The following is a 229,873-nucleotide window of genomic DNA, read 5'->3' as shown; positions in this document are numbered from 1 at the left end:
CAAATGGGCCATTGCGGTCGGCGATCAGCGTGTTGAAACCGTATATATCCCGGAAGATGACCGCGCAACGCTGTGCGTTTCTTCTCAGGTAGGCTGCGCGCTGGAATGTAAGTTCTGCTCCACCGCGCAACAGGGTTTTAACCGTAACCTGCGCGTATCGGAAATTATCGGCCAGGTGTGGCGCGCGGCGAAAATCATCGGAGCGGCGAAAGTAACCGGTCAGCGTCCTATCACGAACGTGGTCATGATGGGCATGGGCGAACCGCTCCTGAACCTGACGAACGTCGTTCCGGCGATGGAAATTATGCTCGACGATTTCGGCTTTGGGCTTTCCAAACGCCGCGTGACGCTTTCAACCTCCGGCGTTGTGCCGGCGCTGGACAAGCTTGGCGATATGATTGACGTGGCGCTGGCTATTTCGCTGCACGCCCCGAACGATGAAATTCGCGATGAGATTGTGCCTATCAACAAAAAGTACAACATCGAGACGTTCCTCGCTGCCGTGCGTCGTTATATCGGTAAATCCAACGCCAACCAGGGCCGTGTGACCATCGAATACGTAATGCTGGATCACGTGAACGATGGCACCGAGCATGCGCACCAGCTTGCGGAACTGCTGAAAGATACGCCGTGCAAGATCAACCTGATCCCGTGGAACCCCTTCCCGGGCGCGCCGTATGGTCGCAGCTCCAACAGCCGTATCGATCGCTTCTCTAAAGTGCTGATGAGCTACGGTTTCACCACCATCGTGCGTAAAACGCGCGGCGATGATATTGATGCAGCCTGCGGACAGCTGGCGGGCGATGTGATTGACCGTACCAAACGCACCATGCGCAAGCGCATGCAGGGTGAACCTATCGCCGTTAAGGCCGTCTGACGGGCTGCGTAAGCCTGTAGGGTCACGCTATTCGGCTATAGCGTGACCAGTTCTGGCGCAGGCGCAGCGATTGCTGCGTAAAGAAGCGTTCGTGGTGAATAATTACGGTGCGTTTCTCTGCGCTTTGAGGCAGTATGTAGCGTCGCAACAACATGTTAGCAGGGGCTTTCTGGCTTATCTGGCGCCACTTAACAGACACCGGATAAAAAGCTGACTATGGTTAACTAATGTTTCTGGTTACCGTTGGCGGTTTTGTAGCGTCTGACGCGTTAAAATACAGAAATGCATACGGAAGGCGCGGCAATATGCGCGTCGGATGAGAATGATTTCGCGGTATGGGCAGACAGGACAGCGAAACGTTGCCTGATTCCTGCCGGTGCCAGGTTCCTCAATGAAAACAGTACCAGCAGTTGTAGCTAATGAATACTGAAGCCACTCACGAAGAAAATGCATCACATACCACGGGTGAGCGTCTGCGCCTTGCCCGTGAACAACTGGGACTCAGCCAACAGGTTGTGGCGGAACGTTTATGCCTGAAGGTGTCGACTGTCCGTGACATCGAAGAAGACAATGCGCCTGCGGACCTGGCCTCTACTTTTTTGCGCGGCTACATCCGTTCTTACGCACGCCTGGTGCACGTCCCGGAAGAAGAACTGCTTCCGATGCTCGCCAAACAGGCGCCGGTGAGAACCGCTCAGGTCTCGTCGATGCAAACCTACGCGCTCGGCAAAAGCCGTAAAAAACGCGATGGCTGGCTGATGGGCTTTACCTGGATTGTGCTTTTTGTCGTCGTAAGCCTCACGGGCGTGTGGTGGTGGCAAAACCATAAAGCGCAGCAGGAAGAGATCAGCACGATGGCGGATCAATCCAGCGCAGAGTTGAGCCAGAACGCCGCTAACAGCCCGCAATCCGTTCCGTTGAATACGGATACCCCCGCTGACGCGTCGCAGGAGCAAGCGACGCCGCCGGCGGATCTGCCTGCTGGCGATGCGCAGGCCACTGCCGCGAACACGCCGCAGCCGACGCCGATGCCTTCGCCGAATGCGGCGAGCCAGCAACCGGTTGTTGTACCGCCGAGCCAGGCGAACACCGACACGGCGGCGCAGCAACAGAATGCCGCGCAAAGCCAACTGCCGGTAGGCCAGGCATCAACGGCGCCTGCGTCAGACGCCAATGTGCTGGTCATGAATTTCACCGCTGATTGCTGGCTTGAAGTGACGGACGCGACCGGTAAGAAATTATTCAGCGGTCTGCAACGTAAAGATACTAATCTGAATCTGTCCGGTGAGGCGCCGTACCGTCTCAAAATTGGCGCGCCGTCGGCAGTGCAGATTCAGTACCAGGGCAAGCCGGTGGATTTGAGCCGTTTTATCAGAACTAACCAGGTTGCACGTCTGACCCTCAATGCCGAACAATCAGTAACGCAGTAACAGACGGGCAATGAGGGAGATTTGTCATGCATAATGAAGCGCCCATTCAGCGTAGAAAATCTAAACGGATATACGTCGGTAACGTCCCCATCGGCGATGGTGCACCTATCGCCGTCCAGTCGATGACCAACACTCGCACGACGGATGTCGAAGCGACGGTTAATCAAATCAAAGCGCTGGAGCGCGTAGGCGCGGATATCGTTCGCGTCTCGGTACCAACGATGGATGCCGCAGAGGCGTTTCGTCTTATCAAACAGCAGGTCAACGTACCCCTGGTCGCGGATATTCACTTCGACTACCGCATCGCCCTGAAAGTGGCGGAGTACGGCGTCGACTGCCTGCGTATTAACCCTGGCAATATCGGTAACGAAGAGCGTATCCGCTCTGTCGTGGATTGCGCGCGCGATAAAAACATTCCGATCCGCATCGGTGTCAACGCCGGATCGCTTGAGAAAGATCTTCAGGAAAAATATGGCGAGCCGACGCCGCAGGCGCTACTGGAATCTGCGATGCGTCATGTCGATCATCTGGATCGTCTCAACTTCGATCAGTTTAAGGTGAGCGTAAAAGCCTCGGATGTGTTCCTTGCAGTAGAGTCGTATCGTCTGCTGGCGAAGCAGATCGATCAGCCGTTGCATTTAGGGATAACCGAAGCAGGTGGTGCTCGCGCCGGGGCCGTAAAATCGGCGATCGGTTTGGGGCTTCTGCTTTCGGAAGGGATTGGCGATACGCTGCGTATTTCGCTTGCAGCCGATCCTGTCGAAGAGATCAAAGTCGGTTTCGATATCCTGAAATCGCTGCGCATTCGTTCACGCGGCATCAACTTTATTGCCTGCCCGACCTGCTCTCGTCAGGAGTTTGACGTAATAGGCACGGTAAATGCGCTGGAGCAGCGGCTGGAAGATATTATCACTCCGATGGATGTTTCGATCATCGGCTGTGTGGTCAATGGTCCCGGCGAAGCGCTGGTTTCGACGCTCGGGGTTACCGGCGGCAATAAGAAAAGCGGCTTTTATGAAGAAGGCGTGCGTAAAGATCGTCTCGATAACGACGACATGATAACGCAGCTTGAAGCTCGCATCCGTGCCAAGGCGTCGATGCTGGATGAGAGCCGTCGCATCACCGTGCAGCAGCTGGAAAAATAACGCAAACGTGGGAAGCGGCGTGCTTCCCGTGTATGATTGAACCCGCAAACCGCCCCAGCCACACCGGCGCGGTCTGTTTCGGGTTCATTTTTTGTATAGAAAAAGAGAATAAACGTGGCAAAAAACATTCAAGCCATCCGCGGCATGAACGATTACCTGCCGGGCGATACCGCCATCTGGCAGCGCATTGAAGGCACACTTAAGCAGGTGCTCGGCAGCTACGGTTACAGTGAAATCCGTTTGCCGATTGTAGAGCAGACCCCGTTATTCAAACGCGCAATCGGTGAAGTAACCGACGTGGTTGAAAAAGAGATGTATACCTTTGAGGACCGCAATGGCGATAGCCTGACGCTGCGCCCTGAAGGCACTGCGGGCTGCGTGCGCGCTGGCATCGAACATGGTCTGCTGTACAATCAGGAACAACGTTTGTGGTACATCGGGCCGATGTTCCGCCACGAACGCCCTCAGAAGGGCCGGTATCGTCAGTTCCATCAGTTAGGTGTCGAAGTTTTTGGTCTTCAGGGCCCGGATATCGATGCGGAAATGATCCTGCTGACCGCGCGCTGGTGGCGTGCGCTGGGCATCGCCGAGCACGTTTCGCTGGAGCTGAACTCCATCGGCTCGCTGGATGCTCGCGCTAACTACCGCGATGCGCTGGTGGCCTTCCTTGAGCAGCATGTCGATAAACTTGACGAAGACTGCAAACGCCGCATGTATTCGAACCCGCTGCGCGTGTTGGATTCTAAAAATCCGGACGTTCAGGCGCTCTTAAACGACGCGCCGAAACTTGGCGACTACCTGGATGACGACTCCCGCGAACATTTTGCCGGTCTTTGCGCGTTTCTGGACGATGCCGGTATCGCTTATACCGTTAACCAGCGTCTTGTGCGCGGTCTCGACTATTACAACCGCACCGTGTTTGAGTGGGTGACGACAAGCCTTGGCTCACAGGGCACCGTATGCGCAGGTGGCCGTTACGATGGTCTCGTTGAGCAATTAGGTGGACGCGCAACGCCGGCGGTAGGCTTCGCGATGGGGCTTGAGCGCCTCGTTTTACTCGTTCAGGCGGTGAATCCGGAATTTACGGCAGATCCTGTTGTCGATATATACCTGATTGCGTCTGGCAACGGTGCGCAGTCGGCGGCGATGCAGCTGGCTGAGCAGGTTCGCGATGCGCTGCCGGGTTGCAAGCTGATGACCAACTATGGCGGCGGCAACTTTAAGAAACAATTCGCCCGTGCAGATAAGTGGGGCGCACGCATTGCGCTGGTGCTGGGCGAAGATGAAGTCGCCAACCGCCAGGTTGTGGTGAAAGATTTGCGCTCAGGTGAGCAACAGGCCCTCGCGCAGAGCGAACTGGCCGCGCACTTGCAGACGCTGCTGGGCTGATTTCCCGGCGAAATATCGTTAAGGAGAAGGACTGCGTGGAAATTTACGAGAACGAAAACGAGCAGCTCAATGCGGTAAAGCGTTTCTTTGCTGAAAACGGCAAAGCGCTGGCGGTGGGTGTAGTTTTAGGGATTGGTGCGCTGGTTGGCTGGCGTTTCTGGAACGGCTCGCAGGTCGATTCCGCCCGTGAAACGTCGCTGAACTATCAGACGGTCATGACAACCGTTCGCGCTGACGATCCGAAAACCCTGAACGCCGCAGAGCAGTTCGTTTCGCAGAATAAAAACACCTACGGTGCGCTGGCCTCGCTTGAGCTGGCGCAGCGTTATGTAGATAAAAACGATCTCAATAAAGCCGCGCAGCAGTTGCAGCAGGGCCTTGAGAACGCGAAGGACGAGAATCTGCGCTCGCTGATTAACCTGCGCCTGGCGCGCATTCAAATCCAGCAGAAGCAGGCGGACGCCGCGCTGAAAACGCTGGAAAACGTGAAAGGCGACAACTGGTCGGCGATGGTGGCTGACCTGCGTGGCGACGCGATGCTTAGAAAAGGCGATAAGCAGGGCGCGCGCGATGCCTGGAGCAAAGGAGTGAATGATAAAAATTCTCCGGCGCTTGGCGATATGATGCAGATGAAAATCAATAACTTGTCCATCTGAGAGGGACCCGATGCAATTGCGTAAATTAGTTCTGCCAGCGATGCTTTCCGTCACGCTGTTAAGCGGTTGCTCACTGTTTAGCGGTGAAGAAGACGTGGTGAAAATGTCGCCGCTGCCGACGGTTGAAAACCAGTTCGCGCCGGAAGTTGCCTGGGATACGTCCGTGGGCAGCGGAATTGGTGATTTTTACTCCAACCTGCACCCGGCATTCCTTGACGGTAACGTCTACGCGGCTGACCGTCGCGGCACTGTGAAAGCCGTCAATTCGCAGGATGGCAAAGAAGTCTGGAGCGTCGATCTCTCTGAGAAAACCGGCTTTTTCTCCCGTAACCGTCCGGCGCTGCTGTCTGGCGGCGTCACCGCCGTGGGCGCGCATGTTTACGTAGGCAGCGAAAAAGCGCAGGTTTATGCGCTGAATACTTCCGACGGCTCCATTGCCTGGCAGACCAAAGTGGCAGGCGAAGCGCTTTCTCGTCCAGTTGTTAGTGATGGTCTGGTGTTGATCCATACCAGTAACGGTATGTTGCAGGCGCTGAACGAAAGTGACGGCGCTATCAAATGGACCGTTAACCTGGATATGCCGTCGCTCTCTCTGCGCGGTGAATCCGCACCGGCATCCGCGTTTGGCGCGGCGATTGTCGGCGGCGATAACGGTCGCGTGAGCGCTATCCTGATGCAGCGCGGTCAGATGATCTGGCAGCAGCGCATTTCTCAGGCCACCGGCGCAACCGAAATCGATCGTCTGAGCGATGTCGATACGACGCCGGTTATCGTCAATGGCGTGGTTTACGCGCTGGCGTATAACGGCAATCTGACCGCGCTGGATCTGCGTTCTGGTCAGATTATGTGGAAACGTGAGCTGGGGTCAGTGAATGATTTCATTGTCGACGGCGGACGTATCTACCTGGTAGACCAGAGCGACAACGTGCTGGCGCTGAATGTAGAAGGCGGCGTAACGCTCTGGACGCAAACCCAACTGCTGCACCGTAACCTGACCGCGCCGGTACTCTATAATGGATCACTGGTGGTAGGCGATAGCGAAGGTTACTTGCACTGGATGGATACCGATAACGGCCGTTTTGTGGCTCAGCAGAAAGTGGATAGCTCCGGCTTCCAGACCGAGCCGGTCGTGGCGGATAACAAGATCCTTATCCAGGCCAAAGACGGCACGCTTTACGCGATTACGCGTTAACAGACAGGCGTAGCACAGCTAAAACGGCTCCTGATCACTGCAGGGGCCGTTTCCTGTTTTCTGAAGCCCGTGTATTTCAGCGGGTTTAACAACGATTTATCAGTAATGAGGCTTTAAGAATGATACCTGTGGTCGCGCTGGTCGGGCGCCCTAACGTCGGAAAATCCACGTTGTTCAACCGTTTAACCCGCACCCGGGATGCGCTGGTAGCGGATTTCCCGGGGCTGACGCGTGACCGCAAATATGGTCGTGCCGAAGTGGAAGGACGTGAATATATCTGTATCGATACCGGCGGTATCGACGGCTCGGAAGAGGGCGTCGAAACCCGCATGGCAGAGCAGTCGCTGCTGGCGATTGAAGAAGCCGACGTGGTGCTTTTCATGGTTGACGCCCGCGCCGGGCTGATGCCAGCGGATGAGGGTATCGCTAAACATCTGCGCAGCCGTCAGAAGCCGACATTCCTCGTCGCCAACAAAACTGACGGGCTTGACCCGGATCAGGCGGTTGCGGATTTCTATTCGCTCGGCCTCGGTGAAATTCATGCTATTGCTGCTTCCCATGGCCGTGGCGTGACTTCGCTGCTGGAGCATGTCCTCATGCCTTGGATGGACGATGTCAATCCGCCGGAAGAAGTGGATGAAGAAGCCGAATACTGGGCGCAGTTTGAAGCCGAGCAGAATGGCGAAGTCGTGGAAGAAGAAGAGGATGATTTCAACCCGCAAGATTTGCCGATTAAGCTTGCGATTGTCGGGCGTCCAAACGTAGGTAAGTCAACGCTTACTAACCGTATTCTCGGTGAAGACCGCGTGGTGGTTTTCGACATGCCGGGCACCACCCGCGACAGCATCTATATTCCGATGGAGCGCGACGGTCGCGAGTTCGTTCTCATCGACACCGCGGGCGTGCGTAAACGCGGTAAAATTACCGATGTAGTTGAGAAATTCTCGGTTATCAAAACGCTGCAAGCGATTGAAGACGCGAACGTCGTGCTGCTGGTGATTGACGCCCGCGAAGGCATCTCCGATCAGGATCTTTCTCTGCTGGGCTTTATTCTTAACAGCGGTCGTTCGCTGGTGATTGTCGTCAACAAGTGGGACGGCCTGAGCCAGGAAGTGAAAGACGAAGTGAAAGAAACGCTGGATTATCGTCTCGGCTTTATCGATTTCGCGCGTGTTCACTTTATCTCCGCACTGCATGGCAGCGGCGTTGGTAACTTGTTTGAATCGGTGCGCGAGGCGTATGACAGCTCCACGCGTCGCGTCAGCACGTCACTTCTGACCCGCATTATGAAAATGGCGGAAGAAGATCACCAGCCGCCGATGGTACGTGGTCGCCGCGTGAAACTGAAATACGCGCATGCGGGCGGTTATAATCCGCCGATCGTAGTGATCCACGGCAATCAGGTAAAAGACCTGCCGGATTCTTACAAGCGTTATCTGATGAACTACTTCCGCAAATCGCTGGATGTGATGGGTACGCCTATCCGTATTCAGTTCAAGGAAGGGGATAACCCGTTTGCGAACAAGCGTAATACGCTGACACCAAACCAGATGCGTAAACGTAAACGCCTGATTAAGCACATTAAGAAAGGCAAATAATCGAAGCGGGAGTCGTCATGGCTCCCGCTCTGTTTTTATGGAGGTCTCTTGTGGAATTACATTGCCCAAACTGCCAGAACGCGCTTGAGCAAAGCGAGCGCGGTGCGCACTGTTCTACCTGCCATCAGGACTATGCCGTCGAAGCACGCTGCCCGGATTGCCATCAGCCGCTGGAAGTGCTGAAAGCCTGCGGCGCGGTGGATTATTTCTGCCGCAATGGTCACGGTTTGATATCCAAAAAACGCGTTGAGTTTACGCTACAACCGCACTAATCGCAGATACACCCTTCGCCGCGCTTCCACAGCTCACGCAGCCCTTCCGGCGCGGAATTTTCCGGCACTAACAATACGATGTCGGCATAGCCTGCCTGATTATGCTGCGTCCAGAGGATCTGGATGCGAAAATAACGCTGATCGCCGCGACCCGGAGAATCAGACTGCCCTGGCGGGGACGCCTTCGGCAGCGCCTGATGCAGGATATCGATAAGCCGCTGGCGCTGCTCGGCGTTAAGCTCAGCAACAGCGATGCGTCGCTGCCCGGCAAGGCGTGGCATATACGCCACGCCGCCTTCACGCGCCAGCTCTACGACGGCATCATCCGTCAGATCCGGCAAGTCCATTACAACACTCCTGTCGTTTTCCATGCATGTTCAATGGCCTGCGCCACGCTCTCCCCGGAGCGTTTACGGCCATGTTCAATGGTCAGTTTCGCGAAGCTGGCGAAATCCGCATTTTGAGAAAGTGAGCGGTCACAAACTGTGTCATACCAGGCATAACCGGCTTTTTCCCAGGCGTAACCGCCAATCGCGGTGGCCGCAAGGTAAAACGCGCGATTCGGAATGCCAGAGTTGATGTGCACGCCGCCGTTATCTTCACGGGTTTTCACGAAATCGTCCATGTGTCCGGGCTGCGGATCTTTGCCGAGCAGCGGGTCATCATACGCGGTGCCAGGCGCAGACATAGAGCGCAGGCCAGTACCGTTGATGCCTTCCGCCAGTAATCCTTCGCCAATGATCCAGTCCGCCTTATCCGCGGTCTGCTGGCGCTGATACTGTTTAACCAGTGAGCCGAAAACATCGGAGAGCGATTCATTCAGCGCGCCTGCCTGCTCGAAATAAATCAATCCGGCTTCGGTTTCCGTCACGCCGTGGCTAAGCTCATGTGCCACAACATCAATGGCGATAGTGAAGCGGTTGAAGATTTCACCATCGCCGTCGCCGAAGACCATTTGCTGCCCATTCCAGAAGGCGTTCTGGTACTCACGCCCGTAGTGTACGGTGCCACTCAGGATGAGGCCTTTGTTGTCCAGCGAGTCGCGCTGATAAGCTTTCCAGAAGAAATCGTGCGTGACGCCCAGATAATCATAAGCTTCATCCACCGCGACGTCGCCCGCAGACGGTTCACCTTCACGGCGCACGGGCTTGCCGGGCAGTTCTTCACGATGCTGAGCGTCGTAAATGTCGCGCTCCAGCTCACCTTTGGCAGAAACATGCGGCGCGGTCGGTCTGGCATTGTGATGCGCCATCAACGTCTGAACGTGAGTGAGAGTCTGGCGCGCTTTCTGCTGCTGCGGTTCTGAACCGTGATCGATAATGCGGCGCAGAATGTAAGGGGGGATAACGGTCGGATAACGTGCGTTGTTCATGGGGTCTCCTTACTCGGCAAGTGCCGTTGAAAAAACCAACACTTGCAGTATAGTTCGTGACCCGTTAGTTGCTCCTGAGGCTTATCCGGTTTTCTTTTTGCGCGTTTTTTTAGCAGGCGTAATCTGGCGGACTTCGCTCTCTACCCAGCCATCCGAAAGCCGTGTTGTCAGCGTGTCGCCGGGCTGTACCTGCCTGGTCGCCTTCAGCACATTGCCATCGCCTGCCGTCGTGACGCTGTAGCCACGCGCCAGCGTCGCCAGCGGGCTGACGGCCTCCAGATGCGTGATGGCATTGCCAAAACGCTCACGCGTATGGCTAAGGCGTGTAGCAACCGTCTGGGCAAGACGGTACTCGAGCTGCTGGATGCGGGCCGAGGCACGATGCAGACGCGGCAGCGGCTGCTGCTGGTTCAGACGTTGCGTCACGCGAGCCTGGCGTTGCGTCGCCTGGCGTAACCGGCTGTCGAGCGCATTATCCATACGCTGACGTAAACGCATCAGCAGCGTTTGCTGACGCGCGAGGCGCAGTTGCGGGTGTTGTTGCTCAAGCCGGTGGTGCAGGCGTGTAAAACGCTGCTGGCGGCTTGCCAGCGAGTAATCCATCGCCATTTCGAGACGCTGTTGCAGCCCTTGCATCTGGCGCAGCAGTTCCAGCTGATTACGACTGACGATTTCGGCCGCAGCGGAGGGCGTCGGCGCGCGCAGATCGGCCACGAAATCCGCGATAGTGACGTCGGTTTCATGGCCCACCGCGCTGACCACAGGAATACCGCTTGCGAAAATGGCTCTCGCGACGCGCTCGTCGTTAAAACTCCACAAATCCTCAAGCGAGCCGCCGCCGCGACCGACGATTAACACGTCGCACTCGCCGCGCAGATTGGCAAGCTCAATCGCGCGCACGATCTGCGCCGGCGCGTCGTCGCCCTGTACGGCTGTCGGGTAGATAATAACCGGCAGCGATGGATCGCGGCGGCGTAATACGTTCAGCACATCATGCAGTGCCGCGCCGGTTTTCGAGGTGATAACCCCGACCTGGCGGGCCGGGGAGGGCAACGGTTTTTTTAGTGCCGGATCGAACAGCCCTTCTGCGGCAAGCTGCTGCTTGAGCTGTTCGTAGCGCTGTTGCAGCAGGCCTTCGCCTGCGGGCTGCATGCTTTCGACGATGATTTGATAATCGCCACGCGGCTCGTAGAGCGTGATATTCGCGCGTACCAGCACCTGCTGGCCGTGCTGGGGCCTGAAGGTGACCCGGCGGTTGCTGTTGCGAAACATCGCGCAGCGCACCTGGGCGGTGTCGTCTTTAAGCGTGAAGTACCAGTGCCCGGAAGCAGGCTGAGTGAAATTGGAGATTTCACCGCTTATCCAGACCTGACCCATCTCCTGCTCAAGCAGCAGACGTACGCTCTGGTTAAGGCGGCTAACAGTAAAAATTGAGGGAGTCTGAGTAAGCGGCATGTGAGCTGGATCAAATTTTAAATCAGCGGGTTATTCAGTCGATAGTAACCCGCGTCCTGGCAATCGCAACCTTTTTTCGCAAAAAAATGTAGAAGCAATCGGTTACGCTCTGTATAATGCCGCGGCAATATTTTATCTGTTCTCATTCACCCCAGGTTGAGATATTGCCCATGCTACGTATCGCTAAAGAAGCACTGACGTTTGACGACGTCCTCCTCGTTCCCGCTCACTCTACCGTTCTGCCGAATACCGCGGATCTCAGCACTCAGCTGACCAAAACCATTCGCCTGAACATTCCAATGCTTTCAGCGGCCATGGACACCGTAACCGAAGCGCGTCTGGCGATTGCCCTGGCGCAGGAAGGTGGCATCGGCTTTATCCACAAAAACATGTCTATCGAGCGCCAGGCAGAAGAAGTCAAGCGCGTGAAAAAACATGAATCCGGCGTAGTGACCGACCCGCAAACTGTCCTGCCGACCACGACGCTTCGCGAAGTGAAAGAGCTGACCGAGCGCAACGGTTTCGCAGGCTATCCGGTTGTGACCGAAGACTACGAGCTGGTCGGTATCATCACCGGGCGCGATGTGCGCTTTGTGACTGACCTGAGCCAGCCGGTGAGCGTTTACATGACGCCAAAAGCGCGTCTGGTCACCGTACGCGAAGGCGAATCCCGCGATGTCGTTCTGACAAAAATGCACGAAAAACGCGTTGAGAAAGCGCTGGTGGTCGATGAGAGCTTCCATCTGCGCGGCATGATCACCGTTAAAGATTTCCAGAAAGCCGAACGTAAGCCGAATTCCTGTAAAGATGAGCAGGGCCGTCTGCGCGTTGGCGCTGCAGTTGGCGCGGGCGCGGGTAACGAAGAGCGTATCGATGCGCTGGTGGCGGCAGGCGTTGACGTGCTGCTTATTGACTCTTCCCACGGCCATTCCGAAGGCGTGCTGCAGCGTATTCGTGAAACCCGCGCGAAATACCCGGATCTGCAAATTATCGGCGGCAACGTTGCGACCGCCGCAGGTGCGAAAGCGCTGGCGGAAGCGGGCGTAAGCGCGGTGAAAGTCGGTATCGGCCCGGGCTCTATTTGTACGACCCGTATCGTCACCGGCGTAGGCGTTCCACAGATAACTGCGGTGGCCGACGCGGTTGAAGCGCTGGAAGGCACTGGCATTCCGGTTATCGCTGATGGCGGCATCCGTTTCTCTGGCGATATTGCAAAAGCCATCGCGGCAGGCGCAAGCGTGGTAATGGTGGGCTCCATGCTCGCCGGTACCGAAGAATCTCCGGGCGAAATCGAGCTCTACCAGGGCCGTTCTTACAAATCTTACCGCGGTATGGGCTCACTCGGCGCGATGTCTAAAGGCTCATCCGACCGTTACTTCCAGACCGACAACGCCGCTGACAAGCTGGTGCCGGAAGGCATTGAAGGCCGTGTTGCGTATAAAGGCCGTCTGAAAGAGATTATCCACCAGCAGATGGGCGGCCTGCGCTCCTGCATGGGGCTGACCGGGTGCGGCACGATTGATGAACTGCGTACTAAAGCGGAATTCGTGCGTATCAGCGGCGCGGGTATCCAGGAAAGCCACGTTCACGATGTGACCATCACCAAAGAGTCTCCGAATTACCGGATGGGTTCTTAATTTTCCTCGCCCGGCGTTAACGTCGGGCGTTTACTTTTTGTCAGCTACTTTCTGGAAAAAGCGTTAATGACGGACAACATTCATAAGCATCGTATCCTTATCCTCGACTTCGGCTCGCAGTACACCCAACTGGTAGCGCGCCGTGTGCGCGAACTGGGCGTTTACTGCGAACTGTGGGCGTGGGACGTGACAGAAGAGCAGATCCGCGGCTTCAACCCGAACGGGATTATTCTTTCTGGCGGCCCGGAAAGCACCACCGAAGAAAACAGCCCGCGCGCGCCGGAATATGTGTTTAACGCGGGTGTACCGGTGCTGGGCGTGTGCTACGGCATGCAGACCATGGCGATGCAACTGGGCGGCCATGTGGAAGGCTCTAACGAGCGTGAATTCGGCTATGCGCAGGTGGAAGTGAAAACCGACAGCGCCCTGGTGCGCGGCATTGAAGACGCGCTGAGCGCTGATGGCAATCCGCTGCTGGATGTGTGGATGAGCCACGGCGACAAAGTGACGGCCATCCCGTCTGATTTCGTGACCGTCGCCAGCACTGAAACCTGCCCGTTCGCCATTATGGCTAACGAAGAAAAACGCTTCTACGGCGTGCAGTTCCACCCGGAAGTGACGCATACCCGTCAGGGCTTGCGTATGCTGGAGCGCTTTGTGCGCGACATCTGTGAATGTGAAGCACTCTGGACGCCAGCGAAAATCATCGACGACGCCGTTGAGCGTATTCGCCAGCAGGTGGGCCACGACCGCGTGATTCTGGGCCTTTCCGGTGGTGTGGATTCTTCTGTCACCGCCATGCTGCTGCACCGCGCGATTGGCGATCGTCTGACCTGTGTGTTCGTGGATAACGGCCTGCTGCGCCTGAACGAAGCTGAACAGGTGCTGGACATGTTCGGTGACCACTTCGGCCTTAACATCGTCCACGTCCCGGCGGAAGCACGTTTCCTGGATGCGCTGGCGGGCGAAAACGATCCGGAAGCCAAACGTAAGATCATTGGCCGTGTGTTCGTGGAAGTGTTCGACGAAGAAGCGCTGAAGCTTGAAGACGTGAAGTGGCTCGCGCAGGGCACCATTTATCCGGACGTGATTGAATCCGCCGCTTCTGCCACCGGCAAAGCGCACGTGATCAAATCTCACCACAACGTGGGCGGCCTGCCAAAAGAGATGAAGATGGGCCTCGTCGAGCCGCTGAAAGAGCTGTTCAAAGACGAAGTGCGTAAAATTGGTCTGGAACTCGGTCTGCCGTACGACATGCTGTACCGCCACCCGTTCCCGGGGCCGGGCCTCGGTGTTCGCGTACTGGGCGAAGTCAAGAAAGAGTACTGCGACCTGCTGCGCCGCGCTGACGCCATCTTTATTGAAGAACTGCGTCGTGCCGATCTCTACGACAAAGTCAGCCAGGCTTTCACCGTCTTCCTGCCGGTGCGCTCCGTCGGCGTAATGGGCGATGGCCGTAAATATGACTGGGTCGTCTCTCTGCGCGCGGTGGAGACAATAGACTTCATGACCGCTCACTGGGCGCATCTGCCCTACGATTTCCTGGGCCGCGTCTCTAATCGTATCATCAATGAAGTTAACGGCATCTCCCGTGTCGTTTACGACATCAGCGGCAAGCCGCCAGCCACGATTGAATGGGAATAAATCTGGCCCCCGCGGTCTGTTGTTAGGATATCAGTAAGAACAGGCCGTGATTTGTGCGGCGTCATCCATGGCATGGGTCATGGTGCGCCGTGCGGATATCACCAGAAAGTACATCGGGACCCTGTCAGGTGGGTTTATGCTGACAGGGTCCCGATAACATTTAGCCAGGCTGAGAAAGTGACAGCTGGCGCCTTACCCTGAATCTACAACCTCATTCTTCTTCACATCTGCATCTCGTTAGCCAACTTTTAGCTCAACCCCGCCGCCGCGCCAGGCAGGCGACAGTATCAACGCAGCGAACGGAAAGTCTCACGCACATGGTCGGTGAGGACCGCCGGGTTTTCCATGGCGGCGAAGTGCCCGCCGTGTTCGGCTTCGGCGAAGAATCGCAGGTCGGCGAAGCGTGCCTGCGCCCAGCGCCGTGAGAGGCGCAGCAACTCGCCAGGAAACATGCTTACGCCCGCAGGGACAGGCACGGCGGTGGTGGGGCCTGATTTTTGCGTTTTGCCTATCCCTTCCCAGTAGAAGCGGATCGAACTTGGGCCGGCATTCGGCAACCAGTACATCATGATGTCATCGATCAGGGCGTTAATATCGATAACGCGTTCAGGCTCTCCGCTGCTTTCGGTGGCGTCCTGAAACAGCGCATATATCCATGCCGCCAGGCCAACGGGAGAGTCTGCCAGGGCAAAACCTACCGACTGCGGACGGGTGCTTTGCACTTTCATATAGCCCGAAAGCTCCTGAATGTAGCGCTGGGCATCAGCCAGCATGCGCTGCTCTTCAGGCGTGGCCTGGGCGATTTCATCTTCGCTCGGCTGGTACATCACCATGTTCAGGTGAATGCCGATAAGGCCTGACGGGCGCATATGCCCCAGCGCCGTGGTCACGGCCGACCCCCAGTCGCCGCCCTGGGCAGCCCAGCGCTGGCCATACCCTAAACGTTCCATAAGTTGCACCCATGCGCTGGCGGTTTTCTCTACGCCCCATCCCGGCGACGTGGGTTTATCACTAAAACCAAAACCCGGTAGCGCCGGGATAACCAAATGAAACGCATCGCAGGCGTTCCCGCCATGTGCGGTAGGGTCGGTAAGCGGTCCGATCATCTCTCTGAATTCAAGCAGGGAACCTGGCCAGCCATGGGTCATCAGTAAGGGCAGCGCGTCAGGATGGGGAGAGCGAATATGCAGGAAGTGAATGCCGAGGCCGTCAATCTCGGTTCGGCTGCTGTTCCACTGGTTGAGTTGGGTTTCCGTGGCGCGCCAGTCATACGCGTTTTGCCAGTGCTCAACCAGAGCGCGAACACGCGCCAGCTGTGGCCCCTGGCTGCTGTCGCATACGGTTTCCGGGTCTGGCCACCGGGTTTGCGCCAGACGCTGAGCCAGGTCATCAAGCTGCGCCTGGGGAATATGAACAGGAAAGGACTCGACAGGGTTGGTCATCATTTCATTCCTTGTACGTAGGTATGGACAGGCGTCGTGGACGAAAGCCTACTCCCGTTGGCCATGGCAATCGTTAGCCTGAATGAATAACTTGCCGCGGCTGCTCATTATCTCTCGCAGATATGGCGTGCCTTGCCAGACGGGGAAGGAGGATAACTCGCAGGCGTTAGCGCACGACACCTGTGAGGGCGGACAGCGTCCCGATACCTCCAGGGCGCAAGGTAAATAATCATCGGTAAGTTGTAGACCATGACGTTGGCCCCGTCCAAATTCCTGGTCAGCAGATGCCGTTGGGAGAAGACGTATTCGGTTCGTCTGGCTATTTGGGAGTGTGTGACGTGCTGGCCCGTCAGTGCATGGCCTGAAGGATTTAGCAATTAACGAGAAACGAGAAACGAGTGAGAATAGCCTGCCCGCTTAAAGGCGAAGGCTTACACGAAAACGCCCGTCATCTGGATTGCAGGCGTTTTTGTATGGCGTCGCAAGGGGGCTTAAGACACTAGCGCGGCTGTTGCTGCGAAGAGGAATCGAGAGTCATGCTGATTTGCTGGGCCTGGACTTTATCCTGGTGGTGATACCATGCGCCGACGGCAGAGTAGATAAAGCGACCAAAGAAGAAAAGAAAACTAATAAGCAGTACAATGCGGGTCATTCGACTGTTAAATCGATGCCGTCTTCGTATGCTGGTGGCCTGTGACACGCCTTTACCCTTCAGGTTTACCCGTCATCTGCGGGCGACGCAAATATTAAGGCACAGCGAGCCGAAGAGGTCAATTATTCATCATGTAAAATTGCGTACAGATCTGCCAAATATGCTTTTTATCAATAGATTTAAGCAGTTGATGAATAATGTGATCCGCGTCTTTTTCTGCAACTGCCTGTGCTCATCTGGTGTGGGCGTATAACTTGATGTATATCAATGGAAAGCGGTTTCCTGTGACTAAAATCGGCTAACCGCGCCGCGTCTGCCTCCAGCTTTACGCGGTTATTAACAGCCAGGTCGGATGCCTGCCTGCAATTCTTGCCCGGGAACGTGGGGTTTGGTATCGAGCATCTATGTTATTGGTTGAAACACTCAAAAAAAATAAAGACAAGTGGTGGGCATTGCCGCTGGTTTTGCCGCTGCTGTTATTGCCCATAGCCCGTGCCGGAAATACCTATGCGCATCTTGATGGCGGGCTCGTGGTGCTTTATTACCTGCCGCTGTCGCTGTTTAGCGCATTCATGATGATTTATGGTCGCTGCGCGCTACCCGGCATCGCCATGAGCGTCCTTCTCTATTATCACCGCCATGTGGGCGCGCTTGATCTCTGCGTGACGTTAATGAACTTTCTGGTAGCGACGGCGCTCAGCTGGGCGGGCTACCGCATCTTTGCGCCAGGCCATCATGCCGTCTCCTGGTGGCATACGCGAAGCGGCGCGCAGCGGATGTTCTGGCTGGTCTTTTTCAATGCCACCGTTTTCATTCTCTTTTATCAGATAGCCGCTTTTCTCGGCCTTTATGAACGCCCAACCTCCCTTACCGGCGATAATCCGTTTACCGTTCTGACGCTAATTAGCTATCAGGCCGTGCTGGTTGGGTGCCTGACAGGTACGCCATTTTTTTATCTCGTTATCCGTGTGCTTCGCCATCCCCGCTACCTGCAAAATTTCCTCTCCCAGGCGCGGGCCCAGTGCGATAAGAAAGTCAGCACAGCGGAAGTCATCATCTGGACAGGCATTATTCTGTTTCTGCTTGGTTGTCTGGTACAGCCGAAGGAGAACAGCAGTTCGTTATTCAGCACCACGTACACGCTGTCACTGCTTTTACCCGTGATGTTGTGGGGCGCGATGCGTTTCGGTTATTTCTTTATCACGACCGCCTGGACGCCGGTGCTGGCGTTGCTGTGCCATTACTACTATCTCTACTTCCCGTCAGTGCCTGGTTACGAAACCCAGATGGTGATTAACACCTCCAGTTACGGGGTGTTTTCACTGGTAATCGTTTTTATGGCGCTCACAGCGACACGCCAGCGCGCGATGCACCTGCGTGGCCGCCGTCTTGCCCTTATCGACCCACTCAGCCATATGCCGAATTTGCGGGCGCTGAATCGCGATCTCGGTAAAGCGCCGTGGTCAGTACTCTGTTTTATGCGCATTCCCGAGCTTGAGCTTTTAGGGCGTAATTACGGCGTCATGCTGCGCATTCTCTATAAGCAGCAGATGGCGGCATGGCTGCGTCAGAGCCTGCTGCCAGACGAGCTTGCCTATCAACTCTCGGGGCACGATATTGTGCTGCGTATCCACACCGAATCGTATCTGGAGCGCATTGACGCGCTCGATAAACGCGTGCGCCAGTTCCGCTTTATGTGGGACGGCATGCCTCTGCAGCCGCAGGTTGGCATCAGCTACAGCTTTGTACGCGCCCCGGTAACTCACCTGCATTTGTTGCTTGGGGAAATGAGCACGATGGCGGATCTGTCGCTTGCGACTAATCAGCCCGAAAGCCTGCAGTGCCGTGGCGCAAACCACGTACAAAAAGCCGTGAAGCTTAAAGTCGATATGCTTAATCGCCTTCAGCAGGCGCTCGACAACCACCATTTCCGGCTGATGGCGCAGCGCATCGAAGGCATGCGCGGCGACAGCTATTACGAGATTCTGCTGCGTATGCGGGGCGATGACGGCGAGCTTATCGCGCCGGAAAATTTCCTGCCGGTAGCGCATGAGTTTGGGCTGTCGTCACGCATCGACCTGATGGTGCTGGAAAGTACGCTGCAATTTATGGACGCCCGGCGCGAGCAACTGCCCGCGAGCCGCTTTTCTATCAATCTGACGCCCGCCACGGTGTGCCGCGTGCCCTTTCCGGGGGAAGTACAACGCCTGCTGGCGCGTTATCACGTCGAGCCCTGGCAACTGATTTTTGAAATCACGGAAAGCCAGTCGTTCACCAATGTGGAACAGACGCAGGTGACACTCGCAAGGCTGCGCTCGATGGGGTGTCGCATCGCAATCGACGATTTCGGTACGGGTTATGCCAGCTATGCGCGGCTGAAAAATATTAACGCCGATATTCTGAAAATCGATGGCAGCTTTATTCGCAATATCGTTACCAGCAGCCTGGATTATCAGATTGTCGAATCGATGTGTCATCTGGCGCGCATGAAAAACATGCAGGTGGTGGCAGAATATGTCGAAAGCGAGGAGATAAAACAGGTGGCGTGCGCGCTCGGCATTGACTATTTGCAGGGATATGTGATTGGTAAGCCGCAGCCGCTGGAGTCGCTGGTGGAGCCAGGCGCGCCACCGGTAATGGCCGCACAATAATGTTGCTGTATAAAGCAAAACGGTGAGCCAGGCTCACCGTTTTGCGTTTCAGGCAGCCACTTCCGGGCTCGCCTCTTCTTCAATGTTCAGCTTCCAGCCGGTGACGCCTTCCCAGTATTGCTGCTCGCGTTCGAGATCAAGCAATACCAGCGCATTCTGGCTGAACCAGTCGTGTGGGAAACGCAGCGTCCAGTGGTTCTCATCGGTATGTAGCACCAGCGTAGGCGGCGTGGTCGTCGCCTGTCGCTGATTATTCAGTAACACGCCGAGGCGCAACAACTGGATAAGCGGCAGAAACTGTTTTTTCTTATACAGCGTAAAGCGCGGCAGCTCGTCGAGCTTAATCGCCTTGCGGTGATAGCGCACCAGCGTCGCCATCATCATCTGCTGCTCCTGATTAAAGCCGGGCAGATCGCTGTGCTGAAGAATGTAGGACGAATGGCGATGCAGGCCGCTGTGATTAATACCAAGCCCCACCTCGTGCAGCATCGCAGCCCACTTCAGTAATGCCGCCAGCGACGGGTTCGTGAGCTTCGCGTTTTGCTGCTCCCACTGCTGATACATCTGCATGGTGGTATCCAGCACCCGGTGTGCCTGTTCGCGGTCGATATGATACTGGTTTGCCAGGCTTTGCGCGGTACGGATGCGAATATCCTGATGGCGAAAACGGCCTTCCATCTCATACAACACACCTTCGCGCAGCGCGCCGTCTGACAGGCGCAATTCGCGGATAGCCAGCGCGTCAAACACGCCGCAGAGGATAGCGAGCCCCGGCACAAACACCACTTTACGTTCATCCGACAGACCCGGCAGGGTGAGGGCGGAGAAATGGCCAAACTTCAGCACCTCGTCGCGCAACATATCGAGGCGATCCGGCGTGATAAAACCGTCTTTTTCGCCAAGCTCCACCAGAACTTCGTGCGCGGCTTTAATGGTGCCCGACGCGCCCAGCGCGACGGTCCAGCCTTTAAGGCGGTATTGCCAGGCGAGGTTTTCGAGCTTTTGTACCGCAGCCAGGCGTGCGCGACGGAAGTTATCCGGCGTGATTTCCCCGTTCGGGAAAAAATGCTGCCCAAAACTGACGCAGCCCATGCGACGGCTTTCCACCAGTTGCGGCTCGAAATCTTCGCCAATCACCAGCTCCGTTGAGCCACCACCGATATCAATCACCAGCTTGCGCCCACGCTCTGGCTGGGTGTGTTCCACGCCCATAAAGATGAGACGCGCTTCTTCGTTGCCGGAGATAATTTCAATCGGGTAGGGAATGACGTCTTCCGCGCGCTTTAAAAACTCTGACGCGTTCGACGCCTGGCGCAGCGTATGCGTGCCGACAATACAGACGTTGGCCGCGGCGAAGCCCTGCAAACGCTCGGCAAACAGGGAAAGACAAGCGAGGCCGCGCTCCATGGCCTCTTCGCTCAGCATATTATTTTCATCAAGCCCATCGGCGAGATGTACGCGCTGCTTCAGGCGACCAATGATTTGCATGGCGCCATCCACCACACGGGCTATCACCATATGGAAGCTGTTAGAGCCGAGATCGACCGCAGCAAATTCCTCCGGTCGTGGAGCATCAGAAGTTATCGGCATAGATTATTCAGGCTGTTCAAGAGATTTGATGTAATCGTAAATCGCCAATTGTGCGCGAACTTTGCGGCGATTGCCACGCGGCACATAGCGATTGCTCAGTTCTTTATCCACATAACGGGCTTTCACCGTATCACTGAACAGGATATCAATGATATCCAGAATGCGCTGTTTCAGGCGCGGATCCAGCAACGGCGTAGCGACCTCTATGCGGTAGTCAATATTACGCGTCATCCAGTCGGCAGAGGATAAATAAACACGTTTATCGCCGCCATTTTCGAAAATATAGACCCTGTCGTGCTCCAGGTAGCGATCCACGATGCTGATCACCTGAATATTATCGCTGATCCCCTCAAGTTGCGGGATGAGAGAGCACATACCGCGAATGAGCAAGTTGACCTGTACGCCAGAACCCGACGCCGCATAGAGGCGGTCTACCAGTCCTTTATCGACGAGGTTATTGAGCTTGAGCGTGATCCCGGACGGCAGCCCCTGCTGAGCGTTAGCAATTTCCTGGTCGATCATTTCGTACATCAGGCGACGCGAGTTTTGCGGCGACACCAGCAGGTAATCAAAACTCACGGGCCGGTACGGGTTCTCGATGAAGTTAAACACCCGGCGCACTTCGTTCGTGATACGTGCATCAGCGGTCAGCAGCGAGTAGTCGGTATACAGGCGTGCAGTTTTTTCGTTGAAGTTACCGGTGCCGATATGTGCATAGCGCACCACATCGTCGCCTTCTTTGCGTGAGATAAGAAAGAGTTTGGCATGAATTTTCAGGCCAGGCGCCGAGAAGATAACGTGCACGCCCGCTTCGGTCAGGCGTTTTGCCCAGTGAATGTTCGCCTCTTCGTCAAAACGCGCCTGCAATTCAACGACCACCGTGACTTTTTTGCCGTTGTGCGCAGCGTGGATCATCGAATCGATAATGCGCGAGTCTTTCGCCACGCGGTAAATGTTGATTTTAATCGCCAGCACGCTTGGGTCGAACGAGGCCTGGCGCAGCAGCTCCAGCACATGTTCGAACGTGTGATACGGATAGTAGAGCAGTACGTCGCGCTCGCGAATGGCATCAAAGCCGTTGCGGAATTTATCAAACCAGATATGGCGCAGGCGCGGCAGCGGTTTATTGATTAAATTCGCCTTGCCGACATTCGGGAAGCTGATGAAATCTTTGAAGTTATGGTAACGCCCGCCCGGTACGATGGAGTCGTAGCGTGAAATGGACAACTTCTCGCGCAGCATCTGCACCATGGCGTCGGGCATATCGCGCTGATAGACGAAACGCACCGGCTCCGCGGTCAGACGCTGTTTTAGGCTGGAGGACATCAGTTCCAAAAGGCTCGATTCCATCTCGTGCACGAGATCGTATTCTGCGTCGCGCGTCATCTTCATGGAATAGGCATTGAGCGCGTCGTAATCGAAGAAACCTTTAAAGATGTCATCCAGACAGAAACGCAAAATGTTATCCAGCAGGATCATCGGCTTGCGGCGGCGCGGCGTTTCCGGCGGGAGATTCACAAAGCGCGGCACTTTATCAGCCGGGATCTCCAGCAACGCATAGCGGATCGAGTCGCCGCGGATGATCTCAACGGCCAGATAGGTGTAATCGTCTTTCAGGAACTGCACCAGATCGGTATCACGATTGATGAGCGTCGGGGTGACGTGCTGGCGCAGATAATGTTTAAAGTAGTGGCGCAGCCATACCTGTTGATTTTCGGAGAGCTGGCGTTCATTTATAAGGAAGATCTGATTACGCGCCATCTCCAGCAGAAGATCGTTATACAGGCCGTCAAATTCCTGATCCGCCTTCAGCACCCGTGACTGGATCTTGCCCAGCAGGTGGCGCGAATGGGAGTTCAAGCCCTGTTCTTCGCTGATGATAATGCGTCGCTTAAGCTCGGCGAACCGGACCTTATAAAATTCATCAAGATTATTGGAGTAGATGCCCAGAAAGCGCATGCGCTCGATCAGCGGATTGGTTTTATCCGCCGCTTCCTGCAAGACGCGTTCGTTGAACGATAACCAGCTCAGTTCTTTTTCGATATAAAGCTTATCCTGACCCATTACTACTCACACTCCGGTTGATTAACTCGGGACGTGGCAAATCCGTCTCGGGGTTATTATGGCGAGCTTTGTCATGCTCTGTCCAACTGTGCCAGAAAAGTATGACAGTTATCCGCAAGCTTTCGAGAATGGTATGAAAATCCCTGTAAAACCGGGACGTTGCCGTGCGCTTTCTGGCCTCGCTGCTTTTATTAACGGCACGGCGCAGAAAAAAATAAAGGGCCATGCGGCCCTTTAGTCTTCTGAGGCATAACCCTGCGGCGGGAGCGGATGCCCGTCAAGCCAGGCCCGGCCTTCGCGCATAGCAAGGCGTCCGTCAACAAACCAGCTCACCACAAGCGGGTAGATAGCATGTTCCTGAGCCTGAACCCGCGCCGTGACGTCTTCTTCGGTATCGCCCGGAAACACCGGAACGCGGGCCTGTAAAATGACCGGTCCGCCGTCCAGCTCGTCCGTCACGAAATGAACCGACGTGCCGTGCTCTTCATCACCATTGGCGAGCGCCTGGCGATGCGTATGCAGCCCCGGATATTTCGGCAGCAGGGAAGGGTGAATATTCAGAAGCCGCCCTGCATAGTGCGCGACAAACGCAGGGCTCAGGATGCGCATATAACCGGCCAGCACGATAAGATCTGGCGCGTATGCGTCTATCTCTTGGATCAGCTCGCGGTCAAAGGCCTCGCGGCTTGCAAACGCACTTGCGCTTAACGCATGCGCTGGAATATTGGCTTCGCGGGCGCGCTCAAGGCCGAACGCGTCGGCCTTGTTGCTGAACACGGCGCTCATCACGCCGTTAATTTTCTGCTGCGCGCAGGCATCGATGATGGCCTGCAGATTACTGCCGTTGCCGGAAATCAGCACCACGATGCGCTTCATTACGCAATAACCACGCGGTCCTGGGCGTCTGATGCTTTGATAGCGCCGATTTTCCACGCAGTTTCGCCAAGGCTATTTAGCAGCGCAACCGCCTTGTCCGCTTCGGCGGCAGGCAGGGCGATAACCATACCGACGCCGCAGTTAAAGGTGCGGTACATTTCATGACGGCTGACATTGCCAGCCTGCTGCAACCAGTTGAACACCGCTGGCCACTGCCAGGAGGATTCATCAATCACCGCCTGGGTGTTATCCGGCAGCACGCGCGGAATATTCTCCCAGAAGCCGCCGCCGGTCAGGTGGGCAATGGCATGAACCTCGAGCTTCTCAATCAGTTCCAGCACCGGCTTCACATAGATGCGGGTCGGGGCCAGCAGGTGATCGGCGAGCGGTTTGCCGTCAAGCTCGGTGGTCTGCGGATCCGCGCCGCTCACTTCAAGAATTTTACGTACCAGCGAGTAGCCGTTGGAGTGTGGGCCGCTTGAAGCCAGTGCGACCAGCACATCGCCGTCAGCCACTTTCGTGCCGTCGATAATCTCTGATTTTTCCACTACGCCAACGCAGAAACCAGCCACGTCATAATCATCACCGTGATACATGCCCGGCATTTCCGCCGTCTCACCGCCAACCAGCGCGCAGCCGGATTGCAGGCAGCCTTCCGCAATGCCGTGAATCACGCTGGCTGCGGTATCCACATCCAGCTTACCGGTCGCGTAGTAGTCGAGGAAAAAGAGCGGCTCGGCGCCTTGTACCACCAAATCGTTAACGCACATCGCCACCAGGTCGATGCCTATCGTATCGTGACGCTTCAGATCCATCGCCAGACGCAGCTTCGTGCCGACGCCGTCGGTACCGGAGACGAGCACCGGTTCGCGGTATTTCTGCGGCAGCGCGCAGAGTGCGCCGAAGCCGCCCAGGCCGCCCATCACTTCCGGACGACGGGTTTTTTTCACGACGCCTTTAATTCGGTCGACCAGAGCGTTACCAGCATCAATATCAACACCGGCATCTTTATAGCTGAGAGAGGTTTTGTCGGTCACTGCTAAAGTCCCCACGCGGTTGCGGTTGGTGGTAGTAGAGAAATCGCGGCAATTCTAACAGTCCAGGCAAACGTTTGCGAGTGGTTGTTGTGGTGAATAAAATACACTTGCGCGATGACTGACTTCTGTTCAGTTGATCCCGATCAAGCCCATTACGTATGGCGCCGCGCGCAAAAAGCGGTATAATCCGGCGATTTTTTTTGTGGTTGCCATCTTGCTGGGGAGAAAAAGAATGAAGATCGTCGAAGTGAAACACCCGCTGGTTAAACACAAGCTGGGCCTGATGCGCGAGCATGACATCAGCACCAAGCGTTTTCGTGAACTCGCCTCTGAAGTGGGCAGCCTGCTGACCTATGAAGCCACGGCAGATCTGCTGACCGAAAAAGTGACCATCGAAGGCTGGAACGGCCCGGTGGAAATCGAGCAAATCAAGGGCAAGAAAATTACCGTTGTGCCTATCCTGCGTGCGGGTCTTGGCATGATGGAAGGGGTGCTTGAGAACGTGCCAAGCGCGCGTATCAGCGTCGTCGGCATCTACCGCGACGAAGAAACCCTGGAGCCAGTGCCGTATTTCCAGAAGCTGGTTTCCAATATCGACGAGCGCATGGCGCTGGTCGTTGACCCGATGCTGGCGACAGGCGGCTCTATGATCGCCACCATCGACCTGCTGAAAAAAGCGGGCTGCACCAGCATTAAGGTTCTGGTTCTGGTCGCCGCGCCTGAAGGTATCAAAGCGCTGGAGAATGCGCACCCGGATGTCGAGCTATACACCGCCTCCATCGACAAGGGGCTCAATGAGCACGGGTACATCATCCCAGGCCTCGGCGACGCGGGCGACAAAATATTTGGTACGAAATAAACATTAAGCCGACTTTTTAGTCGGCTTTTTTTTGGTTCCACACTCAACATCACACAACAACACTCTTGAGGAAAACGCTATGACGCGCCGTGCTATCGGGGTAAGTGAACGACCGCCGCTCTTACAGACTATCCCGCTTAGTTTGCAGCACCTGTTCGCCATGTTTGGCGCAACCGTGCTGGTGCCCATCCTGTTTCATATTAATCCGGCCACCGTATTGCTGTTTAACGGCATCGGGACGCTGCTTTATCTCTTTATCTGTAAAGGCAAAATCCCGGCGTATCTGGGATCAAGCTTCGCTTTTATTTCGCCGGTATTGCTGCTTTTGCCGCTCGGCTATGAGATGGCGCTTGGCGGCTTTATCGTCTGTGGCGTGCTGTTCTGCGTTGTCGCGCTGATTGTGAAAAAAGCAGGCACCGGCTGGCTGGACGTGATGTTTCCCCCTGCTGCGATGGGCGCTATCGTTGCGGTTATCGGCCTTGAACTCGCGGGCGTTGCCGCCAATATGGCAGGTCTTTTGCCTCCTGAAGGTCAGACGGCGGATTCCACCACCATTACCATCTCACTGGTGACGCTCGGCGTGACCGTGTTTGGCTCCGTGCTGTTCCGCGGTTTTCTGGCGATTATCCCGATCCTTATCGGTGTGCTGGCAGGGTACGCCCTGTCGTTTGCGATGGGCGTGGTAGACACCACGGCGATTGCCAATGCCCACTGGTTCGCGCTGCCGACGTTTTACACGCCGCGCTTTGAGTGGTTCGCTATCTTTACCATTTTGCCTGCCGCGCTGGTGGTGATTGCCGAGCATGTCGGCCACCTGGTCGTGACCGCTAATATCGTGAAAAAAGATCTGATCCGCGATCCGGGCCTGCATCGTTCCATGTTCGCTAACGGGTTCTCGACGATTATCTCCGGCTTTTTCGGATCAACCCCCAACACCACCTACGGTGAAAACATCGGCGTGATGGCAATTACCCGCGTTTACAGCACCTGGGTTATTGGCGGGGCGGCGATTATTGCGATCCTGCTCTCCTGCGTGGGCAAACTGGCGGCGGCAATCCAGATCATCCCGGTCCCGGTGATGGGCGGCGTTTCGCTGCTGCTTTACGGCGTGATTGGCGCTTCAGGTATCCGCGTACTGATTGAATCGAAAGTGGATTACAGCAAGGCGCAAAACCTGATCCTCACCTCCGTTATTTTGATAATTGGCGTCAGCGGTGCGAAAGTTCATGTCGGCGCGGCGGAGTTGAAAGGCATGGCGCTCGCGACGATCGTCGGCGTAGCGTTAAGCCTTATTTTTAAACTTATCAGCGTGTTGTGCCCGGAAGAAAAGGTACTGGACGCTGACGAGCAAGAAAAACCGTCCCATTGATCCTGACACCGGGCGGCGCTGTCCGCCCGGTTCAACAGCGAAGCGATTGTGTGATAGACTCAATGCGTTTTTTCGCAAGTCCTTGAAGAGGTCCTTCTGAACACACCGGCACAGCTCTCCTTGCCGCTCTGGCTGCCCGATGACGAAACGTTTGCCAGCTTTTGGCCGGGCGACAACCCCTCTTTATTAGCCGCACTCCAGACCATGCTGCGCCATGACCGCAGTGGCTATATTTATTTCTGGTCCCGGGAAGGGGGCGGGCGCAGTCATCTGCTGCATGCCGCCTGCGCTGAGCTTTCCCAACGCGGAGACGCGGTCGGCTATGTGCCGCTGGATAAGCGCACCTGGTTTGTACCGGAAGTACTGGAAGGAATGGAGCAACTCTCGCTGGTTTGTATCGATAATATCGAATGCATTGCGGGGGACGAACTCTGGGAAATGGCGATTTTCAATCTCTACAACCGGATTCTGGAGTCGGGCAATACCCGGCTGCTGATAACCGGCGACAGGCCGCCGCGTCAGCTGAATCTGAAGCTGCCCGATCTCGCTTCGCGTCTCGACTGGGGACAGATCTACCGTCTTCAACCGCTTTCCGATGATGACAAACTGCAGGCGTTACAACTGCGCGCGCGGATGCGCGGGTTTGAGCTTCCGGAAGATGTCGGTCGCTTTCTGTTAAAGCGGCTCGATCGTGAAATGCGCACGCTGTTCCTGACGCTCGATCAGCTCGATCGCGCCTCGATCAGCGCCCAGCGTAAGCTGACGATCCCGTTTGTGAAAGATACGCTCGGCCTTTGAATTGACGTTAAGCGTTGCAAAATAAAACGCCGCGGAGAAATCTGCGGCGTTTTGCGTATCAGAGGATTTCCAGCACCTGTTCCGGCGGGCGGCCCAGGCGGGCTTTATTCGCGCTTACCACAATCGGGCGCTCGATAAGCTTCGGGTTGTCGACCATCGCCTGAATCAGCGCCTCTTCGCTTAACGTCGCATCAGCAAGGTTGAGCGTTTTATAAAGCTCTTCTTTAGTGCGCATCAGCTCGCGCGGGTGGCTAAACCCCAGTTGCTGCAACAGCGTTTTGAGGTGAGCCGCGTCCGGCAGCGTTTCCAGATATAACACCACGTTTGGTTCAATACCGCGCTCGGTCAGCAGGTTAAGGGTTTCACGACTCTTTGAGCAGCGCGGGTTATGGTAAATCGTCACGTCCCGGGACATGGGTTCTCCTGTTACATTTTTTCGTAAGGGCGGAAACGTTGCTGTAGCTGGCGGATCTGGTCAATGCGGGCGTCATAGCGCGCCTGTTGCAGACTGCCGAGCTTCACCTGGGAGCTTGCGCTACTCAGCAGCGTAATGGCCTGATCCAGTTTACCCAGCAGCGCCATGACTTCCGCGCGGGCTGCGAGCTCCTGGTCGCGGTTGCCAAGTGCGGCCTGCGCCTGCGCCAGCAAATCCCAGCCGTTGGTGTCGTCAGGCCAGGTGAAGGTGTAACGGTTAAGGGTGGTCGCCGCCTGCGCTGGCTGGCCACCCTCCAGATACGCGTTAGCGAGGTTAAGCTGCAAGACCGGATTGGTTTTCAGATCCGGCGCGCTTTTCAGACGGTCAATCGCTTCCTGGGCTTTGTGCTCGCCGAGCGAAATATCGGTGGCGAGGTCAAGATACCAGGCGTTGCCGGGCTGGGCACGCAGGAGCGGCTCCAGCTGCTGGCGCGCCTCGGCGAAGCGTTTATCCTGCATCGCCTGCAGCGCGCGGCCATACTGCGCAGCGTGCTGCTCGCGCTGGTTACCTTTAGCGAGGGTATCGAGCAGGTCGCTGGTGAGCTGGTTGCGTCCCGAGTTGTACATGCCAAGCGCGCGCACTTTGGCCATGTAAAACGCTTCAGAAGATTGCGACACCACCGGGCGCATCTGGTTGGCGCGGTTGCGGGCATCGGCAAGACGGCTTTCCGGCAGCGGGTGAGTGAGCAATATTTCCGGCGGACGCGTGGAGTAACGCGCCTGGTCGAGCAGTTTTTCAAGGAACGTCGGCATTGCCTGCGGATCAAAGCCGGAGCGTTGCAGCACCTGAATGCCAATGCGGTCGGCCTCCTGCTCGTTTTGCTGCGTAAAGCTAATGACACCCTGCTGCGTACCAGCGAGCGTGCCGGTCAGCGCCGCCATGCCCGCCTGCGGGCTTGCCATCGCAAGCAGGATCGAGCCGAGCGCGCCGACCCAGGTCAGCGGGGCGCTGCGCTTTTGATCTTCCATCGCACGCGCCAGATGGCGCTGAGTTACGTGAGAAATTTCGTGCGCCATCACCGAGGCGAGCTGGCTTTCGTTATCAGCGTAGCGAAAGAGCGCCGAATGCAGCACCACATTGCCGCCGAAAAAGGCGAAGGCGTTAATCTCGTCGTTATTAATAAGATAGAAATGGAAAGGGGTTTTTACCGAATCGGCGTGGGAGACCAGGCGCATCCCCAGCCCGTTGATATATTGCACCAGCAGCGGATCGTTGATGAGCGGGGCGCTGCCACGCAGTTGGCGAACGTAGTAATCGCCCATTTGCAGCTCCTGACCAATAGAGAGCGTGCTGCCCGCCGATGTCCCCATATCGGGCAAGCCGTCGGCCGGGTCCGCTGCAAAGGCGGGCGCAAGCTGGCCTGCCAGCATGGCACCGATAAGCGTCGCAATCAGAGTTGTTTTCAACTGCCTGAACATAGCCTCTTTCCCGTCTGTGTAGAGTCTTTTTTGACCCGCCCGGCATCGCTTTGTTCATTATGTGCGCCCGGATCGGAAGTCCATTTTACCAATGCGTCGGGAAATCATATTCATCCGTTCGCTGGTTGTCTTGCCGGGGGCATAAAAATCACGGTCTTTTTTGTGACATTTCGATACAATTCGCCCTCGCGCTTCCGTCGTCACCCGTCAGGAAAGGTCTTTTATGCTTGAAATGTTTTCGCAGTGGTATCGCCGTCGCTTTAGCGACCCCGAGGCGATTGCCCTCCTGGCGATTCTGGTCGCCGGGTTTTGCATCCTCTTCTTCCTGCACGGTTTGCTGGCACCGCTGCTCGTGGCCATTGTGCTGGCCTATTTGCTGGAGTGGCCGACGTCACGCCTCCAGCGCATCGGTTGTTCCCGCGGTCTTGCCGCCACGCTGGTACTGGTACTGTTTATCGGCATTGTGCTGGTAATGGCCTTCGTGGTCATCCCGGTGGCCTGGCAACAGGGTATCTATCTTATTCGCGATATGCCTGGCATGTTTAATAAGCTGGCTGATTTTGCGGCCACGTTGCCAAGACGTTACCCTGCGCTGACCGATGCGGGCATCATTGACGCGATGGCGGAAAACCTGCGTGCACGCATGTCCGTTCTGGGTGATTCCGTTGTGAAATATTCGCTCGCCTCGCTGGTAGGGTTATTGACGATCGCCATCTATCTGATTCTGGTGCCGCTGATGGTGTTCTTCCTGGTGAAAGATAAAGAACAACTGCTCAGCGCCGTACGCCGCGTATTGCCACGCAACCGCGGCCTGGCAGGGCAGGTGTGGGTGGAGATGAACCAGCAGATCACCAATTATATTCGCGGCAAAGTGCTGGAAATGATCGTTGTCGGCGTCGCCACCTGGATTGGCTTTGTTATTTTCGGGCTGAATTATTCATTACTGCTGGCAGTGCTGGTGGGCGTGTCGGTGTTGATTCCCTATATCGGCGCGTTTGTAGTGACGATACCGGTCGTCTGCGTGGCGCTGTTCCAGTTTGGCATGGGCACGGAGTTCTGGAGCTGTTTCATTGTTTACCTGGTGATTCAGGCGCTGGACGGCAATGTGCTGGTGCCGGTGCTATTTTCCGAGGCGGTCAATTTGCATCCGCTGGTGATTATTCTCTCGGTGGTGATTTTCGGTGGGCTGTGGGGGTTTTGGGGCGTTTTCTTTGCTATTCCGCTGGCGACGCTGATTAAAGCCGTGGTGCACGCCTGGCCGGATGTGCCTGCTGTCGACGCGTAATTTGACGAGTAATAATGCCGGGTGGCGCTACGCTTAACCCGGCTGTTTTTGCGCGACGAGTCAGGCGTTTTCTTTCAGCCAGTCCAGCACAACATCGTGATGGTTGCTGGTTTTGAAGTCGTTGAACACATGTTCGACTTTCCCGTCGGCATCGATCAAAAAGCTGATGCGGTGAATGCCATCGTAGGTTTTCCCCATAAAGGTTTTTTCACCCCAGACGCCAAACTGATCGCTCACCTGATGATCTTCATCCGAGAGCAGCGTGAAATTAAGCAGCTCTTTTTCAGCGAAACGCGAGAGCTTTTCGGGTTTATCGGTGCTGATGCCCAGCACTTCAACGCCCGCTTTTTTCAGGTCATCCATATTATCGCGCAGCCCGCACGCCTGCACAGTGCAGCCCGGCGTCATGGCTTTGGGATAGAAATAAACCAGAACACGCTGTCCCTGGAAGTCGGTCAAATTTACTTGTTCACCGTCCTGATCGGGCAAGCTAAATTTCGGTGCGATATCACCGGCTTTCAGTGGATTCATCACTACACTCCATCCTGTTCATCTTGCTGTGGGTAATTGACCACGCTAATAGTGCCTTGTGCGCCCAGGTCTGTACAGAGTTGACGGAAGGGCTGTTCAATGATCGTCGCGTCCTGTGAAGCCGGACTGTGCGCCGTTATTTGAATATAGAGCTGTGCGGACTTATTTTCCTGGGCAGGCTGCGTGCGGGAGATAAGTTCGGCGATATTCATGTCGTGAGAATGGAACAATTCGGTGAAGCGCTCAATGAGATGCGGCGAGTCTTCTACTTCCACCTGCACCCAGACGGACGACGGCATCGCCGGGCGCGGGCGTGCGGTGGTGCGCTTCATTACAATCAGCAGATCCAACTCCGCGCCTTTAAGCGGCAGCGTCGATTCAATCAAGGTAATGGCGTTCCAGGTGCCGGACAACAGCATGATGAACGTGAACTCCTCCCCCAGCATTGCCAGGCGGCTATCTTCGATATTGCAGCCGCAACTGCTGACATGGCGGGTGATAGTGTTAACGATACCCGAGCGGTCGGCTCCCAGCGCGGTAATAACCAGATAATGGGGGGATGAGGATGTCAAACCTGTGCTTCCTGTTGAAACGGTGAATTAATCCTTAGGAAACCATAAAAAAATCCGCCATACAACCGCATAGCGCCCCCTGGCCGCTTGCTTTTATTACGGCACCAAACGTACCATTGAGGCTCTAGTTTGCACAGAGGATGGCCAATGTTCACGGGAAGTATTGTCGCGCTTATTACGCCGATGGATGAAAAAGGTAATGTCTGCCGGTCGAGCCTGAAAAAACTGATTGATTACCATGTCGCTAACGGAACGTCGGCGATTGTATCGGTAGGGACTACCGGGGAATCCGCCACGCTAAGCCATGAAGAGCACGCCGATGTGGTGATGATGACGCTGGAACTGGCCGATGGGCGTATTCCGGTTATCGCAGGCACGGGCGCGAATGCAACTTCCGAGGCCATCAGCCTCACGCAGCGTTTTAATGGCAGCGGCATTGCTGGCTGTCTGACCGTCACGCCGTATTACAATCGTCCGACGCAGGAAGGGTTGTTCCAGCATTTTAAAGCTATCGCAGAGCATACCGACCTGCCGCAAATCCTCTATAATGTGCCGTCCCGTACCGGCTGCGATCTGCTGCCGGAAACCGTTGGGCGTCTTGCGAACATTAAAAATATTGTCGGTATCAAAGAAGCGACCGGGAACTTAAGCCGCGTTCATCTGATCAAAGAGCTGGTTGCTGATGATTTCGCGCTGCTAAGCGGTGATGACGCCACGGCGATGGACTTCATGCAGCTTGGCGGTCACGGGGTTATTTCGGTTACTACCAACGTCGCGGCGCGCGACATGGCCGATATGTGCCGGCTCGCCGCAGAAGGTAAGTTTGACGATGCGCGCATCATCAACCGTCGCCTGATGCCGTTGCACCATAAATTATTTGTCGAACCCAATCCGATCCCGGTGAAATGGGCCTGTAAGGAGTTGGGACTTGTGGCGACCGATACGCTGCGCCTGCCAATGACGCCAATCACCGATGCCGGTCGTGACGCTGTTGGCTCTGCGCTTAAGCATGCCGGCCTGCTGTAAAGTTTAGGGAGATTTGATGGCTTACTCAGTACAGAAGTCGCGTGTGGCGAAAGTAGCAACCGTATCACTGGTGATGCTGCTCGCCGCCTGTAGTTCCGATTCGCGCTACAAGCGTCAGGTGAGCGGCGACGAGTCCTATCTGGACGCGGCTCCGCTGGCAGAACTGCATGCCCCGGCCGGAATGATCCTGCCGGTGCAGAATGGCGACTATAACATCCCTGTCACCAACGGCAGCGGTCCGGTTGGCAAGCAGCTCGATATTCGCCCGCCAACACAGCCGCTGGCGCTGGTGAGCGGCGCGCGCACCCAGTTTACCGGTGATACGGCCACGCTGCTGCTGGAAAGCGGTCGCAGTGGTTCGCTCTGGCCGCAGGTCGTTAGCGTCGTGCAGTCGCTGAACTACACCATTGAGAAACGCGACGACGCCTCCCAGACGCTCAATACTGACTGGGTGCAGTGGAACCGTGCCGATGAAGACCAGCAATATCGTGGTCGTTATCAGGTCAGCGTGAAGCCGCAAGGTTATCAGCAGGCGCTGGTCGTGAAGCTGATTAATCTGGAGCAGGACGGCAAGCCGGTGGCGGATACCGCCTCGCTTCAGCGCTACAGCGCTGAAATGCTCAACGCGATTGCCTCTGGACTTGATAAAAACGAAACCGCGCGTCAAAACGCCGCCGATAACCGTTCTACGTCGCAAATCGACGTGACCAGCGGTGCCGATGACGTGGGTCTGCCGGTGCTGGTGGTACGCGCGCCGTTTAACGCCGTGTGGAGCCGCCTGCCGGATACGCTGGCGAAAGTGGGCATGAAAGTGACGGACTCCACGCGCTCGACGGGTAGCCTCGCCGTGACTTACAAAGCGCTGTCTGACAGCGACTGGCAGGCACTGGGCGCACGCGATCCGGGCCTCTCCAACGGCGATTACAAACTTCAGGTCGGCGATCTCGATAACCGCACCAGCCTGCAGTTCATCGACCCGAAAGGCCATACGCTGACCCAGTCGCAGAACGATGCGCTGGTTGCCGCCTTCCAGGCCGCGTTCAGCAAGTAATACCCAGGGCCGGAGCACTCCGGCCCTTTTTTCTGTTAGATACGCAAACGTGTGCGTCACCAGAAAACGGCAAATTTTGTGATAAATCCTCAGGCCGCGCGAGCGGTCACCATACCTGGAGTAATAAAGATGCAAAAGCAAGCTGAGTTGTATCGTGGCAAAGCGAAAACCGTATACAGCACGGAAAACCCGGATCTGTTGGTGCTCGAATTCCGCAATGATACGTCAGCAGGCGACGGCGCCCGCATTGAGCAGTTCGACCGCAAGGGAATGGTGAACAACAAGTTTAACTATTTCATTATGAGCAAGCTGGCCGAAGCGGGCATCCCGACGCAAATGGAACGTCTGCTTTCCGATACCGACGCGCTGGTGAAAAAGCTCGACATGGTGCCGGTCGAGTGCGTTATCCGCAACCGCGCCGCGGGCTCACTCGTGAAACGCCTCGGCATTGAAGAAGGGATTGAGCTCAATCCGCCGCTGTTCGACCTGTTCCTGAAAAATGACGCTATGCACGATCCGATGGTCAACGAATCCTACTGCGAAACGTTCGGTTGGGTAAGCCAGGAGAACCTCGCGCGCATGAAGGAACTGACCTACAAAGCGAACGACGTGCTGAAAAAGCTCTTTGACGACGCGGGCCTCATCCTGGTCGATTTCAAACTGGAGTTTGGCTTGTTCAAAGGCGAGGTGACGCTGGGCGACGAGTTCTCCCCGGACGGTGCGCGCCTGTGGGATAAAGAAACCATGGATAAAATGGATAAAGACCGCTTCCGTCAGAGCCTCGGGGGCCTTATTGAAGCCTATGAAGAAGTAGCGCGCCGTCTTGGCGTAAACCTCGACTAACCGCATTTCCTGCCGTTTTCACGCAGGGTATAAGAGCCATACCCTGCGCCTTCCCTGTTTTCCTATGGTAAAGCGCGCCTGAACCACCTACGATCATTATCATAACTATTGAGCGTTATGAGGTCAGAGTATGCGTTGGCAAGGACGTCGCGAAAGCGACAACGTCGAAGACAGACGAAACAGCAGTTCGCCAATGATGGGTGGACGCGGATTCCGCCTGCCCACCGGTAAGGGCGGCCTGGTGTTACTGGTCATTGTGGTCGTGGCAAGCTATTACGGGGTCGATCTCACGGGCCTTATTTCCGGCGGCGCGCCGGTGAGCCAGCAGACGTCTCGCTCTATCAGCCCTAATGAAGACGAAGCCGCGAAATTCACCTCCGTCATTCTCGGCACTACCGAAGAGAGCTGGGGCCAGCAGTTTCAGAAAATGGGACGCGCCTATCAGGAGCCAAAACTCGTGATGTACCGTGGCGCGACCCGTACCGGCTGCGGCACTGGTCAGTCTGTAATGGGGCCGTTCTACTGTCCGGCAGACAGCACTGTATATATTGATCTGTCCTTCTATGACGAAATGAAGCAGAAACTCGGCGCAGAAGGGGATTTCGCGCAGGGCTATGTTATCGCCCACGAAGTGGGTCACCACGTACAAAAGCTACTCGGCATCGAGCCGAAAGTGCGCCAGCTCCAGCAAAACGCGTCGCAGACGGAAGTAAACCGTCTCTCGGTGCGCCTTGAGTTGCAGGCAGACTGCTTTGCGGGCGTGTGGGGCAACGCCATGCAGAAAGAGGGCGTGCTGGATACCGGCGATTTGCAGGAGGCGTTAAACGCCGCGCAGGCGATTGGCGATGACCGCCTTCAGCAGCAGAGCCAGGGCCGCGTCGTCCCGGACAGCTTTACGCACGGGACTTCTGAGCAACGTTACAGTTGGTTTAAACGGGGTTTTGACAGCGGCGATCCGGCCCAGTGCAACACCTTCGGCAATACGCTGTAACCTAAGGCGGCTTTTGTGAATGAGAGTATCGCCACGCTGACGGCGCAAATGGCGCGGGCGGGCGTTCGTCGCCTGCTGGTATTAAGCGGCGAAGAGGCCTGGTGTTCGCACCAGGCGCAGCGGCTGGCAGACAGTCTGCCGGGCGACTGGCTCTGGACGGGAGCGGCACCGGAGATGGCGTTAAATGTCGCAACGGGTGCTATCCCTACTCTGCTGGGGCGTGAATACCTGCATGCCGTGTTCGATGCCCGCAGCGGTTTTGACGCCGCCGCGTTCGCCGCGCTTGCGGGGACGCTGAAGGCTGGCAGCTGGCTGGTTTTGTTAACGCCGCCGTGGCAGGACTGGCCTGAGCGCGTCGATAACGATGCCTGCCGCTGGAGCGACAGCAGCGACCCTATCGCTACCCCCCATTTTATCCATCATCTGCAAACGCTACTGGCGCGCGATCCGGATGTCATCTGCTGGCGTCAGGAACAGCCGCTTGAGATGAGCTCGCGTGAACCTGCGCTGACTGCATGGCAACCCGCTAACGGTGAGCCGCAACAGGAGCAGGCGCGGTTGCTAGCGGAATTACTGGCGATAACGCATGGCGTAACGGTCATTACCGCCGCGCGCGGGCGCGGCAAATCGGCGCTCGCCGGGATGTTCATTCGCACGCTGTCGGGTACGGCGCTTGTCACCGCGCCGACGCGCGCCGCAGCCGATGTCATCGCGGCGCACGCGGGCGAAAACTTCCAGTTTATGGCGCCGGACGCGCTGCTGGCGGCCCACGACAATGGCACGCTTGCGCCCGCCGACTGGCTGGTTATCGATGAAGCCGCCGCGCTGCCTGGCCCGCTGTTACAAAAGCTGGTGCGCGCGTTTCCGGCCACGCTGATGACCAGCACCGTGCAGGGTTATGAAGGCACCGGGCGTGGTTTTTTGCTGAAATTCTGTGCGGCCCTTGAAGGGCTACGTTACCGCACCCTCAATGCGCCCGTGCGCTGGGCACAGGACGATCCGCTGGAGCGGCTGGTGAGTCAGGCGCTGTTATTTGACGATGATGATTTTTCCGTCACGCCCACCGGGACGGTCAACGTTTTCGGCGTCGAACAATCCGACTGGATGACGTCGCCCGCGCGCGTGGCCTCGCTCTACCGGCTGCTTGCCGGCGCGCATTACCGCACATCACCGCTCGATCTACGCCGCATGATGGATGCGCCGAACCAGTCGTTTATCGCGGCCGCCGCAGGTGATGAAGCCGTGGGCGCGCTGTGGCTGGTCAAAGAGGGGGGGCTTAGCCCGGCATTGAGTCAGGCGGTGTGGGCGGGGTATCGCCGTCCTCGCGGCAATCTGGTGGCGCAATCGCTGGCGGCGCACGGCGGCGATCCGCATGCGGCTACTTTGCGCGGGCTGCGTATAAGCCGCGTTGCAGTGCATCCGGGCCGTCAGCGCGAGGGCATCGGCGGCATGCTTATCGCCGCGGCGCGGGCGCAGGCGTTTGACGGCTGCGACTATCTCTCGGTGAGTTTCGGCTATACGCCCGCGCTCTGGCGCTTCTGGGCGCGTTGTGGGTTTAGGCTGGTGCGCTTTGGCAGTCACCGCGAGGCAAGCAGCGGCTGTTATAACGCGATGGCGCTTCTGCCGCTGACCGCGCGCGGCGAGCAGCTTGTCCGCGATGAAGAGCAGCGCCTGGCGCGCGACGCCGTCTGGCTTCAGCGCTGGGTAAATGAACCCCTGCCACTGACTCCCGCTCACCAGGCTACCCTTAATGAAGAGGACTGGTTAGCGCTCGCGGGGTTTGCGTTTGCACATCGTCCGCTTGAAACCTCGCTCGGCCCGCTGCACCGGCTGCTTACAGTAAGCCCACAGGCCTTACAGGCGTTGCGCGGCAGGCTTGAGCAGCGTATGCCTGTTGAGGATTTGTGCCGCGCGTTGCGGCTTTCCGGGCGTAAAGCGCTGCTGGCGGCGCAGCGGCAGGAAACCGCGCTGGCGCTCCGGTCGCTTGATGAGGAACGCGCCGCTGCGTTAAGCGCGCGCGTTTTGCAATGGCAATTTTTCCACTAAGTCCATCAAAACATTGCGATGGTCATCTGTTCAGGCCGGCGTAAACTGGCTGTAACCCATGAGGAGAGTGCCATGAGACATGATCATTTTGTGGTTCAGAGCCCTGAACTGCCTGCCAGACAACTGCTGCTGCTGTTTCACGGCGTCGGGGATAATCCGGTGTCGATGGGAGAGATTGGCCGCTGGTTCGCGCCGCTGTTTCCGGATGCGCTGGTGGTGAGCATTGGCGCGCCCGCGCCGAGTGGTCCGGCACCGGGCCGTCAATGGTTTTCTACAGAAGGCGTAACGGAATCCAACCGGCAGCAGCGCGTGAACGACATTATGCCCGTGTTTATCGATACCGTTCGCCAGTGGCAGCGCGAAAGCGGCGTCAATGCCGCGGCGACAGCGCTGATTGGATTCTCGCAGGGCGCGATTATGGTGCTTGAAGGCATAAAAGCCGAGCCAGGCCTTGCAGGCAGGGTTATTGCGTTTAATGGCCGTTTCGCCGAGCTGCCTGTTTCCGCGACCACTGCCACGACGGTGCATCTGATTCACGGAGAAGATGACGAGGTGATTGATTCCCGTTATGCGCAGGCGGCGGAAGACGCCCTGCTGCGTGCCGGCGGCGATGTGACGCTCGATATCGTAGAAGATCTGGGACATGCGATTGATAACCGCAGTATGCAACTGGCGCTCGATCACCTGCGCTATACCGTGCCGAAGCACTATTTCGATGAAGCGTTAAGCGGCGGGAAACCCGGCGACGACGATGTGATTGAGATGATGTAAGACGCAGCAAAGAAAACGCTCCGTCAGGCAGACTACCTGACGGAGAGAAATAAAAGTAAGCAGGCGCTTACTTTTTTTTCGGCCAGTCGTCTTCGTCGTCCCACTTGTCATTAAAATCGCGGTGGGGCGGCAGTTCCGGGCGGTTATCCATAAACTTCTTATGATCGACCCGTTTTAAATCTTTAATCACGTTCAGCAGTACGCCGAGCAGAAACACCAGCACCAGCACCCACCAATACTTTCCAAGCCATTCCATGACGCTTTCCTCGTTCGTGAAACAACCGTCAGGCGACAAGCTGTTCCATAATGCGTTGATACATACGGGCCAGCAGCTGCAGGTCGGACGCTTTCACGCATTCATTGATTTTATGAATCGTCGCGTTGACCGGCCCAAGTTCCACGACCTGCGCGCCCATGCGGGCAATAAAGCGCCCGTCAGACGTGCCGCCCGTGGTCAGCAACTGCGGTTTAATTTCATTATAGTGGTGAACCGCGTTCACTACCGCATCCACCAGCTTGCCGCGCGCCGTTAAAAACGGCTGGCCGGAGAGCCACCAGTCCAGCGTATAGCGCAGCTGATGCTGCTCCAGTAGCGCCACCACGCGCTGTTTAATCATCTCGTCGGTCAGTTGGGTGCTGAAGCGGAAATTAAACTGCACGTAGAGATCGCCCGGGATCACATTATTGCTACCGGTGCCCGCCTGGATATTGGCAATCTGCATGCTGGTCGGCGGGAAAAATTCATTACCGCGATCCCACTCAATAGCCACCAGCTCATTAAGCATCGGCGCAGCGCGATGTACCGGGTTATCCGCCAGGTGTGGGTACGCCACATGGCCTTGTACGCCGTGAATAGTCAGGTTGCAGGTCAGTGAGCCGCGACGACCATTTTTTACGACGTCGCCAACCACTTCGCTGCTGGACGGTTCGCCCACCAGACAGTAATCCAGACGCTCGCCGCGCGCCATCAGCGCCTCTACCACTTTAACGGTGCCGTGCGTGGCGCTGGCTTCTTCATCCGATGTGATAAGAAATGCCAGGCGTCCGCGATGATTAGGATGCTGCGCCACAAAACGCTCGGCTGCTACGACCATCGCCGCGAGCGAGCCTTTCATATCCGCCGCACCCCGGCCAAACAGCATGCCGTCGCGAATGGTGGGTTCAAACGGTGGGTTGATCCAGCGCTCAACATCGCCGGCGGGCACGACATCGGTATGCCCTGCAAACGCCAGCGTTTCGCCAGTGCCGCGCCATGCCCAGAAGTTCTGCGTATCGCCAAAATGCATCGGCTCTACGGTGAACCCGACGGCGCGCAGCCGCTCTATCAGTAGCGCCTGACAGCCCGCATCATCGGGGCTAAGAGAAGGGCGACGAATAAGCTGCTGCGTCAGCTCAATAACCGGGCAAGACATAACACTAGACCTCGTTAAAATAGTGCTGGTACGTGGATTCGCTAAAACCAAGCAGCATAGGCTTACCCGGCGCGCAGAGCAATGGTCGTTTAATGATTGCCGGCATTTCAAGCATTAACGCGCACGCGCTGTCTGCGTCGGTAATCGCTGCGCGACGCGCTTCCTCCAGCTTGCGCCAGGTGGTGCCGCGCGTATTTAACAGCGGCTCCCACCCTAACTCCACGATGAAGTTATGCAGTAATGATGCATCAAGGCCGTCGGCGCGATAGTCGTGAAACCGGTACTCGATGTGGTTGTTCTCTAACCAGCGACGCGCTTTTTTGATGGTATCGCAGTTTTTTATGCCGTACATCACGACCATATTTGAATCCTTTTGTCTGAAACAGGCTGACTTAAACAAATTATTAGAATAGATAATGAGATAAACGATAGCCTGCTAATATAACTCATCATTCACAATTATGCTTAATGTATATAACCCTGCTGATGCATTTTGAATAACTTTTCATCACTGGCGCACACCATTCCACTGGTCAATTCGCGAAATTGATATTTTTTATAAAAAGAGACTTTATCTAAAACCGCATAGATAAAAACTTTACCAAAAGGTAAAAGTGTTTCGAGAATAGCATCCATTAATTGATGGCCGAATCCCCGGCCCTGATAATCAGGATCGACAACAATATCCGCAACATAGCTCGACCAGGTGAGATCGCTTATCGCATGGGCTGTCGCAACCAGTTTGCCTTCATGAAAACCATACCAACAAAAGGTGCTGCTGTTATAGCAACGCTCAACCTCTTTCGGGTCGCGTGCGCCAAGACCTGCGCGCTCAATTAGCGTGGCAAGTGCGTGCCAGTCGCGGTTTTCAATATTCTGCTCGGTCATAATAAGCATGCTAAGTCATTCCTCAATCGATAAAAATTTCTCGAATATTGTCAGCCGTCACATTATAGACAACTGCTACTCGTCATATTGAATTCAGAGCCGATAACAAATACATGAAGGGAGCTTATCAATACGATTGGTTAAAGTAACTTCACGACGGGCCGATATTTTTATATCATGCAAACAATAATAAGAGAGGGCGTTATGATTGAACATGAACTGGGGAACTGGAAAGACTTTATTGAAGCGATGCTTCGTAAATAAATCCAGCAATAAGCAAGAGCACACGTTTTAATACACACACAGCAGTGATTTCACTCACTGAACATGCCAAAAGGCGACCTTCACAGGCCGCCTTTTTCTCTTTTACGCTTCAGGCGCGGGCTTGAGCGGGAAACGCCTTCTTATCAGCACAAAGAACAACGGCACAAAGAAAATCGCCAGAATGGTGGCAGAGATCATACCGCCCATAACGCCTGTTCCCACCGCATGCTGGCTGGCAGAACCTGCGCCACTGCTGGTCGTCATCGGCAAAACGCCAAAGATAAACGCAAGTGACGTCATTAATATCGGACGCAGGCGCTGGCGGCACGCATCAAGCGTCGCGGCGACGAGATCGCGGCCATGGCTGTTCATCTCGTTGGCGAATTCCACAATCAATATCGCGTTCTTGGCAGAAAGCCCGATGACCGTCAGCAGCCCCACCTGAAAATAGACGTCGTTTTCAAGACCGCGCAGCCAGGTGGCAAGCAGCGCGCCAATCACGCCGAGCGGCACCACCAGCATGACCGAGAACGGTACCGACCAGCTCTCATACAGCGCGGCCAGACACAGGAACACCACCAGTAGCGAAAGCGCGTAAAGGGCAGGCGCCTGCGAGCCGGAAAGCCGTTCCTGATACGACATCGCCGTCCACTCCAGCCCAAAACCGGTCGGCAACTGGCTGACCAGTTTTTCCATCACATCCATTGCCGTGCCGGTGCTGACGCCCGGTGCCGCCTCGCCGACAATTTCCAGCGCTGAATAGCCGTTGTAGCGTTCAAGGCGTGGAGAGCCGGTTTCCCAGCGCGAGGTCGCAAACGCGGAAAAGGGCACCATCGTGCCGGAGTGATTACGCACATACCAGCGGGTAATATCCTCCGGCAACATCCGGTACTTCGCGGCGGACTGCACATAGACTTTTTTTACGCGTCCGCGATCCATGAAGTCATTTACGTAGCTGGACCCCCACGCGGTTTGCAGTGTGTCATTAATATCGTTAATAGAAAGGCCAAGCGCCTGCGCTTTGCGCTGGTCTATATCAATCTGCAACTGTGGGCTGTCATCGAGGCCGTTGTGGCGCACGCGGGTCAGCGACGGCGTTTTACTCGCCATGTCGAGCAGGCGATCGCGCGCCGCCATGAGCGCGTCATGGCCAAGCCCGGCGTGATCCTGCAACTCCATGTCAAACCCGGCGGAGCTGCCAAGCCCGCTGATGGCCGGCGGGCTGCTTGCGAACACGCGCGCCTCCTTAATATGGCGGAAGGCGCGCGTGGCGCGCTCAATAATCGCCTCGGCGCTGCCGCTGTCCGTATCGCGCGCCTCCCACGGATTGAGACGAACAAACATACGCGCCACGTTCTGGCCATTGCCGCCGGGGCCTGAGCCGACGGTAGCGAACACCGAGGCGACGTTGGCTTTCTCTTTCTCAAAGAAATAGCGCTCCACCTGTTGTACCACTTTCAGCGTCTGCTGCTGGGTGGAGCCGGGCGGCAGCTGTACCGAGGTGATAAACATGCCGCGGTCTTCCTGCGGTAAAAACGAGGTGGGCAGGCGCAAAAAGAGAAAGACCATGCCGCCCAGCAATAAAGCGTACAGCAGGATCACGCGCAGGCTGTGCTGAAGGATTTTGCCAACGGCAGATTCATAGCGCAGCGAATAGCGCTCAAAGGTACGGTTAAACCAGCCAAAGAAACCGCGTGAACCGTGATGCTCGCCTTTTTTCAGCGGCTTTAAGAGCGTCGCGCACAGGGCCGGGGTGAGGATCATCGCCACCAGCACCGAGAGCACCATGGATGAAACGATAGTGATAGAGAACTGGCGATAAATGGCGCCGGTGGTGCCGCCAAAAAACGCCATGGGAATAAACACGGCCGAAAGCACCATCGCGATGCCGACCAGCGCCCCCTGAATTTGCCCCATCGATTTACGCGTGGCGGCGCGTGGCGACAGCCCTTCTTCGCTCATGATGCGCTCAACGTTTTCCACCACCACAATGGCGTCATCCACCAGCAGGCCTATCGCCAGCACCATCGCAAACATCGTGAGCGTATTGATGCTATAGCCGAAGCTGTAAAGCACCGCGAACGTGCCGAGCAGCACCACCGGCACGGCGATAGTTGGAATGAGCGTGGCGCGGAAATTTTGCAAAAACAGGTACATCACCAGAAACACCAGCGCGATAGCTTCGAGCAGCGTTTTGACGACATCCGTAATCGAGGCTTTAACAAACGAGGTGGTTTCATACGCCACCTTATATTCCAGCCCGTGCGGGAAGTAGTGCGACAGTTCATCCAGCCTGTCCAGCACCAGTTGCGCGGTCGCCATTTCGTTGGCGCCAGACGCGAGCTTCACGCCAAGCCCTGACGCTGCCTTACCGTTATAACGGCTCAGGTAGTCATATTTCTCAGCGCCCATTTCGACGGTCGCGACATCGCCGAGCCTAACGGTCGAACCGTCCTGATTGACCCGAAGCGTGATCGCACGAAACTGCTCCGGGGTTTGTAATAACGACTGGGCGTTGATAGTGGCGTTCAGGGCCTGATTATCCACAGACGGCGTGCCACCGAGCTGGCCGACCGCAATCTGGCTGTTCTGGGATTTAATCGCGTCGACGACGTCCGCTGTGGTGAGTTGAAAACTGGTGAGCTTGTCCGGGTCAAGCCAGATGCGCATCGCGTATTGCGAGCCATAGGCGTCGATATCGCCCACGCCGTTGAGGCGGCTCAGTGGCTCCTGAATATTACTGGCTACGTAGTCGGCGATATCCTGTTTATCCATGCTACCGTCGGTAGAGACGAACGCGATGGTCAGAATATTAGTGTCACCGGTTTTACGCACCGTCACGCCCTGTGTCTGTACGGCCTGGGGGAGCTTACGCAGCGCGGATTGCAGTTGGTTTTGTACTTGCTGCACCGCTTCATCGGGGTCTGTACCGGCTTTAAAGTTCAGCGTCACCGTCGCCATGCCGGTCGCGCTGCTCTGCGACGACATATACATGAGGTTATCAAGGCCGGTCATATTCTGCTCGATGACCTGGGTGACCGTGTTTTCCAGCGTCTGGGCAGAGGCGCCAGGGTAGCTTGCCGTGATGCGCACATTTGGCGGTGCCAGTTCGGGATATTGCTCAACGGGGAGTGAAAAAATCGCCAGCGTGCCGGTCAGACAAATGAGGATTGCCAGCACCCAGGCAAAAATGGGGCGATCGATAAAAAAATTCGCCATGCGAGTCAGGACCTCTTAAATGCTTCGCGTCGTTATTATTGGTAGCCGCAATCACTTTAGCCCCGGGGGGCAGGGTAAACGTGGAGAAAAAAAGGAGATAATGTAAATTATCGTGCAAAGACGCACCGGCTGCGCCTTACGCGCCCCGGGATTCAAAAAACAGAACGGTCGCCGCTACGCGCGAGCGCACATTGAGTTTGCGCAGTAAATTGCGGATATGGACTTTGACGGTCTCTTCGGAAATATGCAGCGTCGAGGCTATTTGTTTATTCGACAGGCCGCGCGCCACTTCCTGTAACACATCTAACTCACGCTCAGTCAGCAGCGCAAACGGCGACGCGCGCGTCTCTCCGGGCTGGCGCTGCTGTAAATACTCCTCGACCTGCGCGCTGAACACGCCCGTGCCCGCCGCGCCATCACGGATCGCTTCCAGCAACATTTCCGGCTCGCTGTCTTTAAGCAGATAGCCGTCGGCCCCCGCGTCCATCATTGCGAACACGTCGCTTCGCGCGTCAGAGACCGTCAGCACAATAATGCGTGCGCTCACGCCGTCGCGGCGCAGAATATTAAGCGTATCCAGCCCGCTCAAGCCGCGCATATTCAGATCAAGCAGAATGACGTCTGGCGACAGCGCATTCGCCTGTGCGATGGCTTCCGCACCGCTGCTGGCTTCGCCCACAATAAGAAAACGCGCGTCAGTCTCCAGCAATTGCCGTATGCCGCGGCGCATCAGCGGGTGATCGTCGACGATTAATACGTGCCAGGGGGATAGTTGCGACATGCTCACTCCTGTCTACCGTTATCGTTGTTTTCGTTGCGCCTGCATAAACCATAGCCTGTGTGTTGGCTTTCGCGTCTGTTTATGCGGCGATTGGTAAAGCGTAACGCTGCAAGGGCGCGTGCAATCCGAAGAATATCGGCCAAAGCATGCCTGTTCCCCGTGCACGCGGCGCGTCGGGGGCGACAAACGGCGTTTCGGGTCGTACTATTCACCCAACACCAGGCGTTTGTGGAGTCGCTATGTCGTTAAATATCGAACTGATAAAAGATAAAATCCTTTCAGAAAACTACTTTGTCCTGCGCAATATCACCTACGATCTCACGCGAAAAGATGGCAACGTGATCCGCCACAAGCGGGAGGTCTACGATCGCGGCAATGGCGCGGCCGTCCTTTTATATAACCGCGAGAAAAAAACCGTGGTACTGATCCGCCAGTTTCGCGTGGCCACCTGGGTCAACGGCAACCCGAACGGCATGTTGATTGAGGCCTGCGCTGGCCTGCTGGACGACGACGAGCCGGAAGTCTGCATTCGCAAAGAGGCTATTGAAGAAACCGGCTATCGCGTCGGCACCGCGGAGAAAGTTTTTGAGCTGTATACCTCGCCGGGAGGCGTAACCGAACTGCTGCATTTATTCATCGCCGAATATGACGACGCCTCGCGCGCCAACGCAGGCGGCGGCGTGGAAGATGAAGAGATAGAAGTGCTGGAAATGCCGTTTCACGAGGCGCTGGAAAAGGTACAGCAGGGCGTTATTCGTGATGCAAAAACGGTGCTACTGCTCCAGCATCTTCAACTACGAGAAATAATGGCTTGATTTATCTGCATAATCAGAAGTGGTATTTCAGATAAATCTATCCGATAAATCCGATTGAGCCGCCCACGCAGGGCAACGAAGATAGGCGCGTTTCTACTTACCGCTGTTAACGCCCGGGATACGCGCCGTCCATGTTTTTTCGTCTGCTGTCACTGCTTAGCTGTTATCTGCTGTTTGCCTCGCCGCTGTGGGCCGCGCCGGCGCAGAAGATCTTCAGTGACTGGCAGGTGACCTGCAACAACCAGAATTTCTGCTCTGCCCGTAACGTGGGCGACCATCAAGAACTCGTGATGACGCTGACGCGCAGCGCAGGGGCCAAAACCGACGCGACGCTGCGCATTGAGTCAGGCAAGCCGGGAGCCGCGGTCAATAAAGTGCCGCCGCTTGCGCCGCGCCTGCTGCTGGATGGCAAAGCGCTCACGCCTGCGGGTAATAAATGGCGCGCCGCGCCGCGTCGTCTGTTAACCGACGATCCCGCCACTATTATCGATTTTATCGACCAGATTAAAGAATCTTCGGTCATCACCCTGAAAGACGGGCCGGGCCGTCTGTCGCTGGACGGGCTGAAAGCGGCTCTGCTGTTTATTGATGCCCAACAAAAGCGCGTGGGGAGTGAGACCGCGTGGATTAAAAAGGGCAATAACCCGCCGCTCAGCGTACCGCCCGCACCTGCGCTCAAAGGTGTCAAAATCACGAATCCGACGCCGACGCCGCTCTCCCATAATGAACTGAACGAGCTGCTTGATTACGGCACCTGGCGCATGGCGAACAGCCAGTGCTCGCTTGACCCGATGCGCCGTGAAGTGCGTATCTCTGCGCTCACCGACGACACGGCGCTGATGATTATCAGCTGCGAAGCGGGCGCTTATAACACCGTTGATCTCGCCTGGCTGGTGTCGCGCGAGAAGCCTTTCGCTTCGCGCATCGTGCGCCTGCGCCTGCCGTTTATACCTGCCGATAAAGAGCTGGATCTGGAGCTCATGAATGCGAGCTTTGATGAAAGAACCAAAGAACTGACGACGCTTTCCAAAGGCCGCGGGCTTGGCGACTGCGGCGTGGCGACGCGCTGGCGCTTTGACGGCCAACGCTTTCGTCTGGTGCGTTACGCCGAAGAGCCAAGCTGCGACGGCTGGCACGGCGCAGATGCCTGGCCAACACTCTGGGTAACCCACTAATCCTGCTTCTGGCGCGGCCTGTTTTTGCGTATATTCCTGTGGCTTATCATAATCAAACAGAACGGCAGGAAATTTATGGCATTTACACAGGGACTGCGCGCGGTGCTCGGTCTGGCTTTTGCAGGCATGACGCTCACCGCCAGCGCCGCGCTGACAGCGCAGGACGAGCGCGACGCCACTGCGCTTGTTGCACGCTGGAACGACTTTAAAAACCATCCGCAGGCCACGACAGGCGCGCCGCTCTATGGCGACCAGGTCCGCTGGTACGGCAAACCGCTTGCCCGCGATGCAGCGATTGCAGAAAACATCGCGTTCTTACAAAAACATGCCCACTACACGCAAACTATCGTCAGCAATGTGACGCTCACGGAGCAGGAAGGACAGCCGCTCGCGCTACAGGCTACGTTCGTGAAACAGGCGGGGCTTGAGCCGCAGACGCAGCGCAACTATCCGGCGCAACTCACCTTAACAAAGGCGGCTTCTGGCTGGCGTATCAGCGAAGAAACTGACTGGATAACCGAAGCCAACCAACAGAAAACGCGCGATTACCGCCTGGCGGGCGGGCGTTTCAACGGCACGGCGAAAAGCTATGTCTGGCTGACGGCGCATGATCCAAAAACGAACGGTGCGTGCGATGTGAGCGGTGACTGCGACTGTCAGCTCTGGAACAGCGATCCGACCGTGAAACCGGCATCGATCGCCTCCTGTATCAGCGCAAGCGTAGAGACGCTTTCGGGGCTTGATGACAGCGGGCGTGATCGCGTGCTTATCTACCCGGACTGGTGGACCAGCGCCTGGCGCGCCACGTATCTTTACGACATCCAGCAGCAGCAGTGGGTCAAAGCCATTCCGTCGTTTTCGATGAATTTAAATGTGCAGGAAGATGTGGATGGCAAAGCGCTGGTCGCGCGCGATCCGCAGCATCCGGGACAGGTGGTTGTCGCGCAGGCGCAGTGGGATGAGAAAACAGAAGATATTGTGATAAACAAAAGCACCGAGACGCTCAAGGTGCTGAAGTAAGACGCGTACGCCGGAAAGTCAGTTGGAAAGTAAAAAGCCAGCCCCCTGGGGCTGGCTTTTTTACAGGCTTATTTGCCAAGTACCTTGCGGGCTTTCTCGACCACGTTTTCGACCGTAAAGCCGAAGTACGGGAAGAGTTTTTCCGCTGGTGCAGATTCGCCATAACCGGTCATCCCGACGATAGCGCCTTTCAGTCCGACGTATTTGTACCAGTAGTCGGCGATACCCGCTTCCACCGCCACGCGGGCGCTGACGTCAGACGGCAGCACCGATTCACGGTACGCCTCATCCTGCGCGTCAAACACATCTGTTGAAGGCAGCGACACCACGCGCACCGCCACGCCGTCGCCGCGCAGTTTTTCAGCCGCCTGGACGGCAATTTCCACCTCTGAGCCAGTGGCAATCAGGATAAGATCCGGTTTGCCGCCTGCGTCTTTCAGGATATAACCGCCACGCGCCACATCGTTAAGCTGCTGCGGCGTGCGTTCGATCTGCGCCAGATTCTGGCGAGACAGGATCAGCGCCGTCGGGCCGTTGTGACGCTCGATAGCGGCTTTCCAGGCGACTGCGGTCTCTACCTGGTCACACGGGCGCCAGGTGCTGAAATTCGGCGTCAGGCGCAGGCTCGCGAGCTGTTCAACCGCCTGGTGCGTCGGACCATCTTCCCCAAGACCGATAGAGTCATGGGTGTAGACCATTATCTGACGCGCCTTCATGAGCGCTGCCATACGCGCCGCGTTACGGGCATATTCGACAAACATCAGGAAGGTCGCGGTGTAGGGCACAAACCCGCCGTGGTGGGCGATGCCGTTTGCGATAGCGGTCATACCGAATTCACGCACGCCGTAGTGAATATAGTTACCCGCCGCGTCCTCTTTTAGCGACGTCGAACCAGACCAGATAGTCAGGTTGCTGGGCGCGAGATCCGCTGAGCCGCCGAGCAGTTCCGGCAACATCGGGCCATAGACGTTAAGTGCATTCTGGGACGCCTTACGGGAGGCGATTTTCGCGGGCTCCGCCTGCAGTTTTTCAATGTACTGCTGAGTGGACTGCTGCCAGTTTTCCGGCATTTCGCCGCCCATACGACGGTTGAATTCCGCTGCCAGTTCCGGGTGCGCCTGCTGGTAGGCGGCGAATTTCTCGTTCCAGCTCGCTTCCGCCTGCTGGCCTTTTTCTTTCGCATCCCAGCCTTTATAAACCTCGTCCGGAATCTCAAACGCAGGATAGTTCCAGCCCAGCTGTTTGCGGGTCAGCGCCACTTCTTCTTCACCGAGCGCCGCGCCGTGTGATTCCTCTTTGCCCGCTTTGTTCGGCGAGCCAAAACCGATAACGGTGCGACAGATAATCAGCGACGGCTTATCGGTCACCTGTTTCGCTTCTTCGATAGCGCGCTTAATGGCCTCTGGATCGTGGCCGTCAATTTCATGCACCACGTGCCAGTGATAGGCTTCGAAACGTTTAGCAGTGTCGTCGGTAAACCAGCCTTCGGTTTCGCCATCAATCGAGATGCCGTTGTGATCGTAAAAACCAATCAGCTTGCCAAGACCCAACGTGCCCGCAAGCGAGCAAACTTCGTGAGAAATCCCTTCCATCAGGCAGCCATCGCCCATAAACACGTAGGTGTTGTGGTCGACAATCTCGTGGCCAGGGCGGTTGAACTGCGCCGCCAGGGTTTTCTCGGCGATAGCCAGGCCGACTGCATTCGCGAGGCCCTGACCGAGTGGCCCGGTCGTGGTTTCGACGCCCGGCGTATAGCCGATTTCCGGATGGCCCGGCGTTTTTGAGTGCAGCTGACGGAAGTTTTTCAGCTCTTCCATCGGCAGGTCATAGCCTGAGAGATGCAGCAGGCTATAGAGCAGCATTGAGGCGTGACCGTTGGAAAGAATAAAGCGGTCGCGGTCATACCAGGTCGGGTTCGTCGGATTGTGCTTGAGAAAACCGTTCCACAGCACTTCGGCGATATCGGCCATGCCCATCGGGGCGCCGGGGTGGCCGGATTTGGCCTTTTGTACCGCATCCATGCTAAGCGCGCGGATGGCGTTGGCTAAAAGCTGATGAGACATATTTCTCTCCATGGCAAAAGTTAAAGTTTGGCGGCAAGCAGATCTTCAAGTGAACGCTGGTCGACCGCAAACTGGCGAATGCCTTCAGCCAGTTTTTCGACCGCCATCGGGTCCTGATTATGTTCCCAGCGGAATTCCGCTTCAGTCATCGGTGCCGGGCGGCTAAAGCCCTGCGAGGCCGGGATAAGCTTACGGTCAACCGGCGCGTCGCTTTCCTGAAGTTCTTTGAGCAGGTTAGGGGAGATAGTCAGACGGTCACAGCCGGCGAGCGCCAGGATCTGCTCGGTGCGGCGGAAGCTCGCGCCCATCACGATGGTCTGGTAGTTGTGCTGCTTGTAGTAGTCGTAGATGTTACGTACTGACTTCACGCCCGGATCTTCATCAACAACATACGGATCCATCGGTTTGCGGGTGTTGTACCAGTCATAAATACGGCCCACGAACGGGGAGATAAGATAGACACCCGCTTCAGCGCAGGCACGCGCCTGCGCAAACGAGAAGAGCAGCGTCAGGTTGCAGTGGATCCCCGCCTTTTCCAGCTCTTCGGCGGCGCGAATGCCTTCCCAGGTCGAGGCGAGCTTGATAAGAATGCGTGATTTATCGATCCCCTGATCCTGATAAAGCTCAACCAGACGATGCGCCTTGGCGATGCTTTTCTCTTTGTCGAACGACAACCGCGCATCGACCTCGGTAGAAACGCGTCCCGGCACGCTTTTCAGAATTTCCGCACCCACATTGACCGCCAGTTTGTCACTCGCTTCAGCGACTTTCTCTTTCTGCGTACTGCCGCGTTTTTTGCCGTATTCCAGCGCATCCTCAAACAGGTGCTGGTAGTGCTCAAGGCTTGCCGCCTTTAGCAACAGCGAGGGGTTTGTCGTGGCGTCTTCAGGCTGATAGCTACGAATGGATTCAATATCGCCGCTGTCGGCGACAACGGTAGTGAACTGCTTAATGCCATCGAGTTGGTTCATTTTGCTACTCCTTGAAAAGCAAAGATTTTATGGGGCGCTGTCAATGTCGCCCGCCGGGATCTCATCAGGGACATAACAAAAAAGCATAGCAGACGCACATAGCAATGCTTTCCCGAACAGGCAACATCGCTGCTATAAATTGATAACATCAAGGGGTTGCATGACGCAGAGTTTGGCAGTCTTCAAAGTTTGCCAGCCTCTTAAGGGCGATACTGACGGCCCGGTGAAGCGTGCATGCAACCCGCTTCGTACCCTGCAAAAAGAAAAAGGATCAGCACAATGGATGAACAACTAAAACAAAGCGCGCTCGATTTTCATGAGTTTCCGGTCCCGGGCAAAATTCAGGTTTCCCCGACAAAACCGCTGGCGACACAGCGCGATCTGGCGCTTGCCTACTCGCCAGGCGTGGCTGCGCCGTGTCTGGAGATAGCCGCCGACCCGCTGGCGGCCTATAAATACACCGCACGCGGCAACCTGGTGGCGGTTATCTCTAACGGCACCGCGGTGCTGGGCCTTGGCAACATTGGCGCGCTGGCCGGTAAGCCCGTGATGGAAGGCAAGGGCGTGCTGTTTAAGAAATTCGCGGGCATTGATGTGTTTGATATCGAAATCGATGAGCATGACCCGGACAAAGTGGTTGATGTCGTCGCGGCGCTGGAGCCGACTTTCGGCGGCATCAACCTGGAAGATATCAAAGCGCCGGAATGTTTTTATATTGAGAAAAAATTACGCGAGCGCATGAACATTCCGGTGTTCCATGACGATCAGCACGGCACTGCCATTATTTGTACCGCCGCGGTGCTGAACGGCCTGCGCGTCGTGCAGAAGAATATTTCCGACGTGCGGCTGGTGGTTTCCGGCGCGGGCGCCTCCGCCATCGCCTGTATGAACCTGCTGGTGGCGCTCGGCATGCAGAAGCGCAACATCGTGGTGTGCGACTCTAAAGGCGTTATCTACAAAGGTCGTGAAGAGAACATGGCGGAAACCAAAGCCGCCTACGCCATTGATGATAACGGCAAGCGTACGCTTGGCGAGGTGATTGAAGGCGCTGATATTTTCCTTGGCTGTTCCGGCCCGAAAGTGCTGACCCAGGAGATGGTCAAGCTAATGGCCGATTCGCCGCTTATTCTGGCACTCGCCAACCCGGAGCCGGAAATCATGCCGCCGCTCGCCAAAGCTGTGCGACCGGACGCCATCATCTGTACGGGCCGTTCGGACTTCCCAAACCAGGTGAACAACGTGCTGTGCTTCCCGTTCATCTTCCGTGGCGCGCTGGATGTCGGGGCGACTGCCATTAACGAAGAGATGAAACTCGCGGCGGTGCATGCCATCGCGCAGCTCGCGCACGCCGAGCAGAGCGAAGTGGTGGCGTCGGCGTATGAAGATCAGGAGCTGTCGTTCGGCCCCGATTACATCATTCCGAAACCGTTCGACCCGCGCCTTATCGTGACTATCGCGCCAGCGGTGGCGAAAGCGGCGATGGAGTCCGGCGTGGCGACGCGCCCCATTGAAGATTTCGACGCTTATAAAGACAAACTCACCGAATTTGTCTACAAAACCAACCTCTTTATGAAGCCTGTGTTTAACCAGGCGCGTAAGGATCCGAAGCGCGTGGTGCTGACCGAAGGCGAAGAGCCGCGCGTGCTGCACGCCACTCAGGAGCTGATTACGCTTGGGCTGGCGAAGCCGGTGCTCATTGGCCGTCCGGGCGTTATTGAAATGCGCCTGAAAAAGCTCGGCCTGCAAATGGAAGCCGGGAAAGATTTCGAGATCGTGAATAACGAATCGGACCCGCGTTATAAAGAGTACTGGAACGAGTACTACAGCATCATGAAACGCCGCGGCGTCACGCAGGAGCAGGCGCAGCGTGCCGTTATCGGCAACAGCACGGTGATTGGGGCCATCATGGTGCATCGTGGTGAAGTGGACGCGATGATTTGCGGCACGATTGGCGATTATCACGAGCATTTTAGCGTCGTTCAGCAAATTTTCGGCTACCGCGACGGCGTGAAAGCCGCCGGGGCGATGAATGCGCTGCTGCTGCCAAGCGGCAACACCTTTATTGCCGATACCTATGTCAACGACGATCCAACGCCGGAACAGCTTGCGGAAATCACCGTGATGGCGGCGGAAACGGTGCGTCGTTTCGGGATCGAGCCGAAAGTGGCGCTGTTATCGCACTCGCACTTTGGTTCATCGGATTCGCCTGCCGCCAGCAAAATGCGCGAGACGTTACAGCTTGTGCGCGAGCGTGTGCCGGAGTTGATGATCGATGGCGAAATGCACGGCGACGCGGCGCTGGTGGAGAGTATTCGTAACGATCGAATGCCGGACAGCCCGCTTAAAGGCTCCGCCAATGTTCTGATAATGCCGAACGTCGAGGCGGCGCGGATCAGTTATAACCTGCTGCGCGTTTCAAGCTCCGAGGGCGTTACCGTCGGGCCGGTGTTGATGGGGGTGGCGAAACCCGTGCATGTACTGACGCCCATCGCGTCCGTGCGCCGTATCGTCAATATGGTGGCGCTTGCGGTCGTGGAGGCGCAAACCAACCCGTTGTAAGCATGAGTATTGAGGTTATGCCGAGGGCGGGTGGCGCAACGCTTACCCGCCACTCTTTGACTTGCAGCTCACGCAGCCTGCTTTTCTCCCTTTCTTTTGTGGGAAAGGGCGGGTGAGGGGGCCGTTATCGTCGCCCGAGCGGCACCACAAGCGGCGTACCCGCGACCGGATCCTCAATTATCATGCACCGTAACCCGTAGATAGCCTCAATAAGCGACGCGTCTACAATCGCTGAGGGCGCGCCCTCGGCGATAATCCTGCCGTCGCGCAGCGCAATCAGATGGTTTGCGTAACGGCACGCCTGATTCAGATCATGCAACACGGCGGCGAGGGTATACCCTTGCTCGCGGTTAAGCGCGCTCAGAAGCTCCAGCAAATCTATCTGATGGCTGATATCAAGCCAGGTCGTCGGCTCGTCGAGTAGCAGAATCGACGTCTCCTGCGCCAGCACCATCGCAATCCAGGCGCGCTGCCGCTGACCGCCAGAAAGCGTATCGACGCTTTGATCGGCAAGGGGGGTCACGCCGGTGGCGGCCATCGCCCGCTGCACCGCACGCTCGTCTTCCTCGCGCCAGCGGGTAAACAACGGCTGGTGCGGGTAACGGCCGCGCGCCACCAGTTCCTGCACGGTAATATCTCCCGGCGCGCTGGCGTTTTGCGCAAGCAGCCCGACGCGTTTGGCGACTTCTTTCGTGGCGAAGCGCTGGATAGCCTCACCATCCAGATGAACCTGTCCGGCAAGCGGCTTCATCAGACGGCTTAACGTGCGCAGCAGCGTCGATTTTCCGCAGCCGTTCGGGCCGATAATCGCCGTGAACTTTCCATCCGGAATAGCCACATTCAGCCCTTCCGCTACGCGAAAATCGCCATAGCCCAGCGTGAGCGCGTCACCGGTTAAACGTGAGGTTGTGGTCATCTCTTGCGTGACTCCTGTATCAACAAGGCGATGAGATAAATCCCGCCGAGGCAGACCGTAACAGTCCCCACCGGCAACTGGTAAGGCGTGAACAGATATTGCGCACACTGGTCGGCTGCGAGCAGCAGCAGCGCGCCGCAGAGCGCCGCCTGGGTTAACCCGAACCGCGCGGTGCCGCTAACGCGACGGGCAATATGCGGCGCGACCAGCGCGATAAAAGAGATGGGGCCTGCCATTGCCGTCGCGCCCGCGGTCAGTATCACACCCGTTAGCATCAGCAAGAGTCGCGAGCGCTCGACAGACACGCCGAGCGCGCAGGCAGTGTCATCGCCCATCTCTAAAAGCCGCATCCGTCGCACCAGCAGCGCGCTCGCGCCAAGTGCCAGCAGCAACAGCGGCGCGGCGGGCAGTGTTTTCGCCCAGGTGATGCCATTGAGCGACCCGGCGTTCCAGAGCCCTGCAGAGAGCGCCGTCTCAAGCGATGCCTGGAGCAACAGCCAGGTGTTAAACGCCACCAGCATGGCGCGCACGCCGATGCCGATAATGATCAGACGGAACGTATCGATTCCGTTACGCCAGGCGAGCAGCCAGACGACAAACGCCGTCAGCATGCCCCCGGCCATCGCAGAGAACGCGATGGCTGTCTGATGCTGGCCCGCAAACACCATCGCCACCAGTACGCCGCTCCAGGCGCCGGTGTTAAAGCCCATGACGTCGGGGCTGCCTAAAGGGTTTCGCATCAGCGACTGAAAAATCGCGCCGCTCACACCAAGCGCTGCCCCCAGCAACAGGGCCATTGCCACGCGCGGCAAACGCCACTCGGTCACGATAAGCGAGACATTACGCGGCGCATCGCCGGTTAACGCGCTGAGCACTTGCGCCGGGCCGAGCGTCACCGCGCCCTGCGTCAGCGCCCAGACGCCAAGCCCGGCGCACAGGCTTAACGAGAGAAGGCAGAAGAGCGTCAGACGGGGTGAGAGAGCTTTCATAGCGAGGCTCCCCCGCGCCGCTGGCGCACCAGATAAATGAGCGCCGGCGCGCCGATGAAGGCACTCACGACCGATACCCGCAATTCGCCCGGCACTATCAGGCGGCCAATGATATCGGCCAGCAGCAACAGCGAGGGCGTAGCAAGCAGCGTTACCGGCAGCGACCAGCGGTGATCTGCGCCCACCAGCCAGCGCGCCAGATGCGGCATCATCAACCCGATAAACGCGATGGGGCCGACCACGGCGGTCGCGCTGGCGCACAGCAGCGTAATGGCGATAAGACCCAGCAGCTGTGTTCGCGCCACCCGGCTTCCCAGCGCCGTGGCGGTGTCTGCGCCCATGCTTAAATTATTCAGCGCGCGGCAGAGCAGCAGCGCGATAACCACGCCGGCCGCCACCACCGGCGCGATCGCTTTCAGCGTAATAAACGTGCGGATATCAAGCGAGCCCGCCTGCCAGAAGCGCAGCTGGTCATACACCATGGGGTTTAGCAGCGCAATGCCGCCAGAAAGCCCCTCCAGCACGGCAGCGAGTGCCACGCCCGCGAGCGTCAGGCGCACCGGGCTAAGCTGACCGCCGCCCGCGCTGCCGGTAAACGCCACTACCAGCGTGGCGAGCAGCGCGCCGCACAGGGCCAGCGCGAGGATCGCCATCGGCCCGCTAAGACCCCACACCGCAGCGCCAAGCACAATGGCAAAACTGGCGCCGGAATTGACGCCGAGCAGGCCCGGATCCGCGAGCGGGTTGCGGGTCAACGTTTGCATCAAGGCGCCCGCAAGCCCGAGCGAAACCCCGGCGACGATGCCCGCGAGCGTGCGCGGCAGACGCGCATCAAGCACGATAGTGCAGTCTGCGCTGCGGCAGGTGCCTCCGAGGGCGTCCATCACAAGGGAGAAGGGCAGGGATTTGGCGCCCGCCAGAAGGCTGAGGGCAACCATCAGTAATAGCAGCAAAAAGAGACACAACAGGACAACCATCCTGGTGGAAAAGCGCGAGGCCGACATAACGCACATCCTGAAACCGATAATGATAGTTATTATCACTCTTATCTGGCTATGTTAGCATGAGCGCCCCGTTATCCGGTAAGGAAAATTCGCGTTAAGGCCCTGTAATGAACCGACATTCGCTGCTGCTTAATCTCTCGTTATTGAAAACCCATCCCGCCTATCGCGCGGTCTTTCTGGCGCGTTTTATCTCTATTCTTGGCCTCGGTCTGCTCGGCGTGGCGGTACCGGTACAAATCCAGACGCTCACCGGATCGCCGTTTCAGGTTGGGCTTGCCGTGACGCTGACGGGGGCCGCGATGTTCATCGGACTGATGACCGGCGGCGTGCTGGCCGATCGGCACGAGCGCAAAAAGCTCATCCTGCTGGCGCGCTCGACCTGCGGCGTCGGGTTTATCGGACTTTGGATCAACGCCATGCTACCCGCGCCGTCGGTGACGGCCATTTATCTGCTCGGCCTGTGGGACGGCTTTTTCGGCGCAATCGGCGTGACCGCGCTGCTGGCGGCAACACCGGCCATCGTCGGGCGTGAAAACCTGATGCAGGCGGGTGCGATCACGATGCTGACAGTACGTCTGGGATCCGTAATTTCGCCGCTGCTCGGCGGGATGCTGCTCGCCTGGGGTGGTGTGGCGTGGAACTACGCGCTGGCGGCGCTCGGCACCTTTCTGACGCTTCTGCCGCTGCTCACGCTACCTGCACTTCCCGCGCCGCAAATGCAGCGTCAGCACCCGCTACGCGCGCTCCTTGATGGGCTGCGTTTTCTTCTCGCAAGCCCCGTGGTGGGGGGCGTGGCGCTCATTGGCGCGCTGCTGACGATGGCGAGCGCGGTGCGTGTGCTGTACCCGTCGCTTGCCAGCCACTGGCAGATGGCGAGTGGCGAAATCGGCGTGCTTTATGCGGCTGTCCCGCTCGGCGCGGCGCTGGGCGCCCTTACCAGCGGCGGGCTCGCGCACGCCCCGCGCCCCGGCCGCACGATGCTTATCGCCTCGGTGCTGGCGCTGGCGGCAGTCGGCGTGTTCAGTCTGATGCCGTTCTGGCCGCTGGCCTTCGCGTGCCTGACGCTATTCGGGTACCTGAGCGGCATCAGCTCGCTTATCCAGTACACGCTCATCCAGACCCAGACGCCGGACGAGATGCTTGGGCGTATTAACGGGCTGTGGACCGCGCAAAACGTAACGGGAGACGCCATCGGGGCGGCGCTGTTAGGCGGAATGGGGGCGCTACTCTCGCCGGTCAGCTCTGCCAGCGCAGGTGGGCTGGGGCTTGCGGTCGTCGCGATAGTGCTGGCACTGCTTTTTGGCGAATTGCGCCGCCTGCGCCAGTCGCCGCCACCACCGGTACAGGCATAACAAAAAGGGGCCCGCAGGCCCCTTTTTTACAGGTGAAGATTAGGCTTTAAATAACGCCTCAAGCCGCTTAAGGAGCAGGCTTGCGCTGTAGTAATCGAGCCGGAAAGTTTCGGTGCCGAGTGCGTAAACCCGTTTGTTTTGCACCGCTGGCAGATGAGCCAGGAGCGGATCGCGCATCAGCGCCGTGGCGTCTTTATCATCACCTGCGAATAAAAACAGCGTCTCGCCGTTAAGCCCCGCGGCCAGATTCTCCCCGCCAAGCTGAATAATATCGTGGCGCTTGCCCATACTGGTAAGGCTTTGCAGAACAGGCGGCGGCGCAAGCGTAAAGCCGAGCTGGCCCAGCAGTTTCCCCTGCGCAGATTGCGCCGTCCAGAGATTCGCGCCGTGAGCGGCAGGGTTGTAGACCAGCGCGCTGACCGGCTGTGGCGGCAGTTTCATGTGCGTTTTCGCCTGCGCAAGCTGGCGGTCAAACTGCGCGATGCGCGCGGCGGCCTCTTTCTCGTGGCCCGTTATCTCACCAAGCTGCGTTAACAACTGCTGCCAGCTTTTATCGTCGTAATTAATCACAAGCGTCGGGGCGATGGCAGAAAACTGCTCATACAACGCCTGCGCGGAATCACCACCGGTGGCGCTGACCAGAATAAGATCCGGCATCTGCGCGGCGACCGCTTCGGCATTGGGCTCGCCGATATAGAGCCGCGCGACATGACGCGCTTTCGCCACATCGCCCCACTGGCGAAGAAACCCCTGGGCGTCGGCGACGCGGTTGCCCGGCGATGTGGCGCCGCTTGCGACGACCGGGGCGTCTATCGCCAGCAGCGAGCCGGTGAGCGTGACGCTGGTGGAGACAATGCGCTGTGGCGCTTTCTCAAGCGTTTGCACGCCGCGGCTATCGGTTATCTTGCGTGGCCAGTCGGCGGCCTGTGAAACTGAGGAAATTCCCAAAACCAGCAGGCTGGCGGCAAGCGCGGAGCGCAGTGCGGAAGTAAACGTCACGGCAACGTATCCTGTCAGAAGTGTTAATAATGCTTCTCATTTTCATGATTTGCCGCCAGGATGCAAGCGATGACACGCGCCGGAATTGACGTCTGCGGTTGACATGCCCGCGATTAAGCCTTAGGTTACGCCACCAAATACAAATGATAACAATTATCAGTTCTCTTTTTTGGTACAGGAGGAGCGCATGGACACGTCACTGGTTGAGGAAAGCCGCAAGGCAACCGTCTCTCTTTCATCCGACAGTTTTTTCTTCATGTCGCCTTATCGCAGTTTTACCACTCGTGGCTGTTTTGCGAGGCTCGATACCCCGGCGGCAGATGGCGCCCAGCGCCACGGCACGTTTCAGACCGCGCTGCGTGACGCCTTCGACGCTGCCTGTAAGCATGGCATCGCACGCCCGATTGTCGCAGGCGCCATCCCGTTCGACACCTGTAAACCCTCCGCGCTGTTTATCCCTGAAAGCCACAGTGATTTTCCCCGCAGCGAGGCTATCTTGCCCGAGCGCGACGGCACCGCGCCGCGCGTGGCGAGCCGTGAGGCTATCCCGGAACAGGACGTGTTTATGGCGATGGTCGCCCGCGCCGCCGCGCTCACCGACACGCCGCAGGTGAATAAAATCGTGCTGTCGCGGCTTATCGACATCACCACTGAAGCGCCACCCGATAGCCTGGCGCTGCTGGCACGTCTGGTGGCGCAAAATCCGGCGAGCTTTAATTTCCATGTGCCGTTGCCGGACGGCGGCACGCTGCTTGGCGCAAGCCCTGAACTGCTGCTGCGTAAAGATGGCAACACGTTCAGCTCGCTGCCGCTCGCGGGCTCTGCACGCCGTCATGCCGATGCCGCGCAGGATAAAGCGGCGGGGCAGGCGCTGCTTTGCTCTGCCAAAGACCGGCACGAACATGAACTGGTCACCCGGGCGATGCGCGATGTGCTTGTGCCGCGCAGCCAGCGTCTCGCCATGCCGGGCGCGCCGGAGCTCATTACCACGCCGACGCTCTGGCATCTTGCCACCCCGGTTGAGGGCGAAACGCGGTTTGCTGATGACAACGCGCTGTCGCTCGCCTGCCTGTTACATCCGACGCCTGCACTGAGCGGTTTTCCGCACGAGGCGGCGAAGGCGTATATCGCCGAGCTGGAACCTTTTGATCGCGAGCTGTTTGGCGGCATTGTCGGCTGGTGCGATGCCGAAGGGAATGGCGAGTGGGTCGTGACTATCCGCTGCGCGCGGCTGTTGCAAAACCAGGTACGACTGTTCGCGGGGGCAGGCATTGTGCCCGCCTCCGATCCGGCCTCGGAATGGCGCGAAACCGGCACCAAACTCTCCACCATGCTTCACGTTTTAGGTCTTCACTGAGGTTCTGCGCATGACTATCCCTTATACCCGCTGGCCGGATGATTTCGCCGCGCGCTACCGCGCCAAAGGCTACTGGCTCGATCTGCCGCTGACTGATATCGTCAGCCGCCACGCGCAAAGCGCCGCGACCGCGATTATCGACGGCGAACGCCGCTTCAGCTATGGCGACCTGGACGCCGCCGCGAACCGCCTCGCGGGGGCGCTCGCGCGACGCGGGCTGAAAACCGGCGATACCGCACTGGTGCAGCTTGGCAATGTGGCCGAGTTTTATATCGTTTTCTTCGCGCTGCTGAAAATCGGGGTCGCGCCGGTCAACGCGCTCTTTAGCCATCAGCGCACCGAGCTTGACGCCTACGCCCGCCAGATTGCGCCCGCGCTGCTGATTGCCGATCGCGAGCATGCGCTGTTTGCCGATGACGTTTACGTTAATTCGCTGAAAGACGCCTGCCCGTCGCTGCGCATGACGGCACTGCGCGGCGACACGCTGGATGCGCTGATTGCAGAACCGCAGGCCGGTTTCGTGCCCGCGCCGTCTGCCGCCGATGAAGTGGCGTTCTTTCAGCTCTCCGGCGGCAGCACCGGCACGCCAAAGCTCATCCCGCGCACCCACAACGATTATTACTACAGCATTCGTCAAAGCGTGGAGATCTGCCGCTTCGGGCGTGAAACGCGCTACCTCTGCGCGCTGCCTGCGGCGCACAACTACCCGCTAAGTTCACCAGGCGCGCTCGGCGTATTCTTTGCCGAAGGCTGCGTGGTGCTAGCGCGTGACCCGAGCGCGACGCTCTGCTTCCCGCTGATTGAACAGCATCAGATTAACGTGACCGCGCTGGTGCCGCCCGCCGTCAGCCTCTGGCTGCAGGCCATTCAGGAGTGGGGCGACAACCGTCAGCTAACGTCGCTCAGGCTATTGCAGGTCGGCGGGGCGCGCCTGTCCGACACGCTCGCTGCGCGTATTCCGGCAGAGATTGGCTGTCAGTTGCAGCAAGTGTTTGGTATGGCCGAAGGGCTGGTGAACTACACCCGCCTGGACGATCCGGACACGCGTATTTTCACGACGCAGGGCCGCCCGATGAGCCCGGACGATGAAGTCTGGGTTGCCGATGAACACGGCAATCCGCTGCCGCGCGGCCAGGTGGGAAGGCTAATGACGCGCGGGCCGTATACCTTCCGCGGCTACTACAACAGCCCCGAGCATAACGCCCAGGCATTCGATGCGAACGGTTTTTACAGCTCCGGGGATCTCATCGCCATTGATGAGGACGGTTACATCACCGTTCAGGGGCGCGAGAAAGATCAGATCAACCGTGGTGGTGAAAAGATAGCCGCTGAAGAGATAGAAAACCTGCTGCTCGGCCATGAAGCGATTGTGCACGCGGGCCTGGTCTCAATGGAAGACAGCCTGATGGGCGAGAAAAGCTGCGCGTATATCGTCACTAGCCGTCCGGTGAAGGCGGTGGAAATCCGCCGCTATCTGCGCGAGCTGGGCGTCGCCGATTTCAAGCTGCCGGATCGCGTGGAGCGCGTCGATGCGCTGCCGCTCACGCCGGTGGGCAAAGTGGATAAAAAACAACTGCGTCTCTGGCTGGCGGCGCGCCAGTCTGCAACTGAGTAAGGAAAGAAAATGGCTATCCCTAAACTAAACGCCTACGCGCTGCCGACGGCCGCGGATCTCCCGCAAAACAAAGTGAACTGGGCGTTTGAGCCGCAGCGTGCGGCGCTGCTCATCCATGACATGCAGGACTATTTCCTTAACTTCTGGGGCGAAAATTGCCCGATGATCGAGCAGGTGGTGGCGAACGTCGCCGCGCTGCGCCAGTTCTGCAAAGCCCAGGGCATTCCGGTTTACTATACGGCGCAGCCGAATAACCAGAGCGACGCCGACCGCGCGCTGCTCAACGATATGTGGGGACCGGGGCTGAACAACCATCCCGACAAACAAAAAGTGGTGGAGGCGCTCGCGCCAGATGCCGACGACACGGTGCTCGTGAAGTGGCGTTACAGCGCCTTTCATCGCTCGCCGCTGGAGCATTCGCTGAAAGAGACGGGCCGCGACCAGCTGATCATCTGCGGCGTCTATGCCCATATCGGCTGCATGATCACCGCCACCGACGCCTTCATGCGGGATATCAAGCCGTTTATGGTGGCCGACGCGCTGGCTGATTTCAGCCGCGAAGAGCATCTGATGGCGCTGAATTATGTTGCAGGCCGCGCCGGACGCGTCGTGATGACCGCCGATCTGCTGCCTGCCGCCGAGCCTGACGTACCGGGCAGCAAAGCGGCATTGCGTGCGCTCATCCTGCCGCTGCTTGATGAGTCTGACGAGCCGGAAGATGATGAAAACCTCATCGATTACGGCCTTGATTCCGTGCGCATGATGGCGCTCGCTGCGCGCTGGCGCAAAGCGCATGGCGACATCGATTTCGTGATGCTTGCGAAAAACCCGACGATTGATGCCTGGTGGGCGTTGCTTAGCCGGAAGCCGCAGGCATGAGGCTCGATTTCAGCGACCAAAACGTCTGGGTGACAGGGGCGGGCAAAGGGATCGGCTATACCACTGCGCGGGCGTTTGTTGACGCAGGCGCGAACGTGACCGGCTTCGATCTGGCCTTTCCGGGCGAGGATTATCCGTTTGCCTGTGAGACGCTGGATGTGGCGGACGCCGCGGCAGTGGCGAGCGCCTGTCAGCGGCGCCTCGGTGACCATGCGCGGCTTGACGTGCTGGTGAACGCGGCGGGCATTCTGCGCATGGGCGCGACCGACGCGCTGTCCGTTGCGGACTGGCAGCAGACCTTTGCGGTGAATGTCGGTGGTGCGTTTAATTTCTTCCAGCAGACGATGGCGCAGTTCCGCGCGCAAAAGGGCGGGGCTATCGTGACGGTCGCCTCCGATGCCGCGCACACGCCGCGCATCGGGATGTCCGCTTATGGCGCGTCGAAAGCGGCGCTGAAAAGCCTGGCGCTGACCGTGGGGCTGGAGCTTGCGGCATACGGCGTGCGGTGTAACCTGGTATCGCCAGGCTCGACCGACACCGACATGCAGCGCACGCTCTGGACAAGTAATGATGCCGAACAGCAGCGCATTCGCGGTTTCGCGGAGCAATTTAAGCTTGGCATACCGCTTGGCAAAATCGCGCAGCCGCAGGATGTGGCAAACACTATCTTGTTCCTGGCCTCGCCACTGGCAGGCCACATTACGCTACAGGATATGGTTATTGATGGCGGCTCAACCCTTGGAGCATAAGATGATCTGGAAACGTCATTTGACGCTTGATGAGCTGAACGCCACCAGCATCGGCACGATGGTGGAGCATCTCGGGATTGTATATACCCGCCTTGGCGACGACTGGCTTGAGGCAACGATGCCGGTGGATAACCGCACCCATCAGCCGTTCGGCCTGCTGCACGGCGGCGCTTCCGCCGCTCTCGCTGAAACGCTCGGCTCTATGGCCGGGTATTTAACCACCCGCGACGGGCAGTGCGTGGTCGGCACCGAGATTAGCGCATCGCACCATCGCGCGGTGTCGCAGGGCGTTGTGCGCGGGGTCTGCCAGCCGCTGCATATGGGCCGCCAGAGCCAGTGCTGGGAAATCGTGATATTTGATGAGCAGGGGCGGCGCTGCTGCACGAGCCGGTTAAGCACCGCGCTGCTGGGGTAAAGCCCGCGCGAGCGCCTTTCACCGCGTTATGTGAGGGAAGGCGATAGAGTAAGATGCGTAGCGGCGAACGGAACCGTTCACCGTGCGTGTCTGTTGCCCCCTCACTCCAGCCTTCTCCCCGCTCAGCATATTTGCCCCTCATTCGTGCGCGCTCCAGCGGAGAGGGGAAAACCCTCTCTGCCTGTTCGCCCCTCACCCCGCAGGCCGTTGGTAGGTGGGGTAAGCGAAGCGCTACCCTACTTACTTTTCCCTTTGCTCACCCTGTCTCCCTTATTCACGGCTTCCTGCCTCGCGTGATCTCGCTAACAGACTGGCGTAAATCCCTGCCGCGAAAACACGTTTCTCTGTGCCTTACATTGTTAAATTCTTATGAGTGATATAGAAACAAAATGTAACACCTCTGTTTCACTCATCGTTTCACTGAATGGATAACTATTATGACGAACTCAGGGAAATACCTTATCTGGGCAGTGCTATCTGTGGTGGGCGCCTTCGCGCTGGGCTATATCGCCCTTAATCGCGGCGAGCAAATCAACGCACTATGGATCGTGGTGGCCGCCGTCTGTGTTTATCTCATCGCGTACCGTTTTTACGGGCTGTACATCGCTAAAAAGGTGCTGGCCGTCGACCCGACGCGCATGACGCCCGCGGTGCGCCACAACGACGGGCTCGATTACGTGCCCACCGATAAAAAAGTGCTGTTCGGTCACCATTTTGCGGCAATTGCTGGCGCGGGCCCGCTGGTGGGGCCGGTGCTCGCGGCACAGATGGGCTATCTGCCTGGCATGATCTGGATACTCGCGGGCGTGGTGCTCGCCGGTGCCGTACAGGATTTCATGGTGCTGTTTGTCTCCACCCGCCGCGACGGGCGCTCGCTCGGCGAGCTGGTAAAAGAGGAGATGGGCAACACTGCGGGGGTTATCGCGCTTGTGGCCTGCTTTATGATCATGATTATCATCCTGGCGGTGCTGGCGATGATCGTGGTGAAAGCGCTGACCCACAGCCCGTGGGGAACTTATACCGTCGCCTTTACCATCCCGCTTGCGCTTTTTATGGGGATTTATATTCGCTACCTGCGGCCCGGGCGCATCGGCGAAGTGTCGGTGATAGGTCTGGTGATGCTGGTGTTTGCGATCATCTCCGGCGGCTGGGTGGCCGAAAGCGAAACCTGGGCGCCGTGGTTTGATTTCACCGGTGTGCAGTTGACCTGGATGCTGGTCGGCTACGGCTTTGTGGCGGCAGTGCTGCCGGTGTGGCTGCTGCTGGCCCCGCGTGATTATCTCTCCACTTTCCTGAAAATCGGCACGATCGTCGGGCTCGCCATCGGTATTCTCATTATGCGACCGACGCTCACCATGCCCGCCATGACGAAATTTATCGACGGTACTGGCCCGGTATGGACCGGCAATCTGTTCCCGTTCCTGTTTATCACTATCGCGTGCGGGGCGGTCTCGGGCTTTCATGCGCTTATCGCCTCCGGCACCACGCCGAAAATGCTCGCCAATGAAAACCAGGCCTGCTTTATCGGCTATGGCGGGATGCTGATGGAATCGTTTGTGGCGATTATGGCGCTGGTATCGGCCTGCGTGATAGATCCGGGCGTCTATTTTGCGATGAACAGCCCGATGGCGGTGCTCGCGCCTGCGGGCACCGTGGATGTGGTTGCTTCGGCGGCGCAGGTGGTAAGCGGCTGGGGCTTCCAGATAACTCCCGACACGCTTAATCAGATAGCCACTGACGTCGGCGAACAGACGATAATCTCACGCGCAGGCGGCGCGCCGACGCTGGCGGTGGGGATGGCTTACATCCTGCACGGCGCGCTGGGCGGCCTGATGGATGTGTCATTCTGGTATCACTTCGCCATTCTGTTTGAGGCGCTGTTTATCCTGACGGCTGTAGATGCGGGCACGCGCGCCGCGCGCTTCATGCTCCAGGATTTGTTGGGGGTTATCTCGCCGGGCCTTAAGCGTACCGATTCGTTGCCTGCAAACCTGCTTGCGACGGCGCTGTGCGTGCTGGCGTGGGGGTACTTCCTGCATCAGGGGGTTGTGGATCCGCTTGGTGGGATCAACACGCTCTGGCCGCTGTTTGGCATTGCCAACCAGATGCTGGCGGGCATGGCGCTGATGCTTTGCGCGGTAGTGCTGTTCAAGATGAAGCGCCAGCGTTACGCGTGGGTCGCGCTGGTACCGACAGCATGGCTGCTGGTGTGTACGCTGACCGCTGGCTGGCAGAAGGCATTCAGCCCGGATAACAAAGTGGGTTTCCTGGCTATCGCCAACAAATTCCAGGCGATCCTGGATAGCGGCACGATCCCGGCGCACTACACCGAGGCGCAACTGAGCCAGCTCGTGTTTAACAATCGTCTCGACGCGGGTCTGACCATCTTCTTCATGGTGGTGGTTGTGGTTCTGGCGCTCTTTTCAGTGAAAACGGCACTGGCAGCGCTTAAGCAGGACAAACCGACGGTTAATGAAACGCCGTACGAGCCGATGCCCGCTAACGCTGAGCAGAGCGTCGCGCAGGTGAAAAGCGCGCATTAAGCGAGAAGGAGGTTATGGTGGATAAGCTTGCGTTTATCCACCTGACTTTTCTCTGTCACTGGTGATGCAGGGCGGGTCAGCAAAGCGCCACCCGCCGTGACAACCGTCGAGGATAAAAAATGTTCGATACCCTTGCCAAAGCCGGTAAATACCTCGGCCAGGCCGCGAAAATGATGATAGGCGTACCTGATTACGACAACTACGTCGAACACATGCGGCTCAACCATCCGGATCAGACGCCAATGACGTATGAAGCGTTTTTTCGCGAACGCCAGGATGCCCGCTACGGCGCGAAAGGAGGGCCGAAGTGCTGTTAAGCGCCGCCTGGCGGCAGGTGTGATGTATTCACACGGATTGTAGCGTTGTCTCTTCCAGCCGCTGACGTTTACGCAGCGACGGGAAGAGGCGCATCCAGAGTCCGACGACCACCAGCGTACCGATACCGCCGATTGCGGCGGCGGGCACGGTGCCAAGCAGCGCGGCAAGCATCCCGGATTCAAATTCGCCAAGCTGGTTTGAGGTATTGATAAAAATCGAGTTAACGGCGTTAACGCGGCCCAGCATCTCGTTCGGCGTGTCGAGCTGCACCAGCGCGCCGCGGATGACCATACTCACCATGTCAAACCCGCCCGTGGCGAAGAGCGCGATAAGCGACAGCCACAGATTACTGGAAAGCGCAAACACCAGCGTCGCCACGCCAAAGCCCGCCACAGATAAGAACATAATCATCCCGACATGCTTCTCAAGCGAACGACGGCTTAACCAGAAGCCCACCAGCAGCGCGCCCACGGCCGGCGCGGCGCGCAGCAGTCCCAACCCCCACGGCCCGGTATGCAGGATATCGTGCGCATAGATGGGCAGCAGCGCAGTGGCACCGCCCAACAGTACGGCAAAGAGATCGAGTGAAATTACACCCAGCACATCGGGGCGCTCGCGAATGAACTTCACGCCTGCAAACAGCGTGGCGAGGCTCGCTGGCTGGCGCGCGGGTGGCGCCTGTTCATAGCGCAGGCGGCTTACCATCGCGACGGATATCAGGTACAACACGGCGGTCAGCGCATAGACCACCTGCGCGCCGAACACATACAGCAGGCCACCCAGCGCCGGGCCCATGATCATCGCCGCCTGGCTTGAGACCGCGCTTGCCGCCGTGGCGCGCGCCAGCAGGGCAGGCGGCACCAGGGCTGGCAGCATTGATTGCAGCGACGGTGCCTCCATCACTTTGGCGACCGAAATAATGAAAATCAGGCTCAGGATAATTTTTACATCGGCGAGGTGCATCACGGTGGCGGCGGCCAGCGTGCCAATGGCGAGCCACTCGACTAACTGGCCAATCAGCACCACCCGGCGGCGATCGCGCTGATCGGCAATGTGTCCGGCCCAGAGCGCCAGCGTGACGGACGGCAAAAACTGCACCAGCCCGATAAGGCCTAAGTAAAACGCGCTGTGGGTGAGGGCGTAAATCTGCCAGCCCACCACGATAGACAACATCTGAAAACCAAAGCCGGAGCAGGTGCGCGCCAGCCAGAATGCGACGAACGAGCGATGCGCCAGCAGCGACGCCTCGCCTCCACGGTGTACAGAAGCCATAACCCATCCCGGACAAGAAAAACGCGGCGTGAAAGGAATTATCGCCGCGTTGAGGAGCGTTAAGCCTACAGGCAAATCGCAAAAAGTGGCATCGCAGCCTGTGCGATTTGCTTAGCGGGCGAAGCTTTCCACTTTTGCAAATGCTGTACGCAGGGCCGCAGGCGAAAGGTCGACGGGTAACGCGTGAATGGATTCAACCGGGCGCAACGTATGGGCAATGATGCGCTCAAGCTCGGCGTCGTTGTGGATATCGACATCCAGTTCAGCAAGCGTTGTGGGCAGATTAAACCGCTGATATGCCGTAATAAGCTGCGCCAGCACCGCCTCCTGACCGAGCAGTGCGCTTTGCACCAGGATGCCGTAGGCCACTTTGGTGCCGTGCAGATATTTTTCCGTCTGTGGCAGCACCGTCAGGCCGTTGTGCACCGCATGCGCCGCCGCTACGCGGGTAAAGCGCTCGCCAAGCCCGCCGACCATCCCGCCGCCCGCAATAATGGCATCGATCACGTCGCGAAAATCCTGGGTCAGTGCGCCACGCTGTTGATCGGCAAGCGCTGCCTCGCTTTGGGCCAGCAGTACATCGCGAAGGGTGAGCGCGGCATTGATGCCAAGACGCACCGTCAGCGGCAGCCTGGCAGGCTCAGGCGCCAGCACCACCGCCTCATACCATTTGGCGAGCGTATCGCCGATGCCCGCGAGCAGATATGCCGCCGGCGCGCGCAGGATTATCTCCGGTTCGACCAGCACCAGATGGTTCGCGTCGTCGAAAACCTCAAAGTGCAGCGCCTGACCGGCGTCGTTGTACCAGACGGAAAGCGGTGTCCATGCCGCGCAGGTCGCGGCAATGGTGGGAATAGCGACCACCGGTAGCCCGAGGCGACGCGCCAGCGCTTTCGCGGTATCAAGCAACGCGCCGCCGCCCACGCCAATCACCACGGCGCGATCGTCACCCGCTTGTTCCGCGAGCGCATTGACGTCGCGCTCACTGCAATGACCGCGAAACAGAATGTGCATCGCGCCTGGCGCATCAAACGCGTCGGGGAGAAATGGGCGCGCGGCCTCAATGGCACGCTCGCCATATACCCAGACGGCGCGGGAGAGCTGCGCTGGTGTATAGAAATCAGTCAGGCGCGCCAGCGCGCCCTGATGTGAGTAGTAGTTGGCCGGGCCGGGAACTACGCGGATTGGCGTATCGCTCATGAGTGTTGTCCTTGTTGTGTATCGTCACATCCTGCCATAAAAGGCCATCCAGACGGCTAATTATTACGGTCTGCGCACATGCAATATTTTCACGTTGGCCATAAACGCAGCGGCAACCTGAAAAATTCTAATGTTACGTCCGGACATCTGGACGGCTAATAATTTTTTGCTTTATCTTATGCCTATTCATTCATTGCCAGCGAATATATCCGCGTGAATGATTGCCTTAACTGATTAATCATTCCTGTGGAGACGGTCCGCTATGTCCCTGAACCAGCGCATTGAGATGCGCGCGATATCCCTGGCCTTTAGCGGCTTCCCCGCGCTCACGCAGGTGGATTTCACCCTGCGCGCAGGCTCTGTGCATGCGCTCACCGGCGCAAACGGCGCGGGGAAATCAACGCTCATGGCGGTGCTCTCAGGCGCCTGGGATCACTACCAGGGCCAGATTTTACTGGATGGCGAACCTGTCAGTATTCGCTCGCCGCGCGATGCCAAAGCGCTCGGCATTCACCTGGTGCAGCAGGAGGTGGACGCCGCCCTGGTGCCTGGGCTGAGTATTGCGGAAAACATCATGCTTGACCGGCTGCGTGAAGGCGGATTGCGTTACCGCTGGGGCGAAACGCGCCGCCGCGCCCGTGCGGCGCTGGCGCAGCTGGATGTCGACATGGACGTTAACCGTCGCATCGAGAGCTGTTCCCTTGCCGAAAAACAGCACGTGCTACTGGCGCGGGCGCTCTCGCATCACTGCCGCTATTTGATCCTTGATGAACCCACTGCGCCGCTTGATCAACACGAGAGCGACCGCCTGTTCGCGGTGGTAAGACGCCTGCAGGCGCAGGGAATGGGCGTGGTGTTTATCTCGCATCGCATCCATGAACTGAAAGCCATCTGCGACACCCTGACGGTGCTGCGCGATGGCCGGTTGATTGAGAGCGGGCCGATGTCGGCGCTCTCTGGCCCCGCCATCATTGAAAAGATGCTGGGCCACGCGCTGGAGACGCTCTATCCGCCGCGCCGTCCGCCACTGAGCGATGACGTGCTGCTGGCGGTAGATGGCCTGCATGACGACACATTGCTTGAGGATATTTCACTGCGCCTGCGCAAAGGCGAGATCCTCGGCATCGCCGGGCTGGCGGGCGCCGGGAAAACCGAGCTTTGCAAAGCGTTGTTCGGCGCGAGTAAAAGCACGCTGCGCCAGGGGGAACTGGCAGGTCGTCCGTGGCGGCCTGCAAGCCCTGCCGATTCCGTCGCGCGCGGGCTGGCGCTGGTGCCTGAAGAGCGGCGCAAAGAGGGGATATTCATTGACGAGTCTGTCGCCATGAACCTCGCCGCCAGCGCCGATGGCAGTTTCACTCGCTGGGGCGTATTCGGGCGTCGCGACGCGTGGCGCTGGGCGCAGGACGTCATTGAACGTCTTGGCATTCGCGCCAGCGGGCCGGGACAACAGCTTCGCCGGCTGTCCGGCGGCAACCAGCAGAAAGTGGCTATCGGCAAATGGCTGCGCGGCGATAACGACGTGCTGATTTTCGACGAGCCGACCAAAGGGGTCGATGTCAAAGCGAAAACTGACCTGTTTAACCTGATTGACGGCCTCGCCCGCGAGGGCAAAGGCATTATTTACGCCTCCGGCGAATTTGCCGAGCTGGTGGGCCTGTGCGATCGCATCTGCGTATTGTGGGACGGGCGCATCGTGGCGGAACTGGATGGCCGTGAGGCCAGCGAAGAAACCTTACTACTCTATTCCACCGGAGGAACCCCCGCGTGAGCAAGGCCGCAACCCTGAAGCCCGCGTCATCGGCGCGTCACCAGCTGTTTGAGTTTTTCTATAAGTGGGGCATGTTGCTCACCGTCGTGGCGCTGGTCGCGCTGTTCGGCGTGGCGTCGGATAACTTTCTCGATCCGTTTAACATCATCAACATTCTGCGCTCCATCGCTATCGTCACGGTGATTGCCATTGGCGTGTCGGTGTCGCTGACCATCGGCGGGTTCGATCTCTCGGTAGGGTCGACCGCATCGCTTGCTAACGCGCTGGTTATCTCGTTGTTTGTCTGGCACGGCTTTGGCACCACGGAGGCGATTATCGTCACGCTGCTGCTCTGCACGCTGGTCGGGCTGTTTAACGCGTTTCTTATCGTGGTGCTGAAAATCCCGGACATGCTCGCCACGCTCGCCAGCCTGTTTGTGATTCAGGGCGTGGCGATGACCTGGAGCTATGGCGGTTCGATTACGCAAAACATGGTGATGCCGAGCGGCGAGATGGCGGAAGGCGCGATCCCTGAGGCTTTCAGCCTGCTGGGCCAGGTGCCGGTTATCGTGATTGTGATGCTGGTCGTGACGGTGGTGGCGCAGATTGGGTTGTCGCTCACCACGCACGGACGGCGCATGTACGCCATTGGCGGCAATGCTGAAGCGGCGCGCCTTTCTGGCATTCGTATTACGCGTTATAAAGTGGCCGCGTATGTGATTGCCTCACTGTTAGCGGGCCTTGGCGGCATCCTGCTCGCTTCGCGCATCGGCTCGTCGCAGGTCAATGCGGGCAGCGGCTATCTGATGGACGCCGTCGCGGCAGCATGGATAGGCTTCTCGCTTGCAGGCTCCGGCAAGCCAAACGCGCTTGGCACGCTGGTGGGCGCCGTCATTCTCGGCGTGCTCTCCAACGGGCTGGTGATGCTTTCAGTGCCGTATTACGCGATGGACATTATCAAAGGGCTGGTGCTCGCTGGGGCGCTTGCCATCACTTACATCCAGCGACGTTAATCACAGACAGGGAAATAAACAGAATGAAAAAACTGACGCTCTCTTTACTGGCGCTGGGCTTACTTTCCGCGCTGCCGGGCAAGGCGGCGACGCCTGCCCCGGTGCCGGACGCCATCGCCAGCCATAACGGGCCGGTGCGCATCGCGGTTATCCGCAATCTGGGGTCGGATGACAACACGACGCAGTTCGTGGCGGGTGCGATTCAGGAAGGCAAAAAGCTGGGCTTTAAGGTCAGCACCTTTTTGAGCAATGGCGATGACGCGAAATTCCAGGATTTCGTCAACCAGGCCATTAGCCAGAAATATGACGGGATCATTCTCTCGCAGGGCCGCGACCCGTATTCCACCGAGCTGGTAAAACGCATTGTCGATGCGGGGATCAAAGTCTCGGTATTCGATACGGCCGTGAAAGGCGACATTCCGGGCGTGACGGTGACGCAGCAGGATGACGCCTCACTGACTGCGCTCTCTGCAGGCCAACTGGTGAAGGATTTCAACGGCAAGGCGAACATCATCAAGCTGTGGGTGGCAGGCTTCCCGCCGATGGAGCGCCGTCAGGCGGCATTCCAGGAGATCCTTAAGCAGAACCCGGGCATTAAGGAACTGGAGTCTATTGGCGCGGTGTCATCAGACGTGCAGGGCGATACTGCCAACAAAGTGGGCGCGGTGCTGGCGAAATACCCGAAAGGCAAGATTGACGCCATCTGGGGCACCTGGGATGCCTTCAGCCAGGGCGCTTACAAGGCGCTGAAAGAGAACGGACGCACCGAGATCAAACTCTACAGCATCGATATCTCCAACCAGGATTTACAGCTGATGCGCGAGGCGGGCAGCCCGTGGAAAGTGAGCGTGGCGGTTGACCCGAAACTGATTGGCGCGACCAACGTGCGGCTTATCGCCAATAAAATCGCGGGTGAGCCGACGCCTGCGACGTATGACTTTAAAGCCGCGGCAATCCCGCAGGCCGTGCTGGCGGCGCAACCGGGGGCGGTGAATGTGGCTACGCTTGGGAAAATCATCCCCGGCTGGGGCCAGACCGAGGATTTCGTCGCGCCGTGGTTTGCGACGCTCGAAGCCAGATCAAAATAATGCCCGGTGGCGCTGCGTTTACGGTGTTGCAGGCCGGATAAGGCGCAGCCGCCATCTGCGAAAGGAGCTTAAGGTGATGGCATTACCTCAGCCCGATTACAGCCGCAATATGCGGCTGATTGGCCACAGCGACCAGGGCGGTCGCCCGGACGGCGTACAACTGATGGTGCATCGCGGTTTCGCGTATATCGGCCATATGGTGTCGCAAGGGTTTTCGATTGTGGACGTTCGCGACCCGACGCGCCCGAAAGCGGCAGGCTACGTGCCTGCACCGCCCGGCACCTGGAACGTGCACCTGCAGGCGCACGATGACTTATTGCTGGTGATTAATGCCCGCGATCTCTTTGCCGATGCGCGCTTTGCTGATGAAAAGGTCTATTACACCCGCCCGGTCGGCGACACCGTGCGCGACGTGGCGGAGAAAGGCTGGAGCGCCGGCCTTCGGGTGTTTGATATCTCCACACCTGACCAGCCGCGCGAAATTGGCTTTTTGTCGCTAAGCGGTATCGGTATTCACCGGATCTGGTACGTGGGCGGGCGCTGGGCGTATGTGTCGGCGCTGATTGACGGCTTTAGCGACTATATCTTTCTCACCATCGATATGGCTGATCCGCGAAAGCCCGAAGTGGCGGGGCGCTGGTGGCTGCCGGGAATGCACCAGGCCGCGGGTGAAGAAGCTCACTGGCCTGAGGGCAAACGCTACGCGCTGCATCACGCGATTATCGCAGGCGATACAGCGTACGGCAGCTGGCGTGACGGCGGGCTGACCATTCTCGATGTGAAAGACCGCAGTCGGCCTGCACTTATCGCACACCGCAACTGGAGCCCGCCGTTTGGCGGCGGTACGCACACGGCGCTGCCGCTGCCGGACCGCGACCTGCTGGTGGTGCTGGATGAAGCGGTGCTCGATAAGCAGGAAGATGGCGAGAAGTTTATCTGGCTGTTCGACATTCGCGAGCCGTCGAATCCGGTGAGCATTTCAACATTTCCGTCGCCGGATGACGCGGATTACGTGGCGAAAGGGGCGCATTTCGGCCCGCATAATTTGCATGAGAACCGCCCCGGCAGTTTCGTGAGTTCGACGCTGATTTTTGCGACATACCAGAACGCGGGTGTTCGCGCCTATGACATTTCTGACCCTTACCGCCCGGTGGAAACCGGCGCGCTGGTGCCTGCTGCGCCTGCGAAGATGATGGACACGCGGCCCGGACGCCCGCAGGTGATCCAGTCGTGCGACGTGTTTGTGGATGCACAGGGGATCATTTACAGCACCGATTATAACGGCGGGTTGTCGGTAATTGAGTATCTGGGGTAGCGGTTGATGCTGTGACGCTCACCCTGACTCTCTCAAAAAGGGGGAGGGAACCCGCTGGCATGAAAGGGGAATGGGGAGCGAGTAACGCTTTGCTTAGCCGCCCTCAGGCATAATGAAAGGTTAATTCGGAATGCAGGGGATTTTCGCCCTCTCCCCTGTGGGAAGAGGGCCGGGGTGAAGGGTTGCGCTTAACCGTACTGGCGCACGCGGGCGACCAGCTCTTCAGCGCTGTCGATACGTGGGGCGAGCAGGATTAACGCCTTGCCAAGCCCAATCGCGTGACGCAGACACGAATGCTTCATCTCTTCATCGCGGATGGTGTCGATATCCGCCACATGGGACAACCCTACGCTGCGGCGAATCAACTCAGTGCCTGCAAAACCAATTGCGTCTGCCCAGACTTTTTGTAAAAACGCGCTGGCGTAACCTGGCTGTGCAAGCGCCACGTCGCGGGTTTTCTCACGCGCCAGGGTCTGGAACCGCTCGGCGAAGGTATGCCACAAGGTGGCGATATCGATCAGGCGCTGCTCGCGCGCGTCGGCGGCTTCACGGATGCCAAGCTGGCCTGGCGCGCCGCAGTAGTTCAGCAACAGATTGCCGATGGCCGTGCCGACATCAAAGCCGATCGGGCCGAAATAACCAAACTCCGCGTCGATAGCCTTCAGGCTGCCGTCGGCGACAAAAATCGAGCCGCTGTGAATATCGCCGTGCAGCAGCGCTTCGGCATGGGAGAGAAAGCGGTGTTTGAGCGCCGCCACGGCAGCTTTTAACGGCGCGTCATCGCGCAGCGCGGCGACCTCAGGCTCAATGGCTGCCGGATAGTGATTACGCTCGTGGATCTGATAGGGGTCATTGAAAAACAGATCTTCGGTGATTTCGCACATTTCAGGGTTAATAAAGCGCGCCACCTGCGCCTTTTTTTCATGCGGGTGCAGAAAGAAATCGCTGGTGTGAAACAGCGTCTGCGCCAGGTATTCACCCAATTGCTGCGCGGCCTGCGGATAATGCACGCCGTTAATCAGCTCGCCGCGCCAGATGCGGTGGTCGGACAGATCTTCCATCACCATGACTGCCAGTTCCGGGTCGTAATGGTGAATTTTGACGGTGTGCGCCGGGCAGTGCTGATAGTGTTCCACCAGCGTCTGGGCCTCAAGGCGCGCGCGGTCAAGCGTCAGCGGCCAGGATTCGCCTACGCAGCGCACATAGGGCAGCGCCTGTTTGACGATAACGCGGCTCACGCCCTGATTATCAAAGATTTTAAAGACCAGATTGAGATTGCCGTCGCCGACCTCCTGTGCGCTTACCAGTTCATCAGGCACGCTGAGTCCGCCATAGTGTTGCGCATAAGCCACCGCATCGCTGGCCGTAAAGGTTCGGTATTGCGACATTGCTGAGATCCTCATTCAATCTGGTTATTGAGCCGTTCAGACGTCTATACATCTGGATTTCATCCTGACACAATAGAACACAATAACGCAACAGGGATTTAACGCATGCAGACACTACAGACAACCAGCCTGCGGGTGGCCGATAACACGCTCTGGATCCTCGACCAACAGGCGCTGCCGCAGCAGAAAAACTGGCTGCCCGCCGATACCACCGAGGCGCTGGTCGCCCATATTCACGCTTTACGGGTGCGCGGCGCGCCGCTGATTGGGCTTTCTGCCAGCCTGTTGCTGGCGTTGCTTGCCGGGCAGGGCATGACGCGCGACGCGCTCGCTGAAGCACTGGAGACCCTGCGCGCGGCGCGGCCTACGGCGGTGAATCTGATGAATAACTTAGATCAGATGAAACAGGCGCTGGCGCAAGAGGATTATGTGGCGGCGCTCGACGCGCAGGCGTTGGCGCTGGTGCAGGAAGACCGCGAGTTGTGCGAGCGCATCGCGCGCGCCGGCAGCGGACTGGTTAAGCCCGGCAGCCGCCTGCTGACACACTGCAACACCGGCGGGCTTGCGACGGCGGGCGTTGGCACCGCGCTTGGCGTTATTGCGCGCGCCCATGAAGAGGGCAAGGTGGTGAACGTCTGGGTGGATGAGACGCGTCCTTTGTTGCAGGGCGGGCGCTTAACTGCCTGGGAGCTGGGCGAACGGGGTGTGCCGTATCAGCTTATCACCGATTCGATGGCGGCAAGCCTGATGGCGCAAGGCCTGGTGGATGCCGTCTGGGTGGGTGCGGACAGAATAGCCGCCAACGGCGATGTGGCGAATAAAATCGGGACGTATTCGCTGGCGGTACTGGCGAACTATCACCACGTACCGTTTTACGTGGCGGCGCCGCAAACCACGCTCGACCCGGATTGCCCGAACGGCGCCGCCATTCCCATTGAGCAGCGAGCGGCGGCGGAAGTGACAGGTGTGGCAGGCAGTTTCGGCGCGGTGCAGTGGGCGCCGCAAGACGCACGAGTTTATAATCCGGCGTTTGACGTGACGCCCGCTGCGCTGATTAGCGGCTGGGTGCTGGATAGCGGCGTGGTGACTCCACAGGATGTGGCGAACGGACGTTTCGCCCGGTAAAAACAGCGTCCGCGAGAGGCGGACGCTGATGGCTTACACCCAGTCACGCACAGGCAGGAAATCGCGATACAGCGCTGCCTCCGGGCTGTTCTCTTCCGGCTGGTAGCCATATTCCCAGCGCACCAGCGGCGGCATCGACATCAGAATCGATTCGGTGCGTCCGCCGGTTTGCAGCCCGAACAGCGTGCCGCGGTCCCAGACCAGATTGAACTCCACGTAACGTCCACGGCGGTAGAGCTGAAACTCGCGCTCGCGCTCGCCCCAGGGCTGCGCTTTGCGACGCTCCACGATGGGCAGATAAGCGTCGAGATAGCCGTTGCCGACGGCCTGTATAAACCCAAAGCAGGTGTCGAAATCGGGCGTGTTGAGATCGTCAAAGAACAACCCGCCGATGCCGCGCGCCTCCTGGCGATGCTTCAGATAGAAGTAGTCGTCGCACCATTTTTTATAACGTGGATAGACATCCTCGCCGAACGGCTGGCAAAGATCGCGCGCGGTGCGGTGCCAGTGCGCGGCGTCGTCTTCAAAACCGTAAAACGGCGTTAAATCGAACCCGCCGCCAAACCACCAGACCGGATCGGTGCCCGGTTTTTCGGCGATGAAAAAGCGCACGTTAGCGTGGCTTGTCGGCACGTAGGGGTTGCGTGGATGCACCACCAGCGAAACGCCCATCGCTTCGAAGCTGCGGCCCGCCAGTTCCGGGCGATGCGCGGTGGCGGATGCGGGCATCGCGTCGCCATGCACGTGAGAGAAGTTGACGCCTGCCTGCTCAAAAACGACGCCATCGCGCAGCACGCGGCTGCGCCCGCCGCCGCCCTCGCGCTGCCAGGCGTCTTCGACGAAGCTGTCGCCATCAACCGCGGCCAGCTGCTGGCAGATGCGGTCCTGTAAATCGAGCAGGAAGGTTTTTACGCGCTGAATATCCGGTGCCATCGTTAGCCTCGTTTCGAGTGGGCTTTATGGTTATCGAACCAGTTGAAATAGCTTATCACCCCGTTGGCGATGGCCGTCGCTATCTTCTGACGGAAGGCGGCGGTGCCGAGCAGTTTTTCTTCCTGCGGGTTGGTGATGAAGGAGGTTTCTACCAGCACGGACGGGATCGACGGTGATTTCAACACCACGAACGCCGCCTGCTCGGTGTTGCGGCTGTGCAGATGATGCACCGGTTTTATCTGGCGCAGGATATGCGAGCCGAGCGTCAGGCTGTTTTTAATGGTGTCGGTCTGTACCAGGTCAAACAGTACCTGCTGGAGATAATGATCTTTATTCTTCACGCTGCTGCCCGCCACGTCGTCGGCGGCGTTTTCGCGATCGGAGAGATACTTTGCCATGGCGCTACTGGCGCCGCGGTTAGAGAGCGCAAAGACCGACGCACCCGCGGCGCTTGGGCTGGTGAAGCCGTCGGCGTGGATCGACATAAACAAATCCGCGCCGTGTTTATGCGCGATTTCTACGCGATCGTAGAGCGGGATGAATGTGTCGTTGTTACGGGTCAGTTTGGCGTCGATGCCGTGGTTACGAAGGATGGCGCGCACGTTTTTGGCAATCGCCAGCACCACGTGCTTTTCCCGGGAGCCGTTATGACCAATAGCGCCGGTATCAATGCCGCCGTGGCCCGGATCGAGCATCACAAGGCGGCGCGCGCCTGCTTTTTTCGCCTTCGGTTTGCTATGGCTGTTACGCGTGTTGAGCGCAGGGCTCTCTTCTTTCGCCAGTGCCGGTTTTAACGTGGTCAGCGCGAGTGCAGCGAGACCGGTGCGTAGCAGCTGACGGCGCGAGGTGAGTTTTTTTAATGGTTTGAAAGTGCTCATGCGTCCTGACTTCTGATTTTACTGTCCTGGAGTGTTATAACCTGGCGTAACGGGGTGGAACGACACCCTGTCGCAACAAAAGTTTTACGATTCATTTCAGGGCGTGATGAGTTGGCAGTATGCCATTTTCAGTGAACTTTTGCCGGACATATTGGCTATTGAGGCCGATAGCGCCATAATCTCGTTTTTTATGCCATAAAAGATGGGGAATACCATGGAGATACGCGTTTTTCGCCAGGCAGACTTTGAAGAAGTCATCACCCTGTGGGAGCGCTGCGATCTGCTGCGTTCGTGGAACGATCCTGAGATGGATATCGAACGTAAACTCAACCATGACCCGGATCTTTTCCTGGTAGCGGAAGTCAGCGGCGAAATCGTCGGCTCTGTGATGGGCGGCTATGACGGCCATCGCGGCTCGGCGTACTACCTCGGTGTTCACCCGGAGTTTCGCGGGCGCGGTATTGCGAATGCGCTGCTTAACCGGCTGGAGAAGAAGCTCATTGCGCGCGGCTGCCCGAAAATCAATATCCAGATCCGGGAAGAAAACGATGTGGTGCTCGGCATGTATGAACGGCTTGGCTATGAACATCAGGATGTGATTAGTCTTGGCAAACGGCTTATCGAGGATCAGGAATACTGATACGAGTCACCCGGCCGCAGCCGGGTGAGCCTGGCATTAGCTTTTGGTGATTTTCTTCACGTCGATCTCAACGGAGTTCCAGTCTTTATCCACTTCGCCCTCAAGGCGCACTTTATCTTTCGGCGTGACGGTGACGCCGTTCCAGACGTGGTCGTCGATATCGACATTCACGCTGCCGCTGGCATCGCGGAATTCATAAAGCTCTTTACCCATTTTGCGGACAATGTTGCCTTCCAGCACCACCCACGCGTCGTCGCGCAGGTTTTTCGCTTCGCTAACGGTCGTGCTGGCAGCATCCGGCCCCTGAAAACCGCCTTTAGCGGCAGTCGCGCTGGCGCTGTTATCCGGGCCTGAGAAACCGCCTTCCTGCGCCATCACGGGCACAGCGGTGAATGCTGAGGCGGCGACACACAGGGCGATAAGCTGTTTTTTCATTTCCATCTCCTTGGGTTATGCACGACGAAGACCTTTCTTCGCCTTGTCAGACAGTGACATAATTCTGGACCCGATGCGGGCGTAGTCCAGGATTTATACATGTTTTTACCTTCTGATTATGATAACCAGGGCTGGCTGAAGCTCCCGGCGCTCTTCTGGGCGGTGCTGTTGTTACAGGCGCGTACCTGGGCGTTGTTCGTGCTGGCAGGCGCATCGCGTGGGCAGGGCGAGGCGTTACTGGGACTGTTTTATCCTGACCGGCAGAGCTTCTGGATGGGCCTTGCGGCAGGCACGCCCGCGATGCTGACGTTTTTATTAAGCGGGCGGCGGCACGGCTTTCCGCGGCTGTGGCGGGCCGCTCGCTATGTCCTGATGCTGACCCAGGCGCTGATGCTGGTGTCCCAGGCGTTGTTGCTCTGGCGCGATACGGCCGGGGGGATAGCGCTGGCCCTGTTGGTGCTGGACGCCTGGGCATTGTGGCTGCTGATTTCGCATCGCCGCCTGGCCGCCTGTTTTGAAACGCCGCAGCCCTGAACGGCACTTTTTGCCGTCTTTGCGCTCCAACGAGACGTTGTCGACTGATTAAAGGAACCGTTATGAAGAAATTGCCTCTGCTGCTGTGTGGGACGTCGTTATTACTGGGCGGATGCTCAACGCTCTCCAGTGTGAACTGGTCGGCGGCGGCCCCGTGGCACTGGTTTGACTGGTGGGGCTCCTCGCTTGAAGTGACGGAAAAAGGCGTTGGCGATATCACCGCCGACACGCCGCTTGAAGAAGCCGCGCTGCATGAGGCGCTGGGTGATGACTACCGGCTGCGCAGCGGGATGCGAGCCAGCGGCGGCACGATTGTTCGCTATTTCGAGGCGATGAAAGAGAACCAACTGGCGCTGGTGGTAAATGGCGAAAACGGCAAAGTGAGCCGCATCGAGGTGCTGGATAAAGCGATTGCAACCGACAGCGGTGTGGAGATTGGCACGCCGTTTGGCGATCTCTTCAAAAAAGCTCAGGGCGCGTGCCAGAAAGCAGGCGCGTCGGATGAGGCCGCCGTTGAGTGTCAGGCACCCGGCAGCGAGCATATCCGCTATGTGTTTAGCGGCGACTGGCGCGGCCCGCAGGAGCTGATGCCGCCAGACGATACGCTCAAAGGCTGGACGCTGAAAAAGATTGTCTGGCACCGCGGATAGCCTTGCGTAAACGCAACGCCTGAGCCGATAAATCGGGTACAATACGCCCGATTTTGTCACCCCGGTGGCAACGGTTTATCAGGAGGAGTGATGTCTGTGGTTCAAAGCGGTATTTTGCCGGAGCATTGTCGCGCTGCTATCTGGCTGGAAGCGAGCGTTGATGAAAGCGAACGTGATGCGCTGCGCGCGGCGAGCAAAATTTTCGCCGATAAAGTGGCGACGTTTCAGGTGCAGTTTCCTGAGGCGAATCTGGGCGTGGTTGTGGCGTTCGGGCATTCGCTGTGGCGTGCGCTGGCAGGTGATGACAGCGCATCTGAGCTGAAAAGCTTCACGCCGCTGGGTAAAGGCCTGGCGCCTGCCACGCAGCACGACGTGTTAATCCACATTCTTTCACTTCGCCACGATGTTAATTTCTCTGTCGCCCAGGCAGCGCTTGAGGCCTTCGGCCCCGCGCTGAAAATTGAGGAAGAGACTCACGGCTTCCGCTGGGTGGAAGATCGCGATCTCAGCGGTTTTGTGGACGGCACCGAAAACCCGGCGGGTGAAGAGAAGCGTCGCGAGGTAGCGGTTATCCAGGACGGTATCGACGCGGGCGGCAGCTACGTCTTCGTACAGCGCTGGGAGCATAACCTCAAACAGCTCAACCGCATGAGCGTGCCGGATCAAGAGATGATGATTGGCCGCACCAAAGCCGCCAACGAAGAGATTGACGGCGATGCGCGTCCGGTGACGTCGCACCTCTCACGCGTCGATTTGAAAGAAGACGGCAAAGGGCTGAAGATTGTGCGCCAGAGTTTGCCATACGGCACCGCAAGCGGCGTTCACGGCCTTTATTTCTGCGCCTACTGCGCGCGCCTGTATAACATTGAACAGCAACTGCTGAGCATGTTTGGCGATACTGACGGCAAGCGCGACGCCATGCTGCGCTTCACGCGTCCGGTGACGGGCGGCTACTATTTTGCCCCGTCGCTGACCCGCCTGCTTACTCTCTGATCCCCTTCGTGCGCGGCCTTGCAGGCCGCGCCGTTTCGCCTGTCGTCTTATATCCTTTTGCGCTTGCAAATCACTAAACGGTATATAAAAGCGGTATAGCTTTCCCACCCGTATAAATACACTGATGGCTCGATCGTTATCACATTTATAAGGTGCAAAATGGCCGTGAAATCAGTGAAAAAAGCATGGGGCGCGCTGGCGATTTCTCTGCTGATGGCGGGTTCCGCGCAGGCGACTGAACTGCTTAACAGCTCTTATGATGTTTCGCGCGAGCTGTTCGCTGCCCTGAACCCGCCGTTTGAACAGCAATGGGCGAAGGATAACAACGGCGATGCGCTAACGATCAAACAGTCTCACGCGGGCTCCTCGAAGCAGGCACTCGCGATTTTACAGGGCTTAAAAGCGGACGTTGTTACTTATAACCAGGTAACTGACGTTCAGATCCTGCACGACAAAGGCCATCTGATCCCGGCTGACTGGCAGGCGCGTCTGCCGAATAACAGCTCGCCGTTCTACTCAACGATGGCGTTCCTGGTGCGCAAGGGGAACCCGAAAAACATCCACGACTGGCGCGACCTGGTACGCCCGGATGTGAAGCTGGTTTTCCCGAACCCGAAAACCTCTGGTAATGCGCGTTACACCTATCTCGCCGCATGGGGCGCTGCGGATAAAGCTGACGGTGGCGATAAAGCCAAAACCCAGCAGTTTATGACTCAGTTTCTGAAAAACGTCGAAGTGTTTGATACCGGCGGTCGCGGTGCGACGACCACGTTTGTGGAGCGTGGCCTGGGCGATGTCCTGATTACCTTTGAGTCGGAAGTGAATAACATCCGTAACCAGTACGCCAAAGAAGGTTACGAAGTGGTTGTGCCGAAGGTGAATATCCTGGCGGAGTTCCCGGTCGCCTGGGTCGATAAAAATGTGAAGGCCAACGGCACGGAAAAAGCGGCCAAAGCCTATCTCAAGTGGCTTTATAGCCCACAGGCGCAGCAAATCATCACCAGCTATTACTATCGGGTGAACAACCCGGAAGTGATGGCATCACTGCAAGATAAATTCCCGCAGACCGAGCTGTTTCGCGTGGAAGACACCTTCGGGAAATGGCCGGATGTGATGAAAACCCATTTCGCCAGCGGCGGTGAGTTCGACAAGCTGGTGGCGGCGGGGCGTAAGTAATGTTTGCAGTCTCTTCTCGTCGCGTATTACCGGGGTTTACGTTAAGCCTCGGTACCAGTCTGCTGTTTGTCTGCCTGATCCTGTTGCTGCCCTTGAGCGCGCTGGTGATGCAGCTTTCCCAGATGAGCCTCGCGCAATACTGGGAAGTGATTTCCAACCCGCAGGTGGTGGCGGCATATAAAGTGACGCTGCTGTCGGCGGCGGTGGCATCGCTGTTCAACGGCGTCTTTGGCCTGCTGATGGCCTGGATTTTAACGCGCTATCGCTTTCCGGGCCGCACGCTGCTGGATGCGCTGATGGATCTTCCGTTCGCGCTGCCGACCGCCGTAGCGGGCCTGACGCTCGCCTCCCTCTTTTCGGTAAACGGCTTTTACGGCGAGTGGCTGGCGAAGTTCGATATCAAAGTGACGTATACCTGGCTTGGCATTGCGCTGGCAATGGCGTTTACCAGCATTCCTTTTGTGGTGCGAACCGTGCAGCCGGTGCTTGAAGAACTGGGCCCGGAATATGAAGAGGCGGCGGAAACGCTCGGCGCCACGCGCCTGCAAAGCTTTCGTAAAGTGGTGCTGCCGGAGCTGTCGCCTGCGCTGATGGCGGGCGTGGCGCTGTCGTTTACCCGTAGCCTTGGCGAATTTGGCGCGGTGATTTTCATCGCGGGTAACATCGCCTGGAAAACCGAAGTCACCTCGCTGATGATTTTTGTTCGTTTGCAGGAGTTCGACTACCCGGCCGCGAGCGCTATTGCCTCGGTGATTCTGGCCGCATCGCTGCTGCTGCTGTTTGCCATTAACACGCTGCAAAGCCGTTTTGGACGCAGGGTGGTAGGACATTGATGACAATGATGACGCAAACCGAACGCGCGGGCGCGCGTATTAACTGGGGCAAATGGTTGCTCATCGGCATCGGGATGCTGCTGTCAGCCTTTATCCTGGTCGTGCCGATGATTTACATCTTCGCGCAGGCCTTTTCCAAAGGGCTGGCGCCGGTGCTTGAAAACATCGCCAACCCGGACATGCTGCACGCCATCTGGCTGACGGTGCTGATTGCGCTGATTACCGTGCCGGTTAACCTCGTGTTCGGCACGCTGCTTGCCTGGCTGGTAACGCGTTTTAACTTCCCGGGTCGCCAGTTGCTGCTGACGCTGCTGGATATTCCTTTTGCGGTTTCGCCTGTGGTGGCGGGGCTGGTGTATCTGCTCTTTTACGGCTCGAACGGGCCGCTCGGCAGTTGGCTTGACGCCAATAATTTACAAATTATGTTCGCCTGGCCGGGCATGGTCCTGGTGACGGTCTTCGTAACCTGTCCGTTTGTGGTGCGAGAGCTGGTGCCGGTGATGCTAAGCCAGGGCAGCCATGAAGATGAAGCGGCGATTTTGCTGGGCGCGTCTGGCTGGCAGATGTTCAGGCGCGTGACGTTGCCGAATATTCGTTGGGCGCTGCTGTATGGCGTGGTGCTCACCAACGCCCGTGCGATAGGCGAGTTTGGCGCGGTGTCGGTGGTGTCCGGCTCGATTCGCGGCGAGACCCTCTCGCTGCCCTTGCAGATTGAACTGCTGGAGCAGGACTACAATACCGTCGGCGCATTTACCGCCGCCGCGCTGCTGACGCTGATGGCGATTCTGACCCTGTTTTTAAAGAGTGCGTTGCAATGGCGCCTGAATAATCAGGAAAAACGCGTGCAACAGGAGGGAAATCATGAGCATTGAGATTGCCAATATTAAGAAATCTTTTGGTCGCACCCAGGTGCTGAATGATATCTCACTGGATATCCCTTCCGGCCAGATGGTGGCGCTGCTTGGGCCGTCCGGCTCCGGCAAAACCACACTGCTGCGTATTATCGCAGGGCTTGAACACCAGACCAGCGGGCAGATCCGGTTTCATGGCACCGACGTGAGCCGCCTGCACGCACGCGAGCGTAAAGTTGGGTTTGTGTTCCAGCACTATGCGCTGTTCCGCCATATGACGGTGTTCGACAATATTGCGTTCGGCCTGACGGTGCTGCCGCGTCGTGAACGTCCCGGCGCGGCGGTTATCAAACAAAAGGTCACTCAACTGCTGGAAATGGTCCAGCTTGCCCATCTCGCGGACCGTTACCCGGCGCAGCTTTCCGGCGGGCAGAAGCAGCGCGTGGCGCTGGCTCGCGCGCTGGCAGTGGAGCCGCAAATTCTGCTGCTCGATGAGCCTTTCGGCGCGCTGGATGCCCAGGTGCGTAAAGAGCTCCGGCGCTGGCTGCGTCAGTTGCATGAAGAGCTGAAATTTACCAGCGTCTTCGTGACCCATGACCAGGAAGAAGCAATGGAAGTGGCTGACCGCGTGGTGGTCATGAGTCAGGGCGATATTGAACAGGCTGATGCCCCGGAACACGTGTGGCGTGAACCCGCCACGCGTTTCGTGCTGGAGTTCCTGGGTGAGGTCAATCGCCTCAAAGGCACTGTACGCGGCGGGCAATTCCACGTTGGCGCGCACCGCTGGCCGCTTGGCTTTACGCCTGCGTATCAGGGGGCAGTGGATCTCTTCTTACGCCCGTGGGAAGTGGATGTGAGCCGCCGCACGAGCCTGGATTCTCCTTTACCGGTCCATGTGCTGGAGGTAAGCCCGAAAGGCCACTATATGCAACTGGTGGTACAGCCGCAGGGCTGGTATGACGAACCGCTGACGGTGGTGTCGCGCGAAGACTATGTGCCGCATCGCGGCGAGCGGCTGTTCGTGGGCCTGCAGAACGCGCGCATTTATCACGGCAACGAGCGTATCGAGACACGCGAGAATATTGCTCTGGCGAAGTCTGCCTGATAGGTTATTGAACAGGTTTATCGCCCGGTAGCGCAGCGTTTACCGGGCGACAGTCACCACTGCGTCTTTCAGGCCGGGTAAGCAAAGCGACACCCGGCTTTTTATTGAGTAAAAATCGTGAATACACTCGAACACACCATCGGCAATACTCCTCTGGTCAGGCTTCAGCGTCTGGGGCCAGACAACGGCAGTGAAATCTGGGTCAAACTCGAAGGCAACAATCCGGCCGGTTCAGTCAAGGACAGGGCCGCGCTCGCGATGATTACGCGTGCCGAGGCGCGCGGCGAGATCACGCCTGGCGATACGCTTATCGAAGCGACGAGTGGCAATACCGGGATCGCGCTGGCGATGATTGCCGCAGTAAAAGGGTATCGCATGACGCTACTGATGCCAGACAACATGAGCATGGAGCGCAAAGCGGCGATGCAGGCGTATGGTGCAAGGCTCGTGCTGGTGAGCCGGGAGCAGGGGATGGAAGGCGCACGCGATCTCGCCGCCGACATGGCGCAGCGCGGCGAAGGCATTATTCTCGACCAGTTTAATAATCCGGATAACCCCTGGGCGCACTATACGACGACAGGCCCGGAGATCTGGCACCAGACCGGTGGGCGTATTACGCATTTTGTCTCCAGTATGGGAACGACCGGGACGATTACCGGCGTGAGCCGTTTTCTGCGTGAACAGGCCAAACCGGTGACGGTGGTCGGGCTTCAGCCTGAAGAGGGCAGCAGCATTCCCGGCATTCGCCGTTGGCCCGCGGAATATCTGCCAGGGATTTTTGACGCCTCCCTGGTTGACGACGTGCTGGATATTCACCACCGCGATGCGGAAAATACGATGCGCGATCTGGCACGCAAAGAGGGGATTTTCTGCGGCGTCAGCTCTGGCGGCGCAGTCTGTGGTGCGCTGCGTGTGGCGCACGCGAACCCGGGTGCCGTGGTAGTGGCGATTATCTGCGACAGGGGCGACCGCTATCTTTCAACGGGCGTATTCAGCGAAGAGAGTTACAGCCAGGGCGCAGGGATTTAACACGATAACGGCGGGCATGCGCCCGCCGGTTCAAATTTCACGCGGGATTTCAGCCGCCGCGTCTTCAAGTAACGTATCCAGGCTTTGCAATGAAAGATAGCGTTTAACCGGCTTGCTCACCTTATGCAGCGCTTTACCGGGCATGGCGGGCATGGCGTAAATACGCACGTCGTCAGGTTTATGCTCATAGATAAGCAGGCCATCCACCTTATAACCGTCTTTGTCTTCAAAGGCGGCGAGCTTTTGCTGCATCTGGTTACGTGCGGCGTTATCGCCATGCACGGCCTGGCGCAGCGTGTCGACTGACAGGCCTGGCGGAAGGCGATACAGATAGAGCATTTCGACCTGATCGCTCTCTTCACATAAAAAGCAGGACGCGCGCCCGGGTAGGGTCGACGCTTTGCGTAGCGTCGCGGTAAGCGCCTGGCCGTCATTAAGCGGTGGCACGGATATATCGATAAAGGCCAGCACGTAAGGGCCGGGTGAGCCCGCATAAAGCGGTGCTGTCGGCAGCAGGGCCGTCAGGAACAGGCAGAGGAAACGCCAGTGGCGCATGGTCTAAGTCCGTTGGCAGGGTTCAGATAAAAAAATGGCGCCTTGCGGCGCCATTTTTGTACACGAGTCAGTCTTATTTCTTGATACGGATAACCGGCGTTTCACCGACGGTCACGCTACCAGAAAGCTTGGTCAGCTCTTTGATTTCGTCCATATTAGAAATCACAACCGGCGTCAGCGTAGATTTTGCTTTCTCTTCCAGCAGTGGCAGATCGAATTCGATAACCGGATCGCCTTTCTTCACGCGCTGGCCTTCTTCAGCGATGCGTTTGAAGCCTTCGCCTTTCAGCTCAACGGTATCAATACCGAAGTGAACGAACAGTTCGATACCGCTGTCCGATTCGATAGAGAAAGCGTGGTTAGTTTCGAAAATTTTACCGATGGTGCCATCAACCGGCGCAACCATTTTGTTACCGGTCGGTTTGATAGCGATGCCATCACCAACGATTTTCTCTGCGAACACTACATCCGGCACGTCTTCAATATTAACGATTTCACCAGACAGTGGAGCAACGATCTCAATGGTTCCGGTGTCGCTATTGCCTTTATCACCGAACAGTTTACTAAATAACCCCATTAGCCTTCTCTCCTAAGCAGTAATTTGGGCCGCATCTCGTGGATTAGCAGATTGTTTTTTCTTCAATGAACTTGTTAACCAGCGTCATTAACTCGTCCGTTGTCGGTTGAGCAAGAGCCTGCTCTGCTAAAACCTTCGCATCTTCGAAGTTCGTGTTACGGATAATCTTCTTAATGCGCGGGATAGAAATGGCACTCATACTGAATTCATCCAGACCCATCCCCAGCAACAGAAGTGTAGCACGTTCGTCGCCAGCAAGCTCACCACACATGCCGGTCCACTTACCTTCAGCATGAGATGCATCAATAACTTGCTTGATGAGGTTCAGGACAGACGGTGACATTGGCTGGTAAAGATGCGATATCATATCATTACCGCGGTCAACCGCCAGGGTGTACTGTGTCAGATCGTTGGTACCAATACTGAAGAAATCGACTTCTTTAGCCAGGTGACGCGCGATAGTCGCGGCAGCCGGGGTTTCCACCATGACGCCGATTTCAATCGTCTCGTCGAAGGCTTTGCCTTCGTCACGCAGTTCTTGTTTGAAAATCTCGATCTCTTTTTTCAGCGCGCGAACTTCTTCAACCGAAATAATCATCGGGAACATGATACGCAGCTTACCGAATGCGGAGGCGCGCAGAATAGCACGTACCTGATCGCGCAGGATCTCTTTACGATCCATCGCGATACGAATCGCACGCCAGCCAAGGAACGGGTTTTCTTCTTTCGGGAAGTTCATGTACGGCAGCTCTTTGTCGCCACCGATATCCATGGTACGTACGATTACTGCCTGTGAGCCGCACGCTTCTGCCACGGCTTTATAGGCCTGGAATTGCTCTTCTTCCGTCGGCAGGGAGTCGCGATCCATGAACAGGAATTCGGTACGGTAGAGACCAACGCCTTCCGCGCCGTTACGCTCTGCGCCAGCCACATCACGCACGGTGCCGATATTCGCACAAACTTCAACCTGGTGACCGTCAAGCGTGATAGCCGGCAGATCTTTAAGCTTCGCAAGCTCCGCTTTTTCCTCGGCAACCTGCGTCTGAATCGCACGCAGGGACTCGATCTCTTCGTTCGTCGGGTTAACGTAAACTTTGTTGTTAACCGCATCGAGAATCAGGTAGTCGTCGTTCTTCACCTGCGTGGTGACGCTGCCGGTGCCCACAATCGCTGGTAGCTCAAGTGAGCGCGCCATGATAGAGGTGTGGGAGGTACGGCCGCCCAGATCGGTGATAAAGCCCAGGACCTTTTTCAGGTTCAGCTGTGCCGTTTCCGACGGGGTCAAATCTGCTGCCACCAGAATGACTTCATCCTGAATGGAGCTTAAATCAATGATGGCCAGGCCCAGAATGTTACGCAGCAGACGTTTACCGATATCACGCACGTCAGCGGCGCGTTCTTTCAGATATTCATCGTCCAGCTCTTCCAGGGCGGTTGCCTGACCTTCGATAACCTCATGCGCTGCCGCGTCGGCAGTGATGTGCTTATCTTTAATCAGGGCTATGATTTCCTGCTCCAGCTCTTCATCTTCCAGCAACATGATGTGGCCTTCGAAGATGGCTTCCTTTTCTTCACCGAAAGTTTCGCCGGCCTTGATCTTGATAGCTTCAAGCTGAGCTGACGCTTTGGCGCGACCACTCAGGAAACGTTCAACTTCTTGATCAACCTTATCGGCAGAAATTTTTTTCCGGTCGATGACAATCTCATCTTCTTTCAGCAGAAGTGCTTTGCCGAAAGCGATACCCGGAGACGCTAAAATGCCTGAAATCATAACCCTACCTTACTTGTGACTGATTTTGATAAGAACCCGGAACTTACTCGAGTTCAGCCATCAGTTTTACCAGATGTTCTACTGCTTTCTGCTCATCTTCGCCTTCTGCGGAGATGGTCACAACGGTGCCCTGAGTCAGACCCAGAGTCTGCAGTTTGAACAGGCTTTTTGCGCTGGCGCTTTTGCCGTTGGAAGTCACAGTGATCTCGGAAGTGAAGCCTTTCGCTTCTTTCACAAACTGAGCAGCAGGGCGGGTATGCAGACCGTTCGGAGCGGTAATAGTAACTTCTTGCTGGAACATTATATTTCCCCAACTTATAGGTTTAGTGTTGTGGAACTAAAGTCTAGCCTGGCGGCCAGACTTTAGCCTGTATAGTTAGCGCCGGCGTAACGGAACGCAGCACGGATGCCAGAACCACGAAAAACGCATAGCATCATGTTCCATGCGGCTCGCGTTTCGCTCGTCATTAATCATTATGACGCGAACGAAGTAGCATGACCAAATCGTTAAATCGATTCAGCACACATCTATTCGCCTCGGGATTAATTTCACGCATCGAAATAATTGCTGGTTAAATACCAGACCCGACCAATCCAGGCAATGCCAAACAAAGCAAAAGTTTGATGCATGCCACAAAAAAGCACCCTTTTGGGTGCTTTTTTGCGCATATTTAACAATCTGGCATCACTGTTGCAATTCTTTCTCAGTGAAGAGATCGGCGAACAGCGCAGTGCTTAAATAACGCTCACCTGAAGAAGGGAGGATAACCACAATGTTCTTGTTGGTAAAGGTTTCATCTTCTTGCAGCTTCAGCGCCGCGGCAACGGCTGCGCCAGAAGAGATACCGGCCAGAATGCCTTCTTCTTCCATCAGGCGGCGCGCGGTGGAGATGGCTTCTTCATTAGTAATACCAACGACTTTATCGACAAGTTTAAGATCAAGGTTGCCGGGAATAAAGCCTGCCCCGATACCCTGAATTTTGTGCGGGCCTGGCTTCAGCTCTTCGCCTGCGATTGCCTGCGCGATAACCGGTGAGTCGGTCGGTTCAACCGCAACGGTAATCAAGTCGGTTTTACCTTTGGTGTTTTTGATATAACGGCTAACCCCGGTCAACGTGCCGCCTGTGCCAACGCCTGAAATAAACACGTCGACCTGGCCGTCGGTGTCTTCCCAGATTTCCGGTCCTGTCGTTTTTTCGTGAATTTCCGGGTTAGCCGGGTTGCTGAACTGTTGCAGCAGCAGATATTTGGAGGGATCGCTCGCAACAATTTCTTCGGCTTTTTGAATCGCACCTTTCATGCCTTTCGCGCCCTCGGTCAACACCAGGTTAGCGCCCAGCGCTTTCAGCAGCTTACGGCGCTCAACGCTCATGGTTTCCGGCATGGTCAGTGTCAGCTTATAGCCACGAGCGGCGGCGACATACGCCAGCGCAATCCCGGTATTGCCACTGGTCGGTTCCACCAGCTCCACGCCCGGCTTCAGCACGCCGCGTTTTTCCGCATCCCAAATCATATTGGCACCGATACGGCATTTGACGCTGAAGCTTGGGTTACGTGACTCCACCTTCGCAAGAATGCGTCCGTTACCGATGCGGTTCAGTCGAACCAGCGGCGTATGGCCAATAGTCAACGAGTTGTCTTCAAAAATCTTGCTCATAGCCTGTCCTTAACTGTATGAAATTTGGGAACCGCACCAGCATACCCGCTCGACGCTTCTGAGGAAGTAAGGATTTCGTATATCGTTATGCCCGTGCGAAATAATGCTTAAGAGTATGGAATAAGCCCGGATATATGCCAGCAGGCTAGCGCCAGCTCGCGTGTTTGCCGCGATAGCAATCCACCCACATGGCGGTTGCCCCGCATACTGCTACCGGCATGATCGCAAGGTTCAGCACCGGCACCAGCGTAAAAAGACTCACTAGCGCGCCGAACTGCATATTCAGACCTTTGCGCTCACGCAGCGCCGTGCGCATGCTTTTAAAAGGCACTTTATGGTTGTCAAAAGGGTAGTCGCAATACTGAATTGAGAGCATCCAGGCGCTGAAGAGGAACCACAATACCGGCGCGACGGTTTGGCCAATGCCAGGGATAAAATAGAGCAGCAACAGCACCACGGCGCGCGGCAAATACCAGGCAAGCTTCTGCCATTCGCGCTTCATGATACGCGGTAGATCTTTCATAATGCCAAAAATGCCGGTGTCCGGTGGCGTAGCCCCGGTTAACCGCGCTTCTAGCTGCTCTGCCAGTAGCCCGTTGAACGGCGCGGCTATCCAGTTGGCGAGCGTTGAAAAGAAATAGCCGAACACCAGCACAATGGAAATGACAGCGAGTGGCCAGAGAAGATAATTGAGCCATTGGAGCCATGATGGCACGTGGGACATCAGCGCCGGGATCCAATTATCGAGCCGGCTAAACAGCCACCAGAAAGCGCCGCCTATCAGCAGAAAATTAACTAACAACGGAAGGATAACGAAGCGCCGGATACCCGGCTGGCTTATCAGCTTGAATCCCTGAGAAAGGTAGTACAGACCGCTGCGCGATACTGCGCCTGTGTTAGAAACCATATTCCCGCAAAGCTCCTTGTAAGACCCGCCCGGACGCGGTCCTGGTTATCTTAACCGAGAGGGAAATTTGCGCCACCCGAGAAATGGTCGAAAAAACAGCAAAAAGCACGATTTCTTTCATCTTTCTGTCCGGAAAACCGAGCGCGCACTTGCACTTGCCGTAATGGGCAAATACTCTTAGTGAGTAAATGTTTGCCGTCATGGCAAGGTGTTAGAACAACAGAGAATATAATGATGCAGGATTTGCGTCTGATATTAATCATTGTTGGCGCGATCGCCATAATCGCCTTACTGGTACATGGCCTGTGGACCAGCCGTAAGGAGCGTTCTTCTATGTTCCGCGATCGTCCGATGAAGCGCATGAAATCAAAGCGCGATGAGGATGAAGACGAAGACGACCTCGATGAACTGGGCGAAGAGGGCGTAGGTGAAGTTCGCGTGCGTCGCAGCGCGCCGGCGCCGGAAACCGCGCCTGCTCGTCAGCCTCAGCATAACTATCAGCCGCCTTACGCGCCTTCACAACCGCGTCAGCCTGTTCGCGAATCGGTGGAGCCTGAACCCGTTGTCCCGTATGGCGAAGCGTCTGAAGAGCCAGTGCATCAACCGCAGCCACAGCCGGTACGCCAGACCACGCCGCTGCAGCCAGCACCGGCACAGCCTGCGATGCATCAGCCCGCGCCGCAGCCCGCTGAGGAATCTGCACCGCAGCCGCAGCCTGTCCCGGAACCTGCGCCAGCCACTGCGCCAGAAAAGCCGCAGCCTAAAGAAACCGTAATTATCATGAATGTTGCAGCCCATGCCGGCAGCCAGTTGAATGGCGACGTGCTGTTCAACAGCATCCAGCAGGCAGGGTTTAAATTTGGCGACATGAACATTTTCCATCGCCATCTTAGCCCAGATGGCAGCGGTCCTGTGCTGTTTAGTCTTGCGAATATGGTTAAACCAGGTTCGTTTGATCCAGAAACCATGACCGATTTCACCACGCCGGGTATCACCATCTTCATGCAGGTGCCAGGTTTTGGCGACGAATTGCAAAACTTTAAATTGATGTTGCAGTCTGCGCAGCATATCGCCGATGAAGTTGGTGGCGTGGTGCTCGACGATCAGCGCCGCATGATGACGCCCCAGAAGCTTCGCGAATATCAGGACCGCATTCGTGACGTGAAAGAGGCCAATGGCTAACAGGCCGCCGCAACGTTTTCTCCCATAACCCCCGCCTGTCGGGGGTTTTTTATCATTGATGGTGCGTTATGGACACAATCGAAGAAAAACTGACTCAACTGCGAACCACGCTTCGCCATCATGAATTTCTCTATCACGTTATGGACGCGCCGGAAGTACCGGACGCGGAGTATGACCGTCTCATGCGCGAACTGCGGGCGCTGGAAGAGGCGCACCCTGAGCTGGTGACGCCCGATTCGCCAACGCAACGTGTGGGCGCTGCGCCGCTGACTGCGTTCAGCCAGGTGCGCCATGAGGTGCCGATGCTGTCTCTTGATAACGTGTTTGACGAGACCAGTTTTCTGGCATTTAACAAGCGCGTGCAGGACAGACTGAAAAGCACCGATGCGCTGGTTTACTGCTGCGAGCTGAAGCTGGATGGACTGGCGGTAAGCCTGCTGTATGAAAACGGTTTGCTGGTTCGCGCCGCTACGCGCGGGGACGGCACCACCGGCGAAGATATCACACTTAACGTGCGCACCATTCGCGCCATTCCGCTGAAGCTTCATGGTGATAACATTCCAGCGCGCCTTGAGGTGCGTGGAGAAGTATTTCTGCCGCAAGCGGGCTTTGAGAAGATCAACGAGGAAGCGAGACGCACCGGTGGAAAAGTCTTTGCCAATCCGCGTAACGCGGCTGCCGGGTCGCTGCGCCAGCTCGATCCGCGCGTCACGGCGAAACGACCGCTGACCTTTTTCTGTTATGGCGTTGGCCTGCTTGAAGGTGGCGAGCTGCCCCGCAGCCATATGGGTCGTTTGCAACAGTTCAAAGCATGGGGTCTGCCGGTGAGCGATCGCATCCGTCTGGTCGAAACGCCGGAAGAGGTGCTGGCGTTTTATCATCAGGTCGAAGCGGATCGCCCGACGCTCGGTTTTGACATTGATGGCGTGGTTATCAAAGTCGATTCGCTGGAGCTGCAGGAGCAACTGGGGTTTGTTGCGCGTGCGCCGCGCTGGGCCGTGGCATTTAAATTTCCGGCGCAGGAGCAGATGACGACGGTACGCGACGTGGAGTTCCAGGTCGGGCGTACTGGCGCGATAACCCCCGTCGCGCGCCTTGAGCCGGTACAAGTGGCAGGCGTGCTGGTGAGCAACGCGACGCTGCACAACGCCGATGAAATTGCACGCCTTGGCCTGCGCATCGGCGATAAAGTCGTTATCCGCCGTGCAGGGGATGTTATTCCGCAGGTGGTTAACGTCGTGCTGACAGAACGCCCTGAAGAGACACGGGCCATAGAATTCCCGGCGCAATGCCCGGTATGTGGCTCAGACGTGGAACGCGTCGAGGGCGAGGCGGTAACCCGTTGCACAGGCGGGCTTATTTGTGGCGCGCAGCGTAAAGAGGCGCTGAAGCATTTTGTGTCGCGGCGCGCCATGGATGTGGACGGTATGGGCGATAAGATCATCGATCAACTGGTAGAAAAAGAGTACGTCCATACGCCAGCGGATCTGTTCCGCCTGACGGCGGGCAAGCTGACCGGGCTTGAACGCATGGGGCCGAAATCGGCACAGAATCTGGTCAATGCGCTGGAGAAAGCCAAAGAGACGACGTTTGCGCGTTTCCTGTATGCCCTCGGTATTCGCGAAGTGGGCGAAGCGACCGCAGCCGGGCTTGCGGCGCATTTCGGTACGCTTGAAGCATTAATTAAGGCCTCGATTGACGACCTGCAAAAAGTACCAGATGTCGGCGTTGTGGTGGCGACGCATGTGTTTAACTTCTTTGAAGAAGAGAGTAACCGCACGGTTATTCGCGATCTTACCGAAGAGGTCGGCATTCACTGGCCCGCACCGGTGCTTATAAAAGCCGAAGAGATTGACAGCCCGTTCGCCGGGAAAACGATTGTGCTGACCGGCACGTTAAACCAGATGTCTCGCGATGACGCCAAAGCGCGTCTTACGGCGCTGGGCGCAAAGGTCAGCGGCAGTGTATCGAAGAAAACCGATTTGCTGATCGCCGGGGAAGCCGCTGGCTCTAAGCTTGCTAAAGCGCAGGAGCTTGGCGTTGATGTCATCGACGAGGCTGAAATGCTGCGTCTGTTGGGTGAGTAAGATGGAAAAAGAGCAGCTCATCGCTATCGCCAATACGCAAATGCCGTTTGGTAAATACAAGGGCCGCAGGCTTATCGATTTACCAGAGGAGTATCTGCTGTGGTTTGCCCGTAAGGATGAATTTCCTGCAGGAAAACTGGGCGAGTTGATGGCGGTGACGCTGCTTATCAAAACCGAAGGGCTGGGCCATCTGGTTCTGCCTTTGAAAAAACCTTAAAAAAACGGCGCGATATTCGCGCCGTACTCTTATTTATTCCTGCCAATTACCGTCGCGCTGTCTGGCGGTCGACGAGAATATTTTTCTTATATGTAAATATCTACCTGGTGATCGCCGGAAGCGTGCTTAACGGACTCGACCTGCTTGCTTTCCTGTTTCTGCTGCGCTTTTTCAGCCTGCTCGCGCTGTAATTGGGCGAGTTGCGCCTGAAGCATTTTGATCTGATTCTGAATAAGCTGCTGCTGTTTCTGCTTTTCTTCCGCGCTGCCTTCGCTTGCAGCAAGATCTTTAAGCTTGGTCGTAAGCTTGTTGATTTGCTGGGTCAGGCGAGCAATCTGTGAAGCCAGATCGTTGCCAGTTGGCGCACTGCTGCTGCTCGTCTGAACCGACGGGGTAGAAGCGGTAATGGTAGTCGACATCATGTCCTCCTTTTTTATAGGCCTGGAGGAGGTATCGGCAATGCGGCAGGAAAACTGAGAGTAAGGGTGATAAATAGCCGGATAAAAGGGGGAAAATAGCAGAAAAGTGCGCATAGCAAAAAGGCGCCTTTAGGGCGCCTTTTTACATTGGTGGGTCGTGCAGGATTCGAACCTGCGACCAATTGATTAAAAGTCAACTGCTCTACCAACTGAGCTAACGACCCGAAGTGGTGGGTGATGACGGGATCGAACCGCCGACCCCCTCCTTGTAAGGGAGGTGCTCTCCCAGCTGAGCTAATCACCCACTTCGGTAATTCTGTTACTGCATGATAAGAAATTCGCTGGCGAGAAAGTGGTGGGTGATGACGGGATCGAACCGCCGACCCCCTCCTTGTAAGGGAGGTGCTCTCCCAGCTGAGCTAATCACCCACTTCTCATTTCTTATCTACACAACGGAGCCACTTATTAGAGTGGTGGGTGATGACGGGATCGAACCGCCGACCCCCTCCTTGTAAGGGAGGTGCTCTCCCAGCTGAGCTAATCACCCCCGCTGTGTGGAGTCGCATTATAGGGAGAGTTGAAAATGAGTCAACGCCTTTTCCAAAGTTTTTGTTTGTTCGTCGTAAAATTAGACAGCACGTTGGTTTATCGGGCTTTAGGGTATGATTTATCAACAGATAACGGTCGCAAAGCCGTGGCGTAAGGTATCAAGATTGAGGAATCAGCACACGGTGGTAGAATATTGCCCACTTTGTCACTCCCTGGCATGTGCCGCTTAATGGCATTGTTAAACACTAAGGCCAATCAATGAAAATCAAAACCCGCTTCGCGCCCAGCCCGACAGGCTATCTGCATGTCGGCGGCGCCCGTACCGCTCTTTATTCCTGGCTTTTCGCCCGCAATCAGGGCGGTGAGTTCGTGCTGCGTATTGAAGACACCGATCTTGAGCGCTCTACGCCGGAAGCCATCGAAGCCATTATGGATGGAATGAACTGGCTGAGCCTGGAGTGGGATGAGGGTCCGTATTTCCAGACCAAACGTTTCGATCGCTATAACGCTGTCATTGATGAAATGCTGGCAGCGGGTACCGCATATAAATGCTATTGCTCGAAAGAGCGTCTGGAAGCATTGCGTGAAGAGCAGATGGCGAAAGGGGAAAAGCCTCGTTATGACGGTCGTTGCCGCCATAGCCATGAACATCACGCGGATGACGAGCCTTGCGTGGTGCGTTTTGCGAACCCGCAGGACGGTTCTGTCGTGTTTGACGATCAGATCCGCGGCCCCATTGAGTTCAGCAACCTTGAACTTGACGATCTGATCATCCGCCGTACCGACGGTTCACCGACCTATAATTTCTGTGTAGTGGTCGATGACTGGGATATGGAAATCACCCACGTGATCCGCGGTGAAGACCACATCAACAATACCCCGCGCCAGATTAACATCCTGAAAGCGCTGGGCGCACCGGTGCCGCTGTACGCGCATGTTTCTATGATCAATGGCGATGACGGCAAAAAACTTTCCAAACGTCACGGCGCGGTAAGCGTGATGCAGTATCGTGACGATGGCTATCTGCCGGAAGCGCTGCTGAACTATCTGGTCCGTCTGGGCTGGTCTCATGGCGATCAGGAGATTTTCACTCGCGAAGAGATGATTCAATTCTTCTCGCTGGACGCGGTCAGTAAATCAGCGAGCGCGTTTAACACCGATAAACTGCTGTGGCTGAACCATCACTACATTAATACGCTGGCGCCAGAATATGTAGCGACGCATCTGCAATGGCATATTGAGCAGGAAAATATCGACACTCGTAATGGTCCGCAACTGGCAGAACTGGTGAAACTGCTGGGCGAGCGCTGCAAAACACTTAAAGAGATGGCGCAGACCTGCCGCTATTTCTATGAAGATTTTAGCGAGTTCGACGCAGACGCGGCGAAAAAACATCTGCGTCCGGTCGCGCGTCAGCCGCTGGAAGTTGTACGTGACAAACTCGCAGCTCTGACCGACTGGACGGCGGAAAACGTACATCATGCTATTCAGGCCACCGCGGATGAACTGGAAGTAGGGATGGGGAAAGTCGGTATGCCGCTGCGCGTAGCTGTCACCGGTGCAGGACAGTCTCCAGGCCTGGACGTGACCGTCCATGCAATTGGTAAATCCCGCAGTATTGAGCGTATAAATAAAGCGCTGGCGTTTATTGCCGAGCGTGAAAGTCAACAGTGATAAAAAAGCCGGCGTAGCCGGCTTTTACTTTTCTGCGTTGAGGCCAAGCCTTTTCACTAGCCCTGCCGTACCTTCTTCGTTAATCAGTTCGCTAAGGCGCGCCTGCTCTTGCGGGCTCATCGTCTCCAGCGTGCGAATAACCTGCGCCAGGATGTCATTATCCCAGGTTTCATAAGGTGTTTCGCTCTCTTCTGCGCGGCTATAAAGATGCGCGCTGTAACGCAGCTTATCGGTAGCAAGAAAATAGTCATACACTTGCTGGGTAATAAGGATCAACAGCGCGCCGCCTTGACGTCCTCGGAGCGGAATGCGCTTCCAGCCATTTTTGCGCGCCCAACCGCTAATGGTCTGGGCCGTATAGCCAGTCAGCTCTCCCAGTTCGCCTGCTGTCATCCAGCGTGTAAATCTGTTCATGGTTTAATCCGTATGGCGAATATCCAGGCGCTGCAGCATTCCGGCAATACCTTCACGCAGGAGTAATGAAGTCAGCTGTTTTTGCTCAGACTGGCTCATCTCTTTCAGGGAATTCAGCAGCAGATTTTCAAGCGGCGCATCAACGGCGGCGGTATAGGTTGCGATATTGTCAGAGGCGCGTCGCGCGCTGCGAATAAAATCCAGCACCTGCTCATCTACGTGGATTACGCGCGCTTTCCCGCCCTGAACGCCGGGTTTTGGCGACGTGTGCCAGCCTTCTTTGCGTACCCATTTATTAATGGTCTGGCGGCTATATCCCGTGTAATGAGCCAGTTCGTCGGGGGTCATTCGGTCCTTGACCATGGCAAATCCTTTTCAAAATGTAAGTCTATTAGTGGTTAATCGTACAAGATCATAGTACGGGAAACTGTGACGGGAATAACTAGCATATCGGGAGAGCGGCGGTTTTTTTACGCCTTTTTGCTGCCTTTTTCGGCACTTGAAAGGTAAAGATAAATTTGGCGTTGACACTGTCCGGTGGAATTCTTATTATCCCGCCCGTCAACGCGACATGGTATTACACGGGGCTATAGCTCAGCTGGGAGAGCGCTTGCATGGCATGCAAGAGGTCAGCGGTTCGATCCCGCTTAGCTCCACCAAACCTTAATCCCATCAGGTTTGGTGAGTAATACGAAAACGTCGTGGGGCTATAGCTCAGCTGGGAGAGCGCTTGCATGGCATGCAAGAGGTCAGCGGTTCGATCCCGCTTAGCTCCACCAAAATATAAACCCTCGCCTGATGGCGGGGGTTTTTGCTTTCTGGCGTCTGAAGGTTTTTTGTCGCCTCACTTTCAGTATCTTCTGCATTATTCTCCTGAAACAGGCATTTCCTTGCCAGCATGACGAAAGGTTTTTATGATGAAACCCTGTCGGAAACGCCGCCATGCCTGTAAGAAGCGCCTTATGAATTATCGCCACGGTTTGCGTAAGTCAGGCATCGCGTTATTGCTGTGCGTCCTGTTGTTGCCACTAGCGCGAATGCTTTCGCCTCTCGCCGTCGTTGATGGCGAAGCAATATATTTATCATATTTGCCGCTGAGCCTGATGCTGGCCATGATATATCTTTTTGGCCGTTACGCTCTGGCCCCGCTGGCACTCTCTTTTTTTATTTTTTACGCCTGGTTTTTCCCGTTAAATAGTCTGCAACTCCTGGCATTTGTATTGAGTTTCCTGCTGCCCATTATTTTCGTCTGTGCGGTTTTTCGTGCACTAAAGGGGGGGCGCTGGCGCTTCGCGCTGTCCCGTAAAAGTACTGGTCTGCGCCTGTTTCTGTTTGGGCTACTGGCACCATGCCTTATCAAAACCCTGATGGTTATTTCAGGTTATTATCTTGATTATCCTGATGATATTGCATCATATTTTGGTGAGAGCACCTCATTTTATACAATCGTCACCGTGCAAGGGTTGATGGCAGCGTCGGCCATCTTTGTCGATCTTTTTTATTATCCGGTAAGGATGGTGTTGAGCTCCACCTTCGCCCGGGCGTTCTGGCGGCGCTGCATTATTCCCCTCACGGGCCCGGAAAAGAAACTGCTGGCGCTGTGCTGGTTCACAACTGTTATCATTCTGCTTATTTTATTTACGCTACCGTTTAAATTATTTTTAATCTCCATTTATACTCTGCCAGTTATTTTCGTTTTATTTACCGCTGGGATTTTCCTGATCGGACCGGTGCTTATCACGCTGCTCTGGTCAGTGTCGTTATTATTATTGCTTGCCAGTAACCACAGTTTTTTACCGCCGGATAACACCGGTTTTCTCCTGGCGTTTATGCTCTCGCTGTTTATCTCATTTACGGTTTCAATGCGTTTCATGACGGTCATTTTTAACAAGAATGAATGGATGAAGCGTCAGTACCGCATGCTCGCGTTAACCGATCCGCTGACCCGCCTGCCGAACCTGCGCGCGCTGGAGCGGCATTTGCAAAACGCTCCGGCAGGTGCCTTGTGCTGTTTGCGTGTGGCCAACCTTGAATTTCTCAGCCGTCACTATGGCCTGATGATGCGCATTCAATGCAAAAAAGAGGTCACGGCGTTGCTATTGCCCTGGCTTAATGCGGGCGAAAGGGTATTCCAACTGCCGGACAGCGATTTGATAATTTTCCTCAGCGGGCCGGAGCCGCAGGCGCGGCTACGTCATATGGTCGATCTGCTTAACAGCAAGCGCATCCAGTGGAACGGGACACCACTGGAGCTCGACTACAGCGCCGCCTGGGCGCCGCTGCATCAGGCGCAGGCACCAGAGGAGCTGTATCGCACAATTGGTCAACTGAGTTATCTCGCAGAGCTGGCAGACGTCACTGAACCGGTCGTGGCGCTGGAGAGCCGCAGCAAAGGAATTTCTGGCCAAACCAGCGAACCGGTGCTGATGTTTCAGAAGGTGAAGCGTGCGCTGGCGCAGGACGGCGTAACGCTTTTCGCGCAGCCCATACGCAACGCCCAGGGCGAGGGCTACGCGGAGATTCTGGCGCGGCTTCATTGCGATGGTGAACTCATCCTGCCCACTCAGTTTATCCCGCTCATCACCCGTTTTAACCTGAGCGCGCGCTTTGATATGCAAGTGCTGGAAAAACTCCTTCAGTACCTGCATGCGCACCCACAGGCTCAGCCTGGCGCCCGGTTTTCCGTGAATCTGATGCCGCTCACGCTGCAACAGAAGGGGATTGCGCAGCAAGCCATCGCGCTGTTTCAGCACTATCAGGTCCCTGTGAGCGCTGTCATTCTGGAGGTAACGGAGGAGCAGGCGCTTTCGGGGTCAGAAAACACGATGCAAAATATTGCGCTGTTGCAGGAGCGTGGGTTTTGCATTGCCATTGATGATTTCGGCACGGGTTATGCCAACTTCGAGCGACTCAAAAACCTACAGGCCGATATCATTAAAATTGATGGGTGCTTTGTGCGTCATGTGGTGAGCAATACGTTTGATGCGCTGGTGGTCAAATCGATTTGCGATCTGGCGAAGGCCCGGTCGCTGACCGTGGTGGCGGAATTTGTGGAAACCCCGGCGCAGCGCGATTTACTGTTCTCGCTGGGCGTTGAGTACATCCAGGGCTATCTGCCAGGACGGCCTGAGCCGCTTGAACGTGAGACATAAAAAAACCGGAGCACAGGCTCCGGTTTTCATTAACAGCAGAGGATTACAGCACGAGTGCGGCGATAGACGCAGAGAGAATACTCACAAGCGTTGAGCCGTAAACCAGTTTCAGGCCGAAGCGGGAAACCACGTTACCCTGTTCTTCATTGAGGCCTTTAATCGCACCCGCGATGATGCCGATAGATGAGAAGTTCGCGAAGGAAACCAGGAACACTGACAGAATACCTTCCGCACGCGGAGAAATAGTGCCCGCCAGTTTCTGCAGATCCATCATCGCAACGAATTCGTTAGACACCAGCTTGGTCGCCATAATACTGCCGACCTGCAGCGCTTCGCTTGCCGGAACGCCCATCACCCAGGCTACCGGGTAGAAAATATAACCAAGAATGCCCTGGAAAGAGATGCCAAGGACGGCAGCAAACAGCGCATTCAGGCCGGAGATCAGCGCGATAAAGCCAATCAGCATTGCCGCGACGATAATGGCGACTTTGAAACCAGCCAGAATGTACTCGCCCAGCATTTCAAAGAAGCTCTGACCTTCGTGCAGATTGGACATCTGCAGATCTTCTTCATTTTCAACGCGGTATGGGTTGATAAGAGAAAGCACGATGAAGGTACTGAACATGTTCAGGACGAGCGCTGCCACTACATATTTGGGTTGAAGCATGGTCATATACGCGCCAACGATCGACATGGACACCGTAGACATGGCGGTTGCGGCCATGGTGTACATGCGGTTGCGCGACATTTTGCCCAGAATATCCTTATAGGCGATAAAGTTTTCTGATTGTCCCAGAATCAGCGAGCTTACCGCGTTGAAGGATTCAAGCTTGCCCATACCGTTGACTTTAGAAAGCACGGTACCGATAGCGCGGATAACAATGGGCAGTACGCGAATATGTTGCAAAATACCGATCAACGCAGAGATAAAGACGATAGGGCAGAGCACTCTCAGGAAGAAGAAAGCCAGGCCTTCATCGTTCATTTTACCGAACACGAAGTTCGTCCCTTCGTTCGCGAAACCCAGCAGTTTCTCAAACATCTCGGAAAAGCCCTTCACAAAACCCAGGCCCACATCGGAAGTTAAGAAGAAATAAGCGAGCAAGACTTCAATAATTAAAAGCTGTATGACGAAACGAATGCGAATTTGTTTGCGGTTGCTACTGACGAGCATCGCAAGGAGCGCTACAACGGCGAGCGCCAAAACGAAATGAAGAATGCGGGACATATTTGCTCCAAACATGAGGCAGGTTTAATTTCCGTGCACATTCTATGCAACAACCATTTAGAAAACGAGATCTGCAACACACTATAGTCACGTCATGTGACCAAACGCTAAAAGAGTGATCAAACATACAAAAATGTTATGTTGCGTAAAGCAGTGAAAGGTTATCTTTTGCTGCTACACTTTTAACATACATGGGTGCATGCGATAGTGTTTCCCGCGTATTCCTCGACCTTAACCCGCCTGCTATTGATTTCAGCTATCAGAGCCATCAGGATTGTCCGGTCTAATGAACTTGATAATCATTCTCATTTTGATAGCATGAAATATAGCAAAGGCTATATTTCAGGGGCAGAGAATGAACCACAGTCGCGTTGAGCAAAGTCGTGGCCGTACAGCGCGGAAGTTAAGACTGGCACTTATGGGGCCAGCTTTCATCGCTGCCATTGGCTATATCGATCCAGGTAATTTCGCTACCAATATTCAGGCCGGGGCCAGCTTCGGCTATCAATTGCTGTGGGTGGTGGTCTGGGCCAACCTGATGGCGATGCTTATTCAGGTGCTTTCCGCAAAGCTTGGCATCGCCACAGGCAAAAACCTCGCTGAGCAGATCCGCGATCACTATCCACGTCCGGTAGTCTGGTTTTATTGGGTTCAGGCGGAGATCATCGCGATGGCGACCGATCTCGCGGAATTCATTGGCGCCGCGATAGGCTTTAAGCTGATCCTTGGCGTTTCACTGTTGCAGGGCGCGGTACTGACGGGCATTGCCACGTTTTTGATCCTGATGCTGCAAAAACGCGGGCAGAAACCGCTTGAGAAAGTGATAGGCGGGCTACTGCTGTTTGTGGCAGCGGCCTATATCGTTGAGCTATTTTTCTCGCAGCCGAAACTTGCCGCGCTTGGTAAGGGGATGTTAATCCCGAGTCTGCCCACCTCTGAGGCTGTCTTCCTGGCCGCGGGGGTATTGGGTGCCACCATCATGCCGCACGTTATCTACCTGCACTCCTCTCTGACGCAGAATCTGCATGACGGTTCGCGCAAAGAACGCTACTCCGCCACTAAGTGGGATGTGGCTATCGCCATGACCATCGCGGGTTTTGTGAATCTGGCGATGATGGCGACGGCGGCGGCGGCATTTCACTTCAGCGGGCACACCAAAGTGGCCGAGCTGGATCAGGCTTATCTGACGCTTGAACCGTTATTAAGCCATGCCGCGGCGACAATTTTCGGCCTGAGTCTGGTCGCCGCCGGGCTCTCCTCGACGGTTGTTGGGACGCTGGCAGGCCAGGTAGTGATGCAAGGGTTTGTTCGCTTCAGCATTCCGCTTTGGGTGCGCCGCTCGGTCACTATGGCGCCTTCGTTTATCGTTATCCTGATGGGGCTCGATCCGACGCGCATTCTGGTAATGAGTCAGGTATTGCTGAGCTTTGGTATTGCGCTTGCGCTGGTTCCGCTGCTGTTCTTTACCAGCAATAAAACGCTGATGGGCGAACTGGTCAACACACCATGGGTAAAACGTACTGGCTGGGCGATTGTGGTGCTGGTGGTGGCGCTCAATATCTGGCTGCTGGTCGGTACAGCACTTGGGCTATAAGGATGTAAAAAAGGCAGGCGCAAAGCCTGCCTTTTCTCGTTTTGGGGTAGGTTACTTAGTGATGATGACCGTGCCCGTGACCATGTTTACCCCACCCGCGACGGTCGTCGCGATCGTTCCAGCCTTCGCGATAGCCACGTTCATACGCCCGACGGTCGTCCCAGCCGCGATGTTTATCCCAGCCGCGATGACGGCCATTGTCATGGCGCCACCAGCGGTCGCCACGCCATTCATAATGATTGCGCCAGTAGTCGCGGTCGCGCCAGCGCCCGCCGTCCCAGTAGTTACCGTAATTGTCGCGATCGCCAATTTGTAATTTGATGGATGGCAACAGGGTGATTTCGCCGGCGCTGGCGACAAGCGGAGCCGTACCCGCAAGTAACGCCGCTGCAAGAATCAGTGACCTGAACATACTTATCTCCTTCACGATCGGGGCCGTTGGTGGCCTGTTGCAGTAATATTACGGATGTGTAAATCCCTGCAGCATCGCTCCGACTCTGAAATCAGGTATGACCGCACTTTTTGCTAAAGCAGCGGCGCTTCTTGCGCTATGCCAGAATGGCTTCGATAGCTTCGCGCTCCTGGGCTGAGAAGTCCCGTTTCGCCAGCATTCCAACAGCGTCGTCAATCTGGGTGGTCTTGCTTGCGCCAATCAGCACCGAGGTCACTTTTTCATCGCGCAACACCCACGCAAGCGCCATCTGCGAAAGCTTTTGCCCGCGCTGCATGGCTATCTCATTGAGCTTGCGCACTTTCTCCCGTTTTTCATCGGTTATCTGGTCGGGGTTTAAAAAACGGCTGCCGCTGGCGGCGCGCGAGTCTGGCGGAATACCGTTCAGGTAGCGATCGGTCAACTGGCCGCCCGCGAGGGGTGAAAACGCGATGCTGCCCACGCCTTTTTCCTGCAGCAAATCCAGCAGGCCGTCCTCAACCCAGCGCTCAAACATGGAATATTTCGGCTGGTGGATAAGACATGGCGTACCGAGCTGCTCCAGCAGAGCAATCGCCTCGCGGGCGCGGTCTGCCGGGTAGTTCGAAATGCCTGCGTACAACGCTTTGCCCTGACGCACCACGTGGTCGAGCGCCCGCATGGTTTCTTCAAGCGGCGTCTCCGGGTCCGGACGGTGGTGATAAAAAATATCAACATACTCAAGCCCCATGCGCTTTAGGCTCTGATCGAGGCTCGAAATCAAATACTTGCGCGATCCCCAGTCACCGTAAGGGCCGTCCCACATCGTATAACCCGCTTTGGTGGAGATAATCAGCTCGTCGCGATAGGGCAGAAAATCTTCTTTCAGAATGCGCCCGAAATGGCTTTCGGCAGCCCCCGGCGGCGGTCCGTAATTATTGGCGAGATCAAAATGCGTGATGCCGAGATCGAACGACCGGCGTAACAGCTGGCGGCTGGTTTCAACCAGCGTGGCATCGCCGAAGTTATGCCACAGGCCCAGCGAAATTGCGGGAAGTTTTAAACCGCTGCGTCCGCAACGGCGATATTCCATGGTGGCGTAGCGAGCAGGATCTGCCTGATAAACCATGCTTATTCACCTCTGTAAGTGGTTGCTGCACTGTTGGGGGATCGGGTCGGGCCATAAAGCGATACCGCAAGTGTATACGGTTACACAAAATGCGAAAGCGGTCAGCCTACACCGCTCAAGTGCGTAAATCTTGCTTGCCACCGTTTTTTGCTGCCGCATCCTGGACAGGGATCACACTTCCTTAATACTCATTACAGGCTCCTGAAAAAGGATGGCGAATATGCCAGACCACTACTGTATTGCCGATTATCTGCTGGACCGTCTGGCGGGATGTGGCGTTAAACACCTGTTTGGCGTTCCCGGAGATTACAATCTGCTGTTTCTCGATAGCGTTATCGCACACCCGGGCATCACGTGGGTCGGCTGCGCCAATGAACTTAACGCCGCCTATGCTGCAGACGGTTATGCCCGCTGCACCGGTATCGGGGCGTTGCTCACGACGTACGGCGTCGGGGAACTCAGCGCCCTCAATGCTATTGCGGGGAGCTACGCCGAAGCGGTGCCGGTGTTACATGTCGTTGGCGCACCTTGCCAGTCGGCGCAGCGTAAGGGTGAAGTGCTGCACCACACGCTGGGCGACGGTGATTTTCACCATTTTATGCGTATCGCTAAAGAGGTCACGGCCGCGCAGGGATGGCTGACGCCCGCCAATGCCTGCAGCGAAATCGATCGCGTCATGGCTGAGATGCTGCGCACTCGTCGTCCCGGGTACCTCGTGCTGCCTACAGATGTGGCAAGCGCGCCTGCCACAGCACCTGTAAACGTTCTCACTGTGCCTTGCCCCCAAGGGGATGACGCCCGGCTTGCGGCGTTTCGTGAGGCGGCGCAGGCGCGATTTGCCAGCGCCGGGCGCGTGGCGCTGCTGGCAGATTTTCTGGCGCAGCGCTTCGGCGTACAAAAAGCGCTACATCAGTGGATGGATGACACGCCCATGCCGCACAGTTCGTTGCTGATGGGCAAAGGGGTGCTGGATGAAACCAAACCTGGTTTTACCGGCACCTACAGCGGTGCGGCGAGCGACCCGGCAGTTTGTCGGGCGATAGAAGAGGCCGATTTGGTGATTTGCGTCGGCGTCCAGTTCTCCGACACTATCACTGCCGGGTTTACCCAGCGCCTGACGCGCGATCAAACGATCGACGTACAGCCCTGGGCGACGCGGGTGGGCGATCGCTGGTTTAGCGGCATTGCGATGGATCAGGCAGTCGCCATCTTGCATGACATCACGAAACGCCACAGCGCGCGCCTCGCGCCGCCGGACATCGTGCCGAAAGCCGTCACGCCACCTGCTACCGGTGCGCTCAACCAGAATAACTTCTGGCCGCTGATTGAGGAGTTTCTGCAACCCGGCGATATTCTGGCAGTCGATCAGGGTACCGCCGCCTTTGGGGCCGCCGCGCTGCGCCTGCCCGCCGGATGTGATTTTCTGGTGCAGCCGCTTTGGGGGTCGATTGGCTACGCGTTACCTGCGGCGTTTGGCGCGCAGACTGCCTGTGCGAACCGCCGCGTGATACTCATCACCGGGGACGGCGCCGCACAGCTCTCCATTCAGGAACTCGGCTCGATGCTGCGCGACGGCCAGGCACCGGTGGTCATCGTGCTTAATAATGATGGCTATACGGTGGAGCGCGCCATTCACGGCGCGACGCAACGCTATAACGACATCGCGCCGTGGCAGTGGACGCAACTGCCGCATGCGCTGAACGCTGACCGGCAGGCGCAGAGCTGGCGAGTGAGCGACACCGCGCAGCTTCACGAGGTATTCGCCAGGCTGGCGCGCCCTGAACGGCTGTCGCTCATTGAAGTGATGCTGCCGAAGGAAGACGTGCCGCCGCTGCTTGATGCCGTTAGCCGGGCGCTGGAGGCACGCAACGGCGCGAAGGAGGATTAACCGGCTGAAAGTACAGAAGATGCTGAAACGTGCACGGTTATCTGTGATGTAAGTCTCTAAACCCGGGGCACTTATGCTATGGTCATTGTTGTTCAGGCGCCGTGAATTTAGAGTGTGCCGAGATTATTTTGAATTGAGCGGAGCAGCAACAGAATGACCAAATATGCTTTGGTGGGAGACGTGGGCGGCACCAACGCACGCTTAGCGCTGTGCGACGTAGACAGTGGCGAAATACTCAAGGCGAAAACCTATTCCGGCCTTGATTATCCGAGCCTGGAAGCGGTGGTGCGGGTATATCTGGATGAACATAACGCCACGGTCACGGATGGCTGTATCGCCATTGCCTGTCCGATTACCGGCGACTGGGTGGCAATGACCAACCACGTCTGGGCGTTTTCCATTGCCGAAATGAAAAAGAACCTCGGCTTTGCGCATCTGGAAATTATTAACGATTTTACCGCGGTTTCGATGGCGATCCCGATGCTGAAAACCGAACACCTGATCCAGTTCGGCGGCGGCGAGGCGCAACCGAATAAACCGATCGCCGTTTACGGCGCGGGAACCGGCCTTGGCGTCGCGCATCTGGTGCATGTTGATAAGCGCTGGGTAAGCCTGCCGGGCGAAGGGGGTCATGTCGATTTCGCACCGAACAGCGAAGAAGAGGCGATTATCCTTGATCAGTTGCGCGCCGAAGTGGGGCATGTCTCTGCTGAGCGTGTACTCTCAGGGCCGGGGCTTGTGAACCTCTATCGCGCAATTGTTAAAGCCGATGGCCGTCTGCCGGAGAACCTGCGCCCGAAAGATATTACCGAACGCGCGCTGGATGATAGCTGCACCGACTGCCGCCGCGCGCTGTCGCTCTTTTGCGTCATTATGGGCCGTTTTGGCGGCAACCTGGCGCTGACGCTCGGCACTTTTGGCGGCGTGTATATCGCAGGCGGTATCGTGCCACGCTTCCTGGATTTCTTTACTGCGAGCGGTTTTCGCGGTGGGTTTGAAGACAAAGGCCGTTTTAAAGCGTATGTCCAGGATATCCCGGTCTATCTTATCGTACACGACCAGCCAGGGCTGCTTGGCGCCGGCGCGCATCTGCGCCAGACGCTGGGGCAAATCCTCTGACAAAAAAGGCGCCGCATGGCGCCTTTTTTGTTCGACTGGACAGCCGTTTACAGCCGCATCAGCTGGCGGAACTCTTTCACCCGGCTGCGGCTCACTGGCACCTGAAAATCCAGATCGCGCAGCCGTAAAATATAGGTGTTATTAAACCACGGCTCGATTTCGCGGATTTTATTCAGGTTAACGCAGTACGAACGGTGGCAGCGGAAGAAATGCGCCTCCGGCAGGCGGCTGCAAAACTCGGTGATATTCATCGGCATCACATACGCCTCTTTGCGCGTATAGACGAAGGTCATCTTCTCGTGTGCTTCGGCATAATAGATATCGTTAATATCAGTGACGATAATCCGCTCATCTTTGATGAGATTGATCGTCGCGTTCTCGCGCCCGGCAGGTGCGGCGGCGTGCGGCGCGTTCTGCTGTACAAAGGCGGCCTCCAGCTTCTGCAACATACCGATAATGCGCGACTCCTGATACGGTTTCAGAATGTAGTCGAACGCTTCCAGCTCAAAGGCCTCTACCGCGTGCTCTTTCCAGGCGGTGATAAAGACGATAAACGGCTTACGGGCGAATTTACTGATGTTCTGCGCCAGCAGCACGCCGTCCAGCGACGGGATGTTGATATCAAGGAAAATCGCGTCCACGTCATGCTGCTGGAGATATTTCAGCACGTCCAGCCCGTCTTCAAACGTGGCGACCACTTCCATCTGGCTGTGGGTTTTAATCAGCCAGTTCAGCTCCTGCTGCGCGAGGACTTCATCCTCAACGATAATGACTTTCATCGCATTCCCTCTCTACAACAGTACGGCGTCGCCTGGGCGCAGCGGCTGATCGGGTACGTAAAACGCAATCTCCGTGCCTGGCTCCAGGCGGCGAATATGCAACCCCTCGCCATATAACAGCTTCACGCGATGGTGCACATTGATAAGCCCAATCTTATTCACCGGCATGTCGTTGGTATCCAGTTGTTCGATAATCTGCGGATCGATGCCGTGGCCGGTATCGCGGACCGCAATGCGGACCCGGCTGCCACTCTGGGTGATGCTAAGCGTCACCACGCCTTTACCGCGACACGGTTGAATGCCATGCACAATGGCGTTTTCCACCAGCGGCTGGATAAGCAGACTGGCGACGCGGCAGTTTACCTCGTCGTCGATATCATAAATCACGGTGAGTTTGTCGCCGAAACGCGCCTGCTCAATCGCGATGTAATCCTTAATCTGATAAAGCTCTTTTTTAATATCGATCTGCTCATCATCTTTTAGCTCGATGTTGTAGCGCAGATAACGTGAGAGATTAAAAATCAGCTGGCGTGCGGTGTCCGGATTAAGGCGTATAGAAGACGAAATCGCGTTCAGCGCGTTAAACAGAAAATGCGGGTTAATTTTGCTCTGCAGCGCCCGCAGCTCGGCTTTGTTAGCCATTTCCCGGAGCTGCTCAGCGCGCGACACCTCAAGCTGGGTAGAGATAATCTGCGAAAGTCCGATCGCCATCTCCTGGAGCGATGACGTTATCTGGTGCGCGTGGCAGTAATAGATTTTTAGCGTGCCGGTCACAACGCCTTTCTCCCACAGTGGGATCACCAGCATCGAATGGATTTCCGGCGTGCGGTGGGCCTCATCGTTGTTTTTGATGATGATTTTACCGTAATGAATGGCCTGCTGAGTCGTCGGGCTCAGGACGTCGTTATTATCCTGATAATTATGCTCGCCCACGCCGACATACGCCTGCACCGTTTCGGTATTGGTAATGGCGACGGCATCCGCGTTGATATCGCGGCGGATAATATCGCAGACCTGGCGCAGCGATTCGCTGTTCACATGGCGAAAGAGCGGCAGCGTTTTGTTGGCGATATCGAGCGCCAGTTTCGCCTGGCGCGCGGCACTCGCCTCTTTTTCACCCTCAACGCTTCGCACCAGCAACACGATAAAGCCAATCGACACGCTGCCGAGGATCATCGGCACGCCGATTTTTGACACGATATCCAGCCCAAGCGCAGTCGTCGGCGCCCAGATAACTACCAGAATCATCGTCAGCGTTTCGCACAGCATCCCGCCAATAATTCCGACACGCCAGTGTTGCGCTTTCGGCACGCGGCGGCTGATAAAGCCGGAAAGCCCGCCTGCGACGATGCTGGTGATAAAACAGGGGATGGCAGTGATACCGCCAATATCAATCAGGTAGCGATGCAGCCCGGCGATAACACCGGTAATAAGGCCGACCCACGGGCCGAAGAGAATACCGCCGGACATCACGGCGATAATACGCACATTGACCAGCGAGCCCTCCACCGGGACGCCGGACCAGGTGCTGAAGAGCGCAAACAGCGAGAAGATCGCCGTCACCGCCAGCAGCTCTTTTGGCGTATGGGCGCTCTTGTGCAGCAGCTCCCGGAACAGACGGATGCGAATCAGGAAAAAGAGGCAAATCAGCATTAGCGCCGCGCGGTCAAAGACCGCGAGCAGCATATCGAAAATCTCGTGCACGGAAAATCCGGATGTCTGGCAGGAAAGGGACATGATAGAAAACCTGGCGGCCCTTGACCAGCCGCCAGGTTTTGCCGGTTACGCGCCTTTGAGCTGTTCGCGTCCGGCTTGGGTAAGGTCGGCCTGCGTGGCGCGGCCGCTGAAATCCACTTCAAAATCATCTGACGCGAAGTCCGGCGGCGAGCGGCCCTCCACAAACGCTGGCCACTGGCGCTTCAGATATGCGTCGTTCTTCTCACACCAGGGCGCGGCGGCGATATACATCACGTTACTGTCGAATTCGCCCTGATGTTCATTTTCCACCGCGTGAATCACATCGCAGTGCCAGAACACGGTGTCGCCCGGCTCCATATCCGGAATAGAGGAAATCCCGGTCAGTAAAAGGGGATGCCACTGTTCGTTAATGGATAACGCCCGTCCAGGCTTTGCATCGCACAACGAATCTTCCGGTACGTCGTCCTGCAATGCGCGCAGCAGAATATACGCCATCGCATTGGCGACCGGCAGCAGTGTCAGCGTGCCGCCGTGCTTGCGCTGTTCAGACAGCGCCGTCCAGCCCTGGAAGGTGCGAAACATCGAACAGACTGCGGGCGAGGGGATTTCACGCGCGTCGACGCGCCCTTCGGCATCAAACGGGTTATAGCGCTGCCATTCGCCGTTAAACACGTGTCGGTAAACGTGACGGAAATGGTCATCCAGCCAGCGCTCTACCGAGCCGCCGTCGACATGCGGCGACAGCCCAAGCGACGACGAACGCGGCGGGCGGCGGCGCGTGCGGTCAGCATAGGTCACTACACGGTTCGGGTCGAAATGCTGTTTGCCATGGCTTTGCGTCTGCCAGAGATTATTAAGAAACACCTGCGCGGCCTTCATGCGTTCATGCTGGCGCGCCTCAACCTGCGGTTTGGACCAGTAAATGCCGTAAATCTGCGGCTTACTGTCGGCAAGCGTACCGAAATAGTTATCTTCCGCCGCATTTTTTAGTTTTTCGACAAAGTGGTTGCGCGCCAGATAATCGCCCACTTCCTGGTTCCAGGCGCGGGCCTGGGCTTCCGGGAAGACGCCTTTAATCACGCAGCAGCCGCGCTCGCGGATCCGTGCTTTCTGCTGCTCGCTGATACGGCCATGCACAATATCGTCGGCGTGGATCTGCGGCACCGGATTTTCGCCGCGGGCGGTTTCGCTTTTGATGGCGTCAATCTGGCGTGAAATATCCGCTTCGAGCTCAGCGAACACAGCCTGATAGTTCGGCAGCGCGCTTCGCAGCCGTTGTTTGATTTCACGGATAGCGGCGGGAAGGTCATTAATTTGCAGGGTCATCTCGCGTACTCCAGTGGTCGGGAACAGGGGTTATTGTTTTGTTGCGTCAACGTTAATATAAACATCTCTCATCAAATAAAACAGGGTTAACTTTCAAATGAAAGTTCCCGTTTTTTGTCCCGACAATTATTTTTGCGCTTCCCTCTCGACAGCAGAAAATTTTCCAGGCTATGTTCTTAAAGCCGCATCAGCGGCAGCGTCGCTCGGACGGTCCGGGCGCTTACGTCACTTTGAGGAACCTATGGCTGACTTCAGTCCTAAACGCCGTTTTTCACGCATCGAACGTCTTCCCCCTTACGTTTTTAACATCACTGCTGAGCTGAAGATGGCTGCGCGTCGGCGCGGCGAAGATATTATCGACTTCAGCATGGGCAACCCGGACGGCCCAACGCCGCCGCATATCGTTGAAAAACTCTGTACCGTGGCCCAGCGCCCGGATACGCACGGCTACTCCACATCACGCGGCATTCCACGCCTGCGCCGCGCCATTTCGCGCTGGTATCAGGAGCGTTATGACGTCGATATCGATCCCGAAACCGAAGCCATCGTCACCATTGGTTCCAAAGAGGGGCTGGCGCACCTGATGCTGGCGACGCTCGATCACGGTGATACGGTGCTGGTGCCAAACCCGAGCTACCCGATCCACATCTACGGCGCAGTGATCGCTGGCGCGCAGGTGCGCTCGGTGCCGCTGGTCGAAGGCGTGGATTTCTTTAATGAGCTGGAGCGGGCTATCCGTGAAAGCTACCCGAAGCCGAAAATGATGATTCTGGGCTTCCCGTCCAACCCTACGGCTCAGTGCGTTGAGCTGGAGTTTTTTGAGAAAGTCGTGGCGCTGGCGAAGCGTTATGACGTGCTGGTGGTGCATGACCTGGCGTACGCCGATATTGTTTATGACGGCTGGAAAGCCCCGTCCATCATGCAGGTGCCAGGCGCGCGCGAGATGGCGGTAGAGTTCTTCACGCTCTCCAAAAGCTACAATATGGCGGGCTGGCGCATCGGTTTTATGGTGGGGAATCCGGAGCTGGTGAGCGCGCTGGCGCGGATTAAAAGTTATCACGACTACGGCACCTTTACGCCGCTACAGGTGGCGGCCATCGCCGCGCTGGAAGGCGATCAGCAGTGCGTGCGCGATATCGCAGAGCAGTATAAACGGCGTCGCGATGTGCTGGTGAAAGGCCTGCACGAGGCGGGCTGGATGGTGGAGTGCCCGAAAGCCTCGATGTATGTCTGGGCGAAAATCCCGGAGCCATACGCGGCGATGGGGTCGCTGGAGTTCGCTAAAAAACTCCTGCAGGACGCGAAAGTCTGTGTATCACCGGGCATCGGGTTTGGCGATTACGGCGACACCCATGTGCGTTTTGCCCTGATTGAAAACCGCGATCGCATCCGTCAGGCGGTGCGCGGCATCAAGGCGATGTTCAGGGCCGATGGCCTGCTGCCAGCGGGTGCGAAAAACGGCCCCTCACAGGACGCCGAATAAAAAAACAGGAGCCAGTGGCTCCTGTTTTTTTAGCTCAGGTGTTTTACTAAATCATCAGGGCAAACGTGCCGGCCCACAACAGTAAAATCACCGATACGCCCATAAAGAAATATTTCACGTTACATCGCTCCGCATGCCTGAAAGCACGCCTGAATCAATACGCAAGGTCACAGTATAGAAAGATGAAGCCGCTGCTGATTCACTTTGGGACTATTCCCCACTTTGCGCAGCCGCTTCTCTGGAGTCGTGCGGCCTTATAACCGGCCTGCGGGCGCTAATGTAAACCTTTATTTCAGGGGTGACAAGCGACGCGCGGGCCTGGGCGGATTATTTTTTTAGCAGACAATTTTTATAAAAAAATAAATTAGTTACGGTAAGTAATCCCTGATTCCTGGTGGTTGTAGGAATCACCTTTTATGTTGATGCTAAAGGCTCATCTCAACAGGAGCGCATATGAAAATCAGCAAGGCGAATGCGGAACATTATCTCTGGGGCGGCGACTGTGACGGCTGGCACCTGGTGAAAAGCCAGGGGCTTAGCGTAATACATGAGCGAATGCCTGCAGGGCGCGCGGAACAGCGCCACTACCATGAGCAGTCGCGCCAGTGTTTTTTCGTGCTGCGTGGGACGCTGACCATGGAGCTTAACGGCGAGCGCGTGACGCTGTTGCCCGGCGAGGCGATAGAAATCCCGCCGCAGGCGCCGCATCAGGCGCGCAATGACAGCGCGCAGGAGACTGAGTTTTTAGTCATTTCTCAGCCGACCACGCGCGGTGATCGGGTGGATCTTACAGCCAGCCCGAGCGCTTGAGCTTCCAGTAGAGCAGATAGCAGACGGCGATCGTGCCGCCGATGGTTGCCGGATAGCCGAACGATGAGCGAATCTCCGGCATATTCTCGAAGTTCATGCCGTACATACTGAAGATAATCGTCGGCACCACGAGAATCGCCCCCCAGCCCGCGAGCTTTTTCACCACCTCGTTTTGCTGCACCGTGACCAGTGCCAGATTGACATGCATGGCGCTGGTGAGCATCTCGCGCATATCTTCGGCATCCATTACCACGTGGTGCGCGTGGTCCTGCACGTCGCGCAGGTACGGGCGTAACGTCTTCGGCACGATATGTTCATGTAAGCGAATCAGCTGGTTACAAATCTCATCGACCGGCAGCGCGGCGTTACGAATGGCGAGCAGCTGGCGGCGCAGCGTGTAGACTTTTTGCACGGCTTGTTTATCAAACTCGCTACGAAACATGCGGTCTTCCATCTCGCTGATATGACTGGTGAGCGAAGCGGTGATCTCCAGATAGTTATCAACGATAAAATCGAGCAGACAATAGAGCGCATAACCCGGCCCGAGCGCCAGCATATCCGGGTTTTCCTGCGCCCGCACCCGAATAGGCGCATAGCTTTCCGACGCGCCGTGTCGCACCGTAATCAAAAAGTTTTTACCCACGAATAAATGGGTTTCGCCAAACTCGATTTGGGCCTGTTTATTTTTCCACGCGGTTTTCACCACCATAAAAATGGACTCGCCATATTGCTCGATTTTCGGGCGCTGATGGGCGGTGAGGGCATCTTCGATGGCGAGTTCGTGCAGGCCGAACTCCTGCTGAATGATATGCATAAAAGGGGCGTCGGGCTGCCAGAGCCCCAGCCAGATAAACGCGTCAGGGTCCTGAACCGCTTCGCTGATATCTTCAAGATTAATCACTTGCGGCTCCTGGCCGCGGCGGTACACCATGCTGTTAACAATCATTTTCTCATCCCTGCGGTATCGCTTACCGGATAACTATAAGCAGCCTGTGCGCAGGCTTCCTCTTTTTCGCGTTAATTCAGGCGATTCTGGCGCGTTTAAAACATCTCCACCAGCCGCCGCACCGACGGCGAGCGTTCAAATTTGCGCCACGCCAGCGCAATGTCGGTTTTTAACGTCTGGTCGGTGAGCGGATGAAACGTGATTTGCGGATGCGCAATACACTGCATCGATACCGGCACCAGCGCGAAGCCAAAACCGGCCGCGACCATGCTGAGCGACGAGGAGAGCTGCGATGCCTGCTGGCTGTCGGCAGGTGCCAGCCCCGCGCGCAGACAGGCGTTAAAGACCAGTTCATACAGGCCAGGCGCCACGTCGCGCGGAAAGAGCACCAGCGGCGTGCCGGCCAGTTCGCTTAATGCCAGTTCGTCGCGCCCGCTTAACGGGTGGCTGCGGTGCAGCGCGGCGACCATTGGCTCTTCTTCAATCAGGCGCAGATTAAACGCTTTACTGCTCTCGCACGGCAGACGAACAAACGCGGCGTCAAGCAGTCCTTCCTGCAAATCATGCATCAGCGAGGCCATATTCGCCTCCTGCTGCAAAAGCGTAATAGCGGGGTAGCGGCGCTGAAACTCGTGCAGCAGCGAAAAGACACACCCCTGAAACGCATTGGAGCTACTGATGCCAATCGAGAGCGAGCCATTAACGCCCCGGGCGATGCCACGGGTTTTCTCAAGCGCCGCGTCGCTTAGCGCCAGTATCTGACAGGCGTCCTGATAAAACGCCTCGCCCGCCTCGGTCAACTCCACGCCCCGCGTCAGACGACGCAGTAGAGGTGTGCCTACTTCGCGCTCAAGGCGCTGGATCTGCTGGCTGAGCGGTGGCTGGGAAATGCCCAGCAATTCCGCAGCCCGTGTGAAGTGCCGCGTCTGGGCGACAGCGACGAAATAACGTAAATAACGAAGTTCCATATCTAAAACGTCTCAAACCGGGATGCTTTCTATATTGGAACCCTGCGCTGAATCGGGTCAACATTTCATTAATCTTTCTTACGGAATATGAGTGAGGATTAGTGCAATGAGCCATGCAACCGATTGTTCTTGCGAGGAAAGCTTGCTGGAAACCGTGCGGGCGCTGCGAGATAAAGATACAGAATGTGTGATATATCAAACATCCATGATGAGCGCCTTACTGAGCGGCGTTTATGAAGGCCATACCACCATTGCGGATCTTCTGACCAAAGGCGATTTTGGCCTTGGCACCTTTAACGAACTCGATGGCGAACTGATCGCCTTCAGCCATGAAGTTCATCAGTTGCGTGCCGACGGTAGCGCCCGTGAGGCGCGCCCTGATCAGAAAACCCCGTTCGCCGTCATGACCTGGTTTAAACCGCATTATCGTCAGCGTTTCGACCGCCCGATGAGCCGCCAGCAGATCCACGACGTAATAGACCGCCAGGTGCCGTCCGACAACATTTTCTGCGCGCTGCGTATCGACGGTCACTTCCGCCATGCCCACACCCGCACCGTACCACGCCAGACGCCCCCGTACCGCGCCATGACCGATGTGCTGGATGACCAGCCGGTGTTCCGCTTTGACGGACGCGACGGCGTGCTGGTGGGCTTTCGCACCCCGCAGCACATGCAGGGGATTAACGTCGCGGGATATCACGAACACTTTATCACCGACGATCGCCAGGGCGGCGGGCACCTGCTCGACTACCAGCTGGAACAGGGTGTGCTCACCTTCGGTGAAATCCACAAACTGATGATTGACCTGCCGTCGGACCCGGCGTTTCTCAACGCCGATCTGCATCCTGACAACCTCGATGCCGCCATCCGTTCGGTAGAAAACTAACAGTCTGAAAGGGGAAATATCATGGATAACGAAAACCGGATGCGTCAGTGGGCGCACGGTGCCGACATGGTGGTCGGTCAGCTTGAGGCCCAGGGGGTAAAACAGGTCTTCGGCATTCCGGGCGCCAAAATCGATAAGGTCTTCGACTCCCTGCTGGATTCCCGCATCCAGATCATTCCGGTGCGCCATGAGGCAAATGCGGCATTTATGGCCGCCGCTGTCGGGCGCATCACCGGCAAAGCAGGCGTGGCGCTGGTCACTTCCGGCCCCGGCTGCAGCAACCTCATCACCGGCATGGCAACCGCCAACAGCGAAGGCGACCCGGTGGTCGCGCTGGGCGGTGCCGTGCGCCGCGCCGATAAAGCGCGTCAGGTGCATCAGAGCATGGATACCGTGGCGATGTTCAGCCCGGTGACCAAATACGCGGTGGAGGTCTCTTCCTCCGATGCTATCGCGGAAGTGGTCTCTAACGCGTTTCGCGTGGCCGAGCACGGCAGACCGGGCAGCGCCTTTGTGAGTCTGCCGCAGGATATTGTCGACCTGCCTGCCCACGGCAACATTCTGCCAGCCGGAAACGCACCGCAGCTTGGGCCGGCGCCGGACGCCGCCGTTGATCATGTCGCCGCGCGTATTCGTGAGGCGAAAAACCCGGTGATTTTGCTCGGCCTGATGGCGAGCCAGCCGGAGAACAGCCGCGCGCTGCATCGGCTGCTTGAGAAAAGCCATATTCCGGTCACCAGCACCTATCAGGCGGCGGGCGCGGTAAATCAGGAACACTTCACCCGTTTTGCGGGACGCGTCGGGCTGTTTAACAACCAGGCGGGCGACCGTCTGTTGCATCTCGCGGATCTTATTATCTGTATCGGCTACAGCCCGGTGGAATATGAACCGGCGATGTGGAACAGCGGTAACGCGACGCTTGTGCATATCGACGTGTTACCCGCGTATGAAGAGAGCCATTACGCGCCGGAAATCGAGCTGGTGGGGGATATCGCCGGTACGCTTGAAAAACTCGCGGAGCGCATCGCACAGCCGCTTATCTTAAGCGATCGCGCCTCTGAGATTCTGATCGACCGCCAGAACCAGCGCGAGCTGCTGGCACGTCGTGGCGCGCAGCTTAACCAGTTCGCGCTGCATCCGCTGCGCATCGTGCGCGCCATGCAGGACATCATTAACAGCGATGTGACGCTGACCGTCGACATGGGCAGTTTTCACATCTGGATCGCGCGCTATCTCTACAGCTTCCGCGCACGTCAGGTCATGATCTCCAACGGCCAGCAAACGATGGGCGTGGCGCTGCCCTGGGCCATCGGCGCCTGGCTGGTTGAGCCTGGTCGCAAAGTGGTGTCCGTCTCCGGCGATGGCGGCTTCCTGCAATCGAGCATGGAGCTTGAAACGGCGGTGCGCCTGAAAGCGAATGTGCTGCATATCATCTGGGTGGACAATGCCTACAACATGGTGGCTATCCAGGAAGAGAAAAAATACCAGCGCCTCTCTGGTGTGAACTTCGGACCGGTGGATTTCAAAGCCTATGCCGAAGCGTTCGGTGCCGCCGGGTTCGCGGTGGAGAACGCCGACGCGCTGGAACCGACGCTGCGCGCCGCGATGGATGTCGACGGACCGGCGGTGGTCGCCATTCCGGTCGACTACAGCGATAACCCGCTGCTGATGGGCCAGCTCCATCTCAGCCAGATTCTCTGACTCACCAAAAGGAACGGATTATGAAAAAAGTAGCACTGGTTACCGGCGCAGGGCAGGGCATAGGCAAAGCCATTGCGTTACGCCTCGTCAAAGATGGTTTTGCAGTAGCGATCGCGGATTACAACGCGGAAACCGCCAATGCCGTGGCGCAGGAAATTAACGAGCAGGGCGGCAGCGCGCTGGCGGTGACCGTGGATGTGTCTAAGCGCGACCAGGTTTTTGCGGCGGTGGAACAGACCCGCAACGCGCTGGGCGGCTTTGACGTTATCGTCAATAACGCGGGTATCGCGCCGTCAACGCCGATTGAAACCATCACCGAAGAGGTTATCGACAGGGTTTATAACATCAACGTGAAAGGCGTGATTTGGGGTATGCAGGCGGCAATTGAGGCGTTCAAAGCCGAAGGCCACGGTGGCAAAATCATCAACGCCTGTTCACAGGCGGGCCACGTCGGCAACCCGGAACTTGCGGTTTACAGCTCCAGTAAGTTCGCGGTGCGCGGCCTGACCCAGACCGCCGCGCGCGATTTAGCGCCGCTTGGCATTACCGTCAACGGCTTCTGCCCCGGCATTGTGAAAACGCCGATGTGGGCGGAAATCGACCGCCAGATCTCTGAAGCCGCGGGCAAACCGCTTGGCTACGGCACGGAAGAGTTCGCCAAACGCATCACGCTTGGCCGTCTCTCCGAGCCGGAAGATGTCGCCGCGTGCGTTTCGTTCCTTGCAGGCCCTGACTCTGACTACATGACCGGCCAGTCGCTGCTTATCGACGGCGGTATGGTATTCAGTTAATCCTTATCATCTACCTTTTTCGGCATGTCCGAAAACCCACCGTTAATGCGGTGGGTTTTTTTATAGTGCGGGTATGGGAGTATCTGAGCATCGTTATCGGAAGAGGTAAAAATGAAAAAGGGTTTTCTGGGGTGTGCGCTAGTGTTTTTGTCCGGCTATGCAGGGCCAGGCGATCGATTACCGGATGTGCAGGCCTGGCCCGCTATACGCCATGCATAACTTACCGCGTGGCGAGCGGGGATAGCCTGTCGTCTGTCCAGATTATGGATAACGCGCTGGGGGCGAAAATTTTCGTAAAATCTTTCGAGAGCCTGTCTTTTACCCGCAGTCTGGCAAATGCCTGCCGACGTTTGGATATCATTTCGAAAGCGGCAGAAATATGTTGCGTATTACAGCGTGGACAATCCGCGCGATGAACGAGAACGCATTATTGAAGCGAACCTCTCGATCCCATGAATTTGGCGCAATAAACATTCCCGAATATTTAAAAGCCCCTTTCGGGGCCTTTAAATAAAGATGCGTAATGTTTACACCGGGTTTTTATTAGCGTCGTACAGACTCGCGGCAAAGAAGCGTAATCAGTCTTTACTCTGCAATAGAAAACGATAAATCAGGCCGCCCACTACGCCGCCCACCATCGGAACTATCCAGAACACCCACAATTGCTGTAAAGCCCAGCCGCCCTGGAAAATAGCAACTGCCGTGCTTCTCGCAGGGTTAACCGACGTATTGGTGACGGGAATGCTGATGAGATGAATCAGCGTCAGGGCCAGACCAATCGCCAGCGGCGCGAATTTCGCCGGCGCGTTTTTATCCGTGGCGCCGTGGATAATCAGCAGGAAGAAGGCCGTCAGCACCAGTTCCGTCAGGATTGCAGCTGAAAGGCTATAACCATCCGGTGAGTGTTCGCCGTAGCCGTTGGCGGCAAAACCGCTGGCAACGGCGTCAAAGCCTGCTTTGCCGCTCGCAATGGCATAGAGTACGCCTGCCGCAGCAATACCGCCGATGACCTGGGAAAGAATGTATGGAATAACCTCCTGAAAGGTAATGCGTCCACCTGCCCACAAACCCAGCGTGACGGCAGGGTTAAAATGCCCGCCGGAAATATGCCCTACGGCATAGGCCATCGTTATGACGGTAAGACCAAACGCAAGCGCTACTCCTGTAAAACCAATGCCCAGTTCAGGGAAAGCGGCAGCCAGCACAGCGCTCCCGCAGCCACCGAATACCAGCCAGAATGTGCCGAAAAACTCAGCCGCATTTTTTCTCAACATTTTATCTTCCTTGTAAGCACTATAATTATTAAGTGGTTGTATAACGGCGGAGCATCATAGCTTCTAAGCTGAATAAATAAATCGAATGCTGTTCTTAAATAGGAAGAGGATGTTATATGCTTTGTGCATATGATTAAGTTGTGTAAGCGAGATTAATCTTCTGTTGGAGCGTTGTTAGCGTTGTGATTAATATGGGTGGGATGCCTTTTTTTATCTCATTGATATCTTTTTAAATATAGCCATTAAGTATACGCTTTACAGAGGGCATCATATTCGGCCGTTAGCGCGGATAATTCATAATCTGTTAATATTTCATACGGTGACAACCCCTGGTAACGAGGTGAAAAGTTCTCTTCTATAATTTTTTTATAACGGCTTTTGATTCCTGTAATTAGCGCTGCAGGAACACTCTCATGATCGCAAGGATCGTTTTTAGCGCAAATAAAATAAAACATGGTCGCTTTTAAGGGTTCAGACAATAAATCGTGATGATTTTTAACCAGATAATTTATAGCATGAGATCTATATATTTCTGATAAAAGTAGCTCGTTCAGGCATGAGGATTTAAATAGACCGTTTGTTATAACGCTTGATGTGACTATTCTCTTTTTGAAAAAAGCAGCCGTGTCTATATCGAGCGAGTCAAGCTTACGCAGGTAATCATCCGCTTCTTCGGCACCTTCATCTTCACAACAAGGATTGAAATAATAGGGATCTATATAACCTTGTTGAAGATAAAGAGCCAGACCATCGATCAGTCTGTTTTTAAGCTGTTGTTTGGTTTCAGGCAGGGTTACTTATTTTTGAATAATAAAGGGCTGAACCGGTATGGCGGTAGAAATAAAAGGAATAAGGATACATTTTTATGCCTCTAGGGTTTTCTATCGTCGGCATGATAACACAGAAACGGATGTTATATTCTGTGCTTGGTTAAGCGCAGGTCAGGCCGGTGGATTTTTTGCCATCGCAGCGCCATCCGAAATATTAGCAAGCAGCGAAAATATACTGAAACCTCCACCGTATCCTAAATTTCCAGATGTTAATGTTGGCTCAAAGCGTCGGGGCAACAGGCGTGAGTGAGGTCAGCGGCTAACGAGGGATCAGACAAGCTTTTGCATGAAGCATTGAGTGGCGTGACGACCAACATGGTGTCACAGCAGAAATCGAGCTTACAATCTAATTTATTGTTATTAAAGAAAATATATTAATTCGTTAAAGATGGCACCCTCAATTGTACCCGCAAACTTGTTTGGCTATTCAGGAGTCAAAAATTAAATCATCTGAAACTGCAGCCTGATTATGTTGAGAGCAGGGATAGTTACACCATTTCAGAAATACTTGAACATACTTATCTCTTCGTTAGTATTCCCGGATAGTGTTTTGCGATGGTGTCGTTCATCTTCTCCACCAGGTCTGGACGCCTGAAGGTAATGTATGCGGAGCCTTTCTGGAAATAGCGTATCGACAGATAATCATCGCATTAGTCTTTCGCACTTTTCCCGTGCTGACTAACGCGGCTATCGAGGCGTGACGCAATATCCGCCCGGTTATCGGGCACCGACTTACCGTCCAGCAGGTGTAGCATTCGCTCCAGGTCAACTAGCTGATTGCTGCGTGAGCCGCGGCTGAAGTGAAATCCCCACCGGTCATACCTGACCACCGACTCCACGATGATTTTCTTCCCAAAATAGCACAGGCAGTTGGAGCGATAGTTCCAGCTCAGGCTTTCAAACTCGTTGATGACACTGCGGGGCAACGTAACGCCGGTGAAACTGCTGCCCGGCCTGAAACGTGCGGTAAAGCTCATTGGGGAGCGTCAGAAACAGAGAACCGGCACGACGGCGCAGCCAGACTTCCCCTTGCTCGCCAGACAGCGCTTCAACCGCCAGTTGCTGCGTCGCCTCCGTACGTAAATCCTCTTCCCCCACCGTCAGCATGACCGCCAGCCGCCGCAGCTGGCAGACCCGCACGATAAATACCGACTGGCCGCACAACGCCGCACTTAGCGTCAGACCGGCCACCCGTAATGTCTCCAGCCTGATAAAACGTTCAGCCCGGCGGTTAATGTCACCACCTTTTTAGCCAGCGGTTGGAGAGCTGATATGCCGGTATCGACAATTCACCTCCCCTGATGGCACTGTTCCAGGCTTTCGATAACGGTAATTGACGGTCATCCACCAATGAAGCGTCTTCCATAATTCCCTCTGAATGGGAGGCATCAATGAGTGCGGATGCTGACAGACACTTTTTAAAAGTCAGATCGTTTTGATGGAGCAATTTTTTGGAATTCGATCTGTTTCGCCAATGAATTCATGATTCATGCTCGTATTATTTGTTTTGTTAATATATTCTTTATGGGGTATAGCGTGATTTATATATAACTTAATGGTCGTGGAAATAATAAAAGGACGAGGATGGATGCGGGGTTGAATGGTGGCAGGATTCGCTCATTTTCTTTTAGTTACAATTTGCTGCATTGAGATATGTGGCGAGAGGAATATCTTTTTCACAGAAGTTTGATTTCCTCTTTGTGTTCAGTTGAATATTTTCTCTTATCTGCCTGCCCTTGTCAGCTTCTTTTCTCCCTATCCTGAATCCTGCATCAACGCTAGTCCGTTAACGGAGTAAAATGCTCCTTATTTGCGTTTATTAAGTATGTTGATCTAGGTCACTGATCTAAATAAGTCATTTGCACCACAATGCTGTTTGTAAAGGAGTGTCATTTTCGGTATTCAATCACTGGTTGAAAGGGAGTGGGGTATGTCTGATTCGTTTCAGAATGAAGTGCCTAAAGCGCGTATTAATCTTAAGTTATCGCTACACACGGGTGGTGCGCAGAAAAAAGTTGAGTTACCCCTGAAATTACTGACAGTAGGTGATTTCAGCAATGGTCGTGAAAATAGCCCATTATCAGCGCGTGAAAAAGTTGGCATTAATAAAAATAACTTTGACAGCGTTTTGAGCGAGTTCTCTCCGCAGGTCAATCTGACGGTGGAAAATACACTGGCTAATGACGGCAGCGAAGAAAATATCCGCCTTGATTTCCGGAATATGAAAGACTTCGAGCCAGAGCAGGTGGCTCGTCAAATCCCGCAATTAAAAGCTATGCTCGCCATGCGCAGCCTGCTGCGCGACCTCAAATCTAATCTTCTCGATAATTCCATGTTCCGCAAAGAGCTGGAACTGATCTTACGCGACCCGGCACTGAGCAACGAACTGCGTAATGAAATCGCCGCTCTGGCACCGAAACACGCCTGATTATTGACGGACCAACACAGGATTATGCTGATGTCTGTACAGAATGAAAATGCTGTCTCCGGCGGCGAGACACTCGTCCGGGAACGTTCCACTGATAACGGGGTGTATGCCTCCCTGTTTGAGAAAATCAACCTGATGCCTGCAACCGGCCTGAGCGACCTGAGCATCTGGCAGGATGAAGCCGCGATGGCGGAAGCCGATGCGAACGAGCGTATTACCGCCGGGGTGCAGGTCTTTCTGCAGTGCCTGACGAAGTCCGGTCAGAAAGTGGAAAAGCTCGACAAGACGTTAATTGACCACCATATCGCTGAGCTGGATTACCAGATTAGCCGTCAGCTTGATGCAGTGATGCACAGCCCTGAATTTCAGAAAGTGGAAAGCCTGTGGCGCGGAATGAAGCACCTGGTGGATAACACCGATTACCGCCAGAACGTGCGCACCGAAATTCTGGATATTGCCAAAGAAGACCTGCGTCAGGATTTTGAGGATTCACCGGAAATTATCCAGAGCGGATTGTACTGGCACACATATGTGAGTGAGTACGATCAGCCCGGCGGAGAGCCGATTGGGGCGGTAATTTCGGCGTATGAATTTGACGCCTCTGCGCAGGATGTGGCGCTGATGCGTAATATCTCCAAAGTGTCTGCGGCTGCCCATATGCCCTTTATCGGCTCTGCCGGGCCGAAATTCTTCAATAAGACCTCGATGGAAGAAGTCGCTGCTATTAAAGACATCGGTAACTATTTTGACCGCGCTGAATATATCAAATGGAAAGCATTCCGTGACTCTGAGGACTCCCGCTACCTGGGTCTGGTGATGCCGCGTGTGCTGGGTCGTCTGCCGTATGGTCCGGACACGGTGCCGGTACGCAGCTTCAACTATATCGAGCAGGTCAAAGGCCCGGACCACGAGAAGTATCTCTGGACCAGCGCCTCGTTTGCCTTTGCCGCCAACATGGTGAAGAGCTTTATCAACAATGGCTGGTGCGTGCAAATTCGCGGTCCACAGGCCGGTGGTGCGGTGAAGGACCTGCCAATTCACCTCTACGACCTCGGTACCGGCAATCAGGTGAAAATTCCGTCGGAAGTCATGATACCGGAGACCCGTGAATTTGAGTTCTCCAATCTTGGCTTCATCCCGCTGTCGTACTACAAGAACCGCGATTACGCCTGCTTCTTCTCGGCGAATTCAACCCAGAAACCGGCTATTTATGACACTGCCGATGCCACCGCCAATAGCCGCATCAACGCCCGTCTGCCTTACATCTTCCTGCTGTCGCGTATCGCGCACTATCTGAAGCTGATTCAGCGCGAGAACATCGGCACCACCAAAGACCGCCGTCTGCTGGAGCTGGAACTCAACACCTGGGTGCGCGGTCTGGTGACCGAAATGACCGATCCGGGCGACGAACTGCAGGCATCCCATCCGCTTCGCGATGCCAAAGTCATCGTTGAAGACATCGAGGATAACCCGGGCTTCTTCCGTGTGAAACTGTACGCGGTGCCGCACTTCCAGGTGGAAGGGATGGACGTCAATCTGTCGCTGGTATCCCAGATGCCTAAAGCAAAAGCATAAGGCAGGGCAGGGATGAAAATTTATCGTCCACTGTGGAACGAGGGGGCTTTACTGTCCCCTCAACAGTTCCAGCAGCAGGCTGAATGGGAGTCTTTTCGCAGTGCCGGTGCATCAGCGCTGGCATCCCCATTCCCCTGGGGTGTGGAAAAGATTGAGTTTAATGACAGTCTTCTTTCGTCCGGCCTGATCCAGATTACGCAGTTACGCCTCTGGCTGGAAGATGGTTCTCTGATTGATGCCCAAAGAAGCGATCTGCCTCCGGCGCCGCGTGAGTTAGATGCCAGCCAGCTGGCAGGTCGTGATGCGGTAACTGTCGTCATCGCACTTCCCCACATGCAGCCAGGTGTTGCCAACGTAGAACAGGAAGGCATCAGTGCAAACAGGCCGCTTCGCTATCGGGAAGAGTGGGTAACGTTGCAGGATGCCTTTGGCTCTGAGGAAGAGTCCATGGCCGTTGCCCGGTTTAATTTCAGCATCCGGTTTGCCCATGAAAGCAATGATTCGTGGAAAGTGTGCCCGGTAGCAAGATTGATCCGGGATGAGCAAAAAGTGTGGCGACAGGATCCGTCTTTTATTCCTCCAGTGGCGTTATTTGGGGCAAGCCCGATCCTGCGCGAACGTCTGATGCTGCTTAATCGTCAGTTACGCTCCCGACGCCAGCGTCTGATGACGATGCGTCGTGAAAGCAACGAAAGGCTCGCCGATTTTGCCGTCGCCGATGTTTCCCTTTTCTGGTTACTGAATGCACTGAATTCTCACGCCAGAGTGCTGACAGAATACGAACGTTTTCCTTCCCGCCCACCTGAACAGGTGTGGGCGGAGCTCGCTCGTCTGGCAGGGAGTATGCTGACCTTTTCACTGGACCATGATGTTGACGCCATACCAGGTTATGACCACGAGGAACCGGCCAATGCGTTTCCTCCGCTGTTTGACCTGATAACGGGTTTGCTGGAGGCCAGTCTGCCATCCCGGGTTATTGCTCTGGAGATGTCCCGCCCGGACGGACAGACCTGGAAGGCCAACCTCCATGATATCCGCCTGCGTGAAGAGGCCGACCTCTGGCTCTCTGTGCGCTCGGATATCCCGGCCTGGCAGGTCGCCGAGAAATTCCCTGCACTTTGTCAGGCGGGTTCACCAGATGATGTCACCGAGATCTATGGTGCGGCACTCAAGGGGATCCCTTTGATTCCGGTGAGCAGGGTCCCGGCTGCGTTGCCTGTACGCATGGAAAACCAGTATTTCGCACTTGATATGGAAAGCCCCGCTGCGCATGAAATGCAGGAGCAGGGCGTGTGTATGTTCTATGTACCGGAGTTGCTTGGCGCGCTTGAACTTGAACTGTTTGCGGTATTGCGCTCATGAGACAGGATATCGATATCGACCAGCTGATGACGGAGACCTGGCTCACCGTCACCATGCTTAAAAAGGGTGCCGTCACGCTTAATGGCACTGCGCTTTACAACAAGTGCGTGAAACAGATTGAAAGTGTGCGGGAAGCGCTGGTGCGTGCCGGTTATGACGAGGCCAGCGTCGAACATATTTCCTATGCACAGTGCGCTTTGCTTGATGAGACAGTGATGAGCCGTAAGCCTGAAAAAAGTGAGGAAGAAGAGGAGCCCAAAATTGATGAGGGCCAGGTCGCCTGGCGTAAAGCGCCGCTTCAGGCGCGCTTTTTTGGCTCACTCCGGGCAGGCGAAGCGCTGTGGGACCGCATTGCTGAGGTCCTGCGCCAGCCCTCACCGAACCCGGCCGTTCTGACGTGCTATCACCGGGTGATAGCCCTGGGCTTTCAAGGACTGTACAGCCTGAAAGCGGTCAGTCAGTCGCAGAGGGATGAGGTGGTCAAAGCCCTCTCTGAGCGGGTATCTCCGCCTGATGCAGGCCTTTCTCTGGTTATTCACCGGATGGGGAGACATCGCTGGAGTCTGATGCGCTCAGTCTGGTTCTGGATAGCGCTCGCCATCATCCTCACCGGCGTCATCTGGTGGGGTGGCCATCTGTGGCTCCAGGCACTGTTGTCAGCACACATACCGGAGCTGCGTGGTTAATGCGTAGATCAGTCATTATTCCGGTTGCCCTGCACACCTTTGTCGCCGTTGTCACGTTGCTGTGGTTGCTCTGGTATTTCATCCCGACAGGCAACGTGTTTAAAGGACTGACCACTCTTCTGATCCTCCTTCTGGCAGGCTGGACTGTTTTTAAACATTGTCGGCGTGATGAGCCAGAATCCGATGCCACCATCACCGCTGATGACCTGCCATTACCCGACACCGGGGGGCCCGTTGTCCTGGTATGTGGTGACCTACTGAATACCCTGTTCCAGGGAAGCGTTTTGCGCAAAACAGCTCAGGGATGGTGGCTACGGGCCGGTGATGTCAGCCAGTTAACTGACGTTGTCCGCAGCATACAGACGCAGTTCCCGCGCCAGGTCGGTCAGCTCTCGGTGATGTACCGCTGCCTGCCAGACCAGCATCAGGATGAAGCCGTTCTTCGTTCCACACTGAAAACGCTCCGCCAGCAGTGTAAGCAGATTAAATCCCTGACAGGTTTCACACTGCCGGTGGTGTTGAGTGCCGAATTTTCCGGGCCTGTAACGCCGTGGATAATCGTTCGTGGTGATAAGCCGATTGTCTGTTCGGTTAATGATTCGCCTCAGGCATTTATTGACTGGCAACAGGCGGATGACCATATCCTGGCACTGCCAGCCGTCAGGGAGGCATTTTCCTTCATCCGTCATATCCTGACCCATGAGCTGGAGAAAGCGGACCGGTTAACGCCGCCCGTGCGTGCATTTTCCGTTGCTATGCGCCTCGGCGTGGTCAATCCAGAGGCTCAGTCAGTCTGGTCCGACTGGCTCTGTTCCCGGACCTGCTTGCAGTTTACCCGCAAAGCCGGACCAGCAGTGCAGGTAAGCCTGTTCCCGGATCCGGTTCTGCCGCTGCTGGCACCTTTTGCGTCGACGGTACAGGGAGGGCAACGTACCCGTCGTCTGGTTCTGCTGATGTGGCTGTGCGCCCTGACCGCACTGGGTATTTCTGCACTCAATAATCGTGATCTCATTCGTCAGGTGAGTACCGATTTACAGCGCTGGAATGCTATCCCGATGAACCATTACCCTCCTAAGGCGGAATCACTCACCGCTCTGAAACAGGATGCGCTCCTGCTTGAACGCTGGCAGCGTCAGGGAGAGCCTTTGCGTTACAGCCTGGGCTATTACCCGGGGCAACGCCTCTGGCTGGCCTTGCAACAGGCTATCGATACCTGGACACCACCACCCGCCCCTGAACCGAAACCGGTCCCGAAAATTGTCCGTCTCGACAGCATGTCGCTGTTCGATTCCGGCAAATCGGTACTCAAAGACGGCTCAACCAAAATACTCGTCAACGCACTGGTGGGTATCAAAGCCAAACCAGGCTGGCTGATAGTAGTCAGCGGCCATACCGACAATACCGGCAGCGTACAGCTCAATCAGATCCTGTCTTTGCACCGCGCTGAGTCCGTCCGTAACTGGATGCGTGATACCGGGGACGTACCGGAGAGTTGTTTTGCCGTGCAGGGTTACGGTGACAGCCGACCGATTGCATCAAACGACACGCCTGATGGCCGTGCGCATAACCGGCGTGTCGAGATCAGTCTGGTACCGCAGGCTGACGCCTGTCGTCTGCCAGGCGCAAAAATTGCGTCACAGGATGTGCGTGACGTTTCAACTCAAGAAATGGAGAAGTAAACATGGCAATCCCAGTTTATCTGTGGCTGAAAGACGATGGCGGCGCTGACATCAAGGGTTCCGTAGATGTGAGAGACCGCGAAGGAAGCATCGAAGTTGTTGCTCAGGAACACAACCTGTACATCCCGACCGATAACAATACTGGCAAACTGACCGGCACCCGTATTCACACGCCGTTCCTGTTTACCAAAGAAATCGACTCTTCCAGCCCTTACCTTTACAAAGCCGTGACCACGGGCCAGACCCTGAAGTCTGCTGAATTCAAGTGGTACAAAATCAACGATGCAGGCCAGGAAGTTGAGTATTTCAACACCAAACTGGAAAACGTCAAACTGGTAAAAGTCGCTCCGAAAATGCACGACATCAAGGATGCCTCCTTCGAGAAGCATAACCACCTTGAGCAGATCGAGCTGCGCTACGAAAAAATCACCTGGACCTACAAAGACGGCAACATCATTCATTCCGATTCCTGGAACGAACGTACCACTGCGTAAGACCCTGGCGGACAGAACCCTCTGTCCGCCATTTTTGTTTTGTTCTGCATAGCGCCTGTCAGACGGACGCTTCGCAGAGCAGTATCACAATTTATCGGCATGTACCTTATGGGCATCGGTTGACGGCCAGGGGCGGTAGCGTGCCTGAACAAGAGGGAACGACATGGAACATCATTCAGCAGTCCTGCTACGACGACTTAACCCCTATTGCGCCAGAGCACTGGAAGGTGCGGCCTCTTTATGCCAGACCCGTGCGCATGCTGAAATCACGCCTGAGCACTGGCTGTTAAAGTTGCTGGAGCAGGGAGAAGGAGATCTGACCGTTCTTGCTCGCCGCTACGAATGGGATATGGATACCGTCTGGCAGTCACTCCTGAGCTGGCTGGATGCACAGCCACGCTCAGTTCGCACCCGACCAGAGCTTTCTGCATCCCTTCAGACTCTGCTGAAACAGGCCTGGCTTGCCGCCACACTCGCCGGAGATGAGCAGATCCGCAGTATTCATTTGCTTACAGCCATGGTTGAAACGTCCGGGCTGACACGCTGTGATGGCCTCTGGCCTTTAATGACGCTGACCACCAGCCAGCTGGAAAGGTTACGTCCCTTGCTGGAGGCCCAGTCAGATGAGCGGCATGACGTTGCGCTCAGTGAGCAGCCTGGCAATGCCAGCATTATCGGCCGGGCTGCGCCGTTACAACATGAAGCACAAAACCAGGCTGAAGGCGGAAGTGCGCAGCCTGCCGTTTTACAGGAAGAGTCCGTTCTCAATCGCTTTACGGTCGATGTGACCGCCCGTGCCCGGGAAGGAAAGATTGATCCGGTCTTTGGACGCGATAACGAAATCCGTCAGATGGTGGATATCCTCTCCAGACGCAGGAAGAACAACCCGATCCTCGTGGGTGAACCCGGCGTGGGTAAAACGGCCCTTGTTGAAGGACTGGCGCTGCGTATCGCTGAAGGTAATGTGCCCGAAAGTCTTAAGCCTGTCATCGTCAGGACACTGGATCTGGGCTTGCTTCAGGCGGGTGCCGGTGTAAAGGGTGAATTTGAACAGCGCCTGAAGAATATCATCGACGCCGTCCAACACTCCCCGGTGTCGGTGCTGCTGTTTATTGATGAAGCGCACACCATCATCGGCGCGGGGAATTCGGCCGGTGGCGCGGATGCGGCGAACCTGCTGAAACCGGCGCTGGCGCGTGGCGAACTGCGTACCATAGCGGCCACCACCTGGAGCGAGTACAAACAGTATTTTGAGCGTGACGCAGCCCTTGAACGCCGCTTCCAGATGGTCAAGGTTGATGAGCCCGATGATGACACGGCCTGCCTGATGCTGCGCGGTCTGAAATCCTGCTATGCCGGACACCACGGTGTGCATATCACTGACGATGCGGTAAAAGCCGCTGTGACACTTTCCCGCCGCTACCTGACGGGCCGCCAACTGCCGGACAAGGCCGTAGACCTGCTCGACACAGCATCCGCCCGCGTGCGCATGAGCCTCGACACCGTGCCGGAGGCGCTGATGCAGTACCGCGCGAAGCTCACTGCGCTGGATATTGAGAAACAGGCGCTGCTGGAAGATATTGCGCTGGGCAATAACCAGCACGGCGAACGCCTGGCGGCGATTGAACAACTGCAGAACGACCTGATTGTCGAACTCGACGTGCTGGAAACTCAGTACGGTCGCGAGCTGAGCCTGACGGAACAATTGCTGGAGGTGCGCCAGGATATCAGCCGTCAGAGCGATATTGCCGCGCTGCAACAGGAGCTTTCTGCATTGCAGGGCAGCACGCCGCTGCTCTCGCTGGACGTGGACACCCGCACCGTGGCGACCGTTATCGCCGACTGGACAGGTGTCCCTCTCTCCTCACTGATGAAAGATGAGCAAACCGAACTACTGACACTGGAAGAACAGCTGGCAACCCGCGTTGTCGGCCAAAATCCTGCCCTGAATGCCATTGCTCAACGCCTGAGGGCCTCAAAAACCGGCCTGACACAGGAAAACGGGCCGCAGGGTGTGTTTTTACTGGTGGGGCCAAGCGGGGTGGGCAAAACAGAGACCGCGCTGGCGCTGGCTGACGTCATGTATGGCGGGGAGAAATCGCTTATCACCATCAACCTGTCGGAATACCAGGAGCCACACACCGTTTCGCAACTGAAAGGTTCTCCACCGGGGTACGTCGGTTACGGTCAGGGCGGCATTCTGACCGAGGCGGTGCGCAAGCGCCCTTACAGCGTGGTGCTTCTGGATGAAGTCGAAAAAGCACACCGCGACGTGATGAACCTGTTCTATCAGGTGTTCGACCGCGGCTTTATGCGCGACGGCGAAGGGCGTGAAATTGATTTTCGCAATACCGTGATCCTGATGACGTCCAACCTGGGCAGTGACCCGCTGATGCAGTTACTGGAAGAGCAACCAGAAGCCACTGAGAGCGAGCTGCATGAGTTGTTACGCCCGATCCTGCGCGAACACTTCCAGCCCGCGCTGCTGGCTCGCTTCCAGACGGTGATATACCGCCCGCTGGCAATGAATGCCATGCGCACCATCGTCGGCATGAAGCTGAACCAGGTAAGCAGGCGTCTGGCGCGTCACTACGGTATGAAGACCATGATTGCCGACAGCCTGCTGGACGCGCTGACCGATGCCTGCCTGTTGCCGGACACTGGAGCGCGGAATATCGACAGCCTGCTCAACCAGCAGATTTTGCCGGTGCTAAGTCAGCAGTTGCTGACGCACATGGCCGCAGGGCAGAAGCCTGAATCGCTAGGTCTGGGCTGGGATGAGGGTGAAGGGATTGTTCTGGTCTTTAATGAGCATGCAACAGGAGAGGTGTCATGATCGATGCTTTGATAAGCAAGGCTGGCGGCCAGACACAACAATTGTTGGGCCAGTCACGCTATCGCGTTGACGTACATGGCTGCACTGAATTTCTGGACGTGCTGCGCTTCAGCGCGTTGGAATCCCTCAGCCAACCCTGGCGCTATGACGTGGCGGTCACCTGCTCCTCGGCGGATATTGCCTGCGACACGTTACTGCTGAAACCGGCGTCATTTACCTTCCAGACTCCTGTGTTTGACGGGACGCCGGCGCTGCCGGTCCGGACGATTTTTGGCGTAGTGGAGTCGTTTCGCCGCGTCTCCACCTCGAATGATGAGACCCGTTACGCACTGATGATCGTTCCCCGTATTGCCCTGCTGGACTATACGAAAGGGAGCGAAATCTACCTCAATCAGTCAGTTACTGAAGTGGTTGAACAGGTATTGCGTAAACACGGTCTGGAAGGGCCTGATTTTGAGCTCCGGCTCTCCCGGGAATACCCGTCCCGGGAGCTCATCACCCGGTGGCGGGAGACGGACCTTGAATTTATCCAGCGCCTGCTGGCGGAGGTGGGCATTTACTGGCGCTATGAAATGGACAGCCGTCTTGAGCAGGACGTGGTGATTTTTCAGGACAGCCAGCAGCAGTATGAATTTGGCATCACGCTGCCACTGCGCAACCCGGCCGGGATGAGTGACAGCGGGCAGGAGAGCATCTGGGATATTCAGACGGCATACAATGTGGTGAGCGGAAGTGTGTCCACCCGCGACTACAACTACCGCGAAGCGCTAATGCCTCAGGACAGCACTGAAAGTATCAGCAACCAGGACGGTATCACCACCGGAGAAACATACCATTACGCGGAACCCTTCCTGACGGCAGGCGATGCGGAAAGCCCAGAGACCGGGGCATACTTCGCCCGTCTGCGTCATGAACGTATCCTGAACATGCAGTTCCGCGTTAGCGGGCATTCCTCCAGCCCTCATCTGGCCCCGGGTCAGGTACTGGAAACGGACGGAACGCTTCCCGATGCCGTCAGCGATGGCATCGTCATCACAACGGTGCGCACCAGCGGTTCGCGCAAAAGTAGCTTTACGCTGACGTTTGAGGGTATCCCCTACAGTGAAACCGTCTGTTATCGTCCGGCACTGCTCAGTCGACCGGTGATATCCGGCTCGCTGCCTGCCCGGGTGGAAAGCACACAGAAAGGTGACACCTATTCCTGGCTCGACTCGGATGGGCGATACCGGGTGAGGCTGCACTTCGACCGCAACAGTTCGGAACAAGGCTATGCCTATTTATGGCTGCGGCTAGCCAAACCCTATGCCGGGGATACCTACGGGTTCCACTCCCCGCTTATTGACGGAACCGAAGTGGCGGTGATGTTTGACAGTGGTGACCCGGACCGTCCCTATATCGCTTATGCCCTGCATGATTCAGAACATCCTGACCCTGTCACCCGTGACAACCATACGCGGAATGTGTGGCGTACGCCGGCGAATAATAAGCTGCGGATGGAGGATAAGCGCCAGCAAGAGCATATCAAGCTCGCGACGGAATACGGCAAAACGCAGCTTAATATGGGACACCTGGTCAACAGCCAGCGTGCAAAGCGCGGTGCCGGTTTTGAACTGCGAACGGATGAGTATGGCGCAGTACGTGCGGCTAAAGGTCTCTTCCTGACGGCGGATGCGCAGACCAAAGCCCAGGGCCCGGTGCTGGAAATGGCGCCTGCGCTTACCCAGATTAACCAGGCCAACAGCCAGATGCAGGCGCTGAACAGCGCCGCAGAAGCCGCCGGTGCACTGGTATCCGACATCAACACTCAGATTAGCTTCGTAACCGACAGAATCAAAGACCTTCAGTCTGCGGTACTGCTGGGCAGCGCTCCGCAGGGGATAGCATTCACCTCAGGGGAACACCTTCAGCTCAGCAGCACACGGAACACCATGATTAATGCCGGTCAGCATCTTGATATCGGTGCGATGAAAAATCTGTCTGTCACGGTAGAAAAAGCCCTCGGTCTGTTTGTGCATAAAGAAGGGGCGAAGGTGGTTGCCAACCAGGGAGACATTGAGATTCAGGCTCAACACAACACGATGGCCCTGTTTTCTGAAAAGCAGCTGACGGTGACCAGTAGTGAAGACGAAATAATTATCAGCACCCCGGAAACGCTGACGCTTAACGGTGGCGGGTCTTACCTGAGGCTGAGTAAGAACGGGATTGAGCATGGTTCCTCCGGTGATTTCATTATGAAGACATCAAACTATCTGGTGCCGGGTACCGGCGCAAACCTTCCCAATGAAACCCCGAACTTCAGCCTGACGGATATTACTCAGGAAAGCAAAATTAGCAGCAAATCATTCAATGATTGAGCAGAAAACCATTAGTGGTCGATCTCTTAAGCACTCTGAAGTGAAGCCGTTCATAACACGGAAAGACGAATACTATGAAAACCAGTTTAAAATTAACGTCGATATTCTGTGCGTTACTTTTATCCATTTTTCATGCTTTAGCTTCGGAAGTAAGTCCGGGGCGACGAAAATTGAAAGATTCACCAGAATCTGTTGTTCAGCATTTTTATACTGACTACCTGACAGCCTGGAATGACCCGGACGTTGGGCATGGTCTCGAAAAAATTCACAATGCAATAGGCAGCTTTACAACAAAACATCTTCAGAAACTCAAAAGCGAGGATGGCTCAGGTACTGACTACTTTACGAATGTTCAGGATATTTTTCCTGAGTGGGTGGATGAAATCTTCATAAATGTTTCATCGCTGAGAAGTGACAAAACCGTTAAAGAACTGATGCTGGGTCACAGCGAAAATTAGTCAAAATATAAAACCAACCTTGTCCGGGATAACGGTAAATAGCTCATGGGTTCAGTGTTATTTGTGCCCAGCGCTACTGGCTGTTGCAATGATAACTAACTTATTTGAAAGCGAAAAATGAATATAAAAATATCAAGGCATAAATTTCTTGCAAACTTTCCTTTTACAATTGTTTTTTTATTTTCAAATCTTTCACTGGCTGATGAATTAAATAACCCCGAAGATATTGTGCATGACTTTTACTCTGCATATCTTAAGGATGAGCCAACTGGCAACGATGTATTAGTTAAAAAACATGTATCTGATGAGCTTAAAAAAAGCATCAATGACTCCACTATGTGTAATTATGACTCTGATGATTCGGTATCCGAGTCAGAATTAGCAAAAAAATGTTCAACGAAGCACGAATGCAAAAAAGATAAAGGTAATTATATATGTGACTGGTATGGCGTTTGGGTCGAGTCTGACGTCAACTACTTCACAAAATCACAAGACACATATCCGTCATGGCAGTCAAATATAAACACCAGCACTATTAAGAGAGATGAGGATAATTCAGTGGTTAGATTGGTTTTGGGCAATGGCGCTGAGACTAATAACGAACTCAAGGTTTCCCTTAGGAAATATAATGATGGCTGGAAAATTATCAGCGTAACAGAGTGATAAGGCTAAATTATGTGGGATAAAAGTACGTCAGTTACTTACATAAACAGTCATGTAGAACCTGGAAGTCTTGGGAAATGTGCAACATATGTTAGAAAAGCTGTAGAAGCCGGAGGGGTTAAAATCAAAATTCCACCTCCGAGAATCGGAAATTCAGCGTCAGCATGTGATTACGGCCCCTCACTTGAGAAGGTAGGTTTCAAACCTGTTTATGTTTATTCAGGTTCAGGTCCAACAGACACGGCAATAATCCCAGGGCAACAAACAGGCGATGTTGTTGTCATTCAGCCTATTGACGATCATCCTCATGGACACATTGCTTTATTTAATGGAGTTAGCTGGGTTTCGGATTTTATACAAACAGTAGGGTTTTATCCTGGGCAGCAATACCGAAACGTAAAACCCGCCTATAAACTTTATCGCTATTCAGATAACGATAGTGCGGCTCAGAACGCTGCGGAAACCCAAAAAGGAAAAATCAAAATAGTCTGGCCGATCCCCTCAGACAGCCGGGGAAACGAGTTCAGCAATCAGGAAGATATCCTCTCTCATTTAGCAGGCGAGTCTACCGGGCAGTACACGATTGGCCGTAGCGGTATGTGGCATGGCGGCATCCATATCACCGAAGCCACAACTCCATGGTGTGCTCTGAGTGGTAAAGCTCCGCTGGAAGTGATGGATTTCCCGGTACCCTTTAAAGGTGAACAGGCGATACGCTGCATGGCAGATGGTGAAGTTGTTGCCTACCGCGTCTGCAAAGATTACCTGACGCTGGGGTGGGAATCCGGGCCGCTGAGTTTTTCGGGCTCATTCGTGTTGGTGAAACACTATATTCAGCCGGGTGAGAAAGAAACTAGTGGGTTACATTTCTATACCCTGTACATGCACCTTGCGCCTTATTCAGCCTACCAGAGTGCCAGGAATGTCCACTGGATAACACAGGATGCACTCTCCGGATATTCAGAAGCCGACTGGATAATCATGGACCTGAGTCGCAGCGATCAGAAACCAGTGAGTGCAGGAACCGTCAAAAAAGGGATTACCGTTACTTGGGACCCAACGAATACTGCTCTCACTTCCACCAACAACGGCCGAACCTATGGGCTCGCAACGCTTAATGCTGATAGTGGTAATCTAAAGTCTGGGCAAAAAGTCTGGATGTTGGTCGATAACAACAATATCAAACCCGCGCCAGGTAGTGGGCCTACTTGGTGGGAACATCTTATGCCTCCCGCAAAGCAAGCGATGGAGTTTGATAAAACAGTGAGCCTCACGGCGCCATTTGTCATCAAGGCCGGTGACCCAGTTGGACACATGGGCTACTACCAGGCACCAAAGGATGGGAGTTATGAGGCACGATATCAGGTACATATCGAATGCACCAGCATGGATGACAACCTGGAGAAATTCCTGACTAACCCAGACAAAGTGGGAGAGAAAAATCCCCAGTGGCTGAAGTATGACCCGGGTCTTGCTCTCTTCACAAAAGATGTCTCGAAAGGCACCTTTACAAAGGGAGCAGCGTCGACAACGCGGACAGGCATTCTACCGTTGAGTAAGGTCACTACTGAAATTGATAAATCAACAAAACAGGAATACTGGCAGCTGCGGCCGGAAAATGCCTATGTCCCCAAAGGCCAGGCGGAGCCTCAACTTCTGTCACAGTATGATCTGGCGAAGCTAGGCTTCAGAACTGAAACCTCAGAGCCTACCAGTTTTGATTACCTGGATGGAAAAAAACAGCCCACTGGGTTCTTCCGCAGCCTTATCAACTCGCTCTATGAGGCTGCGACCAGTGATACGCGGACCAGTCATGTCCTGGTTAAGCATAATTACCAACGTTTGCTGGATAAAATTGATAGCGGAAGCGACAACTATTCCCCAATGGAGTACTGGAGAGCCCTTCATAACCCTGACTATTGTGACGTCATCCAGAAAACGATAGTAAAACATCCCAGCGACTGGTATTTCAAAAAAGGTGATGTTATCTGGCAACCGTTCCTGGATGCTCTGAAGAGGGAAGCGCCTGAGTGGAAGAAATACAGTGAAGATTTTCTCGACAAGATGGCCTGGATGCAGGATGTGACGACAGAGAAACTGGGGCCTTCACTATGGCATATGCATCCAATTATGTTGTTGGGAGCGTTAATTCCCCCAGGTCAAGTTGAAATGAATTTCACTATAGAAAATGCAAAGGATGCATTGAGAGTTATTTTCAAAGAGCATGGCTATGAAACTGCGGTTATTATTGAGCGGCTATATCGTGATGAAACCAAACATTTCAAATCAGTACAATATAAAAGATGTGGTACGGGAGGGATGGAGGTTTCTGGGAGGAATCCTCAGCCTCCTGGATATGGTTGGGATGCGTCGATTTACAACAAAAATCCTGAATATACCCCTCTTGGAGTTTGGTGGTCGTTTGAAAATAAAGGGATGAGTGGGCAGGGAGGAAATAAGCAGGTTACTGATAGGAAAAAAGGTTACATTATATTTCCCTCTGTATTAGCTGCAATGGAATACAAGGTAGATTACATCAAAAGGCATGATGGTAATTGGGCTATATGGCATTCGCGAAGTGCAGCGGAACAAGAGAACTACAGAAAGTATATCAGTACGGTGCGTCATCCTTTTTCTGATGAGTTGTTGCGTGGGGATATTAAGTGAAAATTTTTATTTTATTGCTTTTGTTTGTTTGCATACCCAGAGTTTCTTTTTGTGCTACCTCTGAACAATGTTATCTATACATTACCGCAATGGTGAGAAGTAGTAACTTTCCACTTTCAGAATGGAATATTTCAGCTGATAAAATCAATCTTATTATTGATGATGATGGTGATAGTGTTATTAGTGCCAAACTCTTCTATGATACTGACGGAACAGGAACTGTTGGATGGATTGAATACAATAAAGACAATAACAGACTTTATAACACGTCAGCCGATCTTGATAAACCTGTGATGTTGACTTTCAATAATGAATTTTCTAAGGCTTGGCGATATTGTTTGAATGGGCAATCTATTTCTCAGGTCTCAGTAAAAGGGCGGCTTTATTTATATCGATTGATTAACGGGCGGTATGAAAAAACCAATATTTTCATTGTTTTTGGTGATTATGTTAGAACCACAAAGGTTACTGCTAAATATACTCAAGTTGAATATCAGACAAAAAAAGGCCAGATTGTTAGTGGTTGGGTGCAATCTGATAATCTAAGGAAAATTGATTTTATTACTTCATGGTAAACTTAAGGCTTTAGGAGTGGAAGTGATAACCATTATTCAATTAATATCGATTAGAGTTTCATCGCATTCCTAAATTTAACTTAAAGAAACGCCGCTCTTTAAATATTCATAGTTGTACTGAGGGTTAAAAAATGCTCCAGATAATCCGCAAAGGCGATAAAACAACTCACGGCGGCTCTGTAATGAGCGCGTCTGAAACCATGAAATTCGGTGGCATTGGTGTTGCCCGAAAAGGGGATAAGGTTTCCTGCCCGGTTGAAGGTCATGGCCCCACGATCATTGTTGAGGGCAACCTTGATTATCTCGATCATGGTATCCCTGTGGCATTCCATGGCCATAAGTGCGGCTGCGGCTGCACGCTGATCAGTTCGTTTGCAGCGGCTAAGGTTGGCTGATTATGCCTGTCTGGCTGGATGCCATCCCTGAAAAGGCCCCCCAAATTGCCCGCCCCGGCACCCGGCGCTGGCTCCTGATTCTGGCGTTTATCATGCTGGGTGGCGTTGCTTCCACGCTATGGTTCTGGACATCTGCGCGAACAGGATTCGTCTTCTGGTTCTGCACTTTGGGCCTCCCGTTCTGTACCTGGGGGCTTTTGTTCGGAATGCGCCGGGGTGCCTATAAGGCCGAGCAGGTTGCTGCGGAATCACGAAATGTAGAACGTGAAGCGCTCTTCGAGAGTGAAATTCAGCGCGGTCAGCGCTGCGCCTGGATCCTTGGAACACAAATCGAGGCCCCGGCTGGAAATAAAGCCGGGGAACTGCTGAAGGCAATAAAACTTGCCGCGCCCGCAGTCGATTTTTCGCTGCCAAGGGGATGCGACAAACCAGTCAGATATGCAGCATTGACGGCATACCAGTCTGATTTCGTGAAAGCGTTAAAAGCAACCGTCGCTAAATTGACCGCTCGCGTAGAGGGAATCGTTCAGCCTCTTCCGGCAGATCTTCCCTGCTGGCTGATGCTGGACTGTGACAGCGACGTGTATTCACAGACAGAAGAGTTGATTAAAGCTGAACTGTTTCAGAAGACGGGCAGATTATTCCGCCTGATGTCAGGTAAGGGGCTGGTTGCATTGGATGCCTGGCTGGATAAACGGTGGGACAACCCGGGGATCCTGGTTGCCATCACCCTGTCTTTGCCTGCATCTCCTCAGGAAGGAGACGCTGACGCTGTGTCGATGGTGGTTTTCAGCAATCGCAAAGCTCACGCGTATCCGGATGCGCTACGCCTGCATCGCCCGGAAAGAGGCACTGAAGCCACGCTGACAAAAACCCTTTCCCGGGCCTTACTCTGGGCAAACACTACCGCTGACGGTCTTCAGGGCAGCTGGATTTCTGGCCCATGTTTGACCGCAGGAAGCGGCTGGAATAATGCCTGCGAGGAAAGCAGCGTTGAATTCAGCCTTTCAGAAAATAACCTCAGCATAGATCCGGTGCTGGGCTACACCGGCCATGCCGCCCCATGGATCGCCATCACGCTTGCCAATGCGGCCTTTGAACAGCGCGGAGTGCAGGTTATCGCCGCACAACCCGCCGCTGACAAAGACGACGTCTGGATCACCGTCATCACCAAAGAAGAAGTTCGCAAGGGAACGCCCAAGAATGTCTAAGGTAAAAGTAAAAACACTCATCGGCTCCGTTGTGACTGTCGCGTTTTTTCTGACAGTCATCGTGGCATTCCTCTTTTATGCCTTTCCGGAAAATGTCGCCTTGGCCACGGGATTTGGGCCGTATGACGGACAACGGATCCTCACGTTCTGTGCCATCCTGGTTGCCGCGATGCTTTTATTCGGCTGGATGACAGAGAAGGCTTTCGACTTCGCCGGTAAATCGGGGTTGTATTTCCACTGGGGTCAGAAAAAGGCTCAGATGGTCGCCCCGGTATCAGGCACCATTGCCAGCGAAGATGATGAAGAAGAGCCCGTCTTCAGTGAGGATGCCGTATCTGATCACCTCCGTTTCCGCTATGGCTGTCGCTGGCAGCGTAAGGTGCGTATCCTCCTGGTGATGGGTAATCCGGACGACGTCCAGAAAGCGGCCCCGGGCCTGTGTCATGACCTCTGGCAGGAAGGTGACGGAAATGTGCTGATATTTGGCGGAGATGTCCAGTCTCTTCCGGATGAGATCTTCCTTTCGAAACTGAAACGTCTGCGCCCCGGCCATCCCGTTGATGGCATCGTCCAGGTGCTGGACTCCTCAACCCTCCCGACGGATAGCGAACGGGATGCCTTCTTGCGTTGCCGCCAGAAAGCAGACCATCAGTTGGGATGGCAGGCACCTGTCTGGCTGTGGCTGACTGACAAAGCCACCGGTGCGCAGCAGGACGCAGAACCGGCTGCGACAGGGGTCATATTCGGGCCGGAAGGCACCGTGAAAGGCGCGGATGAAGCGTTTTCGACACTGGCGCTACACCTGCAAAAAGCGGGTATGGCAAGGGTACTGAATAATCCGGCTGATTTCGGTCTTCTTCAGTTATCCTTCCGACTGCGGCAGGAGCTGAAAGCCAGTCTGGCTGTTTTGCTCAGCGGGCTAATGCAGGGATCTGCGGCCTGGCGTTTACGCGGTGTCATGTTCAGCCCCGAACTGGCCGTTGCCGGAACGTTACCAAACACACACCTCGACACACCGACCTGGAAAGCCGTCATTGATGACTGTGATGCCGTCAGCGGCAGGAAGCTGGGTTTCGACTGGCTGAAAGTGCTGCGGTTAATTCTGCTTTCCCTGATTGTCCTGTGGGGAGCCGGTACATGGCTGTCCCTGATCGTTAACCGTACCCAGATTTATCAGGCACAGGAAACGGCGAGGCAGGCAGCGGATACTGCAAAACCACTGGCTGAACGCCTGCACAACCAGCTCGTACTCCAGCAAGCCATTGCCCGTCTGCAACATCGTGAGGCGACCGGCGCTCCATGGTACACACGATTTGGTCTTAATCAGGACAGCGACACGCTGGCCGCACTCTGGCCGTTGTATGCGAAAAATAACGCACAGCTGATGAGAGATGCCACAGCTGAGAGTCTCAGACAGCAGCTGAATGCCTTTGTGCAACTTCCTCCTGCCAGTGATGCTCGTACGCAGGGCATACAGCATACCTACGACGTACTCAAAAGTTATCTGATGCTGGCGCGTCCGGACAAAGCGGACGCAGGCTGGCTGGCAAAAAACGTATTGAAAGCCTTACCGAAACGCCAGAATGTGCCGGATGGTAGCTGGCAGGACATCGCACCGAAACTGCTGGGCTTTTATGCGCAAAACCTCCCGGCGCATCCGGAATGGAAAATTAAGCCTGACGCTGTATTAATCAGCACGGTACGTCAGATCCTGCTCAAGCAAATTGGGCAGCGTAACGCTGAGTCCGGGTTATATCAGGAGATGCTTAAGCGCGTGGCCAGTAACTGGCCTGATTTAACGCTGGCTGATATGACTGGCGACACCGATGCCTCCACGGTATTCAGTACTGACGAAGTCGTCCCGGGAATGTTTACGCGTCAGGCGTGGGAAGAACATGTACAGGATGCGATTGAAGAAGTCGTCAAAACCCGTCGCGATGAAATCGACTGGGTACTGACGGATAAGACACACCAGACTGGAAATGATGTCTCCCCGGAGGCGCTGAAGGCCCGCCTGACTGAACGCTATTTTACCGATTTTGGTAATGCCTGGTTGAACATGGTCAACAGCATTCAGTGGCAGGAAGCCAGGTCACTTTCTGAGGCGATTGCCCAGCTCAACTTGATCGGCGATGTTCGCCAGTCGCCACTGGTGGCACTGATGAACACGCTAAACTACCAGGGTAAAACCGGACAGAAAGACGAGGCACTGGCTGATTCGATAGTGGACTCAGCAAAAAAGCTGATCGGTCAGAAAAGCAATGCCAGACAATTTATAGAGCAGGCACAGGGCCCTAAAGGTCCGCTCGATGGCGTGTTTGGACCGCTGATGGGATTTATGGAAGGTAAAGAGGGCACCGGTGCCAACGGTAACCTCAGTTTCCAGTCCTGGCTGGCCCGTGTAACCCAGGTGCGGCTGAAGCTTCAGCAGGTGACCAGCGCTCCGGATCCGCAGGCTATGTCGCAGATGCTGGCCCAGACCGTGTTTCAGGGCAAAGCCATCGATCTTACGGACACCCGCGATTACGGCAGTCTGGTTGCGGCAAGCCTGGGGCAGGAGTGGAATGGATTTGGCCAGTCGTTGTTTGTGCAACCGGTGGATCTGGCCTGGCGGCAGGTACTTGCTCCGGCTGCGGATAGCCTCAATGCTCGTTGGCAGACAACCATAGTCGCTCAGTGGAATAAGGCCTTTGCGGGACGGTACCCATTTAATGCCACCGGCAGCGATGCCTCGTTGCCGTTACTGGCTCAGTTCCTGCGTAGCGACTCGGGTCGAATTACTACCTTCCTGAAAACTAATCTTGGCGGGATCCTCCACCAGGAGGGGAATCGCTGGCTCGTTGACCCTTCCGCAAGTCAGGGGATGGTTGTCAGTCCGGATTTCCTCCGGGCGATTAATCAGCTGGCGGAACTGTCAGATATCGTGTTCTCTCAGGGCGATGCGGGTGTTCACTTCGAACTGATGGCACGTCCGTCTCGTGACGTTGCTCGCGTACAGCTTTCTCTTGATGAGCAAAACCTCGACTACTTCAACCAGATGGAAAGCTGGCAGAGCTTTACCTGGCCGGGAAATACATATTATCCGGGGGTCAGCCTCAACTGGCGCAGTGTGAACAGCGGTATGCAGCTTTACGCCAGCAACCAGGGGAACTGGGGCTTCATTCGCCTGCTGGACAAGGCACTCATCACTCCGCTTGATGCCAGCCGTACACAGCTGGTGTGGATCACCCCTGACGGGAATCCGCTGAAGTTTGTGCTGCGCAGCGAGCTTGGCGACGGTCCTCTGGCGTTACTGAAGCTTCAGGGATTCATGCTGCCCAACGCTATTTTTAATGTTGCAGCTGGCACAGAAGAGCTCCAATAACGATGGGCGGGAAAACTTATCCGGCACCGGCTTTCGTAAAACAAGTTGAAGTCTGGTCCCGGGGGATGTTCGGTAAAGTGGACCGATGGCGCGAAACTGAATCCTCATCCCCGCGGCAGTTTATGAGCTTTCGTCAGTGTCGGGCATGGACCAGTAACTGACTGAAGCATAACCCAGCGCCAGAGGAAGGGGTTCTTAGCGCCGTGCTCAGTAGCAGAAAAAACCTGTTTGTCGTCAGCCCTCAATCTAAAAATGGATTTAAGAATTTGGATACCTATGTAGATACAGACATAGTCTGCGGAGATGACAAGAACTCTGGTTCAGCAAAGAACGAATTTGACATATTAACAATGGAAGATTCATTGCCGGTTTTCGACCTGGTTGAGATGACGAAAGTCAGTCAGGTTGCCTGTAAATCGTTTAGTGACTGACAGGGAGTGTGAATCGTGTCTGTGTTACCCAAAATTTTCTGGCCGATCCCCTCCAACAGCCGGGGAAGTGAATTTAAAAATCAGGAAGAGATACTTACGCATATAGCGGGGGAGTCTACAGGACAATATGCGATAGGCCGCAGCGGGATGTGGCATGGCGGGATCCATATCACCGAAGCCACGACGCCATGGTGTGCGCTTAGTGGTAAGTCTCCACTTGAAGCGATAGATTTCCCGGTTCCCTTTAAAGGTGAGCAGGCAATTCGATGCATGGCTGACGGCGAAGTGGTTGCTTACCGTGTGTGCAAGGATTATCTGACGCTTGCATGGGAATCCGGGCCACTGAGCTTTTCCGGTTCGTTTGTTCTGGTTAAACACTTTATTCAACCGGGGGAGAAAGAATCCAGCGGGCTGCATTTCTACACCCTATATATGCATCTTGCGCCGTATTCAGCTTATGAAGCTGAAGCAGAAAATCAGTGGGTCATTCAGGATACTCTAAGAGCATATTCTGAAATGGACTGGCTGACGGCGAAACTGACTTCAGATAAAACTTCTCCACAAATTGCCGGACACATGCCTAAAGGGGCAAGAGTGGAGTGGGACCCAGCAGACAGCAATCTTAACGCCACAGGAAATAACAAGCGAAAATATGGTCTTGTGACACTGAAAGGATTACCAGAAGAAACCAGCAGTACCCTCACACCTGGTCAGCGCTATTGGGTTGTTGTGGATAACAACAATATTAAGCCAGCGCCGGGGGCCGGTCCAGGCTGGTGGCGGCATTTGCTTCCTCCCGCAAAGGAGGTCATGGTATTCGATAAGACAGTAAGCCTCAGTTCTCCATTTACTATTAAGGCCGGTGACCCGATTGGCCACATGGGCTACTATCAGGCACCAAAAGACGGTGGTTATGAGGCACGATATCAGGTACATATCGAATGCACGAGCATGGATGATAATCTGGAGAAGTTCCTGACCAACCCAGAAAACGTGGGGGAGAAAAACCCGCTCTGGTTGAAGTATTCTCCTGGACTTGCTCTTTTCACAAAAGATGTTGCGAAGGGCACCTTCGCAAAGGGCTCGACGTCGACAACGCGGACAGGCATTCTACCGTTGAGTAAGGTCAGAACTGAAACTGATAACTCAACAAAGCAAGAATACTGGCAGCTGCGGCCGGAAAATGCCTATGTCCCCAAAGGCCAGGCGGAGCCTCAACTTCTGTCACAGTATGATCTGGCGAAGCTAGGCTTCAGAACTGAAACCTCAGAGCCTACCAGTTTTGATTACCTGGATGGAAAAAACCAGCCCACTGGGTTCTTCCGCAGCCTTATCAACTCGCTCTATGAGGCTGCGACCGGTGATACGCGAACCAGTCATGCCCTGGTTAAGCATAATTATCAGCGCCTGCTGGATAAAATTGACAGCGGAAGCGACAACTATTCCCCAATGGAGTACTGGAGAGCCCTTCATAACCCTGACTATTGTGACGTCATCCAGAAAACAATCGTAAAACATCCAAGCGACTGGTACTTCAAAAAAGGTGACGCTATCTGGCAACCATTTCTAAATGCGCTAAAAAAGGAAGCGCCGGAATGGAAGAAATATAGCGAAGATTTTCTTGATAAAATGGCATGGATGCAGGATGTGACCACTGAGAAACTGGGGCCTTCATTGTGGCACATGCAGCCAATTATGTTTTTAGATGCAATCAAGCCAAAGCAAAGGTACATAATTAACTACACGCAATACTCCAATACTCTTGAAGAAGCTATTAATAAGCAGATGGCTATCCCTGGGAGTGCTGCCCCAAAATGGGGGATATCAAGAAATGCGACACGAAATGAAGTCGTTCAGCATATAACACCTTCAAACCTAACCAGTAACAATAATATGCTTCAATTTTTAGAAATTGATAAACCGATGGGGATTGCCTTGGAAAAATTAGAAGCATTTTTGAAAGGGAAAGGTCCTCTTGAGGGTACTGCTGCTGCTTTTATTCAAGCGGCTCAGGATTATGGCATAAATGAATGCTACCTTGCTGCTCACGCAGCTTTAGAAACTGGAAATGGCACGAGTGTTCTCGGTAGAGGCTCATCATTTTCCTATAATCACCAACCATCTCGAACTGTTTACAATATGTAAGGGATAGCTGCTGTAGATGGCAATGCTGTTGGAGGTGGTAAAGCAACAGCATACTCTCGTGGATGGTTCACTCCTGAATCGGCCATCAGGGGAGGAGCTGAGTGGATTTCAAGAAATTTTGTTCACAAGAAACAAAATACACTTTATAAAATGCGCTGGAACCCAGCCCATCCAGCATCACATCAATATGCTACAGATGTTAACTGGCCTGAGCACATTTCATCTGGAATGTATGCGATTTGTGGTGATTATCACGATTATGATAAAGAATTAATTTTTGACGTGCCAGTTTACAAATGAGATAACCAATGAATCAATTTAAGATAAAAATCTCAGTTTTTTTAGCTCTATCATTATTCGCATTCAATTCTATTGCTGCAATAAATTGCACGCCAAGTAGTGCTGACTATATCTACAATACAAGCCAAGAACCGACTCCGAAAAAAGTGCAATCAAATGGACGGATTTATTTTTTTTCTTTGCCAAAAGATGGATGTAAGGCAAGCATTTTTTTAATAAAAAATGACAAATTACTTAAATATAGAGAGGTAAATGGCTTTTCTTTTGTAAACTATATAAATAAGAAGGGTGCTGTTGTTGATGGATGGGTACGGAGTGAAGATATTATTGCAGATAATGAACAGCAAAAAGGGCTGACGTACTCGGATTTATCATGGAATATAAATGGACAAAGTGTAAATCTGCTTGGCAAAGCAACCCCAGAGTTAAATAAATGGGCCAAAGAACAAGGATTGAAACTTCCGGAGCCAGATAATCATGGCTTTAATAATGGATTCGAATCATGGACGTTAACCATTCAGAATGAAATAGTAACAATTTCTCAAGTAAATGACATTCTTGAGAAGAGATTAGGTTTTAATGACACATATGTATCAGGAATAACATTTATAGATAGCAAATATGAAACAGCAAGAGGTGTTAAAGTTGGGGATGATTGGAGTAAGGTAACTTCAAAATATGGAACAATAAGCAATTTGGATCCTGACAATGAGTGTAGATTCTACCAATATTTCGATATGAAACTTAGATTCTGCCTTGACTCATCGGGAAAAGTGCAGTCAATTTTATTTGAAAACTACCCAGTAAAATAAAATTTCTTAACGCAGGAATGCCTGTGGGTTACTGCTGGCGTTTGAAACATTGGAGTGCTGGTGGTTCATTATTTACTTACGAGTCCCGTGCGTCTGCCACTTAATTACACGGAAATAATTATTTATATTAGTGAGTTATGTATGAAAAGAATGCTATTCATGTTTTTAGCCCCGTGCTCGTTTCATTTTTATGCTGGTTGCGATGAGTCATGGAAAAAGGCTGACTACGAACAGAACATTAACTCATATAAAGTTAAGAATAAAACTTATTTTCACTCAACGTCAGATGATTACTATAGAAATAGTAAACTATTCCTAATTAATAATGACACCATTGTTGTTTTTTTTGAAATCCAGTGGGTTTGAATTCGGAAAATATACCAGAAAAGATGGCAGCATTGTCATGGGATGGCTCAAACACGATGCTCTTTCAGAAACAAAGGAAACAAAAAAATCAGATCTTAGTGATGGTGACCTAAGCATCCACTCCCCAAATGGGAACATTGAATTAAGCGCTTCATTCGAAGACTTTTACAAAGTATGGGGTAAGTGTGGGAAGAATGAACAACTAGAAACGGGTGCTTGGAGCAACTATATATCTAAAGGTGATGAAACATACAAATATTTAGATAACTACTGGAAAGGATTCTCCGTTCGCTCTTCAAATATAAATTACAAACAACATAACAATGATTTTGATTTGTACCGAATTACCATCATCACTATAATAAATAAAAAATATATCACCAGCAGGGGTCTCTATATAGGCATGGCTAAGAATGATATTATAAATGCATAGAGAGGAACCACCTCAATAAATAAGGACAACATAAGCTATAACTTCAAGAATAAAATACTGAGTTTCATGTTAAAAAACAATATAATTAAAATCATTATTTTAGACAAGAATATCATGTAAATTTTAGTGCGAATAAATTAAAAGGTAAATTATGCTTTAAATAATCCGTAAAGACGACAAAACCACTCACGGTGGTTCCGTCCTGGCCGCTTCCGAAACGATGAAATTCGGCGGTATCGCGTTGCTCGTAAAGACGAAAAAGTTTCCTGCCCGGTTGAAGGGCACGGCCCCACGACCATTGTTGAGGGCAATGCTGATTATCTCGATCATGGTGTCCCTCTGGCAGGGGCTCAGTCATGCAGACCATCCCTGGGATACCTGGACAGACTCCGTCCTGGTCGATCTGCGGCTGTTACTTAAACGCCTCCCGGCCTTGAAGGGCTGGCCAGGAATGACGGTCCCCCCTTTGCTGACGAAGCGACCACAGCCTGGATTGTTGAAAAAGTGAATGAAGAAGTCCTGATGTGCAGCGATGAACCCGCAACCGTCGTTAATGTCCAGGCTGACGATGTGCTGCTCCTTGAGTCCTGAAACTATGGAAAAAGGGGGACACTAAAGGGCCTGAAACAGTGCTTGCCTGGATCCATTCCCGACCGGGGATGGATCCACCACGCCATCGCTGGCTGATACGCCTGCTTATGACCCAGGTGGCAGAACAGTATGGGTGAAACGATATGGCGCTTCATCTGCTTGGTGAATTCACTACCCGTGCGCTACTGCTGACGCTGGAAGACTGGTAGCCCGCTCTGTTGTTTGAAGTCCAGGCCCATCGCCTGAAGCTGCTACGTATGAAGGCCGGTCGCAGCGAATCCGATAAAACACGTCTGATGCCTGCGATGGACTCTTTACTTGCCGACTTATTGCCATTGACCCGGCCCGAGGCATGGTGCTCTGTGGCTAAATATTTCATTAATAATTTTCAGGAATGCCATTCATGGATGATTTGACCCTGCGCTATTACGAAGCAGAGATGCGCTACCTGCGTGAGGCGGGTAAAGAGTTTGCCCGTGCCCATCCGGACCGGGCAGCAATGCTTAATCTGGATAAACCCGGCGCCCGCGATCCTTATGTGGAGCGCCTGTTTGAAGGCTTTGCCTTCCTGATGGGGCGACTGCGTGAAAAGCTGGATGATGACCTGCCGGAGCTGACTGAAGGACTGGTAAGTCTGCTGTGGCCCCACTATATGCGGACTATCCCGTCGCTGGCCATCGTCGAGTTCTCGCCTGACTGGCGTAGTCAGCGTCAGGCCGAAATGCTGGCGGAAGGCTTCTCCGTTCTGTCGCGTCCCGTAGGGCCGCATAAAACCGCCTGTCAGTACCGGACGACCCGCGATGTTCCGCTGCATCCCCTGCATCTTGCGGACGCCCGTCTGCACACGGAAACCAATGGACGATCAGCGATCCGCCTGCGCTTCGAATGCCCTGAAAAAGTGGACTGGAGCAAAGCCGGGATCGACAAAGTCGCCATTTTTCTTAACGCAGAGAGCCCGGTTAGCTCTGCGCTGCATCTGGCAATGACCCGGCGTGTACATGCCATGTATGCGCGTCATGCCGGGACGCATACTGAACGTCATCAGTTTGACGGCTGGTGCAAACCCATGGGCTTTGATGACAATGACGGCCTGTGGAAGAAAGCCGATACTGCCTTCAGTGGTTACCAGTTGCTGCTGGAATATTTCAGCTTCCGTCCTAAGTTTATGTTTGTTGAGCTGCGCGGCCTGGACTCCATCGGGCTCACTGCGGCCAGTACCTGGTTTGAAATCGACATTGTGCTCAGAGAAGCCTGGTCATCCGATCTGCCTTTTGAGACAGAAAACTTCCGCCTGCACTGTGCGCCAGTCATCAATCTCTTTACCCTGGAAGCCGACCCGCTGACCCTTAACCCGCTGGATAACGAATACCTGCTCAGGCCGCTGCGTCTTCAGGATGGTCACACCGAAATTTACAGCGTCGATAACATCCATGGCGCGGTGAAGAATGGCAAACACCCCTATGTACCGTTCACCAGCTTCCGGCACCGGGGCGGTATGATGCGCCACGATGCCCCTGAACGTTATTACCACACCCGCGTGAAACGCGGCCCTTCAGGACTGTATGACACCTGGCTCATACTCGGAGGCCGCTCGTTCGAACTGGAACAACTGTCTGAGAAGCCCGAATCGCTGTCGATGCGCATTACCGGCACCAACGGACAACTCCCGCGTAAGGTGCTTGAAAGCACGGTGCTGGACAGGGCCGTGAAAGCAGGCAAGGTGCCCGTCAGGGTCCTGAACCTCTCTACACCCACTATGCCGTTGTATCCCCCTGCAAACGATCGTTTCCACTGGCGTGTCATGAGCCATCTTGGATCAAACTTCCTCAGCATGATGGATAACCCTGAAGTCCTGCGGGGGACGCTGGCGCTCTATGACTGGACCGACGACGAGATGAACCGTCGCCGACTTGAGGCGATTGTGGCGGTGAAGCACACCCTGATCCGCCGCTTTGAAAAAGGTTTTATGCTCCGGGGCGTGGACATCGAGGTCACGCTGAATACGGATAATTTTGCAGGTGAGGGGGATGTGAATCTCTTTGGAGAGATGTTGCATCGCTTCTTCGCGCTCTATGCGGATATTCACCTTTTCAACCAGCTCACGCTGGTGCTGCAACCAACAGGGAAACGACTGAGATGGCGCGAGAATCACAGCCAGCAAATACCGGGCTGACGCTAGCCCTTAACAAAGATATCTGGCGGGCCAACTTCTATCGTTTCTGCCAGCTGTTGGAGCAGGAGAATCCGGACGCGCCGAAACTGGGAACCACCAGCCATCCGGGCGACGATCCGGTACGATTCAGACCCTGGCCTGGTATGGGTTTCCCGGTCAGCACCCTGAAAGCGGTGGAGACCGATGAAGACCATCCGACATCGCCCCCAACGGTCCGCACGACATTTCTCGGGGTGTATGGGGTGGACTCCCCCCTGCCGACGCCCTACCTGGATGATATGGCACAGCGTCGAGAAGGGCATGAGACGGTTACCTCGTTTCTGGACATCTTCAGCCACCGGATCACCACGCAGTACTATCGGATCTGGCGTAAATACGCCTATCCGGCGACCTTCGAGGCCGGTGGGCGCGATGCCACGTCGCAGTGTCTGCTGGGGCTGGTGGGGCTCGGTATACCGGGAACGGCTGAACGGGTGGCAACACCGGTTTCCCGCTTCCTCGCCTTACTCGGTACGATGCGCTTACCCACCCGAAATGCTGAAGGCATTCGGGCTCTGGTGAGCCTGCTGGCACCGAATACCCGGACAATTATCACTGAACCCGATCCGGTTAAGGTCCATATCGACAACCGCAGCGGCCTGATTAGCGAAAATCGCGTCCGTCTTTCTCAGCGTGCCACGCTGGGTAAAACGGCGAAAGAAGCATGTAGTCGGGTACTGGTGACGCTGGAGACTGAGGATCCGGACGAGGCGGAAGGATGGTTACCCGGCGGGATCCTGCATACCGATCTGCTGGTCCTGCTGCGTGTCTATCTCGGCTACCGCAGTGACGCCCGACTGCGCCTCACCGTACCCGTGCGGTTGTTGCCTGAACCTCGCCTGGGCAAGGGCAGGCGTATCCAGCTGGGCCGCACTGGTTTGCTGGGTCTGAAAGCAGGCAAACTCAGCAATAACCGGGAGAGCCTGACCGTTAATCTGGGTTGCTATGAAGGGCTTCACTATTCCGCACAGCAACCCTCAGAAGACGGGCATTACCGCTTCGATTGATCACGTACTCCCTCCCTCAATAAGGAACTTTTGAATGGCAACAGTAACTCGCTGGCAGGCGCTGACGCTTATTGCCTGTGGTCTGCTCGCAGGCTGTGGTCTGACGCAGACCGTCACGGACGGCACGGTCAGCATCACGAAATCCATCTTCTACAAGAAAATCAAAACGCTGCATCTGGATTTTACCCCGCGCACGGCCATTAACGCCGATGGCGCACAGACGCCGCTGGCGACCATGGTGCGGGTCTATCTCCTCAAAGATCGTAAAGCTGTGGATACCGCCGATTACCAGACGCTGCTGCGCAAGGCTGATACGGTGCTGAAGGACGACGTGCTGGCATCAAAAGAGCTGCTGGTGATGCCCAACGGCAGTGTGACGCTCAATATGCCCATGGATGAAGACGCGCAGTTTGTGGCGGTGGTGGGGCTGTTTAACCGACCGGATCAGAAGGACAACCGCTGGCGTCTGGTACTGACCCGTGCCGACCTCGACCCGGACAAACCCCGCACAATAGAACTGGGTGATGGCTGGCTCAGCCTCGTGCCGGTAAAGGAGTGACGTGATGGATAAGGACAACTGGCTGGCGCTTTTTGACGGCCAGACCCGTTACTTTCTGGATATTTTTGACAGCCAGGTAAAGCCGGACGTCCTGCGCTTTCGCGGCAGGGAAGCACTGAGTGAGCCATTCAGATGGGACATCGAGTTCACCACGCCGCAAGGCGACATCGTCCCGGAAGACGTGCTGATGAAGTATGCGTCGTTCCGCATGCGCAGCGGCAAAAACGTACACGGCATCGTCACCCGCCTGGAATGGCTCTCCACCACCGCAGACCAGTCCCACTACCGGCTCACGCTCAGCTCCCGCCTGGCGCTTCTGGATCACACCCGCCAGTGCCGTGTTTTTCAGAACCAGTCGGTGCCGGAGGTGGTGGAGCAGGTGCTGCGCGGCCACGGGCTGGAGGGGCCGGACTTTGAGTTCCGCCTGGAACGCACGTACCCGGCGCGGGAGCTGATTACCCAGTGGCGGGAAACGGACCTCGAATTTATCCGGCGCATTTTGTCTGAAGTGGGAATTTACTGGCGCACGGAGATGGATAACAGCCGCGAGCTGGACGTGTACATTTTCGCCGACAGCCAGCTTCACTACCAGTTTGATGTAGGCCTGCCGTACCGCGAGCCGTCGGGCCTGTTCGACGGCGCGGCAGAATCGGTGTGGGATGTGCGGACCTGGCACAGGGTTGTCACGGGCACCGTCGCCACCAGAGACTACAACTACCGCTCCGCCTCCACGCCGATGGATGCGACGGTCAGCATGCGTAGTGATGCGGTCACACGAGGAGAGCACTACCGCTACGCCGCGCCTTACCGCGAAGCGGGAGATGACGCCAGCCCGGAGCCGGAAACCGAATCCGGGGCGTTCTATGCGCGACTCCATCACGAGCGGGAGCTGAACAAATCGGCCCGCGTGCACCTGTTCAGCAATGCCACGGGTCTCTCGCCCGGGCAGGTGCTGGAGCCGCAGGGTAATATCATTGCTGCCCTGAAGGAAGGCTTGCTCCTCACACTCGTGTCCTTTCGGGGTGCAAGGGATTCCCGCCTGCACGTGTCGGTCCGGGGCATGCCTTACAGCGAACGTTACTGCTTCCACCCGGCGGAAATCCCGCGCCCTGAAATCCACGGCACGCTTCCGGCACGAGTCGAGAGCCAGGAGAAAAATGATATCTACGCGCATCTGGACGAGCAGGGGCGGTATCGGGTGAAGCTGGGCTTCGTCCGGGAGGGGACGGAATCTGGCTACGGTTACCTGTGGCTGAGGATGGCGAAACCATATGCCGGTGACACGCTGGGCTGGCACACGCCGCTCACCGACGGCACCGAAGTGGTGGTTGCGTACAGCAATGGCGATATTGACCTGCCGTACATCGCGTATGCGCTGCACGACTCTGAGCATTCGGACCACGTCACCCGCGACAACCATACCCGTAACGTGCTGCGCACCCCGGCGAACAACAAGCTGCGGATGGAAGACCAGCGCGGTCAGGAGCACATCAAACTCGCCACAGAGTACGGCAAGACGCAGCTGAGCAGCGGGCACCTGGTGGACGCACAGGGGCAACGTCGCGGCCAGGGCACGGAGCTGCGCACCGATGAACACGGCGTGATCCGCGCCGGAAAAGGGCTGTTTGTCAGTGCAGATGCGCAGCCGAAAGCGCAGGGTGACGTACTGGACATGGATGCTGCTCTGAAGGAAATCGACAGGCTTAATCAGCAACTGCAACAACTGGAAATGGCGGCAGAACAGGCGCAGGCCCTGAAGGCGGACGTGGACAGCCAGATAGCGATGTTCGCGCAGCGGCTGAAGCCGCTCAATGAGGCGCTGCTGATGTCCGCCCCGGAAGGGATGGCACTGACCAGCGGGGAACACCTGCAAATGGCCGCCAGCAAAAACGTCGCCATTAACGGCGGAGGCGATATCAGCACCGGCGTCATGGGCAACATGACGGCACTGGCGGGAGAAAAGCTCGGCCTGTTCGCGCGCACCGGCCAGCTGAGCCTGAAATCCGGCGAAGGCCCGGTGGAGGTGCAGAACGCCAGTATGCAGTTGTTCGCTAAGAAAAAGCTGACGATGAGTTCAGCGAGTGACATCTCGTTTGCGGGAAAGAAACGCATCACGCTTATCGGCGGCGGGAGTTACCTGCGGCTTGAGGCGGGGAAAATCGAGTACGGCACGCCGGCGATGTACCTGCGCAGGACGAAAAGGACGATGGCGGCGGGACAAAATTCAATTGATGTTGATATTCCCTCTGTTCCTGGTGAAGTGTCAAATTTATCTTCTGCTAAAAAAATTCTGTTCTCATAATGAAGGATTGAGCGATGCATATTTCCCCTCCTGTTTTGTTGCCACGACCCATGAATGGGAGCTTCAGCGACTGGGTTATTCAGTGCATGCCCGTCGAAGCTGCACGTAATTACCCTGTAAATACCGTGGGGGCATGGCACGGAGGTGTACATATTCTTCATACAGATCATTCCAGTTCACAGGCTAATCCCCTCCGGGCAATTGCTGGAGGGACTATTGTTTATGCTAGGTCACCGTCCGGAAAAAAAGATAAAAAACCGCTGGCTTATAATGGGGCAACCGACGATGGATGTGTACTGATTCGACATCAGATATTAATAGGTGATGAACCTGTCGAGTTTGTTTTCTATTCACTGACTATGCATATGAAACAGGTGCGTTCTGATATTCTGTCTGGTATTGGGAAGAGTATAAAACGCGAGCAAATTATAGGGACGTCAGGCGTCGTGGATGGAAAAAATGCGTTCCACTTCCAGATTTGTTGTGAGGAAAAGATGCTCAACGTGCTGTGTGGTAGAATTCATGGTGAAGTAAATATTGCTTCTCCGGGAAGACTTAAGCCTGTATACGGTGATGAATACTACTGTTTTCCTGCTGGTACCCCTGTTTATGATGATATTCCTAAAGGCTTTGTGCGCACCCCAATGACCCTTACAGCGGAAGATTTATATATTATCAACAGTGGTGTAGACACAAAAACGTTTCGAAAAAAAATTGATGGACACTACGACTACCTCGGCAGCATTGCTATAGCGGTTAATTATATCAGTGAAGCTACAGGGAGCGATCCTCTGATAAAATCCAGGGAGTACAGCCATTGGGTGAAGGTTGCAACTCCTGTTGGGAGTGGCTGGGTCGATGTCTGTGCTGATAATATAATGACGTACAGTGATGCCGAGTTGCCTGACTGGGCTGGATGGTCTTTGATTGATGATGATACATCCAGCAATAGCCAATGTAATTCTAAAATAATCAAAAAGTTACAAGATGAAAAACCACACGAGGATGCAAAAGCCCCCCTGCTTACACAGGCAATTTGCAAGTTTCCGTTTGAGTGGGATTTTTCGACATTCGATGCGCGATTTTCATGGGTAAAAGCCAGGACCGATCAATTTCCTGAGCCATTGACTGATGATGATTACAGTGAACTCAAGGAACACATAAAATCATTATGCTTCTTTGATAAATTACCTGCTAAAGTCCAAAAGGAACTCAGTGGTCAGATCTGGCATTTTGAACCTCGGATATTCATCACGCAGATACAAAAGGCAGAACGCCGTTTAATTTTTAAAACCATAAAGAAAATTAATGACTTCACTGCTGATGATATGCGTTATGGGGATATGACTAAAGAGCAGATACTCGCTCAGGGGAAAATGAATAAAATTGATATTTTGGGGCGGGAGTTAAAGATTAATTTTTTCAATTTTGACAATACGATTGATGATCATTTTGGTAATTTGGCCAGCATGGCAAGGTGGACTGCCTGGAAGGGTGAGTATCCCCCACTTATTCAAATTATGCTCGAGAGGTTCAAAAATAATGAGGGTGGGGTTTTAAAGCATAAGCTATTGAATAAAGCATTTTCTGAACATGCAACCACAGTGGAATGTGTTAACAAAATTAAAGGATTTATTCAGTTATTGCTTACTGATAATGGTTACAAGAGTTTTTCAATCAATGATTTAAATGTGCTGAATGAAAAAATAAGAAATAACGTTAAACTTCCAAAATTCGATAACTATGACTGGTTTAACGGTTTGGGGATAACTATTCATGATACTTATTCCACACAGATTTATCTCGATTACATAGATGTTAGCGATAGTAATTTCAAAGCCGAAATTTCATTCCAAATACAGGACCATTTTGGTTTGGATGTTGCTGATGTTAATGGGAAAGGGTTTGAAAACCTGCCATGGTTTTGCTCATGGTTCATTCTTCAGCGTTATACGGAATATGGATATATGCCATTCATTAATGAAGCTAGTTTTACAATGGTCATTGAAGGGTAAAAATGAAATTTAAATATATTTTACTGGCTGTATTTTTCGGTATTTCAATAATCATAATTTTCTTTTTTTTAAAGGCTCAAGAGATATCTGGGATATATCAAAATATATCTTATGAGGAACGCTGGGATAGTGAATGTAAATCAACAGTCGTATTGGTAGATAATCCTCCTGTAATGAAATCAAATCTTGTAAAGTTATGGGGGAGAGAAAAGAACGAAATTTTGAGGCAGTGGAGGCCCCTCAATAAGAAATGTGATTACATCCTTTTTGTAAATAACAAGCCAGAACCGCCTCATGATAGTGAAGAAATAAAATACTGGATGGGAGATTATCAATTATGTCTTAAAGGTGAAATCGATTATTGTATTTCTAAAGATGAAAGGTTGTTTTATATAGGCCTTGATAAGCAGATATATGGCGATAGATTGGCTGGGGAGTTAGGTAATAAAACGCTTTATCTAAGTTTTGTCGACTGAACTCCTTGCTCTACCGATTTGACGTGCGCCTGCCATACCGCGAGCCATCGGGTCTGTTCGACGGGGCGGCAGAATCGGTGTGGGACGTGCGGACCTGGCACAGGGTTGTCACGGGCACCGTCGTCACCAGAGACTACAACTACCGCTCCGCCGCCACGCCGCTGGATGCGGCGATCAGCGTGCGTAGTGATGCGGTCACCCGAGGAGAGCACTACCGCTACGCTGCGCCTTACCGCGAGGCGGGTGATGACACTGACCCGGAGCCGGAAACCGAATCCGGGGCGTTCTATGCGCGACTCCATCACGAGCGGGGGCTGAACAAATCGGCCCGCATTCACCTGTTCAGCAACGCTGCTCACCTCACTCCCGGGCAGGTGCTGGAGCCGCAGGGCAATGGCAGTTGAAAAAGCCCGCGAGCGGTTCAGCCATAAACTCATGCCCGGGCCGTTGTCGGTGATAAAGATTAAAAACCAGTAGCACGAAGAATTATCAAAAGGAGCCAGCGTGTCAGCCCGCGAGCGATTTTTCAGGAAGATACAACAAAACAAGCAGCCTGCCCCGGCCGGAGATAATCCAGTAGCGGTAGATATTGCGCGATTCTGCCGTCAGATGGATGAACTGGCGCAACAGATTTGCCAGTGGCTTGATGGCTCGGGTATTGACGTTATCAATGGTACAAAGCACCTCAGCGACCTGAGTACCGTCGGAGCCTGTCTGAACAGCGGGGCATCACGTTATGACATCAGGACCATCAGTATTCAACACGATAATAAAAGCGTGAGTATTGCTCCTGCGCAACTGTATGCATCAGGCAGGAAAGGTTGCATTACCCTGACCATTGATTCTCCGGACCTAAAACATGCTCGACAATATTTTTATTTACATATGACAACGGAAGATGGCTGGCTTATTGATGATAATGCCCAACCAGAATTAAACGGCGTTTTGCTGACCGAGGAGGTGTTCTTTAAGATAATCGAACGTCTGGCCTGAAGGTATTTATACCGATATTAATGAATATATTATTACTACATCATAATGAGCAAATTTCTTTTTTTAATACCTGCCGGGTATTCATTTTATTCTTTTTATGGCAATGAGGAGCACGGTTGTGGGACTGGTTTATAAAGATGATGAAGACCTTAACTTTTTACAGCACTGTACGGAAGTGCAGTTACAGGTTATTGCCAGGTTACTGACGTATGACGAGAACGGAAAACAGCGTCTCGCCAGTGAGTTATTAAAGCATCAACAATTTCAGGCGCTGGATAGCCACCCGGAGCGGCATCGCCGTTGCTGGCAGCTGATTGCCGGCGAGCTGCAGCATTTTGGTGGCGACAGCATTGCCAATAAGGGTCATGGTCTGCTGTACCGGAGCGTCCTGCATGATTTGAAATCGATCTCAGGCCAGCGGGCAAAACGTAGCTTACTGGATCAGATGAAGAGAAGATAAGTAGCGCGAGCTTAATTGCCTGGATAGTGAGTGGCTGCCCCTGATAGCCGTTAATTTTCTCCAGAAGCGCAGTGACATTCTGGAAAGGCAGAGCTGGCCGATGTTCTGTCTTCTGGGTAGAAACGGCCCCGCGCATGTCATGGGCGGGATTATAACTAATATATGCATTCTGGACAGCGTAACGCATTATTGCTGTAATCCGCTGCTGTAAACCACTCGCTGTTTCAAGATTGTTTCTGGCTTTTATAGCCTTCACGGGAATAAGGAGATCACGCGTGTTTAGCTTTGCAATATAACATTTGCCCAAAGAAGGAAAAATATGGCTCTCAAGTGAAGCAAAGATTTTTTTGCATGGTCAGCATCCCACTTACGGTTGCTCTTATGCCATTCGCGAACGACAGTCTCGAAGGTACGAATACTGGTTTCTTTCGTTGCCCGCTTTTATTGTCCTGGGTTAATGCTGTTGGCGAGAAGCTTGCGGGCATCAGCGCGTTTTGAACGTGCTTCAGATAATGAAATCTCAGGATATGGGCTCATGCAGAAGGTCTGTTCTTTATTCTCAAAGCGATAGCGAAAACGCCACAGTTTTGAACCTGCGGGTGATATAAAGAGAAAAAGCCCGATGCTGTCGGTGAGTTTGTACGCTTTGTCTTTAGGTTTAGCATTGCGCACCGTCATATCAGTCAGTGCCATGAAACATGCCTCTTTGACACATTATTAAGGGCATGATTTTTATCGAACCGAAAATACCCTCATTCATACCCTCAAAAAAAGTGTTGATGCTGATGGTTAATGGTTTACTTCTATTGACTATAAAAGAGGAGGTAATATTCGTAACATGCAGATTTAAAAGGATAATATTGATATCGGCTGACGTCTGTTGATATCGAAATGGTGTCCCCTGCAAACTCCAAATTTGAGATCTAAGTACAGGAGACGTAAAGGTTATTTTTTTATAGTAAAATTATTTACCCAGGATTTTACCCATCATGCTGCCCGATGAGCTTTTTTTTGAATGCTTGATGATCACTGTATAACCAGCGAGAACGCCCATGAATCTTGCGTGGTTTCGGAAGGGTTCCGTCTTTAATACGGTCATAAATGAAGGTCTTACCGAACCCAGTATCTGCCATGATAAATTTCAGGTCAATAAGGGTATCCTCGCGTAACTCACGCATCATAATCTCTCCTGCTTACATTCGTACTTTGAAAATCTTGTAGCTGACAGGGCAGCAAAATTTTTTGTAACCACTGCCTTAGTTCCTCGTAGCTTTAGTTACGAAGCCAGGCAGCAACTTCACTGCCGATGACTCGCACTGGTTGCCCCAGTGATCCCAGCCCGGCGCCGCCGACCGGCTGAACAACTCGATGCGCGGCACGTCGCCATAAAGACGCTCTAACCGGTGGCGGGCTTCCCACGGTTTCGCGCTGTGACGGCCTAACGGGCTGTAGATAACCTGTTTCACGCTGGCATCTTTGCGTTCCAGCCCGGTGCCGCGGGTGGCGATAAGAAGATCTTCGGTGTTGGCCCGCGTATGGTTTCCGCCATTCATTCGCGTTTGCGCGTTAAGCAGGTCTAAAAAGTCGTGAAAATCTTCAACTTCGCCAGCTTCCAGCGCTTTATTGATGTGCTGCTCTGCCAGTTGATTTAGTTTTACCCACGTGAAGCCCTTCATTGTGCGAACTGTAAAACCCCAGGCTTCGGCAAGCTCCATAGCTTCGCGGTTATGGGTGCCGGTGTACCACATCGCCAAAACAGCGTTTTCTGCGGCCAGCTCCCAAACTGGGAGGCGCTTCATATCGATCAGGCTCATGGTGTCGTAATGGCCGGCTGCTGCGCCGTTGCTTACTGTGTTGCCGTAGCTCCACGCGGGATCTGCATAGATAAGCGAATACTTCACAGCCACCTCAAAGGAATTGATCAGCAGGGATGCCCACTTTCGCGTTCTCGCGGTTTACCTCCCGGCGCAGCGAGAGAAACTGGCCTACCGGATCGGGGCTGCGAAGAATCCCGGCCAGCTTCTGCTGGCTGTGGCTCGTTTTCAGGCGCTGCTTTAGCGCCAGGGCGCAGGCTTTGACATTGGCCCGCGTGGGGCCAGCGATACGCATACAGAGACACATCGTAATAAGCAGATCGGCATATTCATCAGTGGCGCGAATAAACTCATCATGATCGATGCGCTTCATCATTTCCGGGATGCGGTGTTTAAGGCTCATTGCGGGATATCCTCATCAAATTCCGGGGCTGCTGCTTCCTGTGCTTTTCTGGACGGGTCAGGGAACTGATACGGCTTGTTTTCCAGCTTTAACCACATGGCTTCGCGACCGACTTTAATGGTCGGCCAGTCCATGCCTTTGATGCGTTCCCATGAGCGGGAGCAAAACACCTCTTCCAGAATGTCGGCTTTGGCGCGTTTCGCATCATTGCTGGCGCCGCCGTGATGCTTGTTCAGCAGTTCCACAATCTCATCGAGGGCGATCTCTTTGGCACGCTTCTCTTTCTGCCAGGTTGGCTGGCCGTCGTCTGCGAACAGCTCGCCATTGTCGCGGGAGGTATCCACGCCTAAATGAGTTCCTCCAAGATTCAGAAATTCAATGTGCGGCTGGAAATGTTTAAACGTCGGGTTTGAGAACGTCTGGCCGTCGATACGGGTAGAACGGTCTTTCAGAATGCGCGCGGTGCGCCATACCTGCCCGGACTCCAGATCCATCTGCTTTTCCATCTGGATCAGGATTGAAGGCTCATAACCCGTCTCGGTTTCGGCCTTCATCTTGATGCCAGTTTTCTCTAACTGGCGCTTGCCGTCGTCGCCTTCGAAAAAGTCGTACTCATAGCCCGCGCGGCCACACATGATGATGTGCGCCTGGCTGTTAACGAAACGATCGGTAAAACGTCGCCATTCTTGTTTCAGCCATGCCCAGTCAGAGAATTCAAGGCCGCGCTTGCGTTTGCGGCGCGTTGCGTACTCATCGCATAAGCACGTCCAGAAATGGCTGATAGAGTCGATGATCAATACCGAGCCGCTTTGCTCCGCTTCATTTACCGCAGCAATCAGATCCACGAATGCGCGGGTTTTGGCTGTGTAAAGCTCGATGTTTTCAGCATCGAAGCGGGGTTTTACCCAGTCAGAGCCGGTTTCCGTATCGAGGAACATTACCGGCTTATCACCCATTGCAAGCCCGCGCTGGCGCATCAGCAGAACGAGGCCGATCGCCAGCTCGCTGGCGGTGTAGGTTTTGCCGTCTCCGGCGAAACCCATGATCCCGGCTTTCAGGAAAGCCTGTGTATTTGTAGCGCGCTGGAAAAGAGCCATTATTCTTCCCTCATCTCTATATATAATTCAGTCTGCTTTGCTGCAAGAAGCTCTGCGGAATACCGAAGAAATTCACCCGCTTTTTCCTGAAAATTAACGTCGTCGAATACAGCTTTTAGCGCCGCCCGGTCTGCCTGCGTATTGCTCAGCATTTCGTGAAGGTGATGAAATTTAATTTGTCGATCATATAAATCTGCCAGCTCTGCGACTTCTTCTTCCCGCGCTGTATTCAGATAGTGCTGTTGCCAGGATTCATCTTCGATACGGTCATGCATGAAATAAGCGCTCATGCTGTCTCCTGTGAATACTGTAAATATATCGCCACGTTATTCGGGATGTGCGTGGCTCTGCCGGTGAGGGCACATTTAATGTTTCTTCAGGGTTAAATTAATTAGTCAGTGCGTTGCCGTGACCATCAAGATGAACGTAAACCCATATATCTTTGATGCGGGTTTTTTCTGAAAGCGTTCTTAAATAAAGTTTGCCGCCGTAATTAGCTGAAGCAGTCCACGTTTTGTTATTGTGAAAAACTAACATTCCCGGTTGAACGCATCCACGAATGACCTTCTGGATGCCGTAATGCTGACCTTTCATTATTTAATTTTTCCTTTGTTTGATCTTCGGAAAAAAAGGCCCGCCCGAAAGCGGGCAAAGATTGCACTGGCATGGTTAGTATTGTGGTGCCGGGTGCCTCCCGGTGTCTGGTCAAGGCTGAATACCAGACGGGGTTTGCACTGAAAAGGAGAACAAAACCAGCCTTCCCCGCGTGCGCTTAGCCGCATTCACCACAATATGAAGCACACTCCGCCGTTTGCGTTAACCACCAGCCCCAACTGATTGAATGGAATGTGCTTCATGTTGCGTGCCTGCTTTTAGCCACATCAGGCGAGGTGGTGCACACAAGGAGATTAATCAGTGTTTCTTGCCAGCCAGCGGCGTGCGCCAGCTTCGGTTTTAAAAGTTTTGCTTTTGGTGAACGTCATGGCCGTAAATGTGCCGTCACTGTTGCGGAACACGCCACACGTCAATGATTCGTTGTTGCCAAGATCGAGGTTAGTCATTCTCTTCATGCTCCCTTAACGCCGGGTGGGCGGAACGTTTTGCTAAGTATCACTGAGCCGTGATTGCTGTTGATGAGATAAGCATAACTAAAGGTAATTTTCATGGCAAGTAAAAAACTAATAAAAGTTAGTATTTCAGGCGTAAGAAAAGGCAACCCTTTGAATTAGTTGCCTTTATTTTTTTGAGGGGCGGTCTTTTCTTACTTTAAGTAGTTCTTCGAACAAGCGGTTAAAGTTATCAACCCTTACTTCTAACTCACTGATAATAGATTCTTTTTCGGACTCTGGAAGTGATTCAAACAGGTCTAGAAGCCTCTTTTGCCTTTCGTCCAGCTCGGTTGGAAGTGAATCGGCTGGAGCGGGTGACTTGTCTTCATCACCAAACATCAACCATGCAGGAGAGCACCTAAGCGCAGCCGCAAGAGCAAAGAGGCTTTTACCCTTAGGCTCTGTCTGCCCGTTCTCCCACTTAAAGACGCTGACGCTCGACTTCTGAACCTTGTCAGCAAGCTGTTGTTGGGTAAACCCAAGTTCTTTGCGCCTTGCCGAGATGCGTTCGCTGATATGTGCAGTTTTCATAGCATTAATATAAGTTAACTTGACATAACATTAGTTAGGATTTAATTTTTTAACCAAAGTTACTAGGAGGGTGCATGTATACAAAAAGTGTAATCAGTCATTTTGGTTCAAAAGCTGCCATTGCTCGTGCTTTGGGAATATCTCAAGTTGCTGTCACCAGATGGGGTGAAACCGTGCCAGAGAAGCGCGCGGCTAGGCTTGATCACATTACCAATGGAGTACTCAAGTATGACCCTGATTTTTATGAAGCCTGTGACAAGAAAAGGCATGTTTAAGCGAAGCGATAAATAACTAATAACCATCTTTAAGTATCTGATTTTTTTTATTGAAAGGAATATTGGGAATCATTGTTTATGAACACCACACAAAAAAGCACAACCAGCAAGGAATTACAGATCGAAACCCGAATCAGAAGCGGCATAGCCGCCTTGGGCGTCGCGCAGGTTGCCAAGAAAATGGGCATCCACCACTCACAAATTAGCCGGATGCAGACCGGGAAGAACTGTTTTGTTGAGCGTGCTGCCAGGTTGCTGGCGGTAATTGGATTTGATGATCGTGACGAGACGGTAATCATCAAAGGCGAGCAGACGGCAGAGGTAGCGAAAGCGCTGATCTCGATGCTGGAGCATTTAAAAGGCGAAACCCCGGACTGCGCCAACAGTTCCGGGGCTTCTGAGTGCAAATAAATAAAGCGTCCATTTGCGAGGTAATTATGCCAAGAGCTTTGAAACCTGTAAACGCTGGCACTTCCCGGTTGGGTGAAGTTGTTCAGTTATACCCTGAAAAACGGGAGGTCTGTGAACGTGTGGCTGACTTAGATAACGGGTTTACCCGAATCGCAAATGAGCTACTTGAGGCTGTTATTGTTGCCGATTTGACGGCGCGACAGTTGAAAGTTGTGCTGGCGGTAATGCGCAAAACTTACGGGTTCGGCAGAGCGCTGGATCGCATTTCTAATGTGCAGATTGCCGAGGAAACAGGAATTCATCATACCCACATCTGCAAGGCAAAAAATGAGCTTATCGCGATGAACATACTTGTTTCATCGGGTAACCAAATTGGCATTAACAAAGTCGTTTCAGACTGGAATACAGGTATTAGCCAAAACAGCAAAACATTAGCCAAAACAGCTAATACAAGTTTAGCTAAATCGGCTAATACAACTCACCATGAGAGATTAGCCAACTCGGCTAAACACAAAAGAAATAAAAATAAAATATATATAACCCCCCTAACCCCCCAGGGGGGAAAGGCGAAATTCAACCCGCTTGAGGTCGATCTGCCTGACTGGCTCGATCCGGCTGTCTGGCGTGAATGGGTTCAGTACCGCGCCGAGAGCAAAAAACCGATCAAGTCCATGCTGACCGTGACGAAGGCCATCAAGCTTCTGAGCCAGTACCGGGATGCTGGCGACAACCCGGCGGAAGTGGTCAATCAATCCATCGCCAACGGCTGGCAGGGTTTATTCCGCGTCAAAGCGCCCGGACGCGGCGTGGCCCCGGTTAACGCTGGACACGTTCCGCACTGGAACAGCCCGGAAGCGTGGGAGGACGTGTTTTGAGCCAGCAACTGATTCAGGCCATCGCGCAACGCGACAACCGCACGCTCTCCCGGCTGGCAGGTAAATACCATCCGGCGCCGGAGCGCCCCGAACAGGGCGTAGTAAACACCGAGGCTGAGCGTCTTGTTGATGCGCTGTTTCGCCAGCTCAAGCAGGTATTTCCCGCAGCAAACGCCACCAGCCTGCGCACCGAGGCCGACGAGGCCGCAGCAAAGCAGCAGTGGATCATTGCTTTCGCCGAGAACGGCATCACCCGACGTGAGCAACTGGCCGCAGGCATGAAGCGAGCACGCGCCAGCCTTTCCCCATTCTGGCCGTCGCCTGGGCAGTTTATCGACTGGTGCCGTGAAGGGGAGTTCGAGCAGGCCGGGCTTCCGGCAGTGGCCGAACTGCTGGCGATGGTACGCACCTACTGCGCCCGGCGTGGGCTTTACGCCTCGCCAACGGATTACCCCTGGCAGAATGCCGCCCATTACTGGCTAGTTACGGGCCTGTATAGCGGTATGCGTCTTAACGGCTGGACAGAGAAAGAGCTGGCCGAACAGGCAAAGGCGGAGCTGCTGAATATGGCCCGGCGTATCGCCAGCGGCGAAACCATCCCCGATCCGGTGCCGATGATTGAACAGCCCAGGCCGCGGCCCGTTTCCCGTGAGCGGGGCTTAGAAATCATCGCCAGATTACGGCGCGACATTTTGAAGAAACCACGCAAGAACGTTTGATGAGGCAGAACGATGACAGCAAGCGAAGCCATTAAACATTACCTGCTGGAGCACCCCAGCTTCACCACTGAGCAAATTGTTAATGCCTACGGCGTCTCTCTGCAATCGGTGCAGCACGCGGCGCGCAGGATGGAAATGAACGGCGAGCTGGTTGCTGTGCGCGACTGGCGGAGGCTCATATACAGCCTGCCGGGAGATAACACTGGCGAGAGCGTCAACGTGATTTTTGACGAATGCCGCCTGAGCGGCGCTATGAGGCGCGTTCTTTGCGTATATGGGGCAATCCCTGCCTCATCGGCTTTTAACGCCAGGAGCGCGTGATATGGCGGCTTATTTTTTGATTTAGAGTTTGGGGCCACGCCAGTATATGGTGATACCGTTATTGAAGAGCTGGTTGCTATCTACCAATTCGGCGAGCCTTTGCTTTTAGATCAAATAATGCACTTTTCCAACCAGGCCTTAATTTGATGCCAGTCAATTTAAGATAGATGTATATGGCATGCATTTTAGCAGCGTCATTGCATCGTTAAGTGATGCTTAAACAACCATTGAATTGCATCATTCATCATCCAATAATCGCGCTGATAATTAATCAGGCCTGATTACTTTCGTTGTTAGTTATCACCTGTTTGGAGACCAACATCTTGAAAGTAGTCAATTTAACGTTGCCGGAGAGTGGATTAGTTCTGATCGACTGCGAAAGCGGTAAGGTTGTTGGAAAAATCGATGAGGTAAAGACGCGCAGCGGGAAACGGAAAACACCCGAAAGAGTGCTGTTTACGCGATTCGATAAATCCCGCTGGCGTTCAGTAGCGCTTAGAAACAATGAGTTTGTGTGTTCCCTTAAAACTCTAAAGGAAATGGTTTCATCTGCGGCTCGCAGTGATGCAAAGGATATTTGGTTTTAGTTAAAATAACATCCGAGCCTGAACAGCTCGCTAAGTAACACTGTGCCATTCAACGGAATTTATGGCGCAGATGCAATTTCTAAAACTCCCCGACTTTGCCCTGCTTTCGGCTTTACCCGTGAGCGGGGTTTTTCTGTGTTCAGCGTCCGGCCTCTTTGGGGGTGCGGCGTGAGCTTCCCGAAAGACGGCGTAAGGCTGCATAAATCCAATTTCGCAGCGATTGGCAAGCAATTAGAGCCGCTGCTGGCAAGCGGCGACTGCTTCCGGCTGATCATCAAGCCCTGGTGCGATTCTCGCAGCCTCCCACAAAACGCGCTGGCACACGTCTGGTTTAGCGAAATCAGCGCTTACCTGATCAAGCGTGGTAAAGCCTTTGCCTCTCCGGCATGGGTTAAAGACGCGCTGAAGCATTCGTATCTCGGCTACGAAGAACGGGAAATGACGGACGTTATTACCGGCGAGAAAACCACGATCCGCTCCCTCCGGCACACCTCCGAACTCGATACCGGCGAAATGCACTTTTTTCTCACGCAGATAGAGGGCTGGGCGCTGAACATCGGTTGCCGCCTCACCATTCCCGACGATTGCCAGTACGCGCAGTTGCGCGCGAAACAGGAGGCATAACCGATGCGCAAAACATGGTTTGAGCACACTGATTGCACCCTCACCGAAGCCGACGAGCTAATGAGCCAGTACCGCAAGCGCGGCGTGGCGGTTGAGCGTTTTCTCTCTCCCGACTGCCGGAAATTTATTGTGCGCGTTCAGTTGCCGGAAAGCCGTCACGAACCGCGGCCCAGCAGAACCTATCAACAACGGATTTGGGGGTGATCGTGGCTGACTTACGCAAAGCCGCGCGCGGCATCGAGTGCCAGGTGCGCATTCCGGGCATATGCAACCACAACCCCGAAACCAGCGTGCTGGCGCATATCCGCCTGCCTGGCGCCTGCGGGATGGGGATTAAGCCGCCCGATCTGCTGGCGACAATAGCGTGTAGCGCATGTCACGACGAAATCGACCGGCGCACCCGGTTAACCGATGCGGAGTATGCGCATACGTGCGCACTGGAAGGGATGGCGAGAACGCTGATTATCTGGCTGAAAATGGGGCTGATTAAATGACTTGCGATTATGAATTTACATTGCCATATCCGCCGAGCGTTAACGACTACTGGCGCAGGGGCAGGGGTATTACCTACATCAACGAGAAAGGCCGCCAGTATCGCCGCGACGTGGCGGAAATCCTTCACATCCTGAAGCTCGACATAAACACCGATGCGCGGTTGAAACTACGCATTATCGCGAACATGCCGGACAGGCGCCGCCGCGATATCGACAACATTTTAAAAGCGGTCTGCGACTCGCTGGAGAAAGGCGGCTTTATGCAAAACGACTCGCAAATAGACGAGCTGAAAGTGGTGCGGGGCGAAGTGATCCCTGGTGGCCGCCTGGGAATCAAAATAACGGAGATCGAGCAGTGAGAGCGCAAGCTTATGAATTTATCCGCCAGGAGCTGATCATGGCGACGGCTGACCTGAGCGGCAGCACAAAAGGCCAGCTGGTGGCGTTCGCGGAGAATGCCCAGCTGATTACTAACCGCTACAAGCGCAAGCCGCTGAAAGTGACCGACCCGGAGACGGGCGAACTGGTGAAAGTCTGGAACGAGCCCGTGCCGGGCGTCCAGTCTCGCGCGAAAGGCTCGCATATTCCGCTGGTGCTGCCGGTCGAGTTTGCCACCGCAAGCTGGCGGCGCGCCGTGCTGGCGCTGGAGCCACACGAAACCGCCTGGCTGATGTGGTGTTATGGCGAAAATACCCGCTACGCCTACCAAACGGAGATCGTGCGCTGGGGCTGGGAGACATTCGCCGCAGAGCTGGCAGGAAAGCGCATTGCTGCCAAAACTCTGGCACGCCTGCGCGCGCTGGTATGGCTTGCGGCGCAGGATGTTAAACGAGAGCTACGCGGCGGGATCGGCGCAGGCAAAACCTACCAACAAAACGAGCTGGCAGCGCTGGCGGATGTAACGGCAAAAAATTGGTGGAAAAGTTACGCGATGCACTGGGAGGCCATGCGCGCCGTGTTTGAACGTCTAGACCAAAGCGCCCTGATAAACGCCGATGCGACAAGAAGAAAACAAAAGAGTGCAAATTCGGCGACGATGCTTGCAAAAGTAGATTTTTAAGGGCAGAATTGACTCAGATTTGATATTGTCGCCGAAATTATAGAAACCCGCCTTAGAGCGGGTTTTTTGTTTAACTCAGTAGACCTTTTTATCTGTGGTTGTAAGATAGGCACACCTACATTTCAGGTCGGTGAGTTTAATGGAAGAACAACACGGCAATTACTTTATAAAGCGAATTAAAGTGCTTGGAAGAGGCGCATTTGGCTTTGTTGAACACGTTAAAGTCTTCAACCTCAACAAGGGCGAATGTGGTGATTATGCTAGAAAGTTTTTAGCTCCGGAAAAGCCTGAGCTTTTAGCGCAAATTGAGCAGTTTAGAAGGCGTTTTAAAAGAGAGGTTGTGTATCAGTCCTATTGCATGCATAGCAACATAGTTCCTATTTATTTATGTGATTTATTCGCACAAAATCCGTGGTTTATTATGGATAAGGCGGAATGTGATCTTGAGCACGAAATAACCAATAATCTTCTTACTACTGACCAGAAAATCTCAATCGTTAAAATGGTGCTGGCTGGTGTGGGTCACATACATGCGAAAGGTTACTTACACAGAGATATAAAGCCATTTAATGTTTTGAGATTTAGTGATGGAACATATAAGGTATCTGATTTTGGTCTGGTAAAAGATACCAATCCTGAAGGCGATACCACAAAATTGACCGAGATCGGTACCCGTATGGGAAGTACCAGATATATGGCTCCAGAGATTTTATACAATGCAGAATATTCAGTTAAGACAGATGTTTATGCAGTAGGAAGGCTAATTGAAGACTTAAATTTAGATGATAAAAAAATAAAGCCTATCATAGCAAAATGCACCAGGATGGATAAAGACGATAGATATCATAGTATTGGTGATGTGGCACTAGATTTTGCGCACGCCTTCTTAAGGAGTGAGTCATGATTCAGCTAATAGCGAGTTCATCGTTCTCGTACCCCAAAGAACCTGATAGAATAAACGAGGACTCTTTACTCCCTCCGAAAAGTGTAGGGGATGGTATCCTTTTTGCCATAGCTGATGGAGTCGGATCTTATTCTGGTGCTAACCAAGCCTCATCAACAGCGATCACTGAGCTTTCAGAACTGACTAGTATATCTCTTGACTCTATTCCTAATATATTTAATGAAATTAGGAGAAAAGTTTCTGCACTAGTTGATAAGAGCGAAGAGTTTGATAAATCGGCTACTACGCTTACGTTTTGCTATGTTTATGATAGTGGGGTGATTATAGGTCATATTGGTGACTGTCGTTTGTATTGCATTGGTGAGAAAAGATCTTACCAATTGACAAAAGATGACACTAGACACCAGATGTTAATCGATCAGAATATTTTCAAGCCTAGGGATTTGAAAGATAAACCAGGCAAAAATATCTTAACTACTGCTATAGCTTCAAATGTCGATATGGAATACGACTGTGATTTTATCCCATGGAATGAATTGCAGGGTATTAACGGGATGTATCATCTGTGTATCATGTCTGACGGAGCCCATAACGCTTGGGAAAGACGTCCAAGGTTCACAACAAATACGATGATTAATAGTCAGAAATTTTCTAATGGTATTTTACGTCGTATAGAAAGGTTTGGGCCGGATGATGACTTCTCATTAGTGAGCATCATAGTAAATGTGACCTCACCATAATCTATAACTGATGATCATTTATAACTGCAATCAGAGGCTACGTTCCTAACTGCATTGTGAGTTCGTAAATACTCTCGGTGAATAAACTCTTGTTCATATAGGCTACCAGTAGGTGGCCTTTTTCATATCCGCGCCACGCTCCGGCGCATGACGTAAATAACCCATTATGACCGATCCCCTGACTGTATCAGCGGGCTTCGCTACCGGTACGGCTGGCATCACCATCGCCACGTTCTTCCCGGAAGCGACGCCTGCGGTAATGCTGTGCTCGCTGGGCGGCGCTGCGCTTTATGTGCTGTCCGCCGATGAACACGAACCCTGGAAACAAATCATCTTCGCGATCATTTCGTTTATTGGCGGGATGTACTGCGCAGGAACGGCGGCTGACATCATCACCGCCTTAATCAATGCCGCGCTTCATAAACTGACGCCGCCGGTCGCGATTACCGTGTCGCGCCCCATCGGTGCGCTGGTGGCTTCCACCATCTCTGTCGCTGTGCTGCTGCGCGTTCTTGCCCGCTACCGTACCCGCAAGGGGGAGGGTAGTGAATGAATCTTGATATGTTGCTTATAGAGGCGAACGCGCTGGTATGCATGGTGACCATGCTGCGCCTGCTGGTTGTTCGTAAGCGTGAGCGGAGCCTGTTTATCTCTCTGGTGGCCTACGCGCTAATTCTCGCGTGCGGCTGGAAGGTGTTCCGTATCTGGACGGGGGCCGGTCAGACAGACCTGGCGCAGTTTGTGATTAACCTGTCGCTTTGCGTTTCAATCATCTGCGCTCGCGGCAAAGTGTCCAAAGTTGCAGGAGGTTTCAATGCAGACGAGTGAAAAAGGCCTGGCGCTGATTAAAGTGTTTGAAAGCTGCCAGCTCAAAGCGTATCGCTGTCCGGCAGGCGTCTGGACTATCGGCTATGGCTGGACACAACCGGTCGACGGTAAGCCCATTCGCGCCGGGATGGAAATCGATATGCCCACGGCGGAGCGTCTGCTGAAAACCGGCCTGACTGATTATGAAAATGACGTAATGAAGCTGGTGCGGGTGAAGCTGTCACAGACGCAGTTCGACGCGCTGGTTTCATTTACCTATAACGTTGGCTCACGCAACTTTTCCACCTCAACGCTGCTGAAAAAACTGAATGCTGGCGATTATTCCGGTGCCGCCGATGAGTTCTTGCGATGGAACAAATCGCGGGGGAAGGTGCTGAGCGGCCTTGTGCGTCGGCGCGCTGCCGAGCGTGAGCTATTCCTGTCATGAGTAAGCTAAACATCAGCATGCTGGCGCTTGGGCTGATAGCCTCACTCGCTGCGTATCATTATCACGGCCAGTTCACAAAATCACAGGCATCTTTAACCGCAGTTAATCGTGAATTAAACGCGGTTAAAGATACAAAGAAAAAGATGCTTGAGAGCCAGCTCAAACTTGCAGAGCTTGATGCCAGGTACAACGGAGAAATTGCCCGTGTCAAAGCTGAGAATGATCAGCTGCGTGCTGATGTCGCTAACGGTAATCGCCGGTTGCAGCTCCACGCAACCTGTAAGCCAGTGCGTGACGCCGCCGCCACCACCGGCAGCACTAATGCAACCGCCCCCGGACTTGATGACGCCGCTCAACGGGATTATTTCACCCTGAGAGAAAAAATCGAAACTAGCAGAACCATGATTCTAGGCTTGCAGAAATACATAACAGAGCAGTGTTTGAAATGATCATAACAAGGACGGAGAGGGGCGTTCTTGTTGAACAACTTTAACTATAACTTATGATTATTTAACACACCTTTTTCTTAGAAAATGAAACACGCGCTTTCGTCCAGATCATTATGACACTCAACGTTATCAGTATTCTTGCTGTTAGTTACGCTCTGACAAACTATATTGCTAACGTAAGGTCTTATCTGGCATTTCAGTATGCGGTCATCCTCAATTATTAGATTGCCATTTTGGATTTCATTTGCAGCGGAGCATGGGCCATCGCCCCAGTTAATACCGTGATAATTATAAAAAGCGTATGATCTTAAAGCATTTATCCAGTGATGAGCGTGACAAAATGAACACTCTTTATTGGAAATTTATTATGTTATTAAGCAATATTGTAAATTATTATGTCGACCAACATTCATAAACTATGACAGTGCTACTGGTCCGTTCGATTTTCATGGCAAAAGAGATATGATATCAATCGCAAAAATAGAACGTTGCTTAACCGAAATCATTGTGAAACAAATGTGATTATAAATATGCAGAAATAGATATAGAAGAGCCAGCTTGAGCTTTAAAGTCTCATGTCTACTACACAGGGGAATTTGTCCGAGCTAAAGAAAATAATCATCTGCGTGCTGATGTCGAAAAGAGCACTTGCCGGTTGAAGCCCCACGCTACCTGTGAGCCAGCACGTAACCCATCTGCACCACTGATGCAACTGCGATCAGACTCGATGACATGGCTTCATGGAATTATTTCACTCTCCGTGAGGAATCGAGAAATGAGCAGCCAATTTAAAGGATTAAATGATTGTATTCTTGGACTATTCTTGATGAAGCATAAAAAAAGCCCCTATCACGCAAGGGGCTAAACAGCATTTTGGCATAATTCATACTGATATTTATTGCACTCAAAGACACAATCACCGCTTATTTCAAAACAATAATTGTCTACTTGAGGCTAGTTTGAGTATGGTTCAAGAAAGAAAGCTTGCCGAGTTAATTGCTCAGTTTTTTTAATTATTTTGATCAGTATAACATTTTATTGTTCGATTCATTTGAAAATTACATGTTTATGAGCCTTTCTACTGGATGCTGCAAAGTATAAAAAAACAATTTAACTCATTAATAAGTGTGTATTTTTTTATTAAGGTGTCGAAATTTTTTTTTTGCTAATAGATTCTAATTATAAAGCTATCTTTCTCTTCTTTACCTCTAGCAAGGAATCACATATGCCATCAAGGACACCTAAAGCCTGCCGTAAACGTGGATGTGGTAAATCAACTACAGACAGAAGCGGATACTGCGAAGTGCATAAAGGCGCTGGCTGGGAACGACACAATAAAGGGCGGTCAGCAGCACAGCGAGGCTATGGTGCTGAGTGGCGAAAGGTAAGGAACCTAGTTATCAAGCGCGACAAGGGGTTGTGTCAGACCTGTAAGCGTGAGGGCGTCATTCGTCCCGGTTCAAGCGTCGACCATATCATTGCTAAAGCTCACGGGGGCACAGACGACCCGAGTAATCTCGAATGCATTTGCTCTGAACATCACAAGGCTAAAACAGCGAGAGAGCGACTGAGCGTGATGCGGTGAAAGATGCAGGGCATCAGGGAGAGTGAGCAGGGAGGGGCGGGGGTAAATCTCTGGTGAATAAAGCGTTCCAGACTGCCCGCCCCGCTAAGTTTTTACGCGTGAGAAATAAGAATTTTTTTCCGGGAGGCTTTTTGCCGGTTTCTTGCTCAGCCAGGAGGTGAATTTATGGCCGGAGTCCGGGCCGCTGGTGGAGGTCGAAAGAAGAATCTCCCTGTAAGCGGCAAAAGCTCAATTACAAATATCAGACCGCCGCAAGAGCTAATGAGCGCCGTTGCTGTGAAGGTCTGGAAAAGCACCTCAAAGATACTTATTGAGCGTGGTTTATTTGAACCGGAGGACGCTCCTGTCCTCATGGCCTACTGCAATGCATTTCACCTCATGATCGAAGCCGAGAAGATGATCGCAACCAGTGGAATCATCGCTACCGGCGAGAGCGGCATCAAAAAACATCCCGCGATTAATGTTCGAAACGATGCCGTAGCGCAGATAGCCAGGCTTGGCTCGTTGCTGGGCCTGGACCCTATGAGTCGTGCGCGTATGCTCGGCGCGGGTACGCCTGACGATGAAGAGGGAAATGAATTTGATGAGTTTTAACTTATGGCGACCTATCCGAACGTTAACGACGCGAATCGCTACGCGCGGGATGTTGTCGCCGGGAAGATTCTCGCCTGCCGTTATGTAAAGCTCGCGTGTCAGCGCCATCTTAATGACCTTGAGCGGGCCAAAGATCAGCGCTGGCCATACAGGTTCGACAGAGATAAAGCCGAGCGGTTTTGTCGCTTCTCGCAAAAAATGCCCCACACGTCCGGCGAATGGGCCCGTAAAAAGCTCCGGCTGACGCTGGAGGACTGGCAAAAGTTTTGTTTCTGCGTTTCGTTTGGCTGGGTTCGCAAATCAGATGGACTTCGCCGCTTCCAGGAGATTTACATCGAGGTTCCCCGTAAGAACGGGAAATCACTCATCGCTGCCAGCGTGGGCATTTATATGTTCTGCGCGGACGACGAGCACGGCGCTGAAGTTTACTGCGGAGCCACAACAGAAAAGCAGGCGTTTAAAGTCTTTGAACCTGCGCGCCAAATGGTGCAGAAACTCCCGGCGCTGCGTAAGCGCTTCTCAATAAAGCCGTGGGCAAAAAAAATGACCCGGCCAGATGGCTCGGTGTTTGCGCCGATTGTCGGCGATCCTGGTGATGGTGACTCGCCGAGCTGTGCGATTATCGACGAGTATCACGAACACGCCACAGATGCGCTTTACACGACAATGACGACCGGGCAGGGCGCGCGTGAACAGCCACTGACGCTCATCATCACGACAGCGGGCTACGATATTGCCTCGCCCTGTTATGACAAGCGCTCACAGGTGGTGGAAATTCTTGAAGGCATTCGCACTGACGGTGCAAATGAGACGATTTTCGGCATCATTTACACCCTTGATAAGGATGACGACTGGACCTCTGAGGAAGCCATTCGGAAAGCGAACCCTAACCTTGGCGTTTCGCTCAAGCCTGAATTTCTGCGCGCCAAGCAGGAGCTTGCAAAAACCACCCCGAGCCAGACTAACAAGATTCTGACCAAGCACTTCAACCTTTGGGTCTCAAGTAAAGCCGCGTTTTACAACATGCAGCGCTGGCAGGAGGCTGCCGACCCGTCGCTGACGCTTGCCGATTTTGAGGGAGAGCCGTGTTATCTCGGGATCGACCTGGCATCAAAGCTCGACCTCAACGCCGTGGTGCCAGTATTCATGCGGGAAATCGATGGGCTTAAACACTTTTACTGCGTCGGCGCTCAGTTCTGGGTGCCAGAGGATACGGTCTACTCAACAGATCCGCAGCTAAAACGCACCGCCGAGCGCTATCAGTCGTTTGTTAATCAAGGTGTGCTGATCCCGACCGATGGCGCAGAAGTCGATTATCGGGTGATTTTCGAGTCGATTCTCAGGCTCCGTGACACGGTGAAAATCGAGATATGCCCCATCGACCCTTACGGCGCGACGTCACTGGCGCATATGCTCAACGATGAAGGGCTAAATCCTGTCACCATTACGCAGAACTTTACGAACATGTCCGACCCGATGCGAGAAATCGAGGCCGCGCTCGCGGCTGGCCGTTTCCATCACGATGGAAACCCGATCCTGACCTGGTGCATCCAGAACGTTGTCGGCAAGTATTACGCAGGCTCTGACGATGTTGTCCGTCCGACCAAAGAGGGCAACGAGAACAAAATTGACGGCGCAGTCGCGGCAATGATGGGTGTTGGCCGGGCCATGCTCAACGAGCCAGGCGATTTCCTTTCTAATCTCGACGACGAGGACATTCTAGCTATATGAAACTCCACGATCTGTTTGGCGTCGCAGGCTTTGGCTTGCTTGTTGCTGCCAGCTACCTGCGCTTTGGTCTGGCTCCGGCACTGGCGGTTGCTGGTAGCGGTTTTCTAATAACCGGGCTCGCAATGGCTCGCAACAGGAGGCGCTGATGTTACTCGACGCGTTTTTCCGTTCTGACCCTAACGCGGCGCAGGGTAATCCCGAAAATCCCGCCACACCGCTGACAGGCGAAAATATCGCGACAACGTCCGGCATGGTTTCAGACGTTTTTGTCTCGCCTGAGACGGCTATGAAACTGGCGGCGGTTTATTCCTGTATTTATGTTCTCTCGTCGAACCTGGCGCAAATGCCCCTACACGTTTTGCGGCGCGAAGGGAAAGACGTTCGACAGGCAACAGAGCATCCAGTTTTCCATCTCGTTCATGACGAGCCGAACCCGTGGGAGACCTCGTATAAATGGCGCGAGCTGATGCAACGCCACGTTTTAGGTTGGGGCAATGCGTACACAGAGATTAAACGCAATCGGCGCGGCGAGGTTATCGAGCTGGCGCACCGGATGCCGTGGGAGTTGTGTCTGACTAAATTTGATGGACGCTGGCGTTACGGGATTTACACCGACGAAGGGAGCTGGTCGGTTCACCCCGACGATATGGTTCATATTAAGGCGATTGGTAACTGCGACAAATGGGGGATCTCCCCGATTATGCAGCACGCGCAAACTATCGGCCTGGGGCTCTCAGGGCAGAAGTACACAGAGAGCTTTTTTAACGGCAACGCGCGCCCGGCGGGGATAGTGTCCGTTAAGCAGGAGCTGAACGATAAATCGTGGGATCGGCTTAAAAAAATCTGGCAGAAAGCCGCTGCCGCGCTCCGTTCGCAGGAAAACAAAACACTCTTACTCCCTGCCGAGCTGGATTACAAAGCCCTAACCATATCGCCAGTAGACGCGCAGCTCGTCGAAATGATGAAGCTAAACCGCAGCATGATAGCGGGGATTTTCAATGTGCCGGCGCACATGATTAACGACCTCGAAAAAGCGACGTTTTCCAATATTTCCGAGCAGTCGATCCAGTTCGTGCGATTCACGATTATGCCGTGGGTTGTTAATTGGGAGCAGGAGCTAAATCGCCGCCTGTTTACCCGGCAGGAGCTGGCCGCCGGTTATTACGTCAAATTCAATCTGGCCGGGCTGTTGCGTGGTACGCCGAAAGAGCGAGCCGAGTTCTATCACTACGCAATCACCGACGGCTGGTTAAGCCGTAACGAAGTCCGGGCGCTGGAAGATAAAAACCCGGTTCCGGGGCTTGATGAGATGCTCGTGTCGGTCAATGCGGCGCAGACAAGCGGAAGTAAAGACAAAACCCCGGAGGGAAATCCTGACAATGAGTGATATTGAAAAGCGCTGTTACGTTGGTGAAGTCCGCGCCGCTGAGGTTGAGGGCGAACCAACCAAAATTATTGGCTATGCGTCTGTATTTAACAGCCGTTCTGAGCTGATTTTCGGCTCGTTCCGCGAAGTGATTAAGCCGGGAGCGTTTGACGACGTCCTCGGCGACGATGTTCGCGCCCTGTTTAACCATGACCCTAATTTTATTTTAGGACGCAGCTCGGCGGGGACGTTGTCCCTCTCTGTCGACGACAGAGGCTTGCGTTACGAAATCACAGCTCCACAAACGCAGACAATCCGCGATCTGGTTCTCGCGCCGATGCAGCGCGGAGACATTTCACAAAGCTCCTTTGCGTTCCGTGTCGCCCGCGACGGCGAACGCTGGTATCAGGATGAAGACGGCGTCGTCGTTCGCGAAATTACTCGCTTTTCCCGCTTGCTGGACGTTTCGCCTGTCACCTATCCGGCTTATCAGGAGGCCGATAGCGCCGTCCGTTCGCTGGAGCAGTGGCGCAGCCAACAGGCAGAGCAGGATCAGCGGAGTGCTGAGGCGCGGCAAAAGCAGGCGACAGAGAAAGCCGCTCGCGAGCGTGTTCTCGACCTGATAGCGCGACCGTAATTTTAAATAAACAATTCATTAAACAACCTCGCTTCGGCGGGGTTTTTTTATATCTGAAAAAAGAGTGATAGATCTCATGAAATTGCACGAAATGCAGCAAAAACGCGCCACTATCGCCGCTGAAATGCGCGCCCTGAACGAAAAAATCGGCGACGGGTCCTGGACTGAGGAACAGCGCAGCCAGTGGGACAATGCAAAGCACGAATACGACAAGCTCGACGCGGCGATTAAGCGCGAGGAAGAACTCCGCGCGATGGATAATATCCTCGCAGCCGAAAACGAACCCGAACACCGCAACAACCCGGAGGGCTCCGAAGATGAACGTCGCGCCGCTGTTTTCGACAAGTTTGTCCGCCACGGCTTAGGGGAGCTGTCAACGGAAGAAAAGCGCACTCTAAAAGAGTTCCGCGCCCAGGGTATCGACGACGGCGAGGGCGGCGGTTCTAAAGGCGGTTTCACTGTGCCGAAACAGTTCCGAAACCGTGTCGTTGAGGCAATGAAAGCCTACGGCGGGATCGCGGGTGTTTGCCAGATTCTGAGCACCTCGAACGGTCAGGATATCGACTGGACTTACAGTGACGGCACCGCTGATATGGGCGTGATGCTCGGAGAGAACGAGGAAGCGAGCGAAGGCGATGTCACTTTCGAGCCGATCACTATCGGTGCCAAAAAAATGACGTCGAAAATTATCCGCGTTTCTAACGAGCTGTTATTGGATAGCGGCATCGACATGAACGGCTATCTGGCCGCACGTATCGCGCAGCGCCTGGGCCGTGGCGAAGCAGCGCAAATCGTTAACGGTGACGGCACCGGTAAAAACGTTAAAGGCCTGGCTAAGTGGGTGACGAAAACCACATCCGCCGCAGCCGCTGACGCGTTTACTTGGGAGGAGTTGCTCGCGCTGAAACACAGCGTCGATCCGGCCTATCGCAATTCGCCGAAATTCCGCTTTGCATTTAACGACAATACCCTGCTGAAAATCTCCTCTATGAAAGATGCGCAGGGCCGTCCGCTCTGGCTCCCGGATGTGGTTGGTATGGCACCGGCGACCGTGCTCAACGTGCCTTACGTTATTGATCAGGCGATTGCCGATATTGGCGCGGGTAAACAGTGCGTGTATTGCGGTGACTTTGACCGCTTCATCTTACGCCGTGTGGCGTACATGACCCTGATGCGACTCACTGAGCGTTACGCGGAATATGATCAGGTAGGCTTCCTGGCCTTCCATCGCTTCGACTGCGCCCTCGAAGATGCCGCAGCGGTTAAAGCGCTGGTCGGTAAAGCCGAGGCAAAGTAACAGGGGTGACGCTTGACCCGACCGTGCTTTCTGTCGCGGTCGGCACAGCCTCGCCAATTAAAGCAAGTGTCACCCCTGCAAACGCCACAAACAAGGCGCTTAACTGGACGTCAGGAGACGAAGCCATTGCAACCGTTGACGCCTCGGGCGTTGTTACTGGCGTCGCTGAGGGCGGCCCGGTGGACGTTACCGCGACAGCGGCGGACGGCTCCGGCGTTTCTGCTTCCTGCGCCGTCACTGTCACAGCGGAAAAGCGAACTAAATCTAAATAACGCCCTCCGGGGCGTTTTTTATTGAGGCCGAGCCGTGATTCTTTCCCTTTCAGAAATTAAAACGCAGTTGCGTATTGAGGAGGATTTCACCGAGGAGGACGCGCTTTTAACCCTCCTCGGCGGGGCCGCTGAGGCCCGCACCTCGAATTACCTCAACCGCAGGTTATACGCGACGGAAGTCCCCGACACTGACGAGGACGGACTCGTCGTATCTGACGATATCCGCCAGGCAATGCTGATGCTCTGTAGTCATTTTTATGAAAACCGATCATCAACGTCTGACGTGGAAATGACAGAGATGCCGCAGTCGTTTAAATGGCTTGTCGATGCATACAGGTTTATCCCGCTATGAAAAGAAGCCCGTCACAGACAGCGACGCGCTATTCGTTTCCCGACCCCGGAGAACTTAACCGACGCGTTCAGTTCAGAAAGCGCGTTGATTCACCGGCGGCTGATTTCGGCACGGAAAGCGAGGAGCTCGACACCTTCCGGGTGTGGGCGAGAGTCCAGCAAACCGGCGCGACGACTTATCAGTCCTCTGTTCAGACCGGCGAGGCCGTGACGCACCTCATCACGATTCGCTACCGGTCGGGCATGTCGAACGAGTGGCAAATCGTGTTGCCCGGAGGTGAGGTTTTGCGCGTCCGCAGAATCCGGGATCTCAATTCCGAGCACCGGTTCCTGCTCCTGGAGTGCGAGAGCCTCGGCGACGCGGATCACTACTGTGGGGCGGTGTATGGCTGATTCTCCTCTCTTTCACATCGATTATGACGTCCCGGAGCAGATGGAGTTTAAACGCCCCGTCATGCGCCGCGCGTTCGTCAAAATCGGTCAGGTTCACATGCGGGACGCCCGTCGGCTGGTAATGAAACGGGGGACGTCGAAACCCGGCGAAAACCCCGGATACAAAACCGGCAGGCTGGCGCGCTCAATCGGTTATTACGTTCCGCGCGCCTCGAAAAACCGTTCCGGGATGATGGTACGAATCGCACCGAACCAGAAACGGGGCGAGGGAAACCGCCGTATTGAGGGCGACTTTTACCCGGCTTTCCTGTTCTACGGCGTTCGCCGTGGCGCGAAGCGGCAACGCTCGCACCATAAAGGCAAATCCGGCGGCTCCGGGTGGAAAGTTGCCCCACGTAATAACTACATGACCGAAGTGTTAGCGCGTCGCAAAGCCTGGACGCGCTACACACTGCAACGCGCGTTACGAAAAGCCTTGCGACCGCCGAAAGTCAGGAGGGTAAGGGCATGAAATTATCGTTGATTATCGAGGCGTTGAGAGAGCGAGCTCCGTCTTTTAAATCGCGAGTCGCGGGCGCGGCTGAGTTTCAGGCGCTGGAGCCTAACGCAAAGATGATGCTTCCCGCCGCTTACGTCATTCCGACCGGCGATACCGTCTCCCGCCAGGAGTCTCAAACCGACTACTACCAGGTTGTGAATGAGGCTTTCGCCGTGGTTGTCGTGCTCGACAACCGGCGTGACTTGCGCGGGCAAACCGCCGCTTTTGATGCCGTCGATACTATCCGCCGCGAAATATTCCTCGCCCTGCTGGGCTGGGAGCCGGACGAAAACACACATCCGATTGAGTATGACGGCGGGCAGGTGGTCGAAATGAACCGCGCCGCGCTTTATTACCAGTTCGATTTTACTGCTGAACGGGAAATAACCGACATAGACACGCGCCATCACCGCGATCTGGACGAGCTTGTCCCGCTCGAAACGGTGGCTGTCGATATGGACTTTATCGACCCCGACAACGGGCCGGACGGCGACATCGAGCATCACGACGAAATCCACTTCACGGAGTAAACCCCATGTTTGTCATTCCAGTTAACGGGCGGAAAGTTCCCGATCCGCGCCGGGGCGACTTTTTGCCCGAAAAGGGGAGAAATGTCGAAAAAAACTCCTACTGGCTCCGCCGTCTCATGGACGGCGATGTAAAAGAAACCTCTCAAAAAAAGGGCGATTAAGTGTCTGTTAGTTTTGATTCCATCCCTTCAAATATCCGCGTTCCGCTGTTTTATGCGGAAATGGATAACAGCAAGGCCAACACCGCGCAGACCTCCGCGCCCGCGCTCCTGATTGGTCAGGCGCTGGAAGATGCAACCATCGAGCGTAATAAGCTGGTTCTGATGCCGACCGCCGATCAGGCACGCAAGTTATGCGGGCAGGGATCACCGCTGGCGCGCATGGTGGACGCCTATCGCAAAACCGATCCGTTTGGCGAGCTGTATGTTATCGCCGTTTCTGACCCGGAAGGGGCTCCGGCGGTTGGTGAGGTAACGTTCTCCGGCAGCGCTAACGTGTCGGGCGCGGTCTCGCTGTATATCGGTGCCAAACGGATCGCGGGCGCGGTAACGTCCGGCGATACAGCGCTGGACGCGGCACAATCTCTGGCCGATGCCATTAATGCCGACCCCGATCTGCCTGTTCTGGCGTCCGCGACCGCTATTACCAGTGACGTAAAAATCACCGGGCTGACGGTCGCCCCGACGCTGACCGTTAAAACCGGCGAAAGCGCAGGCGTCGACGTGACCATTCTCCCGGACAACGCCACCAATAAAACCCTCTCCTGGGAATCTGACGACACCGCGATCGCCACGGTTGACGATAACGGCACCGTTACCGGTATTGCTGAAGGTGCCGCCAACGTTACCGCGACAACGACCGACGGTTCCGGGCTTTCTGGCGTATGCGCGGTTACTGTCGAACAAGGCGAAGTGCGATCAGCCAAACGAAGCCTCAAAAAAGCGACCTCCGCCCGCGCTGCCGCTCAGGTTATCGGGGCAAAAGTCACGCTGACCGCAAAATACAGCGGCGAGGCGGGCAATCAGATCCCGCTGATGCTGAACTATTACGGCGCGATTAGCGGCGAAGAAATCCCGGACGGTCTGACCGTTTCCCTGTCCGCCATGCAGGGCGGCGCGGGGGTAATCAGTCTCGATAACGTGATCGCCGCGATGGGCGATGAGCCGTTCGATTTTATCGGCCTGCCGTATAACGACGCCGCGACGTTAAAGCAGATGGGCGAGGAGATGAACGATACCTCGGGCCGCTGGAGCTGGTCACGTCAGCTCTACGGGCATGTGTACACCGCCAAAATTGGCACCCTGACGGATCTCGCCGCGTTCGGGGAAGCGCTTAACGACCCGCACCTCACCATTGCGGGTTACGAGCCAAAAACGCAGACCGCGCCGGAGGAGCTTCTCGCGTCCCGCCTGGGACGTCAGGCAGTGTTTATCCGCAATGACCCGGCCCGACCGACACAGACCGGTGAAATCACCGGCGCGTTACCGGCTCCGGTGGGTGAACGTTTCTCCATGACCGAGCGCCAGTCCCTGCTGACTCACGGGATCGCCAGCTCGACCGTAAACAGCGGGACGCTTCTTATTGAACGCGATATCACGACCTATCAGAAGAACAAATTCGGCGTGGCGGATAACAGCTATCTCGACAGCGAAACGCTCCACACCTCCGCCTATGTTCTGCGCAAGCTGAAATCGATCATCACGACCAAATATCCGCGACACAAGCTCGCGAATGACGGGACTCGCTTCGGGCCTGGTCAGGCGATTGTTACTCCGTCCGTGTTACGCGGTGAAATGTGCGCCGCTTATCGCGAAATGGAGCTCGCCGGTATCGTCGAGAATTTCGAAGTGTTCAAAAAATACCTGATTGTTGAGCGTAACGCTGACGACCCGAACCGCGTCGACGTTCTGTTCCCGGCTGATTATGTGAATCAACTCCGCGTGTTCGCGCTTAAAAATCAGTTCCGCCTCCAGTATTCGAATGAGGAAATGGCAAATGGGTAAGATTGCAGGCACCTGTTACATCAAAGTTGACGGGCTCCAGCTCTCCGCAACCGGCGGCGTGGAGGTTCCCATGAACACGCGTCTTAAAGAGGACGTGATCGCTCTTGATGGCTCAGTCGACTACAAGGAAACGCACCGCGCGCCCTATACCAAACTCACCGCGAAAGTTCCGAAGGGGTTCCCGCGCGACAAGCTTATCAGCTCGGAAAATATGACGGTAACGAGCGAACTCGCAAACGGGGACGTGTACGTCCTTTCTAACGCGTGGGTTAATGGCGAAATGAACCATAACCCCGAGGACGGCACGGTCGACATTGAGTTTCACGGTCAGGAGGGCTTTTACCAGTGATTAAAGAAATTACACTTTCACAGCCAGTCATGGCGCACGGCGAAAAACTTCATGTACTGGAACTACGCCCGCCGCGCTTCGATGAGGTCGAGTCCCTCGGTTTCCCGTTCACCGTTGCCGGTGATGGCGGAATGAAAATCGACAGCGCCGTCGCCCTGAAATACATCCCCGCGCTGGCGGGGATTCCCCGAAGTTCCGCTGAAAAACTGGCGCTCCGTGATGTGTTCATGATCTCCATGCATATCATGGGTTTTTTTACGTCCTCGGGAACGGAAGCGGACTCCGTAGGCGTCTCTACAACGTCGCCCACTTCTGGCGAGTAAATCCTTTAGAGCTGAAACGCGCCTCCATCTCGGATTTCGCCGAGATGGAGGCCGAAGCCGTTCGCATTAATGAGGAGTTAAAAGGCAATGGCTGACTCATTCGAGCTGAAAGCGATTATCACCGCCGTAGATCGCCTTTCCGCTCCGCTAAAGGGGATGCAACGCCAGCTAAAAGGATTCCAGAAAGAACTCTCGGGGCTGGCTGTTGGCGCGGGCGCGACGGGAACGGCGATTCTCGGCGCACTGGCTGGCGCAACAATGCAGGCGGTTGATTTTGAAAAGTCGATGGCAGATGTGCGGAAAGTCGTCGACGGGCTCGAATCGCCGGAAGCGTTCCGCCAGATGCAGGATGATATTCTCAACCTGTCGGCAAAAATCCCGCTAGCGGCAACGGAAATTGCGGACATCGTCGCGCAGGCGGGGCAGTCAGGAATAAAGCGCTCTGAGCTGTCACAGTTTGCCGAGGATGCCGCAAAAATTGGCGTGGCGTGGGATCTGTCTGGTCAGGAGGCGGGGAGGACGCTTGCGGTCTGGCGTACCGCGTTTGGGCTGACCCAAAAAGAAGTCGTCGAGCTGGCCGACAAGGTGAACTACTTAGGCAATACCGGCCCCGCGAATGCGGCCTCTATTGCTAAGGTCGTGACTGAGCTCGGCGGGATCTCGCAATCTGCGCATGTTGCCTCTGGCGATGTTGCCGCGCTGGCATCGACAATTATCGGCGTGGGTATTAATGGCGACGTCGCCAAAACAGGCATTAAAAACTTTATTTCCGGTCTTACGGGCGTTTCTACGGGGGATCAGAAGAAAGTAGCGAAAGCGCTCGGCTTTACGCCCGCCACGCTTGCCAAGAGCATGATCCAGGACTCACGCGGGACAATGCTTAAGGTTTTGGAGGGCGTCAGGAAGATGGCTCCCTATAAGCAAAACAGGATTATGGAGATCTTGTTTGGTAAGGAGTCAGCGGAGGCAATCGTCCCACTTCTCACTAACCTGGACACCTTAAAAGCTAACTTTAATAAAGTTTCGGACGCGCAGCTCTATAGCGGTGCGGCTGCTAATGAATATGCCATCGCGTCGGATACGGCAGCGGCTGATCTGGCGCGAATGAAAAACCAGGTCACACAAATTACCGTAGAGATAGGGCGCGAATTTCTTCCAGTCATACGCGACGCGGCAAAAGAGTTTATGCCGCTACTTAAAACCTTCTCTCAATTCATAAAAGATAACCCCGAAGCCGTTCGCGCCGCGGCAAAATTTGGCGTGGCTTTGCTGGGCGTTTCCGCGTCGATTGGCGCTATCTCCCAGGCGGTCAAGATCATGAATTTTGCGATGAAAATGTCGCCTGCAAAATTGCTGATCGGGGCTCTTGTCCTGGGCGCATATGAGATTATTGAACATTGGGACGAGGTCGGGCCGGTCATAAAAAAAGTGTGGCAGGAAGTCGACAACGTGGCGCAGGAGCTCGGCGGATGGGAAAACGTGATCGAGGGAGTGGGGGCGGTAATGGCGGGCTCTTTCGCGATCAAAACCCTCGGCTCGCTTCGCGAGGCTGTCGCGCTGGCCGGGGCGCTCTCCGGCACCCTCGGCAAGATTGGCAAAATGGGCGCGATGACTGTCACTATCGGCATAGCGGTCTCCATGCTTCAGGCGCTCAAAGAGCTTGAAACTGACGCTAAGGCAGCGGGTGAAAGCTCCGGGGCGTTTGCCGTGCATAAGATGCAGGCTAAGGAGCGGGAGCGCGGATATTACGGCTTCGGTGAGCGTGCGAAAGAGATATGGGCGAGTATCACCGGGCAGGACTATACCCCGCCGATCCCTGATGGCCGCTACTCGCCCAACGTTGGCCTTTCGCGCCCCGTCGGTGGACGCTCACAAAGCGAGTTAACCGTCACGTTTGAAAATGCTCCGCCAGGAATGCGGGTTATCGACCCGAAATCCGGCGATCCGTTTATGTCGGTGAAAACCGATGTCGCATATTCACCTTTCAGAAACCCAGGTTAAACCCGCTCCGGCGGGTTTTTTTATGAGGGCCGATCATGGCATTTGAAACCGGCTGGCGCGCGCGTCTGCAAAGCGCCTCCTTTCGCGGCGTTCCCTTTGAGGTTGAAAGCGATGAAGGCATTTTTGGCCGCCGCGTTCAGGTTCACGAATACCCCAACCGCGACAAGCCGTTTACCGAGGATTTGGGGCGCGCCGCGCGACGGATAACCATCAATGCTTACCTCATCGGTGACGATTACCCGGAGAAGCGCGACCGGCTTATTGCCGCCATCGAGACAGAGGGCGCGGCGACGCTGGTTCATCCCTATTACGGGGAAATGAAGGGCAATGTCGACGGTCAGGTACGCGTGACGCACAGCAATCAGGAAGGGCGAATGTGTCGCGTGTCGTTTCAGTTCGTCGAGTCCGGCGAGCTGACATTCCCGACATCCGGCACGGCAACCGACGCGAGTCTCGACAGCTCGGCGGGTTCTCTGGCCGATGCTATCACCGGCGCTTTCTCGGCGTTCTCCCTCGACGGGTTAAGCGATTTTGTTCAGAGCGGCGTTCTGGCTGACGCGGCGGAGATGTTCGACGTTATCGCCGACGCGTTCACGATGGTTGATTCCGGTATCTCCGCCGCCATGCGACTTGTGCAGGGCGATTTGTCGGTGATCCTGATGCCGCCGAGCTCCGCTAATGATTTTGTTCGCAACCTGCAAAAAGCCTGGCGGGCCGGGACACGGCTTTCCGGCAACGCCTCGGATCTGGTCACGATGGTTAAGACCATCAGCGGCGTTACCGTTGATTCCGGGTTAGCGCCTCGCGGCGTCTGGAGCACAGACAGCGGGACAACCGCCTCACGCAAGGCCCAAACGAACCTTGTCGCCTCGACGATGCGCGTCGTCTCGATATCCGAAGCGGCGCGCGCGGTCGCGCAAATCCCGACGCCGCCGGGTAACAGGGCGTTGCAGGGTGGCGCAAATCCCGTATCGGATATTGTCAATATCAATCACCCTGCGCTGGATTCACAGCCCGCCACCACGGCGCGCGCCACACCGGCAACCTGGGACGATTTAACGGATATCCGCACCGCGCTTAATGCGGCGATAGACAGCGAGCAGGCCCGCACGACCGACGACGCCGTTTTTATGGCGCTGACGAGGCTCCGGGCCGACCTCAACAAAGATATTTCGTCGCGTCTGGCGCAGGTGGAGAAAACCGTCTCTGTAACGCCGTCCGAGTCGCTCCCGGCGGTTGTGCTGGCGGCGCAGTGGTTCGACGACGCCAGTCGGGAAACTGACATCCTCTATCGCAACAACATAGCGCACCCCGGCTTTGTGCCGGTGGTGCCGCTGAGGGTTCCTGTCCGATGAATAACACCGTTCTCTTACGCGTGAACGGGCGCGAGTGGGGCGGGTGGACAACCGTTCGCATATCCGCCGGGGTTGACCGCGCCGCGCGCGATTTCAACGTTGAAATCACCCGCCAATGGCCCGGTGCGACAGATTCCACGCCGCAGATAAAAAACGGCGACGCGGTCGAGGTCAGAATCGGCGACGATCTTGTCCTCACCGGATGGGTTGAGGCGACGCCCGTTCGCTATAACGCGCGCTCGTTAAGCATGGCGATAGTCGGGCGCAGCAAAACCGGCGATCTGATTGATTGCACCGCCACGCCATCGCAGCACACCGGCGCAACGCTTGCGGAGATTGCCGCCTCGCTGGCCGGGCCGTTTAAAGTGAATGTCATCGACGCAGGCGCGCCGACGACCGCGCTTATTGATGCGCAGCCGCAGCACGGCGAAACGGTCATTGACTGCCTTTACCGGCTTCTCGGTCAGGTTCAGGCGCTGGTTTATGACAACGAAAAAGGCGATCTCGTCCTCGGCGTGGTCGGTTCGGCGAAAGCCGCGACGGCGCTCGTCTTGGGTGAAAACGTTCTGTCGTGTGATACCGAGCGAAGCATCAAAGACCGTTTTTCTGAGTATCTCATTACCGGTCAGCGACCGGGAACGGACGACGATTTCGGCGAGGCAACCATCGCCGCTATCAAACAAAAAAGCGGTGACAGCGCGATCACCCGTTACCGTCCCCACACAATCCAGCAAAGCGGCGCGGCGACTTCGGCGACCTGTAAGGCCCGGTGCGAGTTTGAGCAGGCGCAGCGCGCCGCGAAAACACGCGAAACGACTTACACGGTTCAGGGCTGGCGTCAGGGTGACGGCGCTTTGTGGGCACCGAACATGAAAGTTATCGTCTACGACCCGTTTTGCGGCTTCGATAACGAGGAGCTGGTTATCGGTGAGGTGACCTTCATTAAGGGCGATCAGGGGACAACGACAGAGCTTCGCGTCGCGCCCGCTGATGCGTATCTCCCGCAACCGGCGGCACCCAAAAAGAAAAAATCTGGCGATGATGAGGACTGGCTTTTCTGATGGGTATCAAACAGGCGATTTCTAATCTCGCGGCGCGCGCCGTTCTGGCGGCGCTGGACTCCTCCAGAAAATGCCAGGCGGCAGGGTTAAAACTGATTGCCGGTGAAACGAAAGAGAACGTCGAATACATCGAGCCTTACGGCTTCACGTCAACCGCACACGCAGGCGCGGAGGCGGTTGTCCTGTTCCCGTCGGGCGACCGTTCTCACGGCGTTGTTATCTCTGTTGCTGACCGGCGTTACCGGCTGAAAGGGCTCAGGTCTGGCGAGGTGGCTATCTACACTGACGAGGGCGACTCGATTGTTCTCAAGCGCGGGCGCGTTACCGAGATAACGACATCCGAGCTTGTGGTTAATGCTGAGTCGAAAATCTCGCTCAACGCGCCGCAGCTCGTCGTGAATGCATCCTCCGGCGTCTCATTCACGACGCCGACCATCACAACAAGCGGGGACTTTTCAGCGGCTGGCGAGGTGTCCGACGGCGTCGGCACCATGTCGGCTATCCGCACCACATATAACGGACACACGCACACCGCACGGGGCGAAACCGCAGAAACGACCGGCCCTTCTGCCTCTATGGGGTAACGCATGATCATCTTTGTAAATGGATTACTGAAAGAGTCGACCGACTATTTCGACGACCTTACTCGTTCCGTGATCATTTCGCTTTTTTCCTGGCGACGCGCTGAGACGGACGACGAAACCGGGCAGCCTTTCGGGTGGTGGGGTGACACTTACCCGAGTGTGGAGAACGACCGGATTGGCTCCCGCCTGTACCTGCTGCAACGGAGCAAACTCACCAACGCAACCGCGACGCGCGCGAAGGATTACGCCCGCCAGGCGCTCGCCTGGATGGAGGAGGACGGCGTCGCCGCGCGCGTCGACGTGGCCGCCACCCGAACCGGGATTAACTCGCTTCAACTGGAAGTTGTTATCTGGCAGCGGGACGGCAGCAAACACGCAATTATTTTCGATGACATATGGCAGGAGGTGTTAAATGGCTGACTCCGGCTTCTCGCGTCCAGATTTGCCAAATCTGATCGCCACAATCAGAAGTGATTTACTCACGCGATTTGAGACGGACGTCGTCCTCCGTCGCCTTGATGCAGAAGTCTATTCGCGCGTGATGGCGGCTGCCGTTCACACGCTTTATGGCTATCTCGACTATCTGGCGCGAAACATGCTTCCTGACCTTGCGGATGAGGAGTGGCTTTCGCGACACGGGAACCTGAAACAAGTCCCGCGCAAGCAACCAACCACGGCGGGCGGCTATGCGCGATGGGAGAGCGTGTCGTCCGGGATCACGCTGCCCGCCGGGACAGAAATGCAGACTGACGAGCAAAAGCAGTATGTAACGACCGCAGACGCGACCGTTAACGATGAGGGAGTTCTTCGCGCACTGATTGAAGCGGTTGACGCTGGCACAGGCGGAAATCTCGATGACAAAACGCCGCTCCGCCTGATGACGCCGGTCGCGGGCCTCTCCTCGACGGGCTATGCGGAGTCGGTTGAGGGCGGGACAGATTTAGAAGCGCTGGAGGACTGGCGCTCGCGAATCATGGCTCGCTGGTACTACACGCCGCAGGGCGGCGCGGATGCCGATTACCGGATATGGGCGACCGACGTCGCGGGGATCACCCGCGCCTGGGTGTTCCGCCATCATGCCGGACGCGGGACGGTTGGCGTGATGCCTGCTAACAGCGATTTAGATAATCCGGTGCCGGATGAGACGCTAATCGAAGCGGTTAAACAGTACATTCTTCCGCTTGCGCCGGTGGCCGGTTCAGGCTTGTTTGTTTTCCCGCCGACGCTGAGAAAAATCGACTTCGAAATCGCGCTTGCTAAAGATACTCCGGCAATCAGGGCAGCGGTAACGAAAGAGATTAAATCGGCGCTGTTCAGGGACGGCGAGCCGTCAGGAAAGATTTATCTTTCGCGTATCAGTGAGGCGATCAGCCTGGCGACTGACCAGTTCGCGCACCGCCTGATTTCGCCAGCGAAAGACGTAGCGCTCGGCACCTATGAATTGCCGGTTATCGGGGAGATAACGTGGTCGAACTACAACGAATCTGACGTTGAAATAGATGTCTCCCTGAGCTCGTTCTCACCGAACCCCGTCACGCTGCCGGACAGCCCGGACGCATTCGCGACCGCCACCTTCACGCCTGAGAATCTGCCGTCGCTGGATGGGGTTAACATCACCTGGGATTTTGTCCCGGCAGGCGAGGGCGAACCTGACCCGTCGACGCTTTGCGTCATTACCCCGAGTGCAGATAACAGCGGCGTGAAAGCAACCGGCATCGCTCCGGGGACAGTTCATGTCCGGGTTACTGTCGAGTACAAAGGCAAGACCGCGACGGATAACTCCTATCTCGATATTGAGGAGGTTACGTGGCTGTAGAGGACGAATATACCCGCCTGTTAAAACGGCTTTTACCGCCTGGCCCTGCCTGGGAGGGGAATAATCCCCTCCTCGAAGGGCTCGCGCCGTCTCTGGCGCGGGTACATGCGCAATCGTCGGCATTAATGCGCGAGATTGATCCGGGGGCGGCGGTGCAGCTCCTCGACCGTTACGAGGCGTTATGCGGGTTGCCTGATGAATGCACCATCGAGGAAACGCAAACCCTCTCGCAGCGACAGCGGCGACTGGCGGCAAAGGTCAACGGTTACGGCGGCATTAACGAGGCGTTTTACCGGCGACAGCTCGACGCGCTCGGCTATCAGTCTGTTTCGATTACGCAGTATCAAAACGAGGCGGAGAATCCTCGCCCGGATATCGCCACGGACGACGACTACCGCTATTTGTGGCAGGTGAATATTCCCACGCTCGCGACGATTGACGTCATGACATGCGCATCAAGTTGCGTGGACAGCCTCCGCACCTGGGGCGATACGGTCATTGAATGCGTGATTAACAAGGTCGCCCCCTCTCATACCGAAGTCGTGTTCGCGTACATGGAATAAAGCGCTTCTTTTCCAGTTAACCCCGCTTCGGCGGGGTTTTTTATGAGGTAATTACTTTGCATCGTATAGACACCCCCACTGCACAGCAGGGCAAATTCGGCGCAGGCAAAAACGGCTTTACGGCGGGCGACCCGACGCTCGGCGTTCCGGCGACGCAGCTCGACGAGGCCTTTTTCGATTCGGTTCAGGAGGAAATTTGCGCCGTTATCGAGGGAGCCGGGATTCAGCTTAAAAAAAGCGACCGCGCGCAGCTCTCCGCCGCCATCGACAAGATGATTCAGGCAAAGCATGAGCTGGCGCTTCTGATTAAGAACAATCTTTCAGACGTCGACGACGTCGAGCAGGCGCGGAAAAACCTCGGTCTCGGCGAGCTGGCGTTAAAAGACAGCTTAAAGGCGAGCGACGTGGGGGCCATTCCAATAACGGGAAGCACCGATATTACCGGGCCGTTGCGCACGACCGGGGAGGTGCAATCAAGCACCCCTAATGGCTTTCGCATCGCTTATGGCGGTTATGGCGCGTTCTGGCGTAATGACAGCGCAAATCTGTACCTGATGCTCACTGATAATGGTGACCCTTACGGAAGTTATAACGGCCTTCGCCCGTTTCGCGTGGATCTTGCAAAAGGAAATGTTTCCATTGGCACACCGTTATATGTCGCCAGTACGATTCAGGCAGATAAAGGCGTTCAGTCAGGTTATGTAGGCTCATATGCATTCTCTGCCCAATTTGCAACAGGAGCTGCTTTCTATGAGACGTTTAACACCACTGGTGTTAGCGAGTTTCATCCGCTTCTGAAACAGAAAGCGACGATAACCAACAAGGCCGCATGGTCTTTTTCTTACGGATCACTATGTGATAATGGCAAGCTTTCCTGGTGCCTACATATGATCGACGGAAGCGGCCATACCTATCGACACGAATGGGATACAAGCGGCAACTATACGTGTCCGGGGCAGCTTATCCCCGGTAACTATGCGAATTTTGACGCCCGTTATCAGGCGAAGAACACCGCGAATCGCGCCTCAAGCGGCTGGTATAAAGACACCTCGACCGGGTTGATTATTCAGTGGGGCGTGGCTAAACGCTCTGCCGATTCGACAAGTATCGCTTACCCGATTGCATTTCCTAATGCAGCCCTTTGTACAAATTTGACGGTGATATGGGGCGGGCATTTCACCGATCAAAACGTATTTTGCCAGCCGGTCGACCGTACCCGGTTTAATTACATTGCGGGCTCTGGCGAAGTTAGCTCTTATTTTCTGGCTATAGGTTATTAACAGACATGCCTTCTTATTATTACAGCCCAAAATTAAACGCCTTTTTTGCGGCAGCGCTGGAGAATGATTATCGCGCTTCCGGTACATGGCCTGATGATGTAACACCAATCAATAACGAACTCTATCACTCATTAATTGAAGGGCAGGCAGACGGGAGAATCATTACTGCGGATGAAATGGGACAACCTAAGTTGATCGAACCGACAATCGACTGGCGTGCGCAAGCTGAAGCACTGCGTCAGATGCTGCTATCACAAGCTCATAGCGTAACGTCGGACTGGCGTGTTGAGTTGATGCTTGGTGCACTTCCTGAAGCAGACAAGGCCAGCCTGTCACGGTGGATGGAGTATATTCGCAAAGTGAGGGCGTTGGATTTTGGTGGGGTGATGGATGAGCAAGGCTATAGCTCAATTACCTGGCCATCTATACCCAATCTAGGTAAGTAAGATGGAGTGCATTTTAATCTTTCGTTTTTGTAAGTCTTATGTCGCTCCTTCAGTGATGTTACCATTGATAATTTTTCGAAATAATAGAGCGGCGTTAAATCAATAGATTATACTGTTTCAAAGCGAGTATGAATTTTCAGTAGTCTTGTGAGGAGGCTTTATGTCGGGTGCTCTCTTGGTTCTTGCAAATATTCGTATGCTTCGCTCAATCGCAAATGAAGTACCACTTCATTTACTTGAGGAATTCCAAAAAAAATTCCGTGATGTAGTTGCTGAGCGTCGCCAGCAAACCTTAGCCGGTAAGGCAAAGAAAAAAATAGATGATGCTCGACGAAAGACGCTCAAAGCTATGATGGAAGAGGACGGCGTAGATCCCTCTGCGCTGCTAGGTCCGATAGTGAAAGGTATTATAAAAAAAGAAGGAAAGGGTTCGCTAAAGCGCGTTAAACATCAATATAGAAATTACAAATAGATAGATCAGGATAGAGGATTGTAAAACATATATGATGCAATAAACTCAAGTCAGTTAAATGCATGTCAGTAATTACAATACTTTTTGTCCTAGAGCTGACTCAAGGGAGTTAATTATAGTTGAAGCCGAGTTCATATCTTAAAATGCAGCGGTGTAAAACTCTTGATAGCACCGCTGCGTGAGATTTACAAGCTAGAAGCTCTGCCAACTATCGTCTGACGCTGAAGACAATGCTGGGCGCTGTGTCTTTTCTACCTCGACGGAAGGTGCAGTATTATTCGCATCACTTTGTAAGCTTCTATTCTTTGCAATAGTGAACATCCCTACTAGTTGGTTCAGCGAGGCTGCTTGCTCCATCAGCGACTGAGAAGCCGCCGATGCCTGCTGAACCAGAGCCGCATTCTGCTGGGTTACGTCATCCATCTGGTTTACGGCAATATGAACTTGGTTAATACCCTGTGCCTGTTCGTGCGCTGCAACCGAGATTTCTTGTACAATGTCAGCTACCTGACGAACTGCGTCGTTCATTTTAGCTATGTTCTGGCTTACACCTTCTGCCTGTATTGATCCTGCCTCTACATACTGCATCGAATTCTCGATCAGCTCTTTGATCTCACGAGCTGAAGAAGAAGAGCGCTGTGCCAGAGTTCTCACCTCGCCAGCCACCACTGCAAAACCTCTACCTTGTTCACCGGCTCGCGCAGCTTCAACCGCAGCATTGAGAGCCAAAATATTAGTTTGAAACGCGATACCTTCAATAAGTGCAATAATGTCAGTAATTTTTGTTGAACTATCGCGGATATTACTCATAGTAGTTAGCATAGTAGTTACCCGTAACTGACTATCATCAGATATTTTACGGGCATTATTTGCTAGTTGGCTTGCAATCTGGGTGTTTTCAGCTGTCTGGCGTACGGTTTCGCTTAATTCTGACATGCTGGCAGCAGTCTGTTCCAGCGATGCTGCCTGTTCTTCTGTACGCGAAGATAGATCTTCATTACCAGCTGATATTTGGCCAGATGCAGAACTAACCGATTGTGCGGAGGCTTCGACAGCACAAAGTGAAGAAGCCACATTTGCTGCCAAGGCATTATATGCTCTTGCCGTCATCCCAATTTCATCTGAACGCGTGTCATCTGCACGCAACGTAAGATCTAGTCGTTCACTGGCGTTTTGCAACGTCTGACGCATGTTATTGAGTTGGCTACGAATCGAGAAAATGGTTTTAAGAGTAAAAAAACCTAATATCAGAATAACGGTTGCTGAGGCAATGCTCAGTCCCCAAAGTGTTTCATAATAAGATGTATCATTTTCTTTGCTTAGAGTTTTGCTGATGTTTTCATTTAACTTGAGCTGTTTTTGGTAGATAGCAATAAGCTGACGTGCAGCAGCACCAACTCCACTTTCATTGCGTAGCTCTGTAAGAGCGACCGCATCATTTTGTGCTCGTGATCCCTCTAAGAATGTAGGAATTCTTTTACGGATAGTTTGAAGGATATGGTTTGCTGTTTCAGATATCTTACGGTCTTCATCATTTGATACTTGATATTGCAGGTAAAAATTGTTCTCTGTACTAATACGGTTTATCGTATTATCAATCTCTTTTTCAACTTGAGCTTGTCTTGCCGGGTCTATCGCTGTTTGATGACGATACATCCAGATAATAAGCATGTTGCTATCGTTAATCATTTTACCGATATTAATAACTGAAGGTATTGTATTTCCCTGTACATAGTCAAAACGTGACTGAAAATTTCCAAGTACAACGATTGTTACGATTACCATTGTTACCAAAGCAGTTGAAAGTAATGAAAATGTCAGTATAAGCCTTTGCGTGATTGACATGTCTCTCATCCTTTTTTGTCATGTTTCATGAGTTAGCAAGATATTCTTAAAGCAAATCAACTAGAATAGTTATCGGCTTGGGTATGATAATATTTATAGCTTTTCTTGTTTTTTTTTAGCAATGATTTCAGAGACTTGTTTTTTTTGATGGGAATACATTTGAGATGTTAGATTAGCGTGCTAATGATGATATCCGTAATGAAAGCTGTGTGGAGAGCTCTGGTGACCTGCCTCCAGTATTAGATACAACCATCAGTTAGTAATGTCGGTTTGTTTACCTTCACATTTCCCATTCCGCCACCGTGCTGCAAACTCTGATGGCGTCTGATCAATCAGTGCTGAATGTGGACGACACTCGTTATAATCCTGCCGCCAGTCATTAATGATTTTCCTGGCGTGAACGATATCGCTGAACCAGTGTTCATTCAGACATTCATCGCGAAATCGTCCGTTAAAGCTCTCAATAAATCCGTTCTGCGTTGGCTTGCCTGGCTGGATTAAGCGCAACTCAACACCATGCTCAAAGACCCATTGATCCAGCGCGCGGCAGGTGAACTCCGGCCCCTGGTCAGTTCTTATCGTTGCCGGATAACCCCGAAACAGTGCAATACTGTCCAGAACACGCGTGACCTGAACGCCTGAGACTCCGAATGCGATGGTAATTGTCAGACACTCCTTCGTGAAGTCGTCCACACAGGTCAGGCACTTGATCCTTCGACCAGTGGCGAGCGCGTCCATGACAAAATCCATCGACCAGGTCAGGTTCGGCGTTGTCGGGCGGAGCCGCGGCAGACGTTCTGTTGCCAGCCCTTTACGACGTCGTCTGCGTTTTACGCCCAGCCCGCTCAGATGATAAAGGCGGTACACGCGCTTGTGATTAACATGAAGGCCTTCACGGCGCAGCAACTGCCAGATGCGCCGGTAATCAAAACGCCTGCGCTCCAGTGCCAGCTCAGTGATGCGCCCTGATAAATGCGCATCAGCCGCCGGACGCTGAGCCTCATAGCGGCAGGTCGACAGGGACAAACCTGTAAGCCTGCAGGCACGACGTTGCGACAGACCGGTCGCATCACACATAAACTCAACGACTTTCCGCTTCTGGTCTGTCGTCAGTACTTTCGCCCCAGAGCCACCTGAAGTGCCTCCTTATCCAGCATGGCTTCGGCAAGCAGCTTCCTGAGTCTGGCGTTCTCTTTCTCAAGCGACTTCAGGCACTTAACTTCGGGCACCTCCATACCGCCATACTTCTTACGCCAGGTATAAAAGGTGGCGTCGGAAATGGCGTGCTTGCGGCAGAGCTCACGGGCAGAAAACCCGGCTTCAGCCTCGCGGAGGATACTGATGATCTGTTCGTCGGAAAAACGCTTCTTCATGGGGATGTCCTCATGTGGCTTATGAAGACATTACTAACATCGCGGTGTGTTAATCATCGGGGAGCAGGTCAAGGCTTCTGTTTCAAGAGAAATAAATGATTTTTGTATCGTTAATCGAACGATTAACTTAATATTATTATTATATAATAACAATAACAAGAAGTTTCTTTCCTTAGTAGATATAATTTTGAATCAGCAATTAATTTTTTATGTAATGTTATTTTAAATAAAAAGCACATAAATAGTGAGGTTCGTAAAATTTCTAAAACACATTCTACCTGTAAGTGAGGTTTTTTTCGAATTTTTTTGAGTAGATTGTCATTTTTTAGGAGTGGTTAAATGTCTAAAAGTAAAGAAGAAGCGCGCCTGTTTGCTTTATATGCTTTAGGTATTCTTGATACAGAATCAGAAGAACGATTCGACAGATTGACCAGAATAGCATGCAAGCTCTTTGATATTCCTGTTTCTCTTATATCCCTCATGGATAAGGATCGGCAATGGTTCAAATCAAATCATGGTATTGATGTTCGTTCTACACCAAGAAAAGAATCTTTTTGTACATATATAGTCGAAGATGGAGAGCCACTGGTTGTTCATGATGCTCAAAAGGATTCTCGCTTTAAAAATACCATGCTTGTAAATGATGCGCCATATATCCGTTTTTATGCTGGATATCCTGTAAAAGTGCCTAATGGTGAAATTATAGGTTCTATATGTATAATTGATACAAAACCTAGAGATTTTTCAGAGGAGGAGATGCAACTACTTCGAGACCTGGCTGGAATTGTCGAAGATGAATTTCGCATAATGAACATGGCAACTACGGATTCATTAACTGCGCTCAGTAATCGCCGTTTATTCTCTTTAATTACGGAGGAAACGCTCAAAAAATCTCGTAAAAGGAAGAAGGTTTTTTGTGTGGCAATAATAGATTTAAACGATTTCAAACCTATTAATGATGTGTTTGGTCATGCTGAAGGTAATCAGGCGCTCCTAACATTTTCAGAAGTGTTAGAGAATGTTTCACCAGAAAATAGCATTGTTGCCAGACTGGGTGGTGATGAGTTCGGAGTATTACTTCCTTATGCAACAATTAAGCACGCAAATGAGTTTATCAATCAACTTTCTGAAATGCTTATGAAACATAATTTAAAACAAAATAAACCTTATCATTTAACTTTCTCTGCTGGAGTTGTGGAGTATGATGAGAAGCATCACCATGATTATGCGGATATTATGAGAGATGCAGATGAGAAAATGTATCTAATTAAAAAAAATAAAAAGCTATTAATGTCATAGCAAGGCCTAACTTATAATTTAAATTAATTATGTATATAATACACATCTTTTGATTGTTCAATAAAAGAGCTCGATAGTGAGATCACGAAGCAAATAGAGATACGATCGTAAAGCATGATCCTGATGAGGGTTATAGCCGAACAGTTCTGGTTAGAAAAGACTCATCTGTCGTATGGTAACTACTCTATGGGTGTGACATCAAGGGGTTTGGAATTCTGAATTACCATTAATTTATCGGATCAAATGACTATTGCTAAAGAATAATCAGTCGACGTGATTTGCCGTCCTTGTAGCATTGAAAATCAGCTGCTTTATATTCAGGACTTCGCTATGAAAGAATACACTAATGCGATCTTCCGAGGGGCGGTTGTTGAGATGCTTTATACAGAGCTACATATGGTGCTAAAGGTCCTACTGCTGTAAAAATGAAAGCGGATCAGCTTCTGCCGTAAATAACATATACATCTACCAATAACGGTTATCTTTAGCGTATGGTTATGACGTTAATTAAGGCGTAAAAAAGCACTCCGTTATATCCTTTACCATGATTTGATAAAAGTTGGTATTTTAAAATTTAGATGAGTCAATAATAATTCCAAGGTTTTTGCAGGCTTGCCATATTAAAGTGCCGTAAGATTTATGGTTAAATGGGAGGACGAACACTTTTTTTTAGCTCTATAAAATAAATATTTGTTTAATAATTTTTTGTAGATTGCATTTTAAACCCCTCAAGAATTATTTTTTCATGGTAATATTGGCAGTGATTACAATTTATAATTAGCGAATGGTGGTTGCTGCAATAGACACCCATCTAACCAATCAGCCCACCATTGCATCATTTCCCGGCGTTTATCAAGGTATTGTGCATGGTTATATATACCGCGAATGTTATTGCGATCAGCATGAGCGAGCTGACGTTCTATGGCATCCTGAGGCCAGCCATGCTCGTTAAGGATGGTGCTAAACTGGTGCCGAAAGCCATGACCACTTGCTAAACCCTCGTACCCGATCTGGCGGATAACCTGTAATACGGTGTTCTCGCTAATAGGTTTGAGCTTATCGTTTCGCCCGGCAAACACGAATGGCGAAAGCGAAGTGATGGGTTGAAGATGTTTTAAAAGATCGTAGACCTGCTGCGACATCGGAACCAAATGTTGTTTGCGATTTTTCATCACTTCCGCATCGATTAAGATAATCCGGTTTTCAAAATCGACGTTCTGCCAAAGCATAGAGCGCAACTCTTTTGTACGCATTGCCGTATATTGAAGCACCTGAGTAGCAGTGCGAGAAACTATGCTCCCACCATAGCCTGCCAGCGCCTGATTGAAAGCAGGTATCTGATCAGCTGGCAGAAACGGGAAATTCTTTTTCCTGTATCCTTTCATAGCATCTGCCAGATCAGGAGCAGGGTTATATTTAGCTCTACCGGTTACTACGGCATAGCGAAATACCTCTCCACAGCGCCGACGTGCCTTATTGGCCCGTTCCATTGCACCACGATCTTCGAACCGACGTAGCACCGCTAAAAGCGTCATGGGTTCTATTTCTTCTAAAGCCATGCCGCCAAGAAACGGCAAAATGTCTGCATCAAACATTCTGCGTAGTTCATCGGCATATCCTTCTGACCACACCTGCTTTTTGTGCCTATACCATTCCTCGAAGATTGAGCCGAAGGTATCCGGTTTGGTCTCCTGTTGCTTCTTCTTAACCGCAGGGTTAACCCCAAGAGCAAGATCGCGTTTAAGTTCGAAAGTCATGCTTCTGGCATCTGCCAGGCCGATCTCAGGGTATTTGCCGACAGTATGGATTTTTTCTTTCCCGCCAATGTGATAACGGACCTGCCAAACCTTTTTTCCGCTCACTGGCACGTAAAGATATAGCCCATTCCCATCGGCTAAACGGTAGGGCTTTTCTTTAGGTTTGGCTGCGTCGATCTGCTTAATAGTAAGCATTGGGTAAAACCCCACTGGGTAAAAATTTGATGGGTAAAACTATTTTACCCAAAATTTACCCAAGAAAAAATGAGGCTTTCAATGAACTGATGCGAACAAGAACGAACACTGGAATGGCTTGTGGACTGGGTTTAAGTAAGATTTGCGAACTTTAACGGAGGCGGGCGAACTATGAGATGGCGTCCCCTGCAGGAATCGAACCTGCAACTAGCCCTTAGGAGGGGCTCGTTATATCCATTTAACTAAGGGGACGAGGCGGCGTAAGTATACTCATTTTTACACCGCCGTTAAGGGCTTAACTGCCTGTTTGTTCACTTCGTCGCCACATCTAGCGTGCAGCGCGTCGTGCTTCTTCCTCTTTTTGCGTAATTATCTTCTCGCTTTTCGCCTGCGCGTTGGCCTGTTCTTTTTTCTGCGCCGCCATGTCGTTACGGATCTGCGCATGGCTCAACAGTGCGAAGATAAACGTTCCGCCGATGATATTGCCCGCAAGCGTCGGCAGGGCAAACGGCCAGAAAAACTCGCTCCAGTGGATCGTCCCGTTAAAGACCAGGTAGAGAATTTCAACGGTGCCGACCACGATGTGCGTCGTGTTGCCAAGCGCGATAAGCCATGTCATCAGAATAATCACCACAATCTTCGCAGCACCTGCGGCCGGGAACATCCACACCATCGTTGCGATGATCCAGCCTGAGATAATCGCGTTGGCAAACATCTCGCCCGGCGTGAAATGCATCACTTCCATACCAATGGTCACAAAGGCGTCGCGCGTGGCTTCATCAAAAATCGGCATAAACTCAAATGCCAGCGCGGCAAGGCCGGTGCCGACGATATTACCCAGCAACACCACGCCCCAGAGACGCAGCAGCAGCAGCATATTTGTGCCGGTGGGGTTGTGCATCACGGGCAATACGGCCGTCACGGTGTTCTCGGTAAAAAGCTGCTGGCGCGCCATGATGACGATAATAAAACCAAAGGTGTAGCCAAGGTTTTCCAGCAAGAAACCGCCGGGAACGCCCTCGAGATGCACGTGAAAAATCCCTTTGGCGAGCAGTGACGCGCCCATCGACAGCCCGGCGGCGATAGCCGACCAGAACAGCGCCATCGCGTCGCGCTCCATCTCTTTTTCGCCATCCTGGCGAATATGTTCATGAATGGCCATCGCGCGCGAAGGCAGCGCTTCTTCATCCACCTCAATCTCTTTACCGCTTTTTTTCTCTTCGCTCTCGACTTCCAGCTCATCGGCGTCGTCGATTTTTTCCTCACCAATCTTGTCCATCTGGGGCTCCTGTCAGAAAAGGGGGCTCTGTTAAGCGTAGCGCGTCGGCGGACGTTACAAAGAAAAGCAGACAATTCGGTCTGCCTCGCGCGAATTTGCGGGCGGTTGCGCAGGGATTCGCCGCCTGCGCGGCGCATGAGGTGGCCGCGTCATGCCCCTGTGTTACTATTCCCGACTTGTCTGAAAGGAGCCGCCCCATGTTAGAAGCCCGCCAACTTGCCTGCCTGCGCGACGAGCGTCTGCTGTTTAGCGCGCTGTCGTTTCGCGTATCGCCAGGCGAGGTCATGCATGTCAGCGGGGCGAATGGGGCCGGGAAAACGTCGCTGCTGCGCCTGCTGGTTGGGCTGGCGCGCCCGGAAGAGGGCGAGGTTTACTGGCGCGGCGAACCACTCACGCGTCATCGCGAGGCGTTTCACCGCGAACTCTTGTGGCTTGGGCATCAGCCTGGCATCAAAGCGTCGCTGACTGCCGATGAGAACCTCGCGTTCTATCACCCGCACACCCGCCGTGACGCGCGCTGGGCGGCGCTTGCGGCTATCGGGCTTGCCGGGGAAGAAGATGTGCCGGTCGGCCAGCTTTCGGCAGGTCAGCAGCAGCGCGTCGCGCTGGCGCGGTTGTGGCTTAGCGACGCGCCGCTCTGGGTGCTTGATGAGCCTCTGACGGCGCTGGATGCCGTGGGCAGTGAAACCCTGACGTGTCGCCTTGAGGCGCAGGCGGCGCGTGGTGGCGCTATCATCATGACGACGCACCAGCCGCTGCGAGCACTTGCCTGCAAGCTTCGTACGTTAAGCCTGACTGCCGGAGCCGCGGCATGATGGGGGGGATTATCGGGCGCGAGCTGCGTCTCGCCGCGCGCCACGGCGCTGAGTTGCTCAACCCGCTCGGGTTCTTTCTGGTAGTGATTGTGCTGTTCGCGCTTGGCATCGGCCCGGAACCGCACCTCCTCGCGCGCATCGCGCCCGGCGTGGTATGGGTGGCGGCGCTACTGTCATCACTGCTGGCGATGGACAGGCTGTTTCGTGACGACTGGCGCGACGGCGCGCTTGAACAGCTAATGCTGCTGCCCGTGCCGCTGTGGCAGGTGGTTATCGCGAAAGTGACCGCGCACTGGGTAGCGACCGGATTGCCGCTGGTGGTGCTCTCGCCGCTCGCCGCACTTTTGCTGGGGCTTGACGGGCACGCCGCTCTGACGCTGACGCTGACGCTACTGCTTGGCACGCCAACGCTGAGCTTTCTCGGCGCGCTGGGCGCGGCATTGACGGTCAGTCTGCGCCGTGGCGGCATGTTGCTGAGCCTGATAATTTTGCCGCTTGCGGTGCCGCTGCTGATTTTCTCGACCGCCGCGGTGGACGCGGCCGTCATGCAACTGCCCACCGGCGGGTTTTTCGCGCTCTGCGGCGCCTTTTTTACCGCCAGCGCGACGCTGACGCCATTCGCGACCGCGGCGGCGCTGCGCATCGTTATTCAGTAAGCCTGCCCGCCTGGCGGGCGCTAACGTTTATGTGAGCAACAACATGTGGAAATTCTTACACCCCTGGGCCCGGCCTGAACGGCTTTATGGGCTTTGCCGACGGCTTACCCCGTGGTTCGCGTGCCTCAGCGCCGGGCTGCTTGCGACCGGCTGCATCTGGGGATTTGTCTTCGCGCCGCCCGATTACCAGCAGGGCGACAGCTACCGGATTATGTATCTGCACGTGCCGGCGGCGATGGGGTCGATGGGAATTTACGCCTCGATGGCCGTGGCGGCGTTTATCGGGCTGGTGTGGCAGCACCGAGTGGCCGATCTCGGCGTTATGGCAATGGCACCGGTGGGCGCGGTCTATACCTTTATCGCGCTGGTCACAGGCTCTGCGTGGGGCAAACCAATGTGGGGGACATGGTGGATCTGGGATGCGCGGCTCACCTCTGAACTCGTCCTGCTGTTTCTGTACGCGGGAGTGATAGCGCTCTGGCATGCTTTTGATGACCGTCGCCTTGCGGGACGCGCTGCTGGTGTGCTGGTGCTGGCAGGTGTGGTGAATCTGCCCATCATTCACTATTCGGTGGAGTGGTGGAACACGCTGCATCAGGGCTCGACTAATTTGCAACAAAGCATCGACCCAAGCATGCGTGCGCCGCTGCGCTGGAATATCGCAGGGTTTCTGTGCCTGTTTATAACGCTCACGCTAATGCGCCTTGGCAACCTGGTATTGTTCCAGGAGCGCCATCGCCCGTGGGTTGCCGCTGCGCTCAATAACGAGGGGGGCGCTGCATGTCCGCCGCGTTAAATACGTTTTTTTATATGGGCGGCTACGCCTTTTATGTCTGGCTGGCCGTGGTGATGACCGTACTGCCGCTGGCCTTGCTGATAGCCCATACGCGTTGGGCGCGCCGCGCGCTACGCCGGGATATCGCCAGACGGCAGGCGCGCGAGCGCCGCCGTATGAAGGCGGAGACACACCCATGACGCCGCGCCGTAAAACCCGGCTCTGGCTGGCGCTTGCTGTGCTGGCGGGTCTTGGGCTGACACTTGCGCTGGTGCTTTATGCGCTGCGCGCCAATATCGATCTCTTCTATACGCCCGGTGAAATCCTCTATGGCAAAGGCGACACGCAGACGAAACCCGAACCCCGCCAACGGCTACGCGTCGGCGGGATGGTGCTGCCGGGTAGCGTGAAGCGCGACAGTCAAAGCCTGAAAGTCAGCTTCCGGCTGTATGACGCGCGCGGCATGGTGGATGTCGATTACGACGGCATTCTGCCTGACCTGTTCCGTGAAGGGCAGGGCGTAGTGGCGCAGGGGGTGCTTGGTGAAAACCACCGCATCGAGGCGCACGAAGTGCTGGCGAAGCACGACGAAAACTACACGCCGCCTGAGGTTAAAGCCGCGATGGAGAAGAACCACACGCGAGCGCCGCAGGCGTATAAGGATGTCCGTCCATGATGCCGGAAATCGGTAATTTTCTGCTGTGTCTCGCCGCCGGGCTTGCGCTGCTGCTTGCACTCTGGCCGCAGTGGGGGGCGATGCGTCAGGCGCCGCGCTTAATGGCGCTGGCGCGCCCGCTCGCCGTTGCGCTGTTTGCCTGCCTGCTGGGCGCGTTCCTGATCCTGGTGCAGGCGTTCGTGATGAACGATTTCACTGTGCTTTATGTGGCGAATAATTCCAACACTGAACTGCCGGTCTGGTATCGCGTGGCGGCGACCTGGGGGGCACATGAAGGCTCGTTGCTGCTTTGGGTGCTGTTGATGGGTGGCTGGACGCTTGCCGTGGCGCTCTATAGCCGTGGTATGCCGCAGGAGGCTACCGCGCGCGTGCTCTCGGTGATGGGCGGGATTAATTTCTTTTTTTTACTGTTTATTCTGCTCACCTCTAACCCATTCGCGCGCACGCTGCCGGGCTACCCGATTGAGGGGCGCGATCTCAATCCGCTGTTGCAGGATATCGGACTGATTTTCCATCCACCGTTACTTTATATGGGGTATGTCGGGTTTTCAGTCGCGTTTGCCTTTGCCGTGGCCTCGCTGCTTACCGGGCGGCTTGATACCGCCTGGGCGCGCTGGTCGCGGCCCTGGACGCAGGCGGCGTGGGTGTTTCTGACTATCGGTATCGTGCTTGGCTCCGCCTGGGCGTATTACGAGCTGGGCTGGGGCGGCTGGTGGTTCTGGGATCCGGTCGAAAACGCCTCGCTGATGCCGTGGCTTGCGGGCACCGCGCTCATGCATTCGCTGGCGGTCACGGAAAAGCGCGGCAGCTTCCGCGCCTGGACGGTGCTGCTCGCCATTACCGCCTTTTCGCTCTGCCTGCTTGGCACATTCCTTGTGCGATCCGGCGTGCTGGTGTCGGTGCACGCGTTCGCCTCTGATCCGGCCCGCGGTATGTTTATTCTGGCGCTGCTGGTCATCGTTATCGGCGGTTCGCTGTTGCTCTACGCCATCAAAGGCGGCAGCGTGCGCGCGCGCGTCGGCAATGCGCTCTGGTCGCGCGAAAGCTTTCTGCTTGGCAACAACATTTTGCTTATCACCGCCATGCTGGTGGTACTGCTCGGTACGCTGTTGCCGCTGGTGCACAAGGCGATGGGGCTGGGCTCGATTTCTGTCGGCGCGCCGTTTTTTAATCTGTTGTTCAGTGCGCTGATGGCCCCGTTCGCGCTGCTGCTTGGCGTCGGGCCGCTGGTGCGCTGGCGGCGCGATGAGCCGCAAACGCTGCGCCGTCGTCTGCTGGCGGCGCTGGCGGTGACGCTCGCCGCCTCACTGGCGCTGCCGTGGCTGATGCAGGACAGTGTTAAAGGGATGATGGTTGTCGGGCTGATGATGGCGGTGTGGGTACTGGTATTAACGCTGATGGAGCTACACGAGCGCGCCACGCACCGCCACGGCCTGTGGCGCGGGCTGCGAAAACTGAGCCGCAGCCACTGGGGCATGACGTTTGGTCATGTCGGGCTTGCAGTGACCGTGGTCGGTATCGCCTTCAGCCAGAATTACAGCGTTGAGCGCGACGTGCGCATGAGGGCGGGCGATAGCGTCGATATCCATCACTACCGGTTTATTTTCCGCGAGGTGCGGGATGCGCAGGGGCCAAACTGGCGCGGTACCGTGGGCATTATTGATGTGCGGCGCGACGGTAAGCCAGAAGCGACGCTGCGTGCCGAGAAACGCGCCTATAACAGCAACCGCGTGGTGATGACGGAAGCCGCTATCGACAGTGGGCTGACACGCGATCTCTACGCGGCGCTGGGTGAAGAGCTTAACGACGGCAGCTGGGCCGTGCGTCTCTATTACAAACCGTTTGTACGCTGGATCTGGTACGGCGGGTTGTTAATGGCGCTCGGCGGGCTGCTGTGTATGCTTGACCCGCGCTACCGGTTAAAAAAACTTCAGGAGGCCGCATGACACGCCGCCTGTTACTCATCCCCCTGGCGCTGTTTCTGCTGCTCGCCGCCGTCCTGCTCTGGCAACTGACGCGCAACGCCGCAGGCGATGACCCGTCGCAGCTGGAATCGGCTCTTATCGGCAAGCCGCTACCCGCTTTCCGGCTCGCGGCGCTTGATGACCCAGACGTCACCTATGAACGCGCGACGCTATTAGACGGCAGACCCCTGCTGATTAATGTCTGGGCGACCTGGTGCCCGACCTGCCGGGCTGAGCATCAGTTTCTGAACGGGCTTGCCGCCGAGGGCGTGCGGGTGGTGGGGCTGAATTATAAAGACGATCGCGCCAGAGCGGTGTCGTGGCTCAATACCCTCGGCAACCCTTATGCGCTGAGCCTGTTTGACGGCAGTGGCATGCTGGGGCTGGATCTGGGAGTCTACGGCGCGCCAGAGACCTTTGTTATCGACGCACGCGGGATCATTCGCTATCGCCACGCGGGCGAGCTTAACGACACCGTCTGGCGCAAGGAAATCAAACCGCTGTGGGATGCACTCAACCGGGAGGGCGGGGCATGAAGCGCCTGTGGAGTCTGCTGGCCGGTCTGCTGCTGGCGTGTAATACGTTTGCTGCCATCGACGCTTATCCTTTTGCGAGCGAGGCGCAGGAACAACAGTTCCGTGAGCTTATCAGCGAATTACGCTGCCCAAAGTGCCAGAACAACAGCATCGCGGATTCCGGCTCAATGATTGCCGCCGATATGCGCCAGAAGGTCTATGAACTGATGCAACAGGGGCAGAGCCGCGAGCAGATTGTGGCGTATATGGTGGCGCGTTACGGGAATTTTGTGACTTACGAACCGCCCGTCACGCCCGCCACGATAATGCTCTGGCTGTTGCCCGCGCTATTTGCGGCAGGCGGCGCGGGTGTGCTGGTACTACGCGCCCGGAGGCTGCGTCAGGCGCCTGCGCCACTCACTGATGAAGAACAGCAGCGGCTGCGCGCGTTGCTGGGTGAGGAGGATACACGCCCATGACGCTAATCATGACGGCCATCGTCGTGCTGCTGATCGCCGTCGCGGGGCTGGTGTTATTCCCGTGGCGTGACCGGCGTGCCGCCGACCGCGATGCGCTGAACCGGGCGCTTTATCATTCGCGCCTGCGCGAGCTGGACAACGAGCCGCCTGCTGCGCGAGAGGCGCTGGTGCGGGAGCTTCAGCAGAGCCTGCTTGCAGATATTCCGGCGTCGTCGGCGTCTGCCCGCACGGGGACTGGGCGCAGTGTGTTACTGGCGGGCGTGCTGCTGGTGGCGGCTGTCAGCCTCGGACTATTTATGGCGACCAACAGCCTGAATGCGGTCACACAGTGGCAGGCGGCGACACGCGAGACGCCTGCGCTGGTGGCGCGGGTGATGGATCCGCGCGCCGCGCCGCTCAGTATTGAAGCGATGACGCGGCTTGGACTTGGGCTGCGCACGCAACTGCAGGACGCCCCGCAAAATGGCGCAGGCTGGGCGATGCTTGGGCGAATCGGTATGGTGCTGGGCGACGCGCAGATGGCGACAGAGGCCTTTAAACGCGCCTGGCAGCTCAATTCGCAAAGCATCGAAGCGCGGCTCGACTATGCTGAAGTGTTGGTGCGTTCAGCGCAGCCTGATGATAACGACACCGGCGAACAGATGCTGAAAGATGTCATGGCGCAGGCACCGGATAATTTGCGTGCGCCCGGCCTGCTTGCGTTCAGCGCGTTTCGTGCGCAGCGCTACCCGGAGGCTATCGTCATCTGGCAGGCCATGCTCGCGCGGCTTCCTGCGGGCGATCCGCGCCGGATGGCCGTTGCGCGAGGCATACAGCAGGCGAGGGTGGACAGCGGCATGGACAATGCGAAACTGGCTGTTAAAATCACGCTCTCACCCGCAACAAAAAAAGCCTTGCCAAATAAAGGAATACTTATTGTCAGCGTGACGGATGGCGTCTCGGCTATGCCAGTAGTGGTGAAAAAATTGCCGCTGGGCCATTTTCCGCTGACAATTACTCTGGACGATACAGACGCCATGCTGCCGGAACGGGGGCTTGAGCAGGTATCGCAAGGCATCGTGAAGGTACATCTTTCCCGGGACGGTAACGTGGCCGTGCAGCCCGGAGACTGGACAGGAGAGCAGCGTTTCACGTCGCTCAACCCGGCGGTGCCGGTGGACGTCCTGGTTGCGCCTTCGCCATCAGGAGCGGGTTAGTTACCATTTACAGGGAGAATGCTATGAACTTTCGCCTTACCGGGCTTGCACTGGGGGCCACGCTTTTAGTGGGCTGCGCCAGCTCGTCTGACCCGCAGCAAGGGCGCTCCGACCCCTTCGAAGGGTTTAACCGCACCATGTACACCTTCAACTTTGAAGTGGTCGACCCTTATGTGCTGCGCCCGGTGGCTGTCGCCTGGCGCGACTACGTGCCGCAACCGGCGCGTAACGGGCTTGGTAACTTCACCGGCAACCTTGAAGAACCGGCGTCCATGCTCAATAAATTCCTCCAGGGCGACCCCTACCAGGGGATGGTGCATTTCACCCGTTTCTTCCTGAATACGCTGCTGGGGATGGGAGGATTCATCGACGTAGCTGGCATGGCGAACCCGAAACTGCAGCGCGAAGAGCCGCACCGTTTCGGCAGTACGCTTGGCAACTATGGCGTCGGTTACGGCCCGTATCTGCAACTGCCATTCTATGGCAGCTTTACGCTGCGTGAGGATGTGGGTGACATGGCGGATACCACGTATCCGGTACTCTCCTGGCTGACCTGGCCGCTGTCGCTTGGTAAGTGGGCGGTAGAAGGCGTAGAGACGCGCGCTCAACTGCTGGATTCCGACGGTCTGCTGCGTCAGTCTTCCGATCCTTACATTCTGGTGCGCGAGGCGTATTTCCAGCGTCACGACTTTATCGCCAACGGCGGTAAGCTCAAGCCGAATGAAAACCCGAACGCGCAGGCGATTGAAGGCGATCTGAAGGATATCGATTCGGAATAAATCACCGGATACGTGAATCCTCAAATGCAATAAAAAGGCGAGCCAAACGGTTCGCCTTTTTATTTAAAGCGCAAATCACACTGGTAATAAAAAAGGCGAGCCGCAGCTCGCCTTTGTCGTGTGATGGCTATCAGAAACGATAGTTAAAGTTCACGCCATACAGCCAGGCTTTACCTTCAGATTTGAAGGTGTACGGGCCTTCGGTGAACTCCACGTGCTGGCCATGCATGTAAGACACGCCGGCATCCACAGAAGCGTCTTCATTGAAGGCGTAAGTTGTACCGGCGCTCAACCAGAGACGGTCCTGGTCAGGAATGGAGATAGAGCGCTGTTGCGCAGGCACCGGGCTGTCATCAAAGGCGATACCGGTACGGAAGGTCCAGTTGTCGTCCATATAATAGGTGGTGCCGAGCGCGATGCGGTATGCGTCTTTATATTTCTCTTCTTTCTTGAACAGGGTGTCGCCGTTGCTGTTGGTCGCTTTCAGCTCCTGGAACTGGCTCCAGCTGGTGTAGGTCAGGCTATAGTGCACGGCCCACTGCGGCGCGATACGGTTATAGCCGGAGACTTCCCACATTTCAGGCAGGTTCAGAGTCAGAGAGCCGCCCGTCGTGCTGCCGCCGGTGCCGTATGGCAGGCCCAGACCCAGTGAAGCGTTGATCGGGTTGATAGCGGCCGGCAGGCTGCTCTTATAGTCGCCATCAAAGTCGATTTTAACTTCAGAGCGATAAGTCAGTGCATAGCGGTTGTTTTTGTCCAGTTCGTACAGGATGCCTGCGTTCCAGCCAAAGCCCCACTCGTCGCCTTTCAGATGCGCAATCTGGGTATTACTATTGATGCCACCAGCCGCTGCGGCAATCTGCCCTGCGGTAGCAGGATCGACCTTACCCGACTGCACAAGAGCAGGTAAACCAGCTGCAATAATTTGAGGCAGATCGCCTGCGTTACGTTCGATTTTCGCACGTGCATAAACCGCATCGAAGCCCAGACCGAAGCTCCAGTGATTATCGAGACGATACGCGCCGCTGAGGTTCAGGTTCAGCGTTTCGAGGTCAGTTTTACCGCCCACAGAGCCTGCCGCATAACCATCGTTATACTCGGTCGCGAGGCCATAATTGGAAGTGACGGAAGCGCCCCAGCCAAACTGCTCGTTAATCGGCGCCACAAAGTGCAGGTTCGGCACCCACGCCGTCGGTGCGATGTTATCGGCGTTCAGGCTGTTGCCCGTACGGGAACGGCCGGACACATTTACATCCGGGTCGACGAAAATCGCCCCGCCGGAGAAGGTCGGACGGTCAAACATGGTAATGAGCGCCGGGTTGCGGCTGACGTTGCCAGCGTCATCAGCAATAGCGCCTTCCCCGGAGTAGGCGCGGCCCAGACCAGAGGAAGAAAATTCGTTTAACTGGAAACCTGCAGACCAGGCCTGAGAAGAGACGATTGCCACTGCGACTGCTAAAGCAGATTTGGTAAACAGGGTTTTCTGGCTCATGACCATAACCTCATCCATTTATTTTTATTCAAATAGTGTTACGTGACGTAACAGGAGCGCGGAGTGTAGGGTCTGAGGTACGGCATGGAAATCAGACCAGTGGCGAGAGTATAGGTCCGACCAGCAGAGATGTTGCAAGTATGTTTATAAGTTTTTTCAAATGTGATCTAAGAAACGCGATCCGTTTAGCAAAATTCTGGGGTGTACAGTTTCGTAAATCTGGTGATTATTGCGTTAGATCATTTTTAAGTGTGATTTCGGTCACTTAAGCACGCAATCCGGAAGAACAGGTAGAGAGGCTGCCGGGTGGGGCGTAAAATAACCGTATCCCTTTTTAGCTAATACAGAGGAAATCACCATGACCAAATGCAGTGCTGATGAAACCCCGGTTTGCTGCTGTATTGATGTCGGCACCATTATCGATAATACCGACTGTGTCGCATCCTACAGCCGCGTGTTCGACAACCGCGCGGATGCCGAAGAAACGCTGGCGGCGCTGACTGCCAAAGCGCGTGAAGTGGAATCAGAGCCGTGCCAGATTACCCCGCGTTTTACGGATGAGGCTGACGGCGTGCGTCTGGATATCGATTTTGTTTTCGCCTGTCAGGCGGAAACTGTGATTTTCCAGCTAGGTCTGCGTTAATCCTGCCTTTCTCGCCCCGGTTTTACCGGGGCGCATTTCTTGTTACGTAATTCGTGTTTTGCTTCGCACTTTTTCCTTTATGTGATTGGCTGAATGTAAATTTTTGGTTAAGACTGTTATCAGGTCAGACCACTTAATACATTTTTTAGCCTTTTACAGGGGAAAGTTATGAGCCAGGCACTACCGCTTGTCACCCGGCAGGGGGATCGTATTGCCATTGTCAGTGGGTTGCGCACCCCTTTCGCCCGTCAGGCGACGGCGTACCACGGCGTTCCGGCGGTCGATCTCGGTAAAATGGTGGTCGGCGAACTGCTGGCCCGCAGCGAAATTCCTCCTGATGTGATCGAACAACTGGTTTTCGGCCAGGTGGTGCAGATGCCAGAGGCACCCAACATCGCGCGTGAAATCGTGCTCGGCACCGGCATGAGCGTTCGCACCGACGCCTACAGCGTCAGCCGCGCCTGCGCCACCAGTTTTCAGGCGGTGGCGAACGTCGCGGAAAGCCTGATGGCAGGCACCATTCGCGCCGGGATTGCCGGCGGCGCCGACTCCTCCTCTGTGCTGCCGATAGGCGTCAGTAAAAAACTGGCGCGTACGCTGGTAGACGCCAACAAAGCCCGTACAGCCGGGCAGCGGCTGAAGCTCTTCTCACGATTGCGGCTACGCGACCTGCTGCCGATGCCGCCCGCGGTAGCGGAATATTCCACGGGGCTTCGCATGGGCGATACCGCCGAACAGATGGCCAAAACGCACGGGATCACCCGCGAAGAACAGGACGCGCTGGCGCACCGCTCGCATCAGCTGGCGGCTCAGGCCTGGGCCGAAGGCAAGTTGCGTGACGAAGTAATGACGGCTTATACGCCTCCCTATCGCGACCCGCTTAGCGAAGATAACAACATCCGTAAAACCTCAACGCTTGCCGACTACGCCAAACTGCGCCCCGCGTTTGATCGCAAACACGGTACTGTCACCGCCGCGAACAGCACGCCACTGACCGATGGCGCGGCAGCGGTTATTCTGATGACCGAATCCCGCGCCCGGGAGCTTGGCCTGACGCCGCTCGGCTACCTGCGCAGCTACGCGTTTACCGCCATTGATGTCTGGCAGGATATGCTGCTTGGCCCGGCCTGGTCGACGCCGCTCGCGCTGGAACGCGCCGGGCTTTCGATGGCTGACCTGACGCTATTTGATATGCATGAAGCCTTCGCATCGCAAACGCTGACTAACCTGAAGCTGCTGGCAAGCGACCGTTTCGCCCGTGAGGTGCTGGGCCGCAACCAGGCGACCGGCGAAGTAGAAGAAAGCAAATTCAACGTGCTCGGCGGCTCTATCGCCTACGGGCATCCTTTCGCTGCCACCGGCGCGCGAATGATTACCCAGACGCTCAATGAACTGCGCCGCCGTGGCGGTGGTTTTGGACTCGTCACCGCCTGTGCGGCAGGCGGGCTCGGGGCGGCAATGGTACTGGAGGCCGAATAATGGAATCGACATCCGCATTCACTTTACAGATGCGCCCGGACAACGTGGCGGTCGTCACCATCGACGTGCCGGGCGAGAAGATGAACACGCTGAAAGCTGCGTTTGCCCGCGAGGTGCGCGCTATCGTCAAACAATTGCGCGATAACCGCGAACTGGCGGGCGTGGTGTTTATTTCCGCGAAACCCGATAACTTTATCGCGGGCGCCGATATCAACATGATTGCCGGCTGCCAGAACGCGCAGGAAGCGGAAGCGCTGGCAAGCCAGGGGCAGCAGATCATGGCAGAGATCCGCGCGCTGCCGGTGCATGTGGTCGCAGCCATTCATGGTGCCTGTCTTGGCGGGGGGCTTGAACTGGCGCTCGCCTGTCACAGCCGCGTTTGTACCGACGATCCGAAAACCCAGCTTGGCCTGCCGGAAGTACAACTGGGGCTGTTGCCAGGCTCAGGCGGTACGCAGCGGCTGCCACGTCTGGTGGGCGTGAGCACCGCGCTTGAGATGATCCTCGCGGGTAAACAGTTGCGTCCGCGCCAGGCCCGCAAAGCGGGGCTGGTGGATGACGTTGTGCCGCCTGCTATTTTGCTGGATGCGGCGATCGCGCTTGCTAAAACACGCCGTCCGGGCGCGCGCCGTTTGCCCTTACGCGAGCGGGTGCTTGCAGGGCCGCTTGGCCGTACGCTGTTGTTTCGCATGGTGGCGAAGAAGACGCATGAGAAAACGCACGGCAACTACCCGGCGGCGCAGCGCATTATTGACGTGGTGCGCACGGGCCTTGAACAGGGCAGCGCCAGCGGCTATCAGGCAGAGGCCAGGGCCTTTGGCGAGCTGGCGATGACGCCGGAGTCGGCCGCGTTGCGGGGCCTCTTTTTCGCAACAACTGAACTGAAAAAGGAAACCGGCAGCGGCGTCGCGCCGCGTGCGCTCCATTCGGTTGGTATACTGGGCGGCGGGCTGATGGGCGGCGGCATCGCGTATGTTACCGCCACCAAAGCCAGGCTGCCGGTACGCATTAAGGACATCAGCGAAAAGGGCATAAACCATGCTCTCAAATACAGCTGGGATCTGCTGGAGAAAAAAGTCCGGCGCCGCCATCTGCGCCCCAGTGAGCGCGACGCGCAGATGGCGCTGATTTCCGCCAGTACCGATTACCGTGGTTTCCGCCACCGCGATATTGTGGTGGAAGCCGTTTTCGAAGAGTTAACGCTCAAGCAAAATATGGTCGCGGAAATTGAAGCGCATACCGCGCCACACACCATTTTCGCCTCAAATACCTCATCGTTGCCTATCGGTGATATCGCGGCTGGCGCCGCGCGGCCTGAACAGGTCATCGGACTGCACTATTTTAGCCCGGTCGATAAAATGCCGTTGGTGGAAGTGATTCCTCATGCGGGCACCAGCCCGGAAACCATTGCCACGACCGTGCAGTTAGCTAAAAAACAGGGTAAAACGCCGATTGTGGTGGCTGACTGCGCCGGGTTTTACGTCAACCGGATTCTGGCACCCTACATTAATGAGGCGATGCGTTGCCTGATGGAAGGGGAGAGCATTGAGAAAATCGACGAGGCGCTGGTGAAAAGGGGATTCCCGGTCGGCCCTATCCAGTTGCTGGATGAAGTCGGCATTGATGTTGGCACCAAAATTATGCCTGTGCTGGAGCGCGCTTACGGGCCGCGATTCAGCGCGCCCGATGAAGCCGTTGCAGCAATTTTGAACGACGATCGCAAAGGCAGAAAAAATGGTCGCGGTTTCTATCTTTATCCAGCGAAAGGGCGTAAAAGCAAAAAACAGGTTGACCCTGCGGTTTACGGGCTTATTGGCGTAAAACCGGGCGGTAAGCTGAGCGGCGATGAGATTGCCGAGCGCTGCGTCATGATGATGCTTAACGAGGCGGCGCGTTGTCTGGATGAAGGCGTGGTTCGCTCTGCACGCGATGGCGATATCGGGGCCGTGTTTGGCATCGGTTTCCCGCCGTTTCTGGGGGGGCCATTCCGGTATATGGATACGCTCGGTGCCGCGCAGGTGGTGGCAGCGCTCACGCGTCTTTCCACCCGTTACGGAGAACGTTTTACCCCGTGCGACAGGCTGTTGCGCATGGCGCAGGCTGAGCAAACTTTCTGGCTTTCGGGGAACCCGCAGGCCGAAGTGGTGGTCTGATTAGGCGTAGGTCCTCGCTTCAAAAACGCAGCGCTGGTTAATTTGTAAACACTGATTGACTATACTTACGTCAATAAGGTAAAAAACAGCGTTTCATTCGAAGTACGGATCAGGCACAATGCCCGACCGCCAGGCGATACCCTTAAAAAGCGCGGTGCTTTTTGGGGTTCTCACTGGCGCTTCTGGTCAACAAAAGCGGTGCAATATGCAAGTTTTTATCATGCGTCACGGCGACGCAGCACTCGATGCCGCCAGTGATTCGGTTCGTCCTCTGACCGTATGTGGTTGTGACGAATCCCGTCAAATGGCGACCTGGTTAAAAGGTCAAAAGGTGGATATCGAACGTGTTCTGGTGAGCCCTTTCCTGCGAGCCGAACAGACACTGGACGTCGTGAAAGAGGCCATGAGCCTGCCTGTCAAAACAGAAGTGCTGCCGGAGCTTACGCCCTGTGGCGATGTGGGTCTGGTGAGTGATTACCTCCACGTTCTGGCTCGTGAGGGTGTTAACGCAGTTATGGTTATCTCCCACCTTCCGCTGGTTGGTTATCTGGTCGCGGAACTGTGCCCTGGCGAAACGCCGCCGATGTTCTCCACCTCTGCCATCGCCTGCGTGACTGTTGAAGGCGATAACGACAAGGGCGTCTTTAACTGGCAGATGAGCCCCTGCAATCTGAAAATGGCAAAAGCTATCTAATGTCATCCTCAGCATGAAAAAAGAGCCGCGATTGCGGCTCTTTTTGTTTTATGCGCTCAGAAGCGTTAGATGGACATCCGGCGCACGGCTCTGGCCGTTAAGGCAACTGCGGCGGTTGCCACTCTTCTACTTCAATCAGTACCAGCAGGGCTGCGTCGCCGCCATATTCCTTCGGTGCCTGATGAAAGGCCATCACGTGCGGATGCTGCGCCAGCCAGAGCGGGGTCTGTTGTTTAAGGATATGTTTGCCATGGCCGTGCATCACGCAGGCGCAAAACACATGCTCGCGGCGGCAGGCGGCAATGAGCGCGCCCAGTTCCTGTTTTGCCTGCATCTGCGTTAAGCCATGTAAGTCGAGAAACAGTTCGGGCGAATAGTCGCCGCGGCGCAGTTTTTTCACTTCGAAGTGATCCACGCCAGGACGGACATAGCGCATCGGCCCGTCGCTGTTAAGAAGCGGCTGGAACTCATCGGAAAAGTAATGGCTGGCGTCGACCTGTTCCTGCAGCAGGCGTTTGGGCGGCACTTCGCTTAGCTTTTTGCGCGCCGGTCGATGCACGATTGTGTCCTGTTTCAGCTCGCGCGTGCCGTTCATTAGCATGCGAAACAGCGACTTTTCTTCCTCACTCAGCGATGGCTTCTTTTTCATCTCTTTCTCTTCTTCATCTTTGCGCAGGCAGTTTACCCGAGTTTGGCGCGTCGCCAAACAAAAGCCATTTTGCGGGGATGACGCGCCGGTTGCTGATTTATCCCCGCCTTCATGGCAAACTAGCCGCCGAATTTAACGCGGAGCGTCATGCGGAGGGCAGTGTGGATAAAATTTTCGTCGATGAGGCAGTCAGTGAACTGCATACCATTCAGGATATGTTGCGTTGGGCGGTGAGCCGTTTTAGCGCGGCGGGCATCTGGTATGGTCACGGCACGGACAACCCCTGGGATGAAGCGGTGCAACTCGTGCTGCCGTCACTCTACCTGCCGCTGGACATTCCGGAAGACATGCGCACCGCGCGCCTGACCTCCAGCGAACGTCACCGCATCGTCGAGCGGGTCATCCGCCGCGTGAACGAGCGCATTCCGGTGGCGTACCTGACCAATAAGGCCTGGTTCTGCGGCCACGAATTTTATGTCGATGAGCGCGTGCTGGTCCCGCGTTCGCCGATTGGCGAGTTAATCAATAACCGCTTCTCGGGGCTTATCGATCATGAACCGCAGCATATTCTTGATATGTGCACCGGCAGCGGCTGTATCGCCATTGCCTGCGCGTACGCGTTCCCGAACGCGGAAGTGGACGCGGTTGATATCTCCGGCGATGCGCTGGCCGTCACCGAGCACAACATTGAAGAACACGGGCTTATCCATCACGTCACGCCGATCCGCTCCGATCTCTTCCGCGATCTCCCTAAAGTACAGTACGACATTATCGTCACCAATCCGCCGTATGTGGATGAAGAAGATATGTCCGACCTGCCGAACGAATATCGCCACGAACCCGAGCTCGGCCTCGCGGCGGGCAGCGACGGGCTGAAGCTCGCGCGCCGCATTCTTGCCTGCTCGCCGGACTACCTGACCGACAATGGTATTCTGATTTGTGAAGTCGGTAACAGCATGGTACATCTGATGGAGCAGTACCCGGACGTGCCGTTCACCTGGCTTGAGTTTGACAACGGTGGTGACGGCGTCTTTATGCTGACCAAAACGCAGCTCATCAGCGCCCGCGAACACTTCAGCATCTACAAAGATTAAAACAGGCGGGCGCACTGCCCGCTGAATAATGACAAAACACCACAACGACACGACAACGGAGCCGTGATGGCAGGCAACACTCTTGGACAACTCTTTCGCGTCACTACTTTCGGCGAGTCGCATGGTCTGGCGCTCGGCTGCATCATTGACGGCGTGCCGCCAGGCATTGCGCTGAGCGAAGCTGACCTGCAGCACGATCTCGACCGCCGTCGCCCTGGGACTTCCCGTTACACCACGCAACGCCGCGAGCCGGATCAGGTCAAAATCCTGTCTGGCGTGTTTGAAGGCGTGACGACCGGTACCAGCATTGGCCTGCTGATTGAAAACACCGATCAGCGCTCCCAGGATTACAGCGCGATTAAAGATGTGTTTCGTCCGGGACATGCCGACTACACCTATGAACAGAAATATGGTCTGCGCGATTATCGCGGGGGTGGACGTTCTTCTGCCCGTGAAACCGCGATGCGCGTGGCGGCGGGTGCTATCGCGAAAAAATATCTGGCGCAGAAATTCGGCATTGTGATCCGCGCCTGCCTGACTCAAATGGGCGATATCCCGCTTGAGATTAAAGACTGGGCGCAGGTTGAGCAGAACCCGTTCTTCTCGCCGGATGCCGATAAGCTTGAGGCGCTCGACGAACTGATGCGCGCGCTGAAAAAAGAGGGCGACTCCATTGGCGCGCGTGTCACTGTTGTTGCCGATAACGTGCCGCCGGGCCTCGGCGAGCCGGTTTTCGACAGGCTGGATGCGGATATCGCGCATGCGCTGATGAGCATTAACGCCGTCAAAGGCGTTGAGATAGGCGACGGTTTTGGCGTGATTGCCCTTAAAGGCAGCCAGAACCGGGACGAACTGACCAAAGAAGGTTTTCAGAGCAACCACGCTGGCGGCATTCTCGGCGGCATCAGCAGCGGCCAGCAAATTGTCGCGAATATCGCACTGAAACCGACGTCCAGCATCACGGTACCGGGCCGCACCGTGAACCGCTTCGGTGATGAAGTGGAAATGATCACCCGCGGGCGTCACGATCCGTGCGTGGGCATTCGCGCGGTGCCGATCGCCGAGGCGATGCTTGCGATCGTGCTGATGGATCACCTGCTGCGTCACCGCGCCCAGAACGCGGACGTCACCACCACGCTCCCTCGCTGGTAACGACATGAAAAAACTCTGTTTTGCCTTGCTGGCGCTGCTCGCTTGCAGCGCGGCAAGCGCCGCCACGCCGTGGCAGAAAATCACCCAACCGATCCCGGGCACCGCCCAGTCGATCGGCACATTTTCTAATGGTTGCATCGTCGGCGCTGAGCCGCTGCCGATAGAATCTGAACACTATCAGATAATGCGCACCGACCAGCGCCGCTACTTCGGCCATCCGGATCTGGTGCGGTTTATCGAACGTCTGAGCAACCAGGTGCATGAATTGCAGCTCGGCACTGTGCTGGTTGGCGACATGGGGATGCCTGCCGGTGGACGCTTTAACGGCGGTCACGCGAGCCACCAGACCGGGCTTGATGTCGATATCTTCCTGCAATTGCCGAAACAGCGCTGGAGCGCGGCGCAGTTGCGTCGTCCACAGGCGCTGGATCTGGTCTCAGCCGATGGCAAATCGGTCGTGCCCTCCCTCTGGAAACCGGAAATTGGCGGGCTGATTAAGCTTGCGGCGCTGGACGACCAGGTGACGCGCATCTTTGTCAACCCGGCCATCAAACAGCAGCTTTGCCAGGATGCCGGGCCAGACCGCGACTGGCTGCGCAAAGTGCGCCCGTGGTTCCAGCATCGTGCGCATATGCATGTGCGTCTGCGCTGCCCGCCGGACAGCCTTGAGTGTGTGGAGCAAGACCCGCCGCCGCCGGGCGACGGCTGCGGCGAAGAGCTGCAAAGCTGGTTTAAGCCAGCAGCACCTGGCAGCGGCAAGGCAGAGAAGAAAACGCCGCCGCCACCGCCGCCGTCCTGCCAGGCATTGCTGGACGAACACGCTCTTTAACACCGACTAAGGATGGCCGTGATGGACTGGTTTATGGTTTCGCCGCTGTTACTGACAGCGCTCTTTTTTGTCGCGATGCTCGCAGGCTTTATTGATGCTCTGGCGGGCGGCGGCGGGCTGCTGACGGTGCCAGCTTTGCTGGCGGCAGGGATGTCGCCCGCGCAGGCTCTGGCAACCAATAAACTTCAGGCATGCGGCGGCTCGCTTTCCGCCTCGCTCTATTTTATCCGTCGCGGCGTGGTCAGCCTTCGCGATCAGAAACTCAATATACTGATGACGTTCATCGGCTCGACCAGCGGCGCGCTGCTGGTCCAGCATGTGCAGTCCGATATTTTGCGCCAGATCTTGCCGGTGCTGGTGATAGCAATAGGCCTCTATTTTTTGCTGATGCCGCGCCTTGGCGAAGAAGACCGCCAGCGCAGGCTTTACGGCTTGCCGTTTGCGCTGGTGGCGGGTGGCTGCGTGGGGTTTTACGATGGTTTTTTCGGCCCCGGCGCAGGCTCCTTTTACGCGCTGGCATTTGTCACGCTGGCAGGCTTTAACCTCGCGAAATCAACGGCGCACGCCAAAGTGCTGAATGCCACCTCAAACGTCGGCGGCCTGCTGCTGTTTATCATTGGCGGCAAAGTTATCTGGGGCACCGGTTTCGTGATGCTGGCCGGACAGTTTCTCGGCGCACGCTTAGGCTCGCGCTTAGTATTAAGTAAAGGACAGCGCCTGATCCGCCCGATGATCGTTATCGTTTCGGCGGTGATGAGCGCCAAATTGTTATATGACAGCCACGGACAAGAGATCCTCCACTGGCTGGGGATGGCGTAATGCGTGAACACCACTATCAGGATTTAATAACGATTTTTGACGGCTGCTTTGCCGGCGATTTTAATACCCGTCTGATTAAAGGCGACGACGAACCGATCTATCTTCCTGCGGATAACGAGGCGCCTTATCACCGTGTCGTGTTTGCCCACGGGTTTTACGCAAGCGCCCTGCATGAGATTTCGCACTGGTGCATCGCCGGAAAAGCGCGACGTGAGCTGGTCGATTTCGGTTACTGGTACTGCCCGGATGGCCGCGATGCTGAAACGCAGGGCAAGTTTGAGGATGTGGAAGTCAAACCTCAGGCGCTGGAGTGGCTGTTCTGTGTGGCGGCGGGGTTCCCGTTTAACGTCAGCTGCGACAACCTCAACGGGGATTTCGACCCGGATCGCATCGCATTTCAGCGGCGGGTACATGCGCAGGTCATGCACTACCTGATGAAGGGCATTCCCGAGCGTCCGGCGCGCTTTATCGCCGCGTTACAGGATTATTACCAGACGCCGCCCCTTGCGGCGCAACAGTTCCCATGGCCGGAAGACTTGTGCTAATCGCCATGTTATTAACAGAGGAAAAACGATGATTGCCGAATTTGAAGCACGCATTCTGGCGCTGATTGATGAGATGGTAGAGCACGCGAGCGATGACGAACTCTTCGCAAGCGGTTATCTGCGCGGGCACCTGACGCTTGCCGTGGCGGCGCTGGAGCATGGCGATGACCACTCGCAGCAGGCGGTATATACGATGGTGACCAATAGCCTTGAAACCGCCATTCACGCGGGCGAACTCTCGCCGCGCGATCAGGCGCTGGTGCTGGGCATGTGGGATAACCTCTTCCAGCAGGCGAAGCTGAACTAAGCCTGTGAACCTGCGCGCCGCCCGGCGCGCAGGTGCTTATCTTACTGCGCCTGTAACGCCTCCAGACGAAACACGCGCGTTCCTGCATTCAGCCGCGTCACTTCATCCGACATCACATCTGCCGACCCCGCCAGCTCTTCCACCATTGAGGCGTTGCTTTGCGTAACTTTATCCAGCTCTGCAATCGCCAGGTTTATCTGCTCAATCCCGCGCTGCTGCTCCTGGGTCGCCATATTGACTTCATCCAGCAGATCGCGCACGCGGGTAGCGTTGCCAATAATATCGCTCATTGAGGTTTCCGCCATACGCACCAGATTCGCGCCTTCGCTCATCTTATCGGTCGTGCCAACGATCAACTGACGGATATCTTTCGCCGCTTCTGAACTGCGGTGGGCGAGGTTACGCACTTCGCCTGCGACAACCGCGAACCCTTTGCCGTGTTCACCGGCGCGGGCGGCTTCCACCGCCGCGTTGAGCGCGAGGATGTTGGTCTGAAAGGCGATACCTTCAATAAGTGCGATAATTTCCGTCATTTTATCTGCGCTTGCAGAAATGGCCTGCATCGTGCCCGATACCTGGCTCATCACTACGCCGCCGTGCTGGGCGCTGGAGGCGGCGTTGCCCGCCATCAGCCGTGCCTGATGCGTGTTTTCGGCGTTATTTTTCACCGTGGAGGTTATCTGCTCCATGCTCGCTGCTGTTTCGATAAGCGCCGCAGACTGCTGTTCGGTGCGTGCGGAAAGCTCACGGTTGCCCGAGGCGATTTCACCCGCATGGTTCAGGACGGTATCTGCCGAATGACGAATGGCGGCAATAAGTTTACGTAGCTCGTCTTGCATCACGCCAAGCGAGCTCAGCAGGTTGTTATCACCGCGCCAGGTCACGGGGTTACTGAGATCGCCGCGGGATATCGTAAAGGCGATCGCCTGCGCTTTCGCGGGTTCGCCGCCAAGCTGGCGCATCAGGTTGCGGGTGAGGATCATCGCAATCACACCGCTTGCCACCAGTGCCACGATACCGAGCAGGATCTGTATCCAGGTGGCGGAGACATACCCCTGCTCCGCGTTTTTCGCCTCAGCATCCGCCGCCGCGATTTCATTTTTCTCCAGCGCCGCGAGATCGGCCATCAACTCCGTACGATACTGGCGTGAGTTATCACCGCTGATTTTACTGGCGAGCGCAATATCCTCCTGCGCCAGGGCCGCCAGCACCTGACTATTGGATTGTGAAAATGCCTTAAAATTATCGACGATTTTGAGGGCGAGCGGCGGCAGGGCATCGCCCTGATATAACCGCACGTAATGATTTTGCGCATCGAGAAAATTATTGATCGCCTGCTGGAGTTCCTTTTGATGTTTTTCGCGTTCGGCAAGGGTCGGGGAAGCAATCATCTGCACCTGCTGAAGACGCAGCTCTGATAAAACGCCACGCATTTCAAGCGTATAACGTACGGCCGGAAAGCGCTCCGTCAGAATAAACGACGCGCTCTTATTATTATTGCTGAGAAAATAAAGTGACAAAGCTCCCATTACGAGCATCAATGCGAGAATAATGGAGAGGCTCATTATTATTTTTTGAGAAAATTTGAGGTTATTCATTTTTATTGGGCCATTTATTTACCGGGACGGTAAAGAGTATTAACGGCACCGCCGACGCTTTTTACAGCGCGCTTTGTTAACCTGGATCAAAATTTTGTGAAATGTTTTTTTAGAAATATCAGAAGGGCATATCAGGTAGTGCAGCGCGCCCTGGCGCGCCGCATCCATTTACCCGGCGTGGCGACCCTTCAATAATTTTCGCACCCATAAACGGTTAGGATTGAGCGCCGCGAGCGTGGCGCTATCAAGCGGCAGCGGCTCGCCGGTCATCTGCGCGGCGAGGATCTCAGCCGCCAGTGGCGCGCTACACAGCCCGCGCGAGCCGAGCGCGCCCAGCACAAAAAGATTTTCCAGCACCGGGGCGGGCTCGACGGTTTCAGGGGTATCAGCATAGCGGGAGAGTTCGTCGTAATCGGCAAGCGTTGCGGCGTAATCTGGCGCGTTGCCGACCATTGGAAGATGATCGCGCGTGGCGCAGCGCACGCCGCAGCGCGCGTCGCCTGCGCTCACGTCCACCTCCTGCGCCCAGCGAGCTTCCGGCAGGCAGTCAATCAGCCGCTGGCGGTTATGCTCCTGATCTGCTTCCCGATAACGCCTGTCGCTAATGCCGCGATGATAACTGGCGCCGATGCAGTGCATACCGTTAACCGGATTTTGCGGCGTGAGGTAGCCGTCGTAGCACAGTACCTGGCGCAACGCGCCGAGGCCTGGCGTGGTCGGGATATGGCTCACCTGGCCGCCTACCGCGTAGACGGGCAGCGTTTCAGTCTGCGTAAACTGGTTTATCTGATGGCCATTTGCCAGTACCAGCGTCGCGTGTTGTGCCTGTGCGCCGTGGGCAAAATCCAGCCGCCAGCCGCCGTTTTCCGGCAGGATTGCGCTGACCGTATGCCCGTAATGTATTTGCAGACCGCGCGACTGGGCGAGCGCCAGCACGCCTGCCGTTAACTGTGCCGGACAGAGCCAGCCGCCGAGCGGATATTCAATACCCCCACAGCCGGTCTCGACACCGCAGTGCGCCGCTACGGCGTCGCTGTCAACGCCGCGCGCCAGGGTTTCAGGCAGACCGAGCTCCAGCATCTGGCGGATTTTAGTCTGGCTTTTTTCATCCCAGCCGAGCTGGGTCACGCCGCACCAGTCGTTATCGAAATCTACCGGCAGCGCGTCATAGAGCCGGCGCGCGAAGGTGAACGCCGCAGGGAAAAACGCGGCCAGCGCGGCGTCGTGATGGCTTAATAGAGGATAGAGCGCGCCCTGGCGGTTGCCGGAGGCCCCCTGCGCGGGCGCCTCGTCCTGACAGTAAAGCGTAACCTGCCAGCCGCGCGTTTGCAGCGCCAGCGCCATCAGGGCGCTCGCGATACCGCCGCCAACGATAGCCGCGTCCTTTTCGCCATGGGCCGCACGGCGCGCATACCAGGGCGTGCGGGCAGGCGGCGTGGCGGTGTCGGCGGCAAGCGTGCCAACCAGCATCTCGCGCTTGCGCCCAAAGCCTTTGCGTTTCACCACATCGAACCCGGCTTCCATCAACCCGCGGCGCACAAACCCTGCGGAAGTAAACGTTGCGAGCGTGCCGCCGGGGCGGGCGAGACGCGCCATGGCGGCGAACAGGCCAGGCGTCCACATTTCGGGATTTTTTGACGGCGCGAAACCGTCGAGAAACCACGCATCCACTTGCCGGTTATGCGTGTCGTCCAGCGTGTCGACCAGTGCATTGATATCGCCAAGCCACAAGTCGAGCGTCACGCGCCCGTCATCAAGCCGCAGCCGCTGACAGCCCGGTAGCGCCAGCGGCCACTGCGCCTGCAGCTGTTGCGCCAAGGGCGCGAGTTCCGGCCAGTGGGCGTGCGCGCTTTGCAGATCGGCAAGCGTCAGCGGGAATTTTTCAAAGCTAATGAAGTGCAGACGCTGCAACGCGGCGTGCGGGTGCGCCTGGTGAAATGCTTCAAACGCTTGCCAGAGCGTCAGAAAATTCAGCCCGGTGCCAAAGCCGCTTTCGGCCACCACAAAGCTGTCACGCGGGTGTGTCATAAAGCGTTCAGGAAGCTGATTGCCGTTCAGAAAGACATAGCGGGTCTCTTCCAGACCATCATCATTTGAAAAATAAACGTCATCAAAATCTCGGGAAACAGGTGTACCCTCATTATTAAACGTCAGGCTGGCGGACTGGATTGCGTTAGGTTTCACGTAAATTGCTCGAATGACAGGCAGTCGCACGATCTTAGCGAGCCCGGTCAGACATCGCAAATTTCTTGCCTATCTGGCTGATCGGACTTGTTCGGCGTACAACTGTACGCTATCTTGCGACACGACACTTACTTAGCGTACTCGAAGAGGTATTGAATGAAACGTGCAGTAATTACTGGCCTGGGCATTGTTTCCAGCATCGGTAATAACCAGCAGGAAGTCCTGGCATCCCTGCGGGAAGGACGCTCGGGGATCACTTTCTCTCAAGAATTTCTCGACGCTGGTATGCGTAGCCACGTCTGGGGCAACGTGAAGCTGGACACCACCGGTCTTATCGATCGCAAAGTGGTGCGTTTCATGAACGATGCCTCTATTTATGCTTACCTCTCTATGCAGGAAGCTATCAAAGATGCCGCTCTGAGCGATGAGGTCTATCAGAATAACCCGCGCGTCGGTATCGTTGCCGGTTCTGGCGGATCTTCCAAAGCACAGGTTTTCGGCGCTGACGCAATGCGCAGCCCGCGTGGCCTGAAAGCGGTTGGCCCTTACGTAGTGACCAAAGCGATGGCCTCTGCGGTTTCCGCCTGCCTCGCGACTCCGTTTAAAATCCACGGCGTTAACTACTCCATTAGCTCCGCCTGCGCGACGTCCGCACACTGCATCGGCAACGCGGTTGAGCAGATCCAGCTTGGCAAACAAGACATCGTTTTTGCCGGCGGCGGTGAAGAACTCGGCTGGGAAATGGCGTGTGAGTTCGACGCGATGGGCGCGCTCTCCACCAAATACAACGAGGCCCCGGAAAAAGCCTCCCGTACTTATGATGCGAGCCGTGACGGCTTCGTTATCGCAGGCGGCGGCGGTATGGTTGTGGTGGAAGAGCTGGAGCACGCGCTGGCGCGCGGCGCGCATATCTACGCTGAAATCGTCGGCTACGGCGCGACCTCTGACGGCGCTGACATGGTTGCTCCGTCTGGCGAAGGCGCAGTGCGCTGCATGAAGATGGCAATGCACGGTGTGGATACCCCGATTGACTACCTGAACTCTCACGGCACGTCTACGCCGGTAGGCGATGTTAAAGAGCTTGGCGCTATCCGTGAAGTGTTCGGCGACAACACCCCGGCCATCTCCGCCACTAAAGCCATGACCGGCCATTCGCTGGGCGCGGCGGGCGTGCAGGAAGCCATCTACTCGCTGCTGATGCTGGAACACGGCTTTATCGCGCCGAGCATCAACATCGAAGATCTGGACGAGCAGGCGAACGGGATGAATATCATCACCGCGCCGGTTGAGCGTGAGCTGACCACTGTGATGTCTAACAGCTTCGGTTTTGGCGGGACCAACGCCACGCTGGTTATGCGTAAATATCAGGCATAATGTCTCTTTAAAAGAAATGGAGCCGCAAGGCTCCTTTTTTTTAACTTTATTTTCTGTTCGTCTTTTTTGCGTCTGCCCCGTTTCCTTTTTTACTGCCTTTATTTCCCCGTTTTTACTTTTTATATAACCTGCTGTTTTTGCGGTAGTTATTCTCTCAGGCATCTTTTTGCTCTCCTTAAGGTAAATCCGTTCTTCTTTCTGCGTATCCGCGCTGACATTACGCCTCATGATTTCGCTTAAGTCAGAAATAACGTATTTTTAACAAAATTAACTGACTGAAAGTTAACTCTTATTTTTATTAAAGTGCGTATTAAGACGTTAATAATAAAGTTGCGATGATTTTGGCCGATATATCACTATATATCCGGGCGTCTTTGTTTTCTCCTGATACAGGACGGCTGTCGGAACATACCTATCAAAGCATGCCATTTATTATCTTTTCAAAAAGATAGTGATGAAGGACGCAGCATAAAAGAAATCCGAAATCCATTTGCGGAATTCAGGGAAACGTTGTTTGCCTCTTATGAGGCGTTGTCAGCCGGGGAAACCAACTATGCCCACAGAGCCGTCTTTGGGTAAAGGGATTTTATTAACCAAAGGGAAAGTGATACTACTCATCATTTTGTCATGTTCAGGTGCCGCAACCGCCAGC

The 229,873-nt window shown here is 55.0% G+C and carries 218 protein-coding genes, 7 tRNA genes and 6 pseudogenes (2 of these 231 cut by a window edge); 156 read left to right on the top strand and 75 right to left on the bottom strand.

The annotated features are described in order from the left end of the window. The 8 genes from AFK62_RS14715 to AFK62_RS14680 all read left to right on the top strand — a co-directional run. Positions 1-877, top strand: partial view of a bifunctional tRNA (adenosine(37)-C2)-methyltransferase TrmG/ribosomal RNA large subunit methyltransferase RlmN gene (locus AFK62_RS14715; RefSeq protein WP_007664133.1) — the 3' portion only. It extends 290 nt beyond the left edge of the window; only the last 877 of its 1,167 coding nucleotides appear in the window; the start codon falls outside the window, past its left edge; its stop codon occupies positions 875-877. A gap of 419 nt (positions 878-1,296) precedes the next feature. Continuing rightward, entirely contained in the window at positions 1,297-2,307 is a 1,011-nt protein-coding gene (gene rodZ, locus AFK62_RS14710) for a cytoskeleton protein RodZ (RefSeq protein WP_007664130.1), read from the top strand. Positions 2,308-2,333: 26 nt separating this feature from the next. After that, on the top strand, positions 2,334-3,452 hold the full coding sequence (gene ispG, locus AFK62_RS14705; protein WP_007664129.1) for a flavodoxin-dependent (E)-4-hydroxy-3-methylbut-2-enyl-diphosphate synthase: 1,119 nt from the start codon (positions 2,334-2,336) through the stop codon (positions 3,450-3,452). Positions 3,453-3,566: 114 nt separating this feature from the next. Then, positions 3,567-4,841 carry a histidine--tRNA ligase gene (gene hisS, locus AFK62_RS14700; protein WP_007664128.1) on the top strand — a complete coding sequence of 425 codons (1,275 nt, stop codon included), beginning with the start codon at positions 3,567-3,569 and terminating at the stop codon, positions 4,839-4,841. Between the two features lie 35 nt (positions 4,842-4,876). Further along, complete coding sequence (locus AFK62_RS14695) at positions 4,877-5,497, top strand: YfgM family protein (RefSeq protein ID WP_053532007.1); 621 nt, start codon at positions 4,877-4,879, stop codon at positions 5,495-5,497. A 10-nt stretch (positions 5,498-5,507) separates the two neighbouring features. After that, positions 5,508-6,689, top strand: a complete 1,182-nt coding sequence (gene bamB, locus AFK62_RS14690; protein WP_007664126.1) for an outer membrane protein assembly factor BamB — start codon at positions 5,508-5,510, stop codon at positions 6,687-6,689. 119 nt (positions 6,690-6,808) lie between these two features. Then, positions 6,809-8,287, top strand: a complete 1,479-nt coding sequence (gene der, locus AFK62_RS14685) for a ribosome biogenesis GTPase Der (RefSeq protein WP_007664124.1) — start codon at positions 6,809-6,811, stop codon at positions 8,285-8,287. A 50-nt stretch (positions 8,288-8,337) separates the two neighbouring features. After that, positions 8,338-8,559, top strand: coding sequence for a zinc ribbon domain-containing protein (locus AFK62_RS14680; RefSeq protein ID WP_007664122.1), 222 nt, complete (start codon positions 8,338-8,340; stop codon positions 8,557-8,559). Here AFK62_RS14680 and AFK62_RS14675 read toward each other — a convergent pair. The 3 genes from AFK62_RS14675 to xseA all read right to left on the bottom strand — a co-directional run bounded on the left by AFK62_RS14675 (position 8,556) and on the right by xseA (position 11,386). Beyond that, positions 8,556-8,906 (bottom strand): protealysin inhibitor emfourin, encoded by a 351-nt coding sequence (locus AFK62_RS14675; protein WP_007664112.1) that lies wholly within the window; start codon positions 8,904-8,906, stop codon positions 8,556-8,558. The two genes, AFK62_RS14680 and AFK62_RS14675, sit on opposite strands and share 4 nt — an antisense overlap. After that, positions 8,906-9,931, bottom strand: coding sequence for a M4 family metallopeptidase (locus AFK62_RS14670; protein WP_007664109.1), 1,026 nt, complete (start codon positions 9,929-9,931; stop codon positions 8,906-8,908). Before AFK62_RS14670 ends, AFK62_RS14675 begins: the two co-directional genes overlap by 1 nt. Before the next feature lie 81 nt (positions 9,932-10,012). Further along, positions 10,013-11,386, bottom strand: coding sequence for an exodeoxyribonuclease VII large subunit (gene xseA, locus AFK62_RS14665; protein ID WP_007664105.1), 1,374 nt, complete (start codon positions 11,384-11,386; stop codon positions 10,013-10,015). A 170-nt stretch (positions 11,387-11,556) separates the two neighbouring features. Here xseA and guaB point away from each other — a divergent pair, with 170 nt between their 5' ends. Further along, positions 11,557-13,023 carry an IMP dehydrogenase gene (gene guaB, locus AFK62_RS14660; RefSeq protein WP_007664102.1) on the top strand — a complete coding sequence of 489 codons (1,467 nt, stop codon included), beginning with the start codon at positions 11,557-11,559 and terminating at the stop codon, positions 13,021-13,023. A gap of 66 nt (positions 13,024-13,089) precedes the next feature. Further along, complete coding sequence (gene guaA / locus AFK62_RS14655; protein ID WP_007664097.1) at positions 13,090-14,667, top strand: glutamine-hydrolyzing GMP synthase; 1,578 nt, start codon at positions 13,090-13,092, stop codon at positions 14,665-14,667. Positions 14,668-14,954: 287 nt separating this feature from the next. Here guaA and AFK62_RS14650 read toward each other — a convergent pair whose 3' ends face one another. Continuing rightward, entirely contained in the window at positions 14,955-16,112 is a 1,158-nt protein-coding gene (locus AFK62_RS14650; RefSeq protein ID WP_007672291.1) for an epoxide hydrolase family protein, read from the bottom strand. Between the two features lie 496 nt (positions 16,113-16,608). After that, entirely contained in the window at positions 16,609-16,809 is a 201-nt protein-coding gene (locus AFK62_RS21445; protein WP_071603644.1) for a YfgG family protein, read from the bottom strand. A 356-nt stretch (positions 16,810-17,165) separates the two neighbouring features. Between AFK62_RS21445 and AFK62_RS14645 the strand changes: the two genes are divergently transcribed. Next, complete coding sequence (locus AFK62_RS14645; protein WP_053532006.1) at positions 17,166-19,412, top strand: sensor domain-containing phosphodiesterase; 2,247 nt, start codon at positions 17,166-17,168, stop codon at positions 19,410-19,412. 48 nt (positions 19,413-19,460) lie between these two features. Here AFK62_RS14645 and ppx read toward each other — a convergent pair whose 3' ends face one another. The 4 genes from ppx to purM form a co-directional block, all read right to left on the bottom strand. Beyond that, on the bottom strand, positions 19,461-21,002 hold the full coding sequence (gene ppx / locus AFK62_RS14640; protein ID WP_053532005.1) for an exopolyphosphatase: 1,542 nt from the start codon (positions 21,000-21,002) through the stop codon (positions 19,461-19,463). A gap of 3 nt (positions 21,003-21,005) precedes the next feature. Then, positions 21,006-23,066: a polyphosphate kinase 1 gene (gene ppk1, locus AFK62_RS14635; protein ID WP_007672281.1), complete on the bottom strand. Its 2,061-nt coding sequence runs from the start codon at positions 23,064-23,066 to the stop codon at positions 21,006-21,008. A gap of 234 nt (positions 23,067-23,300) precedes the next feature. Further along, positions 23,301-23,942, bottom strand: a complete 642-nt coding sequence (gene purN / locus AFK62_RS14625; protein WP_007672279.1) for a phosphoribosylglycinamide formyltransferase — start codon at positions 23,940-23,942, stop codon at positions 23,301-23,303. Next, positions 23,942-24,979, bottom strand: a complete 1,038-nt coding sequence (gene purM, locus AFK62_RS14620; protein WP_007672278.1) for a phosphoribosylformylglycinamidine cyclo-ligase — start codon at positions 24,977-24,979, stop codon at positions 23,942-23,944. Before purM ends, purN begins: the two co-directional genes overlap by 1 nt. A gap of 232 nt (positions 24,980-25,211) precedes the next feature. Between purM and upp the strand changes: the two genes are divergently transcribed. The 3 genes from upp (at position 25,212) to AFK62_RS14605 (ending at position 28,005) form a co-directional block, all read left to right on the top strand. Further along, the gene (gene upp / locus AFK62_RS14615) at positions 25,212-25,838 is read left to right on the top strand and encodes a uracil phosphoribosyltransferase (RefSeq protein WP_007672275.1); all 627 of its coding nucleotides are present in this window, start codon (positions 25,212-25,214) and stop codon (positions 25,836-25,838) included. A gap of 79 nt (positions 25,839-25,917) precedes the next feature. Further along, positions 25,918-27,207: a uracil permease gene (gene uraA / locus AFK62_RS14610; protein WP_007672273.1), complete on the top strand. Its 1,290-nt coding sequence runs from the start codon at positions 25,918-25,920 to the stop codon at positions 27,205-27,207. Positions 27,208-27,303: 96 nt separating this feature from the next. Further along, positions 27,304-28,005 (top strand): DnaA inactivator Hda, encoded by a 702-nt coding sequence (locus AFK62_RS14605; protein WP_015742072.1) that lies wholly within the window; start codon positions 27,304-27,306, stop codon positions 28,003-28,005. Positions 28,006-28,063: 58 nt separating this feature from the next. On the opposite strand, the gene arsC is transcribed toward AFK62_RS14605, so the two are convergent. After that, on the bottom strand, positions 28,064-28,420 hold the full coding sequence (gene arsC / locus AFK62_RS14600) for an arsenate reductase (glutaredoxin) (RefSeq protein ID WP_032984395.1): 357 nt from the start codon (positions 28,418-28,420) through the stop codon (positions 28,064-28,066). A gap of 11 nt (positions 28,421-28,431) precedes the next feature. Beyond that, a complete protein-coding gene (gene bepA / locus AFK62_RS14595) occupies positions 28,432-29,898 on the bottom strand; it encodes a beta-barrel assembly-enhancing protease (protein ID WP_007672264.1) in 1,467 nt (488 codons plus the stop codon). Between the two features lie 223 nt (positions 29,899-30,121). Between bepA and AFK62_RS14590 the strand changes: the two genes are divergently transcribed. Continuing rightward, positions 30,122-31,183 carry an AI-2E family transporter gene (locus tag AFK62_RS14590; protein WP_007672258.1) on the top strand — a complete coding sequence of 354 codons (1,062 nt, stop codon included), beginning with the start codon at positions 30,122-30,124 and terminating at the stop codon, positions 31,181-31,183. Between the two features lie 60 nt (positions 31,184-31,243). Here the strand turns inward: AFK62_RS14590 and bcp are convergent, their stop codons facing one another. Both bcp and AFK62_RS14580 read right to left on the bottom strand, forming a co-directional pair. Next, positions 31,244-31,714 carry a thioredoxin-dependent thiol peroxidase gene (gene bcp, locus AFK62_RS14585; RefSeq protein ID WP_007672255.1) on the bottom strand — a complete coding sequence of 157 codons (471 nt, stop codon included), beginning with the start codon at positions 31,712-31,714 and terminating at the stop codon, positions 31,244-31,246. A gap of 2 nt (positions 31,715-31,716) precedes the next feature. Further along, positions 31,717-32,286: a glycine cleavage system transcriptional repressor gene (locus tag AFK62_RS14580; protein ID WP_007672251.1), complete on the bottom strand. Its 570-nt coding sequence runs from the start codon at positions 32,284-32,286 to the stop codon at positions 31,717-31,719. Between the two features lie 147 nt (positions 32,287-32,433). Here AFK62_RS14580 and dapA point away from each other — a divergent pair, with 147 nt between their 5' ends. The 6 genes from dapA to ypfH all read left to right on the top strand — a co-directional run bounded on the left by dapA (position 32,434) and on the right by ypfH (position 39,014). Next, on the top strand, positions 32,434-33,312 hold the full coding sequence (dapA, locus tag AFK62_RS14575; protein ID WP_007672250.1) for a 4-hydroxy-tetrahydrodipicolinate synthase: 879 nt from the start codon (positions 32,434-32,436) through the stop codon (positions 33,310-33,312). Between the two features lie 16 nt (positions 33,313-33,328). Beyond that, on the top strand, positions 33,329-34,363 hold the full coding sequence (gene bamC, locus AFK62_RS14570; RefSeq protein ID WP_007672249.1) for an outer membrane protein assembly factor BamC: 1,035 nt from the start codon (positions 33,329-33,331) through the stop codon (positions 34,361-34,363). 129 nt (positions 34,364-34,492) lie between these two features. Continuing rightward, complete coding sequence (gene purC / locus AFK62_RS14565; RefSeq protein ID WP_007672248.1) at positions 34,493-35,206, top strand: phosphoribosylaminoimidazolesuccinocarboxamide synthase; 714 nt, start codon at positions 34,493-34,495, stop codon at positions 35,204-35,206. A 130-nt stretch (positions 35,207-35,336) separates the two neighbouring features. Continuing rightward, a complete protein-coding gene (gene ypfJ, locus AFK62_RS14560; protein ID WP_071884332.1) occupies positions 35,337-36,197 on the top strand; it encodes a KPN_02809 family neutral zinc metallopeptidase in 861 nt (286 codons plus the stop codon). A 48-nt stretch (positions 36,198-36,245) separates the two neighbouring features. Next, entirely contained in the window at positions 36,246-38,243 is a 1,998-nt protein-coding gene (locus AFK62_RS14555; protein WP_162830457.1) for a tRNA(Met) cytidine acetyltransferase TmcA, read from the top strand. A 72-nt stretch (positions 38,244-38,315) separates the two neighbouring features. After that, entirely contained in the window at positions 38,316-39,014 is a 699-nt protein-coding gene (gene ypfH / locus AFK62_RS14550; RefSeq protein ID WP_007672243.1) for an esterase, read from the top strand. A 67-nt stretch (positions 39,015-39,081) separates the two neighbouring features. Here the strand turns inward: ypfH and AFK62_RS14545 are convergent, their stop codons facing one another. From AFK62_RS14545 to AFK62_RS14530, 4 genes are all read right to left on the bottom strand, one after another. Next, a complete protein-coding gene (locus AFK62_RS14545; protein ID WP_007700459.1) occupies positions 39,082-39,270 on the bottom strand; it encodes a YpfN family protein in 189 nt (62 codons plus the stop codon). Between the two features lie 28 nt (positions 39,271-39,298). Then, a complete protein-coding gene (dapE, locus tag AFK62_RS14540; protein WP_007672239.1) occupies positions 39,299-40,426 on the bottom strand; it encodes a succinyl-diaminopimelate desuccinylase in 1,128 nt (375 codons plus the stop codon). Between the two features lie 4 nt (positions 40,427-40,430). Continuing rightward, positions 40,431-40,787, bottom strand: a complete 357-nt coding sequence (locus AFK62_RS14535) for an ArsC family reductase (protein ID WP_007672230.1) — start codon at positions 40,785-40,787, stop codon at positions 40,431-40,433. Between the two features lie 104 nt (positions 40,788-40,891). Beyond that, positions 40,892-41,323 carry a GNAT family N-acetyltransferase gene (locus AFK62_RS14530; RefSeq protein WP_007672226.1) on the bottom strand — a complete coding sequence of 144 codons (432 nt, stop codon included), beginning with the start codon at positions 41,321-41,323 and terminating at the stop codon, positions 40,892-40,894. A 195-nt stretch (positions 41,324-41,518) separates the two neighbouring features. On the opposite strand from AFK62_RS14530, the gene ypfM reads away from it, so the two are divergent. Continuing rightward, the gene (gene ypfM, locus AFK62_RS22270) at positions 41,519-41,578 is read left to right on the top strand and encodes a protein YpfM (protein WP_100207200.1); all 60 of its coding nucleotides are present in this window, start codon (positions 41,519-41,521) and stop codon (positions 41,576-41,578) included. 102 nt (positions 41,579-41,680) lie between these two features. On the opposite strand, the gene acrD is transcribed toward ypfM, so the two are convergent. Together acrD and narP are read right to left on the bottom strand one after the other, a co-directional pair. Next, positions 41,681-44,797, bottom strand: a complete 3,117-nt coding sequence (gene acrD / locus AFK62_RS14525; protein ID WP_007672224.1) for a multidrug efflux RND transporter permease AcrD — start codon at positions 44,795-44,797, stop codon at positions 41,681-41,683. A 136-nt stretch (positions 44,798-44,933) separates the two neighbouring features. Further along, positions 44,934-45,578: a nitrate/nitrite response regulator protein NarP gene (gene narP / locus AFK62_RS14520; protein ID WP_007672221.1), complete on the bottom strand. Its 645-nt coding sequence runs from the start codon at positions 45,576-45,578 to the stop codon at positions 44,934-44,936. Between the two features lie 239 nt (positions 45,579-45,817). Here narP and nudK point away from each other — a divergent pair, with 239 nt between their 5' ends. The 3 genes from nudK (at position 45,818) to AFK62_RS14505 (ending at position 48,588) form a co-directional block, all read left to right on the top strand. Further along, positions 45,818-46,393 carry a GDP-mannose pyrophosphatase NudK gene (gene nudK, locus AFK62_RS14515; protein ID WP_007672218.1) on the top strand — a complete coding sequence of 192 codons (576 nt, stop codon included), beginning with the start codon at positions 45,818-45,820 and terminating at the stop codon, positions 46,391-46,393. A gap of 131 nt (positions 46,394-46,524) precedes the next feature. Then, positions 46,525-47,568 carry a DUF1176 domain-containing protein gene (locus AFK62_RS14510; protein WP_007672215.1) on the top strand — a complete coding sequence of 348 codons (1,044 nt, stop codon included), beginning with the start codon at positions 46,525-46,527 and terminating at the stop codon, positions 47,566-47,568. Between the two features lie 75 nt (positions 47,569-47,643). Beyond that, positions 47,644-48,588 (top strand): hypothetical protein, encoded by a 945-nt coding sequence (locus AFK62_RS14505; RefSeq protein ID WP_007672211.1) that lies wholly within the window; start codon positions 47,644-47,646, stop codon positions 48,586-48,588. A 68-nt stretch (positions 48,589-48,656) separates the two neighbouring features. Here the strand turns inward: AFK62_RS14505 and tkt are convergent, their stop codons facing one another. Both tkt and tal read right to left on the bottom strand, forming a co-directional pair. Next, positions 48,657-50,651 (bottom strand): transketolase, encoded by a 1,995-nt coding sequence (tkt, locus tag AFK62_RS14500; protein ID WP_007672204.1) that lies wholly within the window; start codon positions 50,649-50,651, stop codon positions 48,657-48,659. A gap of 20 nt (positions 50,652-50,671) precedes the next feature. After that, positions 50,672-51,622, bottom strand: a complete 951-nt coding sequence (tal, locus tag AFK62_RS14495; RefSeq protein WP_007672201.1) for a transaldolase — start codon at positions 51,620-51,622, stop codon at positions 50,672-50,674. A gap of 279 nt (positions 51,623-51,901) precedes the next feature. On the opposite strand from tal, the gene maeB reads away from it, so the two are divergent. Beyond that, positions 51,902-54,181: an NADP-dependent oxaloacetate-decarboxylating malate dehydrogenase gene (maeB, locus tag AFK62_RS14490; RefSeq protein ID WP_007672198.1), complete on the top strand. Its 2,280-nt coding sequence runs from the start codon at positions 51,902-51,904 to the stop codon at positions 54,179-54,181. A gap of 124 nt (positions 54,182-54,305) precedes the next feature. Here maeB and fepC read toward each other — a convergent pair whose 3' ends face one another. From fepC to fepD, 3 genes are read right to left on the bottom strand one after another with little or no spacing between them, the layout of a single operon-like run. Beyond that, the gene (gene fepC, locus AFK62_RS14485; RefSeq protein ID WP_053531983.1) at positions 54,306-55,097 is read right to left on the bottom strand and encodes an iron-enterobactin ABC transporter ATP-binding protein; all 792 of its coding nucleotides are present in this window, start codon (positions 55,095-55,097) and stop codon (positions 54,306-54,308) included. Next, positions 55,094-56,086, bottom strand: a complete 993-nt coding sequence (fepG, locus tag AFK62_RS14480) for an iron-enterobactin ABC transporter permease (RefSeq protein WP_007672194.1) — start codon at positions 56,084-56,086, stop codon at positions 55,094-55,096. Before fepG ends, fepC begins: the two co-directional genes overlap by 4 nt. Next, positions 56,083-57,090: a Fe(3+)-siderophore ABC transporter permease gene (fepD, locus tag AFK62_RS14475; protein WP_007672192.1), complete on the bottom strand. Its 1,008-nt coding sequence runs from the start codon at positions 57,088-57,090 to the stop codon at positions 56,083-56,085. The genes fepG and fepD overlap by 4 nt, the downstream gene beginning before the upstream one ends. A gap of 107 nt (positions 57,091-57,197) precedes the next feature. On the opposite strand from fepD, the gene entS reads away from it, so the two are divergent. Then, positions 57,198-58,442, top strand: coding sequence for an enterobactin transporter EntS (entS, locus tag AFK62_RS14470; protein WP_007672189.1), 1,245 nt, complete (start codon positions 57,198-57,200; stop codon positions 58,440-58,442). Positions 58,443-58,481: 39 nt separating this feature from the next. Here entS and fepB read toward each other — a convergent pair whose 3' ends face one another. Continuing rightward, a complete protein-coding gene (fepB, locus tag AFK62_RS14465) occupies positions 58,482-59,423 on the bottom strand; it encodes a Fe2+-enterobactin ABC transporter substrate-binding protein (protein WP_200908870.1) in 942 nt (313 codons plus the stop codon). Between the two features lie 205 nt (positions 59,424-59,628). Between fepB and entC the strand changes: the two genes are divergently transcribed. The 7 genes from entC (at position 59,629) to AFK62_RS14430 (ending at position 67,316) form a co-directional block, all read left to right on the top strand. Beyond that, complete coding sequence (gene entC / locus AFK62_RS14460) at positions 59,629-60,798, top strand: isochorismate synthase EntC (RefSeq protein ID WP_007672183.1); 1,170 nt, start codon at positions 59,629-59,631, stop codon at positions 60,796-60,798. A gap of 10 nt (positions 60,799-60,808) precedes the next feature. After that, the gene (locus AFK62_RS14455) at positions 60,809-62,413 is read left to right on the top strand and encodes a (2,3-dihydroxybenzoyl)adenylate synthase (RefSeq protein WP_007672181.1); all 1,605 of its coding nucleotides are present in this window, start codon (positions 60,809-60,811) and stop codon (positions 62,411-62,413) included. Positions 62,414-62,422: 9 nt separating this feature from the next. After that, positions 62,423-63,292 carry an isochorismatase gene (locus tag AFK62_RS14450; protein ID WP_053531981.1) on the top strand — a complete coding sequence of 290 codons (870 nt, stop codon included), beginning with the start codon at positions 62,423-62,425 and terminating at the stop codon, positions 63,290-63,292. After that, the gene (entA, locus tag AFK62_RS14445; protein ID WP_007672177.1) at positions 63,289-64,041 is read left to right on the top strand and encodes a 2,3-dihydro-2,3-dihydroxybenzoate dehydrogenase EntA; all 753 of its coding nucleotides are present in this window, start codon (positions 63,289-63,291) and stop codon (positions 64,039-64,041) included. Before AFK62_RS14450 ends, entA begins: the two co-directional genes overlap by 4 nt. Before the next feature lies 1 nt (position 64,042). Further along, positions 64,043-64,456, top strand: a complete 414-nt coding sequence (gene entH, locus AFK62_RS14440) for a proofreading thioesterase EntH (protein WP_007672174.1) — start codon at positions 64,043-64,045, stop codon at positions 64,454-64,456. 437 nt (positions 64,457-64,893) lie between these two features. After that, a complete protein-coding gene (gene cstA / locus AFK62_RS14435) occupies positions 64,894-66,999 on the top strand; it encodes a pyruvate/proton symporter CstA (RefSeq protein ID WP_053531980.1) in 2,106 nt (701 codons plus the stop codon). A 119-nt stretch (positions 67,000-67,118) separates the two neighbouring features. Further along, a complete protein-coding gene (locus tag AFK62_RS14430) occupies positions 67,119-67,316 on the top strand; it encodes a YbdD/YjiX family protein (RefSeq protein ID WP_007672170.1) in 198 nt (65 codons plus the stop codon). Between the two features lie 28 nt (positions 67,317-67,344). Here the strand turns inward: AFK62_RS14430 and AFK62_RS14425 are convergent, their stop codons facing one another. Further along, a complete protein-coding gene (locus AFK62_RS14425; RefSeq protein WP_053531979.1) occupies positions 67,345-68,589 on the bottom strand; it encodes an MFS transporter in 1,245 nt (414 codons plus the stop codon). A gap of 111 nt (positions 68,590-68,700) precedes the next feature. Continuing rightward, positions 68,701-69,789 carry an oxidoreductase gene (locus tag AFK62_RS14420; RefSeq protein ID WP_007672163.1) on the bottom strand — a complete coding sequence of 363 codons (1,089 nt, stop codon included), beginning with the start codon at positions 69,787-69,789 and terminating at the stop codon, positions 68,701-68,703. A 262-nt stretch (positions 69,790-70,051) separates the two neighbouring features. On the opposite strand from AFK62_RS14420, the gene AFK62_RS14415 reads away from it, so the two are divergent. The 4 genes from AFK62_RS14415 (at position 70,052) to AFK62_RS14400 (ending at position 74,952) form a co-directional block, all read left to right on the top strand. After that, the gene (locus AFK62_RS14415; RefSeq protein ID WP_007672161.1) at positions 70,052-71,557 is read left to right on the top strand and encodes a sugar ABC transporter ATP-binding protein; all 1,506 of its coding nucleotides are present in this window, start codon (positions 70,052-70,054) and stop codon (positions 71,555-71,557) included. After that, the gene (locus AFK62_RS14410) at positions 71,554-72,549 is read left to right on the top strand and encodes an ABC transporter permease (protein WP_007672151.1); all 996 of its coding nucleotides are present in this window, start codon (positions 71,554-71,556) and stop codon (positions 72,547-72,549) included. The genes AFK62_RS14415 and AFK62_RS14410 overlap by 4 nt, the downstream gene beginning before the upstream one ends. 23 nt (positions 72,550-72,572) lie before the next feature. Further along, on the top strand, positions 72,573-73,637 hold the full coding sequence (locus AFK62_RS14405) for a sugar ABC transporter substrate-binding protein (protein ID WP_007672147.1): 1,065 nt from the start codon (positions 72,573-72,575) through the stop codon (positions 73,635-73,637). Between the two features lie 73 nt (positions 73,638-73,710). Beyond that, positions 73,711-74,952 carry an LVIVD repeat-containing protein gene (locus AFK62_RS14400; RefSeq protein WP_193352475.1) on the top strand — a complete coding sequence of 414 codons (1,242 nt, stop codon included), beginning with the start codon at positions 73,711-73,713 and terminating at the stop codon, positions 74,950-74,952. Positions 74,953-75,140: 188 nt separating this feature from the next. Here the strand turns inward: AFK62_RS14400 and mtnK are convergent, their stop codons facing one another. Continuing rightward, a complete protein-coding gene (gene mtnK, locus AFK62_RS14395) occupies positions 75,141-76,340 on the bottom strand; it encodes an S-methyl-5-thioribose kinase (protein WP_007672138.1) in 1,200 nt (399 codons plus the stop codon). A 105-nt stretch (positions 76,341-76,445) separates the two neighbouring features. Here mtnK and mtnA point away from each other — a divergent pair, with 105 nt between their 5' ends. Then, positions 76,446-77,465: an S-methyl-5-thioribose-1-phosphate isomerase gene (mtnA, locus tag AFK62_RS14390; RefSeq protein WP_007672137.1), complete on the top strand. Its 1,020-nt coding sequence runs from the start codon at positions 76,446-76,448 to the stop codon at positions 77,463-77,465. Positions 77,466-77,498: 33 nt separating this feature from the next. Here mtnA and hemF read toward each other — a convergent pair whose 3' ends face one another. Both hemF and amiA read right to left on the bottom strand, forming a co-directional pair. Continuing rightward, entirely contained in the window at positions 77,499-78,398 is a 900-nt protein-coding gene (hemF, locus tag AFK62_RS14385; protein ID WP_007672136.1) for an oxygen-dependent coproporphyrinogen oxidase, read from the bottom strand. A 2-nt stretch (positions 78,399-78,400) separates the two neighbouring features. After that, the gene (gene amiA / locus AFK62_RS14380) at positions 78,401-79,276 is read right to left on the bottom strand and encodes an N-acetylmuramoyl-L-alanine amidase AmiA (RefSeq protein ID WP_007672135.1); all 876 of its coding nucleotides are present in this window, start codon (positions 79,274-79,276) and stop codon (positions 78,401-78,403) included. Positions 79,277-79,490: 214 nt separating this feature from the next. Between amiA and AFK62_RS14375 the strand changes: the two genes are divergently transcribed. After that, positions 79,491-79,916: a GNAT family acetyltransferase gene (locus AFK62_RS14375; protein WP_032984393.1), complete on the top strand. Its 426-nt coding sequence runs from the start codon at positions 79,491-79,493 to the stop codon at positions 79,914-79,916. 36 nt (positions 79,917-79,952) lie between these two features. On the opposite strand, the gene AFK62_RS14370 is transcribed toward AFK62_RS14375, so the two are convergent. Then, a complete protein-coding gene (locus AFK62_RS14370) occupies positions 79,953-80,351 on the bottom strand; it encodes a YgiW/YdeI family stress tolerance OB fold protein (RefSeq protein ID WP_007672130.1) in 399 nt (132 codons plus the stop codon). 99 nt (positions 80,352-80,450) lie between these two features. Here AFK62_RS14370 and AFK62_RS14365 point away from each other — a divergent pair, with 99 nt between their 5' ends. The 8 genes from AFK62_RS14365 (at position 80,451) to cysM (ending at position 87,522) form a co-directional block, all read left to right on the top strand. Next, positions 80,451-80,885 carry a DUF2919 domain-containing protein gene (locus AFK62_RS14365; RefSeq protein ID WP_007672127.1) on the top strand — a complete coding sequence of 145 codons (435 nt, stop codon included), beginning with the start codon at positions 80,451-80,453 and terminating at the stop codon, positions 80,883-80,885. A gap of 62 nt (positions 80,886-80,947) precedes the next feature. Continuing rightward, a complete protein-coding gene (locus tag AFK62_RS14360; RefSeq protein WP_007672123.1) occupies positions 80,948-81,535 on the top strand; it encodes an RpoE-regulated lipoprotein in 588 nt (195 codons plus the stop codon). A gap of 90 nt (positions 81,536-81,625) precedes the next feature. Then, complete coding sequence (locus AFK62_RS14355; RefSeq protein ID WP_007672115.1) at positions 81,626-82,528, top strand: Dyp-type peroxidase; 903 nt, start codon at positions 81,626-81,628, stop codon at positions 82,526-82,528. A 159-nt stretch (positions 82,529-82,687) separates the two neighbouring features. After that, the gene (locus AFK62_RS14350; RefSeq protein WP_007672112.1) at positions 82,688-83,704 is read left to right on the top strand and encodes a sulfate ABC transporter substrate-binding protein; all 1,017 of its coding nucleotides are present in this window, start codon (positions 82,688-82,690) and stop codon (positions 83,702-83,704) included. Further along, positions 83,704-84,537 (top strand): sulfate/thiosulfate ABC transporter permease CysT, encoded by an 834-nt coding sequence (gene cysT, locus AFK62_RS14345; RefSeq protein WP_007672110.1) that lies wholly within the window; start codon positions 83,704-83,706, stop codon positions 84,535-84,537. Before AFK62_RS14350 ends, cysT begins: the two co-directional genes overlap by 1 nt. Beyond that, on the top strand, positions 84,537-85,409 hold the full coding sequence (gene cysW / locus AFK62_RS14340; protein WP_007672107.1) for a sulfate/thiosulfate ABC transporter permease CysW: 873 nt from the start codon (positions 84,537-84,539) through the stop codon (positions 85,407-85,409). Before cysT ends, cysW begins: the two co-directional genes overlap by 1 nt. Continuing rightward, on the top strand, positions 85,399-86,493 hold the full coding sequence (cysA, locus tag AFK62_RS14335) for a sulfate/thiosulfate ABC transporter ATP-binding protein CysA (RefSeq protein WP_007672102.1): 1,095 nt from the start codon (positions 85,399-85,401) through the stop codon (positions 86,491-86,493). Before cysW ends, cysA begins: the two co-directional genes overlap by 11 nt. A 117-nt stretch (positions 86,494-86,610) precedes the next feature. Next, positions 86,611-87,522, top strand: a complete 912-nt coding sequence (cysM, locus tag AFK62_RS14330) for a cysteine synthase CysM (RefSeq protein WP_007672099.1) — start codon at positions 86,611-86,613, stop codon at positions 87,520-87,522. Between the two features lie 30 nt (positions 87,523-87,552). On the opposite strand, the gene AFK62_RS14325 is transcribed toward cysM, so the two are convergent. The 6 genes from AFK62_RS14325 to cysZ all read right to left on the bottom strand — a co-directional run bounded on the left by AFK62_RS14325 (position 87,553) and on the right by cysZ (position 92,989). After that, the gene (locus AFK62_RS14325; RefSeq protein WP_007672097.1) at positions 87,553-88,077 is read right to left on the bottom strand and encodes a hypothetical protein; all 525 of its coding nucleotides are present in this window, start codon (positions 88,075-88,077) and stop codon (positions 87,553-87,555) included. Between the two features lie 73 nt (positions 88,078-88,150). Continuing rightward, entirely contained in the window at positions 88,151-88,654 is a 504-nt protein-coding gene (crr, locus tag AFK62_RS14320; RefSeq protein WP_004385842.1) for a PTS glucose transporter subunit IIA, read from the bottom strand. Positions 88,655-88,697: 43 nt separating this feature from the next. Continuing rightward, positions 88,698-90,425 (bottom strand): phosphoenolpyruvate-protein phosphotransferase PtsI, encoded by a 1,728-nt coding sequence (gene ptsI / locus AFK62_RS14315; protein WP_007672093.1) that lies wholly within the window; start codon positions 90,423-90,425, stop codon positions 88,698-88,700. 43 nt (positions 90,426-90,468) lie between these two features. Beyond that, positions 90,469-90,726, bottom strand: coding sequence for a phosphocarrier protein Hpr (gene ptsH, locus AFK62_RS14310; protein ID WP_000487600.1), 258 nt, complete (start codon positions 90,724-90,726; stop codon positions 90,469-90,471). 384 nt (positions 90,727-91,110) lie between these two features. Then, the gene (gene cysK / locus AFK62_RS14305) at positions 91,111-92,082 is read right to left on the bottom strand and encodes a cysteine synthase A (protein ID WP_007672745.1); all 972 of its coding nucleotides are present in this window, start codon (positions 92,080-92,082) and stop codon (positions 91,111-91,113) included. Positions 92,083-92,227: 145 nt separating this feature from the next. Then, positions 92,228-92,989 (bottom strand): sulfate transporter CysZ, encoded by a 762-nt coding sequence (gene cysZ, locus AFK62_RS14300; protein ID WP_007672739.1) that lies wholly within the window; start codon positions 92,987-92,989, stop codon positions 92,228-92,230. 231 nt (positions 92,990-93,220) lie between these two features. Between cysZ and zipA the strand changes: the two genes are divergently transcribed. The 3 genes from zipA (at position 93,221) to AFK62_RS14285 (ending at position 96,475) form a co-directional block, all read left to right on the top strand. Further along, the gene (zipA, locus tag AFK62_RS14295) at positions 93,221-94,171 is read left to right on the top strand and encodes a cell division protein ZipA (RefSeq protein WP_007672737.1); all 951 of its coding nucleotides are present in this window, start codon (positions 93,221-93,223) and stop codon (positions 94,169-94,171) included. Positions 94,172-94,239: 68 nt separating this feature from the next. Then, positions 94,240-96,258 carry an NAD-dependent DNA ligase LigA gene (gene ligA / locus AFK62_RS14290; protein ID WP_007672736.1) on the top strand — a complete coding sequence of 673 codons (2,019 nt, stop codon included), beginning with the start codon at positions 94,240-94,242 and terminating at the stop codon, positions 96,256-96,258. A 1-nt stretch (position 96,259) separates the two neighbouring features. Then, positions 96,260-96,475 (top strand): DUF3820 family protein, encoded by a 216-nt coding sequence (locus AFK62_RS14285; protein WP_007672735.1) that lies wholly within the window; start codon positions 96,260-96,262, stop codon positions 96,473-96,475. A gap of 86 nt (positions 96,476-96,561) precedes the next feature. Here the strand turns inward: AFK62_RS14285 and AFK62_RS14280 are convergent, their stop codons facing one another. The 5 genes from AFK62_RS14280 to AFK62_RS14260 all read right to left on the bottom strand — a co-directional run bounded on the left by AFK62_RS14280 (position 96,562) and on the right by AFK62_RS14260 (position 97,441). After that, positions 96,562-96,894, bottom strand: coding sequence for a FlxA-like family protein (locus AFK62_RS14280; protein ID WP_032984413.1), 333 nt, complete (start codon positions 96,892-96,894; stop codon positions 96,562-96,564). Positions 96,895-97,042: 148 nt separating this feature from the next. Further along, positions 97,043-97,118, bottom strand: a tRNA-Lys gene (locus AFK62_RS14275). A gap of 4 nt (positions 97,119-97,122) precedes the next feature. Then, positions 97,123-97,198 (bottom strand) — tRNA-Val (locus AFK62_RS14270). A 49-nt stretch (positions 97,199-97,247) separates the two neighbouring features. Further along, positions 97,248-97,323, bottom strand: a tRNA-Val gene (locus AFK62_RS14265). 42 nt (positions 97,324-97,365) lie between these two features. Then, a tRNA-Val gene (locus AFK62_RS14260) sits at positions 97,366-97,441 on the bottom strand. A gap of 260 nt (positions 97,442-97,701) precedes the next feature. Here AFK62_RS14260 and gltX point away from each other — a divergent pair. Beyond that, positions 97,702-99,117 carry a glutamate--tRNA ligase gene (gltX, locus tag AFK62_RS14255; RefSeq protein ID WP_007667300.1) on the top strand — a complete coding sequence of 472 codons (1,416 nt, stop codon included), beginning with the start codon at positions 97,702-97,704 and terminating at the stop codon, positions 99,115-99,117. Between the two features lie 24 nt (positions 99,118-99,141). On the opposite strand, the gene AFK62_RS14250 is transcribed toward gltX, so the two are convergent. Further along, a complete protein-coding gene (locus AFK62_RS14250) occupies positions 99,142-99,531 on the bottom strand; it encodes a YfeC-like transcriptional regulator (RefSeq protein WP_007667297.1) in 390 nt (129 codons plus the stop codon). A 3-nt stretch (positions 99,532-99,534) separates the two neighbouring features. Further along, on the bottom strand, positions 99,535-99,894 hold the full coding sequence (locus AFK62_RS14245; RefSeq protein ID WP_032984114.1) for a YfeC-like transcriptional regulator: 360 nt from the start codon (positions 99,892-99,894) through the stop codon (positions 99,535-99,537). Positions 99,895-100,114: 220 nt separating this feature from the next. On the opposite strand from AFK62_RS14245, the gene AFK62_RS14240 reads away from it, so the two are divergent. The 3 genes from AFK62_RS14240 to AFK62_RS14230 all read left to right on the top strand — a co-directional run bounded on the left by AFK62_RS14240 (position 100,115) and on the right by AFK62_RS14230 (position 102,683). Further along, positions 100,115-100,190, top strand: a tRNA-Ala gene (locus AFK62_RS14240). 44 nt (positions 100,191-100,234) lie between these two features. Continuing rightward, a tRNA-Ala gene (locus tag AFK62_RS14235) sits at positions 100,235-100,310 on the top strand. A gap of 183 nt (positions 100,311-100,493) precedes the next feature. Further along, entirely contained in the window at positions 100,494-102,683 is a 2,190-nt protein-coding gene (locus AFK62_RS14230; protein ID WP_007667288.1) for an EAL domain-containing protein, read from the top strand. 43 nt (positions 102,684-102,726) lie between these two features. On the opposite strand, the gene AFK62_RS14225 is transcribed toward AFK62_RS14230, so the two are convergent. Further along, complete coding sequence (locus AFK62_RS14225) at positions 102,727-103,911, bottom strand: NupC/NupG family nucleoside CNT transporter (protein WP_032984113.1); 1,185 nt, start codon at positions 103,909-103,911, stop codon at positions 102,727-102,729. 355 nt (positions 103,912-104,266) lie between these two features. On the opposite strand from AFK62_RS14225, the gene AFK62_RS14220 reads away from it, so the two are divergent. Next, positions 104,267-105,505, top strand: coding sequence for an Nramp family divalent metal transporter (locus AFK62_RS14220; protein WP_032984110.1), 1,239 nt, complete (start codon positions 104,267-104,269; stop codon positions 105,503-105,505). Between the two features lie 55 nt (positions 105,506-105,560). On the opposite strand, the gene AFK62_RS14215 is transcribed toward AFK62_RS14220, so the two are convergent. Both AFK62_RS14215 and mgrA read right to left on the bottom strand, forming a co-directional pair. After that, complete coding sequence (locus AFK62_RS14215; protein WP_007667273.1) at positions 105,561-105,917, bottom strand: DUF2502 domain-containing protein; 357 nt, start codon at positions 105,915-105,917, stop codon at positions 105,561-105,563. A gap of 136 nt (positions 105,918-106,053) precedes the next feature. Then, entirely contained in the window at positions 106,054-107,043 is a 990-nt protein-coding gene (gene mgrA, locus AFK62_RS14210; RefSeq protein ID WP_007667271.1) for an L-glyceraldehyde 3-phosphate reductase, read from the bottom strand. 220 nt (positions 107,044-107,263) lie between these two features. On the opposite strand from mgrA, the gene AFK62_RS14205 reads away from it, so the two are divergent. After that, a complete protein-coding gene (locus tag AFK62_RS14205) occupies positions 107,264-108,931 on the top strand; it encodes an alpha-keto acid decarboxylase family protein (protein ID WP_007667269.1) in 1,668 nt (555 codons plus the stop codon). Positions 108,932-109,084: 153 nt separating this feature from the next. Continuing rightward, on the top strand, positions 109,085-110,050 hold the full coding sequence (gene glk, locus AFK62_RS14200) for a glucokinase (RefSeq protein WP_007667267.1): 966 nt from the start codon (positions 109,085-109,087) through the stop codon (positions 110,048-110,050). A gap of 47 nt (positions 110,051-110,097) precedes the next feature. Here glk and AFK62_RS14195 read toward each other — a convergent pair whose 3' ends face one another. The 3 genes from AFK62_RS14195 to AFK62_RS14185 form a co-directional block, all read right to left on the bottom strand. After that, positions 110,098-110,829 (bottom strand): LytR/AlgR family response regulator transcription factor, encoded by a 732-nt coding sequence (locus AFK62_RS14195; protein WP_007667265.1) that lies wholly within the window; start codon positions 110,827-110,829, stop codon positions 110,098-110,100. Positions 110,830-110,841: 12 nt separating this feature from the next. After that, entirely contained in the window at positions 110,842-112,533 is a 1,692-nt protein-coding gene (locus AFK62_RS14190) for a sensor histidine kinase (RefSeq protein ID WP_007667262.1), read from the bottom strand. Positions 112,534-112,611: 78 nt separating this feature from the next. Beyond that, positions 112,612-113,853, bottom strand: a complete 1,242-nt coding sequence (locus tag AFK62_RS14185; protein ID WP_007667259.1) for a DUF1479 domain-containing protein — start codon at positions 113,851-113,853, stop codon at positions 112,612-112,614. 241 nt (positions 113,854-114,094) lie between these two features. Between AFK62_RS14185 and alaC the strand changes: the two genes are divergently transcribed. Further along, a complete protein-coding gene (gene alaC, locus AFK62_RS14180) occupies positions 114,095-115,336 on the top strand; it encodes an alanine transaminase (protein WP_007667257.1) in 1,242 nt (413 codons plus the stop codon). Positions 115,337-115,382: 46 nt separating this feature from the next. Here the strand turns inward: alaC and ypdK are convergent, their stop codons facing one another. Continuing rightward, positions 115,383-115,439, bottom strand: a complete 57-nt coding sequence (gene ypdK / locus AFK62_RS23090) for a membrane protein YpdK (protein WP_097566156.1) — start codon at positions 115,437-115,439, stop codon at positions 115,383-115,385. 350 nt (positions 115,440-115,789) lie between these two features. On the opposite strand from ypdK, the gene AFK62_RS14175 reads away from it, so the two are divergent. Further along, a complete protein-coding gene (locus AFK62_RS14175) occupies positions 115,790-116,146 on the top strand; it encodes a cupin domain-containing protein (RefSeq protein ID WP_007667254.1) in 357 nt (118 codons plus the stop codon). Here AFK62_RS14175 and AFK62_RS14170 read toward each other — a convergent pair. Continuing rightward, complete coding sequence (locus tag AFK62_RS14170; RefSeq protein WP_007667251.1) at positions 116,124-117,092, bottom strand: magnesium and cobalt transport protein CorA; 969 nt, start codon at positions 117,090-117,092, stop codon at positions 116,124-116,126. The two genes, AFK62_RS14175 and AFK62_RS14170, sit on opposite strands and share 23 nt — an antisense overlap. Positions 117,093-117,187: 95 nt before the next feature. Then, the gene (locus AFK62_RS14165) at positions 117,188-118,060 is read right to left on the bottom strand and encodes a LysR substrate-binding domain-containing protein (protein ID WP_007667247.1); all 873 of its coding nucleotides are present in this window, start codon (positions 118,058-118,060) and stop codon (positions 117,188-117,190) included. 106 nt (positions 118,061-118,166) lie between these two features. Here AFK62_RS14165 and budA point away from each other — a divergent pair, with 106 nt between their 5' ends. The 3 genes from budA to AFK62_RS14150 are packed head-to-tail and all read left to right on the top strand — an operon-like array spanning position 118,167 to position 121,438. After that, positions 118,167-118,946 (top strand): acetolactate decarboxylase, encoded by a 780-nt coding sequence (gene budA, locus AFK62_RS14160; RefSeq protein WP_032984108.1) that lies wholly within the window; start codon positions 118,167-118,169, stop codon positions 118,944-118,946. Between the two features lie 21 nt (positions 118,947-118,967). Beyond that, complete coding sequence (gene alsS, locus AFK62_RS14155; protein ID WP_007667241.1) at positions 118,968-120,647, top strand: acetolactate synthase AlsS; 1,680 nt, start codon at positions 118,968-118,970, stop codon at positions 120,645-120,647. Between the two features lie 20 nt (positions 120,648-120,667). After that, entirely contained in the window at positions 120,668-121,438 is a 771-nt protein-coding gene (locus AFK62_RS14150) for a (S)-acetoin forming diacetyl reductase (RefSeq protein WP_007667240.1), read from the top strand. A 578-nt stretch (positions 121,439-122,016) separates the two neighbouring features. Here AFK62_RS14150 and aqpZ read toward each other — a convergent pair. From aqpZ to AFK62_RS22260, 3 genes and pseudogenes are all read right to left on the bottom strand, one after another. Further along, positions 122,017-122,712: an aquaporin Z gene (aqpZ, locus tag AFK62_RS14145; RefSeq protein WP_007667238.1), complete on the bottom strand. Its 696-nt coding sequence runs from the start codon at positions 122,710-122,712 to the stop codon at positions 122,017-122,019. Positions 122,713-124,060: 1,348 nt separating this feature from the next. After that, a pseudogene (locus AFK62_RS22900) lies at positions 124,061-124,468 on the bottom strand (DUF4942 domain-containing protein). Beyond that, on the bottom strand, positions 124,440-124,733 hold the full coding sequence (locus AFK62_RS22260; protein ID WP_007667228.1) for a hypothetical protein: 294 nt from the start codon (positions 124,731-124,733) through the stop codon (positions 124,440-124,442). Before AFK62_RS22260 ends, AFK62_RS22900 begins: the two are co-directional and overlap by 29 nt. A gap of 739 nt (positions 124,734-125,472) precedes the next feature. Here AFK62_RS22260 and tssB point away from each other — a divergent pair. The 29 genes and pseudogenes from tssB (at position 125,473) to AFK62_RS13995 (ending at position 161,391) form a co-directional block, all read left to right on the top strand. After that, entirely contained in the window at positions 125,473-125,970 is a 498-nt protein-coding gene (gene tssB / locus AFK62_RS14135) for a type VI secretion system contractile sheath small subunit (RefSeq protein WP_007667225.1), read from the top strand. Between the two features lie 24 nt (positions 125,971-125,994). Further along, positions 125,995-127,545 carry a type VI secretion system contractile sheath large subunit gene (gene tssC / locus AFK62_RS14130; RefSeq protein WP_193352469.1) on the top strand — a complete coding sequence of 517 codons (1,551 nt, stop codon included), beginning with the start codon at positions 125,995-125,997 and terminating at the stop codon, positions 127,543-127,545. Between the two features lie 12 nt (positions 127,546-127,557). Beyond that, a complete protein-coding gene (gene tssK, locus AFK62_RS14125) occupies positions 127,558-128,907 on the top strand; it encodes a type VI secretion system baseplate subunit TssK (RefSeq protein WP_007667219.1) in 1,350 nt (449 codons plus the stop codon). After that, positions 128,904-129,593: a type VI secretion system protein TssL, short form gene (gene tssL, locus AFK62_RS14120; RefSeq protein WP_007667213.1), complete on the top strand. Its 690-nt coding sequence runs from the start codon at positions 128,904-128,906 to the stop codon at positions 129,591-129,593. The genes tssK and tssL overlap by 4 nt, the downstream gene beginning before the upstream one ends. Beyond that, positions 129,593-131,272: an OmpA family protein gene (locus AFK62_RS14115; protein WP_053531978.1), complete on the top strand. Its 1,680-nt coding sequence runs from the start codon at positions 129,593-129,595 to the stop codon at positions 131,270-131,272. The genes tssL and AFK62_RS14115 overlap by 1 nt, the downstream gene beginning before the upstream one ends. A 2-nt stretch (positions 131,273-131,274) precedes the next feature. After that, positions 131,275-131,766: an Hcp family type VI secretion system effector gene (locus tag AFK62_RS14110; RefSeq protein WP_007667209.1), complete on the top strand. Its 492-nt coding sequence runs from the start codon at positions 131,275-131,277 to the stop codon at positions 131,764-131,766. A gap of 163 nt (positions 131,767-131,929) precedes the next feature. After that, positions 131,930-134,602, top strand: coding sequence for a type VI secretion system ATPase TssH (tssH, locus tag AFK62_RS14105; RefSeq protein ID WP_007667207.1), 2,673 nt, complete (start codon positions 131,930-131,932; stop codon positions 134,600-134,602). After that, positions 134,599-136,956 carry a type VI secretion system Vgr family protein gene (locus AFK62_RS14100; protein WP_007667205.1) on the top strand — a complete coding sequence of 786 codons (2,358 nt, stop codon included), beginning with the start codon at positions 134,599-134,601 and terminating at the stop codon, positions 136,954-136,956. Before tssH ends, AFK62_RS14100 begins: the two co-directional genes overlap by 4 nt. 74 nt (positions 136,957-137,030) lie before the next feature. Continuing rightward, positions 137,031-137,414, top strand: a complete 384-nt coding sequence (locus tag AFK62_RS14095) for a hypothetical protein (protein WP_129232775.1) — start codon at positions 137,031-137,033, stop codon at positions 137,412-137,414. A 117-nt stretch (positions 137,415-137,531) separates the two neighbouring features. Next, the gene (locus tag AFK62_RS14090; protein WP_032984105.1) at positions 137,532-138,077 is read left to right on the top strand and encodes a DUF3828 domain-containing protein; all 546 of its coding nucleotides are present in this window, start codon (positions 137,532-137,534) and stop codon (positions 138,075-138,077) included. 12 nt (positions 138,078-138,089) lie between these two features. Beyond that, entirely contained in the window at positions 138,090-140,744 is a 2,655-nt protein-coding gene (locus AFK62_RS14085) for a hypothetical protein (protein WP_082363088.1), read from the top strand. Continuing rightward, positions 140,741-141,319, top strand: a complete 579-nt coding sequence (locus AFK62_RS22255) for a hypothetical protein (protein ID WP_129232774.1) — start codon at positions 140,741-140,743, stop codon at positions 141,317-141,319. Before AFK62_RS14085 ends, AFK62_RS22255 begins: the two co-directional genes overlap by 4 nt. Before the next feature lie 131 nt (positions 141,320-141,450). Beyond that, on the top strand, positions 141,451-141,714 hold the full coding sequence (locus AFK62_RS14080) for a PAAR domain-containing protein (RefSeq protein ID WP_007667199.1): 264 nt from the start codon (positions 141,451-141,453) through the stop codon (positions 141,712-141,714). 2 nt (positions 141,715-141,716) lie between these two features. After that, positions 141,717-142,925, top strand: a complete 1,209-nt coding sequence (locus AFK62_RS14075) for a hypothetical protein (protein WP_007667197.1) — start codon at positions 141,717-141,719, stop codon at positions 142,923-142,925. After that, positions 142,918-146,289, top strand: a complete 3,372-nt coding sequence (locus AFK62_RS14070) for an ImcF-related family protein (RefSeq protein WP_053531977.1) — start codon at positions 142,918-142,920, stop codon at positions 146,287-146,289. The genes AFK62_RS14075 and AFK62_RS14070 overlap by 8 nt, the downstream gene beginning before the upstream one ends. A gap of 446 nt (positions 146,290-146,735) precedes the next feature. Next, entirely contained in the window at positions 146,736-148,865 is a 2,130-nt protein-coding gene (locus tag AFK62_RS14060) for a glucosaminidase domain-containing protein (protein ID WP_082363085.1), read from the top strand. 308 nt (positions 148,866-149,173) lie between these two features. After that, the gene (locus tag AFK62_RS14050) at positions 149,174-149,977 is read left to right on the top strand and encodes a hypothetical protein (protein WP_053531976.1); all 804 of its coding nucleotides are present in this window, start codon (positions 149,174-149,176) and stop codon (positions 149,975-149,977) included. Between the two features lie 325 nt (positions 149,978-150,302). After that, positions 150,303-150,776, top strand: a complete 474-nt coding sequence (locus AFK62_RS14045) for a hypothetical protein (protein WP_053531975.1) — start codon at positions 150,303-150,305, stop codon at positions 150,774-150,776. Between the two features lie 160 nt (positions 150,777-150,936). Next, positions 150,937-151,121: pseudogene (locus AFK62_RS22895) on the top strand (PAAR domain-containing protein); the annotation flags it as partial. Continuing rightward, positions 151,114-151,737: pseudogene (locus AFK62_RS14040) on the top strand (type VI secretion system domain-containing protein); the annotation flags it as partial. The pseudogenes AFK62_RS22895 and AFK62_RS14040, both read left to right, overlap by 8 nt. Before the next feature lie 33 nt (positions 151,738-151,770). After that, a complete protein-coding gene (tssF, locus tag AFK62_RS14035) occupies positions 151,771-153,540 on the top strand; it encodes a type VI secretion system baseplate subunit TssF (RefSeq protein WP_032984414.1) in 1,770 nt (589 codons plus the stop codon). Then, entirely contained in the window at positions 153,504-154,586 is a 1,083-nt protein-coding gene (gene tssG / locus AFK62_RS14030; protein WP_032984415.1) for a type VI secretion system baseplate subunit TssG, read from the top strand. The genes tssF and tssG overlap by 37 nt, the downstream gene beginning before the upstream one ends. Before the next feature lie 34 nt (positions 154,587-154,620). Next, positions 154,621-155,145 (top strand): type VI secretion system lipoprotein TssJ, encoded by a 525-nt coding sequence (gene tssJ / locus AFK62_RS14025; RefSeq protein ID WP_007672818.1) that lies wholly within the window; start codon positions 154,621-154,623, stop codon positions 155,143-155,145. Positions 155,146-155,149: 4 nt separating this feature from the next. Continuing rightward, the gene (locus AFK62_RS14020; RefSeq protein ID WP_053531974.1) at positions 155,150-157,447 is read left to right on the top strand and encodes a type VI secretion system Vgr family protein; all 2,298 of its coding nucleotides are present in this window, start codon (positions 155,150-155,152) and stop codon (positions 157,445-157,447) included. A 14-nt stretch (positions 157,448-157,461) separates the two neighbouring features. Continuing rightward, positions 157,462-159,462 (top strand): DUF3289 family protein, encoded by a 2,001-nt coding sequence (locus AFK62_RS14015; protein ID WP_053531973.1) that lies wholly within the window; start codon positions 157,462-157,464, stop codon positions 159,460-159,462. A gap of 2 nt (positions 159,463-159,464) precedes the next feature. Continuing rightward, positions 159,465-159,938, top strand: a complete 474-nt coding sequence (locus AFK62_RS14010; RefSeq protein ID WP_050555010.1) for a hypothetical protein — start codon at positions 159,465-159,467, stop codon at positions 159,936-159,938. Further along, positions 159,938-160,333, top strand: a pseudogene (locus AFK62_RS14005) (contractile injection system protein, VgrG/Pvc8 family); the annotation flags it as partial. The gene AFK62_RS14010 and the pseudogene AFK62_RS14005, both read left to right, overlap by 1 nt. Positions 160,334-160,442: 109 nt before the next feature. Further along, positions 160,443-160,931: a hypothetical protein gene (locus AFK62_RS14000; protein WP_032984180.1), complete on the top strand. Its 489-nt coding sequence runs from the start codon at positions 160,443-160,445 to the stop codon at positions 160,929-160,931. Between the two features lie 118 nt (positions 160,932-161,049). Beyond that, entirely contained in the window at positions 161,050-161,391 is a 342-nt protein-coding gene (locus AFK62_RS13995) for a DUF3944 domain-containing protein (protein WP_007668876.1), read from the top strand. A gap of 136 nt (positions 161,392-161,527) precedes the next feature. Here the strand turns inward: AFK62_RS13995 and AFK62_RS23085 are convergent. The 10 genes and pseudogenes from AFK62_RS23085 to AFK62_RS13955 form a co-directional block, all read right to left on the bottom strand. Then, a pseudogene (locus AFK62_RS23085) lies at positions 161,528-161,734 on the bottom strand (phage integrase central domain-containing protein); the annotation flags it as partial. Positions 161,735-161,832: 98 nt separating this feature from the next. After that, the gene (locus AFK62_RS22890; RefSeq protein WP_007668874.1) at positions 161,833-162,084 is read right to left on the bottom strand and encodes an Arm DNA-binding domain-containing protein; all 252 of its coding nucleotides are present in this window, start codon (positions 162,082-162,084) and stop codon (positions 161,833-161,835) included. Between the two features lie 287 nt (positions 162,085-162,371). After that, the gene (locus AFK62_RS13985) at positions 162,372-162,569 is read right to left on the bottom strand and encodes a helix-turn-helix transcriptional regulator (protein WP_108695363.1); all 198 of its coding nucleotides are present in this window, start codon (positions 162,567-162,569) and stop codon (positions 162,372-162,374) included. Positions 162,570-162,647: 78 nt separating this feature from the next. Continuing rightward, a complete protein-coding gene (locus AFK62_RS13980; protein ID WP_007668868.1) occupies positions 162,648-163,292 on the bottom strand; it encodes an MT-A70 family methyltransferase in 645 nt (214 codons plus the stop codon). 7 nt (positions 163,293-163,299) lie between these two features. Then, on the bottom strand, positions 163,300-163,608 hold the full coding sequence (locus AFK62_RS13975) for a DUF7740 domain-containing protein (RefSeq protein WP_007668866.1): 309 nt from the start codon (positions 163,606-163,608) through the stop codon (positions 163,300-163,302). Continuing rightward, positions 163,605-164,705, bottom strand: coding sequence for an AAA family ATPase (locus tag AFK62_RS13970; RefSeq protein ID WP_007668863.1), 1,101 nt, complete (start codon positions 164,703-164,705; stop codon positions 163,605-163,607). The genes AFK62_RS13975 and AFK62_RS13970 overlap by 4 nt, the downstream gene beginning before the upstream one ends. Next, positions 164,705-164,995 carry a host-nuclease inhibitor Gam family protein gene (locus tag AFK62_RS13965; RefSeq protein WP_007668860.1) on the bottom strand — a complete coding sequence of 97 codons (291 nt, stop codon included), beginning with the start codon at positions 164,993-164,995 and terminating at the stop codon, positions 164,705-164,707. Before AFK62_RS13965 ends, AFK62_RS13970 begins: the two co-directional genes overlap by 1 nt. Before the next feature lie 97 nt (positions 164,996-165,092). After that, on the bottom strand, positions 165,093-165,299 hold the full coding sequence (locus AFK62_RS13960) for a hypothetical protein (RefSeq protein ID WP_007668857.1): 207 nt from the start codon (positions 165,297-165,299) through the stop codon (positions 165,093-165,095). Between the two features lie 314 nt (positions 165,300-165,613). Further along, complete coding sequence (locus AFK62_RS21400; protein WP_007668854.1) at positions 165,614-165,766, bottom strand: DUF1391 family protein; 153 nt, start codon at positions 165,764-165,766, stop codon at positions 165,614-165,616. Positions 165,767-165,940: 174 nt separating this feature from the next. Further along, positions 165,941-166,345 carry a helix-turn-helix domain-containing protein gene (locus tag AFK62_RS13955; protein ID WP_014728208.1) on the bottom strand — a complete coding sequence of 135 codons (405 nt, stop codon included), beginning with the start codon at positions 166,343-166,345 and terminating at the stop codon, positions 165,941-165,943. A gap of 74 nt (positions 166,346-166,419) precedes the next feature. On the opposite strand from AFK62_RS13955, the gene AFK62_RS21395 reads away from it, so the two are divergent. From AFK62_RS21395 to AFK62_RS13765, 41 genes and pseudogenes are all read left to right on the top strand, one after another. Next, positions 166,420-166,620 (top strand): Cro/CI family transcriptional regulator, encoded by a 201-nt coding sequence (locus AFK62_RS21395; protein ID WP_032984179.1) that lies wholly within the window; start codon positions 166,420-166,422, stop codon positions 166,618-166,620. 78 nt (positions 166,621-166,698) lie between these two features. After that, positions 166,699-167,031, top strand: a complete 333-nt coding sequence (locus AFK62_RS13950) for a CII family transcriptional regulator (protein WP_014728209.1) — start codon at positions 166,699-166,701, stop codon at positions 167,029-167,031. Positions 167,032-167,150: 119 nt separating this feature from the next. Next, positions 167,151-167,906 (top strand): replication protein, encoded by a 756-nt coding sequence (locus tag AFK62_RS13945; protein WP_032984189.1) that lies wholly within the window; start codon positions 167,151-167,153, stop codon positions 167,904-167,906. Then, a complete protein-coding gene (locus AFK62_RS13940) occupies positions 167,903-168,625 on the top strand; it encodes a replication protein P (RefSeq protein WP_007668846.1) in 723 nt (240 codons plus the stop codon). The genes AFK62_RS13945 and AFK62_RS13940 overlap by 4 nt, the downstream gene beginning before the upstream one ends. Before the next feature lie 12 nt (positions 168,626-168,637). Then, positions 168,638-168,946 (top strand): hypothetical protein, encoded by a 309-nt coding sequence (locus AFK62_RS13935; RefSeq protein ID WP_007668845.1) that lies wholly within the window; start codon positions 168,638-168,640, stop codon positions 168,944-168,946. A 755-nt stretch (positions 168,947-169,701) separates the two neighbouring features. Continuing rightward, entirely contained in the window at positions 169,702-170,157 is a 456-nt protein-coding gene (locus tag AFK62_RS13930; protein WP_007668841.1) for a YbcN family protein, read from the top strand. Positions 170,158-170,160: 3 nt separating this feature from the next. After that, entirely contained in the window at positions 170,161-170,361 is a 201-nt protein-coding gene (locus AFK62_RS13925; RefSeq protein WP_007668838.1) for a hypothetical protein, read from the top strand. 2 nt (positions 170,362-170,363) lie between these two features. Next, a complete protein-coding gene (locus tag AFK62_RS13920) occupies positions 170,364-170,651 on the top strand; it encodes a DUF1364 domain-containing protein (RefSeq protein WP_032984187.1) in 288 nt (95 codons plus the stop codon). Further along, on the top strand, positions 170,648-171,010 hold the full coding sequence (locus tag AFK62_RS13915) for a RusA family crossover junction endodeoxyribonuclease (protein ID WP_007668831.1): 363 nt from the start codon (positions 170,648-170,650) through the stop codon (positions 171,008-171,010). Before AFK62_RS13920 ends, AFK62_RS13915 begins: the two co-directional genes overlap by 4 nt. Next, positions 171,007-171,711, top strand: a complete 705-nt coding sequence (locus AFK62_RS13910) for a bacteriophage antitermination protein Q (protein WP_032984177.1) — start codon at positions 171,007-171,009, stop codon at positions 171,709-171,711. Before AFK62_RS13915 ends, AFK62_RS13910 begins: the two co-directional genes overlap by 4 nt. 139 nt (positions 171,712-171,850) lie before the next feature. After that, positions 171,851-172,615 carry a serine/threonine-protein kinase gene (locus AFK62_RS13905; RefSeq protein ID WP_053531971.1) on the top strand — a complete coding sequence of 255 codons (765 nt, stop codon included), beginning with the start codon at positions 171,851-171,853 and terminating at the stop codon, positions 172,613-172,615. Further along, positions 172,612-173,355 (top strand): PP2C family protein-serine/threonine phosphatase, encoded by a 744-nt coding sequence (locus AFK62_RS13900; RefSeq protein WP_032984175.1) that lies wholly within the window; start codon positions 172,612-172,614, stop codon positions 173,353-173,355. The genes AFK62_RS13905 and AFK62_RS13900 overlap by 4 nt, the downstream gene beginning before the upstream one ends. A gap of 166 nt (positions 173,356-173,521) precedes the next feature. Further along, the gene (locus AFK62_RS13895; RefSeq protein ID WP_007668824.1) at positions 173,522-173,908 is read left to right on the top strand and encodes a putative holin; all 387 of its coding nucleotides are present in this window, start codon (positions 173,522-173,524) and stop codon (positions 173,906-173,908) included. Further along, a complete protein-coding gene (locus AFK62_RS13890; RefSeq protein ID WP_007668821.1) occupies positions 173,905-174,183 on the top strand; it encodes a phage holin family protein in 279 nt (92 codons plus the stop codon). The genes AFK62_RS13895 and AFK62_RS13890 overlap by 4 nt, the downstream gene beginning before the upstream one ends. Next, a complete protein-coding gene (locus AFK62_RS13885) occupies positions 174,170-174,610 on the top strand; it encodes a lysozyme (protein WP_007668818.1) in 441 nt (146 codons plus the stop codon). Before AFK62_RS13890 ends, AFK62_RS13885 begins: the two co-directional genes overlap by 14 nt. Further along, complete coding sequence (locus AFK62_RS22245) at positions 174,607-175,059, top strand: lysis protein (protein WP_007668816.1); 453 nt, start codon at positions 174,607-174,609, stop codon at positions 175,057-175,059. Before AFK62_RS13885 ends, AFK62_RS22245 begins: the two co-directional genes overlap by 4 nt. A 1,225-nt stretch (positions 175,060-176,284) precedes the next feature. Then, the gene (locus AFK62_RS21385) at positions 176,285-176,644 is read left to right on the top strand and encodes an HNH endonuclease (RefSeq protein ID WP_032984173.1); all 360 of its coding nucleotides are present in this window, start codon (positions 176,285-176,287) and stop codon (positions 176,642-176,644) included. Positions 176,645-176,809: 165 nt separating this feature from the next. Continuing rightward, positions 176,810-177,238 (top strand): phage terminase small subunit P27 family, encoded by a 429-nt coding sequence (locus tag AFK62_RS13875; RefSeq protein ID WP_015386663.1) that lies wholly within the window; start codon positions 176,810-176,812, stop codon positions 177,236-177,238. 3 nt (positions 177,239-177,241) lie between these two features. Then, positions 177,242-178,969, top strand: a complete 1,728-nt coding sequence (locus tag AFK62_RS13870) for a terminase large subunit (protein WP_007668812.1) — start codon at positions 177,242-177,244, stop codon at positions 178,967-178,969. A 145-nt stretch (positions 178,970-179,114) separates the two neighbouring features. Further along, on the top strand, positions 179,115-180,356 hold the full coding sequence (locus tag AFK62_RS13865) for a phage portal protein (RefSeq protein ID WP_007668801.1): 1,242 nt from the start codon (positions 179,115-179,117) through the stop codon (positions 180,354-180,356). Beyond that, positions 180,349-180,972 (top strand): HK97 family phage prohead protease, encoded by a 624-nt coding sequence (locus AFK62_RS13860; protein WP_007668798.1) that lies wholly within the window; start codon positions 180,349-180,351, stop codon positions 180,970-180,972. The genes AFK62_RS13865 and AFK62_RS13860 overlap by 8 nt, the downstream gene beginning before the upstream one ends. A gap of 76 nt (positions 180,973-181,048) precedes the next feature. After that, complete coding sequence (locus AFK62_RS13855) at positions 181,049-182,269, top strand: phage major capsid protein (RefSeq protein WP_053531970.1); 1,221 nt, start codon at positions 181,049-181,051, stop codon at positions 182,267-182,269. A gap of 5 nt (positions 182,270-182,274) precedes the next feature. Next, the gene (locus AFK62_RS13850; protein WP_007668793.1) at positions 182,275-182,541 is read left to right on the top strand and encodes an Ig-like domain-containing protein; all 267 of its coding nucleotides are present in this window, start codon (positions 182,275-182,277) and stop codon (positions 182,539-182,541) included. A gap of 34 nt (positions 182,542-182,575) precedes the next feature. After that, on the top strand, positions 182,576-182,893 hold the full coding sequence (locus AFK62_RS13845; RefSeq protein ID WP_007668792.1) for a head-tail connector protein: 318 nt from the start codon (positions 182,576-182,578) through the stop codon (positions 182,891-182,893). After that, positions 182,890-183,285, top strand: coding sequence for a phage head closure protein (locus tag AFK62_RS13840; RefSeq protein WP_032984172.1), 396 nt, complete (start codon positions 182,890-182,892; stop codon positions 183,283-183,285). Before AFK62_RS13845 ends, AFK62_RS13840 begins: the two co-directional genes overlap by 4 nt. Continuing rightward, a complete protein-coding gene (locus AFK62_RS13835; RefSeq protein WP_007668791.1) occupies positions 183,278-183,796 on the top strand; it encodes a hypothetical protein in 519 nt (172 codons plus the stop codon). Before AFK62_RS13840 ends, AFK62_RS13835 begins: the two co-directional genes overlap by 8 nt. Then, complete coding sequence (locus tag AFK62_RS13830) at positions 183,793-184,353, top strand: Gp37 family protein (protein ID WP_007668790.1); 561 nt, start codon at positions 183,793-183,795, stop codon at positions 184,351-184,353. Before AFK62_RS13835 ends, AFK62_RS13830 begins: the two co-directional genes overlap by 4 nt. Positions 184,354-184,358: 5 nt before the next feature. Further along, positions 184,359-184,514 carry a DUF2635 domain-containing protein gene (locus AFK62_RS21380; RefSeq protein WP_071603679.1) on the top strand — a complete coding sequence of 52 codons (156 nt, stop codon included), beginning with the start codon at positions 184,359-184,361 and terminating at the stop codon, positions 184,512-184,514. Next, positions 184,515-186,356 (top strand): phage tail sheath subtilisin-like domain-containing protein, encoded by a 1,842-nt coding sequence (locus AFK62_RS13825; protein ID WP_007668788.1) that lies wholly within the window; start codon positions 184,515-184,517, stop codon positions 186,354-186,356. Continuing rightward, positions 186,349-186,705: a phage tail tube protein gene (locus tag AFK62_RS13820; RefSeq protein WP_007668785.1), complete on the top strand. Its 357-nt coding sequence runs from the start codon at positions 186,349-186,351 to the stop codon at positions 186,703-186,705. Before AFK62_RS13825 ends, AFK62_RS13820 begins: the two co-directional genes overlap by 8 nt. Further along, positions 186,702-187,028, top strand: coding sequence for a phage tail assembly protein (locus AFK62_RS13815; protein ID WP_007668776.1), 327 nt, complete (start codon positions 186,702-186,704; stop codon positions 187,026-187,028). Before AFK62_RS13820 ends, AFK62_RS13815 begins: the two co-directional genes overlap by 4 nt. 87 nt (positions 187,029-187,115) lie before the next feature. Then, a complete protein-coding gene (locus AFK62_RS13810) occupies positions 187,116-189,029 on the top strand; it encodes a phage tail tape measure protein (RefSeq protein ID WP_007668773.1) in 1,914 nt (637 codons plus the stop codon). Between the two features lie 35 nt (positions 189,030-189,064). Next, on the top strand, positions 189,065-190,384 hold the full coding sequence (locus tag AFK62_RS13805) for a DNA circularization protein (RefSeq protein WP_007668770.1): 1,320 nt from the start codon (positions 189,065-189,067) through the stop codon (positions 190,382-190,384). Continuing rightward, positions 190,381-191,445: a phage baseplate assembly protein gene (locus AFK62_RS13800; protein WP_053531969.1), complete on the top strand. Its 1,065-nt coding sequence runs from the start codon at positions 190,381-190,383 to the stop codon at positions 191,443-191,445. Before AFK62_RS13805 ends, AFK62_RS13800 begins: the two co-directional genes overlap by 4 nt. After that, a complete protein-coding gene (locus tag AFK62_RS13795) occupies positions 191,445-192,029 on the top strand; it encodes a phage baseplate assembly protein V (protein ID WP_007668765.1) in 585 nt (194 codons plus the stop codon). Before AFK62_RS13800 ends, AFK62_RS13795 begins: the two co-directional genes overlap by 1 nt. A gap of 3 nt (positions 192,030-192,032) precedes the next feature. Next, entirely contained in the window at positions 192,033-192,449 is a 417-nt protein-coding gene (locus AFK62_RS13790; protein WP_007668762.1) for a phage GP46 family protein, read from the top strand. After that, positions 192,442-193,506, top strand: a pseudogene (locus tag AFK62_RS13785) (baseplate J/gp47 family protein); the annotation flags it as partial. The gene AFK62_RS13790 and the pseudogene AFK62_RS13785, both read left to right, overlap by 8 nt. 329 nt (positions 193,507-193,835) lie before the next feature. Further along, positions 193,836-194,408 carry a YmfQ family protein gene (locus tag AFK62_RS13780; protein ID WP_007668756.1) on the top strand — a complete coding sequence of 191 codons (573 nt, stop codon included), beginning with the start codon at positions 193,836-193,838 and terminating at the stop codon, positions 194,406-194,408. Positions 194,409-194,464: 56 nt separating this feature from the next. Continuing rightward, positions 194,465-195,688 (top strand): phage tail fiber protein, encoded by a 1,224-nt coding sequence (locus tag AFK62_RS13775; RefSeq protein WP_007668753.1) that lies wholly within the window; start codon positions 194,465-194,467, stop codon positions 195,686-195,688. A gap of 5 nt (positions 195,689-195,693) precedes the next feature. Next, positions 195,694-196,134, top strand: a complete 441-nt coding sequence (locus AFK62_RS13770) for a tail fiber assembly protein (protein WP_032984170.1) — start codon at positions 195,694-195,696, stop codon at positions 196,132-196,134. A gap of 160 nt (positions 196,135-196,294) precedes the next feature. Next, the gene (locus AFK62_RS13765; protein ID WP_053531968.1) at positions 196,295-196,606 is read left to right on the top strand and encodes an H-NS family histone-like protein; all 312 of its coding nucleotides are present in this window, start codon (positions 196,295-196,297) and stop codon (positions 196,604-196,606) included. A 192-nt stretch (positions 196,607-196,798) separates the two neighbouring features. On the opposite strand, the gene AFK62_RS13760 is transcribed toward AFK62_RS13765, so the two are convergent. Then, positions 196,799-198,451, bottom strand: a complete 1,653-nt coding sequence (locus tag AFK62_RS13760) for a methyl-accepting chemotaxis protein (protein ID WP_007668750.1) — start codon at positions 198,449-198,451, stop codon at positions 196,799-196,801. A gap of 252 nt (positions 198,452-198,703) precedes the next feature. Further along, positions 198,704-199,824 (bottom strand): IS3 family transposase gene (locus AFK62_RS13755; protein ID WP_085960958.1). Its coding sequence is split into 2 segments (ribosomal slippage): positions 198,704-199,566 and positions 199,566-199,824, totalling 1,122 coding nucleotides; the frame shifts between segments, so codons are not numbered across the junction. A 339-nt stretch (positions 199,825-200,163) separates the two neighbouring features. On the opposite strand from AFK62_RS13755, the gene AFK62_RS13745 reads away from it, so the two are divergent. Beyond that, a complete protein-coding gene (locus AFK62_RS13745; RefSeq protein WP_053531967.1) occupies positions 200,164-201,123 on the top strand; it encodes a sensor domain-containing diguanylate cyclase in 960 nt (319 codons plus the stop codon). A gap of 764 nt (positions 201,124-201,887) precedes the next feature. Here AFK62_RS13745 and AFK62_RS13740 read toward each other — a convergent pair. From AFK62_RS13740 to AFK62_RS13730, 3 genes are all read right to left on the bottom strand, one after another. After that, the gene (locus AFK62_RS13740) at positions 201,888-203,075 is read right to left on the bottom strand and encodes a tyrosine-type recombinase/integrase (protein ID WP_007665822.1); all 1,188 of its coding nucleotides are present in this window, start codon (positions 203,073-203,075) and stop codon (positions 201,888-201,890) included. Between the two features lie 177 nt (positions 203,076-203,252). Next, positions 203,253-203,327, bottom strand: a tRNA-Arg gene (locus tag AFK62_RS13735). 76 nt (positions 203,328-203,403) lie between these two features. Further along, the gene (locus AFK62_RS13730; protein WP_007665820.1) at positions 203,404-204,354 is read right to left on the bottom strand and encodes a formate/nitrite transporter family protein; all 951 of its coding nucleotides are present in this window, start codon (positions 204,352-204,354) and stop codon (positions 203,404-203,406) included. Between the two features lie 197 nt (positions 204,355-204,551). Between AFK62_RS13730 and ccmA the strand changes: the two genes are divergently transcribed. Genes ccmA through mlaA form a run of 10 tightly spaced genes read left to right on the top strand, consistent with a single transcriptional unit; the run spans position 204,552 to position 212,209 of the window. Continuing rightward, the gene (ccmA, locus tag AFK62_RS13725; protein ID WP_007665818.1) at positions 204,552-205,169 is read left to right on the top strand and encodes a cytochrome c biogenesis heme-transporting ATPase CcmA; all 618 of its coding nucleotides are present in this window, start codon (positions 204,552-204,554) and stop codon (positions 205,167-205,169) included. Next, complete coding sequence (gene ccmB / locus AFK62_RS13720; protein WP_053531966.1) at positions 205,166-205,825, top strand: heme exporter protein CcmB; 660 nt, start codon at positions 205,166-205,168, stop codon at positions 205,823-205,825. Before ccmA ends, ccmB begins: the two co-directional genes overlap by 4 nt. Positions 205,826-205,868: 43 nt before the next feature. After that, on the top strand, positions 205,869-206,621 hold the full coding sequence (locus AFK62_RS13715; RefSeq protein ID WP_053531965.1) for a heme ABC transporter permease: 753 nt from the start codon (positions 205,869-205,871) through the stop codon (positions 206,619-206,621). Beyond that, positions 206,606-206,800, top strand: coding sequence for a heme exporter protein CcmD (gene ccmD, locus AFK62_RS13710; RefSeq protein ID WP_007665813.1), 195 nt, complete (start codon positions 206,606-206,608; stop codon positions 206,798-206,800). Before AFK62_RS13715 ends, ccmD begins: the two co-directional genes overlap by 16 nt. Next, positions 206,797-207,276, top strand: a complete 480-nt coding sequence (gene ccmE / locus AFK62_RS13705) for a cytochrome c maturation protein CcmE (RefSeq protein ID WP_007665812.1) — start codon at positions 206,797-206,799, stop codon at positions 207,274-207,276. The genes ccmD and ccmE overlap by 4 nt, the downstream gene beginning before the upstream one ends. After that, positions 207,273-209,222, top strand: a complete 1,950-nt coding sequence (locus AFK62_RS13700) for a heme lyase CcmF/NrfE family subunit (protein WP_053531964.1) — start codon at positions 207,273-207,275, stop codon at positions 209,220-209,222. Before ccmE ends, AFK62_RS13700 begins: the two co-directional genes overlap by 4 nt. Next, a complete protein-coding gene (locus tag AFK62_RS13695) occupies positions 209,219-209,776 on the top strand; it encodes a DsbE family thiol:disulfide interchange protein (RefSeq protein ID WP_007665810.1) in 558 nt (185 codons plus the stop codon). The genes AFK62_RS13700 and AFK62_RS13695 overlap by 4 nt, the downstream gene beginning before the upstream one ends. After that, positions 209,773-210,234 carry a cytochrome c-type biogenesis protein gene (locus tag AFK62_RS13690; protein WP_007665809.1) on the top strand — a complete coding sequence of 154 codons (462 nt, stop codon included), beginning with the start codon at positions 209,773-209,775 and terminating at the stop codon, positions 210,232-210,234. Before AFK62_RS13695 ends, AFK62_RS13690 begins: the two co-directional genes overlap by 4 nt. Continuing rightward, complete coding sequence (gene ccmI, locus AFK62_RS13685; RefSeq protein WP_007665808.1) at positions 210,231-211,430, top strand: c-type cytochrome biogenesis protein CcmI; 1,200 nt, start codon at positions 210,231-210,233, stop codon at positions 211,428-211,430. The genes AFK62_RS13690 and ccmI overlap by 4 nt, the downstream gene beginning before the upstream one ends. A 23-nt stretch (positions 211,431-211,453) precedes the next feature. Then, entirely contained in the window at positions 211,454-212,209 is a 756-nt protein-coding gene (gene mlaA, locus AFK62_RS13680) for a phospholipid-binding lipoprotein MlaA (protein ID WP_007665806.1), read from the top strand. 130 nt (positions 212,210-212,339) lie between these two features. Here mlaA and fadL read toward each other — a convergent pair whose 3' ends face one another. Further along, positions 212,340-213,701, bottom strand: a complete 1,362-nt coding sequence (gene fadL, locus AFK62_RS13675; protein WP_053532119.1) for a long-chain fatty acid transporter FadL — start codon at positions 213,699-213,701, stop codon at positions 212,340-212,342. Between the two features lie 358 nt (positions 213,702-214,059). Here fadL and AFK62_RS13670 point away from each other — a divergent pair, with 358 nt between their 5' ends. The 4 genes from AFK62_RS13670 (at position 214,060) to sixA (ending at position 218,670) form a co-directional block, all read left to right on the top strand. Then, the gene (locus AFK62_RS13670) at positions 214,060-214,344 is read left to right on the top strand and encodes a YfcZ/YiiS family protein (RefSeq protein WP_007665802.1); all 285 of its coding nucleotides are present in this window, start codon (positions 214,060-214,062) and stop codon (positions 214,342-214,344) included. 168 nt (positions 214,345-214,512) lie between these two features. Continuing rightward, positions 214,513-215,823 carry an acetyl-CoA C-acyltransferase FadI gene (fadI, locus tag AFK62_RS13665; protein ID WP_007665800.1) on the top strand — a complete coding sequence of 437 codons (1,311 nt, stop codon included), beginning with the start codon at positions 214,513-214,515 and terminating at the stop codon, positions 215,821-215,823. Further along, positions 215,823-217,976, top strand: coding sequence for a fatty acid oxidation complex subunit alpha FadJ (gene fadJ / locus AFK62_RS13660; RefSeq protein WP_007665798.1), 2,154 nt, complete (start codon positions 215,823-215,825; stop codon positions 217,974-217,976). The genes fadI and fadJ overlap by 1 nt, the downstream gene beginning before the upstream one ends. A gap of 205 nt (positions 217,977-218,181) precedes the next feature. Further along, a complete protein-coding gene (sixA, locus tag AFK62_RS13655; protein WP_032984012.1) occupies positions 218,182-218,670 on the top strand; it encodes a phosphohistidine phosphatase SixA in 489 nt (162 codons plus the stop codon). A gap of 97 nt (positions 218,671-218,767) precedes the next feature. Here sixA and smrB read toward each other — a convergent pair whose 3' ends face one another. Continuing rightward, positions 218,768-219,319, bottom strand: coding sequence for an endonuclease SmrB (gene smrB, locus AFK62_RS13650; protein ID WP_032983996.1), 552 nt, complete (start codon positions 219,317-219,319; stop codon positions 218,768-218,770). Positions 219,320-219,480: 161 nt separating this feature from the next. On the opposite strand from smrB, the gene prmB reads away from it, so the two are divergent. The 6 genes from prmB to AFK62_RS13620 all read left to right on the top strand — a co-directional run bounded on the left by prmB (position 219,481) and on the right by AFK62_RS13620 (position 224,065). Further along, positions 219,481-220,413 carry a 50S ribosomal protein L3 N(5)-glutamine methyltransferase gene (gene prmB, locus AFK62_RS13645; protein ID WP_032984010.1) on the top strand — a complete coding sequence of 311 codons (933 nt, stop codon included), beginning with the start codon at positions 219,481-219,483 and terminating at the stop codon, positions 220,411-220,413. A 66-nt stretch (positions 220,414-220,479) separates the two neighbouring features. Beyond that, entirely contained in the window at positions 220,480-221,565 is a 1,086-nt protein-coding gene (gene aroC, locus AFK62_RS13640) for a chorismate synthase (RefSeq protein ID WP_007665793.1), read from the top strand. Positions 221,566-221,569: 4 nt separating this feature from the next. Next, positions 221,570-222,394, top strand: a complete 825-nt coding sequence (gene mepA, locus AFK62_RS13635) for a penicillin-insensitive murein endopeptidase (protein WP_007665791.1) — start codon at positions 221,570-221,572, stop codon at positions 222,392-222,394. 21 nt (positions 222,395-222,415) lie between these two features. Beyond that, positions 222,416-223,213, top strand: coding sequence for a sulfite exporter TauE/SafE family protein (locus AFK62_RS13630; protein WP_007665788.1), 798 nt, complete (start codon positions 222,416-222,418; stop codon positions 223,211-223,213). Further along, the gene (locus AFK62_RS13625; RefSeq protein WP_007665785.1) at positions 223,213-223,758 is read left to right on the top strand and encodes an elongation factor P hydroxylase; all 546 of its coding nucleotides are present in this window, start codon (positions 223,213-223,215) and stop codon (positions 223,756-223,758) included. Before AFK62_RS13630 ends, AFK62_RS13625 begins: the two co-directional genes overlap by 1 nt. Positions 223,759-223,786: 28 nt before the next feature. Then, positions 223,787-224,065 carry a YfcL family protein gene (locus tag AFK62_RS13620; protein WP_007665783.1) on the top strand — a complete coding sequence of 93 codons (279 nt, stop codon included), beginning with the start codon at positions 223,787-223,789 and terminating at the stop codon, positions 224,063-224,065. Positions 224,066-224,106: 41 nt separating this feature from the next. Here AFK62_RS13620 and AFK62_RS13615 read toward each other — a convergent pair whose 3' ends face one another. Beyond that, positions 224,107-225,603, bottom strand: coding sequence for a methyl-accepting chemotaxis protein (locus AFK62_RS13615; protein WP_235509473.1), 1,497 nt, complete (start codon positions 225,601-225,603; stop codon positions 224,107-224,109). A gap of 228 nt (positions 225,604-225,831) precedes the next feature. After that, positions 225,832-227,847 carry a bifunctional tRNA (5-methylaminomethyl-2-thiouridine)(34)-methyltransferase MnmD/FAD-dependent 5-carboxymethylaminomethyl-2-thiouridine(34) oxidoreductase MnmC gene (mnmC, locus tag AFK62_RS13610; protein WP_007665777.1) on the bottom strand — a complete coding sequence of 672 codons (2,016 nt, stop codon included), beginning with the start codon at positions 227,845-227,847 and terminating at the stop codon, positions 225,832-225,834. Between the two features lie 156 nt (positions 227,848-228,003). On the opposite strand from mnmC, the gene fabB reads away from it, so the two are divergent. Together fabB and AFK62_RS13600 are read left to right on the top strand one after the other, a co-directional pair. Further along, entirely contained in the window at positions 228,004-229,221 is a 1,218-nt protein-coding gene (gene fabB / locus AFK62_RS13605) for a beta-ketoacyl-ACP synthase I (RefSeq protein ID WP_053531962.1), read from the top strand. A 553-nt stretch (positions 229,222-229,774) separates the two neighbouring features. After that, positions 229,775-229,873 carry the start of an autotransporter serine protease gene (locus AFK62_RS13600; protein WP_007665769.1) on the top strand. Its footprint extends 2,676 nt past the window's final position, so only the first 99 of its 2,775 coding nucleotides appear in the window; it begins with the start codon at positions 229,775-229,777; its stop codon lies beyond the right edge, outside the window.

The sequence above is a fragment of the Cronobacter condimenti 1330 genome (genome assembly GCF_001277255.1).
GTDB classification, from domain to species: Bacteria; Pseudomonadota; Gammaproteobacteria; order Enterobacterales; family Enterobacteriaceae; genus Cronobacter; species Cronobacter condimenti.
Note: the sequence above shows the minus strand (reverse complement) of the source record. Positions and strands in the feature narration are given on the sequence as shown.

What these genes read in the sequence shown, in the direction of transcription:
- rodZ (WP_007664130.1), top strand. Translation starts at nt 1,297, where the DNA reads ATGAATACTGAAGCCACTCACGAAGAAAATGCATCACATACCACGGGT.
- ispG (WP_007664129.1), top strand. Translation starts at nt 2,334, where the DNA reads ATGCATAATGAAGCGCCCATTCAGCGTAGAAAATCTAAACGGATATAC.
- bamB (WP_007664126.1), top strand. Translation starts at nt 5,508, where the DNA reads ATGCAATTGCGTAAATTAGTTCTGCCAGCGATGCTTTCCGTCACGCTG.
- der (WP_007664124.1), top strand. Translation starts at nt 6,809, where the DNA reads ATGATACCTGTGGTCGCGCTGGTCGGGCGCCCTAACGTCGGAAAATCC.
- AFK62_RS14675 (WP_007664112.1), bottom strand. Translation starts at nt 8,906, where the DNA reads ATGGACTTGCCGGATCTGACGGATGATGCCGTCGTAGAGCTGGCGCGT.
- AFK62_RS14670 (WP_007664109.1), bottom strand. Translation starts at nt 9,931, where the DNA reads ATGAACAACGCACGTTATCCGACCGTTATCCCCCCTTACATTCTGCGC.
- xseA (WP_007664105.1), bottom strand. Translation starts at nt 11,386, where the DNA reads ATGCCGCTTACTCAGACTCCCTCAATTTTTACTGTTAGCCGCCTTAAC.
- guaB (WP_007664102.1), top strand. Translation starts at nt 11,557, where the DNA reads ATGCTACGTATCGCTAAAGAAGCACTGACGTTTGACGACGTCCTCCTC.
- guaA (WP_007664097.1), top strand. Translation starts at nt 13,090, where the DNA reads ATGACGGACAACATTCATAAGCATCGTATCCTTATCCTCGACTTCGGC.
- AFK62_RS14650 (WP_007672291.1), bottom strand. Translation starts at nt 16,112, where the DNA reads ATGATGACCAACCCTGTCGAGTCCTTTCCTGTTCATATTCCCCAGGCG.
- AFK62_RS14645 (WP_053532006.1), top strand. Translation starts at nt 17,166, where the DNA reads ATGTTATTGGTTGAAACACTCAAAAAAAATAAAGACAAGTGGTGGGCA.
- ppx (WP_053532005.1), bottom strand. Translation starts at nt 21,002, where the DNA reads ATGCCGATAACTTCTGATGCTCCACGACCGGAGGAATTTGCTGCGGTC.
- ppk1 (WP_007672281.1), bottom strand. Translation starts at nt 23,066, where the DNA reads ATGGGTCAGGATAAGCTTTATATCGAAAAAGAACTGAGCTGGTTATCG.
- purN (WP_007672279.1), bottom strand. Translation starts at nt 23,942, where the DNA reads ATGAAGCGCATCGTGGTGCTGATTTCCGGCAACGGCAGTAATCTGCAG.
- upp (WP_007672275.1), top strand. Translation starts at nt 25,212, where the DNA reads ATGAAGATCGTCGAAGTGAAACACCCGCTGGTTAAACACAAGCTGGGC.
- uraA (WP_007672273.1), top strand. Translation starts at nt 25,918, where the DNA reads ATGACGCGCCGTGCTATCGGGGTAAGTGAACGACCGCCGCTCTTACAG.
- arsC (WP_032984395.1), bottom strand. Translation starts at nt 28,420, where the DNA reads ATGTCCCGGGACGTGACGATTTACCATAACCCGCGCTGCTCAAAGAGT.
- bepA (WP_007672264.1), bottom strand. Translation starts at nt 29,898, where the DNA reads ATGTTCAGGCAGTTGAAAACAACTCTGATTGCGACGCTTATCGGTGCC.
- AFK62_RS14590 (WP_007672258.1), top strand. Translation starts at nt 30,122, where the DNA reads ATGCTTGAAATGTTTTCGCAGTGGTATCGCCGTCGCTTTAGCGACCCC.
- bcp (WP_007672255.1), bottom strand. Translation starts at nt 31,714, where the DNA reads ATGAATCCACTGAAAGCCGGTGATATCGCACCGAAATTTAGCTTGCCC.
- dapA (WP_007672250.1), top strand. Translation starts at nt 32,434, where the DNA reads ATGTTCACGGGAAGTATTGTCGCGCTTATTACGCCGATGGATGAAAAA.
- bamC (WP_007672249.1), top strand. Translation starts at nt 33,329, where the DNA reads ATGGCTTACTCAGTACAGAAGTCGCGTGTGGCGAAAGTAGCAACCGTA.
- purC (WP_007672248.1), top strand. Translation starts at nt 34,493, where the DNA reads ATGCAAAAGCAAGCTGAGTTGTATCGTGGCAAAGCGAAAACCGTATAC.
- ypfJ (WP_071884332.1), top strand. Translation starts at nt 35,337, where the DNA reads ATGCGTTGGCAAGGACGTCGCGAAAGCGACAACGTCGAAGACAGACGA.
- AFK62_RS14555 (WP_162830457.1), top strand. Translation starts at nt 36,246, where the DNA reads ATGGCGCGGGCGGGCGTTCGTCGCCTGCTGGTATTAAGCGGCGAAGAG.
- ypfH (WP_007672243.1), top strand. Translation starts at nt 38,316, where the DNA reads ATGAGACATGATCATTTTGTGGTTCAGAGCCCTGAACTGCCTGCCAGA.
- AFK62_RS14545 (WP_007700459.1), bottom strand. Translation starts at nt 39,270, where the DNA reads ATGGAATGGCTTGGAAAGTATTGGTGGGTGCTGGTGCTGGTGTTTCTG.
- dapE (WP_007672239.1), bottom strand. Translation starts at nt 40,426, where the DNA reads ATGTCTTGCCCGGTTATTGAGCTGACGCAGCAGCTTATTCGTCGCCCT.
- AFK62_RS14535 (WP_007672230.1), bottom strand. Translation starts at nt 40,787, where the DNA reads ATGGTCGTGATGTACGGCATAAAAAACTGCGATACCATCAAAAAAGCG.
- AFK62_RS14530 (WP_007672226.1), bottom strand. Translation starts at nt 41,323, where the DNA reads ATGCTTATTATGACCGAGCAGAATATTGAAAACCGCGACTGGCACGCA.
- acrD (WP_007672224.1), bottom strand. Translation starts at nt 44,797, where the DNA reads ATGGCGAATTTTTTTATCGATCGCCCCATTTTTGCCTGGGTGCTGGCA.
- narP (WP_007672221.1), bottom strand. Translation starts at nt 45,578, where the DNA reads ATGTCGCAACTATCCCCCTGGCACGTATTAATCGTCGACGATCACCCG.
- nudK (WP_007672218.1), top strand. Translation starts at nt 45,818, where the DNA reads ATGTCGTTAAATATCGAACTGATAAAAGATAAAATCCTTTCAGAAAAC.
- AFK62_RS14510 (WP_007672215.1), top strand. Translation starts at nt 46,525, where the DNA reads ATGTTTTTTCGTCTGCTGTCACTGCTTAGCTGTTATCTGCTGTTTGCC.
- AFK62_RS14505 (WP_007672211.1), top strand. Translation starts at nt 47,644, where the DNA reads ATGGCATTTACACAGGGACTGCGCGCGGTGCTCGGTCTGGCTTTTGCA.
- tkt (WP_007672204.1), bottom strand. Translation starts at nt 50,651, where the DNA reads ATGTCTCATCAGCTTTTAGCCAACGCCATCCGCGCGCTTAGCATGGAT.
- tal (WP_007672201.1), bottom strand. Translation starts at nt 51,622, where the DNA reads ATGAACCAACTCGATGGCATTAAGCAGTTCACTACCGTTGTCGCCGAC.
- maeB (WP_007672198.1), top strand. Translation starts at nt 51,902, where the DNA reads ATGGATGAACAACTAAAACAAAGCGCGCTCGATTTTCATGAGTTTCCG.
- fepC (WP_053531983.1), bottom strand. Translation starts at nt 55,097, where the DNA reads ATGACCACAACCTCACGTTTAACCGGTGACGCGCTCACGCTGGGCTAT.
- fepG (WP_007672194.1), bottom strand. Translation starts at nt 56,086, where the DNA reads ATGAAAGCTCTCTCACCCCGTCTGACGCTCTTCTGCCTTCTCTCGTTA.
- fepD (WP_007672192.1), bottom strand. Translation starts at nt 57,090, where the DNA reads ATGTCGGCCTCGCGCTTTTCCACCAGGATGGTTGTCCTGTTGTGTCTC.
- entS (WP_007672189.1), top strand. Translation starts at nt 57,198, where the DNA reads ATGAACCGACATTCGCTGCTGCTTAATCTCTCGTTATTGAAAACCCAT.
- entC (WP_007672183.1), top strand. Translation starts at nt 59,629, where the DNA reads ATGGACACGTCACTGGTTGAGGAAAGCCGCAAGGCAACCGTCTCTCTT.
- AFK62_RS14455 (WP_007672181.1), top strand. Translation starts at nt 60,809, where the DNA reads ATGACTATCCCTTATACCCGCTGGCCGGATGATTTCGCCGCGCGCTAC.
- AFK62_RS14450 (WP_053531981.1), top strand. Translation starts at nt 62,423, where the DNA reads ATGGCTATCCCTAAACTAAACGCCTACGCGCTGCCGACGGCCGCGGAT.
- entA (WP_007672177.1), top strand. Translation starts at nt 63,289, where the DNA reads ATGAGGCTCGATTTCAGCGACCAAAACGTCTGGGTGACAGGGGCGGGC.
- entH (WP_007672174.1), top strand. Translation starts at nt 64,043, where the DNA reads ATGATCTGGAAACGTCATTTGACGCTTGATGAGCTGAACGCCACCAGC.
- cstA (WP_053531980.1), top strand. Translation starts at nt 64,894, where the DNA reads ATGACGAACTCAGGGAAATACCTTATCTGGGCAGTGCTATCTGTGGTG.
- AFK62_RS14430 (WP_007672170.1), top strand. Translation starts at nt 67,119, where the DNA reads ATGTTCGATACCCTTGCCAAAGCCGGTAAATACCTCGGCCAGGCCGCG.
- AFK62_RS14425 (WP_053531979.1), bottom strand. Translation starts at nt 68,589, where the DNA reads ATGGCTTCTGTACACCGTGGAGGCGAGGCGTCGCTGCTGGCGCATCGC.
- AFK62_RS14420 (WP_007672163.1), bottom strand. Translation starts at nt 69,789, where the DNA reads ATGAGCGATACGCCAATCCGCGTAGTTCCCGGCCCGGCCAACTACTAC.
- AFK62_RS14415 (WP_007672161.1), top strand. Translation starts at nt 70,052, where the DNA reads ATGTCCCTGAACCAGCGCATTGAGATGCGCGCGATATCCCTGGCCTTT.
- AFK62_RS14405 (WP_007672147.1), top strand. Translation starts at nt 72,573, where the DNA reads ATGAAAAAACTGACGCTCTCTTTACTGGCGCTGGGCTTACTTTCCGCG.
- mtnK (WP_007672138.1), bottom strand. Translation starts at nt 76,340, where the DNA reads ATGTCGCAATACCGAACCTTTACGGCCAGCGATGCGGTGGCTTATGCG.
- mtnA (WP_007672137.1), top strand. Translation starts at nt 76,446, where the DNA reads ATGCAGACACTACAGACAACCAGCCTGCGGGTGGCCGATAACACGCTC.
- hemF (WP_007672136.1), bottom strand. Translation starts at nt 78,398, where the DNA reads ATGGCACCGGATATTCAGCGCGTAAAAACCTTCCTGCTCGATTTACAG.
- amiA (WP_007672135.1), bottom strand. Translation starts at nt 79,276, where the DNA reads ATGAGCACTTTCAAACCATTAAAAAAACTCACCTCGCGCCGTCAGCTG.
- AFK62_RS14375 (WP_032984393.1), top strand. Translation starts at nt 79,491, where the DNA reads ATGGAGATACGCGTTTTTCGCCAGGCAGACTTTGAAGAAGTCATCACC.
- AFK62_RS14370 (WP_007672130.1), bottom strand. Translation starts at nt 80,351, where the DNA reads ATGAAAAAACAGCTTATCGCCCTGTGTGTCGCCGCCTCAGCATTCACC.
- AFK62_RS14365 (WP_007672127.1), top strand. Translation starts at nt 80,451, where the DNA reads ATGTTTTTACCTTCTGATTATGATAACCAGGGCTGGCTGAAGCTCCCG.
- AFK62_RS14360 (WP_007672123.1), top strand. Translation starts at nt 80,948, where the DNA reads ATGAAGAAATTGCCTCTGCTGCTGTGTGGGACGTCGTTATTACTGGGC.
- AFK62_RS14355 (WP_007672115.1), top strand. Translation starts at nt 81,626, where the DNA reads ATGTCTGTGGTTCAAAGCGGTATTTTGCCGGAGCATTGTCGCGCTGCT.
- AFK62_RS14350 (WP_007672112.1), top strand. Translation starts at nt 82,688, where the DNA reads ATGGCCGTGAAATCAGTGAAAAAAGCATGGGGCGCGCTGGCGATTTCT.
- cysT (WP_007672110.1), top strand. Translation starts at nt 83,704, where the DNA reads ATGTTTGCAGTCTCTTCTCGTCGCGTATTACCGGGGTTTACGTTAAGC.
- cysW (WP_007672107.1), top strand. Translation starts at nt 84,537, where the DNA reads ATGACAATGATGACGCAAACCGAACGCGCGGGCGCGCGTATTAACTGG.
- cysA (WP_007672102.1), top strand. Translation starts at nt 85,399, where the DNA reads ATGAGCATTGAGATTGCCAATATTAAGAAATCTTTTGGTCGCACCCAG.
- AFK62_RS14325 (WP_007672097.1), bottom strand. Translation starts at nt 88,077, where the DNA reads ATGCGCCACTGGCGTTTCCTCTGCCTGTTCCTGACGGCCCTGCTGCCG.
- crr (WP_004385842.1), bottom strand. Translation starts at nt 88,654, where the DNA reads ATGGGGTTATTTAGTAAACTGTTCGGTGATAAAGGCAATAGCGACACC.
- ptsI (WP_007672093.1), bottom strand. Translation starts at nt 90,425, where the DNA reads ATGATTTCAGGCATTTTAGCGTCTCCGGGTATCGCTTTCGGCAAAGCA.
- ptsH (WP_000487600.1), bottom strand. Translation starts at nt 90,726, where the DNA reads ATGTTCCAGCAAGAAGTTACTATTACCGCTCCGAACGGTCTGCATACC.
- cysK (WP_007672745.1), bottom strand. Translation starts at nt 92,082, where the DNA reads ATGAGCAAGATTTTTGAAGACAACTCGTTGACTATTGGCCATACGCCG.
- cysZ (WP_007672739.1), bottom strand. Translation starts at nt 92,989, where the DNA reads ATGGTTTCTAACACAGGCGCAGTATCGCGCAGCGGTCTGTACTACCTT.
- zipA (WP_007672737.1), top strand. Translation starts at nt 93,221, where the DNA reads ATGATGCAGGATTTGCGTCTGATATTAATCATTGTTGGCGCGATCGCC.
- ligA (WP_007672736.1), top strand. Translation starts at nt 94,240, where the DNA reads ATGGACACAATCGAAGAAAAACTGACTCAACTGCGAACCACGCTTCGC.
- AFK62_RS14285 (WP_007672735.1), top strand. Translation starts at nt 96,260, where the DNA reads ATGGAAAAAGAGCAGCTCATCGCTATCGCCAATACGCAAATGCCGTTT.
- AFK62_RS14280 (WP_032984413.1), bottom strand. Translation starts at nt 96,894, where the DNA reads ATGTCGACTACCATTACCGCTTCTACCCCGTCGGTTCAGACGAGCAGC.
- gltX (WP_007667300.1), top strand. Translation starts at nt 97,702, where the DNA reads ATGAAAATCAAAACCCGCTTCGCGCCCAGCCCGACAGGCTATCTGCAT.
- AFK62_RS14250 (WP_007667297.1), bottom strand. Translation starts at nt 99,531, where the DNA reads ATGAACAGATTTACACGCTGGATGACAGCAGGCGAACTGGGAGAGCTG.
- AFK62_RS14245 (WP_032984114.1), bottom strand. Translation starts at nt 99,894, where the DNA reads ATGGTCAAGGACCGAATGACCCCCGACGAACTGGCTCATTACACGGGA.
- AFK62_RS14230 (WP_007667288.1), top strand. Translation starts at nt 100,494, where the DNA reads ATGAATTATCGCCACGGTTTGCGTAAGTCAGGCATCGCGTTATTGCTG.
- AFK62_RS14225 (WP_032984113.1), bottom strand. Translation starts at nt 103,911, where the DNA reads ATGTCCCGCATTCTTCATTTCGTTTTGGCGCTCGCCGTTGTAGCGCTC.
- AFK62_RS14220 (WP_032984110.1), top strand. Translation starts at nt 104,267, where the DNA reads ATGAACCACAGTCGCGTTGAGCAAAGTCGTGGCCGTACAGCGCGGAAG.
- AFK62_RS14215 (WP_007667273.1), bottom strand. Translation starts at nt 105,917, where the DNA reads ATGTTCAGGTCACTGATTCTTGCAGCGGCGTTACTTGCGGGTACGGCT.
- mgrA (WP_007667271.1), bottom strand. Translation starts at nt 107,043, where the DNA reads ATGGTTTATCAGGCAGATCCTGCTCGCTACGCCACCATGGAATATCGC.
- AFK62_RS14205 (WP_007667269.1), top strand. Translation starts at nt 107,264, where the DNA reads ATGCCAGACCACTACTGTATTGCCGATTATCTGCTGGACCGTCTGGCG.
- glk (WP_007667267.1), top strand. Translation starts at nt 109,085, where the DNA reads ATGACCAAATATGCTTTGGTGGGAGACGTGGGCGGCACCAACGCACGC.
- AFK62_RS14195 (WP_007667265.1), bottom strand. Translation starts at nt 110,829, where the DNA reads ATGAAAGTCATTATCGTTGAGGATGAAGTCCTCGCGCAGCAGGAGCTG.
- AFK62_RS14185 (WP_007667259.1), bottom strand. Translation starts at nt 113,853, where the DNA reads ATGACCCTGCAAATTAATGACCTTCCCGCCGCTATCCGTGAAATCAAA.
- alaC (WP_007667257.1), top strand. Translation starts at nt 114,095, where the DNA reads ATGGCTGACTTCAGTCCTAAACGCCGTTTTTCACGCATCGAACGTCTT.
- AFK62_RS14175 (WP_007667254.1), top strand. Translation starts at nt 115,790, where the DNA reads ATGAAAATCAGCAAGGCGAATGCGGAACATTATCTCTGGGGCGGCGAC.
- AFK62_RS14170 (WP_007667251.1), bottom strand. Translation starts at nt 117,092, where the DNA reads ATGATTGTTAACAGCATGGTGTACCGCCGCGGCCAGGAGCCGCAAGTG.
- AFK62_RS14165 (WP_007667247.1), bottom strand. Translation starts at nt 118,060, where the DNA reads ATGGAACTTCGTTATTTACGTTATTTCGTCGCTGTCGCCCAGACGCGG.
- budA (WP_032984108.1), top strand. Translation starts at nt 118,167, where the DNA reads ATGAGCCATGCAACCGATTGTTCTTGCGAGGAAAGCTTGCTGGAAACC.
- alsS (WP_007667241.1), top strand. Translation starts at nt 118,968, where the DNA reads ATGGATAACGAAAACCGGATGCGTCAGTGGGCGCACGGTGCCGACATG.
- AFK62_RS14150 (WP_007667240.1), top strand. Translation starts at nt 120,668, where the DNA reads ATGAAAAAAGTAGCACTGGTTACCGGCGCAGGGCAGGGCATAGGCAAA.
- aqpZ (WP_007667238.1), bottom strand. Translation starts at nt 122,712, where the DNA reads ATGTTGAGAAAAAATGCGGCTGAGTTTTTCGGCACATTCTGGCTGGTA.
- tssB (WP_007667225.1), top strand. Translation starts at nt 125,473, where the DNA reads ATGTCTGATTCGTTTCAGAATGAAGTGCCTAAAGCGCGTATTAATCTT.
- tssC (WP_193352469.1), top strand. Translation starts at nt 125,995, where the DNA reads ATGCTGATGTCTGTACAGAATGAAAATGCTGTCTCCGGCGGCGAGACA.
- tssK (WP_007667219.1), top strand. Translation starts at nt 127,558, where the DNA reads ATGAAAATTTATCGTCCACTGTGGAACGAGGGGGCTTTACTGTCCCCT.
- tssL (WP_007667213.1), top strand. Translation starts at nt 128,904, where the DNA reads ATGAGACAGGATATCGATATCGACCAGCTGATGACGGAGACCTGGCTC.
- AFK62_RS14115 (WP_053531978.1), top strand. Translation starts at nt 129,593, where the DNA reads ATGCGTAGATCAGTCATTATTCCGGTTGCCCTGCACACCTTTGTCGCC.
- AFK62_RS14110 (WP_007667209.1), top strand. Translation starts at nt 131,275, where the DNA reads ATGGCAATCCCAGTTTATCTGTGGCTGAAAGACGATGGCGGCGCTGAC.
- tssH (WP_007667207.1), top strand. Translation starts at nt 131,930, where the DNA reads ATGGAACATCATTCAGCAGTCCTGCTACGACGACTTAACCCCTATTGC.
- AFK62_RS14100 (WP_007667205.1), top strand. Translation starts at nt 134,599, where the DNA reads ATGATCGATGCTTTGATAAGCAAGGCTGGCGGCCAGACACAACAATTG.
- AFK62_RS14095 (WP_129232775.1), top strand. Translation starts at nt 137,031, where the DNA reads ATGAAAACCAGTTTAAAATTAACGTCGATATTCTGTGCGTTACTTTTA.
- AFK62_RS14090 (WP_032984105.1), top strand. Translation starts at nt 137,532, where the DNA reads ATGAATATAAAAATATCAAGGCATAAATTTCTTGCAAACTTTCCTTTT.
- AFK62_RS14085 (WP_082363088.1), top strand. Translation starts at nt 138,090, where the DNA reads ATGTGGGATAAAAGTACGTCAGTTACTTACATAAACAGTCATGTAGAA.
- AFK62_RS14080 (WP_007667199.1), top strand. Translation starts at nt 141,451, where the DNA reads ATGCTCCAGATAATCCGCAAAGGCGATAAAACAACTCACGGCGGCTCT.
- AFK62_RS14075 (WP_007667197.1), top strand. Translation starts at nt 141,717, where the DNA reads ATGCCTGTCTGGCTGGATGCCATCCCTGAAAAGGCCCCCCAAATTGCC.
- AFK62_RS14070 (WP_053531977.1), top strand. Translation starts at nt 142,918, where the DNA reads ATGTCTAAGGTAAAAGTAAAAACACTCATCGGCTCCGTTGTGACTGTC.
- AFK62_RS14050 (WP_053531976.1), top strand. Translation starts at nt 149,174, where the DNA reads ATGAATCAATTTAAGATAAAAATCTCAGTTTTTTTAGCTCTATCATTA.
- AFK62_RS14045 (WP_053531975.1), top strand. Translation starts at nt 150,303, where the DNA reads ATGACACCATTGTTGTTTTTTTTGAAATCCAGTGGGTTTGAATTCGGA.
- tssF (WP_032984414.1), top strand. Translation starts at nt 151,771, where the DNA reads ATGGATGATTTGACCCTGCGCTATTACGAAGCAGAGATGCGCTACCTG.
- tssG (WP_032984415.1), top strand. Translation starts at nt 153,504, where the DNA reads ATGGCGCGAGAATCACAGCCAGCAAATACCGGGCTGACGCTAGCCCTT.
- tssJ (WP_007672818.1), top strand. Translation starts at nt 154,621, where the DNA reads ATGGCAACAGTAACTCGCTGGCAGGCGCTGACGCTTATTGCCTGTGGT.
- AFK62_RS14020 (WP_053531974.1), top strand. Translation starts at nt 155,150, where the DNA reads ATGGATAAGGACAACTGGCTGGCGCTTTTTGACGGCCAGACCCGTTAC.
- AFK62_RS14015 (WP_053531973.1), top strand. Translation starts at nt 157,462, where the DNA reads ATGCATATTTCCCCTCCTGTTTTGTTGCCACGACCCATGAATGGGAGC.
- AFK62_RS14010 (WP_050555010.1), top strand. Translation starts at nt 159,465, where the DNA reads ATGAAATTTAAATATATTTTACTGGCTGTATTTTTCGGTATTTCAATA.
- AFK62_RS22890 (WP_007668874.1), bottom strand. Translation starts at nt 162,084, where the DNA reads ATGGCACTGACTGATATGACGGTGCGCAATGCTAAACCTAAAGACAAA.
- AFK62_RS13985 (WP_108695363.1), bottom strand. Translation starts at nt 162,569, where the DNA reads ATGCGTGAGTTACGCGAGGATACCCTTATTGACCTGAAATTTATCATG.
- AFK62_RS13975 (WP_007668866.1), bottom strand. Translation starts at nt 163,608, where the DNA reads ATGAGCCTTAAACACCGCATCCCGGAAATGATGAAGCGCATCGATCAT.
- AFK62_RS13970 (WP_007668863.1), bottom strand. Translation starts at nt 164,705, where the DNA reads ATGGCTCTTTTCCAGCGCGCTACAAATACACAGGCTTTCCTGAAAGCC.
- AFK62_RS13965 (WP_007668860.1), bottom strand. Translation starts at nt 164,995, where the DNA reads ATGAGCGCTTATTTCATGCATGACCGTATCGAAGATGAATCCTGGCAA.
- AFK62_RS13960 (WP_007668857.1), bottom strand. Translation starts at nt 165,299, where the DNA reads ATGAAAGGTCAGCATTACGGCATCCAGAAGGTCATTCGTGGATGCGTT.
- AFK62_RS21400 (WP_007668854.1), bottom strand. Translation starts at nt 165,766, where the DNA reads ATGACTAACCTCGATCTTGGCAACAACGAATCATTGACGTGTGGCGTG.
- AFK62_RS13955 (WP_014728208.1), bottom strand. Translation starts at nt 166,345, where the DNA reads ATGAAAACTGCACATATCAGCGAACGCATCTCGGCAAGGCGCAAAGAA.
- AFK62_RS21395 (WP_032984179.1), top strand. Translation starts at nt 166,420, where the DNA reads ATGTATACAAAAAGTGTAATCAGTCATTTTGGTTCAAAAGCTGCCATT.
- AFK62_RS13950 (WP_014728209.1), top strand. Translation starts at nt 166,699, where the DNA reads ATGAACACCACACAAAAAAGCACAACCAGCAAGGAATTACAGATCGAA.
- AFK62_RS13935 (WP_007668845.1), top strand. Translation starts at nt 168,638, where the DNA reads ATGACAGCAAGCGAAGCCATTAAACATTACCTGCTGGAGCACCCCAGC.
- AFK62_RS13925 (WP_007668838.1), top strand. Translation starts at nt 170,161, where the DNA reads ATGCGCAAAACATGGTTTGAGCACACTGATTGCACCCTCACCGAAGCC.
- AFK62_RS13915 (WP_007668831.1), top strand. Translation starts at nt 170,648, where the DNA reads ATGACTTGCGATTATGAATTTACATTGCCATATCCGCCGAGCGTTAAC.
- AFK62_RS13905 (WP_053531971.1), top strand. Translation starts at nt 171,851, where the DNA reads ATGGAAGAACAACACGGCAATTACTTTATAAAGCGAATTAAAGTGCTT.
- AFK62_RS13900 (WP_032984175.1), top strand. Translation starts at nt 172,612, where the DNA reads ATGATTCAGCTAATAGCGAGTTCATCGTTCTCGTACCCCAAAGAACCT.
- AFK62_RS13895 (WP_007668824.1), top strand. Translation starts at nt 173,522, where the DNA reads ATGACCGATCCCCTGACTGTATCAGCGGGCTTCGCTACCGGTACGGCT.
- AFK62_RS13890 (WP_007668821.1), top strand. Translation starts at nt 173,905, where the DNA reads ATGAATCTTGATATGTTGCTTATAGAGGCGAACGCGCTGGTATGCATG.
- AFK62_RS13885 (WP_007668818.1), top strand. Translation starts at nt 174,170, where the DNA reads ATGCAGACGAGTGAAAAAGGCCTGGCGCTGATTAAAGTGTTTGAAAGC.
- AFK62_RS22245 (WP_007668816.1), top strand. Translation starts at nt 174,607, where the DNA reads ATGAGTAAGCTAAACATCAGCATGCTGGCGCTTGGGCTGATAGCCTCA.
- AFK62_RS21385 (WP_032984173.1), top strand. Translation starts at nt 176,285, where the DNA reads ATGCCATCAAGGACACCTAAAGCCTGCCGTAAACGTGGATGTGGTAAA.
- AFK62_RS13875 (WP_015386663.1), top strand. Translation starts at nt 176,810, where the DNA reads ATGGCCGGAGTCCGGGCCGCTGGTGGAGGTCGAAAGAAGAATCTCCCT.
- AFK62_RS13870 (WP_007668812.1), top strand. Translation starts at nt 177,242, where the DNA reads ATGGCGACCTATCCGAACGTTAACGACGCGAATCGCTACGCGCGGGAT.
- AFK62_RS13865 (WP_007668801.1), top strand. Translation starts at nt 179,115, where the DNA reads ATGTTACTCGACGCGTTTTTCCGTTCTGACCCTAACGCGGCGCAGGGT.
- AFK62_RS13860 (WP_007668798.1), top strand. Translation starts at nt 180,349, where the DNA reads ATGAGTGATATTGAAAAGCGCTGTTACGTTGGTGAAGTCCGCGCCGCT.
- AFK62_RS13855 (WP_053531970.1), top strand. Translation starts at nt 181,049, where the DNA reads ATGAAATTGCACGAAATGCAGCAAAAACGCGCCACTATCGCCGCTGAA.
- AFK62_RS13840 (WP_032984172.1), top strand. Translation starts at nt 182,890, where the DNA reads ATGAAAAGAAGCCCGTCACAGACAGCGACGCGCTATTCGTTTCCCGAC.
- AFK62_RS13835 (WP_007668791.1), top strand. Translation starts at nt 183,278, where the DNA reads ATGGCTGATTCTCCTCTCTTTCACATCGATTATGACGTCCCGGAGCAG.
- AFK62_RS13830 (WP_007668790.1), top strand. Translation starts at nt 183,793, where the DNA reads ATGAAATTATCGTTGATTATCGAGGCGTTGAGAGAGCGAGCTCCGTCT.
- AFK62_RS21380 (WP_071603679.1), top strand. Translation starts at nt 184,359, where the DNA reads ATGTTTGTCATTCCAGTTAACGGGCGGAAAGTTCCCGATCCGCGCCGG.
- AFK62_RS13820 (WP_007668785.1), top strand. Translation starts at nt 186,349, where the DNA reads ATGGGTAAGATTGCAGGCACCTGTTACATCAAAGTTGACGGGCTCCAG.
- AFK62_RS13810 (WP_007668773.1), top strand. Translation starts at nt 187,116, where the DNA reads ATGGCTGACTCATTCGAGCTGAAAGCGATTATCACCGCCGTAGATCGC.
- AFK62_RS13805 (WP_007668770.1), top strand. Translation starts at nt 189,065, where the DNA reads ATGGCATTTGAAACCGGCTGGCGCGCGCGTCTGCAAAGCGCCTCCTTT.
- AFK62_RS13800 (WP_053531969.1), top strand. Translation starts at nt 190,381, where the DNA reads ATGAATAACACCGTTCTCTTACGCGTGAACGGGCGCGAGTGGGGCGGG.
- AFK62_RS13795 (WP_007668765.1), top strand. Translation starts at nt 191,445, where the DNA reads ATGGGTATCAAACAGGCGATTTCTAATCTCGCGGCGCGCGCCGTTCTG.
- AFK62_RS13790 (WP_007668762.1), top strand. Translation starts at nt 192,033, where the DNA reads ATGATCATCTTTGTAAATGGATTACTGAAAGAGTCGACCGACTATTTC.
- AFK62_RS13770 (WP_032984170.1), top strand. Translation starts at nt 195,694, where the DNA reads ATGCCTTCTTATTATTACAGCCCAAAATTAAACGCCTTTTTTGCGGCA.
- AFK62_RS13765 (WP_053531968.1), top strand. Translation starts at nt 196,295, where the DNA reads ATGTCGGGTGCTCTCTTGGTTCTTGCAAATATTCGTATGCTTCGCTCA.
- AFK62_RS13760 (WP_007668750.1), bottom strand. Translation starts at nt 198,451, where the DNA reads ATGTCAATCACGCAAAGGCTTATACTGACATTTTCATTACTTTCAACT.
- AFK62_RS13745 (WP_053531967.1), top strand. Translation starts at nt 200,164, where the DNA reads ATGTCTAAAAGTAAAGAAGAAGCGCGCCTGTTTGCTTTATATGCTTTA.
- AFK62_RS13740 (WP_007665822.1), bottom strand. Translation starts at nt 203,075, where the DNA reads ATGCTTACTATTAAGCAGATCGACGCAGCCAAACCTAAAGAAAAGCCC.
- AFK62_RS13730 (WP_007665820.1), bottom strand. Translation starts at nt 204,354, where the DNA reads ATGGACAAGATTGGTGAGGAAAAAATCGACGACGCCGATGAGCTGGAA.
- ccmA (WP_007665818.1), top strand. Translation starts at nt 204,552, where the DNA reads ATGTTAGAAGCCCGCCAACTTGCCTGCCTGCGCGACGAGCGTCTGCTG.
- ccmB (WP_053531966.1), top strand. Translation starts at nt 205,166, where the DNA reads ATGATGGGGGGGATTATCGGGCGCGAGCTGCGTCTCGCCGCGCGCCAC.
- AFK62_RS13715 (WP_053531965.1), top strand. Translation starts at nt 205,869, where the DNA reads ATGTGGAAATTCTTACACCCCTGGGCCCGGCCTGAACGGCTTTATGGG.
- ccmD (WP_007665813.1), top strand. Translation starts at nt 206,606, where the DNA reads ATGTCCGCCGCGTTAAATACGTTTTTTTATATGGGCGGCTACGCCTTT.
- ccmE (WP_007665812.1), top strand. Translation starts at nt 206,797, where the DNA reads ATGACGCCGCGCCGTAAAACCCGGCTCTGGCTGGCGCTTGCTGTGCTG.
- AFK62_RS13700 (WP_053531964.1), top strand. Translation starts at nt 207,273, where the DNA reads ATGATGCCGGAAATCGGTAATTTTCTGCTGTGTCTCGCCGCCGGGCTT.
- AFK62_RS13695 (WP_007665810.1), top strand. Translation starts at nt 209,219, where the DNA reads ATGACACGCCGCCTGTTACTCATCCCCCTGGCGCTGTTTCTGCTGCTC.
- AFK62_RS13690 (WP_007665809.1), top strand. Translation starts at nt 209,773, where the DNA reads ATGAAGCGCCTGTGGAGTCTGCTGGCCGGTCTGCTGCTGGCGTGTAAT.
- ccmI (WP_007665808.1), top strand. Translation starts at nt 210,231, where the DNA reads ATGACGCTAATCATGACGGCCATCGTCGTGCTGCTGATCGCCGTCGCG.
- mlaA (WP_007665806.1), top strand. Translation starts at nt 211,454, where the DNA reads ATGAACTTTCGCCTTACCGGGCTTGCACTGGGGGCCACGCTTTTAGTG.
- fadL (WP_053532119.1), bottom strand. Translation starts at nt 213,701, where the DNA reads ATGAGCCAGAAAACCCTGTTTACCAAATCTGCTTTAGCAGTCGCAGTG.
- AFK62_RS13670 (WP_007665802.1), top strand. Translation starts at nt 214,060, where the DNA reads ATGACCAAATGCAGTGCTGATGAAACCCCGGTTTGCTGCTGTATTGAT.
- fadI (WP_007665800.1), top strand. Translation starts at nt 214,513, where the DNA reads ATGAGCCAGGCACTACCGCTTGTCACCCGGCAGGGGGATCGTATTGCC.
- fadJ (WP_007665798.1), top strand. Translation starts at nt 215,823, where the DNA reads ATGGAATCGACATCCGCATTCACTTTACAGATGCGCCCGGACAACGTG.
- sixA (WP_032984012.1), top strand. Translation starts at nt 218,182, where the DNA reads ATGCAAGTTTTTATCATGCGTCACGGCGACGCAGCACTCGATGCCGCC.
- smrB (WP_032983996.1), bottom strand. Translation starts at nt 219,319, where the DNA reads ATGAAAAAGAAGCCATCGCTGAGTGAGGAAGAAAAGTCGCTGTTTCGC.
- aroC (WP_007665793.1), top strand. Translation starts at nt 220,480, where the DNA reads ATGGCAGGCAACACTCTTGGACAACTCTTTCGCGTCACTACTTTCGGC.
- mepA (WP_007665791.1), top strand. Translation starts at nt 221,570, where the DNA reads ATGAAAAAACTCTGTTTTGCCTTGCTGGCGCTGCTCGCTTGCAGCGCG.
- AFK62_RS13630 (WP_007665788.1), top strand. Translation starts at nt 222,416, where the DNA reads ATGGACTGGTTTATGGTTTCGCCGCTGTTACTGACAGCGCTCTTTTTT.
- AFK62_RS13625 (WP_007665785.1), top strand. Translation starts at nt 223,213, where the DNA reads ATGCGTGAACACCACTATCAGGATTTAATAACGATTTTTGACGGCTGC.
- AFK62_RS13620 (WP_007665783.1), top strand. Translation starts at nt 223,787, where the DNA reads ATGATTGCCGAATTTGAAGCACGCATTCTGGCGCTGATTGATGAGATG.
- AFK62_RS13615 (WP_235509473.1), bottom strand. Translation starts at nt 225,603, where the DNA reads ATGCTCGTAATGGGAGCTTTGTCACTTTATTTTCTCAGCAATAATAAT.
- fabB (WP_053531962.1), top strand. Translation starts at nt 228,004, where the DNA reads ATGAAACGTGCAGTAATTACTGGCCTGGGCATTGTTTCCAGCATCGGT.